The sequence below is a fragment of the Paenibacillus oryzisoli genome, assembly GCF_001653565.1.
Lineage (GTDB): Bacteria > Bacillota > Bacilli > Paenibacillales > NBRC-103111 > Paenibacillus_E > Paenibacillus_E oryzisoli.
The window spans coordinates 1-167,586 of record NZ_LYPB01000087.1 but is presented as its reverse complement, the minus strand read 5'-3'; the positions used below and the strand labels follow the sequence as shown (position 1 = coordinate 167,586).

Sequence of the window (167,586 nt, the reverse complement as noted above, 5' to 3'; positions counted from 1 at the left end):
TTCAGAAGAAATCCAACAAAATACCTTAAAGAGGCTGAAAATAGGTATTGTGCGTTAATTGGTCAGTCGTAGTTTTTTTTAAGGGATTAGCCGTTTTTAACAAAGATAAACTGATTGGGTGGCTGGACGAACAAGACAGTAAGGGATTCAATTACATAGTGGGAAATGTGAAACGTACGATCGGGATTATCCCTTGTCCCCAAGGTGGAAACATGTCATTCGAAGTCTTGCAAACCAAATCTAACATGAAAGGCTTGGTAGAGAATGGGAAACCTCACATCGATATTAAGCTGCTCGTCGAACAAAATATCGCAGAGGTCAAATGCCAAATAGACTTGACAAAAATACAAACCATTGATGAACTTCAGAAAATATCGAGTGAAAAGTTGAAAGAAATTTTGGACCATGCGATTCATGAGGTTCAAACAACGTATAAATCGGATATTTTCGGGTTTGGCGAAGCGATTCACCGCGATGATCCCAAAGCGTGGAGGAAAATCAAAAAAGATTGGAACGTGCTATTTCCAGAACTGACAGTACATGTAGAGGTAGATGCGAGAATACGACTAACTGGAACCATTTCCAATTCCCTTATCGAAGAAATGAAGAATAAGGAGTAAGGGTATAATGAATCAAACACTCGTACAAATCAGTACACGGCAATTTATGATTTTGGTCATATTTCATACCATGGGCTCTGCAATTGTCCTAATGCCAGGCGTTATTTCACATGGAGCTGCTCAGGATACATGGATTGCTGCCGTACTTGGTATGATCGTTGGAATCGTACCCATCTGGATATATCTATCCCTTGGGGGGAGATTTCCTGGGTTGACTATCGCGGAATACTGCGAGCTTCTTATGGGAAAATGGTTAGGGAAAGCTGTATCTGTATTATTCCTTAGCTTTTATCTCCTGTTTTCAGCGTTTCTGCTGCGAGAAATTGGCGACTTTGTCTCCACGCAGACTTTAACGGAAACGCCAATTATGGTTATTCATGCGATGTTTATGTTAATGATCGTTACAGCTTCAAGACTTGGCATCGAAACCTTGGGACGAGCAGGGGAGGTTCTGTTCCCTTTTGTTATCGTATTATTGCTCATTTTTTTTGGTTTTTTAATACCAGAGATTAAACTCCAAAACTTACAACCTATCCTGTCAACAGAAACGAAACCCATTATTGAAAGTGCGATTCTCTTTGTGGTAGATCCTATCTTAGAGTTAAGTGTCTTTCTCATGATTTTTCCATACGTCAAGCAAAATAAATTGATCAAGCCTTTTATATGGGGGGCGTTGATTGGGTCGGTGATTCTCACATGTATCATCTTGTTTTCTATTTTGGTACTTGGTGCCTATATCACGGTCATTCAGTTGTATCCGAGTTACGCATTAGCGAGGTACATTAGATTTGGGGGATTTATCCAGCGGATAGAAGAAGTTGTGTCAGGAATCTGGTATATTTCTATGTTCTTTAAACTTACGTTAACATTCTGCGCATCCTCACTTCTGATTAAACAAACTTTTCAATTACGGGAATCCAAATTTCTGGTCTTTCCCTTAGCGCTTGTAGTAGTCCCACTAGCTCAGATCATTAGCCCAAATCATACCTATACACTAGCCTTCGCTGAAGATACATGGATATTAGTTACCTCAACCTTTGCGATTTGTATACCGATTGTTTTGCTTCTTTTATCGAGTTGGAGGTCATATAGAGTAAGGAAGAAAGCAAGTTCAAACCCTAAGTAATACGGGTTTGAACTTGCTTTTTTTAAAATATCAGAATTTATAAGTTTTACTTAATAATTATGCTGAATTTCTAGATAAACGCTCCTGTCCTTCAAAGGACGGTGTAGCCGTTTATTTTGGTTTGCTATGTGAGTTTAGCTTATCATATCCGATTGTTCTTTCGCTTAAATTACGTTAACATAAGTAAAAAGTACAACGCTTTCAATCACTCACACATGCATCAACCTTCGAATTATGCCCCAACTTTCACTTTTTTCAGGCATTGCTTATTCAAATGGTTATCCAGTAAGATGTCGTATGTATATGATCTGACATGAGGGGGCATTTCCTATTGAGTAAAATTACGATCAGAAATCAGCTTTTTTTTCTCGCAGCTTCCACATTTGTACTTTTGGTTGTCATCTTCTTAGTTTTTTACTCACAGAACAAGAATATTATCAAACAAAAAAACGATGAATACACCTTGAACATGATATCGCAATTACAACATGATATATCTTCTTATAAGAATAGTATGGATAATCTTCTAATGAACATTGCTTATAATCCAGACATGCAGGAATTTATGCTAGAAAAAGATTACGGGAAAAAATATGAAATCAGTAAAAAAATCGGCAGTGTTCTTAATAATGCTCGCCTAATGAAAGATGGCATAGTAGACGTTATTGTCGTTGGAAATTCAGGCAATTTCTATAGTACATTTGGCGGTAATGAGTATGTAACGAAATATCAGGAGCTGTTTAGTGCCAGCCCTTTTATTACTGGACTTAAAGAAGTGAGATATGGTTCCAATATAGCAGGATCGCAATTTTTCATAGCAGGCCTATCTATTTTCGCAGCCTATGACCCTGAATTTATTGGAAAGCAAATTGGCTATTGTTATTTGGTTATCGACGCCAAAGAAATAGCTCCTATTTCTGTTCCAAAAATTGATGGTGAAGAGATGAAGTTTTATTTAATAGATCGTGATCATCAGCTTTTTTCCTCTAACGACATGGCTTCGGGTAAAGATGTTGCTGCTTTCCTGCAGAGGGCTGAAACGTATGACGGACAATCTACAACGCTTCTCCTAAATGGTGAGAGAAACATTGTTCATACCGAACGAATTCCTGAACTAGGCGGTACGATCGTTAGCGCGGTTCCTGAAAAAGCATTATTTGCAGAGATAAAGGAACTAAGGTTGAACGTTTTCTATCTTCTCCTAACGGCTGTTTTCATTCTCTCCCTACCATTTACCTTAATTATGAATAACTTGATGAAGCCGATTCGTCAAATGGCTATTTTCATTAAGGGCATCCGTACGCAGCAGAGCGTTGTGCCAAAGGAGAATATTCAATTAGAAGGTTATCTCGAAATGACGATTCTTTCTTCCAAGTTAAACACGATGTTCAATGAGATTGATTCCTTAACACAAATCTTAATCCAAACGAATGTCCAGTTGTACAAAGTAGAGATTGAGAAGAAACATGCCGAGTTAGCTTTCCTGCAAAGTCAAATTAATCCCCACTTTTTGTATAACACATTCGAAATGATTAAAGGAATGGCTTCGATGAAAGGTGTACCCGAAATCAAAGCATTAGTTCAGGATCTTAGCCGAATTTTTCGCTATAGTATTAAAGGTGCAGAGGAAGTGTGCTTACAAGAGGAATTAGATATGGTTAGCGCCTATTTGCGAATTCAGAAAGCACGATTTAAGGACAGATTTGATATTCAACTGGAGGTATCCTCCGATGCGCTGAAGAATCTGGTTCCTAGAATGATTCTCCAGCCTATTGTCGAGAACGCAATCATTCATGGTCTGGAGCCTTTAACCAAGAAAGGACTTCTGCATCTTACAGCAGAGATTGATTCTCTCAACAGACTCATTATTCGCATTACAGATAACGGTGTCGGGATGAATGAGGCTACTGTCGCGTCCCTGAATGCTGCGAGAGATGGGAACCAGCATATTGGCATACATAATGTTGCCAATCGCATTACATTTATGTATGGGGACGAATATGGCATCACGATTAAAAGCACCGAAACTCAAGGAACAGAAGTCATTATGCAATTACCGTTCAAGGGGGAAGATTATGTACAAAGTCCTGCTAGTTGATGACGAAGATTGGGTTATACAAAGTTTGCGAACGAGTATTGAATGGGAAGATTATGGCTTTCAGATCGTCGGTGAAGCCAACAACGCGGATGAAGCACTTGCGTTTATCGAAGAAAACAAACCAAATTTGGTATTTACAGATATTAAGATGCCAGGAATGAATGGACTTGAATTAATGAAACGCGCTGCTAGTCAAGTAGGAGGTATCCAATTTGTTGTGGCGAGCGGGCATGCCGAGTTTGTATATGCACAGAAAGCCATGCAATATGGCGCTATCGGATATTGTCTGAAACCATTTGAAGAGAATGAGATTCGAGATTGTCTGGTCAAAACAAAGCTAAAACTTGAAGCCAGTAAGAAAAATGATCATACCGCGTTGATCGACGTGCTTTTTGGGCAAAGTGAGTCGGACTACCAGGAAGTGAATCGTGTCCTCATCCAAGAAGGTGTTCATCTTGAACGTAATGGACTAGCTATCATTCAAATCGTGGGTCAGTCGCTTGCCCTATTGGAACCGCCAAGTCCTTATTATTTCCTGAAAATAGGACCAAACAAACGTGTATATTTTATTAATCAAACTGATTTCCAAACGTTTGTTCCTTATATAAAAGCGCTTAACGATGTGAGCTTTGGGTATGCGACGAACCTAACACACTTACGGGATGTTCAAGGTGCATTACAAGCCGCAAATGTATCTGCGTTTCAGTATTTCATAACAGGAAGCAAAGCGGGCTACCCGAAACTTCCGCCGTCCGACGATATGAGAGGTCTACTTCGCGCAGTTGCAGCAGCGATTGGCAAACGAGATATGAAAATGATCGATAACTCTTTTCAAGAAATAACCCATGCGTTGCAAAGTATGCAAGTTACGATCAAAGACGCTTATATGTTATATACGCAAATTCTATTCCTGATGAATGACAGGCTTTCTTTATACGTGGATTATGGGATTGAACACTTCGAACAACTTGCTTATGTGTTCAAACATGTGGCGGATATGTTAGAAGAGCTCAGATCGCAAATTAAGCAGCACCTCATGTCTTTATCACCCCTATCTTACGAGGAGATTGGACATCAAACCATTCGCGGAGTTGCCAAATATGTAGCTGATAATTTCTATCAAGACATCAATGTGAGCGAAATTTCCAAATTGTTTTATGTGACTCCTAATTATATCAGTTACCTTTTCAAAAAAGAGATGGGGATTAATTTAACCGAGTATATTGCAAAGATGCGAATCGATTATGCAGGCAACTTACTCCTCCATTCAGACATGACCATTCAGGCGATTAGTGAGAAGGCAGGGTTTAATGATTATTTTTATTTCACCAAAATTTTCAAGAAAATGATGGGAAGCACACCTTCTGATTTTCGGAAAAAGAAGTAAATACGCAACGCTTGTCATTCATCAGGGATGTTCCTTTGAGATGTGTACGATTTCATGATTTTATATGTAAAATTCTACGATGACCTGTATTCACTGTATCTAGCAAACGGAAAGATTCAATACGTCTGCCTAGATATGTCTATACGTCATTGTTGGGGATTCATATAAAATTAACATTAAGAAATCAACAACATCTCAGGGGAGGGTTCACATGGCGACCACGACGAAACTAGTTCTGAATAAACCAATTCAAGAACGATCCAGCTTGTGGAGAAGAATTGTTTTCCACAAGTATTTTTATATCATGTTAGTTCCTATCCTTGCATGGTATGTCATATTTTGTTATATCCCTATGTATGGTTTGACGTTAGCGTTTAAAACATACAATTTCAGCAAGGGGATTGGAGGCAGTCCATGGGCTGGACTTCAGAACTTTACAGATATTCTGAATGATAGACAGTATATCGTCTCCTTAAAAAACACGGTTATTATCTCATTAGGCAAACTTGTATTCCACTTTCCGGTTCCCATTATTTTAGCTCTCCTGTTAAATCAAATCGTTGGTCAGCGAATGAAGAAGCTATATCAAACCGTACTTACATTTCCCCATTTCATTTCTTGGGTCGTTCTCGGCGGCATTATTACGAACATTCTAGGTTCTCAAGGTGTATATAACCAAATTATAGGCCTAATCGGATGGGATCCATCTTCTCCTCTCACGAACCCGGAAGTATTTCGACCACTCGTCTACCTCACACATATTTGGAAAGAAGTAGGATGGGATTCCATTATCTATCTAGCTGCACTTGCCGGTATCAACCCTGAGTTGTATGAAGCCGCTGACATGGATGGGGCGGGTTCCTTCAAGAAAATGATGCATGTATCTTGGCCAGGTATTAAATCTACTGTAGCTATTCTATTCATTCTAAATGTAGGGCTTATGATGAACGTTAGTTTCGATCAGATCTACAATCTGTACAGCGCACCTGTTTATGAGGTAGCGGATACGGTGGATACGTATATCTTGCGAACAACGATGTCGGTTGGAAGTAATTTCGGGCTATTAGCTGCCGCAGGTTTTATCAAATCCGTGCTCAGTATGATGTTATTACTTATGGCTAACTATGTGGTGAAGCGATTTGGCGAACAAGGTCTGTTCTAGAGAGGGGAAGAGAGAGTGAACGTTTCAGCAGGAGTAAGAAAAGGAATATCCTTATCTAGCATTGCAAGGCATACATTGTTATCGGTATTTGCACTTATTTCCGTGTTTCCATTCTATACGGTCATCCTATCCTCATTTGCTTCTTTCGATGCCATTACGAAGAAGAAAGTATATTTAATTCCTACTTCGTTTGTCCTTACGAACTACACAACGATACTGAGTGAAGATCAGTTCTTTCATTCACTAGCCGTCACACTATTTATTACGGTAGTCGGCGTTGCAATCAATATGTTTCTTTCCGTTACAGGCGCTTATGCGCTTTCTAAAAAGAATTTACCTGGCCGCAATTTATTTTTGACTCTCATTATTTTCACGATGTTCTTCAACGGGGGCCTCATTCCTTGGTATTTACTTGTAAAAGATTTAGGCCTCATCGATAACGTATTCGCTATGATTTTGCCGGTAGCGATTAATACATTCTATCTCATTATTATGAAAAATTATTTTAACACTCTCCCCGAAGGGTTGGAAGAATCAGCCAAAATGGATGGAGCCAATGATCTCTACATATTAGTCAAAATCATTCTTCCGATCTCAGCGCCCTTTATGGCGACATTCGCTTTATTCTACGCGGTAGAAAGGTGGAATGAGTGGTATAACTCCTTGTTATTCATCCATTCTCCTTCTAAAGCACCACTGCAAATTCTACTCCGCGAATTACTAATCAACTTCAATACCGATATCGGTTCCATTGGAGCGGCAATACGAGACAGTAAAAGCATCTATGTGCAAGGTGTTCAGATGGCATCTGTTGTTATAACCAGCTTACCGATCATTATCATGTATCCGTTTCTTCAGAAGCATTTTGCAAGTGGCATTATGGTGGGCTCGTTGAAAGAGTAAGCGGTTATAAGTTGATTGGTGTCAAAGAATAATGGGGATAGTACATTGTTCTTTCATATATAAAAACAGTTCTCAGGGAGGTCAAGTATGAAAATGTTGAAAAAAAGTATTACGTTCTCCATGCTTGCAATGGTTTTCGCGACATCGATAACAGCTTGCAGCACCAAGAGTGCTGACACAGGAGTCGCTAGTACGGCGAGTACGACACCAACGAATGAAGTTGCCACAAATTCACCGAATGCAGAGGCAAACAAGTATAAGGATCCAATTGAGCTTTCCCTTGCCCTATGGGATGTTGAATCAGGCTTGGCGAAATCCAAAGATGATGCGATTTATCAATTACTTTCCAAAAAGTTTAATGTGACGTTTAAGCCTGTTGGCATTACTTGGGATGATTATGCGCAAAAGATTAATCTCTGGGCAGCTTCGGATTCTCTTCCGGATATTTTCTCCATCGACGCGATTGGTACGCCAACGTTCTACAATTGGGTGAATCAAGGCGTTGTCAAACCGCTTCCCAAAGATCTTTCTAAGTATCAAAACTTATCGAAGTACTTAGATGTAAATGATATTCAAGCAACTAAAATCAACGGCCAATTCTATGGCATCCCGAGAAGAACATATCCTTCGCTTGATTATAATGCTAACGACCGCGTCATATTCTATCGTTGGGATTGGGCACAGGCGGCTGGTGTGACGAAAGAGCCCAATACGTACGAAGAATTCAAAGATATGATGGTCAAAATTGTAAATGCGAATCCCGAAGGAAAGAAACCCGTTGGTTTAACAGGGCTGCCGAAAACAGCGCCGGATGTGTTATGGACGTATAGCAATCCATTAGCGACATCGGATGGGAGTGGAGCTGACTCCAAATGGGTGAAGGAAGATGGTAAATATATTCCAGCCATTTTCAGCAAAAATTCCTTGCCTACTTTGAAATTAGCCCGGGATTGGTTCACTTCAGGCATCGTAGATAAAGATTTACCCCTGCTAAAAGGTGAGCAGCATTACGAAAAATTCGCTTCAGGTAAAGCAGCAGCGATTGTAGTTAGTGGCGGTTACATCAATGGTTATAAGAAGATTGAGAAAGATCGCTTTAGTAAGGTGTATCCGGACAAGAAATTCACGGAAGCTGTTAAATCATTGAAACCATTGGTTAGCACAGATGGCAATAGGTACCACCCAGTCTTCAAAACGTATTGGTCTGAAAGTTATTTTAACGCGAAGATTAGCGACAAAAAGATGGAACGTATCTTGGATCTCTATGATTACCTGCTAAGCAACGAAGGCAAGCGTCTTGTGAATTATGGTATTGAAAATGTGGATTACAAGCTGGATGGGGCTAAAATCGTTCCGATTGATCCGAAAGTCGTTATTGGTGAGAAATATCCAAGCACACTAGTGTTTAATACATTAGCTACTTGGGAAACTCTGTATCCAGTCGATGATGCGAATGATCAAAGTTGGATGAATAAAGATCTGCAGAAAGACGCAATTGACTATATGAAATTTATTAAGGGCAATACCAAAGTTCCGAGTTTCTCTCCTGAATTGACGCTAGTTTCAACGCCTGCGAAAGATAAGTTCTCCGTCATTCACTCGGACTTCCTGATTAAAATCATGGTAGGAACAGATGATGTTGAGAAAATGTTCAATAAAGAAGTAGAGGTGTACAAAGGCAAAGGCTTAGATAAAGTCATTCAAGAAGTAAATGAAAAGTCGCAGCAAATGGGCATCAAGTAAGTCTCATCACCCCGGTTGGTTTCAAAGATCGACCGGGGCAATCCGATCAAGGAGTGACACATCTTGACTGACAATAATTGGGTGTTTTTCCCAGGGGTTAAACAAGCTGAACGCAGGAATGGTTCCTTTTGGATAAATCATCGAGGTCTCGTGATCCGTTCGCCAAAACTTGCAACCCCAGTAGCCAATAGGATGGCAGAAAGGTTTCAATCCTTGTATAACGTCCCCATACTACTGATTGAGGATGACTGCCCGTACATCGCTGTAACGCAATTGGAATTAAATCTACAAGAATCCATCATGGATGTTGATGTTCAATCTTTAGAGCTACCACAGCATCTTGAAGGGTATACATGTACCGTAACGAATGATTGTATGCGCATTCAAGCCCATACGTATCGAGGTTTTTTATATGGGTGGTTCACTTTGGAGCAATGGATCCACGAGGCAGTCAAAATCAAGGAATCGCCAAAGATGTTCATTCCGAACATGCGATTGGCGGATTGGCCAGATTTGGACCTACGTGGGCATCATTTGGATTTCAAGGGAAGTGTTCCCTTGATGTCATATGTGAAAGAAACGATTGAAAGGTTGGCACATTTACGAATTAATACCCTGTTGATTGAATATGAAGATCAGTTTCCCTATCAGAGCCTTCCCCATATCCATCATCCCAATGGCTTTACGCAACAAGATATTAGTGAAATGCTTGCAATGGCTGACAAATGTGGCATGGAAGTGATTCCTTTTATCCAAAGCTTGGGGCATGTTGATTTTGTTCTTAAACACCAAACCTACCGACATCTGTGTGAAGATGGATTGACATTTCAATATTGCCCTTGTCATCCGGGTTCTCTGCAAGTATTTAAGGATATGGTGGATGAGATCATCACGTTGCATCCGAATAGTCGATTTATTCATATTGGTGCTGATGAGGCAGTGGCACTTGGACGTTGTGAAACTTGCCAGAGTTGGATGCGAGAAGGGGGTGACACCCGTACGAAGGTTGACCTTTTCCTGCATTATGTGAAAGAGGCTGCAGAATATGTACTCCGACAGGGTAAACAACCGATCATGTGGGACGATATGTTTCATTCGGAGAAGTGTGTTGATCGAATAAGTGAGCTCCCGGAGGGAACAGCGCTTTGTTCATGGAGTTATTACGATATGGGCAAAAGTAATTGGGTATGGTGGTCTGGCAAATATTATTCATCCAAACAATGGTTGGTGAAAGACCCTGGCTTCATTCCTCAATATCAATGGCTGGAAGATTTACCGGAAAGCGAACAAGCAGCGATACGTTCTGTCTGGGACAAAGGGGAGTATCCGTTGTATGGAAGCAACAATATTCCATGGATTCAAGCGTATAAGGAGCAAATTCCTATTATATTTGGAGCTTCATGTGTACGAGGGGCGGACCACACGAATCAATGGTGTGCGAAGCAAGAAGATCGTATTCAGAATGTGATATTCTGGGCAAAGTTCGCTAAAGAATCAAGTCTTTCAGGTGTGATTTCCTCAGCTTGGACGCGATTCTATTCCTTGTCTCCTTCCATAGAACCGTGGGAAACGGAATGGTACCCATTGTCAGCGCATGCTTGCTATTCCTGGCACACAGCGACAATGCGAGAAGAGTTCGATCAGCTGTGGACGCACACATTTGCAGCTGGAGACCCGATTCTTTTGAAAGCGATACAGCTTATGGAGAAAGGAGGAAACTTACATAAAGCTCAATACTATTATGCAGCTCGGCAATTGTTAACGGATTGTCAGTTCCCACATGCTTGGTTGCATAGGTATGCAGAAATGTTAAGATCATCAGCTCACTTTGCTGAGCTAACTCTACGATTTGAAACTGCTCTGCGAGACGTTGAGTGGGTTATGTATGTGAAAGAGAAGCAGCCATTAGATAACGATGTTATCCTTGAACGCGGATTTAAGGTGCTGACGGGGCTGCTAGGTGAAGCAGATCATTGGGAAAAATATACATCGAGAATATGTCTAGAGTGGATGTCTGCACCTGAAGTTGAAGAGTTGGTGATGTCTAAGCTTCATTCATTCAAAGTCCGTGCGGACATAGTCCATCAGCACAGTCATTATCCATTGCAGTAGCGGGGAAAATTGAATTGAAGAAAGGGACGATAATAGACTATGCAACAATTCTCTGGTAAGGCCAAATCAAAGAAAGTAAATTTCATTAGGCATCTTTGTTCGATCGCACTGTTATCTACCCTAATTACTGGTGTACTACCACAAGGTAAAGTACAGGCATACGACTATTATGGACAGGAGAACACAGGCGTTCTTCGTGAAGATTTTAACGGAAATACATTAGATCCTAAGAAATGGCTAATTGCCGCTAAACAATGGGGCGGGCTTAATAACAACGGTGTCGTGCCGGAGAATGTGAAAGTTGAGAACGGTAATCTACTATTGGAAGCGCATGGTGATCTATATAATGGTCCAGTCAAAGGGCTGTATAAACCCAATAAAAACAAGGAGAATATTGCGCCGTATCATCTTGCCTACAATGTTGATACCGTAGAGCGCGGTAATAAAAGAGTAGGTGCTGCCATAGCAAGCAAAGCTTATATGGGCTCAGGTAGATATACGATGTCTGCAAAAATCATTCCCGATCTCGGTGTTGCTTCCACCATGTGGAGTTTTCATTATCAGGAATATAATGGCTCAGTTGGCATGAAGAACGGAGTCAAAGTGGCTAGTGGGGACCCGGAATATATACGTGCATTTAAAGAAGGTCGCCTTTTGCCAGATGCAACGGGAGCTTATCCGGAATATTACGCATACAATCATGAAATCGATATTGAAGTACCGGGTAGACCAGCAGGACCGCACACCGGTCAATCGTACGATAGAGCGCTATTGAACACATTTACAGGTGAAGGTGAGCATGAATATTCGACGATTTATGCGAATTTGGGAGCCAAAGGGATTCATATCGCAGATGGCAATTATCATAAATTTGAGTATCGTTGGCATACTGGCGGCAATGGTGAAACGCCACGAGTAGATTATTATATTGACGACCAGTATATCGCGACGAATACGACAACATTGCCAACCAACGCAGGAAGGCTATGGCTTGGCGTATGGTTCCCTGATGCATGGGCTGGCGGCTCAGCGAACTTCGATGTGAAACAAATGGCTGTCGATTATTTCGAGTTTGAGCCCTACCATGAGCCCAACGATACATGGATGCCTGAATCATTCCCAGACGATGGTTGGGAAGATTCGGATTTCCGCCCTTTAACAGCCAATGCCATTAATACGAGATGGGGCACAACAACGGGCGAATTCCGAGATAATTTCGATGGGACTTGGTTGGATAGCTCCAAATGGAAAGTAGCTAAGAAGAATTGGGGGGGTATACTCGGAAGTTCGGACGTATATGGACAAAGTTGGAACGGCGGTGTACATCCAGATAATGTGGCTCTAGATGGTCAAGGGCATCTGTTGCTCAAAGCTCACGGAGATTATTACAATGGCTTGCCTTTAGGTATCAATACCAATGGAGTTCCTCGCAATGATGGGAAACGCGTTGGTTCAGCGATTGCTACATCTCGTTACTATGGGTCTGGTGAATACGAAGTGCGAATGAAAATACCCAAAGTCATTTCAGGACCGAACAATGAAGGGTTGCCACATGGCGCTGTACCTGCGATCTGGACGTTCCATTATCAAGAAATGGATGCGACGAGCCCCGAAGCTGAGCAATTCAACGCGGATCCTAACGCTGACTATTGGGTAAGCAATAATGAAATTGATATGGAATTTCCAGGACGTCCTGGTCCAACGCATACAGGTATGACATTTAACAAAGCGTTATTCAACACATGGCAAGGTGAGAATGAGACAGAATATCATACGAATTATACAAATTTGGGCACGAATGTATCCGATAATGAATGGCATACGTACAAGATTATTTGGCAAATTGCTGATCCTGCACACAATATAGCTCCTTATGTGCAATTCTTGGTTGATGGTGTAATTAAGTACACAGCAGATGCCACGAAATTTATCCCAACAAAACCAGGTCGACTGTGGTTGGGGTATTGGTTCCCCAAAAATTGGGGAGGGAAAGCGAATTTCTCTGAAGCGCAACTAGAAATTGACTATGTGAATTTTAAACCATACGCTACATCAGGTGCAGTAACGCAGCAAGAATCCTATCCGATGTCAGGTTGGGCAGCCAATGAGGAGTATCCCGGTTATTGCGTATTCCCATGTGCATCGGCTCCAGTAGCGGACACGGTTGCACCAAGCACAGTCGCAAACCTTGTATCACCATCCAAGACGGATACGAGCATCCAATTATCTTGGACAGCATCCGTGGATAATATTGGCGTAACAGGGTATGATATCTACAAAAACAATAGTTTATTCACGACTGTCACAGGAACTACAGCAGTTGTTTCAGGTTTGACTGCGAGTACAACATACAATTTCTATGTTAAAGCCAAAGATGCTGCTGGTAATATTTCGGCAGCGAGCAACTTGTTGGCGGTTACAACGAATCCCGCAGCAGCTAACTTAGTTCAGAATGGCGATTTCAGCTCAGGACTGGTCAATAACTCGACACAAGGTTGGAAATCTACGCAGACTGGTGTTGCAGATGTAACAGGTGGTACGTTGAATTTGCACCCCAGTGTGACAGATATCTCCGAAGTGGAACAAATCGTTACGGTTACGCCAAGTCAGCCATATAACCTTACAGGCAGCATCTGGCGTACAGGTGATCCGACATATGGCTATGTGTATGTGTATGACGGTAATCAGATCATCGCACAGGATTTTACGAATGCTACGAAAACGATCGCGCTTACTTTTACACCGACGAGTAATCAGCTTCGTGTTGTTCTGCAGGCGTACAAACAGCAAACAGGCGTATTTCATTATGACAATCTGATACTCACAACCCAGTAAGTCTATATTGAAGGAGTTAAGCAGTGTTCTATGCTTAGCTTCTTCTTCCTATTTAAAATATTGTTTAGGCGTCTGACCATACGTTCGTTTGAACATTCGGATAAAATAGCTAGTTTCCATTCCCAATTGCTGGGCAACCTTCTCAACGGTGATCGTAGGATTCTCTTCGAATAATTGGATAGAACGACGCATGCGAATTTGTTGGATGTACAGCATAGGTGACAGGCCATAAATAGCTACGAACAGACGGTGAAAATGTTGAACTGAATAACCAACTGCTCTAGCCAAGTTGGATAATTGTAGGCGTTCATTATAGTGATCATGTATGAACTTAATCGCTTCTTGAAGAGCAGGATTGGACTGCCCGACTGGTTTAATGCGCTGATTGGATTCTTCTGTCGTCTGGTCTCCAAGTATGGTCAACAAGAAATCATACATCTTTCTAGATGCTTCCCAATAGCCGCTTTCACCATTGAGATTGATGAGTTGCCATAAGGATTCAAGCTTATGCCAGTACAATTGGAATTGTGTTTTCTTGAGTATTGTAGCTTTTTGGTTTCCTAGATGAGCAAGAATGGAACCCGCTGTGGGCCCGCCAAAAGCAACAAAACCCAGCTCCCAAGCATCCTCACTTTGATCTGCAAAATATTCATGAGGTATACCTGCAGGCAGGATGAGCATAGTGCCTGGCGACATCACCATATCGCGACTGCCCGCAATGCGAAATATGCCTGTTCCGCTGCGACTTAAGAAAATTTGATGTGTTGGATAGCCATCAGGGCGTAGAAGATGTTTCTGTTCATGACTGCCAACACAGTACACATAGAGAGGTAACTTGTTCTCCAGTAAAGCAAATTCAGCTAGAAGAAAAGGCATCATGGGATCCTTCACCACCAATGTTCATTTTGTACGATTTTTAATCTCGTATTTTCTACTAGTTTATCAACTTTTTCTCCTATAATCAAAAGGAATAAGTGAATAAGACGATTCCCAATGAGGAGAGATGATTTGACTATGACAATCAAATTTCAACCAATTAGCCCTAAGCTGCCTGTTATGATGCATGGCGCTGATTATAATCCAGACCAATGGCTTCACGACCCACAGGTATTGGAGGAAGATATTCGCCTGATGAAACTGGCAGGCTGTAATGTAATGGCAATTGGGATTTTTGCATGGGCGGCACTAGAGCCTGCAGAGGGGACTTTTACGTTTGAGTGGCTGGATCGGATCTTGCATTCATTTGCTGAGAATGGCATCTATGCATGGCTTTCAACACCAAGTGGGGCGCGTCCGGCGTGGATGTCGGAAAAGTATCCTGAAGTTAGACGGGTAGAGGCGAACCGCGTACGCAATTTGCACGGTCTCCGACATAATCATTGCTACACTAGCCCGATTTATCGGGAGAAGACAGGGATAATTAACAGCAAACTTGCTGAACGATATGGTCAGCATCCAGCTGTCGTCGGCTGGCACATTTCCAATGAGTTTGGCGGAGATTGCCATTGTGGGTATTGTCAGGATGCTTTCCGAGCGTGGTTACAAGAGAAATACGGCTCATTGGAAGCTTTAAATGCGGCTTGGTGGACTTCCTTCTGGGCGCATACGTACACGGATTGGCAACAGGTTGAATCTCCTGCTCCTCACGGAGAGATGATGGTACATGGGCATAATCTAGATTGGCGTCGATTCGTTTCGGACCAAACGGTAGCTTTCTGCAAGCATGAGATTGATGCCGTTCGGGGAGCGAATCCTGAGCTGCCTGTTACAACGAATATGCATTTGATCGAAAGCTTGGATTATCGCAAGTTTGCGGATCTGTTGGATGTTATTTCGTGGGATGCCTATCCAACATGGCATGAAGGGAAGAATGATAGCCAATTAGGTGCTTATATTGCCTTCTATCATGATCTGTTCCGCTCGCTGAAGAAGAAGCCATTCCTGCTGATGGAAAGCACACCTAGTCTTACGAACTGGCAGTCGGTCAGCAAGTTGAAGCAACCCGGTATGCACCAATTGTCCTCGCTGCAAGCCATAGCACATGGGTCAGACTCTGTACAATATTTCCAATGGCGTAAAAGCAGAGGATCCAGCGAGAAATTCCATGGTGCCGTCGTTGATCATTGCGGACATGAACATACACGCGTGTTTAAAGATGTAGCCGCGTTGGGTCAGACATTAGCGAATATTTCCGACGTTGTAGGCACGTCGACGCCAGCAGAAACTGCTATATTGTTTGATTGGGATAACCGCTGGGCGGTTAAAGACGCTCAAGGGCCTCGCAACATGGGCATCCATTATGAGCAAACCATTTATGCGCATCACCAAGCGTTCTGGGAACAAGGTGTACCCGTCGACATTCTTGGCTCAGAGGATGACCTATCTGCATACAAGCTAATTGTAGCGCCTATGTTGTATCTTTGTCGGGAAGAGACGGGACGCAGACTCGAAAAGTTCGTTGAGCAAGGTGGCACACTGGTAACAACGTACTGGTCTGGTATTGTGAACGAGCATGATCTCTGTCATCTGGGTGGGTTTCCGGGACCCCTGCGAACAACGCTTGGCATTTGGGCGGAGGAAATTGAAGGCTTGTATGACCACGATCGTAATGGCTTAACGATGTCACCAGATAATCAATTAGGATTAACAGGCACTTTCGAATCCCATGAAATCTGTGAAGTGATCCATACCGAAGGTGCAGAGGTGTTAGGTATCTATACAGATAGCTTCTATGCTGGCCAACCGGCACTTACTGTAAATTCATTTGGAAAAGGGAAAGCCTATTATATGGCTACGCGGCTAAAGGCTGATTTTCTTCAATCTTTTTACGCCAAAGTGGTTGAGCAGACAGGTGTTGCTAGATCATTGAATACGCATCTCCCTCAGGGAGTAACCGTTCAGGTTCGAACGGATGGGGAGACAGATTATGTATTTGTTATGAACTTCAGTGGTCAAAGTGAACAGATTACGCTTGATGACAGAAACTACACGTATTTGGAGTCCAATGAGGCGGTAGATGGGGTAATCGATCTGCCAGTTAACGGGATTGTGCTACTCAAACGAAGCACAAGATAAATTGAATAACCATGTAAATCGACTGCTGATCTCAAAAGCAGTCGATTTTGTGTTTTTTAGCCTCAAAGTGGCTTCTTCCCGCTGTAAAATAGTTGAAAACGTTTAGTTTTCGTTGTATACCTCCATATGAAAATTGTCGAAAAATCTATAAAGTAAAGAGTAAGAAAGCGCTTTATATGATGAGAAGGGGGACAAAGTAAAGAGAGCGAGATACGAGTAAATTCAGTTTTATCCGGAAAAACCACCTAAAATTTAGGCCAGACGAAATGTTCTATCAAATTAAACCAAGGAGAGGTGTATTCCCTCATGAAGAAGAAGATTCAGTCTTTTGTTTCGAAAAGAATGGTTGCGTTTCTTGTAGCAGCACTGATTGCAATGACTAGCTTTATATATGCACAGCCAGCGAGTGCTGCCTCGACGCCGATTGTAAACGCTGTAAATAAGAACGCAACGAATGGTGATCCCATCTGGGCTCAAGGCGGCTGGATGATGAAAGAATCAGATACCTACTATTGGTACGGCTTGGACGCGTCAGAGCCCATGAAATTAGCTGATGGAATAACGTTAAATCCAAATTGGAAAAAGAAAGTGAGTGCATACTCCTCGACTGATCTTGTAAACTGGACGGCACATAGGGAAATTGTTGACTTCCCATCCATTGATGCAAAGCTTGGCGCAGGCACGTTCAACCTCAATCAATGGTTTGGCAGACCATTAGTCCAGTACAACAGCGAACTAGGTAAATATGTGATGTACTTGGAATGGGGCTGCTGTAATTTCCGTGTTTCCGTTTCAATCTGGTACAGTGATTCGCCAGTAGGGCCTTTTGAATTCCAAAAGGTCATTGAGAATCCAGGTGGATTATTTGGAAATGGTGATCTTGGGTCGATTTTTACAGATACTGACGGTACTACATACATTACGCAAACCGTTGACCGAAGACTAACAACCAAACTGCGAGCAGATGGTACCTACCAACCTGATTATAATTCTGGCATTTATATCGGTAGAGTGGATACAGCTTTGAATGCAAGTAATGAATATGAAATTACGATTACGCCTGTAAAACTATTTGAATCGGTAGCTCCGAATAAAGAAGCGACTACGTTATTTAAAGTAGGTTCCACGTACTATATGTTAGCATCCGAGACCAACGGTTGGAAATCCAGTCCAACGTATTACTATACCGCTTCAAGTGTAACGGGTGTTTGGAGTTCAGCTACCAAGATAGGTACTACCTCATGGAACGGCTCCACATATTCGGGAAGTAGTCCTACAGGTGGGAATTCGTTTGATACACAATTTGATCAAGTTTTCGCCATTCAAGGAACGGCAGGTACGACTTATCTGTTCATTGGCGACCGGTGGAACAATATGAAGAATAGTGATGGTACGCCTGGCAGTTATGGTCCTGGCCGTAATCAATGGTATCCGCTAACTTTCGATAGTGCTGGCAAGCCTATTCTTAATGGCTATCAACAATGGTATATTGACTTGGCAGCTGGAACATGGACGGCAACTGCTCCTGCATCTGCTGTAGATACGCAGTTAACTTATGCGATCGTGAACGGCAACTCGAGTAAGGCACTTGGCATCACGAACAATGTGATAACGGATGGCGCAACTCTCGAGCAGCGTCCTTATACGGGAGCAGCTAGCCAATCATGGGAATTTGTTGAGGCGGGATCTGGCTACTACAATATTCGTAACAAGAACAGCGGCAAGTACATGGATATTCAAAGCGCATCAACTGCAAATGGTGGACAAAGCATTCAATGGACAACTAGCGGCGCTACTAGTCAACAATGGCAGCTTGTCGACGCAGGTGGCGGTAAGTTTATTATCAAGAACCGCAATAGCGGCAAAGCTTTAGGCATGAGCGGTGGTTCGACGGGAGACGGTGCTCCTGTTATTCAGTGGGCAGAAAGCGGTTCGGCTAACCAAACATGGCGTCTCGACGCTGTTGCACCGATTGATTTGACGAAGACGTATTCGATTATCAACCGCAACAGCATGAAGTCTCTCGGTACAGTAGGGAACGCAATAGCAGCTGGTACGAATGTTGAACAGCGTCCTTATACAGGTGCGATAAGCCAGTCTTGGCAATTCGAATATACAAATGGCTATTATAAAATCAAAAACGTAAACAGCGGCTCGTACATGGATATTGCCGGCTCTTCCACGGCAAATGGCGCAAGCAATGTCATCAACCCAGGGAACAGCTCTACTAGTCAACTATGGCAACTTGTCGATGTAGACGGCGTCTACTACAAACTCAAAAATGTAAATAGTGGTAGAATGCTTGGATTGTCCGCGGGCTCTACTGCAGATGGCGCAATTAATATGCAGTGGACAGAATCGAGCTCTTTGAACCAGAACTGGAGTTTTACGATTCTGAATCCTTAAATTGAGAGTGACCGGGGACATTATATGTCTCCGGTTTTTTCATTTTCTGATAAAATAGTTGATAATATACGCTTTATCGTTGTTTGACTGTATATTCTAGGATCACACGTATACGCTAAACTGGAAGACAACGTTCTGCGTATAATCGTAACTCTACCTGCAATTCGTTTGTAGAAAGGTTGACTCACACATATGGCACGACGATTCTTCAAAAGCAAATATATGCCGTTTACGTATAAAATGATGATTCCTTACCTCTTAATCGTTCTGATAACGGACGCAGCGATCGGCTATGCTTCCTATACCATGCTTGTAAAGTCTCGTACAGAAGTCACGCAGACAGGTATTCGTGCTGCACTTGAACAGACACGCAATAATGCTGAGTACCGAATGGCAGAAATACAGCGAATTTCTGATCTCTTATTTGGTAATTTGCCCTTTCAACGCGCGCTTACGAAGCATAGCGACCGGCGCAGCATGTACTTAACCGTACTGGATGAAGTGGTTCCACTGCTTCAAGCACCCCTAGAACTATTCGGCAGTCCAATCAAACTGACATTGTACCCCGTCAACCCAGATATTGGCGAATCCGTAGGCTCATCTGACACGAGTCCCATCACGAGAAGCGATTATTTTATTCAGTCCTTTACTGTCCTGCAGGAAGCTTCGTGGTTTCAACACCTGCAAGAGGAAGGAGCAGATAATTTATGGTTTCAAACTAATCTGGACCAGGAACAGGGCAATGTATCCCTCTTTCGGAAGCTCGTCTTATTTACGGACTATAAAACTGTCATTGGCTATATAAAAATTACGATTAATCTAAATAGTTTGCTTGACAACTTAGCCAAATATCCCGAGCAGGGATTGGGCTTACGATTCTATGATGTGAAGACAGGCCATACTTTGTTTGAGCAACTTGCAGGGGAACGAGGAGACAAGTTTCTGAACTTACGAGAAGCCATAGCAGGAACTTCGTTCGCTCTTGAAATTCGTGTACCGCTCGACTATTTGAATAAAGATGCGAAACGGCTGCAAGTGACGATTGGACTGATTTGTGCATCAAGTTTTCTCGTGATGGGGATGATTGGGTTTATCGTAGCAACATTATCTGGAAGAAGAATGAAACGTATTGTCTCGTTTATCAGCGTCTTTCAGGAGGGGAAATTCGAACAGCGTATTTCCGTAAACGGTAACGACGAGTTTGAATTGATTGCCCGGTCATTTAACCGCATGGCAACCAGTATTCAGCAACTAATTCAAGATGTGTACAATCAAGGCGTTCAAAAGAAACAAGCAGAACTTGAGGCGCTGCAAGCGCAAATAAATCCGCATTTCCTGTATAATACTTTGTCAACGATTAGTTCATTAAGCAATTTGGGCAAGACACGCGAGGTGACAGAGATGGTAAAGCTACTCTCGCGCTTCTACCGATTGACGTTGAACGAGGGGCAAGTTCTCATACCGCTTCATAAAGAATTAGGTCAAGTTGAGGCCTATCTTGATATTCAGAAAGTCAAATACGCGGATGCGTTTCAGGTGTATATGGAGATGGACCCGGAAGTTAAAGATGTTCCAATTATTAAACTATTGGTACAACCCTTTGTTGAAAATGTGTTCAAACATGCTTGGTTCGGTGAAACGATTGCAATTCGTATTACCGCGAAGCGGGTCGGTGAAGTGCTGGAGCTCAAGATTATTGACAATGGTATCGGCATGCAGCCAGATACCGTCGACAAGTTGCTCCGCGGCGGACTACGATCTAACGCTTACGGATTGAAGAATGTGAATGAAAGAATTAAGCTTCGGTATGGAGCAGAATATGGCGTGCAAATTGCCAGTATTTTCGGCGGTGGGACGACTGTGCAGATTATATTGCCATTTAGCATGAATACGTTACCAGAGGTTGATATTACGAGTTACACACTAGAACACACAGGAAAGGGCGGTGATCCCTCATGAACATTCATATTTTACTTGTCGATGATGAAGCCATTGATTTGGAATGGCTGCGGGTTCGGGTCGAAGCTACACAATGTCAAGGACTGCGAGTTGTTGGAACTGCGAAGAGTGGTTTTGCCGCTCTTGATTTTATGAAAGACGAACGTGTAGATATTATTCTATCAGATATCCGTATGCCGATTATGTCGGGATTCGAATTTGCGCGTAAAGCTCGAGCCATCAACCCTGAGGTTCGAATTGCTTTTATAAGTGGACATGAAGATTTCAACTATGCGAAGGAAGCTATGCAATTAGAAGCCTATGACTATTTATTAAAGCCTGTCGATGACGATGAGCTAGCTACAATGATTGCTGGTTTGTGTTCGAAAGTCGAGGAGGATCGTCGTCAACGCTCCACGTTGTCTGAGGCATTGCCTTACGTACAACGGGAACTACTGCTTCGTTGGTTCCAAGAAGCGTCTCCGAACGCAGTTGAGGAGCGACTGAGTGCATTTGTGGCGCCTTTTATCGAGAAAGGGACTGTGGTAGCTCTAATTGAGGTAGATGACTTTGAAAGACATTCCAAGGAATTGATCTTAGAGGAGCGCCGTGCATTATGGACAAGACTGGAACAGTACCTGATGGAAAAAGTGCAGAAGAACGGACTTGGAATTCTATTGAACGGGTTTGCCAATCGGTTCGTTCTACTGTCGACGGGTAGCATCGAATTAGGGCTTGAAGAGTTGATTCGTACTTTCCGGGAGGTGTTCCCGTTCACCATAACTGTTGGCTTAGGCATTCGTGCGTACAGCCAAGTTGAGCTTCATACCTCCTATCGTCAAGCAGAGATGGCGCTCAGTATCAAGTGGATGTTGGGTAAAAACAGAGTGATTCGCGAGATCACCTCCGAACAACCCGCTAGAACGGAAACTGTACATGTAGAACGGATTTTCGAAGAGTTATTTAAAGCCATTCTCGACTATGATCTGGTAAAGATTGATGACAGCTTAATGGCTATATTCCGTCCTGACTTTGCACCTCATCGCAAGAGTGAGGCCTATGATCTAATCATCCGTATGACATCGAAACTACATGGTGATTTGCAACAATTAAACGAGAATTTATATGAACTTCTCAATTGGGAATCCCATCAACCTGATATTCTGTTCGAGTTTGAAACGATGAATGATATCGTATCTTGGCTGCGTAGACGATTATTCGAGTTGTCTGAGTTGCTTTTTATGAAGAGACGGAAACAGGATCGCAAATTGATTGCGGATATTATGAACTATGTGGAAGGACTGATCGAGAACAAAGTGACGCTGAAGGAAGTTGCCGCGAAATTCGACTTTACGCCTAATTATCTCGGTCATTTGTTTAAGGCGGAGACGGGAATGGGGTTCAGTGACTACATGAATAACGTCCGTATGAAGCGTGCTTGTGAGCTGCTTGATGATCCACGGATGAAAGTATACGAAATCGCTGACAAAATTGGTTACAAGAATGTCATTTATTTTAATCGCTCGTTCAAACAGGCTACGGGTATGACCCCGCGAGATTATCGTAAAAAAAACAAGATATAAGACGGTTATGACGGATGAACAGTAGAGGGATGATGCTCTGCTGTTTTTTTATGAGTACGAGATGAAAATGAAACTATGATCACATTCGTAGATTTAGTATTAATTTTAGTTGTTCTGCTAAATGATATCGGATTCACGATCCCTCTATAATTAGAAACAGAGAGAGGAGAAGGAGCTATGATAAAGAGACAACAAAGAATCTGGCATGAACTAGTAAAGAATAGAACTTTGCTGCTTATGATAATGCCAACTGTGCTTCTATGCTTACTATTTTCATATATCCCGATGGCTGGGATCGTAATTGCTTTCAAGAAGTATAACTACACTGGAGGAATTTTTGGGAGTCCTTGGGCAGGGTTGGATAATTTTAAATTTTTTTTCCAATCCGGCAACGCTTGGCTGGTGACGCGGAATACGGCTTTGTATAACCTAGGCTTTATTATCATCGGCAACATCCTACAAATCACGGCGGCCATACTGCTGTTTGAAGTTGGAGGTAAGTGGTTCCGCAAAATCATCCAATCCGCCATGTTCCTACCATATTTCATCTCTTGGGTGGTCGTTGGTTCAATTGCTTACAGTTTCTTCAGCTACGACATTGGTACAATCAACAACATATTGACATCGTTCGGTATGGAGAAAATTGATATTTACAATTCGCCAGCGTATTGGCCGTATATCTTGTTGTTCTTCCATATCTGGAAGTCGCTCGGCTACGGCACGGTAATGTACCTGGCAGCCATTACGAGCATCGACACGGAAATGTACGAAGCAGCTGAAATAGATGGCGCGAACGTGTTTCAACGCATCTTTCAAGTGACGATACCGAATTTAATACCGACACTCACCATTCTAGTCCTGCTATCTGTGGGTCACATCTTCAGAGGCGATTTCGGAATGTTCTACAACTTGGTCGGCAACAACGGTATGTTGTTCTCTTCGACAGACGTAATTGATACATTTGTTTTCCGGTTACTGATGACAACCAACGAAATTGGCATGTCTGCCGCTGCGGGTGTCTATCAATCCTTGCTAGGCTTCGTAACCATTCTGTTAGTTAACTATGCAGTTCGCAAATACGATAAGGATCGCGCTTTATTTTAAGCAGGGGAGGACATTCATATGCAAGCGACAGCCGTTAAACGCGGCCTACAGAAGGATAGGTTCTTACTCTCCATCATCGGTTACACAACGCTAATTATGATGGCATTCATCTGCATCATACCATTCTGGATCGTTCTGGTTTCATCTTTCAACGATGAGAATGCGATTCGATTAGAAGGCTACAGCATATTCCCGAAAATATTTTCGACAGAAGCTTATCGCTTGATCTTCGAATTTCCAGAAGCAGTACTTCGAGCTTACGGTGTAACCATCACGGTTACTGTAGTAAGTACAGTAGTTGGCTTATTCCTGACTGCAATGACCGCCTATGTGCTTTGCCGTAAAGATTTTAAGTACCGAAATCATTTTGCCTTTTACTTCTTCTTCACCACGCTGTTCAGTGGAGGGCTAGTCCCGTGGTACCTGCTCATTGTCAACTACTTGGACATGAAAGATAAGTTGATCGTACTTATTCTTCCTACCCTTGTGAATGTGTTCAACATTCTTGTGATGAGAGCTTTCATGAGTGGTATTCCTGATGCGATATCGGAGTCAGCCAAAATAGATGGCGCTGGTGATTTTCGAATCTTTCTGAATTTGATTCTTCCGCTTTCCAAGCCCGCGCTGGCGACGATCGGTTTGTTCATCGCGCTCAGTCACTGGAATGATTGGTACATGGCATTGTTGTTTATTTCCGACTCGAAGCTGATGCCGCTGCAATATTACTTGTATAAGATGCTAGGGAATCTGGAGGGGATGCGAGATGCGATGGCAAATTCCGGCGCTGGCATGTCGGTCACGATTCCTGGAGAAAGCTTAAAAATGGCGATGACTGTCGTTGCGACAGGTCCAATCTTCCTTGCTTATCCGTTTATCCAAAAGTATTTCGTAAAAGGTTTAACAATCGGTGCTGTAAAGGGGTAATCTCAGGGAAACCTGGTTATCAATATAACTACGACAACTGGAATCGAAAGGGGTTAGCAACAAAATGAAAACAAAAAAATCAGTGGGGATTGTATTAGCGAGTCTATTAGCAGCATCTATGATGCTTAGCGCTTGTGGAAATACTGACAAAACTAGCAACAGTACAAACAATGCCCAAAGTACAGCTTCTACCAAACCGAATGAGGGGGGTATTGATACCTCCAAACCTGTTACCTTGAAGATGATCTTGCTCGGGCCGAAGCCAGCCGATTACGATCTCGTGTTCGGTGAAATCAACAAAGTGTTGAAACAAAAAGTAAACGCTACACTTGAAACAGAGTTCTTGGATTGGTCCGACTGGAAGCAGAAATATCCGCTTAAATTTGCTGCGAATGAAGACTTTGATCTCGTCTTTACGGCCAACTGGGCAAGTTATGCTGACCAAGCCAATAAAGGCGGTTTCCTTGAACTGACGGACGCTTCTCTTTCCAAATATGCGCCGCTAACTTGGAAAGCGATGGATAAAGTGAAATGGGACCAAGCGCGAGTTAAGAGCAAAGTTTACATGGTTCCTTATAATATCGCGAATGAGTATAAAGAGAAGCTCGTTATTTACCGCGAAGATTTGCGCGAGAAATATAACTTGCCACCGATTACGGATGCTGCCTCGTACGCGAAATTTACGGATGCAATTGTGAAAAATGAAAAAGGAACTACGCCATTTGGACCGACTCTTGGAAGTATGCATGCGCTTGACACGCCATTGTTAGTGCAAAAGAACAATTGGAAGATGATTGACGGTACACCTTTCGCGTTCAGCATCGGAGATGCGACGGGGAAAGTGTTCAACGTCTACGACACGCCAGAATTCAAAGAATTGCTCACGTATTACAAAAATCTTGCTGACAATGGCGCATGGATGAGAGATGTGCTGACATACAAAGGTAGCCAGTCTGAGGATTTCAAATCCGGTAAAATCGCGTCCTATTCCCATACATTATCTTCAGGTGTTTCATCTGTATCCGCTGTCAAAAGCGTTCACCCCGATTGGAAAGTCGGCATAGCGGATATCGCTCCAGACAGCAAGAAAACAACGGCAATCTCGACACAAAACGGGATGGCCATCCATGCAACATCCAAATCTCCGGAACGCTCGCTTATGGTGCTTGATTTATTGCAAAATGACAAACAGCTTCATGATCTGATGATGTACGGAATCGACGGTACGCACTATACGGCTGTCGGCAGCGACCAATTTACGAAATCGGATAAATTCGGAAGCTTCAACACCTTTACGAATTGGAGTTTCCAATCTCCATTAAATCGCATCGAGACGACGTATCCGCAAGTGGCGAAAGACATCGAGAACAAATGGAAATCGCAAGTTACGCATTTCAAACTAGAAACGTTCGTGTTTGATAACTCGAAAGTGGTTAATGAAGTTTCCAATGTTAGCAATGTGATGACTCGCTACGGATTGCCGCTTGAATACGGTCTCGTTAAAGAAACGGACAAAGGATTGGCAGATTTGCAGTCTCAACTAAAAGCAGCAGGCGTGGAAAAAGTTCAAGCTGAAGTTCAAAATCAAATTAACACCTTCCTTGCTGAAAATAAATAATATAGGCCATATAGGTAATAGGTTTAATCCCATGTAATAAACGGTAACCCGAAAGTAGGAACCTTTAATGGAGGTGTCTATCTGTCGGGTTATTGTATTTTCTATATCAAAGATGAAAGAGGTTACCATGGTGAAACAGAAGTTCAAGTATACCCCGCCGTCTAACGGTTATCCGGAATGGAACAATAATCCTGACATCTTTGAAAGAAATCGAATGAGGGCACACGCAACCCTGATGCCGTTCGATTCCGTAGAAGAAGCGCTGCAGAATAATCACTCTGCATCTCACAGTTATCTATCACTGAATGGCACATGGAAGTTTGCTTTCGCGGAGTCGCCATCCAAGCGTAGCAAGAATTTCTATGAGAACAGTTTCGATCATCATGAATGGGCGGACATTCAAGTACCTGGACACTGGCAGTTGCAAGGTTACGATTATCCGCAGTATACGAATCTTCGATACCCATGGGAGACATCAGAACCGGATCTTGCACCACCGTTCGCGCCTACTTTATACAATCCAGTAGGTTCATACCTCCGTACGTTTACAATACCTGACCATTGGGAAGAACAACCTGTATTTATTAGTTTCCAAGGTGTGGAGTCCGCATTCTACGTGTGGGTTAATGGTGAGCTCTTGGGTTACAGTGAGGATACGTTTACTCCGGCTGAATTCAACCTTACGCCCTATTTGAGAGCAGGCGAGAATACGATTGCGGTCGAGGTGTACCGTTGGTGCGATGCGAGTTGGTTGGAGGATCAAGATTTTTGGCGGCTGAGCGGGATTTTCCGCGATGTTTACCTATATACGGTACCAAAGGCGCATGTCTACGACTTCTTCGTAACAACGGAGCTTGATGAGGCATACCAAGATGCAGAGCTCAATCTGAAAGCAACGATCATGAACTATTGGGAAGAAAACTTAGGTTCAATTTCACTGGAAGCCCAATTGTATGATACAGATCATAACGCTGTATTTGCTCATCCGATGAAGGTTACTACAACAATTGGCAGCGATATGGATGAAGCGCATGTAGAAGTATCGTGCCAAGTCGCTAATCCAAGGAAATGGTCTGCAGAGCAGCCACATCTCTACATGTTAGTTATCAGTTTGAGAGATGCGAATGGCAATCTGCTAGAGACAATCAGCACTCAGACAGGCTTCCGTAAATTTGAGATTAAAGATGGACTGATGTTAATTAACGGACAGCGAATCGTCTTCAAAGGCGTCAACCGTCATGAGTTCTGCATCGATGCAGGCCGCGTTATACAGATAGAAGATATGATAACAGATATTAAGATTATGAAGTCATTCAATATCAATGCGGTTCGTACATCCCACTACCCGAACAATCCGCGCTGGTATGAGTTATGTAACGAATATGGCTTATATGTCATTGACGAAACCAACCTGGAGTCACATGGCACTTGGAGCGGTGGTCAGACGGAACTGCTTCCTACGACGGTACCTGGCAGTATTCCGGCATGGACAGCGAATGTAATTGACCGTGCGAATTCTATGATGCAGCGGGATAAGAATCATCCATCCATCGTGATGTGGTCGCTTGGCAATGAAGCTTTCGGTGGTGATAACTTTATTAAAATGCATGATTTCCTGCGCGAAGCAGATCCGACACGCGTTGTTCACTACGAAGGTGTTGTGAATTGGAAGGAATCTGCCGCTGCAACGGATGTTGAAAGCTATATGTATACAAGACCAGATGGTTTAATTCAATATGCCAAAAAGGCTGGACCCAAAAAGCCTTACATCTTGTGTGAGTACAGCCATGCGATGGGTAACTCCCTTGGCGGTTTGCATTTATACACCGAGTTATTTGATCGTTATCCGATCCTACAAGGTGGATTTATTTGGGACTGGGTAGACCAAAGTCTCTGGCAAACAAGTTCGGACGGTAAGAAATTTATGGCATATGGCGGAGATTTCGGCGAATCACCACACTCCGGTAATTTTTGTGGTAACGGACTACTCCTAGCCGACCGTTCCATTACACCAAAGTTAATTGAAGCTAAGAAATGCTATGAAAATATAGCGATTAGCGAGGTTGATGGCTCACTAGGTATTTATCATATAACCAATAAAAACTTGTTTACGAATTTGGATGCCTATTTGTTACTGTGGACGATCGCCATAGAAGGAACAGTTTGCGCAGAAGGCAATATGACCTTATCCCTAGCGCCTCTTGATAGCAGCGAGATCACACTTGATCTACCTAAACGCGAACAACTAGGAGAAGCCGTGCTCACTATTTGTTTTGTGACGAAGAGAACCGAGAAATGGGCGGAAGCCGGTCATGAAGTGGCATTTGAACAATTCGTGCTTCCTGCTGTAAAGCCGGTTCCAGCTCTTGTTGAGCCACTTATGAGTTACAATCCGGTTCAAGTTGCGGTGCAATCGGGCACATTGCGAGTTAGCGGCGAAGGCTTCACTGCGGCATTCGATACGACAAATGGCAGTCTGTATTCTTATAAAGTTGGGGGAAACGAACTACTACAAAGCGGGATCGCACCGAATTTCTGGCGGGCTTATACGGATAATGACCGGGGTAATAAGCAACATGAGCGTTGCGCAACGTGGCGAGGAGCAGGGGAGGCGCGTATTCTACAAACATTGCGCTGGGAGACACTTACTGATCGCATCATCGTCCATACGGCATATGTGCTGCCTACGACTTCAGAATCGGCTTACTCGATGTCGTATACGATTCTTGGCAATGGAGCGATCCAAATTCAGCAGAAACTGATTCCAGGTAAAAATCTGAATGAAATTCCCGAGATTGGCATCATGTTTAATATGGATGGCTCTTACAGCGATCTGGAATGGTACGGCAAGGGCCCTCATGAATCGTACTGGGACCGTCAGTTGAGCGCAAAGCTTGGACATCACCAGGTCAAAGTGGCCGATCAGTTCGTGCCATATCTGAGACCACAAGAGTGTGGTAACAAGATGGATGTACGTCGAGCTGCAATATCGAATCAAGGCGGTGTCACGCTGTACCTAACAGGGGAACCCATCTTCGATCTTAACGTGCTGCCCTATACACCATTCGAGCTTGAGGCTAATGATCATGTTTATAAACTGCCAGTTAGCGATAAAACTGTTGTTCGTATCAACTATCGTCAAATGGGTGTCGGTGGTGACGACAGTTGGGGGTCTAAACCGCATCCGCAGTTTTTACTTTTAGCTGATAAGAGCTATTCATTTAGTTTTACACTGCAGGGTAGGATTAATAAATTGTAAATACAAGGGAAGGACCTTCAGCTGTTGCTGGGGGTGTGCAGGAGTTGAAATCGTCTAATAGGTTGTTAGTACTATGGACAGAGGCATCCGATAATAAGGATGTCTCTTCGCTATGTAGTCAAACTATATTCCTTGAATAGCGAGTTCCTACCTTACGCCGACATACGCACGGAAGAAGGAATTGAGAAAAGTGGCTCAAGACCTTATGCAAAATTTGTCTGAAAAATAACAACAAATGTCCATGGATTTACTTTGGAGGAGGGATTAGAATAAAAACTTGATTGAGAATGATTATCAAACGGAGGTCCTTATGTTAAAACGAATCTTGTCCAAATCTGCATGTTCTTCTTTATTGCTAGTCCTGATGTTGTCCATTCTTGCAGCTTGTGGTAACGCAGGAGCTGGGACAAAGCCATCGAATGAAACGGCTTCGCCGTCACTAGCGTCTACAACATCTGCAGCTCCTGCAGAGCAAGCTTCCAAGAGAGTGTATAAAGATGCGATTTCAAGAGAAGTTGAGATACCAGCTCATCCTACTCGGATTGCTGCTCACTATTTTGCAGCTGAGATGAAAGCTCTGAACGGACCACTCATTGGCACGAACTTCTTAAATGCAAAGCTTTCCTTAACACCTGAGCAACTGACGGGAATCACAGATATCGGTGGGGATGGCGTTAATCCAAATGCGGAAAAGCTCGTAGCATTGGATCCGGATCTCATTATTTTACCGAATTTCCTTGATCAGAAAGTAGTCGAAGCTGTTTCCAAAATTGCACCAACCGTAGTTATGAACTATAGCGAAGATACATTCACGCGTTTGAAGAAACTGGGGGATGTAGCAGGGGTTCAAGGTGCATCGGACAAATGGCTAAGTGCGTACGATGCTAAGGTGAAGAAGAAGAGAGAAGAAGTTAGCTCCATTGTCAAAGAGGGTACGACTGCGACTGCTTTCGTCCTTCACTCTGACAAGAAACTCTATGTGTATGGAACTCAGCGTTTAGGTCCAACGATGTACGATGCTTTAGGATTTAAGCAGTCTGACAAAGTTAAGCAATTATTTGCCAATGAACCGAATGCCTTATGGAAGGAAATATCACTGGAAGTACTTCCGGAATATGCAGCTGATCACATTTTCATCGTGTCTTCAAAGATGGATGGAAAGACTGTCCCAGAAATGGATGATCTTCTGAGCAGTCCGATCTGGAAGAACGTTCCCGCAGTTAAAAACGGAAAAGCCCATGTCGTTGGCACGCGGTGGGGACTAAATGATCCTTTAACTTTGGATTGGTTATTGGATGAGATGCCTAAAGTATTATTACAAAAATGATAAAAAAGAAGCTATCTTTGACGTTATTGACGCCAAGATGGCTTCTTTTTTTCGACTAAATCTTTTATACTAGATTATAAATGATACTCATTCTCAATTGCGGAGGCGTTGAACTTGCACACTGATCAAACCCAGACCTATGCTTCGCCGCCGATGTATGAATTAAAGGAAATCCGTAGATGGACACTTGATGAAGGGCATGACAAGCTGAGCGATCAGCAGGGCGCCATATTATTTCATTTGACATACAGTGGGCTACTAGTAATAACGCAAGGAAAGGCCACCTTCGAAATCAGGGGAAGAATCTATGAAGGTTTTGAGGGAACTTGTTTGAAGTTGCCACCGGGTACTCAAGTAGACATAGACATACAAGGGTCTCCGAGTTATGAACTGTTTCTCCTGCATTATCAGTCAACTAATGATTTGTGGGGATCTCCCCAAGAAACAATAGAGTTCAGCTTCGATGAACGAGATTCTTTGCATAGAAAACTTAGAATGTTACTAGAACGCAACGTAGAGGGTGGTATACTCGCGCTGCAAAACCATATTCTATTCCAGCAATTGATGCTGCAATTATGGAAAGAACATGCTTCTATGGAAACAGATGAGCTATGGAAAATTGAGGATATGCAAAGTCAATGGCACCATGAAGAGCGGTATGAAGATGAGACTGCCGTTGAACAGACCATTTCCTACATGCATGAACATTATAATGAGCATATGCTGATTGGTACATTGGCTCTTGATGCACATATGACGCGATGGCACTACGGTCAAGTATTCAAATCACTTACAGGACAGACGCCAATGGACTATTTGACCGCGCTCCGCATCGTCCTTTCCAAACAACTGCTAGCCGTTAATCCAGGTGCTCGTCTTCGTGATATCGCGGGAAAAGTCGGATTCCATGATGAGTTTTATTATAGTCGACGGTTTAAAAAAATGACGGGGATTTCGCAAATCAATTCAAAGAGCAGGGAGCCAAACCGCCACGAATCGTTTGTATTCAGTATCTTGGTGAATTGTTATCCCTTGGTTTACGTCCTATTGCCGCTAATAGTAGCATTCATCACTTGCTAGAAAAGCATACCGAGGGCATTCTTTCCTTGAAAGAACCTATCGATATCGAGGAATTGATTGCTCTCAAGCCTGATCTCATCATCTATCCAAGCTATACGCCTCCAGCGCTTGTAAGTGAGTTTCGGCGGATTGCCACATCGCTGGACATCAACTGGAAGGATAATGTCAATGTCCGAATGCGTAAATTAGGGGCTTTATTCGGAAAAGAGCAGGCGGCGAATGAGTGGATTTCCAGTTATGCGAACCGTTCTGAATATTGGCAACGAACACTTAAAGATCAGATTGGGCATAAGGAGACAGCAGTAGCGTTCGTCTATCATCATGGACTCTTTGTTTATACGGGGCATCATTTCGGTCATACACTATACAACGGTTTAGGTTTCGAACCACCAGATCGTGTCCGTGAGTTGATGTCAAATGATTCTCAAATGAAATGGAAGCGTATTTCACTCGAATCCATTCATGCGTATTCCAGTGATCGCATCTTCATGGCTCTGCCTGCATTTGGTCCTGATGCTGCGCGGGTTCGCCAATTGCTGGAAGACGAGGCATGGTTAACACTTCCCGCGGTTCAAGCAGGAAAAGTTCGTTATGTGGATTTGTCATTGGCAAATTATAATCCCATTACACTAAATGATCATCTGGAAGCGATCGGGGCATCCATGCTCGAAGGCCTAACAGATTTTACCATCCCTTACAGCCAAATGACCTAGTGGCGTTATTATGTTGGCACTATTTCCAACCATTTATGGTTCTGATTGGCCAGAGAGAGGTTGGTGCTAACATATTAGCATCGAACTGGCACTAAAGAGCATGAAAGTCAGAAGTTATGTATCGACATAATAACCATGTAAAAACATCCCTGTTAATCGGGGATTTTTTTTATATCCAGTGCTACTTTGTTTAACCAACACAGAAATGCTTTGACATATTATATACAGTACATTAATGTAAGTGATAAGTAGTAAGTGATAAGTAGTAAGTAGTAAGCAGTAAGTGAATGTGAGAAAGGATGATGCAGACATGTTGAAAAACTTATCAATTCCCCAAGAGTTTGTCTTACTTGCATTAGATCGTGATACGAATAAATTAAAGTCAATCTTTCGTATGCATGTTGGATTGTATGCAGTAATGGCCTGTATGGTGGAACTTTCTATGAATGGCAATCTTGCCTTTGATCAAGATGATACGGTTAGGATTTCGAACTCAGCATCCACAGGTGAACCCTATCTGGACAGATTGCTTGCTATTATTGCTTCTGAAAAACCAAAGAAACTAAAGGCATGGGTTTCCTATTTTTATTATTTTAAACAGAAAGAAATATATAAGATGGTTGTAGAAAGCCTTGTAGATAAAGGTGTTCTTGAGATACAAGATACAGAGGTTTTATTCATTGTTCCCGTAAAAAAATATGCAGATGTCGCAAATGCTCGCAATCACATTGTGGAGAAGATTCGAGCTGAGCTATTAGAGAAGGGAAATGTAGAAGACCACACTGTAGCTTTGGTGTTATTTTTAAATATTAAAAATATGCTGAACGATTATTTTTCTGATTACGAACAAAAAACATTAAAGCAACGACTAGTAGAACTGCGGAAAGAGGACTTGTATGGAAAAATTAAAACGATTGATGTGGCAATCCAAAATATAGACTCTGGGTTATAGTTCAATTATTACAGCAAGTTAAGGGAGAAAAATATGGGGAGAAAACGAAGTTTAAGTACAATAGCATCATCAGCGTATGTCAGTATCAGTGAGTTGGTTGAACTTTCTGGTGTTCGATACAGCACGATTAAATATTATACGGAAGAAGAAATGATCTTATTTGAACAAGAAGATACACGATTGACAAGAAGATATCCACGGGAAACCGCTCTAAAGCGACTTGAGGAAATTCGTATCATGAAAGAAGAAGAAGGATTGACGATCAAACAAATTAAAGAAAAATTAAGACCTGGCAGCTAGTACGCATTTGCCAGGTCTTTTGCATGCTACAGATGGGAATAGGGATTGCAATCACCGCTTATCCGTTTACAATCGTACCGCCATTCACATGAAGCACTTGCCCTGCCATATAGGACGAATCTTCACTAGCTAGAAATACATAGCTCGCGGCAAGTTCGCTTGGCTGTCCTGGACGTTTCATCGGCGTAGATGCACCGAATTCGGCAACCTCTTCCTCCGTGAACGTGGACGGAATGAGTGGAGTCCAGATGGGACCCGGTGCTACGGCGTTGACACGTATGCCTTTGTCATGAAGCTGCAGCGACAGCGAGCGAGTGAACGCCACGATCGCTCCTTTGGTTGAAGAATAATCAAGCAACCGCTCATGCCCATGATAAGCCGTGACAGAAGTTGTGTTAATAATGGCGCTGCCGGGTTTCAAATGTTGGATGGCTGCTTTCGTTAAGTAGAAGAAAGAAAAGATATTCGTCCGAAATGTCCGCTCTAGCTGCTCACTCGTAATATCCTCAATGCTATCCTGCGGATGCTGTTCGGCGGCATTATTCACAAGAATATCGAGTTTACCGAATTCTTGAATAACTTGATTGATAATTTGCTGGCAAAAGCTTTCGTCGCCGATATCACCTGCGATATGTAGACATTTGCGACCGGCATTCTCGACAGTAAGCTTGGTTTTCACTGCGTCGTCATGCTCATTGAGATAGACCAGCACCACGTCTGCACCTTCTTTCGCATAAGCGAGCGCAATGGCGCGACCAATACCACTGTCGCCTCCGGTGATTAGTGCGACTTTGTCTTTCAGTTTACCAGCTTCCTTGTAAACCGTACTGTCAAACTCGGGCATTGGGTCCATTTTCGATTCAATACCAGGCTGCTTTTTCTGATGTTGGGGAGGGATAACAGATTTCGGTTGTGTCGTCGTTGTCATGTTAAGGGCTCCTTTCATGCTGGGCAGATTTTGTGTTACCCGTACATGAACCTATACCCATGTTCTCCCTACATCGAAACAGCTAAACGTATTCAGTCCATGGTTGACGAGTGGACACCACTGTCTCTCCAGATCGAATAGCCTGCTCGATTAATATACCGATATAGTGGTCCTGAGAAGCTTCCGGAAGACCATAGAATCCCGGTCCGCCTGCGGCATAGACGGCCATTTTGTTCAAACAGCTTGCAATCGCAATTTCATCATCATATAGCCTGGCAGGCATATACGGATTCTCGTATACCCAACGGTCACCGGCCATAATTCCTTTGAGGAAATAGCCTTCTGCGTTCTCGTACTCCCCTTTATTCATACGTTTGAATTCCATTTGAATCTGTTGGCAAGAAGGATCTTGAATACTTATTCGATTATCAAATATTTCCCCGCGTTCCCCCCTAATGCATAGATGGTTGGAACGGGTCCATGAACGATGTTGATCCTTGGTGAAATCATAAATTCCCAGTTTACCTCCAAAGTCCAACCAAGCTATATCTCGCTCAGACCTGATCAATTTATCTTCTGTCGGAGGACCGCTTCGGTTAGGTCCAGCGACCCAATCGGATTCAAATCGCATTCCTTTAATGCTGACGTCTTCAAAGTGAACACCTAGCATTTTCCGTATGAGACTTACAGCATGATAGTACTGAGAAATCGATACCGTTACTTGATTAACATGGCCTAATTGCCCTGACCTAATAATCTGCTGGCGGGCTTCTTGAATCGGATGGAATTGATATTGTTCGGCAACTTGAATTCGCGCACCTTGTCGTGTAAGTTTGTCGTGTATCCCAAGTAAACCTTCTAAATTAGGGGCAGGAGGCGTCTCTGTAAGTACAGGTATGCCGCGTTCTGCCAACTCTAGCATATAATCGACAGCAGCGGATACTTGAATGGATAATATAATAAAGTCCGGTTTTTCATTTTGCAAAAGCTGATCCAGCGTTCGATAAGTAGGTACTCGCCATAAGTCTTCCATTTCCTTCCCTTTGATTTCATCACGAATCACCATTCCGCTTACACAGAATTGCTTTGGAAGTGCTTGTGCAATTCTTAGAAAATACTGTGCGCGAAAACTTCCACCGCCTATTATGCTAAAAGTGATTGGTTTACTCATGGGTTACACCGCCTTTTCAGTTGTAGCTTCGTTTTATCAAAAATAAATTTCATAGTCAAGCAATAGTAGTTACATAAACAGTCATATCAGACTAGAAAAAGTAGGATACCCCATGCTGTAAGAGCCTAAAAACTCTTATAATAGAAGGTACTACAACTTGCAGCGCAATTAAAGGCATAAGGAGACTGAGATTATGTATAAACTGGTCATTGTCGACGATGAAACTGCTGTCAGAGGGGGGTTAAGCAAATTCGTTCAGTGGAGCGACTACGGAATAGTTCTTGCAGGTACAGCGGATGACGGAGATACAGGACTTGAACTCGTTCAGCGAGTGAAGCCTGATATCGTGCTCACGGATGTGATGATGCCTGTAATGGATGGTATCCAAATGTCGAAGGAGATCCGAGAACGTTTCCCTGAGATCAAAATCGTATTTATCAGCGGCCACAATGAAGCCAACCTTCTGCGTTCTGCCATGCAGGTTCACGCTGCTGATTATATATTCAAACCGGTTAAACGGACAGAGATTCAGAAGATGATCGAAAATGTCGTACGGGTTTTACGTTCGGAAGAGAAGGAGCGTAACCGCCTGAAAGACATGGAGGTAAAATTGACACAGAGTATGCCACTTCTTAGGGAGAAGTTTCTAATGGCATTGATCCAAGATGGGGATGCGAAACCGGATGCCCTGCGGGAAAGAGCAGCATTTCTCAATTTGGAACTGCCAATAGAAAAGCCGTATCTTGTACTTGCGATTACGATTGACGATTCAAATGAAGTCCTCGGCAATCGTTCGGAGAGGGACAAGCAGCTGTTCTCGTACTCCCTCTTGAATGTTGTTCAAGAGTTGATTGACCAGTACTTGCACGGTTATGCCTTCGAGAACCGAGCTGCTGAATACGTCGGACTATTGGTGCTTGACGATCAGATGATTGAACCAGAGGCTACGTTATTATCACTAGCTGAGGCAATCCGCGATAATCTTCGTCGTTGGCTTCAGATTAGTGTTACGATCGGCGTAGGCGAACGCGCTGCTAATATAAGCATGCTCCCAGCATCCTTCCGACATGCCCGTGATGCAGCAGACCAGAAGTGGTATATGGGCAAGAACCAAGTGATTACGATGGACAGCCTGGAAATTGGAGAGGCTAACCCGATCCGTTTCGATGCTGGTCAGAGTGAGCGACTAGTGTCGGTACTGAAATCAGGAGACAAGCACCGCTTGGAATTGGAAATGGAAAGTATTCTCGAGCCGCTGGCACAGATCCGTAAGGACGCCTTCAAGTACGGCAGGCAGGTAGGCCTGCAAATGATTGCGCTAGCTGGCAGGTTGCTGCTAGACCTTAATCTACTTACTCGTGAGAAGGAAGAGCAGGAAGCGTGGTTGCTGGATCGACTTCTGAAGATAGAAACGATGGCAGAACTCAAGAGTATTGTAAGCGATTACCTGTATAATGTGTGCTGCTGGATTCAAGAGAAGCGGAGTGGACGGTCAAGTAATGTAATCGAACACATTCAGACCTATATATCCGATAATTTTACTAAAAACCTGACGATTGCTGAGATTGCGGCCAGTGTATACCTCAGCCAAACCTATGTTAGCCTACTGTTCAAACAGGAGACTGGCGAGACGATTTACGAATATTTGATGAAAGTACGTATCGCGAAAGCGAAGGAACTGCTGCGGGATCCCCGCATCAAGTTCTACGAAGTCTGTGAGTTGGTTGGCTATACAGACCCAAGCTATTTCAGCAAGCTATTCAAGAAGATGACCGGACTTACTCCAAGCGCTTACCGAGACCAGCAATAGGAGAAGACACGTAGTGATGCGAAGGAGTTGATCCAGTGAGAGGGGTTTTTCAAAAAAGGAAAAGCTATGCCTCCAATTTGTGGGAAGGTGTTGTGGCGGTCAGGAGATGGATGCTCGTCTACGGATTGCTGATATTCCTGCCGGCCTGCATTATGTTGTTCGTTTATTACGAACAATCCTCCCGGATTTTGCAGGAAGAAGTGACCCAGACGATGCAACAAACGCTGAAACAAGCTGGTATCAATTTAAACTCACGGCTCAACTATGTTCAGAATTCATCCCATACGATATTCAAGAATCATAAGCTGTATGAGAATTTAGATCCTGCTAATCCAATCATTGAACGCATCGCTCAATCCAAAGAGCTGCGCAATTTGCTTGAATCGGTTCAAACGGCGCCAGACATTGTCAGGGCTCGTGTGTTTACCGATAGAGCAAATTTATATGGCTTCGATCTATTAAATCTATTCCCATTAGACAACTTCAATGAACGGCCATGGCATGAAGAGATCTTGAACGCGGGCGGGAGCATCGTGTGGACGGGAATCTATGAGGAAAACTATCTGGATTCGGGACCAGTAAGGATTCTTTCTTGTGCACGTATTCTACGGCACCCTCGGAATTTCGAGCGGACGCTTGGTGTGCTCGTGTTGGATGTCCCTGAGCGTATGGTCACAGAGGTTATTTCAGAGTTGGATTTTCCAGCGCAAAGTCGTGTTTATATCGTGGATCGTAATGGAACTATTATTTACAACACCGAGGAATCATTGATTGGTACTAAGGCTAAGCTTGCGAGCGATGTCAGTGGAGAAATCCGCGAACGGACTGAAAATGGTATCCGCTTGTTCGAGATGCACGCGCCCATACGAACCGCGGATTGGCAGCTCGTGCTAGATGTGCCCAAGGCTGGCCTAACTCAACGCGCGACGACATTAAGCCAGTGGTCAGGTATCGCGACCATTGCGGGTATGACGGTTATGTTCTTGATTCTTGTATTTATATTAATGGCATTTATTATTAATGGCATGAATCGTCGAATTCAATCCGTTTTTAAGACAATCCGAACAGAAGGTGTTGAAGGGCTAGATGAAGCACGTACAACTGCAGGGAGTGATTTTAATTTATTGGAACGAGTCGTCGATCACTTGGTGAATCGGGTCAAAGATTTAATGGAGGAAGCTTATCGTTCGAAAATGCTTGAACGAGAGGCAGAGCTTCGTGCGCTACAGGCACAAATCAATCCGCACTTCCTCTATAATACGCTGGATACGATTAATTGGCTGGCGATCTCCAGAGATGCCGACGATATCAGCCATATGATCGAAAGTTTATCGGACTATTTCCGGCTTAGCCTTAACAAGGGGAAGGATCATGTCAGTGTGGTGGATGAACTAGAGCTCGCAAAAGTATATTTGGAGATTCAACAGAGTCGATTTCCTTCCACATTCGAATTCATGATTGAAGTGGATTCGGAGGCGAGCAAATGCGTTATTCCGAAGCTGACGCTGCAGCCCATTGTTGAGAATGCGCTGTTGCATGGTATCCGTAAGAATAAAAATAAAATTGGAATCATCAGTATTTGTGCAGAGGTAAGTGGCGATGAGCTGCAGATTACCATTAAAGATAATGGGATCGGTATGGATGAACAATTAACCGCTAGTCTGTTGTCCACATCGCAACCTTCACGTCATGCGGAAGGAAGTGGCAGTTCGTACGGTCTTTATAATGTGAACGAGCGAATTAAGCTGATGGCCGGCTACGACTATGGTCTGTCGATCCATTCCCGTCTAGGCGAGGGCACCCGTGTAATCGTTCGTCTGAAGGCAATGAAAGAGTAAGTAAGTAGGATACACCTAGAAAGTGTCGGATTACCCTCTACATGATGTACCAGCCTGCAGATACAATGAAAGCATAAGTGCAGGAGGTGCAACTACAGTATGAGCGAGCTTATCTCACAATGGAATGGAAAGGCAGGGGAAGCCAAGGTATCGCATAACCGAGAAAGCAGATGGAAACAGGCATGGCGGAACATCGATACGTACTTGCTGTTGGTGCCAGGACTTCTTCTACTGCTGCTGTTCAAATACACACCGATGTATGGCGTGTTAATCGCATTTCAAGACTACAACATTTTCGATGGGATCACGGGAAGTGAATGGGTCGGACTCGAGCAGTTTCGTAAACTCACGCAATCCTCCGAATTCATGCAAGTGTTCATGAATACGCTGCTTATCAGTGTATACAAGATCGTGTTGCTGTTCCCGATTCCGATCCTCATTGCTCTATTGCTGAATGAGATTCGGTTCTCAGCGTTCAAACGGACCATTCAGACCATTATCTACATGCCACACTTCTTGTCATGGGTCATCATCTCTGGCTTGTTCATGACAATCTTGTCGCCATCCGATGGGCTTGTGAATGCCGTGATTCACTGGTTTGGCGGAGAATCCATCCGGTTCTTCATGGACAATCACATCTTCCGAAGCGTTATTGTGTTCACGGCAGGTTGGAAAGAAATCGGCTGGAATGCGATTATCTTCATCGCCGCTCTCGCCAGTGTCGAACAGGAACAATATGAAGCTGCTTCAATCGATGGGGCGAACCGGCTGCAACAAATGTGGCATATCTCACTCCCGGGCATTGTGCCGACGATCATCCTCATGCTTATTCTTCGCCTTGGTATGGTGCTAGATGCAGGGACAGAACAGATACTGACCATGTATAACCCGACTGTCTATGCATCAGGTGATGTCATCGGCACATTCGTTTATCGAACGGGTCTCGGCAAGATGGATTACAGTTTCAGCACGGCGGTTGGACTATTCAATTCGGTCGTCGGTTTCATTCTCGTCATATCCGGCAACGGGCTCAGCAAAAAACTGCTGAATCGTAGCATCTGGTAAGGAGGACTGATATGCATATCCGCAAAAGAACACGCAGTGACTGGATATTAGATATCTTCGTCTACAGCTTCATGATCGTGTTAGGACTGATTACCTTACTGCCGATGATTCATGTGTTCTCCAAATCCGTTAGCTCGGATTGGGCACTTGTATCTGGACGAGTAAACCTGCTGCCAGTAGGCTTCCAGCTCGACACGTTAGTAAAAGTCGCTACATCAGAGGCATTCGGCAGAGCTTTCCTAATTTCAGTCATCGTCACTGTAGCAGGGACACTTCTGAGCATCTTGGTGACAGCAATTACCGCCTATCCATTGTCTAAACGCAACTTACCCGGCATCTCGGTCATTATGGTATTGTTCATCTTCACAATGATGTTTAACGGAGGTCTCATCCCGAGTTACTTGTTGATACGGGAGCTGCACCTGCTGAACAACCTATGGTCCCTTATTTTGCCCGCCATGATCTCTGTTTTCAATATGTTGGTGATAAAGAGTTATTACGAAGGGCTTCCCGAAGCACTAGAAGAATCGGCGCGAATGGATGGAGCGAGAACGTTTACTATTCTGTTCCGTATTATTCTACCGCTTAGTATGCCAGTTCTCGCAGCAATTGCATTGTTCTATGCAGTTGGTTTCTGGAACGACTACTTCAGTCCTATGCTCTACATCAGTGATCCATTGCTCAAAACGCTTCAACTGCATCTGCGCGATATCGTAATGGAGAACGATACGGTGAATGCGCTCAATAAATCAGCAGACGATCTGATGAATATGTCACCAGAAAGTATTCGAGCCGCTACTGTTGTGGCCTCTACCGTGCCTATTCTCCTCGTATATCCGTTTCTTCAGAAGTATTTTATTAAGGGCGTACTGATTGGTTCTGTCAAAGGTTAATGCTGCATTAACGTCGGCGGAATGCATGCCGCTGCTTAATGATAAATCGCACTAAATTTATATAGGAGGGTTAAAAAAAGATGAAGAAAACGATGAAATGGGTCGCACTTCCCGTAGTAGCCAGCCTAATGTTCCTTTCTGCATGCGGCTCAAATAGTGAAAGTGAGAAGAGCGGTACGCCTGCTCCGTCTGTGCAACCTGCGACTGCTGGACCTAAACCCGAATTGAAAGCGCTTATGCGACTGGGCCCTAACTTCAGCAAAGATCCAATCGCCGCTATGCTAGAAGAGAAGACGGGGTATAAAGTCAATTACGAAGCACTTCCCGTTGATAAGCCGGAGGACAAACTTAATCTGCTTATCGCTTCCTCCGAACCTTACGACATTGTCTCAACAGCCGGTGACAGCAGTTCCAAAGCGATTTATGCGGATTATGCCAAGAAAGGTGCACTGGTCGACCTGACTCCGCTTATAGAGAAGTACGGTAAAAACATCAAAGCGTCACTGTCCAAGGAGACGCTTGAGATGGCTAAAGTCGACGGCAAAATCTATGCGATTCCGACGCGAACCCTTGAATCCGTCGGTACGAGCCTGCTGATCCGTCAGGATTGGTTGGATAAGCTGGGTTTGAAAGTACCGACCACACTTGATGAGCTTCAGATTGTTCTCAAAGCGTTCAAGGAGAAGGATCCTGGCGGTAACGGCGCCAAGAACATTCCGATGTCGATCAAGGGCGACGTTCCATTAGTCGACAACCTTGTCGGCGCTTTCGGGATGGTCAATGATTGGAACGATGTGAGTGGTAAACTGATTCCACGTGCGATGAATCCTGCGTTTAAGGAATATCTGACCTATATGACGGATCTTTATAAGCAAGGGCTGCTCGATCAGGAATTCGCGATTAACAAGGATGCTACGGTTAAAGAGAAGTTTACGAATGGCAAGGCAGGTGTCATCACGTTGCATTGGGCCGACATTCCTGCGATTGACGATGCGCTCAAGAAAAACGTCCCAGGAGCCACGTATACGTACATGCCAGCACTGATCGGCAAAAATGGCCAGGCAGGCTTGGCGCAATCATCCGGATTCGATAGGTTGACTTTTATTCCGAAAGCTTCGAAACATCCCGAAGATGCGATTAAATGGATGGACGCGAAGCTGGTACCGGATACGTTTAAAAATATGGCGATCGGTGTAGAGGGCACACACCACACGGTTAAAGACGGCAATTATTACCCGATTTTGCCGATATTCAATGACGAACGAGGCACAGCTAGTAACTATTTGACTGGCATCGATGAAACGAAATATCCGGTCTATTGGCAAGCACGTGTTCGCAAAGACGAACGGTTATACAAAGGTTGGGAATTCTTGAACAAGTTGCAGAAGCCAGAAGTATTCAAGCAGAATCCACTTGGGTTAGCCCCATATTTCCCTAATTACTCTAAGGAAAATGCACAACTCAATCAGATGGTCAACGATTATGCCGTCAAAATCATAGTCGGCGGCGAACAGCTGACAGGCTTTGATGCCTTCACAGATAAATTCAAGAAGGCCGGCGGCCAAACGAGCTTCGACGAGATCAACTCGTGGTACGCGACCACTCGTAAATAACACCGTGCGGCAGTCTGCCGATGACGTTTCGTCTGCGCAGGCTGCCGCATTTTCTTTTCTCTTTGATAAGGAGGAGTAAAGAAAGGGGGGATGCTGGCTGTAAGTCTAGCAAGTTAGTATCCAAACTAGGAGGGAAATGGGATGATTGCTTTGGCATTTGCGAAAAGGTGGAAATGGCATGTATGCATGGTGTTCTTATTTCTAAGCGGTATGTTGCTAGGGGCTGCTTCATCCGTTAAAGCTGCTCAGCAAGAGCCTTATAATTGGCAAAATGTGCGAATCGGAGGCGGAGGATTTGTTACTGGCATCGCGATTCATCCGACAGAGCCGGATCTCGTCTATATCCGTACTGATGTCGGAGGCGCCTTGCGCTGGGATCCGGTTAAACAGGAGTGGATTCAACTTATGAATGCGCTTCCAAGAGAAAAGTATAATGAATACGGCATCGACAGCATCGCACTGGATCCGTCGAATCCGGATGTAGTTTATGTGGCAGCTGGCAAGTTCGATTATGTAGGAGCTCCGTCGGATATTCTGAAATCCACGGACAGGGGAGCGACTTGGGCATCAACTGGATTTGCTCCTAGGCATTATGGCAACGGTCCAGGTCGAGATTTGGGTGAGCGGCTTGCCCTAGACCCGAACAATTCTCAGATCATCTATATGGGAACTCGTTATGATGGACTATGGAAAAGCACTACCAGCGCAAGTGTAGGTTCATGGGAGCAGGTAACTAACTTCCCAACCATTGGCGCCAATCCGACTGGACTCAATTTTGTTTTATTTGATAAGTCTACAGGATCTCCTGGAATTGCTACCCAAACGATCTATGTCGGGGTCAAAGGCACTGGCATTTACCAGACTATTGATGGCGGGGCGACGTGGTCGCTGATGAATGGAAGTCCGCTAACTCCTCGTCGGGCTATTCTAGCAGGTGGCGGCACCCTGTACGTCACTTATGAATCAGGTGTCACGAAGTTTGCAAATGGCATATGGACGGACATTTCACCTCCAGCGTCAGGTAGATACAACGGGATTACGGTTGACCCAACCAACCCGAACATCGTGATGACAGCTGTTGAGGACGGTACGAACACACCTGCGCCGATCTACCGATCTTTGGATGGGGGTGCAAACTGGACACAAATCACCTTCGTCAAACATCAGAATGTTCCTTGGTGGACGAGTAACTGGTTTGCCGCCAATACATCGACATTGACGATCGATCCCCATTATCCAAAGAGGGTATGGCTCACCGACTTCTATGGTACATGGCGGACCGATGATATAACAGCTAGTCCTTCCCACTGGTATACGTACGAAGAAGGCCACGAAGAAGTCGTGACATTCGCTTTGCGCAGTACACCGATCGGTGCACCCCTGCTGAGTGGGCATGCGGATGTCGATGGTATGCGACACACGTCGCTAACTACGTATCCTAGCGGCAAATTAGGCAGTCCGTCTCTGGGCGACACGGTTTCCATTGACTTCCAAGAGAGTAATCCGAACTTTATCGCTCGTGTAGGTTCTACACGTTATGCCGGTACAGGCGGCGGTGGTTATAGTACCAACAATGGAGGAACTTGGACGGCGTTTCCTAATCCCCCTGGTATGGCGGGCCGCATCGCTGTGTCTGCTGGAAGCGAAACCTTGGTCTGGGTACCGCAGTTCGGCAGTCCGTTATATTCGACCAATCGGGGGCAAACGTGGAATCCTAGTACAGGGGCACCATCCGGAACTATACATGATTTCTGGGTCTGGTACCAGCCGCTAGCATCCGACCGCGTCAACAACAATACGTTCTATCTGTTGGAACGCAATACGTGGAAAGTATTCCGGAGTACGGACGGTGGGGCCTCTTGGACAGTTGTGTCCACGATGCCGACAATTCCAACGAAGACACCGGCCTATTTCAGTATTAAGGCAGCACCAGGTAAGGCGGGCGAAGTGTGGGTTAGCTTGGATGGCAGTGGCCTATGGCGCTCTAGCAACTCCGGCGATTCCTGGACTCAGGTGCCGAATGTGCAGCAGGCAACCTTGTTTGCTTTTGGCAAGAATAAGCTCGGATCTTCGGATCCTACGGTCTTCGTATATGGCAAGGTCGACAATAGCGTGGGTATTTTCCGCTCCGATGATTTCGGCACGACTTGGGTGAAGATTGATGTAGCTAATCCTGCGATTGGTGCAGAAGCGAATACGATGGAGGGTGACCGTCAAACATGGGGTCGCGTCTATATCGGAACGAATGGGACCGGTGTTTTCTATGGCGATACCTTGATGAGCGAAGGAACCGATACGGAATCTCCGACAACGCCTTCGAACTTAATATCTCCATCGCATACATCAACGAGCGTCAACTTAACCTGGACGGCTTCAACCGATAATACGGGTGTAGCAGGGTACAACATTTACAGTGGAGGCGTATATATCGGTGCAACGACAACGCTCTCTAGTACGTCATATACCGCAATCGGCCTAACACCTAGCAGCGCTTATTCGTTTACGGTGAAAGCCAAAGATGGAGCAGGCAATCTCTCGGCTGCCAGCAATTCGCTGAGTGTGACGACAGCACCTCCACCGGCTCCTCCGACGAATCTAGTAACTTCTATTTCGACGATCACGAGCCTGACCCTGAGTTGGAGTCCCCCAGCCAATCTCGCTGGTGTCGTCGGATATAACCTATACGTGGGATCGAAACAGGTAGCTACGACCTCAGGTACGACGTATACTCTCACAGGTCTTCTTCCTAACCGTACGTACTCAGTTACCGTTCGATCGGTGGACGGTGCAGGCAGCACTTCAACAGCTAGCAATCTACTTGCTGCAACAACGGCGACAGGCCCGGGCACCATCGCTTTCAGCGACGATTTCCAGGATGGAGCAGCGGAAGGTTGGACACCTGCGAATGGTACTTGGTCTGTCGTAACATCAGGCGGATCCAAGGTTTACAAACAATCTTCTTGGCTAGGGACGAATGCGTTCAGTACAGTCGATACCAGCTCATATACCAACTATAGCGTGGAAACGAATATCAAAGTTACTCAGAATGATATCGACCTTGCAGCCGGTATCACGGCCCGGTATACGGATCCGAACAATTTTTACTATTTCCGTATCAAAGCAGGCAAGCTGCAAATCGGCAAATCGGTGAATGGTACCGTCACGATTCTCATTGCCAAAAATTATACGATAACGACGAATGAAGTGTACAACTTCACTGCGCTGTTAAACAACTCAACACTCGATTTCTATGTAAATGGGTTTAAGGAATTAACTGTAACGGATACCAGTCTAACTACGGGTAAAGTTGGTCTCTATGCCTTCAAAACGAGTGTAGAGTTTGACAATGTCAAAGTGGTTCATGATCGCGATTTTGCACCTCCGACAGCGCCAGGGAATTTGAGTTTATTGTCCAAAAGTGAGACCACAGCCGATTTGGCATGGGATACTTCCTCCGACAATATCGGGGTCACGCAATACGAGGTATATCAAGGTTCATCGTTGATTGGAACTGTAATGTCCAACACATATTCCGTGAGTAACCTCACAGCGAATACGAATTATATGTTTACCGTAAAAGCAAGAGATGCGGCAGGCAATGTGTCCGGAACGAGCGCTTCACTCAGCGTCACGACTGAACCGTATTTGTTTCAAGCTAAGAAAACAATTACCGCTATTACCGTAAATGGGTCCCTTGACGAACAAGTTTGGTCATCGTTCAAACCTGTGAAGAAAGCAATGATTGGGACTCCGAACAATACAGCTGAATTCAGCTCGCTCTGGGATAATACGTACTTGTATGTAGGTGTCAAAGTGCTTGACGGTCAATTGTACAATACCTCGGCTCAGCCTTATAATGATGACTCGATTGAGATTTATATTGACAGCAATAACAATAAAGGCGCGACTTATGACAGCTATGACCAGCAGTATGTCAAAGGGTGGAATGACAGCACGCTATGGTTGCAGAGAGTCATGCCAAATGGCGTGCAACATAGTTGGGCTCCCATATCAGGAGGGTATAGTGTGGAACTAGCGATTCCATGGAGCACGCTCGGACTTACACCAACTGCTGGATTGACCATCGGATTTGACGTAGCGAACAATGATAATGACGCGGGTACCAGTCGGGATAGTCAGTTGATGTGGGCCGGAACGAACGATAACTGGACGAATACGTCCGCCTTCGGAAGCTTACAACTTTCTTCCATCACTACAGGGGATTTGCAACCTCCGACAGCACCGACGAATTTGACTTCGCCATCTCACACGGACCGGACTGCAGATTTGGTTTGGACGGCTTCAACAGACAATGTAGGCGTGACTGGTTACGAAATCTATTCCGGCGGTAGTGTTGTGGCAACAGTAACTTCGACGACTTACACGGTCACTGGGCTAACACCGGGGGCTACCTATTCCTTTACGGTAAAAGCGAAAGACGCGGAAAATAACAGATCAGCGGCGAGCAGCGCAGTCAGTGTCACGATGGATGCGTCTTACACACTGATTCCTGTCACCAAAACGAATAGTGCTATTCTAGTCGATGGTTCACTGAACGAAACGGCATGGGCCATCACAGTGCAAGCGAACAAAAATGTGATCGGAACCTCTAACAATGGAACACAATTTGGGTTATTATGGGATAATACGTATTTGTATGTCGGGGTCACCGTCTCCGATGGAGATCTATTCAACAATTCGCCGGAGCCATATTCCGACGATTCCATTGAGATTTATGTGGATGGCAATCATAACCAAGGCGCGACATACGACAGCTATGACCGACAATTCATCAAAGGTTGGAACGACACGTCGCTATACGAAGCGAGAAGCCTCACGAACGGCGTGCAGCACGCATGGGCCCCGACATCGGCTGGATACAGTGTCGAAATGGCAATTCCTTGGAGTTCACTTGGCATTACGCCATCCGCGGGAATGCTGATCGGCTTTGACGTAGCGAATAACGATGAGGATGATGGCAACGGTCGTCATAGCCAGACGGTTTGGGCTGGTACATCCAATAACTGGTCGAACACGTCCGCCTTCGGAGAGTTGAAGCTGGTATTGCCGTAGCTGCTGGTGATGAATCGAGCAACTTTACGTTTAGCTTAATTCAAAGATCGAAGGGAGGCTAAGCACATGAATATTATCCATCAAGTTTCAACTTCACACAAAGCCATTGCTTTTACGTTTGACGATGGTCCTAATCCCGAATATACACCTCAATTGTTGGATATTTTCGACGAGGTTGGCGGTCGTGCTACTTTTTTTATGATGGGTCAACAAATCGAGCTGTATCCTGACACAACGCGTGATGTTCATAATAGGAAACATGAGATTGGAAACCATACCTATTCCCATCCTTTTATGACCCAAATCAGTTTGGAAGCGTGTGAACATGAACTTCGGGAAACAGACAGATTAATTTCAGAGGTAACAGGTACACCGCCCGTTGTCATGCGTCCTCCGTATCTAGATTACAACAATGAGGTTGATACCGTTACTGCCAAATTTGCCTATCCCGTCATTGGATCTGTAAATGGGGGGACAAGAGATTGGGAGATGCCTGGCGTTGACCATATTCTTGAGGTAACTCGAGCACAAATCGGTTGTGGAAGCATTTTTCTCTTCCATGATGGCTTTGGAGATCGCTCGCAAACCATAGAGGCTGTTCGAATCCTGGTCAAAGAATTAACAGACCAAGGTTATGAGCTTGTTACGGTTAGTGAGCTCTTGCAAATGGCGGCATCATAATTAGCATTACCAATCCAATCTGGTCATCATTCTTACAACATGAATATGGCTTGATCTTAGAGAAGCTGTGTAGAATTTTAATTCTACGCAGTTTTTCTCACGTCACATAATCGTTGATATCATCCTAATTAAAGTTGTTTTTCTAAGTTATATTCCATTCTCTTTTCCTCTACAATTGAATTTAAATAGTAGAAGGTGATGATGAAAATGATGAGTAAACATCCGAATGTCATTGTATTTTTTACGGATCAACAGCGATTCGACACGACAGGGGTTCATGGTAATCCACTTGGTCTAACACCAAATTTTGACCGTATGGCAATGGAAGGCACACATGTATTCAATTCGTACACTTGTCAGCCTGTCTGTGGGCCAGCTCGGTCATCCTTGCAAACAGGCAAATATGCGACTGAAACGGGCTGCTATGTTAATGGTATTCCATTAAAAGCAGAAGAGAAGACCCTAGCTCATCATTTCCGTGAAGCAGGCTACCATACAGGCTACATTGGCAAATGGCATTTGGCCGGTCAAGAACCGGTTCCAGAAGCGCAACGCGGTGGTTATCAGGAATGGCTAGGGGCTAATGTGCTCGAGTATGCATCGGATGCGTATGACACGGTGATGTATAACGGCGACAATCTCCCCGTTAAGTTGCCTGGCTATCGGGTAGACGCACAGACGGATGCGGCAATCCGGTATATCGACAAGCATCAAGAAGAGCCTTTCTTCTTATTCTTGTCCTACCTGGAACCACATCACCAGAACCATACTGACAATTATCCAGCGCCAAAAGGATATGAAGGGCGCTATAGTGGCAGTTCCTTCGTTCCTGGCGATCTTGCATCGCTAGGCGGAACGGCACATGCTCATCTTGGGGGCTATTATGGGATGGTCAAAAGACTCGACGAAGCGCTGGGCCGCATATTCGATGCTTTGATCAGCCTGGGGTTGGAGGAAGATACGATAGTCATGTTTACTTCGGATCATGGCTGCCATTTCAAAACAAGGAACAATGAGTATAAACGTTCCTGTCACGACAGTTCCATCCGCGTCCCGACCGCTTTCACAGGAGGACGTTTTCGATCAGGCGGTCGTCTGCAGGAGATGGTTTCCCTAGTAGATTTGCCGCCAACGCTTTTAGACGCTGCTGGTATTCCGGTTCCAGCATCCATGCAGGGGCGTTCCTTGCTCCCACTATTGCACGGTGAGCGAGAGGGGTGGCCGGAGGAAGTTTTCGTGCAAATCAGCGAATCGCAGGTTGGCCGTGCAGTCCGGACACAGCGCTGGAAGTACAGCGTGACGGCGCCAGCGGGGAATGCGAATGTGGATGCAGGATCCGATGTCTACGTCGAGGAATTTCTGTATGACCTCCAAGCCGATCCGCATGAGTTGAATAATCTAGTTGGTGTTGAGTCGTTCACATCGGTGGCAGCTGATTTACGTGAGCGCTTGATTCGCCGAATGCAGGAAGCCGGCGAAGCCCCGCCAACTATACAAAGTGCTCCAATACGGCGAAATTCAGGCGCTCGACGAGTGTCGGTGAGTGAGTTGCGTAAGAAGTTGTAACAGGTTATAAATTGACGACTTGAATAGAAGCACTCGATTGATTTCTACATTATTTGCTAAATTATAAAAATGTCTCTAAAATAAAGGAAGCATCGAAATTATAAATAATGGAGGCTTCCTATATGAGTATTGGATTCAAATCATGGTTGCAAAATTCTAAACAAGGATTATCCGAACAAGTGAAAAAGTTCAAGAATAAGGACTTTATGGATGCAGTAGTTGCCGGATGTGCGGTTGTAGCTGCTGCAGACGGATCTATTGATGCCAATGAGAAGCAAAAAATGGCTGGTTACATAAGCCGGAGTGAAGAACTAAAAGTATTTGATATGAGTGATGTTATTGCTCGATTCAACCACTATGTTGGTAACCTAGAATTTGATGCGATGATTGGCAAACAAGAAGCACTGAAGTCAATTGCCAAATTCAGCGGTAAGCCTGAGATTGGGCGAGTTATCGTTGGTGTATGTAGTGCAATCGGTGCCGCTGATGGTGATTTCGATGATAAAGAGAAAGCAGCGGTTCGCGATATTTGCAATTCACTTGGATTAAATCCTAGTGAATTCAACTTATAAGATTGTTTCTTAAAAGAGAAGCCAGCAGACCTCAGGGTTTGTTGGCTTCTTGATCGTTAATCAACAAGAAGCAGGATCCCTTTGATATCTAAGGGATCCTGTTCCTTAACTATATTAGTTATTTGTATACCCGTAGTGTGCAATGACCGGTTGTGATGATTGCATGCTTCCTTGTTGTGAGAATCCGCCGTGTTGGGAATTCTGTGCCTGGTAGCCGCCATAATGAGAAATGACCGGCTGTGAGGCATTTTGCGAGTATGCATTCATTTGAGAAGTATGGTACGGTTGTGTATGTTGCGAATTCTGTTCTTGATAGCCACCATAATGTGAAATGACTGGCTGGCTAGTGTTTTGAGTAAATGCATTCATTTGAGAAGTATGGTAAGGTTGTGTGTGCTGCGAATTTTGGGACTGATACCCACCATAATGGGAAATAACCGGCTGTGAGCTGTTTTGCGTGTAAGAACTCATTTGGGACGCAGGATTACTGTAACTGTTGTATTGCGAATTCTGTGCTTGGTAGCCGCCATAATGAGAAATTACTGGCTGTGTGGTATTTTGGGAGTAAGCACTCGTGTGGGATACAGCGTTAGGCTGAAAGCTGTGTTGGGAATTTTGTGCTGAATAACCGCCATAATGAGAAATAACGGGCTGAGAGGAGTACTGTGTGTAAGAATTCATTTGGGATGCAGGGATATGATTGCCTTGCTGGGCATTTGACGCGGAATACCCCCCATAATGAGCAATGACTGGCTGAGAAGAATTCTGCCCAAAAGCATTGTCCTGCGAGTAATTAGAATTTGCATATCCGTTCATATAAGATGATTGAGACGCGTTGTTTTGTTGTCCGAATTGATTCATGGTTGATTTCCTCCTAAAATATCTGTATTGGCTTGAAAGCCTACATTATTATTAGGATTCCTTCTGTTTTTATCCTGTGAATAAATGGTTATTAAAACGGTCTTAAATCTTATCTAGAAGATTCACTATATTTTTTAAAATTGTCGAGAAACGCCTGCCAGCCTGCTTTTTGCATCTCGACAGGATTACTCGTTTCTGGTTCGAATGTTTCAACTACTTTGGTTTCGTTGTCTTGACGAATAAATGTGATCTCAACTTTTCTTCCGTCTCCCAAAGTATAGGAGATATATTCATGAAGTCTCACATCATCATAAATTCCACCAAAATCAAATCCGAAACTACCGTCCTTGGCTTCCATTCTTGTAAGGAATTTGCCACCAACTCTCAAGTCATTTTCAGCATTTGGCGCATGCCATTCATCAGAAGCGAACGACCATTTCGTGATATGTTGCGGTTCTGTCCATAATTCCCACACTTGTTCAGCTGGAGCACCTACCGTAGTTTCTACTGTAATTGTTTGATTAACTGTTTCCATTGTAATTACCGCCTCACATATTCATATTTTAATACTTTACTTGGTAATTATACCATTTAGGTCAAGTACGCATCATAGAAAAAGTTGGACACGCGGTCAATCTCGAGCAGCCCAAACTTAGTAATCGAGAGACATGGGGGAAAAAAATGGCTTGGAGTAAACTGAAACAACAGTTGGAGAGTTTTCTCAGTCCAACGCTACATGGAAGGGTCGAATACCTTTCAACTAGCTATCGCTATTTACCAGATAAAGCTGGACTTTGTTATCTTGCGGTGGATAAAAAGAAAGTACTTAATATGAGTGACAATGGTTTCAGATGGTATCAGACTGAATTGGAAATCAAGAACGATCCAGATATCCAGGTTCCAATCAACACCGAAGAAATTGAAGCAGTCAGGAAAGATACCAAAGGTGTCGTTCCAGAGGATCGCTTGGTAGTAATGGCAAGAAATAGAAAAATATCGGATATTGCCAAAGAGATCTTGTCAGCCCAATCATCTTTATGTAAATCAAACTTTAGCGTTACAGCTACCAAGTTTTTATCCATTTCTATAGAGGAAAGCATAGAGAGCAATGATATATTGTTGAATATCCTAGCGTTAATTGATAAGCGAGTTGGAAAAAAACGAATATTAAACATGAGCGAGACGATTAAGGTAAAACATCCCATTGTACAGTATTTTCATGAACTACGACTTCGTACGTTTGTCAAATAACTGATTCCCAAGTTTATCAAAGTGAGAAATCGGTTTTTTTTGTTCGTTTCTTTCTATACATAGCCTCATCTGCGTTCTTCATTAATATAGCTACATCTGTAGCATCCCTTGGGTATAAACTGAATCCAGCACTGAATGATATCGGAATTTCAATCCCCTTATACTCAAAAGGGCGCTGGAGTAAGAGGGACAATCGGAAGTTTAGTGTACGTTCTAGTTCATTATTTTCACCCGTAGAGGAAATGATCCATACGAATTCATCTCCGCCAATCCGTCCTATCCGATCATCAGGTTGGGAGCAATCCTTCAAAATATGCGCGATGTGCTTTAGGTAAAGATCACCAATGGAATGTCCAAATCGATCATTTATCGGTTTGAAATTATCTAAGTCGATTAAGATAAGGGCAAAACATTCTTGACGCGCTATCTTTTCTTGCAATTGCTCTTGAAGGGCTGGACGATTATATAAATCCGTAAGTGAATCATGGTGTGCTAAATATTTATAATTTTGCTCTGATTTCAATAATTTACGTTCGGCAACCTTGAGTGAAGTAACATCAGTGAGGTGAATCACAAATAGTTTCTCATCGGTTTCCTCGATTAATTCAAGACCCATAATCAAATCCAACTCATCATTGTTCGGATTCTTTAATCGAGCTTCCCATTGGTATTTATTCTCATCTTGAATCATAGCTAACCTCTCAACGATTCGCAGATTATCTTCAAACTGGAAATAATTCATTATTTCATGCGTAGGGATTCCGTCAAGCCATTGTTTTGCTTTGGGATTCATTTCTATAATCACGCCATTATGATCCAGCAGCAGGATTGCTGTTGGGGCGGATTTGAAAAGAATGTGAAATAGCTTACGGTAATCGGGCATAATATCATACTTCCCAATCAAATGACGTAATACAATAGCCCATACCAAATAACCTATGAAAAATAGGATCATTGCATTTCGAGCATTCACAAATTTTAGTTGTAAAAGTAATGTGACAAAGATAAACCATGCAAACAGTGAGAATAAACTGAGAAGGAGAGAGAGTAGAACTTGTCGATGTTTTACTTTATTTGCCCGGTACCAAGAAACAGCAAGGATTATAACGGAAAGTAGAATATACCCTGCAACAAAGCTCACCGTAAGGAGCAAAAATAGTGGATCCAGAGGACTTCTTCCATCCGTTACAGCAGCATTAAATAAGACCCGATGATCTTTCGTAACTAGAAATACCATCCATAATACATAAGGTGCCCCATAAATGAGAGGCAACACTCGCTTGAAAGATGAAGTAGTGGGGCTTCCCATAAGTATACTGAGATGGACTAAACAGCATATGACCAATAGAAGCATTGGACTATTTCCATATAGAACAATCTGCATTTGATACTGGGGCAACAAAGACGTTTTAATATATTCCCCTAGAAAATAAAACTGAAATGCAAACATAAGCAGAGCCGCGATTCGGTTTATCATGCTTCTCATATTTCGATAAATTAAGGTTATAGCCATGTAAAAAAAGAAGAAGGATGGAAGTAAGATGGTTAAGAAATCCATAAACAGTTCATTCATATATGTTTTACCCTATCGTAATCGTTGTAGTGGAAATGATTTGTGACCACATGGTAGCATCCACTCTCACAGTAGCATGAATTTTACCATGGATGCAATAGTCCTTATTTCTTTAAAATGGGGCGGAACATACGGATTCCGTGCAATGAAAAAGACCTGGCAGCTCGTTAGCCAGGTCTTTCTGTGTTATGAGCGGCCGTGTAGAATGTCTCGCGGCTGTTCTATATGTGAAGCTTTCATTTAAATCAACGATCGTATTGCCTTAGCAAATCTAGCTATTCCCAATGCAATCTCATCCGGCTTAGCCCTGGAGAATGTAAATCGCACGTATCCAGAATCAGAACCATACACACTCCCTGGTACCATGACAACCCCATTCTTAATGGATTCTTCCAGCAAGATACTGTCCGGAATGTTCGGTATTAATTTGCACCAAAAATGTATTCCCCCTACTGGCACTACGTACTCGATTAAACCTGAAAGTTCCTTCTCTAAGGATTCAATGAGTAAATCCCTTTTGAATTGGAGTTGGATACGCAAACGCTCCAAATGAGGATGAAAATACGATGATTGCAAAAATTGCCCCGCTACCTGCTGTGGAATGATACTTAATCCGAAATCCATCTGTTGTCTAGCATCGGTTAACCGTTCCACAATGGAACGAGGAGCCACCATCCATCCGATTCGTAAGCCGGATGCTGCAATCTTAGAGAAGGACCCAATATATAGAATCGAACCCATGGTATCCATTGATTTGAGTGGCGCAAGAGGGAGGCCGTCATAAGATGTTAAGCTATAGGGGTCATCTTCCACTACAGGAAGTCCTAACTCAGAAATGATTTCAAGAAGACGTTTGCGCCGCTCATCACTGAGTACCGTTCCGGTTGGGTTCTGGTAATTTGGATTCAAGAACACCATCTTAATCCGATGTTTTTTGTATAATGTGCGAATATCTTCTGGCTCTATGCCATGAGTATCGACAGGTAGTCGGAATAATCGAAGCCCAGCCGATTGAAACATTGGCAGCGAATAACAATAGGAAGGATCTTCAATTGCAACGGCATCACCAGGAGATAGTAGGCATTGCGTGATGAGATATAACGATTGCTGAGAGCCGGATGTTATAAGTATGGAAGATTCTGACGCCTGAATTCCACGATAATTATGTAGATAATCTACTAAAGCCTCTCTTAATAGCATAGAACCCTGAGGGTTATCGTAGCCCAAATAGGACGTGTATGCGTTTTTACTCATGAGTTCAGCGATTTCATCAGTAGGGGCTAGATCAGCAGATAGTTCACCGCTTGCAAAATCGATTAATGTCGGATGCTGTGCTAACGCCTCGCGAATTCTCCGCAAAAAAGGTAGGTTCGGTAGAAAGCTGCCTCCTTCAGCAAACCGACTCCAGTTAGGCGTGTGTTTCGGAGTTGCGCCCCATTTGGAAGTGCTTACTCGAGTTCCGCTTCCCGTGCGGCTTTCGATAATCCCCGTGGATCGAAGTTCTGCGAATGCAGAAATGACGGTGCTTCGGTTCACTTCAAATTGCTCAGCAAGTTTCCGCTCTGAGGGCAATAAGCTTCCAGGAGGAAATTCCCCGTATGAAATTCTTTGCTCGAGATAGTCAGAAATTTGTTGGTATAGAGCTATTTTACTAGTACGATCAGGTTTCCACATCTTAAAATCCCCTTGCGTATTCGGATCAACCAAATAATTTTATATATATATTACCACTTAACTACAATAAATAGTCGAGTTTTCGCTTTGGACCCGCAAGTATGCTGTGAAATTGGATGGCAAATAAAAGTGGTTAATTGGTTGGTTACATATGTCCATTTCAAATTTATGATAATTACAAGATTTACACTTGGTGATATGAACACTAGAAAGGAGATGGACCAATGGCGGCTTTACTATCATTTATTATGCTTTGCGCTGCATTAGTAGCAAGTCCATTGCTCATTGCTATAGGGGGCAGGATTGTCATCCGTCAAGATGATCTTGAAATTGAAATGAAAAAGTCGACTACACGTTAAAAGGAGAGGATTTACATGAATAATTCACATAGAAATGACTACGAGCAAAAATTGGATGGACTTCTTCCATTAACTATTATATTCTTCGTGTCCATTTTTTCAGGTGTCTTTTACTTCTTAATAAACGAATTTATTGTGAAATAAAATGGCATATCTAAAATAAAACAACCACTTAGCGGATATAACCGCCAAAGTGGTTGTTTTTTATTATTTCTTATTCGTTAACAAACTTAACAATATACACTATCAAGACTATGAGGGCCAAAGGGAAGATAATGACATAATAAAGAGAAAGATTGGTAAATATGCTTTTGGTTTGACGATCATATCCCGGATTTCCTTCTTTATTTTTATTGGAGAGGCCAATCGCGAAAGTTGCTGCTCCCCCGAAAATTAAAATCACAGTAAATACAATGTAATAAACATACAACGGCATATTTTCACCCCCATTTCGTATTCAGTCCCATAGTAACAGTTCTTAAATGACCTGTAACCATCCAATAGGTAAGAAATTGATCGATCCAATTTACATTGTTTCAAACAAGTCATATTGGCTTTAATAGGAAGTAGTCTATAAGAAAAGGAGTGTTTGAAATGTCTACACTACATACACGATTCGTCTCTGTATCCAACCAAAGCCTTGGTAGGGAGGCCTCTATGAACGAACACCTTGAAGTCCGCGGGACTGAGGTAGAGATTGAAATGTTACGTCAAATGCTTGATCAATTAAAGCGGGACGATGAATTGACCCAATTCAGAGCTCCAATTCCGTATAAATCCGCTGATCACGATAAAGCAACGGATCAATTTAACGATGACCTGCTCAAACTCTATCAATTCATTTACAATTTGGGAACAGAGAAGACGAGGGCTCATATTTCTGATATGAACATACTTCATAAGCTACAAAATACCGATTACGAGGATCCCGGTTATGAGCGTTAATCTGTTACATACAGATCTGGAAGGCTGAACCTTCACCAGGAGTGTTTATTGCAGGAGGTGGTGCGGGTGATCTAACTCCCAATGAAATACTGGTTAACAATACAACGGGGTCTGAAGTGACGATATTCTTACTTATTAGTGCTGTAAATATAGCCGATAACACCGGAACAATAAGTCGATCCGAGTAGCAGGAACACTCTCATTCAACCTTTTAATTGGCTGGAACATAGGATACACTGCTGCTGATGGTCTAGCGCCAGAGACGCAATGGACAAGAACTTATGACACAGGATTTGCACTCTCTGAAGTACAAGAAATGTCAGGAAATAGGTACACAGTGATGGGGACCTCAAGTGAGGGCGACGTATACCTTGCACATATTGATGAAGAAGGAACTCAACAGTGGTCAAACGCCTTTCAACTGCATGCCATAAATTCATCTGGTGTTGAAAAAAAGGCAGCGGTTTCCTCTATTCGCCATTTAGAGGATGGGGGATATATCGTTGGAGGAACTGTCCCAGGATTTTACTTTCGCTATAATGACTATGTGATTGCCAAAACAGATGTAAGCGGCGTAATTCAGTGGTCACAGGTAGTTGATTCTGGAGCTTATGGTCACTTTAATATGATTCGAGAAGCAAAAGATGGCGGTTACATCCAAGCTACTTACTCAGAAAGTCTTAATATCGGGTCGTTTCATACTGAAGTTCAAAAGAGAGATCGTAATGGTGCGAGCGAGTGGACTACGGTGATAGGTGCTGGCGGACCGAATAGCCCACAAGTAGAAGCACGATCGATCGAGGAAATTGCAGATGGCGGCTTTATTGTCAGTGGGATCAAAGATACTAATATGGCTATTTGGAAATTGAATTCTTCAGGCGAAATTGAATGGGAGAAGATTTATCTTTGTAATGCTGGCTATGTAATTCAAACAAACGACGGCGGTTATATAATCGTTGGTTCACGTTCAAAAGACCAAACTGTACTGATAAAAACCGATAGCGTAGGGAAAGAGAGTTGGATGAAGACGCTTGCTGGAGGATATCCAGTTTCCCTAACGACTACCAGTGATGACGGCTACTTAATAGGCCAGTCTCAACTTGTTACTAAAACCGATGCTGAAGGGACTATGCAAAGGGCTAAATCTGTCCGTGGTTCCACCAAAGCAATCACAGTTAGGAGTGGAGGATTCTTGTTTCTTACCTCTCCAGACACACTCATGAAAATAGGAGTTTATTCATCCCCGCAGGGATCAAGTCTGAAACTTGATTCGGAAGATTATAGTCTGAGTGTCGGACAAACATTAGATACTGTCCTCACTTCCGTTTACGGGGATCGAAAGGTCAATGTCAGCCAATACGGCAGCTATTCAACTGCAGATCCATCCATAATGACCGTAGATAGTTTGGGTAATATTACGGGACACAAATATGGGCAAACGGTATTAACAGCGACATATAATGGATTGCAAACTTCAGCAAATGTATACGTCTATGGTAAATCCCGCATTGTGTTGAATTTTCCTCAATAAAATAAATATAATGACATCTACGAGAGTTTATAGATATAAAAAAGAGCTTGGCATTGAAGCCAAGCTCTTTGCTTTCCATTAGATTGTTCGATTAAAGTTCTACCTTAGTGTCCTCTTCCGCGGCAGTTTCTCCGACAGTTGGTTCAAGTGATTCATCTAGTTTCTGAGCTACAAGGATATTAACAAGAATTGCTTCTGGATCTGTTAGAATCTCTACATCTTTGCCCGCATCCAAATCGGAAACATGCAATTTATCACCTATTCCCAGTTTGCTGATATCCACTTCCAAAGAGCTAGGCAGCTTATTTGGCATACAGCGAATCATAACCTCATGCATCTCAACCTGCAGCATTCCGCCTTCTTTCGTGCCGATAGGCTCTCCGATGAAATGAACAGCCACAGCAGTATCAAGCTTTTCTTTCATATTAATTTGTAGAAAATCGATATGCAGCAATTGTCCATGTAAACTGTCCTTTTGAACTTGGTGTATTATCACGGGATGCTTTTTCTTGGAAGGGAGAACAACTTCCAAAATTGCATGTGCATTACTTTTAAGTGCGGCTCGGATTACTTTCTCCTCAACGGCTACATGCTCGTTTTTCATTCTACTACTGTATACAACTGCTGGAATCTGCCCTTGTTTTCTCATCTGTTTTAACCCATAGGTACGCTCTAATAGTTGAACAGAATTACTCGAATTACGCAATACGAACACCTCCTGAATGATTGCAAAAGCAGCTAAAAGCCCTACTATTACATACCCAATTCAGAGAAGACTCAAACACGATATCAAATTTCACAGGATGTTTCTCGCGTGCAAGAGAGGATCAAGTTCATCGCAGATACGTTTATTGTGGCTGAAAGAGCTGACGAAATCCACGGTTAATTAATTAAAATTACAAAAAATGAATGAATGCATGTTCGACATGACATCCTAACAATATATGTAAAGAGGAGAGGGGCAAAGGCGGTGGCGGATTACCTATTTGTATTATTGTTATTGGCCCTGTACATAGCCTTATTCAGATACGATTGGCATCGATTGGAACGAAAGTCGATCATATGGGGATTTGCACTCGGTTCTCCTTCGCTTTATTTAATCACCCTGTTCTTGTACCATCCGGCATGGCCGAACCCTGGTGAATGTTTGGAATGGCTGTATAGGTACCCCTCCGATGCCATCGTTGCATTTTTTTCCTCCATCAGCGGCTCTTAGAGAACGGAGAATATGTATGAACAACCGCCGATCCATACTAACGTCAGGACAGATGTCGAGCCTTTTAATCGCAGTAACAATGGGTTCTGCCATTATTTATATCCCCACACCACTTGTAGGATTTGCAGGGAATGCTGCGTGGATCTCACTCATTGGTGCATTTGGTTTTGGTACACTTGTACTTGCTTGTACATTATATCTACATCACAGTCATGGAGGAATAGGATTAATTGATTATTGTGGGAAACTGATTGGAAGAATTCCTACCATTGTCGTCATGCTGCCCATTGTCTTAATGCTCCTTTTCGCAACATCAGCGATTGTAACAGGCATAAGCGATTTTTTTGCAAGCAGTATGATGCCGAAGACGCCTCCTTATATCTTCTGTTCAATAAGCTTACTTGTCGCTGCCTTAACGGCAAGAGCAGGAATTGTCATTGCGGCACGGGTGTTCGTGCTGCTTGTTCCTGTTATGTTTATATTTACGCTGATTGTTCTGATTATTGCGTTTCCGATTTATGATTGGGGAAGACTCCTGCCCCTACCAGACAAGGGAATTGGCGATCTTCTTCATGGCTTCTATGTGGGTGCTGGTTTCCCTTTTGGTGAGGTATGTCTGTTTCCGTTTTTTCTATCTTTCGCTGCCAAAGATCAGACGCACATACTCTATCGCAGGTTATTTCTCGCCTTCACACTTACAGGTGCGACGATGGTTATTGCCACCGTGTGTACAATCGTGGCTTTTGGCCCAGCTGCAGGACACCTCAGTTATTCACTCTATCAACTCGCGAGTAACATTCAAGTGAATGGCAGCAATGTAAGGATCGAGGCGATTGTAGGCATCGCGATTATTATAGGTTCCTACATGAAGGCGACGCTATATTTATTTGCACTAAATAAACTCATGGTCCGTTTAACTAATGTGAGCAACACTTCTGCTTATGTATACCCTGCGTCTTTGTTATGTACGATGCTATCACTGACGCTATTCTCTGGGCCGGCTGATTTTCAATATCAAGTCTATACCATTTGGCCATTCACGGTAATTTTTATCGGTTGTTCATTAATTTTTGTGCTAACTGTGCTGACTTGGGTTAAAAGCAGCGTCTCTAATCGTCAGAAGGAGAACGAGTCATGACTATCTCAGAGGATCAACCGTTACAGATCCAAGCGAATCTTCTTATTAATAGAGAAACCTTAGAACAGGCGTTCGTTAATTGCCAAGACATTGTGTTCGAGTTACGCAAATACGGCAGTGAGCTTACGTATTCGGTATTGGTGGGGTATTGCAGTTCGCTAGTTACAGATGATAGTGACAGTTATTTAATCAAAGTGCTCAATGACCTTGCCACAGTTCAATCAGCAGATCCTGCTACCATTGATCCCGAAGCCATTGCTTACTTTTTCGGTCATTCCGGAGCGACATCTTTAGGATTATCCATCGTTTCTGAAGTGAAAACGATTGTGGAACTAGTCCTCCAGGGGCATGTCGTCATGCTTTTTGACGGGTGGAATTGTGGGGTTGCTTATAAAGCTGCCACGTTCAATAAACGTCAGGTGAATGAACCGGTAAGTGAGCCTGTTGTTCAAGGACCTCGGGAAGGAACAGTAGAGTCGATTGGGATCAACCTGGGAATGATTCGCCAGCGCGTTCAATCTCCAGAGTTAAAGATTGAATTTATTACAGCAGGGGAAACATTTAAGACAACCATCGCCTTTTGCTACCTAGAGGGTGTTATTCATCCGGATATATTGGAGGAATTTCGCAATCGAATGAATGGCATTGAGCCATATGATGTGCTTGATACGTCTTATATTCAAGACTGGATACAGGACTCTGCTTATACACCTTTTCCGCAATACCGTAATACAGAACGAACGGATGTCGTCGCAGCCGCTTTAATGGATGGAAAAATTGCCATACTTGTAGATAATTCGCCGACGGTGATGATCGCTCCAGCTTTTTTGGTTGATTTTATCAGTACAGGTGAAGATTACTACGTTCGCACGATTTTTGCTTCAATGACTCGATTGGTGCGACTTCTGGCATTCTTCATCGCACTTACGCTGCCGAGTATTTATATCGCGATGTCCACATTCCATCCTGAATTAATACCTTCCGTCTTGTTACTCGCCATTTTAGATACGAGGGAAGGAATACCTTTTCCGGCATTCATTGAAGCCTTGATCATGGAAGTATCGTTTGAATTACTGCGAGAAGCAGGAATTCGGCTTCCAAGACCCGTCGGCTCCGCAGTCAGTATTGTAGGCGCGCTAGTAATTGGACAAGCTGCGATCACGGCCAAAATTACCTCTCCCATCATGGTTATTGTCGTCGCTTTGACGGGTATTGCTTCATTTGCCATTCCACATTACGACATTGCCATTGCTATCCGTGTTCTCCGCTTTCCGTATATGGTTGCCGCATCACTCCTTGGGGGTTTCGGCCTGATGATCATGTTTCTACTCACGTTATTGCATTTAACTTGTTTGCACACGCTAGGACAGCCCTATCTATCATCGATCGCACCTTTCAAATCGAGGGATATGAGGGATATTGTGGTCCGAGCGCCCCTTAGCAAATTTATGATATCCCCTCGGAATCGGCGTTTACTTGGCTCAGCATCACCTCGAAGAAAGAAGTGAGAACAACCATGATGAAGCGATATGTGCGTTTAGGGATACAGCTATTGCTTTATGGATTTGTCGTAACCTTACTAGGAGGCTGCTGGGATAAGAATGAGCTGACACAATGGGGATTTGTACAGGCTGTGGCTATTGATCAAACTGATAAAGGGGGATACCTCGTTACTACGCAAATTTATCGACCAGGCTCGTCAGAATCGAGAAATAATAAGGCAACGAAGGGCATATCGTACCTTACGATCTCTAGCGAAGCTTCGACCATCTCGCTTGCCGCGGCACATATCTCGGGGAAGCTCGGAAGGAAGCTGCAATGGAGCCATATGCGTGCGCTTCTTATTAGTGAGAAGATGGCCGCGAATCGAAATATGGGTGAAATTCTGGACTTTTTCTCGCGTTCACAAGGTCCACGAGGTGCTGTCGCGGTGATGACGACAGAGGGAGAGGCGGGTCGCTTTCTCCTTGTTGATCCCGTCATTGAAAATACAATCGGCCAACAAATGAAAACGGTCGAGGCGATGTCTAATGCTCTTACGGGCATGGCTTCCAAAGTTTCGCTGCTTGATCTTAATATCCTTGCGCAATCACCTCGTTCTTTGACGCTGCTGCCTCATCTTCGACTGCTTCGACAAGAACATTCGCTCTTTATCATCGACGGCATGAACATATTGAGATTTCCGACAGGTACAATCGATCAAGGCTTTATTTCTGCCGAAATCGCTGATAGTATTCTAATGATTCGTGGTGAATTTAAAGAAGGGCTAGTCACAATACCATGCGAGAGTACAACTGCTAAGCTTCATGCGCCAAGTGGTGGTGATTCTTATTGGATTTCCAAGTTACAGTCATCGCTACATGTATCCTCCATGGAAGATAGGCCATTCATTGAGATTCATCTTGAAGTCGATGGGAAGGTTGGGGAAATGAGTTGCTCCAGTATCCTTACGAAAGAGGATCATCAGCTTTTCATCAATCGAATTGAACAGACGATCCATAAAGACACGATAGAAGCCATCCAAAAAGTTCAGAAAATGAAGGCAGACGTCATGTTGGTGGGGCAGAAAATAAAGAGGAGATCTCCTCGACTATGGAAGAAGTGGTCGGAAGGCTGGGATGAACGATTCTCACAGGCAAAAGTTTCTGTTACAGTGAGAGCAAGGTTGACAGATACAGGGATGAATGCAGGTAGTCCGATGGCGGTTCCCCCTGACAACGAATAAACTCAATTGCTGCCTACATGATTCTCTAAAGCGTTCGAAGAACTACATTGTAGTCCTTTGATATCGATGATTTTATTTGAACTAGAAGCTTTATCACAAAATCAAGTGGATTCGCCTGGACCCACGTGGCAATAAACCTGGCATTCGTGCTGAATTCTCATTGGATGAAGAAAAACTTGCTTTTCCTATCCGTGAAAATTATGACGAGACTGATTATTTGACCATATACAAGTCTCCTAATACTAAGACTGTTGAAGCGCTAAAGCGTAACACTAACTGCAAAGATATGTATCTTCATGGACTGCCTGATCAATTGTGAACATGAAGAAACCTCGCATAACATGAAAATAGCACCACTACTATCCGCAGATTCTGCGGGTTTTTTATTGATAGCAACTAACTAATGTTCTGAATTAGAAATATTAAAAGTAATTTTTACAATTAGATTGACAAAAAGGATAGTAAAAGATATAGTTCGAATTATAAATCGTAATAATTACTATTTATTTATCCGTTTCTCAAAATCGTAATATTTACACTTATGTTAACGGGTATATACTTTTACTTGCAAAGGAGGATTGAGGTGGGGAAACAGATCGTGGATTTCGTTAAATGCAGTCCAACCCAAAACATGACGATTCTGGTCAAGTCGAAACACTCGACAGATGCGTACAAACACATTGCTTCCAAGCTTATGTCATACGATAGTGTGTACGCAGAGCAAGTTGGCTATATTGAAACGCCTGTCAACAGTGCAGCAGTCGCTCATCTGCAAATGGCAGGGGGTGAGTTTTGCGGGAATGCGTGCATGTCCTTGGCGGCTTATCTTGCTTCTGAGAAAAGCATGCAGCCCAATCAGTCTACAGACATCCTATTAGAAGTCTCCGGTATCAACACATTACTAACTTGTACGGTGAGGAGAATAGCAAAAGGATATAACTGCAGCGTGACAATGCCGACACCACAACATATTGAAGAACGAATCATCCAATACGAGGGCAACGATTTGGTTGTCACTATCGTGAGGTACGCCAATTTTATACATATGGTTATAGAAGTCGATGAATTTCATTCATCAATCAGAGGTAAAGCGGAATCCTTGGCCAGATTGCTTGGCTTGACAATGGGAGCAAATCTAATCGGGATTCTGCTCTATAAGGTCAATACGGAGGAATTAGCGCCACTCATTTATGTTCCTCATGTAGACAGCATGATATGGGAGCGTGGATGTGGCTCAGGCACAGCCTCTATAGGCGCTTATTTGGCTTGGAAGCATAAAGAAAAGATCTCTGCTGCAATCAAGCAGCCAGGCGGCATCATACAAGTTCATGCAAATTATGAAGAAGTAGACAAGGTGAGTCTTCGTATAGAAGGTATCGTCAATATAGTCGCACAAGGGAAAGCTTTTATTGATATATCCAATTATATTGCTTAGGAGGTACGGGAATGCAGACGGCCGTAACATTACAATCAGCTTTGGTTGAATATTATGAAGAATTTGACGGCTTGGTATCAGGTTATGATCAAACCCTTACTCACAGTTCAGCGTTAGAGGACTTGATTAATCGATATTCTGATTTCATAACAAATTCTACCAACAAAGAGCTTTGGGAAGAGTTAAAACTGGAGAAACTCGAAGAATTAACCCGACTCGTAGAAGCGCTAAGAATGACATCCGCTCAAGCTGTTGCCCATATGGAGAAATATCGTGCATTCAGGCTGCAAGAGGGTATGAATGAGATCTCTGATTATTTTATAAATATTGAAACGTGTATCGATCAAGAGTTTGGAAGTTCACAGGTCACCCCGGATTCAAAAGTCCTATTCATTGGTTCTGGTTCATTCCCGATGACACCGCTCTTGATTGCTAAGCGAACAGGGGCAGTCGTGGTGGGGATCGATATCGATGAAGAGTCGATTGCACTTGGTAAACTAGTCGTTGAAAAACTTGGGCCACAGTTCAACATCCGCTTGGAAAAAACAGTTGTGGCAGATTTACCTTTTACCAAAGAAGCAACTCACATCATTTTCAGTTCAACCGTACCCATTAAATATGAGCTATTAGATCAATTACATGAATTAACGAATGAAAACGTAGTGGTAGCAATGCGTTATGGGAATGGGCTTAAGTCTCTGTTTAACTACCCCATGCATGAAGTAGATATGCGAAAATGGGTGCTGGTTGATACGATTGTACGTCCAGATCACGTGTTCGATGTTGCTTTGTACATAAAAGCTTAACTGGTTTATACGTTGAAAAGGAGGCAACTATGCGTGATTTTAAGCGAATCCTGCTGTTAGGCACAGGACCTGCAACACTTCAACTTGCTGTATCTTTAAAAAATCGGCTTCCTTGCTATCTAGGAATTGCTGGAAGAGTATCTGCCCGCTCTGAACAATTATTCGGTGCACTAGATCAGAACAAACGTCAGGTTCATGTAAATATTCAAAATGAGAAGCATCGTGCATTAGAAGGCATGTGCGTTGTCGATCAGGTTTTCAAAGGATACGATTCTGTAACAGGTAATTGGGATACGCTGTTTATTGCCGTAACGACAGATGCTTATCTCGATGTTCTGAGCCAGTTAAGCGAGGATATTATTACGGGTATAAGGTGCATCATTTTGGTTTCACCTACTCTTGGTTCCAATCGTTTAGTCCGCAATTATATGAATGCATGGCATACAGAAGTTGAAATTATAAGTTTCTCTACTTATCTAGGGGATACACGATGGTTAACGGAGGGTACACTGCAGCCTCATGTGCTGACAACTGCCGTGAAGAAGAAAATTTTTGCGGGTTCAACCCAAATTCACTCTGCGAATATCCTTATGCTACAACAGCTCTTCGAACAATTAGGTATTACACTAGTTATACTGGCAACGCCGATTGAAGCGGAAACAAGAAACATCTCCTTGTATGTTCACCCCGCCCTTTTTATGAATGAATTTTCCCTTGATGCGATTTTTTCAAATTCAGGAACTCAGAAATATGTCTATAAAATGTTTCCAGAAGGCCCGATTACGCAATATGTCATTCGAGATATGCTAAACCAGTGGAAAGAAATCATGACACTGCTAGATACCCTGAAGATCAAGCAGCTAAATTTACTTCAGTTTATGACGGATGATAATTATCCCATCAGACTTGAGAGCCTATCACGTCATGATATTGAACATTTCAGCCAATTCGATACGACTCGCCAAGAATATTTATTGTACATTCGTTATACATCACTGCTCATTGATCCTTATTCCGAACCAGACGAAACGGGTAAATATTTCGATTTCTCAGGAGTTCCTTTTCGAAAATTATTCATAAACAGAGAAGGGGAATTGGACGTCCCGCGCATGCCCAAAGAAGATTATTACCGCACCAAAATCATCCAGGGCATGATGACCAATTTGGGCCTGCAATGTCCCACCATTACTAAGTTTCTGCATACCTATGAGCGCAAACTAATGGAAGCTGCTCAATCTTATCCGCATCACAAACTGTCGCCTGCATTTGAGATTCAAAGTTTTAGTAGCGATATAAAGCGGATAAACAGTGAATTATTTTTATAATATCAGGAGGAATTTCCATGAAAAAAAGGTTAGTTAAGCTACCAATCTTGCTTGTATGTGTATGTGTTCTTGTTCTTGCAGGATGTAGCAGTCAACAAGATACGGTATCGGGTCCAGCAGCAGTTCAATCGGAGAGCCCAAAGAATTCAGAACTGATTTACGCAACAGCGAAAGATATCAATGACATTAATCCACATTTATACACCGGTTCTATGCCCGCTCAAGGGATGATCTTTGAATCCTTAGTTGAAAATACGAAAGATGGCATCAAGCCATTGCTTGCAGAATCTTGGGATATTTCCAAAGATCAAAGGGAATACATCTTTCATTTGAGAAAAAATGTTAAATTTCATGATGGTGAATCGCTAAATGCTTCTGCTGTGAAACAAAACATAGATGCTATCCAGGCAAACGCAGCCAAACACGCTTGGATCAAGCTATCAACCAAAATTGTAAACAGTGAAGTCCTAGACGAGTATACCTTGAAGTTGAAATTGTCAGAGCCTTATTCACCAGCCCTAATTGAATTATCCATGACAAGACCTTATGTTTTCATATCTCCCAAAGATTTTGTTAACGGGGGAACGAAAGAAGGGGTAAGTGGCTACCATGGTACAGGTCCCTATGTGTTGGCTGAACATAAAACGAATGAATATGCGACCTTTGAAGCCAATCAAAATTACTGGAATGGCGAGCCGAGTATCAAGAAAATTACAGCTAAGGTACTACCGTCCGGTGAAACAACGCTCTTGTCCTTACAAAAAGGAGAAATCAATGTTGTATTCACGGATGATCGAGGCACAGATAGCATCGATGTCGAAGCAATGAATAAATTAACTTCTTCAGGTAAGTATCAACTGGTACGAAGTGAACCCATGAATACCAAAATGATTGTCGCCAACAGTAGTAGATCTAGCAGTCCAGTAAGTGAAACTGCCGTGCGTGAAGCTATCTGGTACGCCATTGATCGGGAAACGATTAGTAAAACGATTATGAATGGAACGGAGACTGCCGCCAATGCGCTGTTCTCTTCTAATGTCAATTATGCGGACGTCGATTTGAAGAAGCGTGACTATGATCCCGAAACAGCTAGAAAGATGTTGGAACAAGCAGGGTGGAAATTGGAGAGCGGCGCTGCCAGCAGAACCAAAAACGGTAAGAAACTAAGCATGCAGGTGTACTATGACAGCAATTCTCCTTCGCAAAAAACACAGGCTGAATTTATTCAAAGCTCCTTAAAAAATGTTGGTATCCTGTTGGAACTGAACGGTGAAGATTCCACATCCATCGCAAAAAGAAGATCGACAGGCGACTACGATTTACTGTTTAACCAAACTTGGGGATTAGCCTACGACCCTCAGAGCACGATAGCAGGATTTACCTCGGAATCAGCTTATTTGTATACGACCAAAGGGATTGCCAAAGCGGCAAACCTATACAAAAAAATTGATGAAGTGACCCTATCAACGGATGAGAGAACTAGAAAATCGCTGTACGCTGATATTATGACAATTGTCCATGATGAAGCGGTATTTATCCCGCTTACCAATGGCAAAATGACTGTCGTGGCACCAAAGAATGTAAAAGGCATTTCATTTAAACAAACGCAATTCGAATTGCCGTTTGAGCGATTGACGTTTGAATAACAAAGGAGAGTCTACTTTTGGGAAGGTATATGGTGAAAAGGTTATTCCTCTCCATCCCGTTGCTTCTGATGATATCGTTCGTAACGTTTGTATTGATTAATCTCTCGCCGATGGATCCCGCTGAAACCATCCTTCATGCAAGGGATATACCCCAAATAACGGATGAACTCATTGCTCAAACCAAAGAAGAGTTAGGTCTTGACAAGTCATTCATCGTTCGATATTTTCACTGGCTCTCGGACTTAGTACAATTGGATTTCGGGAACTCGTATACAACAGGAAAACCAGTATGGTCTTTGCTGGCACCGGCATTTCTGAATACATTCAAACTCACATGTGTTGCTTCATTCGTCATTATTTTATTGTCAATCCTGCTTGGAATTGTATGTGCATTGAATGTAGGGAAGTGGGTCGATAAAACAGTCAGAGGTTTTTCATTCTTCCTAACATCCATGCCGCCATACTGGCTGGGTTCACTCCTGATCTGGTATTTCTCCGTGAAATTGGACTTGCTGCCGACGAGCGGAATGCAATCTTATCTGAGTTATATTCTTCCGGTTTCGGTGATCTCGATTGGTTATGCGGGCATTTACTTCCGAAATGTCAGAAGCGCAATGATAAGTAACTTAAATGAAGACTACGTGCTCTACGGAAGAGCTTGCGGCCTATCGGAGAGGAAGATTATCAAACATATTGTACGGAATTCCTTGGGAGTCGCCGTTTCGATATTTTGTATGGCAATACCTACGATACTTGGAGGCACAGTCGTTATTGAAAATGTCTTTGCATGGCCTGGATTGGGTAGTTTAAGCGTTACATCCATTTTGGGCAGAGATTTTCCGATGATTCAAGCCTACGTGCTAATTTTGGGGGTGGCTTTTGTCGGGTTTAACACGATTGCCGACCTGATTCAAGCTGCCTTGAACCCGCGATTAAGGAAGGAAATCGAATGAAGGTTATCACACGTTTAGCCAAAGATAAGCTAGCCATGATCTCCTTGGCGATTATTGCCGTTACGATCCTTCTCGGTCTAGGAGCCCCTATCATGGCCCCCCACGATCCGCAAGAAGTCAATATGAGCCTTCGGTATGCCGGTCTATCTTGGGATTATCTCTTAGGGAACGATCACTTGGGAAGATGCATCCTATCCCGATTGCTGTACGGCATCCGCCCCAGCGTACTGTGGGTTGCCGTTGCCTTGTTCATATCCGTGCTGATTGGGGCCGTATTGGGTTTCCTTGCGGGTTATTATAAAGGTAAAACAGATGCGTTGATCATGAGGATTTGCGATGTTATGCTTTCGTTTCCTGGCTATGTCATGACGCTCGCGATAGTTGGCATCTTGGGAACGGGACTTGCAAATATCCTAATTGCGTTTGTTTGCATGAAATGGGCATGGTTCGCTAGGGTGATCCGTGCCTCTGTTAGTCAGTATTCGGAACTGGATTATGTGAAGTTCGCCAAAGTGGCAGGCATTGGCCCTATGACAATTATTTATCGGCATCTGATGCCGGCCGCACTATCCGATATTGCAGTTATTTCAAGCAGCGCCATGTGTTCGATGATTCTGCAAATGTCAGGTTTCTCGTTTCTGGGTTTAGGCATTCAAGCCCCGCACTCCGAGTGGGGGATGATGCTAAACGAAGCGAGAAGTGTAATGTTCTCCAAGCCCCAGCTCATGCTTGCGCCTGGTTGTGCCATTATGATCATTGTGGCAGCCTTTAATTTCTTATCTGATGCGCTTCAAATTGCGCTAGATCCTAAGTTAAATGCCTCGACAACTAGAATACGGGTAAAAGAGGTGAAGATCTAGATCATGAATATCTTAGAAGTCCAACATTTGAGAATAAGCGATGCGAATACAAGCGAAATCCTTGTTTCTGACAGCTCTTTTTCCTTGAAGCAAGGAAGTTGTCTCGCAATTGTTGGTGAAAGCGGCAGCGGGAAATCGCTGACTTGCCGAGCTCTTATGAGGTTGAATCGGCCCTGGTTGCTTCAATCCGGCGATATCCGTTTCAAGGGCGAAGATATCATGGCACTCTCACCGAAAGAGATGAGAAAGAGAAGAGGCAAGTACCTTTATATGATTGTTCAAAATGGGATGCGTGCCTTTGATCCCTCCTGTGTGGTCGGAGTCCATGCTAGAGAGACGCTTGCCCAGCATTTCAACTGGAGTAAGAAGGATATCGAAGATAAAATGATTCAGGCGATGAAGAGCGTTATGCTTAACAATCCAATGGATACCCTTAATAAATTTCCCCATGAGTTATCTGGCGGTATGCTCCAGCGGTTGATGATCGCTTTGGCTCTTGTTCTAGAGCCAGAGATTATCCTTGCAGATGAGCCGACGACCGCCCTAGATACCATCTCGCAATTCGAGGTGATAGAGCAATTGGTACTCTTGAGGGAGAGAAGTGGTTGTTCCATGATTCTTGTCTCTCACGATCTCGGAATTGTCAACAAGATTGCGGATGAAGTTGTTGTTATGAGAGACGGAGCTATCGTTGAAAGCGGCCATGTTCCTACTATTTTTACAGAAGCCCAGCACTCCTATACCAACTATCTGGTGTCTAGCCGATTGGCACTTGGATCCCGTTATAAAAAGATCATGGAGGAGAGGGTAATGCTTGCTAGTCGTTGAAAACGTGGAGAAGTCGTATCGGAAAATGGGCTTCCTTTCTGCCAAAAGGCACCACATTATTAAAGATATCAGTATTACTTGTGGATATGGCGAATGTCTCGGAATTATCGGCGAAAGTGGAAGTGGCAAATCGACATTAGGGCGGTTTCTTGCCGGTATTGAGAAACCGGATCGTGGAACTATCCTGTTGGAAGGACATAGCGTTGCAGAGCGAGCTGTCCGTGCTGGACGTATCAGCGCAGTGTTTCAAGACTATACCTCGTCAATGAATCCTTTTTTCACCGTTGAACAAGCGATTATGGAGCCACTAAGCATAGGTCGGAAGGCGGTAAGCGAGAATCATAACAAACTGAATCATCTCTTGCACCAAGTTGGCTTGCCCTCCTCCTATCGGACGAAATACCCCCATGAGTTATCGGGTGGGGAAGTTCAACGCGTCTGTATCGCCAGGGCGATTTCAACAGAACCCCTGTACATCGTATTAGATGAGGCGATTAGTTCGCTGGATGTATCTGTCCAAACACAAGTCCTCGATTTGCTCCAAGCATTGAAGGAGATGTATCGCATGAGCTTTATTTTTATAACACACGATTTGCAAGCTGCCGCTTATCTTTGTGACAGGGTCATGATTATGAGAAATGGCGAGAGGGAGGAAATGGTCCCTATAGAACATTTACCGCATGTTCAGTCGGCATATGCGAGTACCTTATTGCAGAAGCAAATCACGTTGTAATTCAGGGGGAAGGAGGAAGAAATTTTGACCGGAGCGTTATCCTGGCCTTTTGTTCGTTTATATATACTTGCACTTCTGTTCTTTAGCGCCAATGCCATTCTGAATGTCCTGATCCCTCTGCGAGGGGAATCTCTTGGAGCCAGTAATACAGCAATTGGTTTGATCATGGGGGCTTACATGTGTACAGCGATGATATTCCGCCCGTGGGCTGGAGTGATCATTAAACAGCAGGGGCCGATTAAAGTTTTGCGTATCCTCCTTGTGGTTAACGGACTTGCCTTGCTACTGTATGCATTCAGCACCTTGGAAGGATTTTTGATTGCTCGGATACTCCAGGGATGTTCGACGGCTTTTTTTTCAATGGCTTTGCAAATTGGGATCATCGATGCGTTGCCAGAAAAAGAACGTTCCCAGGGGATATCACTGTATTCATTATTTACGTATATGCCCGGTATTCTTGGCCCCGTATTGGCGATCGGCATTTGGCAAGCAGGCGGGATGAGTTATTTCACTATACTGTTGGTCGCCATAGCTATCGTTACGGGTGTATTCGGCTACAGCATTCCAATGGAAACGGAGAGAGAGCAACCTGCCGAGAAACAGAGGGAGAGTGAGTTGCAACTAGGTGTACTTCAATCATTCAGCCAACTAGTTAAAAATCCTTATTTGTTCAAAAGCAGCGTCTTAATGTTAACAGCTTCCACTGTATTCGGAGCAATTACGAACTTCCTCCCACTGTATGCTACTCAACTGAAACATGGCAGCGCCGGTATCTATCTTATGATTCAGGCGGGGTTCGTGGTTGCAGCCCGGTTTGCTTTAAGAAAAAAAATTCCGTCAGATGGGATATGGCACACTTACTTTATGATGGGCATCATGCTAATCTTGGCTGTAGCTGTGCAATGTGTAAGCTATTCTCTTGAAGGAGGAATCGTCTTTTTCTACGGGGGCGCCGTGCTTATGGGACTTGCCCAAGCGCTTCTTTATCCGGTGTTAACCACGTATTTAAGTTTTGTTTTACCTCAGATGACCCGCAATGCACTCCTTGGTCTATTCGTTGCTATGGCTGATCTGGGCATGTCTCTCGGTGGTGTTCTAATGGGGCCGATTGCTGATGCGACCTCTTATTCCACTATGTATATGATATGTGCCATGATGAGCGCAGGAATGATTATTTTTGCCTATGAAAAACAATCAAAGATAGCGAGACAAATAGATAACTAGGTATTGTTATTTGGCAACTGGTAATAAGCTTTACTTTTTGGAAGGATAGAGCTCTTTTTGTATTGGAATCACTGTATGGCGAGGGTGTATACTCTTAAACCACTGGGAGAAGAAGATTACTAGGATTAATATCTCAATGGCATCCCCGCCATAATACATCAGCATAGTTCCGTTTGCTACTTGGACTGATGAGAAGATACTATCTAGTGCGTTTGCATACAAAGTTTTTGATAAAATCCCATGAGCTGCCATTGATAAAATAAATGCAATTGAACGGTATGCATAGCTAGTTCGATGCGACGGTTTGTCGATGTAAATCATGGAAGTCGTAAATAGGTAACCTGCCAGAAATACATGAAGATGTACAGCTAGAAATAACATGTAAGAATGATGCATGTTCGCATATAAATTTGTTGTATATAAGATACAGAGCCCGCCAATATTGAGTGTGGAAGATGCAAAAGGATCACTTAGGATACGGAAAGGCAAGCTTCTGAGAATGCGTGCACATCTTCGTGATGATTGCAGGGGAAGGGTCCTTAGAAGTAGTGTTACTGGTGAAGCAAGTGCAATGAATAGCGGAGCCAGCATCCCAAGAAGCAGATGGTCAAACATGTGTGCAGTGAAATTGATGTGTGCAAATCGGGCTAATGGGCCAGCAACAGATAGTAACGCACAGAGTAGGCCAAGAAACCAATAAATTGCGCGTGCGAAGGGCCATTTTCTATACATACGGTTGGACTTCACTACGGCATATAGATAGAGTAAGAGTGCACCTAGACCCAGCAATAGTAGGATGAAATCAGGATTACCATCCATCCCATGCACATGGTGTTCATTCGACATGAGAAGCCTCTCTCTCGATATGTCCATTACGTATATCTTTCCTCGACCGAAGCGTAAATAAGATTCCAATGAGCAGCAGGATACAAGCTCCAATATTCCAAATCATATCGTAAAAAATCACATTATTTGTATATCGAATTTGGTGAAGACGCATGATTTTGTGCTGGATGGTGCCATCATAGAGTTGGAAGGAGCCACTGCCAAGGAAAACACCGCCTATCCACCTTGTGAGATGTAACGATTTTTGACGGCGTAGATCCGCAAACATAAATAGTGATCCAATGGTTGCAAACCAACTGAATGCGTGAAAAAAACCATCTGAAACCAAGCCAATTTGAGTCGTAGATTTGTCGTAGAAGTGATGCCAATGCAATAATTGATGAAATACCGTTTCATCGATAAACCCGACTAAACCAAGGCCGAATAAGAGACCAGAACACAGATTACGTGAGCAGAATCCCACTGGGATCCTGCTCACTTCATTAGCTCTAGGCATTAACAGTCTCAGGTCTCTTGATTTGTAATGGCGGAGGAATGAGCCAACCTTTTTCTTTACTCATCTCAAGGATTTTTAATCCTAATGCTGCTTTAGTTATATGATACTTTGCGAAAAGAGCACCAACATCTTCTCTAATCGATTGTCCCATAGCTTGACTACAAGCAACTAGTCCAAGTGAAGCATCAGCGGCAATTTTAGCTGCAATTTCAGGATCTGTGAATCTTGCACCAGCTGGGATATCTTCATGTTTAACAGATGGTCTTTCAGGAAGCGTAGGAATAGATGGAATTCCGTTATCAATAAGAATTTTATCAAGTTCTTTTATCTCAAGCTTTGCTTGATCAATAAGATCATTCAGAATTTTTTTTAGTTCTTTGTCACCTGAGTGATTCAGATACGCTTGATAACAAGATACAGATCCTTTCGCTACAGTAGATGCCTGCCATACACTAAAAATTTCACCATAGTGCAGCGGCTCATCTTTCGGATTTCCACTTAATATTCCCATTTTATTCTATCTCCTCACATACTAAATTTAACTTTACTATTATGTCTGAATGCCACATTATCATTCATGAATGCTTAAATCGAAACAAAGATATAGGGGAGTTTACTTCAAGTCATCGTCGAAAATAATCGCTTCATACATGGGCCGTTTATGTAAATAACTCCGGTAAAGAATAACTTCATTCGATTTCCACGAAAGTAGGTCTTCAAGGGAAGTATTGGGCATTGTAAAACTCCTCAACATATCACGATCAAATGAAGTCTTGCCTATGTAATTGCGTGCAAGCGTTACGTGTGGGTGAAAACTGCGATCTTCAATAGAAAAGCCAAGTGGAGTAAGAGCATGGGCTACCTGTTTCTGTAAGATGCGAAGCCCCGCTATGTCGCCTCCGACACCGGCCCACAGCACCGAAGGCTGGGGTGATCGCCCGAAGAAGCCGAGGGGTTCCACACGAAGGGAGAGTGGACTTATTACTGACTTTATTTCATGCAAAACTTGATTAATGCGAAGGACACTTCCTGACGGTGTATCTCCGAGAAACTGCAGTGTAATATGCAGATCCTCAGGATGAACCCATTTACGAAAAGATAGCTGTGGTTTGATTTGATCGATCCAGCTGGCGAAAGCATGCTTAATTCCTGGCGGGACCGGTACAGCAACGAATAATCGCACTAGATTGACTTGACTCATGTTAGCCTCGCATTCTTCATTACTTTTACTGACTCTGGTTATCTACATATCGCCCATGGTCTGGGACAGCTATCCGCTTGAAATCGGCTGCCAATTGAGACAAACCACTTGTTAGTTCCTTGCCAGTCATAGGTACCCCATGGCCGGTAATAGCTATATTCGGCTGTAGAGTTTCTAAATGTCTGACCGATTGCTCAGCCTCAGCCCAATCGGTTGTAAAATATACCGGTGGACCGGTTAGCTCCTTTTTCTGAGTTAAAACTTTGTACAGTGAATCCTGCTCAACGGTTACAAAGGCATCACCTGCAAGAAGCGCTCTGTCCTTATCCCGAAAAAGAGAGACATGTCCAGGCGTATGGCCTGGCGTATGGATCCAGCGCCATCCTGGCATGCCAGGGATACTGCCGTTAGAGGGTAAAGCTTGCACATGACGCCCAAGATTAATGGGTTCATTAGGAAATAAGGGTGAGATCTTGGCTATAAGTCCACCTTCAACAGAGCCGTCAGGTTCCGGATAGCTGGCTTGACCGGTTAGATAAGGTATTTCTAACTCGTGGGCATATACCGTTACGTTCCAAGCTTCTACAAGATCAATAACACCACCAACGTGATCAAAGTGCCCATGCGTTAGTATAATGGCATTTGGCTTCGAACCTGCACCAAAACGTTCTTCAACGACTTTCAGAATACGATTGGCGGATTGCGGCATGCCCGTATCCACTAACACCCAATCTTCAGCAGTGCCAACTAAACTTATGTTGACGATCTGATTGGTATAGCAGTATAGATCGACGCTAACCTGTTCACTTTCACCGCTTCTAACGGAAGTCATAGGAATATAATGATTCGCCAATGTATCTTCCATATCCCCAGACTGATGATATTCCATTCTTATTAATTCCTCCTATTGCACAGTGATTTCAAATTCTAACTAGTATGTCCATGCTAAGTTGATAGTAATAACTACATATAGAATTAAATAACTGAAAAGTGAATTTCTGATCATTTTTTTGGGACACACTACTACAGAGGTGATCACATGCGTTGTCTACTTTGCGAAAATGAGCAATTAATAAGAGGAAAAAAGTCGAAGTGTTTCATATGTAATATAATCAATCGGCGAATCTCACCTAGAATTTAACCGTTAGCTATGGAGGTTATTGCATTGAAATCAACCCAGGATAAGCTATCAATCGTAGCTCTTGGTGGTGTGAACGAAATTGGGAAAAATATGTACGTTATTCAATATAACGATGTTATTATTGTTATCGACTGTGGTTCCAAATTTCCAGATGAAAGCCTGTTAGGGATAGATCTGATCATTCCTGATATCACTTATTTGCTTGAAAACAGAGATAAAGTGAGGGGTTTGATTATTACGCATGGACACGAGGACCATATTGGCGGTATTCCCTATATAATTAAACAGTTGAACCTGCCCATTTATGCTACACGTCTTACCCTAGGCCTTATTAAAGCAAAATTAAAAGAACATGGTCTTCTAGGCTCGACTACACTGCATGAGATCGATGCAAATACTAACCTTACATTAGGTGGGATTCCGCTAAGTTTCTTTCGAACGAATCACAGCATTCCTGATTGCCTTGGTATCGTATTTGATACTCCGCAAGGTGTAGTTGTACATACAGGCGACTTCAAGTTTGATTTAACGCCAGTAAACGAGCAATATGCAGATATTCATAAAATGGCAGCGATCGGTCAAAAGGGTGTACTAGCTCTACTCTCTGAGAGCACGAACGCGGAGCGTCCAGGCTTCACGCCTTCTGAGCGCTTCGTTGGCGATCATATTGAGGAAGCATTCTCCAAGGCAACAGGAAAAATATTTTTATCGACCTTTGCCTCTAACGTCAACAGGTTGCAGCAAGTCATTGTTGCAGCGGAAAAAACAAATCGGAAAATCGCCCTTTTAGGGAGAAGTATGGTCAATGTCGTAGAAATAGCAATATCCCTAGGCTACTTGAGAATGCCTCCTGATATGTTAATTGAAGCTCAAGATGTGAACCGTTACTCGCCGCATGAGCTCGTCGTCCTCTGTACAGGAAGTCAAGGGGAACCCATGGCTGCATTAGCCCGCTTAGCGAGTGGCACTCATCGCCAAGTCGGAGTTTCTCAAGGTGATACTGTCATTCTAGCAGCAACACCTATTCCTGGTAACGAACGGAACGTAGCTCGTATCGTAGATAACTTATTCGCCAAAGGAGTTAAAGTGATCTACGGCTCTGGATCCGTAACGGGCATGCATGTATCCGGTCATGCCAGTCAGGAAGAATTGAAACTCATGCTGACCTTAATGAAGCCCACATACTTTATCCCTATACATGGGGAGTACCGTATGTTGTATCAGCACCGTTTGTTAGCTGAAGCTGTTGGTGTGAATTCCGATAACATATTTATCATCAATAACGGCGAGGTCGTTGACTTTATAGGCGCAATTGCTCGTCAAGAGCGTCACATTCCGAATGGAAATACACTGGTAGATGGTCTTGGTATTGGCGATGTTGGTCATATCGTTTTACGTGATCGTAAAGTGTTGTCTGAAGATGGCATTCTAATTTTTGTGCTATCTCTCAGTAAATCGGATGGCACCGTTGTAACAGGACCAGATATTATATCCCGCGGGTTCGTCTATGTTAAAGAATCAGAGGAGTTAATGGAGGAAGTGCATCGAATTGCATTAACAACGATCACACAGTTGCAAGAGGCAAAAACGATCCAATGGGGTCTCTATAAACAAGCGCTTAAAGAAGCCGTTGGCAAATATTTATACACCCAAACCAAAAGAATGCCAATGATATTGCCGATTATTATTCAGGTATAATTGCCGTGAATAAGGGTGGGAAATAGCGCCATAATATAGCTGGAAGTCATTTACCGAAAAGGGAGGATACAACTACGATGACATCGAGTCGAGGACATCAAGGTGCACATGGTGCAGGCCAAATTGTGAAGCAACTGAACAATCAAGCCGAAGCAGCTGAGCAAATTCAAGGGAGTAATGAAGTCGATCAAGCGATTCAGGCAGCCGCAAACGACCATATATCAGAGTTGGATGAGATTTTCAGTAATGATAATGATAGCGACTAATTAGTCAAACAAATTCGGAATGAAATAGGCTTACACCTGATAATTCAGGCGTAAGCCTATTGTCTGCTAACTGAGGAACAGGGCAATCTCTTCCAGAAATACGCCACGGATTAAGTCTCGGTATTGTGTAGCTTTGCCTCGGAAGTTAGAGCTTTGAAAATAATAATTGCATCATCGTTCTCATCTCGTCAAATTGACCGCTAGGGCTTCTTGTAAGACTTTGGCTGCTGCAACGCGAATATGGCTGTATTATAATCATGAATGTGACTCGATTTGAGTTGTATGCATGTGAGTTTTAGCAACTCCGAGTGCCAAGTTTCCCCACAGAGTCTGCTCCACTAACAGGGATTGCTCTTTGGTACATTGAACAATTAATATAACTTCTCCTAGTTTAGTCTTCGCAGTTCTGAGTTTTTTTCGTTTAATTATATTTTTTGTAAGATCATATATGAAACCAATAGCAAAACCGAGAGCTGCACCAATTAGTCCCCAAAAAACAGGTCCCCAATATAGAACAAATCCGCGAGATACCCCAATCGTCCCACCCATCATGGCAAGTACAAGTGCAATATCAACTAACGAGGTTCCGTCTGTACCGTGCATGCTATCTAACAGTTTCATGTCTATTGAACGATTATCAAGTGGAACAGCGTAGATATTGACGATCTCATTCTCTTTAAGTTTACTAATAGCAAGCTCTACATAATGTGAATGCTGAAATGTAGAGAAGAATTGTATACCCATTAGATTTTGTCTCCCTTGTATACAACAAAGTCGTGCGATTGATATTCTCTTTTCAAGAAATCGGCTTGCTCACAATCAAAAAGTTTGGTTAGCTCTACAGCATTGGAGTAAGAATCATACATACCAAAGAAATAAATAGACGGGAAGTAAAGGAACCATTGCGCACCCATAACTTCCTTTGATTTAGGAAAGTTACCTAACATAAAGTAATGAAGGCTCTCAATCATGTTGGAATGAATCACAATAAACATGGTCATTACCAGTGTTAGAGCAGCTCCTAAGATCCGATGTATATACAGTTGTCCTAGACTTGGAATTGTCATCGACCAGACCAAGGCGAGCCACGGCTTTTTCTTATCCAAATAGATCATTTCGAAAGGGCTCACCGAGATGCTTGGGTATCTGGCGTTTTCCCTTTTGGCGAGCAAATGAAGCTTATTTCCATCGATAGCCGTTCGGTAGCTATCCCAAATAGCGAATAAATAAACGGGAATATAAAGGTATATGTACTTCTCATTCAATACAGCCTTTGCTAGGGCGAAATCGCCGTTAAAGGAATGCATGATGGCTGTATTCAGCTGGGTTAATTGATTGATATAAAACTCCCAGAAAAACAAGGCGAAGCCAGTGATAAATTTATGTACTAGAAGATGACCGAATCCAGGGAATGCGATGGACCATAGCGCAACGATCGTGGGATTTCGTTGATGGAGTTGAATTGTACCGAATGAAGTAACATTAGCTAAATAATAACGGTTTTTATAGTCATTACGGAAGTTATTCATGTCTAGACCTCAATCCAAGTATCAATTTGGTTATATATTTTGTTAAATTGTTACAATTTATACTTGGGAAATTATTTTAATTGACGAGTATTAATTATTTATAGTAACATACAAAATGTAAGAAGCTTTAATTTAGGAATCATTGAATTCCAAAAAAAGAGATGAAAGAAGGAAATATTTCATGGCAACTTTATTGTACATCACAGCACATCCAAACGAGACTGAAGCCTCATATAGCTTGGCCGTTGGCAAGCAATTTCTTGAGGCATACAGAGCAGGTAATCCAAATGATGAAATTAAACATCTTGATCTGTTCAAAATGGATATTCCGCGACTAGATGCTGACGTATTTAGTGCCTGGAACAAATTGGGGTCAGGTACATCTTTCGAAGAATTAACGAATGCCGAGCAATCCAAAGTTAGCCGACTCGGAGAGTTGGTAGATCAATTTGTAGCTGCAGATAAATATGTATTCGTTAATCCAACTTGGAACTTCTCTTTTCCTCCTGTTATGAAAGCATATATTGACGCAATTTGCGTTGCAGGTAAAACTTTTAAATACACTGAGAATGGTCCTGTAGGTCTGCTTGGAAGCAAAAAAGCTATTCACATTCAAGCAAGCGGAAGTGTATTATCTCCTGGCTCGGCCTATGCTGATTTTGAAATTGGACATCGTCATTTAGACGTCATTATGAAATTTATTGGGGTTCCAAACTTAGAAACCGTATATGTAGAAGGAATGGCAGCAGCTCAAGATCAAGCTCGTCAAATTAAAGAAAATGCAATCGTACAAGCTTGGAAACTAGCAAAAACATTCTAAGTATTGAAGGAGTCATGGTATATGATCCAATTTTTGAAAAAGGTATTCGGTAGCTCTAAGGGTAATGACAGGAAAGAAAAAGTTTTGTATATCACAGCGCATCCGAATAACCAAGATGCTTCGGCCAGCATGGCAGTAGGAGCTGAATTTATCGAGAGTTATCTTCAATCGCATCCTCAGGATGAAGTTATTCATCTTGATCTCTATAAAACAGATATTCCTGACCTTGACGCCGACGTATTTAATGGATGGGGAAAGCTGGCAGCTGGAGAAGACTTAACCCATGCGGAAAAAGCCAAAGTTGATCGTTTGAATGAAATCGTTGAACAATTCGTAGCAGCGGATAAGTATGTATTTGTAAATCCAACGTGGAATTTTTCGTATCCTCCTGTATTGAAGGCTTATATTGATTCAATCTGTGTTGCAGGTAAAACATTTAAGTATGTTCCAGACAAGGGACCAGTTGGTTTATTAGATCTAAAAAAAGCGGTTCACATCCAAGCAAGCGGAAGCTTTTTGTCGCCCGGTTCGGAGATGGCGAGTTTAGAAATGGGCCATCGTCACTTGGATATCATTATGAAATTCCTAGGCGTGCCAAGTTTTGAAGCGATTTTTGTTGAAGGAATGGCTGCAGCTTCTGATCAAGCACAGGCAATAAAAGATAAAGCCAAACGTAAAGCACGTGAATTAGCGAAATCATTTTAAGTAAATTTGGATTTGGCTATTACCCGGACGTAAGAGAGCCCAGCAACCCAGAGATGGATTGCTGGGCTTACTTATTTGTGCATGTTTAAATCACTGTGAGAACAAGAATAGACGACTCCCTTTGTGGCAAAATAATATAAAAAAAGGAGAGATTACCTAGGAGGACATTAATTTGGATGAACAGTTTCTAGATTTATTAGCCCAGATTTATGATACGGAAGAAAAAGTCGTAACAGAAATCATCAACCTTGAAGCGATCTCCAATCTTCCCAAGGGAACTGAGCATTTTGTCAGTGATTTGCACGGGGAATTTCAGGCTTTTCAGCATGTACTACGAAACGGATCAGGTACTGTAAAGGAGAAAATCAAAACCTTGTTCCGAGAGGTTTGGACGGATCAGGAAATCAATGATTTTACCGCGTTAATCTATTATCCAGAAGAAAAGATACAACTGGTTAAAGAAAACCTGTGCAATAAACAAGCTTTGAACCGATGGTACAGACAAACGATTGAACACATGCTTAAACTCATTTCTTATGCTTCCTCCAAATATACGCGTTCTAAATTGCGTAAAGCCCTGCCGGAGCAATTTATCTATATTGTGGAAGAGCTTCTATATAAAACGGATTCGACAAACAATAAGGACCCGTATTATGAGGAAATATACCGGCAAGTTATTTCCTTAGGCCAGGCTGACAATCTCATTATTGGACTTGCTTATACGACCCAGCGCCTGGTAGTTGATCATCTTCATGTTGTTGGAGATATCTATGATCGTGGACCCGACCCCGATAAAATTATGGACACACTAATCAACTACCATTCTGTTGACATTCAATGGGGAAACCATGATGTCCTGTGGATAGGTGCCTATTCGGGCTCCCTAGTCTGCCTTGCGAATATTATTCGGATCTGCGCCAGATACGACAATCTGGACATTATTGAAAACGTATATGGCATCAATCTTCGCCCATTACTAAATTTGGCGGAGAAATACTACGATGACAATCCGGCGTTTAGACCGAATCTGCAGAGTAATCTTAACCGTTCGGAAGAGGAAATCCTGCAGATTACCAAAATACATCAAGCTATTGCCATGATCCAGTTTAAGCTTGAAATTCCGATTATCAAAAGACGCCCCTATTTTAATATGTCTGAAAGGCTTTTGCTCGAGCATATTGATTTCGACAAAACTGAAATCAAAATCGGAGAAAAAATGTACCCTCTAGTAAACAGCTGTTTCGCAACTGTTCATCCGCAGTTCCCTGAACAACTGCTGGAGGAAGAACAGCAGGTGATGGAGAAGTTGCTGTTCTCTGTTCAGCATTCCGAAAAACTGGCCAGACATATGAATTTTTTTATGAAAAAAGGCAGCTTGTATTTAAAATACAATGGGAATTTATTATTTCACGGTTGTATTCCTTTGGAAAATAATGGGAACATGAAAGAAATGCAGATTGAAGACAAGACGTATTCGGGCCGTAAACTGCTCGATATTCTTGAATATTACTTGCGTTACGCCTTTGCACATCCTGAGGTGACGGATGATCTGGCTACGGATATCGTATGGTACATCTGGACAGGGGAATGTTCATCACTGTTTGGAAAGAGGGAAATGACAACCTTCGAACGGTACTTTATCAAGGATAAAGACACCTATAAAGAGAGGAAAAATCCTTACTACCATTTACGTGAAAATGAGGAGATCTGCCGGAAAATCCTTCAGGAATTTGAAATGAATCCGGATTATGGACATATTATTAACGGCCATACGCCAGTTAAAGAAATTCGAGGTGAGAACCCTGTTAAAGCAAACGGAAAATTAGTTGTCATTGATGGCGGTTTTTCTAAAGCTTATCAATCTACCACAGGGATCGCAGGGTATACCTTGTTATATAATTCTTTTGGTATGCAACTCGTTGCCCATCAGAAATTCAATTCAAAAGAGGATGTGTTGTGCAGCGGAACGGACCTATTATCTATAAAAAGGCTGGTGGACAAAGAGTTAGAGCGGAAGCTGGTAAGGGAAACAAATGTCGGGGAGAGTCTGCTGGAGAAAATCTCAAATTTGAAGAACTTGCTGGAATATCACTATATGAAATGAAGTCCGCGTTCATCGCGGGCTTTTTTGATTGCTGTAGCACATAAGTGACAATTTGCCATTAAAACTGTACGATTATGGGGAATTGTAAAAGGAAAGAAGGGGACTACATGTATTATTTGGGAGATGATGCACGCTATGAAAGTATGCATTATAACGTTTGCAAGAAAACTGGATTGAAGCTTCCCGCAGTCTCACTTGGCATGTGGCAAAATTTCGGAGGGAAGGACAACTATGAGAATGCGCGTGCCATCCTACTGCGTTCCTTCGATCTTGGCATTACTTACTTCGACATATCCAACAATTACGGCATGCCTAAAGGCTCGGCAGAGGAGACATTCGGCCGCGTACTGAAAGCGGATTTTGCCAGATATCGAGACGAGATGATCATTACGACGAAGGTCGGATACGACATGTGGCAAGGACCTTACGGTGCAGGCGGCACGCGCAAGCATATTATCGCCAGTACGGAGCAAAGCCTCAGGCGTATCGGCATCGATTATGTCGATGTGCTGTACTCCCATCGGTTTGACGCAGATACACCGCTTGAAGAAACGATCGCGGCCTTTGACCTGCTCATTCGCCAAGGAAAGGCACTTTACATCGGATTCTCCACGGGATACAGTGCTAAAGTCATGGAACAAATTATTGAAATAGCTAGCAGACTAGGTACTCCTTGTGCATTCCACATGAGCCGTTACTCCATGTTCAACCGTGAACCGGAGGCCGAACTGCAGACGCTTCTGCATGGCAATGGCTATGGTTCAATCGCATTCTCACCGCTGGCGGAAGGCGCTTTGACAGACAAATATCTGAACGGCATCCCTGCAGAATCCAGAGCTTCCAAGAATGCTGGAAACACGACCAAATATATTAGTGAGCAGGCAAAGTTGGAGAAAGTGGTGCAGTTGAACCGGATAGCAAAGGGGAGAGGCCAAAGTCTGGCTCAACTCGCAATAGCATGGGTACTCCGAGAGGGGCGATCACAGTCGGCTCTAGTTGGTGCCAGCCGCGTCAGCCAAATCGAAGACAGCGTAGCCGCGCTCAACAGGCTTGACTTCAGCTCTGAAGAGTTGGAAGCGATTGAGTGTATTTTGCGCGATTAGTGAAGCTATAAGTCTTGTTGTTGAATTGCTTTCCATGACGCTTCAATTGATTGTTGATTGCACAGCCTTCGTTGATCCGGCTAAATCGAAATCACGAAGAGAAGCAGGAATAAGAGGGGAATATGAATATAAGTCAATGAATAAAAACTCTTTCGGATGCTAGAAAATTACCCATATGGATTCGGGCTTCTTTATAAACTTCGTTAACTAATACTTCCTTACTCTCAAAGTAGTTGAATGTTGTTCCCCATCCCACTTTTGCTTTCTTAAGTACTTTCGCGAGTGTGACAGAATGTAATCCCTCTTCATGTATCACATCTAAAGTTGCAGCCATAATATCCTGTCTTTTACCCAATGATTTTAATCCTTCCTTTTAGCGCTTTAAAAGAAAATACCTTAAGTTATCAATGTAATTGTACTACACCGATAACTTAAAGGCCTCCAGCGTTATTCACAACAACATCTATCCGTCCGAAATTCCAAATAATACGTAAGTGTACACAGGAGAATGAGGAAGATCGCACCTTTCAATCCTTAGTGAATGAAAATCACATTTTAAGAGTGGATAATGGGGATTGACAATCTTCATAAATAGCAATATTCTTATAGTGCACTAGTTCAATAGTGTACTGTTTTGCGGTGCAGAGGAGGGTAGAACCGTGCAACTTAATTTTAACAGTCCGAAACCGATATACTTGCAAATGGTCGATGAGGTCAAGAAAGCGCTAGCCAGAGGCGAACTTAAGCCTGGGGACAAAATCCCATCTCACAAGGAACAGGCTCAACTCTTACAAGTAAATCCGAACACAGTAATGCGGGCTTACCAAGAGATGGAACGAGAGGGGTTGACGGAAACATTGCGTGGACAGGGTACTTTTATCAAGAATGATTCTGCCATATTGCAATCGATTCGTTCTGAAATGGCGCAAGCCGCAGTGCAGCAATTCATTGAAGACATGCGCGGTCTGGGCATTGAGCCGGAAGAAATGGCGCATATGCTCCGTGTTACGTTAAACAAGGAGGGATAAATCGTGTCCTATTCAGAGAATCCGTACATGATCGAATTGAGGGCTATACATAAGAAATATTTATTTAAACATGCTGTTAGAGGGATTGATCTTCAGATTAAGAAGGGTACGATTGTTGGTTTGCTAGGGCCTAACGGCAGCGGGAAATCAACCTTGCTTAAGATGCTGGCCGGATTAATTCATCCGACTTCAGGCAGCATTCTCGTTGGCGGCAGCAAGCCTGATGTGCACAACAAGAAGCATGTGGCTTACTTGCCGGAGATTGATCATCTCTACGGATGGATGACGGTGAAGGAAACATTGCGTTTTATCGCTGGATTCTATACCGATTGGCAGGAAGATAAGGCAGCAGCATTGCTTCTTAAGATGGAGTTGGACGAAAACCAGAAGGTTCGGAATCTCTCGAAGGGGATGCGAGCTAGGTTAAAGCTAATCGCCGTATTGGCTCGCAAGGTTCCGCTTGTACTGCTAGACGAGCCGTTCTCCGGGATTGATCCTTCGTCACGGGCCAAAATCATTCGCTCCATAATTAGCGAATTCCAGTCCGAGGACCAGACGATCGTTCTGTCTACCCACTCGGTGAATGAATCGGAGCCGATGTTTGACGATGTCATTTTTCTACAGAATGGCCAGATTACGATATTTGACTCCACAGAAAATTTACGTGCGACGTATGGTTGCTCGTTAGAAAATATATGGGAGAAGGTGTACGGGTAGATGGCCGTTTGGAATTTATTTAGAAAAGAAGTAAGGAGCATATTCCCCCTATATGGCGTTTTTGCGATGGCAGTTCTGCTTATGCATCTGTTTATTCTTATTAAAAGTACTGTCATCGACATGGATGTAACTATGGTGTTAGCACTCATCTTGCCTTATCTATTTCTAGCTGCGATAGCTTTGGGAACAGGCTATTATCAACTCTATACGGAGTGGAAATCGAACTCCATTTACCTTCTCCTTTCCTTGCCAATGCGAGGGTGGAAGGTGTTGACAGTGAAGCTGGCAGCGGTGATCGCGCTGCTTATTGTATCATCTGTATGGATCGCCGCTAGCTATGGTATTCTGCTGCTGCGGAGCCAATGGGAAGAATTAAGCAAAAGCCAGGATTGGTCTTCGATTATGCCTAACCTGTTTAATGTGGCTGGGAACTTCTTTTGGATGGGAGTTCTAACCCTCCTGTTGCTGCTAATCTTGGTGCAGTTTACCTATCTGTGCGGCCAGCTTGTCGCAAAATTCAAATGGATTGTAATGCTAATCGCATTTCTTGGTATCCTATGGCTTGTTCTACGTATTAGCCCTTTGATAGCTGGTCTTCTGGCATGGATGCCAGAAATGGTGATTGGTGGCGGGGAGTCGTCTGATGTGGCTTTTTTACATTCAGGTGCGTTTATTGGAATTGCTCTTCTTTGCATTGGTTTGACAGCGCTGAATGGATTTATTTTTGAGAAAGAAGTGGAGGTGTAAGGATGTTTTTCAACCAAAAAAGGAGTGTTCTGCTCACCTCGGTTGCGTTTCTATTCTTGCTCTCCATCTTAGATATTACGTTCCTCGAGGAAGACATATTTGAACGATTTGGTAATCAATTTGTTAATGGTCAAAAGATGGAAGAGATTAGCGGGGCTAGTCGGGCTAATACCCAAACCGCGCAATTTCAATCGGAGATCGCGAAGAAAGACATTCAAGAAGTAATTCTAGCTAGTCGAAGAGGCAAAGTTACGGTAATGCGTTCTGATTCTTCCAACATTCGGCTGGATTATACAGTTACCGCCAAAGGGGCTGATACAGAGGCGGCTACTCGCCGACGAGAAGCGGTTACCGTAGAAGAGAACATCCAGAATGGACAACTGACTCTCGTGACGAAGGCGAATGGCAAGTCGATCGATCCTGACTACGTATCTGTTGATTATGTGCTCTCTCTGCCTGATGGCATGAAAACGGTGATTCAGAATGAAGATGGGACTGTACGTATCAGCGGTGTGAATGGGAATGTGTCGGCTTCCTCCGTGAGCGGTCTTATGGAAATCGTGGAAGTAAAGGGAGAGCTATCCGTGAATTCCACGAATGGCAGCCTTTATATCGCCGATATCACGGGAAATGTGGTGCTAGTAAGCCGTTCCAGTAAAGTGAATATGGACCAAACACAAGGTAATCTGGTGTTGGATACCCAATCGGGTATTACACATTTAACTGACATCACGGGTAAAGTTACTGGGACAACGCAATATGGTTCGGTATATTTCCGGGAAATGAAGGGTCTCGTGGACGTGATGGGTCGCGGTTCTGATATGCAATTCGATCATATGCAAGGAGATACCCGGATTGAGTCTAAAGCTGGCGGCGATATGACCTTCATTTTACCAAAGGATGAGGGATATACGCTGGATGCCGCGGTAAGTGGGGGACGCATTCAGACACTGCTTCCGCTGCCAATTCAAACCGTGAAAGACAGCGAATATGACACCCGCATGAGCGGCATCGTGGGCAAAGGAACTAGAAAAGTTGACGTCAAGATGAAGTCGGGCGACTTGATCGTGCAAGGCAAGTAATCTTATAAATTCTGATATTTGAACAAAAGGGAGAAGGTGATTCCGTATGAGTAGTGAGTCTATCGTAAGTCTGCGCGGTGTTACGAAGCGAATCGGCCGTACCACGGTCATTGATAATTTGACTTTCGACGTGCCGAAAGGTGAAATATTCGGATTCCTGGGGCCTAACGGCGCTGGTAAGACGACAACGATCCGCATGATGGTTGGCTTGATGTCCATCACGCAAGGCGAGATTGTGATCAAAGGGAAGAATATTCAAAACGAATTCGAGCAGGCCATTCGCCATGTTGGCGCCATTGTAGAGAACCCTGAGATGTACAAGTTCCTGAGCGGTTATCATAACCTGGTACATTATGCACGCATGGTGCCAGGGGTGACCAAGGAGCGAATCGACGAAGTCGTCAAGCTGGTAAGGCTGGAGACGCGGATTCATGACAAAGTAAAGAAGTATTCGCTCGGTATGCGTCAGCGATTGGGTGTGGCACAAGCATTGCTCCACAGGCCGTCGCTGCTCATTCTTGATGAACCTACGAATGGTCTTGACCCTGCGGGAATTCGTGAACTGCGCGATTACTTACGCTATCTGACGCGAAACGAGGGTATTACGGTGATTGTTTCCAGCCATTTGCTCAGCGAAATGGAGCTGATGTGTGATCGGGTTGCGATCCTTCAGCAGGGGAAGCTGGTCGATGTGAAGACGATCCAAGATTTCATGCAAGAATCGAAGGATGGAACGAAAACGTATCTGATCGAAGCGTCGCCGTCAGAACAAGTTCTCGCGGCTATCGCGGGGATGACTGGCGTCAAAGAGGCGAAGGTCGTTCCTGAGGGTGTGGAACTCGTGACGGAGCGTGATTGCATACCTGACATTCTAGCCCATCTCATGCGTCAGAATGTTCGCATCTATGGTGTTCAAGTCGTGAGACAATCACTCGAGGATCGTTTCTTGGAAATGACAGGAGGCGAACAAGTTGGTTAATTTAATTTTGAATGAAAATATGAAGCTCTATCGGCGAATACGAACATGGCTCATGGTGGCCATTATGATTGTAGTTGTCTTCTTAGGCAGTTTTATGGATTGGTATTATGATGACAAATCCGGAGAAGCAGATGCATGGCGTAATCATGTCGTCGAGCAAAAACAGGAACTCACTGAATCTCTGAAGCAGCCGAAACTAAGTGAGGAGGCTCGGAAGTACCTTGGAGAGAGAATAGCCGTATACGATTACCAATTAGCAAATGACATTCACCCGGAAGGGGGGACGATGTGGAGCGGCATTAATAGTTCGGCGGAGTTGATTATCTTAATCACGTTGTTCACTGTCATCGTAGCGGGGGACAGTTTAGCTGGCGAATTTACGACGGGGACGATTAAGCTGCTGCTGATTCGTCCAGCGAACCGAACCAAAATTTTAGTGTCCAAATATATATCCACGATTATATTTGGTTTGCTCCTGCTCGTCGTCCTGTTCATCGTTTCCTTACTATTAAACGGGCTGCTGTATAAGTTTGAGTATTGGAACTTGCCGCTTATCAGCATTAACGATGCTGGCAGCATAGTTGAAAGAAATATGTTTGGGCACCTGTGGAAATTGTACTTACTTAATGGGGTTTCGACCGTCATTTACGTCACGATGGCCTTTATGATCTCTTCAGCTTTCCGCAGCAGTATCATGGCGATTGGCTTCTCGATCTTCGCCCTCTTCGGAGGCCTGATCTTTATGGGACTTCTGCAGCCGTACGCGTGGAGTAAATACTTGCTATTCGCCAATATTGACTTGTCGCAGTATCTTAGCGACCGGCCGTTTCAGGAAGGGATGACGATGAACTTTTCGATTCTCATGTTGATCATGTATTTCATCCTGTTCAATCTAACCGCGTGGCTCGTGTTTACGAAGAGAGACGTAGCAGCGTAACATCAGCAAGCAATCCGAAAAGAGCACCCGCGGGGTGCTCTTCTTTTCATTCGTTCATTTCCTCCCGTCATTATGTATGCCGGTGTTGTGGAGGCTAGAAAGTTAGACTACTTAACGTTCTCGATCGAGATACTCAGCCTATAGTTGCCATACCTCAGAACTTCCTCCAATAGCTTGTTCAGCTCCGAGCTGTCGTTAGTCCGTATGCGCAACCAATAGCAGCCTTCTCCGCCAACGCGATGTGCTTCCATCACAGACTCCGTCAACTGGACAAAGTTCCGAAAGGCTTGATGTGATTGATTGGCGTAAATGAAGACGGTTAGAAAGGCGTGTATGTGAAGTCCGATCTTCTCAGGATTCCAACGCAGCGTATACCCTTCGATAACACCCAAGTCTTGCAGTTTGCGAATTCGCGCACCAACCGCCTGCCCTGAGAGATGAACGTTCTCTCCAATCTCCTTGTGGGTCAGGAGCGCATTGTCGAGAAGCGCATGCAGGATCCTCAGATCAATCTCATCTATAGCTTGATTGGCCATTCGGCTTTTCTCCTTTCACGGTGTAAGTAAACCCGGTTAAATACGTTCATCAAGTTATATACCACGCTCACGGGCTAGCGTTATCATTGATATTGTTACAGATTAATCATTAGGAGGGGGTACTCATTACATTCTTCGTCATTCAGACATAACCATTATTGCCATGTCATGCGAAACATATAATGGACAATACTTGCCATTAACCCATCAAGTTGCATCGTAGATACGCCGCCGCTCGTTTCTGAGGGAACAAGATCATACAAAGCATGCACTTAAATAAACCTTTCAACCCGTTAGAAAGATACGATTCATCAAGAATTCTCACCAAGAAGGAGCCTGCACAAGATGAGTAATCTAAGCAAAGCAAACGTGATGCACAGAAATAATAACAAAGAAAATACATTCCTATTTCTTACTGACGTAAATTCAATATTGGTGAGCGGGGAGGATACGAATGGAGAGTTTTGCGTCGTACATTGTGCCGTCAAGAAAGATGATGGACCCCCACTGCATTTGCATGAAAAAGAAGATGAATCTTTTTACGTTCTGGATGGCGAAATAGAGATGACGCTAGGTACTCAGACGATTGTGGTGAAAAGCGGAGAATATGTGTTTGCACCGCGCGGTATACCACATACGTTCAAAGTAAAATCAGACACAGCTAAGTTTCTGGTGACCGCGTACCCTGCAGGATTTGATTCATTCGTGAAGGAACTAGGCGTTCCTTATGTAGAAGGGATGGAGGCTCATGTTGAGCCACCTACTCCCGAGGCCATGCAAAAATTGTTGTCAGTTTCCAAAAAGTATCACATTACTTATCCTGGTCTTTAATTTTAGAGCTAATATCGCACATATGGAATTACCATGCGGTTATTTTGATTATAAAAAATGAACTGAAAGAGGGAGCACACATGACTTCATCTACTTTTCAAGCTTCTGCTGGTGCACCAGTTAAGCATGAAATTATCATAAATGGTATACGTCAAGTTTATCATATTGCAGGAAAAGGTCCGGTTTGTCTTGTTCATGCAGGAGGCCCTGGTTTTCATTGGGGTTATATGCGAATGCCGTTGCTAGAACAATCCATGACCGTTATCTATTTGGAGCCCGTAGGTACAGGAAATTCCGATAACCTACCAGACGGAGATTATACCATGGCGAAATATGCCTACTTCGCTCATAAAGTTGCCGAACATATTGGAGCTCATCAGCCATATTTCCTAGGTCACTCGCATGGCGGTTTCGTAGGCTTACAATATGCACTTGACTATCCCGAAGAACTCGGCGGCCTCATTCTCTACAGCTCGGCTCCGTGTATGAATCAAGAGTTAGGGATGGAGCAGGTTCAACAACTCGAAATTTTCACCCAGCGTTGGGCGGATCTTCCGGAAGCTCAGGATGCGAAGCAAGCATGGATGGACATGATTACCGGAAAAGTGAAGGATAGAGAAGCGATCCTGAAGGTGTTGGGACGCTTGATGCCTGCATTCTTCGGTAATTATTGGAAACTTCCGGAAGGTTTCAATGCGTGGCAAGCTAGTCTGGATTTCTCTGTTGATCCGAATCGCAAGCCGTACATGTGGGATGTTCGTGATTCCTTGGAAACCATTCAACCCAGAACCCTGATCTTAGTCGGAGAGTACGATTTTAATTGCGGACCGCGTTGGGCCAAAGAGCTGGATGAGAAAATCCCCGCTTCGCAACTCGTAATGTTCGAACAAGGTGGGCATATGAACCATGTGGAGACGCCACAAGAGTTTGTAAGGGCAGTGTTTGATTTTGTATCCCAAGCATCAAACTAATCGCTATTTTGCTAGTAATTATACACGATAGAGTTGGATGAAAAATGTATTGCAACAATTTGAACCAATTCTACGTCTAAGATAATGTACGCCACTAGAGATTGGATAGGGAAACACAGTGAGGAGGAATTTACTTGAAGAAGAAATTATTAATTGCACTTGGACTTACTGGTGTAATCGCAGCGTCTGTTGCAGTAGGGGCATATGCGGCAACGGATATTAAATTATTTATTAACGGGAAAATAATCAATGCAGATATGCAGATTGTAGATGGATCCAGCTATGTTCCTTTAAGGGTTGTTTCTGAGTCACTCGGAGCTGATATTAAGTGGGATGAGGTCAAACGGGAAATAAGTATTACGGGTCAAATTGGTCAAGTGGGTCAAACCGTCTATGAGAATACCCAATCACGCTGCCGAACAGTTGGAAAGGGTATACGATTGTATCGGACAAATGGGAAGGTACTTTAGTAGGAGATACGCAAGGCGATAAGATCAGCGGCGCGAAACTCAGCATCCGCCATCCCGAATGGAGCGCTGAACAACCTAGACAGGATATTCCTATTCTCGTCTTTACTATCGACCAATGGAACGAGCTTCAGCAGGATAAATTCTTCGTTAGCCCTGCTCCAATAGGCCCAAGTGAACTGACGCGAAATGACAAATACGTGTTCGCACTTCCACCGCGCTATAACTTTGCCTACCCTGATGGCTACCAAGAAGTGGAAGACATCTTGGCGAACAAACCGATTCAACCAATCAAGTAATCTGAAGACGTCCGCCAGGACTTCTCCGGTTGCTTTTAATAATAGGACAAGAACCAGGGAGCAACTCGCCACAAGGCAGTTGCTCCCTATTCATGTTTCATCCAATTTCTAAAAGTTATCAGCCCGTGTATGCATTTGAAGGTTCTCTAAATAGCGAGGTAGGTAGATTTAGTGTAAGAATTCCTGCGCTTACTTAATAAGACAGGAACGCCTGACGAAAATGCTTCGATCGTTCAGTAAACAATTATAGTAAATAAATTAATTCTGTGAAGCGAATACTACTATTGATTGTACTAATTGTGACAGGGGACAATAATCATGATGCATTATTATTTTTCTGATAAAGTTCATATTTTTTGGGATGATGAAATTGAATCCGTTGTGATTCGTTGGAGTTATTTAGCTCATTCGGAAGATTTCCGTGACCCACTTAATAAATTAGTTGAACTAACAAAAATGAAAAAGTCTAAAAAAGCTTTGTTTGATGAAAGCCATAGTCTGTTTATTGCAAAAGATACACAATGGTTGGTTGATGAGTGGCTACCTGGACTCTTAGAAGCTGGAATACAATATCTAGCAATAGTCTTTCCTGAGAATACATCTACGAATATCGAGGTCGAAAGTGTTATCGAAAAGAAAGATGCAAACGAATTATTTCATCGTGAATTCGAAAATATTCACAGTGCGGTTAGCTGGCTATCGTCAGTGCCAGTAGGGTGTGCTAGTCAATCTAATTGAACTGGCTTTTTAGGAGTCCACGGCATAAATATAAATTTTACTAATGATATCTTGGAAATTTGGGGATAATTTGATTGTCCCCGGATTGCTTCGTTGTACCGGACGACAGAAAGACAAGAAATTGTAAAATGAACTCCGGAGGTTCTAATGGTATACAATAGTGAAAAACTATGTCAAAGATCGCGTGAACTTGCCTTAACTCACACGGCAAGGCTCATGCAAGTTCATCCTAAATACATATGGAATCAATTCGAAAAGGACATAACAAGTTTAAGGGATTTTGTAACCTCGTTGCAAAACAGTACTGCAAGTTGTGCTCTACCTGCGGAAGAATGGCTGCTCGATAATGCAGAATTTATTGAGGAACAGGCTATAGAAGTGAAAATGAATTACTCTAATCGTTCCTTCGATTACTTGCCTTCCTTGGAAAAGAAAGGCGTTTTACGTATTCAAATGCTTTGCGAAGATTATTTAGAGCAAGTCGACGGTGTATTGGATGAAGAAAGCATTGTTGCTTATTTGAATGCTTATCAAGAAGTATCTGCGTTGACACTTGCTGAAACCTATTCCACCTCACTTATCCTTCGAATGACCCTGATTAGAAAGCTGTCCGAAACGATGTTGCTCGTTCGGGAACGCCGTGAGGTTTGCGTAGAAGTTGAACGGTTGCTTTCAAGAATAGAACCTTCCAAGCTTAATTCAGAAACGATCAGCACACTTTTGGAAGAAGCCGGGCTGACAGTTCCGCTATCAGGACCATGGATCGTCCACTTAATTAGTCATTTGCGGGAATGGGCGGAGGATTCTGCCTCTGTACGTGAATGGTTAGTATGCAAATTAGAAAATGGTTCAATTGATCTTGATCGAATCGTATCATATGAACATCAGCTTCAGTCTGCTTTTCAACTAAGAGCAGGAAATTTAATCAGCAGTTTACGAAAAAATGAGCGTCTTGAATGGGGCCGCCTATTCGAGCGCGTCAGTTTAGTTGATCAAACGCTTCGAAATGATAGTACTGGGGTATATTCTCTTCTTGATACGAATAGCAGGAATGAGATACTTCAACGAGTGGAATCATTAGCACGCCGTATGCGAGTACCTGAGAAACTGATCGCAAGTACTGCAGTAACTCTTTCGAAGGAAGAGAGTGAACGGCATAGTGAGAAGACAGAGAAAGCTGACGACTTACCACGATCGACATTTGTGGCTTATTTTCTATTTGAACCAGTCGGGATTAAGCAACTTGAGCATTCCTTGGAACTGTGCAGCAGGAATAGGCAAATACGGGGAACCCAATTTAAGAAGAGAGCAACTGGAACCTATCTAACTCTGCTTATTGGAATGTTTACATTAGTACTTATTGCCGCTGCCATCTGGATTGGTGGTGAACAAGGCTATACACCATTAGGGTGGGTAATTGCTTTGCTTCTGCTTTTCCTTCCTGTTAGCGAATGGGTAGTTACTTGGCTTCATTTCGGCATAGAGCGAATGATACGACCACGACCACTGCTTCGATATGATTTTTCGAACGGCGTGCCTAACACTGCATCCACAATGGTCGTCATTCCTGCCATCTGGTCCACAACGGAGGAAGTGGATGAGCTTGTTGATCGACTTGAAATACATTACTTAGCAAACCGCGATCCTAACATCCATTTCGCTCTTCTCGGCGATTTTACAGATGCTGCTCAGGAAAGTTTACTGGAAGATGAGAAGCTCTTTGCCTATACCAAAGAAAAAATGGCGACACTCAACCGAATGTATGCCATTTCTGGTGGAGTCACTTTTCATTTTTTTCAGCGTCGAAGACAATGGAATCCTGCTGAGAATGTATTCATGGGTTGGGAACGAAAACGCGGGAAATTGGTCGAATTCGTGGAGTTACTCAGAGGAAGCAAGGATACGAGTTTTGACTCCACGGTAGATGAAACCGGTCTATTACCACATATTCGCTACATTATTACGTTGGACGCGGATACACAGCTTCCTATGGGAAGCGCACAAAGGATGATCGGAACGCTGCATCTTCCATACAATAGACCGCGATTAAATCAAGCACGAACTAGGGTCATAGAAGGATATGGTATACTGCAACCGCGGATTGGTACTAGTCACGAGTCAGCTATGCAATCTAAGCTTGCCTACATTTGTTCGGATCCAGGACTGGATCCATATGCGTTTGCTGCTTCTGATCCTTATCAGGATGCAATGGAGCAGGGGATTTTTACGGGAAAAGGTATTTTTGATGTGGATACATTTGCTGAGTTACTATGTGAACGTATTCCTGAGAATACAGTTCTAAGCCACGATCTGCTTGAAGGTGGATTCTTACGCGCGGCACTTTTATCGGATGTTGAATTGATCGATAACCATCCATCCAAGTTTCATGGCTATCAGAAGCGTATGCACAGATGGGTAAGAGGAGATTGGCAACTGCTCTGCTGGCTTTTTCCTCGAGTCTGCGACCGTCGTGGAGCGTTGAGACCTGTTGATCTTTCTGCAATCACTCGCTGGCAAATCATCGATAACTTGCGGCGCAGCCTGCTTCCGATTGCTTATCTCGTGACATTGGCACTTGGGTTTTTGCTGCCGGGATCACCTGGACGTTGGAGTTCTTTCATTCTTGCAACAATGTTGTTGCCGATAATCCGTCAAATCTTTTTAATTAAATCATTGGTTTTGCAACCACGGAGGACGCTATCAACCGCTTTGCACGTAGTAATCAATATCGTGACTTTACCGTTTCAAAGTGCAGTACTCCTTCATGCGATCTGTACAAGCATTTACAGACTATCTGTTACTAAACGTCGTATGCTTGAATGGACAAGTTCTTCACACATAGAACGGAGCAATAGGAGTAACAAACCGGCGACAATATTAGGTGCACGTGTCGGATATGTACTAATTATCCTTTTTGCCATTGCCGTAGCGATGCAGAAGGATCCGGGATTCAGATGGATAGGTTTTACAATCAGCGTAATTTGGGCTTTAGCTCCTCTTGCTGTCCGCTGGCTGGATCAGCCAGTTGCACAAGAAGAACTGAAAATCTCTTCGGTGGAAGAGGAACAAATGCGAACATTGGCTAAGCAAATTTGGGCATTCTATGAGGATTTTGCAGGTCCTAAAGATCACTTCCTGCCACCGGATAATGTACAGATGGACCCTCCAAACGGTGTTGCGCATCGTACATCTCCAACCAATATTGGTTTCTTACTAACAGCTGCCCTTGCTGCGCGGGATTTCGGGTTTATTGATACGATTGAGCTAGTGGAACGATTAGAAAAAACCGTGAACACTGTCGAGAGGTTAGAAAAATGGTACGGACATCTATATAACTGGTACGATACACTTTCACTCGGTGTACTGCCGCCAGCATATGTTTCAACCGTGGACTCCGGTAATTTCGTAGCCAGTCTAATGACCGTCAAACAAGGGCTAGCGCATTGGTTAAAAACTGATTTTCCATCAAACAAGCAGCCATTTCAATCATTATTTAGTAAGAACTTGGAGTTACATGTTGAATTTGCGGTAGATCTTGATCAAACGAATCCTGAAGACATGGCTATAGAAAGTTTGGATGTTCCCATCAACGATAACAAAGCGAAGGAAGACATATATACCTCGCCGCAAACTACCTCTATAGATTGGGTAGAAATTGGCTATCAACTAATAGAGCGTCTCGAGACACTGATTGTAGAGACTAATTTCAGACCGCTTTATGACGATACATCCAAATTATTTGTACTAGGATACCATGTGTCATCGGGCCAACGCGATAATATTCTGTATGACCTTCTAGCGTCAGAGGCTAGACAAACAAGCTTTGTTGCGATTGCTCTTGGTCAAGTCTCAGTCTCCCACTGGCTTGCACTCGGCCGGACAGCAAAGAAGCAAGGGAACCAGACTACTCTGGTTTCGTGGTCTGGCACGATGTTTGAATACTTGATGCCAAGCCTGATTATGCGAACTTATAAGAACACGATTTGGGAGAGTACTTATCGAGGTGTCGTGAAACGGCAAATAGCATATGCGCGTGAACGGGGAGTTCCTTTCGGTATCTCAGAATCGGGTTATTTCGCATTTGATTATCAAATGAACTATCAGTATCGTGCTTTCGGTGTTCCAGGCTTAGGCTTCAAACGTGGACTTGAACAAGATTTAGTTTTGGCGCCATATGCGACAGTCATGGCACTTCCGTTTGCATTACGCGAAGGCTTACACGATTTACTCCGCATGGAGAAACTTGGTGCTCGTGGCAAATATGGCTTTTATGAGGCCATTGACTTTACTCCCGAGCGAATGCCCGAAGGCGAGACAAGTAAGGTTATCCGAAGTTTCATGGCACATCACCAGGGAATGAGTTTGTTGACTCTTGCGAATGTTCTCTTGCCAAGTAAAATGTATGATTACTTCCATCATGATAAACGTGTGCAAGCAGCGAATCTTTTGTTACAAGAGCGGCTTCCTGCAAGAGATTCCCTTATGAAACGAGAATTATCCAGACAATCTCGCATTGAAAAACCGACACAAGCACATATTGCCCCTCTACGGGAATATGACTCTGTCGATACTACGGTTCCAGAAGTAAATATACATTCGAATGGGGCACTGACAACGATGGTCTCCCATAGCGGTAGCGGGTTCATTCGATTTGAAGGCATGGATGTAACACGTTGGCGAGAAGATCCAGTTTTGGACCACTGGGGAAACTATATGTATATTAGGGATGTAACTTCAGACAAGGTGTGGTCCCCGACTTTTCAACCTTGTCGTTCGCGATCAAGTAAGCAACAGGTTAAGTTCTCGCAAGAGCGCTCCACTTTCCTGTGCGAGGAAGAGGATCTACACACGACCCTTGAAATCTGTGTTTCACCCGAATTAAACACGGACGTTCGTCGGTTAACGATTTTCAATAAGAGTAGTGAAGTTAGAATCATTGAAGTAACGACATTCCTCGAAATCGTTCTAGCTTTTCATGAAGCGGATAAAGCGCATCCAGCTTTCACCAAATTATTCGTTGAATCACAATTTGATGCTGAAGCTGAATGCCTTCTTGCTCGTAAGCGTCCTAGGGACGGCGGAGAAAAACCTGTGTGGGCGTTTCATACCTTAACAATGGACGGCATATCACTTGGACCAGTGGAATATGATACTGATCGTGCTCGTTTTATTGGCAGAGGATTTACATTATCTAGACCTAGAGGGATAGCAACGCGACTTGGCAGTACAGTTGGATCTGTGGCGGATCCAGCCTTTATCATGCGTCGTCGATTAACTATCCAGCCTGGTGAACAAGTCCAATTGACTGCTTTAACTGGTGTAGTAGAGTCGAAAAGACAAGCAATCGACATTATTCAGCAGTTGTCCCAAGAACAACAAGTCGAGAGGTCATTCCAAATGGCTTGGACAAGGAGTCAAATTGAAATACAGCATTTACATATATCACTTGCCGATTTAGCTGTTTTTCAACTGCTTGCTGGTAGAACGCTATACACAGCTCCTCTGCGTCCAGAGCGTGCTACTAGCATTGCTATTAATCAAAAAGGACAGCAGGGACTTTGGGCGTATGGGGTTTCTGGTGATTTGCCGATTGTCATTCTACAGATCACAGATACTACGAATCTAAATTTCGTTAACAAGCTAATCATTGGATTTGAGTATTTACGTCATAGTAGGCTGTTCATTGATCTTGTGATATTAAATGAATCAGAAGAGGGGTATCAGCAGGATTTACAGGATTCACTTCGGCGTATGGTGGAGCAAATCGTTGGCGGACAGGGCTCGGGGAAAGGTGGCGTGCACATTCTGCCCGCATCTCAACTATTGGATGAAGACAAGGCTTTGTTGTTCGCAGTATCCCGTATTGTTCTGAGAGCAGATGGTCCAAGTCTGAAGGCACAATTAAAAGCATTTGTTCCGAGCCATACATCGGATGAGCCGATAACGATAACGGCACCATCGAACCGCTTTGCACTACCTAGTAAGCCAACAGAAACGAATGATCTCCTTTTCTTCAACGGGTGGGGAGGATTTTCAATGGACGGCCGAGAGTACCATATCGTTATGAAGAACGATAACTACCTGCCGGCACCATGGATTAACGTGATGGCAAATCCGAAATTCGGCTGTTTGACGTCGGAATTATATACAGGGTATACATGGTGGCATAACAGCCGTGAATGTAAATTAACACCATGGTCAAACGATCCCGTCATCGATCAGCCTGGGGAACTATGCTACTTACGGGACGAGGATAGTATGGATTACTGGTCCTTGACGCCTTCCCGTACCCACACAGACTCTACCCATAAGGTGATATACGGCCGCGGGTATACGCGTTATCATCATGAAAGTCACGGTCTTCTGCAAGAAATGACCGTTTTCGTTCCGCTAGATGATCCCATTAAAGTGATTAAAGTGCGGTTGCACAACACGACATCCGAGCAGCGGAAATTATCGGTCACTTATTATGCCGAGTGGGTGATTGGTGTACACCGGGAAGGAAGCGGTTCGTTCATTGTATCGGAATGGGATTCGGAGAATGAATTACTTACGGCACGGAATGTGTATCAAGAAAATTTCCGAGACGCGACCGCATTTCTAAGTATTCATCCACAAACAGATGTAAGTGAAGAATTGGATTCTCGGCTCCATAAGGAAGCAACGGCAATTCCCAATATGGATATGTCATGGACAGGAGATCGCTTGGAATTCATCGGCCGCAATGGCAGTCTTGATCATCCAGATGTTATGAATCGACTTCATTTATCTGGCGAAACCGGACCCAATTACGAGGGGTGTGGAGCCATTCAAAGTAAATTCGTCATTGAGGCCAATTCTGAACAAGTAGTCTACATCCTGTTAGGTTGTGAGGATTCGCATGAATCCGCGGTACAACTTGCGCAGAAGTATCGCCAACCGCTTGTTTGCGAGCAGGCAATAGACGATGTGAAAAAGTTTTGGGACGAGACAATGGGTACAATTACACTTGCAACACCTTGCCCAGAGATGGATATTATGATGAACAACTGGCTGCTTTACCAGACTCTTTCATGCCGGATGTGGGCGCGTTCTGCATTCTATCAAGCAGGGGGGGCATACGGTTTCCGAGATCAATTGCAGGATTCATTAGCTTTGCTCCATAGTCGTCCTGACTTAACAAAGGAGCAAATTTTATTGCATGCGAGCCACCAGTATGAAGAAGGCGATGTTCAACATTGGTGGCATCAAGAAACGCAGCGAGGAATTCGCACGCGCTTCTCCGATGATTTATTGTGGCTGCCTTATGCTGTCATAAGGTACATTGAACATACCGAAGATGACAGCCTATTGAACGAAATCGTGCCATTTCTTCGCAGTGAGCCGTTAGGTGAAGAGGAGCATGAACGATATGAACCGACTGTCATATCCGAGCAAAGTGATACGATTTTAGAACACTGCTTGCGGGCGCTTGATCGAGGGTTGCGGTTCGGTGAGAACGGGTTACCTCTAATTGGGATTGGCGACTGGAACGACGGGATGAGCCGAGTTGGAGCTGAGGGACGAGGTGAAAGCGTGTGGCTCGGTTGGTTCTTAGGTAGTGTTTTGCAAGGAATGGCTGATTTGTGTGAACATCGCGGCGACACTGTGCGTGCAGTTAATTATAGGGAAATACAGGGCAAACTTTCGCATTCACTTAATGAGAAGGGCTGGGATGGTCAATGGTACCGAAGAGCATTTACCGATAATGGACAATGGCTAGGTTCGATCCATAATACGGAATGCCGAATTGATGCTATTGCCCAATCATGGTCAGTCATCTCTGGTATGGCAGAACCAGATAAAGCCAAGCAGGCTATGCGTTCATTTGATCGTGAACTTGTAGATCGTAGCTTGTCTGTGGCACATATTCTGTATCCGCCGTTTGATCAGACGGATCCGAGTCCAGGTTACATTCAAGGTTATCCTCCGGGTATCCGTGAGAACGGGGGGCAGTACACACATGGTGTTATATGGAGCATTATAGCTTGGTGTGGGCTTGGGGAAGGAGATAAAGCTTTTGAGCTTTTCCACATGTTAAATCCGATTATGCACACGAAAACGGCTACTGAAGTTCGAAGGTATGTTGGCGAGCCGTATGTAATGTCCGCCGATGTATATACGGAGGAGCCTCATAAAGGTCATGCTGGATGGACATGGTATACGGGCGCATCAGGCTGGATGTATCAAGCAGGTATTGAATGGATAATTGGGTTGCGCCGCCGTGGAAAACGTTTGTTCATCCGTCCATGTATGCCTAAAGAATGGCCGGAGTTTAGCGTAAGCTACCGTTTCGGTAAGTCAGAGTACCGCATCACTGTCATAAATCGCTCACAGAATTCTACTGCACAAACAACCTTATCGATTGATGGTCAGGAAGCTAATATGACAGAGTTCGCTTCTGAGGATGGTCCTTTTGTCAACTTGCATGATGATCGTCAAATCCACCAAATCGTACTGTCACTATAATAAATAAAATGAGAGGTCCCAATCAACTTGTGTTGACTGGGACCTCATTTCTGTGAAAATTTTTTTATGTATGAATTGTCAGCTCTACAAATTGATGCAATCCCCCTTGTAAGACAAAATTATTACTTTTTGGTTACTATATAACACAAAAGTAAGTACTATTCAATTTGGTACTTATGCGCCATAATGAGTTTTGTGAGAAGCATTAGATTAAAAGTAAGATGCTTCCGAAAATAAAGGAGGTGCTTCTTAACCCATATTGAAATGAATATGAGGAACAGATTTTTAATCATTCATTGAAGAAAACAATGTCGAGCCAAAGACCTTGGAGACTTAGTGATGTGATTTTTAGAAAAATAACTTTTTGACACTAAAGGAGATAAATATCATGACAACAACAACTAAAAAACTTCTTTCCACATACAATCTAGGGAATCTTACCTTGAAAAATCGAGCAGTAGTTGCCCCCATGACTCGCGTTTCTGCCGAAAAATATGGAAATGCAACCGATAGAATGGCACGATATTATGAAAGCTATGCTGCGGGTGAATTTGGTCTTGTAATTACCGAGGGAACGTACCCAGATGAAGATTACAGTCAAGGATATAGTCATCAACCAGGAATCGCAAATGTTGAGCATGTCGGAGCATGGAAACAAGTAACTGAAGCTGTTCATGCTAAGGGTGGTAAAATTATATTGCAAATTGCCCACGCAGGTGCTCTCGCTATGAGTAATGTCTATAAAAATGGGACTGTGGCTCCATCGGCTGTGAAACCATTAGGTGAGCAATCACCAGCATTTGGTGGTGAAGGCGAATATGCAATGCCAAAGGAACTTACACTAGCAGAAATCAAAGCTATCATAGCCAGTTTTGCGGAATCAGCTTTAAGAGCCGAACAAGCAGGGTTCGATGGGATAGAGATTCACGCGGCAGCCGGTTATTTATTGGACGAATTTTTGACGGATTTCACAAATCTACGTCAAGATGAATATGGCGGATCAACTGAAAACCGTGTGCGTTTTATTACTGAAATTATTAGAGCCGTCAAAGAAAAAGTCGGTCAACGTATTGTTGTCGGTGTTCGAATCTCCCAGGCTAAAGCCAATTACTTTGTGCACAAGTGGGCGAACGGTGAAGAAGACGCCAGAATTATTTTCGAAACGATTGGCGCCGAGAAGCCTGATTATATCCACATCACTGAATATAATGCCCATGCACCGGCCTTCGGGGATAGCGGTTCAACATTAGCTGAAATAGCAAAAAAATATGGAAATACGACTGTTATCGCTAATGGGCAACTGGATCATCCAGATGATGCCGAGAGAGCGCTGGAGGCAGGTTCAGATTTGATTTCACTAGGGAAAGCCGCACTTGCTAATCATGATTGGGTGATCAAAGCAGAGAAAGGTCTTCCGATGGATTCAGCTTTAGAAAATATATTGGGTCCTACACCTAGTCTAAAGGACCAAGAATTGTATGGGTATGCGAAATAAAGAATAGCCTTCAAGTGATGATGGCTGGTTACCCAAACAACAAAAACACGGTCTTTGGGGCGTGTTTTTGTTGTTTGGAGAACTAAAGGGGAATAAGATATCCAAGCAAACTTGCGCATCATCTTCTGTGGCGAAAATGATCACTTACTTGAACGAAAATGGGAGGTAATCAAGGTATGTATGCTCTACGATTGATATATTCGACCAAAAAAGCGTTTTATTAATATAGAGATCTGTCGACTCTGTTCTTCAAGAATAAAATGTCCACCACATAAGTAATACGTTTCAAGACACTTCAAATCTTTGCTAAAGGCATAGGCCCCTTCCAAAGTGAAATTAAAATCGTATTTCCCCCAAGTTATTAGAGTTGGTGGTTGATAAGCTCGGAGATACTCTTGCCAGAGAGGATATTGTTCTACGTTTTTCCTATAATCGTAACCGAGTTCCAACTGGATTTGACTGTTGCCCGGACGATCCAGAAAAAACTGGTCCATTGAAAATCCATCAGGGCTAATTAAGTAGGGCTGACAAACACCTGTTAAATATTGTTTCTTAGTAAAAGCAAAAGTTGTTAGTTCGGTAAATGCAGCTTCTGTTACTGGGTTACGGTCTGCCCAAAGGGCTTTGAATACGTCAAATGGTTTACCTAAACCTTTCTCATCAGCTACAGCATTCTGAATGACAAATCCAAGAACACGGTCTGGATGACGAATCGCTAGTCGAAATCCAATAGGTCCACCATAATCATGGACATATAATAGATAGTGTGAAATACAGAGTTCAGAAATAAGTTTTTCGATAATTAGTGATAAATTCTCAAAGGTGTAGTTAAACTCACTAGTTGAAGGCATGCTGCTATTTCCAAAACCGGGATAATCAGGTGCAATGACATGATAACGGTCTGCCAGACAAGGAATTAGATCTCTAAACATATGAGATGAACTTGGGAAACCATGAAGTAGGATAATCGTCGGATTATGAGGACTCCCAGCCTCACGAAAAAATATGGATAATCCGTCGATATTCATCCTTTTATAAATAACCATCTTTATACGCCCTTTCTCAACGCTTTTATCCTTTGATGTCGCCAGCACAAAATATGTGCTGATCTGGCTTTTAAGTACTGGTTTTATAAAAAGCTAATAATAGTGAGAATTAGCTAAAGAACGAAGCTATCCAACTTTTAGTGAATAAACTGTTTTATTAGTTAGATACTAACTAAAATGCAATGGAAGCCTTAATTTTGCGAAGGAATTCATCATGTCACTTGATTTAGCCAGTGCGAAATGAAACAATTTGATGCCATTATCATCGGATTTGGAAAGGCGGTAAACACTGGCTGCTGCACTGGCAAAGAAAGGGCAAGTAGTAGCTATCATTGAACAATCAAAGGAGATGTATGGAGATCGAGACATCGCAAGGGCAGTTCAATCCACTCTTGAGAAGAAAGGAATCGAATTCAGGCATGGTACTGAAATCCAGTCCGTTCTGCCCTATTCCGTTTTTATTGATCCTCCTTTATCCCGTGTAGGACTAAGTGAAGAACAAGCGATAGTTCAAGGTTACGACATTAAAGCGATTGTTGATTCCAAAACTGGTTTAATACTAGAGTGTCTCTATTTTGTTCGGATTCACATGAAATGATTAACATTGTTCAGATAGCTATGGAAACAGGTCAATCTTACACGTATCTAAGAGACCATATCTTTACACATCCAACTATGAGTGAATCGCTAAATGATTTATTTCAATTGAACCAATGAAGTTTTTATATGCAGTAGGGAGATGTTATTTGAAATATGAAAACTTATTACTGTGATCTTGAAGTTACATTAGAAGTGCTAGGTGGGAAGTGGAAGGGGCTCATCTTGTACCATTTAATAAAAGGAACAAAACGAACGAGTGAGTTAAAAAGACTGATGCCTAATATTACTCAAAAAATGCTGATTCAAACCCTAAGAGAATTAGAAACAAGTGGCCTCATACACAGAAAAATGTATAATGAGGTACCTCCGCGAGTTGAGTATTCAGCAACAGAACTTGGTCTAACCCTAGAATCTGTTTTAAAAGCGCTTTGTCATTGGGGGGCGGATTATGCACAATTATCATTTGCTCAGGATGAGTTCGAAGTTTTACATGTGGAATAATACGAATCCTCCGGTCTTATTATACCTTCATTAAGTAGACTATGTATCATCTTTCCGATTTTATTAGCAATAGTTACAGTGATTAGAAATAGAAGTATGGAAGCCATAAATGATACATAGCATGAATTCAATTCGAATGGCAGTAATATACTTACGAAAAAGCGTATAACAAGAATAATGGCAGTCGACCATTGTGTCGGCTGCCTCTTTTGTTAGAAATGGATGGAACCTATCCGTGCATTAGCAGTAGACGTATTGTCGACAGTGAGTAAACTCTTGAAGGCATTAACAGCCGCATTTGCAACTTCGATATCTTGCGTGCTCGTGCCGCCACTTACACCAATGCCTCCAATGATTCTATCATTACTGACCAAAGGGATGCCTCCACCTAAAATGACAAGTCTCCCTTGGTTGGTCGTATTGATACCGAACGAGGGGGAGCCAGGGAGTGCCGATTGTGCAAGGTTCGCTGTAGGCATTTGCATGGCTACGCTAGTCCAAGCTTTGTTCTGAGAGATTTCTATACCAGCAATTCGGGCGTTGTCCATACGATGGAAAGCGATCAGGTTCCCGCCTTCATCCACGATTGCGATATCGCTATTCAAACCCATTTGCTGTGCTTTCTGTTCTGCGTATGCAAGCAAATATTTAGCCGTTTCTAAATTAATTTTGAACATCTCGTTCACTCCTCATGATTTGGATGCTCTTTTATTGTATGGCCGTATCCCTAGTAGGTGAATTCAAATTTGCAGAAACAGTAACCCGACCGGTTCCTACAATTTGGATGGGAGATTTGAGACTACTCTTCCCATCTGGAATGAAGGACATGGTTGCAAAAATTTGGGCGCTTATAGCCAGGCAAAAGCACTTCGCAGATATCGGCGTTAATCGTGCCATAAGTTGTTTCAGGTTTATGCTTGAACCCTTCCAAAAAGGCATGCAGAATGTTGTGTTTAAACTGGTTGCGTGGGAATGCTTGTATTATTTGCTGCCGAGTATCTTCAGAAATGAGGTCGAAATTTTTCCCTACGACATCATATCCGACTCCAAAATTCATCAGCGCTGCTTCGCTTTCTTTATATTCGACGATCCCAATCGTTGTATGTAGGGCCACTGCGTCCCACACCAGCCTAATGGAGTCCTCCGGGACACCGCGGCTTCGTAGAAAATCGCGAGCGGCATTTGCACCGTCGACCTCGAAACGCTTGTCCGGACTACGGTAAGCGGGCGTAAGGCCCAAATCATGAAAAAGGGAACTGATATAAAGCAATTCTGAATCATACTTGATTTGCTGCATGTTCCCTTGAATCGACGCGAACAGAAATACCCTGTTGGAATGGTTCCACAATAGTTCGTCGCCATGTTCTCGCAATAGTTCCGCCGCTTCGACGGCCAACTTGCTATCGGGTATCTTGATATCTGCGATTAATGTTGACATTAATTACTACCTCCTCATGTATGCTCTTAAACTTATGATGCTGTGTATCAATCAGTGATAAATAGAGAGGGGGATGATGAGGATCCAAGCTATGAATCATCCCCTGTTACTTTATGGCGACTATACCATCACTTTTTTGGCTAGACGTGCTGCTGCATCAGTGGCTTCATGGTTAGCTTTGTCCAACACCGCTGCTGTATCCAGAACGGAAGTACCTTGAGCACGAATGATTTGGTAATCCTCGATCCCGAGAAAGTTAAACATTGATTTAAGGTATTTGTGCGAGAACTCGTTGTCTGAGTACCAGTCGTTGTTGGTGTAGATGGCGCCGCTTCCTTGTATTACGACTAAACTGCGGCCGTCTGTAAGCAGACCTACAGCCCCATTTTCCGTGTATTTGAATGTTTCGCGCGCAATCATAACATTATCCATGTAATCCTTAAGTCGGGAAGGTATGTTGAAATTGTGAAGTGGCAAAATAATGACATAATTTGTGGCGCTTTTGAATTGCAGCAAAATTGTGTTCATACGGTCAGTAATGCGCCGCTCTTCCTCCGTCAGTTCGCCGTTGGAAGCGAATTTACCCCAAGCGTTCAGAACTGTGCTGTTCACTTCAGGAATTTCAACTGCGTATAAATCGATTCGTTCTATCGTTTCGTTCGGATTCAGTTTGCTGTATTTCTCAATAAAACGTTTGCCTACTTCGAGGCTGATGGATGAGGGAGAGTCGACAGTGGCGTGCGCATTGATAACAAGTAATTTTCCCATTTTAGTGCCTCCTAAATGTAGTTTTGTATTTTTATTGTCGACAATACTAATCGACGATATATATTGGTTATAATATACGACTTTGATCAAACGAAGTCAAAACCTTTTTGTGGTAACCGCTTTGCGGTAATTAATAACTTCCATATTGTATAGTTCTCTAATAGGAGAAGCACACTACAAGGGTGAGTAGCCCTATCTATCGGAATTTTCTGGGTCCATGCATTGACTACATTTGGCTGCCGATTGGCAGTTCTTTGCTCAACTAGACAAATACCCCTTCTTAATGAAGGGGTATTTCGAACCCAAAAGGGTAAACCTTATCTTTCCTCAGAATGATTTCTTGATCTCAATCCAGCAAGGCCAATCAGACCAATTAACCCAAGCCAACCCCAATTTGATGCATCCGATCCTGTATTTGAGGTATCATAAGCGCGGATAGCATTCAAATTATTAGAATATGAGTTTAAACTAGTTCCATAATTAGTTTGGTTTAGCGTATCACTGGGAGAAGCAGCAGGTGAGCTAATCGTTCCTGTACTCGTGCTATAAGCACCGTAATTATTGGTACCTGTTGTAGAATTCATACGAGCCCCTGTATTATCATGGGCACCAACTGTTCCAAGACTTAAGGTAGATGTTAATAGAACAGCTAAAGTAAGTGTTTGAAACTTTTTCATACTTCGTAAGCTCCTCTCAGAATGCCGTATTAGTTATTGCATAGTTAGGATGCTCAATAATTGCGTTACATAATGAGGGAGTTAAAGGAACCGAGGATAAGTCTTACCATACAGGAGTTTACGATATGAAATGGTGGCAATTATCGCTTCTTGGCGTCGCGTGCACAATCGGTACGGGATATTTTATGGGATCAGGCATTGGGATCAAAATGGGGGGAAGTTCAGTCATTCTATTGTTCGTCCTTGCCGGCCTTGTAACCTTTATTGTTTTTGATGTCCTAGCTCGAATGACAGCAGATAATCCGCAGAAGGGTTCCTTTCAAGCCTATGCCAAGAACGCTTATGGGCGATGGGCTGGTTTTAGCAGCGGATGGGTGTATTGGAGTTCTGAATTGCTCATAATGGGCAGCCAATTAACGGCGTTATCCTTATTTGCACGTTTATGGTTTCCAGGAATGCCATTATGGCTGCTCGCTTGTGCCTTTGCCATTCTGGGTTTAGGGGTTATCTTATTAGGAACTAAAGTATTTGAAAGCGCAGAAAATGTGTTCGCTATTATTAAAATTTCAGCCATCCTAATGTTCCTAACGATTGCGCTCATCGCGATTTTTGGCTTCCTCAAAGGCAACCCACATCAACCCAAACTTCCAATTTCATACGATGTTTTAATCCCACATGGCACGATAGGCATTTGGTCATCCTTTATTTTTGCATTCTATGCCTTTGGTGGAATTGAAATTATGGGTCTGATGGCGATTCGGCTCAAGAATCCTAAGGAAGCAGCAAAGTCAGGGAAATTGATGATTGGGCTTCTAACCATTATCTATGTAGCTTCCCTAGTCTTGGCGTTGACATTATTGCCTCTTACGGAGATAGATGGTAAAGAAAGTTTATTTCAGACCGCATTGAACGTTTACAAAATACCATTTTTACCGCATATTTTTACTTCCATACTGATCATTGCAGGTTTTTCAACCATGGTTGCTTCTTTGTTTGCAGTGACAACGATCCTCGTTACCTTAGCAGAGAATGGGGATTCACCACATATTTTCGCTAAAAAAACAAAGGGAAAAAGGGAACTGCCGATCCCGGCCATCCTTTTAACAACAACAGGGATTACGTTTGCGGTAGTTATGTCACTATTGCTGCCAGAGGAATTGTATGAGTATGTAACAACAGCGGCAGGGATCATGCTTCTCTATAACTGGCTGTTTATTTTACTCTCATCTGGCAAACTCCTTGAATTAACCCCTTGGGGAAAAGTGAAAAGAACCACGGGCATGGTACTAATCTTAACAGCCATCTGTGGAACACTATTTCATCCGACGAGTCGCCCTGGATTCTGGATTAGTCTATTATTTGTAACTGCTATCGGGAGTGTTACGTTCCTTATGCATGTCATTTGGTCAAAACATACAAAACAGCGCATGAAAATCTAGTCCGTGCAGCAAAAAAGACCTCCATATATATTGGAGATCTTTGAATTACTTTGCAGTCGAAGCAGTGGACTCTTCTTCCTTAGGTTTAATAGCGAATAGAGCTAGAAGAGCAGCTGCTACACAAGTACCTGCGATACTATAAAACAAAATGTGCTGTGAACATTTCACAAGGATGGATGCCAACGGTGGACCGACAGCAACCCCAATGAACCGCATAGAGCTATAGATTGAAGTGATGGTGCCGCGCTCCGCCTTATCAATACCTTCTGTAATTAAGGCATCTAAGCACGGGAGAGTGACGCCAATTCCAATACCAGCCGTACTAATTAAACCGATTAACCAGTAAAGGGATTGAACAAAGCCACAAACAACAAGCGAGACCGTGACGATTGCAATGCCAGAAAAAGTGATCCACTTCATCAACTTTTTGTTTTCACCGATTTTTTTACCTGTAAGGAACGATGCAAGACACAGCACACCTGAAGGAATAGCGATTACAAAGCCTTTCCATATGCCTTTAATATGATACTTATCCTCAAGTATGTCTGATAAATAAAACAATGTTCCAAAAATAACAAACATACAAATGCAGCCAATTGCAAAAATAGCAGCCAACCAGCGGCCATTATGATGGAAAATCTTCTTCAGGTTTTGAAGAAAATGCTTAAATGTTATCTTTTCTTCTTTCTTCTTCGGTGATTTCACGAGAAAGGCAACTAATAGTGTAGACATTGCACACAATACAGGAATCGTCAGAAAGGGGAGAAACCACACCACGAAAGCCAATATGGACCCTAGGATGGGACTTAAAACTTTGCCAAGCGTGTTGGCTGTCTCTACGACCCCTAAGCTTTTGCTTACTTCACTTTCATCTTTGTAAATGTCCCCCACAAGCGGCAGTACAATGGGAAAGGCACCGGCTGCCCCTACGCCTTGTAAGGCTCGACCTAAGATGATAACCACATAAGAGTTCTCCAGCCACCAAGCACCTAAACCGGCTATTAAGCCGCCAATCCCTGTTATAAGTAAACTGGGGATAATAATAATTTTTCTACCGAAGCGATCCGACATATACCCAGCGATGGGGATAAGAAAGATAGCTACAGCAGAGTAAACGGTAATCAACAGACTCACTTGAAACGAAGTAATTTGCAATTCATTACGAATCGAAGGTAGAACGGGAATCAGCATGGAATTTCCCAACGTCATGATTAAGGGGATGGACGCAATGGCGAATAAACTCCATGTATTAGACTTCAAAGTGTTGCGGTGCCCTGCCATCCAAAGGAATACACGTTATCACCCCCATGCATTAATGTGCGCCGTTGTTATCAGATTAATCCTTCTTGACCTCAAATAGTATGTCCAAGTAAGTGGCTTGGATATTAGCTATTGGGCAATAGAATCCATGAGGATTAACCCCAATCTACATATTATGTACGCCTTGATGCCTAGGTAAGGTCGGAGACTGGTATATTGATAAGAACGTTCAAATATACTCTAAGGTGTTTCACTTTCAGTGAAGGAGGAGACAACTTGGAATACTATATAACAGTAGAACCAGGGGTACGAGTATTTGTTCAGGATTTAAATCCGACGGGGAAAAAGACAATCTTATTCATACACGGCTGGCCTTTAAGCCATAAACAATACGAATATCAATTTAATATTCTACCGTCCATGGGCATTCGGTGTATTGGCATGGATTGGCGCGGGTTCGGTAATTCGGATAAGCCATTCGTCGGATACAACTTGGATAGATTGGCGGACGACATTCGTGTTATTATCGATACGTTGCAATTAACAGATATAACGCTTGCGGGGCATTCCGCGGGTGGCGCGTTAGCAATTCGATACATAGCAAGACATCAAAGTTATGGGGTGTCCAAACTAGTTCTTATAGACGCCCAAAGTCCCGGATCTGTACCGCAAAAAGATGCCAATATGTTCATCTCAGGAACGTTAACTGACCGCCCCCAGATGCTAGCCGGATTACCTGAATCGTTTTTTTTCAAACATATTACCGGTCCATTCTCAGATTGGTTCATTCAAATTGGATTGCAAGCAGCAGGTTGGTCGACTGCAGCCGTTATGGCAACATTAAGAGACGAGAACGTGCGAGGTGATCTTGGAAAAATAAACGTACCTACATTAATTATTCATGGTGTCCACGACAAAGTCGTTCCCTTTGCCAATGCCCAGGAAACTAATAAACTCATCCATAATTCAGTTCTTGTTCCATTCCAATATAGTAGTCATGTCCCATTCCTGGATGAACGCGATTATTTCAACAGGCTATTGACTCAATTTGTCGAATGATTGCTCCGTTGGTTATATCGCGGCATTTTGATACGCAAAACAATCGATTGGTTGTTAAACTTATTAAATCAAACAAAAAAGGCACATTTCGCATCTTCTGCGAGTGTGCCTTTTTTCTGGTAATTCGGCTAATTAGTTCTTAGCAGTTTGCATTGAGGTACAACGGGAATGCATGTTCAGGTTGAATTCGGAACTTTACTAACACAAATGGAAATTTGCTGCTAGTTTTGATAACATGTCTTTGAAAGGAATGAGGCATTTCCTATGGAGAAAAGCAGAATATTGATTATAGAAGACGAGAAGGCGATTGCCGATTTGCTTGCATATGCTTTAAATAAAGAAGGCTTTCATACGATGGCAGTAAATACTGGTTCTGATGGACTTCGTGAAATTGAGACTTTCAATCCTCAGCTGCTTCTACTCGATTGGATGCTTCCGGATATGAGCGGACTGGATATTTGCCGAAAAGTAACCGCAGCACAGAACCTGCCAATTATTATGATTACAGCCAGATCCGATATTACGGATAAAATTGTTGGATTAGAGTTCGGGGTCGATGATTATATTACTAAACCGTTCGACATGCGGGAGGTCGTAGCCAGAATCCGCAATATCTTGCGTCGTATTCAACAGTTAGATCAGACATTGGAGGAAGGGCCAGACGTCAGAATACAGCTTGGAGATATAGAAATCCGCTTGGAAGAAAGATTGATTCGGAAAAATCATGTAACGGTTGAGCTGACTCCGAAGGAGTTCGATTTGTTAATTACTTTGTACAAGTTCAAGGGCAAGGTATTTACTCGTGCGGAGCTGTTGGATGTAGTATGGGGATATGACTATGCAGGAGACACGAGAACAGTAGATATTCATGTTCAACGACTTCGGAAAAAATTAGATTTAAATGCATGGATTACAACGGTTTTTGGCGTGGGTTATAAATTCGAGAAACAGGTGGATGAATCCCATGTTTTTAACGATTAAAGTTAAGCTTTTATTAGGGCTCTTTATCATTTTTCTCATCGCGCTGCTATCGTTAAACCTTTTTATTGTACATATTATTGATGACAGTAATGAGAAGATTATCACAGAGGATTTGATTAGTCTAAAGAAGAACAGCAATATATATATCAAGCAAACGTTCTTGATTAATCACTTTACCAATGATCAAATCTATTTTCAGCAAATTGCAAAGGAAATGGTGGAAGAGTTACGCCAAGTTTCTTCGAATGAAATTAGTGCGTACACCGTAGAGGGTCAAAAAATATATACAACGAATCTATTTCACAGTAATGAGACCACTGAGAATGATTTGAAACAAGCCCTGAATGGCCAAACAGCCTACACGATTTCTTATGTAAACGGTCTGGCTAACGTCTATTTCGCCTATCCAGTCGTTATCGACGGGAAAGCTGTGGGGATATTGCGTTTTTCCAGGGATTTTACTTTGCTTTATGAGCAAAGCAAACAAATTATTCGGGTCATTTATTACATGACGATTGCGATTTTTGCAGCCGCCTTTTTGTTTTCATATCTATTATCGAGACATATAACCATTCCTATAATTCGACTGACGCAAGCGTCTACGGAAGTCACCTCGGGAAATCTTAACATCGATATTGATGTAAAAAGGAAAGATGAAATCGGACAATTGGCATTCAACTTCAGCAAAATGCTTAATCGAATAAAAATTCAAATCCATCGTATCGAAAAGGACCGCGATCGTCTTGAAGCGCTGAATCTCCATCGCAAACAATTTTTCGATAATGTTACACATGAATTAAAGACACCATTAACCTCCATTCTCGGCTACGCCGAAATGATTAGGGCGAACGGTTGGAGCGACGAGGATTTCTTCGATAAGGGAATGAATCACATCATCGACGAAAGTAAACGGCTTCATGAACTGGTGTTGAAGCTATTGGAGCTTTCAATGGAATCCGCATCTGAAGAGCCATTTGAATGGTGCGATATCGGGTCAATTCTTACGAGCGTAAGTGAAGGAATGGCCTTTAAAGCACAACGATATCAGAAGTCTATCCGCTATGAGATTGAGGAGAATCTGGCGGTCCTAGGAAATAAGCACAAGCTTCGACAACTATTTATCAATCTTTTTGATAATGCTATTAAATATGGTTATCCGCATACAGCAATTGAAATTAAAGCAGAAATTCGCTCAGAGATGGTGAACGTGATCATGACGAATCAAGGGGAAACATTAAATAAGCAAGACCTTGACCTCATATTTGAACCATTTTACCGAGGCGAGAAGTTAGAAGGGCAAGAACGAGGGAGCCGTGGCTTGGGCCTTGCGATTTGCAAGTCGATTATTAATGATCATAGAGGCTATATCCAAATTTCTAGCGAGGATCAGCGCATCCAAGTCAATATTCAGCTGCCCTATGAAAGATCGGAGGGAAGCGAATTATGAACCATAGCATGTTCCGATTGTTTATGACCTGCCTGCTTATCGGCATGATCCTAACCGGCTGTGCGACGGAGTTGGAACCCAAAACCGTCATTATTCCAGAAGCCGAACCAAGCAGTGAGCCGATTAACAAAGAATTTGCCGTTAATAAAATCTATAAGCTTTCGACGACCAGAAATGGGCCAGAGGAATACCGCGGAGACAACTATTTTTTAGGATGGAACGATAATAATCAATTGGTTGAAACGATTCGAAACAGGTCCGTCAGAAGCATCGCACGTGTCGATTTTCAATCAGGCGCAGCTCAAGAAATAACGAAGCTGCCTGAAACGGCACAATGTATCTCTCTTTCGCCGGACGGCGTTCAGCTTGCATATTTTGCAGATGAAGGGTTACATAAGCTCATGCTAGTGAACTTGTTAGACCAGACAGAAACTAGCCTGTGGGACAAGAAGGACAGCGGTAATAAAGACTGCACGCTGCACTGGTCTGCGAATAGCCAATATCTTTCCTTTGTCGCTTTGGATAAAGGGGAATTGGATCCACGCATTCATAGGTATGACGTGAAACAGAAGGGGCTGAGGGTATTCAGTATTCCTGGATGGACGGTATCGACTATTACGCTTGGTGACATTTCGGATGAGGGCGAAAGGATTTTGATAACCAAACATGTCAAGAATGGTACCTCTCTCGTGTCTGGCCGTATAACAGACAATGGATTCACGCAGGAATTTGAACATCCAATAGGGGGAGGTCAGGCATTTGAGTACCTGAATTCGAATCAAATTCTGTTCGCTAGTGCGGAGGGCAGTTTAATTTTATACGATCTTCGCAATTCGACATCCATAACGCTGATGGAGCATGTTGGTACCTTTCAATTATCCAAAGATCATAAATATATCGTGTATGCGAAGGAACAAGGGGATATTTATGCAGCCAAATTCCAAGGCAATAGCCTTGTTAACGAGAAGTTGTTGTATAAAGGTTGGACCCCTACTCACATGCAGTGGAGTCCTGATAACAAGAAAATTATCTTTATGAACAGTAGATATCCAGAAGTGAGTAGTAAACCGTTGTCGGCACCTGCCCCTGTTCCGGATCGGGACTACGATGCTCTTCTTATTGCTTTACAATAACAAACCAAGTTGGCCTCGTGCCGATTTGGTTTTTTTGTCGCTACTACTGATTTAGATACATTTTGTTTACAAGTTGGAGAAGTCTCCGCAACATCTATGATTTATAAATAAATAGTACACGAGATAGAGGAGATGAGTAACTTGAAGAAACGATTATCTTTGATTCCCAGCATTGCGCTCGCAATGAGTCTGGTTGCATGCAGCAATGGAAATAGCAGTGAAATGAGTCCTGCAACTACGCCATCTGCGGAAGTTACCGCGAGCAATACCAGCAATGATCAAACACAAGCAACAAATCCTCCAGGCACACCTGCCGGCGTTAAAAGAACAATTACCTTCTCATCCTATTATGATGAGGACTATCTTCATGAAGCCGAGAAGAAATATGAAGCCATGCATCCGAATATCGATATCCAGATGGCCTATGCACATCCGAAAGGCAATGATGCGAATTGGGAGACTGACGAAGAAAAGTATATGAAATCGATAAACACGCAAATGTTGGCTGGCAAAGGCCCAGATATGCTCGTGATTGATGAGCTGCCCATGGCGCAATACGTGAATAAGAACATGCTTGTTAATTTGAGCGATATAATGGCGAAAGATTCAACCTTCAAAAAGGAAGACTATTTTAACAATATTTTGGACAACAGCAAGGTTAATGGCTCACTATTCGGGATGCCTTTAAGTTTCTATTTGTTTGGCATGTTCGGCGACCAGGCGGCGATCGAGAAATCGGCTGTTACCTTTGACGATAAGAGTTGGACGTGGAACCAGTTCCTACAGGCGGCCAAAAGTATGAAGAAACAAGGCGGACACCCTTACGTGCTTGGCTATTATACCGGTGGGTTATTGAATGAAATGTTCCATGAGTCCTACACCAAATTTGTAGATGAAGGTAAAAAGAAAGCAAGCTTTGATTCCGAGCCATTCGTCAGCTTAATGAAGCAAGTTAAACAGATGGCAGATGAAAATATTATCTCTCCGACGGGATCGTACGATGCGTTTTTTACGATTGATAATATTTCTTCTATAAATAGCTTTATTTTATCTAGTGCAGCTTATTCAAAAACAAAACTATACAGCCTTCCAAAAGGAGAGGGTGTGCAGCCTGGCGGATACTTCCTGCCTAGACAAAAAATTGGCATCAACGCGAAGTCGCAGGTTAAGAATGAAGCATGGGATTATTTGAAGTTCCTGTCGTCGGATGCCGTTCTGATGGGAGGATTCCCACTGAATAAAAAAGCGTATCTCCAGGCGACTCAGCGAATTCTCCAGGCCGGAACGGTAAAAGCGCCACAGGAAGGGCAGTTACGCGGCAAGGAATTTAAAGTGACGGAAGCCGATATTAAAAAGGTGGATACCTTCATTTCTGATGCGATACATCCCCTCGTCTCGAGGAAATCCAAATTGGACGAGATCATCGCGAAAGAATCGGAAGCTTACTTCAAAGGACAAAAATCAGGCGAGGATGTGTCTAAATTGATCCAAAATAAGGCGACACTCCTTTTAAACGAATGAGTCGCCTGGTATGGAAGGAGTGGTTGACCGCATTCCTATTTATGTTACCTAGCCTATCCGGATTTTCTATGTATTACTTGATACCACTAGGCATGGGTTTAGTGTACTCTTTCATGGATAGCCCAACAGACGGCTCTTTTGTTGGGCTTCATAATTATGAAGCCTTGTTTCAAAGCAGCTCTTTTCTAAAGGCATCACAAAACACACTTCTGTTCACAGGACTTAGCGTACCGCTTCTCATTCTTTTGTCGCTGTTGCTCGCCCTAGTTTTAAATCAGCCCATTTGGATGAAACAGGCATTGCAAACGGCTTTTGTCCTGCCATTAGTCGTTCCTTCCGCTTCCATTCTTATGATATGGAGTATTTTGTTCGATTGGAATGGCAGCGTGAATGCTTGGCTAAGCCATTTTCATCTCGCGAGAGTGGATTGGATGAAGTCAGAGTGGTCGATGAGTGTCGTTATACTCGTTTTTATATGGAAAAATATTGGATATAATATGATTCTTTTTTTAGCTGGATTACAAAGTATTCCAAAAGATTATTACGAAACCGCAGCAATGGAAGGAGCCGGACGATTCCGGCAATTTACCCATATTACCGTGATCTATCTGACGCCTACCTTATTCCTAGTCCTCTTCATGTCGATTATTAATTCTTTTCGTGTGTTTCGGGAGACCTATCTCATCGCGGGTGACTACCCGCATGATCGCATCTATATGCTTCAGCATTACATGAACAATATGTTTCAATTGTTGGATATGCAGAAGCTTACGGCGGCGGCCACGGTCATGGCTGGAAGTATATTGGTGCTCGTTTCCATTATGCTGGCAGTTGAACGGCGGTTTCGCAATTTCATGGAGTAAGCGAGGTGCAAGATGCATAAGGCAGTTTTCGTAAGACAATTTGGCTTGTCAGCGGTTGTAGCTATTATCGCGCTTATCATGCTGTTTCCGATTCTTATCACGTTCACCAATGCCTTGATGTCGGAACAAGAGATTGGTTTCAACTATAATCTTCTTGGCAAGATGATTGATGTCACAGCGGGACAGAAGAATGCTTTCGTCAATCTAAAGCTGATACCTGATTGGGTTTCATTAGAACAATTTAATCAAGTATTGATAAAGAATCCCGTATTTTTGAAAATGTTCTGGAATTCAGTTGCGATGGTCGTCCCTATTATCGTGGGGCAGTTGATCGTTGCATCTTATGCGGCCTATGCGTTCGTGAAGCTGCGTTTTCCGGGGAGAGACAAGCTGTTTTTTATTTATCTCATTACCATGTTGACGCCGTTTCAAGTGACGTTGGTTCCTAATTATCTCATTGCCGAAAAGCTTGGGTTGCTTAACACCGCCGCCGCGATCATTCTTCCTGGTATGTTTAGTGCGTTTGGTGTCTTTATGTTAAGACAGTTTATGCTGCATATCCCAACGGCTTATATCGAAGCGGCCAAAATGGATGGTGCAGGTCATTGGGTCATTTTTCACCAACTTATACTGCCCATGATCAAGCCGGGATTGGCAGCTCTTCTAGTCTTATTATTTGTAGACTATTGGAATATGGTGGAGCAACCGCTTATTTTCCTTGAGGATTCTTTCAAGCAGCCTCTATCGCTGTACTTATCTAGAATAAATCAAGAAGCACGTGGCGTAAGCTTTGCTGCTTCTGTTCTCTATATGGCCCCAATTGTTCTTTTATTCGCCTATGCGCAATCCTATTTTATAAGAGGGATCCAGTTATCCGGCATCAAAGGGTAGCCGTTTGATGCCGAATTTTGGCAAATTCCCCGGGAGGTAGATTCATCCTTGCAAGAGATAGAGAATGGCAATCCACGACGGCAAACAACAATCAAAATTCTAGCGGCTATTTTTATCGGCGGATTGATTATTTGTACATTGTTCAGCAACACGCTGCTTACCATGACTTTGCCAAAAGTAGCGACGCTGTCGGTACAAAAGGGAAGATTAATCTACACATTTACAGGCAGTGGCACGATCAACCCCAAACAAATCGCCGCTTTGACTCAGAGTGCAGGGGGAAAAGTAGAGAAAGTTTATGTAAAAGAAGGAGATCGCGTCACGCAAGATCAACGGCTGGTCAGTTATGACAGTTCGGAGGCACGGTGGGAGATTGAAGACCAGCAAGCGAGCATGCAGAAGTTGAAGCTTGCGGCGGAAGACCTGCAAACCAGTTTTAAGGAAGCAAATCAAAATGCGAATCAAGCTGATATCAATAGAGCGAGGGTAGCGTTAGAAAATAATGCGCTGGATCAGGAACTTCAAGCCAAGAAAATTCAAAGATTGCAAGTGATGCTGGCGAACAACCAGGAGCTCAAGGCTCCTTTTGACGGGTTAATTGTTACGGTGAATGCGCAAGAGGGATTGTCCAGCAATAGCGGTGGGCCAGATGTCCGAATAGCTAATGAAAGCAGCGGTTTTGAGCTCGAACTCCAAATTCCTGCTTCACTGTCTTCCAAATTACAAATAGGTGAAAGTCTGGAGGTATCGATTCAAGGTGCAGCTATGAAGGTGGAAGGACAGATTACCGATATGCAGAACGTCCAGTCCATCGCAGGCGATAAAGAAAATTCGACAACATCCTTTGCAGCCCAGAAGAACGTGCATATTGCAGTAATGGATAAGCGTTTAAAAGGGGGCGAACAGGCTCAAGTAAATGTGGTCAAAACAACAGTGTCAGACACGTTAATCATTCCACTTAAAGCCATTCGAGAAGATACGGAAGGGACATTCGTGTATACGGTTGAGGAACGAAACGGACCATTAGGGAATGCTTTTTATGTCAAAAAAACGGTAATCTCGGTGACGGATGACGATGGAAAGTCCGCAGCCGTCGGTAATGGCTTATTTGAACAATCCTCCATTATCATGGAGAGCAGTGAGCCTCTGCAGGATGGCAGTCGAATCCGTATAGAGTAAAAAAATACGATTTGGATATATTGAATATAAATCCATTGCTCAATCGTCTGACAGTTTAATTCGTTCAAGAAGGGAGGTCGTGTACGCCATGTGGTTGGAAACCATAAAAGATTTTTTCCTGATTGCAGGAAGGATCGTGACGATTTTCCCCCTTATGTTGATTGTCGGATTATTTATGGGTAAACGGTCTCTTGGAGAACTGCCTGTATTTGATTTTCTGGTCATCCTCTCCTTGGGATCCGTCGTCGGGGCTGATATAGCCGAACCCGACATTAGCCACGTCCATATTGCAATAGCCATTGTCTTAATCGGTCTGCTGCAACGGATTGTCTCTATATTAGCTATTAAATCAAGGAAATTCGGAAAACTAATCTCGTTCGAACCAACAATCGTGATTCATCAAGGGAACTTGTTGGTCAATAACCTCAAAAAAGTACGTTACTCAATCGATAATATTCTTCAGATGCTGCGAGAGAAGGATGTATTTCATCTCCCAGATGTCGATCTTGCCATACTAGAAGCAAACGGTAAATTGACCGTGTACAAGAAAGGCCCGAAATCTGTACCAACTCTCGAAGATTTGGGGGTAGTCAAGCGGCAAATCGATTTGTCCTATCCTTTAATCGTAGAAGGGATCTTATACAACGAAACGCTTGCTTATATTAAAAAAGACGTACTATGGCTAAAGTCGCAATTGCAAGCAAGAGGGGTGTGCCAAGACGATATTTTCTATGCTTCCGTTGACGATAAGGGCATCATTTACATTTCCGATAAAACTACTCTAAATCCTCCGCCTATGCGACACTAATACATTTGTATTCAGAGATGTGAATGGATGTAGAAAGACCTCCAAACCACTTCCGCGGTGTATGGAGGTCTATAATAGGCAGTATTTTTATAACAAACCTTATTTCGTATTTCGATTAATTAACTGACGGGGATTAATGTTGTTCTGAATGTCCAGCTTCGGTGAAGCCCCGCTCGCGATCTGCTCCCAACCAACAATCTTGAAGTTCTGATTGATCTTCTTGCCGTTATCCATGTTAGCATCATCCTGAGAAACGAAGATACCATTAGGATACTTTGCTCCAAGACCAAAGCTCATGACATCGATTCCATCTGTCTCACTGGTTCCATCGATTTTATCACCATCTGCAATGTTGAAAGTTGTCATGAAAGGATTATTGCCTTCACGATTATAGATAGCATAGCTGTTACTACCTTGACTTGAAGCGATGAGATAGCCTGACCCATCTTTGCCATAATACAGTGTAAGACCCTCGATATCATCTTGTAGACGGCGTCCATCTGCAATATCTACAGTCGATAGCGGTTCTTTGGAACCATCAGGCTCTGCGCTATATTTCCAAATCGCATAGTCTTCTTCTGCAATATACATCGTTCCGTATTCATCATCAGCTACAAGTCCTTCTGATTGCGTTGCGAGATGAAGCTCACGAACGAGCTTCCCTGCAATTTTACCATTACCATTATCCGAGAGCTCATATTGTTCGAATTCGCCCTTTTTCCCAAGAACAAGTGCGTAAAATTTCCCTGTTTTCAAGCTGTGGTACAAGCTGAATCCGTAAACTTCGCTCATGCTGGACTTTATCGGTTGGGCAACGATATCCGTCAACTCACCTGTTTCCCCCGAGATCACAAATACGTCAATCGTATTCGTAGTGCGGTTGGACGCAGCGACGATATCAACTTTTTTGTCACCTAACGGGAAGTCATAGCGCAGGTCAATATTATTCATTTTACCAATTTTGTAGGACTGCAATTGCTTGCCATCCAAGTTATATACAAGCAAGCCTCCTGCTTTATTCGTAGCGACCAACTTACTCTTCGCCGGATCCTTCGGATCTACCCAAATGGATGGATCATCGGCGGCATCTTCCCCAGAGTCAACCGCTTCTGTCTCTCCCTGTGCTTTCACGGAGAAAGTCGGAATGACATCTTTTGAATCTTGGTATTTAGCATTTTCTGCAAGAATACTTTGCAGCAATGATGCAGGGATAACCGTTTTTTCATCGACCAACTTCACTGGAGTAGAAAGTTTGGCTTCTTTGCCAGCTAAACGGTACTTCGCATCATCGATAGTTACAATCCCTGCAATGCCGTTCTTCAGCTTGAATGTAACCGTACGATCTTTCATATCCCAACTGATATTCGATCCAATCTTCTCAAGTTGTTCACGCAGTGGTACATAATCCGAACTAGCAGCATTAAGGTGCAGTGTGGGCAAGAGCATCCCCGCGAACATTGTAGTAGCAATCAACAACTGTGTTTTTTTCATTTTGGACAGTCTCCTTATATTTCCTTATTTGTTATATTCTCATTAACTGTTAAATCATAACAAGCTAGTGTTAAATCACAGTACATGCAATGTAAAAGATTTGTAATATATGAATCCACGCATGACGATAGAGATTGGATAAAAAGGGCATTTAAAAAAGCTGTTAGTCATACAGGGCTGAGATGAGTTGAAAACTATTCCAGAAGGTGCAGCTACAATTGTCTGGTGTGCTGTAAACAAGCAGCTGGACGGCAAGGGTGGGGTTTATTGCGAGAATGTTGATATTGCACAGGCAGTGCCTTCCGATAATCCTTCAGGACCAGGAGTAAAACCTTGGGCAGTTAATCCTGAATATGCCGAGCAACTTTGGCAACTTAGTGAAAGTTTGATCGGTATAAAATTTCCTGATTAAAAGATCATTCAGAACTACAAATGAATTTGCCATTATAAATATCCTCAGTCTTAATATGAATAACAACCAAACAAAAAATCGTACACCCTAGGTGTACGATTTTTCTATTCAATATCATTTTATCTACCAACACGTACAAAATAGGGTATTACTCCATTCATGTGGTCTATGGCTATTGTGAAATATATTAATTACTTGTATAGATGGTATTCGTATTATAGTGGAATTACGAAAAGAAAGTATTATTTACGGAATAGGAAGCCTATCCTTCAAACATCACTAGAAGTTGTTACTATCCGTAATCGATTTGAGAGGAGAGACTAACTATGATGCACTTTTATTTTTCTAATAAAGCTCATATTTTTTGGGATGATGTGATCGAAGCTGCTGTGATTCGTTGGAACTCTTTAGCTCAGGAAGATGAGTTTCGCTTGCCTCTTAATAAACTGATTGAGCTTGCAGTTATAAAAAAAGCAAGAAAAGTTTTGATTGATAAGAGTCCTAGTACCGTTTTGGCAGAAGACGCCAATTGGTTGTCCTCAGAGTGGTTGCCAAACCTCCTAAATGCAGGCGTTCAATATACGGCTACAGTAAATCCAGAGGGATCAATTAATCATGTTGATATGAGGCAATCTATCGAGAACAATACAATTGAAATAAATTATCATGATTTTGAAGATATTCACAATGCAGTTGGTTGGTTATCAGAAATGTCTGCATAATGCAATTCCATTAATGAACCAGTTCAATGAATTTATTAACTGCGTTGGATACAGGCATGTTACGCATAATCATGATGCCCACGTGTGATGGTGGTATCGGTACATCTAATTGAATCTCGAACAGTGTACCTTCTTCCAGTTCTTTGGATACAAATTCTCTGGTTACGTAAGAAATACCGAGTCCTTTACGCGCTAATTCAATAAGAAGATCTACACTTCCAACCTCGATTTCAGGTTTGAGTTGATATCCATAACTTTGAAATAATTCCGTAATGGCCATTCTTGCCCGACTATTTCGTGAGAATAGGATGAGTGGGTATTGGAGTAACATATCCAAAGATAGCACGACATGTTGAAGCTCGGAATATAGACTTCCTGCTACGAAGCAATCTTGAAGCTGTAAGCTTTCCTTAACTTCAAGAAGGGGATCTGCAATCGGCATACGAACGACACCCAAATCAATTTCTCCCTCTTTCAAAAGGGCAATGATCTCTGGTGTTGTCCCGTGATTAAGATGAAGTCGAATAGCTGGATATTGTTTATGAAAGCTTTCCAAATAGTGAAGAATGTAGTGCTTAAACAAGGAGTCGCTTCCGCCGATTCGCAGTTCGCCACTATCTAGATTTTTAAGCGCGGCCATCTGCTTTTCAGCTAAAGATATTAAGATTTGGGATTTCTCTATATAGGAATATAGAACCTCACCTTCTTGAGTCAGCATCACGCCTTTGGAATTACGGTAAAACAATGTCATACCAAAACTGTCTTCCAGTTGTTTGATGGCATGGCTAACGCTCGGTTGGGTCAGGTATAAGACTTTAGCAGCTTGTGTTAAGCTGCCAGTCTTCGCTGCCCAATAGAAAACTTTATACAATTCGTAATTATTGTTCATAGAATGGGACTAGCTCCTAAATTGATTTAATGGACATAATAAACATTATAGTAGAGCTACGACAAAGTGACCAGTGAAGGAGAGATTAAATTGGAGTCAGCAACTTTTGTTTTGTTTGGAGCCACCGGTGATTTGGCCAAAAGAAAGATTTACCCAGCCTTATTTCAATTGTTCGTCGAGCAGCAACTACCTTCATCCTTTTCTGTAATTGGTCTTGGAAGAAGAGAGCTCTCACATGAAGCATTTCAGTCGAACGTAGCGCAATCCCTTCTTACTTTTTCCCGAAGTGAAATGAAAGATTCGGTTGTAATGGAACAGTTCCTGAATGCGTTTCGCTATCATGTTCTCGATGTGAACCGTAGGGAAGATTACACGAAACTGCTGAGTCTGGTTGAAGATCGGGAAGTTGAGCTTAACATAACGCCGAATCGCATGTTTTATTTATCTGTCGGTCCTGAATTCTTCGAAACAATCGCAACTAACATCCATGAAAGCGGACTTGGTTCAGCCCGTGGCTGGAAGCGACTAGTGATTGAGAAGCCTTTCGGTCATAACTTGGAATCAGCCAGACAATTGAATCAGACGTTGAACCAAGCCTTCGAGGAATCTGAGATTTATCGAATTGATCATTATTTAGGTAAGCCTATGGTACAGCAAATGGGACAACTTCTTCAATCAGCTTTAACGGAGCATGACTTAAGAACTCGTACGATTGCCAGTGTCCAGATTTCGGCAATAGAAACCTTGGGTGTAGAGGAAAGAGCTGGCTATTACGATCATGCAGGCGCGCTTCGCGACATGTTTCAGAATCATATGCTTCAATTGTTAATGATGTTAACTATCGAGTTTCCGAAGCCAAGTTCGGCAGCTGAGGGTGTAAAGCGCAAGAGTCAAATAATCAAGTCGTTAATGCCATTAAATAAAAGAAAAGTTTCGCAACATGTGGTACGTGGTCAATATGGTGCAGGGATGATTAAAGAGAAGCCGGTTATTCGTTATACCGACGAGGCTGGAATCGCTTCGGATTCACAAAATGATACTTTCATTGCAGCCAGACTTCAAGTTGATGACTCGTTCTGGAAGAACACGCCGATCTACATTCGTACAGGTAAGCGGCTGAAAGAGAAAGCGACGCGAATCGTGATCGAATTTAAATCTGAAGGCCCTCTAAAGGATCTTTTGATTATAGAGATTGGTCCTCAAGAAGGTATTTACTATCTGAAACGTCAATCGAATCACGAGCTTTCAGAGGATGAAACATCGCTCAGAAGCCAACCAAACCTCATGAATAAAGGCGTAGATGGTAAAGATGCCTATGAAACGCTGATCCATGATGCGTTACTTGGGAATAAAGCCTACTTTGCCCATTGGAATGAAGTTGAATTGTCATGGGAATGGGTACAGCCTATTATGGACGCTTACCAAGAAAACCTTATCCCGCTTCATGTCTACCCAGCAGGATCGTACGGACCGCAAGAAGCCAGTGATTTACTTGAGAGAGATGGCTTTCATTGGTGGTTCGATAAAAAACAGACATCCGTTAATGATGTTACTAAAGGAGAGCTCTTCACTTATGAATACACCAATTGATCAACTATCTGTGAACACGATTCGAACACTATCGATTGATGCGATCAATAGAGCAAATTCGGGCCATCCTGGACTACCGATGGGAGCAGCCCCGATGGCTTACGCATTATGGGCAAAACATTTGAAGCATAATCCATTCCATGCCAAATGGTTTAATCGTGATCGATTCGTGTTGTCCGCGGGACACGGCTCCGCACTTCTCTATAGTTTGCTGCATTTGTCGGGGTATCAAGTGACGATAGATGATCTAAAAAAGTTTCGTAAGCTTGAAAGTAAAACACCAGGACATCCGGAATACGGGCATACAGATGGTGTTGATGCCACAACAGGTCCTTTAGGACAAGGGATTGCAATGGCCGTAGGAATGGCAATGGCTGAAGCTCATTTGGCCGCGAAATTTAATAAAGAAACTTTCCCGGTCATTGATCATTATACGTATGCACTTGTTGGTGACGGCTGCCTGATGGAGGGTATTTCCTACGAGGCGATGTCGATGGCTGGGCATATGAAGCTAGACAAATTGATTGTTTTATATGATTCCAATGATATTTCCTTAGATGGAGCGCTTCATGTTTCGTATTCCGATCAAGCAAAGCTTCGTGCGGAGTCTTCGAATTGGCAATACTTGTGTGTTGAAGATGGCAATGACCTTGCAGAGATCACGAAAGCGATCGAATTAGCGAAGCAAGACACATCACGACCTGCCTTAATCGAAATTAGAACGATCATTGGGTATGGCAGCCCTAAAGTTGCAGGAACGAATAAAGCACATGGCAACCCACTAGGGGCTGAAGAAGCCAAAGCGACAAAAGAGTTCTATGGTTGGCAGCATGATGAATTTACTGTACCTGAGGATGTGCAAGCTCACTTCCATAATTTGAAGCTTCTTGGACAGTCAAAAGAAGACGAATGGAATCAGCTTATCATTTCCTATAAGACGTCGTATCCAGAACTTGGCCTAGAGTTTGAAAATGCCATGCAGGGAAAAATACAGATTGAGGCTTCCGATATTCTGACTTTCGATGAATCGAAAACCATTTCCACTCGTGTAGCCAGTGGGAATGCCATTAATCATTTTTTGAAAAGCGTACCTGCCATATTTGGTGGAAGCGCCGATTTATCCCATTCAACGATGACAGATATCATTGGCGAAAAAATCTTTGGCGTCGATACCTATGAAGGGCGAAATGTGTATTTCGGCGTACGTGAGCACGCGATGGGTGCAGCTGGCAACGGTATGGCTTTGCACGGAGGCGTTATCCCTTTTGTAAGTACTTTCTTCGTCTTTAGCGATTACCTGCGTCCATCCATTCGATTGGCTGCCTTGCAGAAGCTCCCGGTTATTTATGTGTTCACGCATGATTCGATTGCAGTCGGCGAGGATGGACCGACGCATGAGCCTGTCGAGCATTTGGCTGCTCTGAGGACGATTCCTGGATTAACCGTCATCCGACCAAGTGACGCTAATGAGACAGTGAGCGCATGGGCGTATGCTTTGGAGAATAAGAATGGTCCGGTAGCTCTCGTCCTAAGTAGACAAAACCTTCCCGTGTACAGCGAAACGAAAGCAAATCTAGAGGAGGTGAAGAAGGGGGCCTATATACTGACTGAAACCAACGATCGTCCAGATCTGATTCTTATCGCTACTGGATCGGAAGTTTCTTTGGCTGTAAGTGCGAAACGAGAGTTAGAGAAGGATGACATTTCTGTCAGAGTTGTAGCGATGCCTAGTATGGACATTTTCGAACGCCAGACAGCTTCATATAAAGAAACCGTACTTCCTGCTTCTGTTAGCAAACGCGTGTCCATCGAGGCTGGTATTGCAATGGGCTGGGAACGTTATGTTGGCCCGCAAGGACAAATGATCTCGATCCAAACATTTGGTGCATCGGGAAGTGGACCTGAGGTCATGGCATATTTCGGATTCTCCGAAGAAAACGTTGTTCGTGTATCGAAAGATCTTCTAAGCCACTCATAATAATCAACCTAAATCTAAACATCAAACGAATATAAATTCATGGAGGTCATCATAATGAAACTTTTCATCGACAGCGCTAATGTAGTGGATATCAAGAAAGCCTATAGAGTAGGTGTTCTATCCGGAGTGACGACGAACCCATCCCTGGTAGCCAAAGAAGGCGTGAAATTCGAAGATCGTATCGAAGAAATTTTGAAATTAGTGCCTAAAGTCGAATCCGTTTCGGCTGAAGTTACACCGGATGCGGAAACCGCTGAAGAAATGATTGCCCAAGCAGAAGAGCTGATCAAAATTAACAATTACGATAAGAACATTACGATTAAATTGCCAATGACCTTAGATGGATTAGAAGCTTGCCGATATCTAGCTGATAAAGGGATCAAAACGAACGTGACTTTGATCTTTACTGTAAATCAAGCCTTATTAGCCGCAAGAGCAGGTGCTACTTATGTTTCACCTTTCTTGGGTCGACTTGATGATATATCGGAAGACGGTGTACAACTAGTCGTCAAGATTGCGGAGCTATTCCGAATTCATAACTTAGATGCACAAATCATCGCCGCGTCTGTTCGTCATCCCGATCATGTCACACGTGTAGCCATGGCAGGAGCGCACATTGCAACGGTTCCGTTCAGCGTCATTGAACAAATTTCCAAGCATCCGTTAACGGATCAAGGGCTTGATAAATTCGCGGCAGATTGGAAAAAAGCAGTTAAAGGCTAATTAGACAACTGAGCATTTAGGAGGTACTAACAATGAATAAACAGCAAATTGGCGTCGTTGGATTAGCCGTAATGGGGAAGAACTTAGCTTTGAATATCGAAAGTAAAGGCTTTTCAGTTGCTTTGTATAATCGTTCCCCCGAGAAAACGAAGGAGTTAGTGGAGGAGGCGAAAGGCAAGAATTTTATTGGTGCCTATAGTATAGAAGAATTCGTTCAATCGCTCGAAACGCCGCGTAAAATATTAATCATGGTAAAAGCGGGTCAACCCACAGACGATACCATTGATCAACTTGTCCCATACCTTAGTCCAGGGGATATACTTATCGACGGCGGCAATGCCTTTTTCCCTGATACACAAAGAAGAAACAAGGATCTGCAAGCCAAAGGTTTTCGCTTTATCGGTGCCGGCGTTTCAGGCGGTGAAGAGGGAGCTCTGAATGGTCCTGCAATTATGTCAGGCGGGCAAAAGGACGCATATGAACTCGTAGAGCCGATCTTAACCGCGATTTCTGCCAAAGTGAATGGCGATCCATGCTCGACGTATATTGGGGAAGGTGGATCGGGTCATTATGTTAAAATGGTACACAATGGTATCGAATATGGAGATATGCAGCTCATAGGTGAAGCGTATCACTTGCTCAAGGATGTTCTGAACTTAAATACTAGTGAACTTCATGAGATTTTCACTGAATGGAACAGTGGTGAGCTGGATAGTTATTTAATAGAAATTACGGCTGACATTTTCTCGAAAATAGATCCCGATACAGGCAAACCGATGGTTGATGTCATTCTCGATTCGGCCGGACAAAAAGGTACCGGTAAATGGACAAGTCAAAGTGCATTGGATTTAGGCGTTCCGTTGTCCATTATTACCGAATCCGTGTTCGCGCGGTTCATCTCCGCGATGAAAGAAGAACGAATAGCGGCGAGCAAACGACTTAATGGGCCAGTGGTATCCAGCTTTGATGGAGAACCTAAGGAGTTCATAGAAGCCGTTCGGAAAGCTTTGTACGCCAGTAAAATCGCTTCGTATGCGCAAGGATTTGCCCAAATGCGAGCTGCTTCTGATGAATATAAGTGGAATCTGAACTATGGCAGCATTGCGATGATTTTCCGTGGGGGCTGTATTATCCGTGCAAGATTTCTACAAAATATTAAAGATGCTTACGATCGTGACCCCGCTCTTAAAAATCTGTTATTAGACGCGTATTTCGGTGAAATCGTGACTAACTATCAGGATGCTTGGAGAAAAGTAATTGCAATAGCTGTAACGAGAGGAATACCGGTTCCTGCGTTCGCCTCCGCTTTGGCTTATTACGACAGCTATCGCACTGAGCGTCTGCCAGCAAATTTGCTACAAGCACAAAGAGACTATTTCGGAGCTCATACTTTCCAGCGTGTTGACAAAGAAGGAAGTTTTCATTTTCAATGGATGGCAAATAGCGGGGAATAATTTCAAATCACAAATCACCTAGTGTTGTTCTTTTATCCGCCGCTGTATCACAACAACACAGAACGAAGTCCGCGAAAGCCGCGGGCTTTTTTCTTTTTTGTGAAAAGAACAATCACCGATTTCCGGCAATCATACATCTTTTAAAACATGGAATATTATTGTATCATCTAATTAGATTAATATCTAATTAGATGATTATAAAATCAACTGATAGGAGCGGTGAAAATGAGTGCAGATTTCTACCTTGTGAGACATGCTTTAAAGGAAAAAGATGTTGGTGATGTCTTTCTAACAGCCGATGGTTTGGAGCAAGCACATGCCACAGCATGCTTTTTCGAACAAATTGACATCGCTAGAATATTCTGTAGTCCACTTAACAGAGCTAAACAGACCGCACAGATTATTGGAAATGCTATAAGAATACCGATCACTGAGGATTCCCGTTTAAGAGAGCGAGCTAATTGGGGAGACATGCCAGGACAATCATTTCAGGAATTTGTTGAAATGTGGAATCGATGCACCAAGGAAAGAGATTTAACGCCTCCCATAGGAGATTCCGCAAGAAAGGCTGGTCAGCGATTATCTACATTCATAATGGAAACGGCAGCTAAATATCCGCTAGAAAGAACTGTTATTGTGACTCACGGTGGATTAATAACAGACTTTTTATTGAATGAGTTTTCATCAGATGAGCTTAATAAAAAACATCCTAATTTTATAATAGAACAAAGCAATTTGGTTCCAGAGTGCTCAATAACTAAAATAAGACATGACTCCAAGGGATTTGAATTTGTTGATTTTGCTAATATTGCTCATCTGATTGATCATTGTTAATATTTATTGTTTTTTCTTTATTGTGATACTCTTTATTAGGAACTAGCATTATACTGAATGTCAGTTACTTGTTTCAAGGAAGATTATACTGCAAGTAAAAATCGATGAGATCTTACAAATTCAAAGACTTATTGAAGTAATCAGTTTATTTGTTATTGCACTTTCGTCACTTATTCTTACGGCAACTTTATCCAGATATTTGTTGAAACATACTCATTAGATCGCTAAAATAACGAGGAACGACCAGTCACCAATATAAAAGTGAAGAACTAAAGGAGGAGAGTAAAATGGACAAGGTAATACCTTTCTTAATGTTTCAAGAAGGCAAGGCAGAGGAAGCAATGAATTATTATACATCGCTTATTGAGGATTCTGAAATTACAAGCATTCATCGATATGGTGCTAATGATGCAGGAAAAGAAGGAACCGTATTTCAGGCTACTTTTACATTAAAAGGACAGGAGTTTATGTGTATTGACAGTCATGTCAAACATGCATTTTCCTTTACACCTTCGTTCTCGATCTATGTTGCTTGTACTACTGAAGAAGAAATTGATGAACTTTATGGAAAACTTAAAGATGATGGGGGCCATCCTCTAATGCCATTAGGTAACTATGGTTTCAGTAAAAAATTCGGTTGGCTGAATGACCGCTTTGGAATCTCATGGCAGATAAATTTTGTCTAGTATAACCGATGAACCCAATGGAAATTATCGTTAGCTTAACTTGAGCGTACTAGCAGATCACCGCATATTAGTAGGAAGGAGTGTGGAAATTCTGTTTCATGTAAAAGATTTATTATCCGATCAGTTATTAGCAAATGCTAATGACCCAAGTTGGTACCAACCATTTTCAGATGCAGTTGAAAATTTGTCTGAGAATCAAGCATTGTGGAAACCTATTGAAGAAAGTAATAGTATCGCTGAAATTGTCCAGCATTTACTTTATTGGAATGAAACTTGGCAAACTAGGTACCTTAAAAATGATGTAAATGCAGTGCCTTCCATAGGAAATAATAATAAAAGTTTTATACTACCCCAAGATCAAAAATTCACTGATTTAAAAGAACGATTATTACTGAGTAGTGTTGAAGTTCTTTGAATGAATTTGATTTTATCTGTCGAGGTGAGCTTCATGGAATTAATTAAAAAAATGACAGACAGCGATGTGTCGTAATTTCTTTTATAAATTTTTTTAGGTTGCCTAATGGAATAAAAAATGAGCAAAGGCTGCAGATCGAATCCGCAGTCTTTGCTCATTTATCTTGTGACGAGGAATTACTCTATTCATGATCTACTGAAATTAAAATAAAGGAGCACTTACAGTGTAGCCTACAATCATAACTAACAGTATTGTAATGTGATTCAGCGAAAAAATAAACATTGAGCGAGCCCACTTGTCCTCCTGCTTCTTACGATATCCCGTGATGCTCAGAATTAACCAGCCTAAGCTTAGGAGTGCGTTGACCACAGTGATATAAGGGTTAAAAGACCAAAATAAAAAACTGCTCAGGAACAACGCAACTAGATAAATGTTCATCTGCACGTACGTTCTTCGAATCCCTTTGACTACTGGCAACATCGGAATGTTGGCCGCGCGATATTCCTCCATGCGCCGAATCCCAATCGCATAAAAATGGGGCATCTGCCAAATCACCATTAACACGAATAGCGCAATGGCACCGGGATGTAAAATGTCAGGCGAGATCGCGGCCCAACCAATCAAAGGAGGCATCGCTCCTGACAAGCTTCCAACCTCCGTGTTGTAGATGGTTCTTCGTTTCGTCCAAATCGTATAAGGCACAACATAGATGAACAGCCCTAGAAAACCAAGTAAAGCGGAAAGCGGAGAAGCCATATACAGTGCAATAATACCACCGACCGCAATCCAGCCCCCAATAACCAAACCACTCCAGACGTCGATGATGCCAGATACGGTTGGTCTTTTTTTAGTTCTTTCCATAATAATGTCGATATCACGGTCGTATAGATTATTGAAGATACCGGCTGCACCGATAACAAACACTGTTCCTATCAAAGCTAAAACCATGTTCCCTATTTTATCGAAGAATGGTATATCGTGAATAAACATCGCCATGCTAAGTCCCGCGACCATCGCAATGAGGTTAGACTTAATAATACCAATCTTAATCGATTCAAAGAGTACCTTGGTCACTGAGGTTGGAATCAGTTCAACACTAACCGCATTGTTTTGAAATTGCATGAAGTTAACACTCCCTCTAAGTAGGTTCACCTATAGGTTACCATATCTCTTCGTAAAAATGCCTTTCCTCAGCCAATCCCTCATTATTCTGTCATATTTCTTTGTCGCTTTCGTGAATAAAAGAGGAATAGATTCTTACTAGTTGAACACCTGCGAATGTTATCCAAGCGAAGATGCAGTAAATTGCGGCGGAACGCTCACCCTTTTTTATCGTTCAATCCAAGGGTAGGTTTTCGGTTTCGGATTTGTCGCATCACCATTCCCGCAAAACAGCCTAGGAATGTGATTCCTGCAACGATGTATGGAAGGGATAAAGACCAGTCATACAATACCCCGGCAGCCATCGAACCTGCGATCGTTCCGATACTCGTGAAAGTGGAATTCAATCCCGCGACGTAACCCTGATCGTCTCCTGCCATCTTAGATAAAAATGTAGAAGCGGCCGGTCGGAGAAGATCGCAAGCAGCGAAGATCAGGATCGTGAAGAATAAGACTGACCAATACGAATGAACCCATACAATGAGAAGCAACGAGGCACCTGCAAAAGCAAGACCGATATACATCACTCGTATTTCGCCGAACTTCTTGACCAGCATGTCCAATAGGCCAATCTGAATGATGACTCCGACAATGGCGCCGATTGTCATGATTAAGGCAATATCCCGCGGACCAAATTGATGCCTAACATCCAAATACAAGCCAAATACCGTCTCGAAGTTCGAAAGCCCGAACCCGAGGATAAGCAACACAAGAAGCGCAAAAAAGTAAGGTGCTTTTCTGGAGAGCATCAATTGACTGACCAGACTGTGGCTGGTTGTGGCGCTGCTTGACGGCTCGATTGAGCCAGACCTGGCAATTTTCAGGGATTCGGGCAAAACCAGCCAGGTTAATATCGCCGATAACGAAATGACGACAGCAGCGGTATAGAACGGAACGCGCATGCCGTATTCCGCCAGGAACCCTCCAAGACCTGGACCGATGATAAACCCTGTTGACATGGCTGCGGACACGAAGCCCATTCCTTTGGCTCGTTCATCTTCCGTGGTGACATCGGCGGTAAAGGCCATAATTCCAGGAAAAATGAGGGCAAGACCGACCCCACCAAGTAGCCTGGAACCGAAGAGCAGGGAAAGGGAGGACGCAATTCCGAATATGGCCTCGGAAACTGCAAGCAACGCCAGACCAGCGACGATGGCCTTTTTCCTGCCAACTGTATCGCAGAGCCTTCCGGCCCACGGAGAGAATAGTAACTGAGTAACAGCAAAAGCAGCTGTCAATGAGCCCACCGCAGCTCCGGTTAATCCCAACTCTTTCATCAAAGTTGGCATGACGGGAACCACAAGTCCATAGGCCGACATAGCGAGGAAAATATTGAGCATCAATAGTGATAGGGCTCCGTTGTTTTTCAATAATAACGACATAACGTTTCCACCTGACATGATGAAGAAAATAATCGACTGAAATGCGCTTAATTATGTGACACTTGATATAGCGAATGAAAGTCGTCTATAATAATATAGAACGAACGGTCAGTATAAATCAAATTTTAAGCAAAGTCGTTCTTCTGCAAAGAAGAAGCTTACATATAACGGAGGAGCAAACCCAATGAATCAGAAGAAGCTGCAGCGAGAGGAAACAAAAAAAAAGATAGCGGAAGCCGCGGGCCAATTATTTGCCCAGAAAGGGTATGCAGCAACTTCTATTGGAGACATCGTTGCAGCGACAGGGAAAAGTAAGGGGAATATTTATTATCACTTCGGCAGCAAGGAGGGACTGTTTCTCCATTTGCTCGACGAATGGGAGCGTGGATGGAAAGATACGTGGTCGGAGAAATTGCCTTCTCTGATAACCATTTCGGACAAGCTAAGCGGACTGGCGCAAATAATGGTGAATGACTTAAATCATCCATTAACTCAGGCGATGAATGAGTTTTTTAGCAGCGAGTGGGATCGGAGTGAAGTACAGGCAAGTGTAACCAACTACTACACCGATCACATTGCGTTTAACCAAGAGATGATTCAATCCGCTATGGCGAATGGGGAACTGGCTGAGGATGACACACGAATGCTCGCCATTATTCTGGAAGCGATGATGCAGGGCCTTTACCACATGTCTCCGCATATTGGAACTGAAAAGTCATTGGACCTTTATCGCAAGGCGGTAACCGTGTTCCTTCAAGGTACGGTAAAACCGGATCTGCTAATGAATGGGGGATGACGGAGAGGGTAAACTTTAGCTTAACAAGACTATTACGGCAGTTGACTTCCAGTGGTTTATGTTTATGTAACCACCTGGTTACCTTGTTAACTAGCCTGAAAAGTCATTCTATGAAAGGAGCCGTTCGATAACCATTGACAATTATCTCGATTTGTATTATCTTTAAATTAAGATGTTAATTTTGATATCAGCAATTGACTTCAAGGAGGTAACGAGAATGATTCCTATTTTGAACCGTATTAATGAACTGAGCAGAATTGAGCGTAGCAAAGGGCTATCAGAAGTCGAAAAAGGGGAACAGGCAGCACTCCGGACTCAGTATTTACAGATTGTACGAGGGCAAGTATTCTCTACACTGTTGAGCGTATCTGTTAAGGATAAATTAGGGAACGATGTAACTCCTAGAAAGCTTCTTGACAAAAAAGTATCTAACGACAATTAACCTTTAGCTTATATCTTAAATTAAAGATTATTAAAAATGAGATAATTTAAGTGATCGACGCTGCTAGATTCATATCTGCGGCGCGCCATCCCACACATCATTCAGGAGGTTGTCTAATGTCTAAACGAATAGGGATAATTGTAGGAAGTTTGAGGGAAAACTCGTTTAATCAAATGATAGCAAATACAATACCGGAACTTCTAGATTCAGCCCAATATGAACTCATCTCGATTGCGAATCTACCCTTGTATAACGCGGATTTGGATCTTGGAGATGGACCAGATACAGTTAAGCATTATCGCGAGGCGATTCAGAAGACAGATGGTATTCTCATCATCAGCCCAGAGTATAATTCAGGAATACCGGGTGTGCTGAAAAATGCGCTAGACTGGGCTTCGACACCTACCAAAACAGCCGTTCTAATTCATAAACCTGCGGGTGTGATCGGCGCAACACCTGGCGCAAAAGGGACGATTCTATCACAACAGCAAATCAGACAAACGTTGGATGCCACCCAGTCCTATGTGATGCCAGCTCAAAAATTGTATATTTCTCAAATCACAGATAAAATTGATCTAACTACTCAAAAGCTTACAGATGCAACGACTCGCAAATATGTACAGCGTTATGTTCAAACATTTTTGCAATGGATTGATCAGGTAAATCTGCTGAAAGAGTAGGAACGCTAACAAATTTTAAATATATGGAGGCTATTATGGGTAAAATCGCGGTTTTTGGATTTGGACGTATCGGAAGACAGCTCCTTCGGGCGGCGTTACAACAAAATTTGTTTATTCCGTTTTCTATCTCAGATATTAAAGACGAAGCTACGCTTGCAGCACTTTTTGAAGTGGATACCAATTACAAACGTTGGCATGAGCACGTATCTGCTCGAGAAGGCGCAATCGTAATCGGTGACCGGGAGATCAAGTATTTAAATTCTGCCGGTGAATTACCAAATTGGGGTGAATTGGGTGTTGAATTGGTTATTGATTGTACGGGACGAGCCGTTACGAGACCTGTAGCTGAACTTCACTTGGAGCGAGGCGCAAAAAGGGTACTTGTCAGCGGTCCAAGCAAAACCTTGGAAGATTGTGACGCCGTGCTACTTAAAGGAATCAACTTAGAAAGCTTCGATCCGGAAAAGCATAAAATCATTAGCATGGCGAGTTGTACAACCAATGCCCTTGCACCTGTTGTCAAATTAGTCAGAGAGAACTTTGGCATACAATATGGATTATTCTCCACGGTACACTCGTATACGAACACACAATCGTTAACGGACCAGCCGATGAAGGATCGCCGAGATTCTTGGGCCGCCGCAGAGAATATCATTCCGTCGTCCTCAGGTGCAGCCAAAGCTCTGAAATTCATTTGGNCTTTGGCATACAATATGGATTATTCTCCACGGTACACTCGTATACGAACACGCAATCGTTAACGGACCAGCCGATGAAGGATCGCCGAGATTCTTGGGCCGCCGCAGAGAATATCATTCCGTCGTCCTCAGGTGCAGCCAAAGCTCTGAAATTCATTTGGAATGATCTTCAGATTACGGGCAAAGCTTACAGGATTCCTACCCGTACTGGGAGCATTGCGGAACTTAACTTGATCACAGAGAAGCGATGCACCGTTCAAGAGATTAACGATATGTTTCGAGAAGCTGCAAGAGAGGGCCAATTAAAAGGTGTTCTTGATGTTCTTGAAGGGGAGTGGGCTTCGTCACGTATTGTAGCAGATCCGCATTCTTCGATTATTGACTTGCGATTAACCCAAGTTCAAGGTGAACTATTGTCCGTCGCCACCTGGTACGATAACGAATGGGGTTATGCTTCTCGTTTAGCTGAGGTAGCCTCTTATCTTGTTGCAAAATCATAAGCTAATAATAAATTGCTTTGTCGTGAATGCTTACCTCTCGACCATAGTTGGGCTTATTAATTGAACGAACTAGCTACAAAACATACTAGTTATAAGATGAGAATCAAACTTGCGTGAGTTGAAGCAATCCGTTATAATCTGTGTAATTAAGTGTCGAAGGGGATTGAGCCTCATGATTAGAATCATGTTGAATCAACTTCATCATCACAAAAGGCGTTAGCACACCTGTTTAAAATTCAGGGTGGGCTAACGCTTTTCGCGTTGGCCTCCCTGCGGCATATCGAACGCGCAGGACCATGAGGTCCCGCGCGTTTTTTATTTTCTCAAAATTGAAGGGAATGATGATTGTGCAAAATGTAAAAGGTACCTATGATTTCTTCGGAAATGAACAATCGCTTAGGAAAAAAGTTCAATCTACACTTCAAGAAGTATTTGAACTGTATGATTTTGATGGGATGGATTCTACTATATTAAGCGAACTCGATCTTCTGGCATCAAAGTATGCAGGCGGCGATGAAATACTGAAGGAAATGTACCAAATAACAGATCAAGGTATGCGAAATCTTGGACTTAGATATGACCTCACTATTCCTTTTGCAAAAGTGATCGCATTAAATCCAGGTATTGAACTTCCTTATAAGAGGTACGAAATTGGTAAGGTTTTTCGGGATGGGCCTGTTAAAAGAGGCCGTTTACGTGAATTTTTACAGTGTGATGTTGATGTAGTTGGAATCGCAGGACCTGAGGCAGAGGCTGAGTTAATGCAGTTAGCAGTTGAGGTTTTCAAAAGGCTGGAGATTCCGATTACACTCAAGTGGAACAATAGACGGTTTTTGAGTGAAGTTCTTGAATCAATTGACGTACCTTCTGATGAAAAGCTATCTGTCATGTTGACGCTCGATAAAATAAAAAAAATCGGAAATGAAGGAGTTATCAAAGAGCTTGTTAGCAAAGGGCTAAATGCTCAAGTAACCAACTCATTACAGGAATTACTTGAATTGGATAGCCAATCGTTTGATATTGTCTCAAGAAAATATGGAATTCAAGATAAGCCCGGCGCGCTAGAAGTCCAAACACTTCAAAATATCATTCACGACTTAGGACTCGAGCAAATATGTAAGTTTGATCCATTCCTTTCACGTGGGTTATCGTTTTATACAGGAACGGTCTATGAGATCTTTGATGCCTCTGGCTCTTTCTCTTCAAGCTTAGGCGGCGGTGGACGTTATGATGCCATAATTGGACAGCTAATCGGTAGAGACGATATTCAATATCCAACAGTAGGAATTTCTTTTGGTATGGAATCAATCATGGCGATGCTTGGGAGTCGACCGTCTCAAATTTCAAGTGCTTTAGTCGTAGTCATTCCTATAGGGGAAACTGTAACAGAAGTACTTAATATAGCAGCTAAACTGCGAGCAAGTGGTATTCGTACAAAGACAGATACGAGTGGGCGAAAGTTAAGGAAATCACTAGCAACTGCGTCGTCTAAGGGAATTCGGTATGTAATTATGATAGGTGAAAATGAAGTGAAACTTGGAAAACTACGTTTGAAAGACATGGATGAGCAGAAGGAACTAATACTGAGCATTCAGGAGGTTATTGACTTCATCTCCACAACTTTTAAATCAGGGGGCTAAGTGAACAGACGTAATTTTGAAAATAGAGAGGAATTAATGGATATGCCGTTCTAGTCAGTATTCCAAACTCTGGCCACTTAATGAATTATGAATATCCGGATTTATTCAACAACATGATTCTCGATTTCGTGTAAAGCAACAATAGGCTGCCTCAAATGCCACGAATACGGCGAGGGGGAGCCTATTTTTGTCATTTCTACAAATCTTCAATTTTTACCAAAAATCATTTATAAAATTACATTTAGGATAAAAATTCTTGAGCGTATAATACTTTACATGAGATCTCTGTTTAAGATTACCGACAGAGGACTCCGAATACAGCTACTAAGAGGGGGGCAATATGTAACAATTGAATTAATAGGGGATTCAGTAATGACGCCATTCAAGTTCCGTTTATTTGTAAGCGCTTTCTAAAAAGAAGAGTACTATGCTGTCAGTTTCAGAAGGAGGTTGTGTTATGAGAAAAATTAATAAATCTAACTATGTATTGTTTTGCATTTCGATTGTACTTTGCTTGATTGTATCTTTGCCTGGATTCGCAAATGCTGCTCCTCTTCACGCTGGTCCACAATTTGTGGACGGCTATTATGCAGATCCTGATGTACAGATATATAATGGCACATATTGGGTGTATCCAACTCGTTCGACTCAAGTTGGCGAATCCGGTACTGGCGCAAAATCTGTTGACATCTTTTCTTCCACAGATATGGTCAATTGGACAAAATATTCAAATGTAATAAGTTCGGCCAATATATCATGGTTGCAACATTCATTGTGGGCGCCGAGCGGAGCTTATCGCAATGGGAAATACTACCTCTATTTTGCTGCTAATGCAATCAATGGCGATGGACAATTAGGTGGAATAGGTGTTGCTGTGGCTGATAGCCCTGAAGGTCCATATACCGATGCGATTGGTGCCCCCCTTATTAATGTTGTAAGGAATGGCGCAGGCCCCATGGATCAAGATGTATTTATAGATGATGACGGTCAAGCGTACATGTATTATGGCAGCTGGGGCGAGTGTAATGTTGTAAAACTTAACGCGGACATGAAGTCTTTGGGAACATGGTCTGACGGAACCGTCTATAAGAAGGTTACACCCACTAAAACGGGTGATAATGATTATTTTGAGGCACCTAAAGTGTTCAAGAGAAATGGGATCTACTATTTGACTTATGCCGCCGGTGTATGGGCCGATTCCTCTTATAAAGTAATGTATGCAACATCCAGCTCTGTAACAGGACCATTCGTACCGCAAGGGATTATGTTACATACCGATACGACAACAGCAGATGGACCTGGTCATAACGGTATTGTTCAATCACCAATAACAAATGATTGGTACATTTTTTACCATAAGCGTTATCTGAGCAGTTCACAACGCGTACTAGTATTTGATAAATTTGAGTTTAATGCTGATAATACGATTAAACCAGTCGAAATGGCAGTAGAAGATAACTTTGATGACGGTACGGATGCAGGATGGACCAAATATGGCGGATCATGGACCGTATCTAACGGTCAGTATAATGTAGCTTCAAATCCGGGTGCCAAGGCACTCTTGGATACCAATTTCTCAGATGTGATTTACGAGTCTGATGTGACACCGGGGTCAACCGGCAATGCGGGTCTGGTATTTAGAGTATCCAATCCTGGAACGGGTGCGGATACTTACCAAGGCTACTATGCTGGACTCGATGTTCCCAATCAAAAGGTTTTGATCGGAAAAGCAAACAACAACTGGACATCGCTTGCCACTGCTTCGATAAGCTTAACGGCTAATACAAAGTACCATGTTAAAATAGTCGCACAAGATGCTTCCATTAAGGTCTATGTTGATGATATGACGATACCTAAGATTAGTGTAACGGATTCAACCTATATCAGGGGAAGTGTAGGTGTTAGAACCTATGATTCATCTGCCAAATTTGATAACATTTCAGTTCACAGCAGCCGCTATGAAACAGAAAATTTAATTGTAAGCGCAACCTCAGGCGATAAACACGCTATGTTTGGCAATGGAACCGGTCGAGACCTCAATTTGAGCGGTGGATTTGGAACTGCACTGGATGCCAATGCAGTCAACGACTTTGTGACATACACAGTGAATGTGCCCGAAGCGCGCAGTTATAGTGTAAGGGTTGGCGTGAAAAAGGGAGCAAACCGAGGGCAGTTTCAGTTGTCGGTTAACGGTGTCAATCATGGTTTGGTTCAGGATCTATATTCCTCTACATTTAACTATGTGGAACTGAATGTCGCCACTATCTCTTTCAGCTCGGCAGGCGATAAATCTTTTAAGTTTAACGTAGCAGGTAAAAATGGCTCAAGTTCAGACTACGATCTATCAATTGATTACATTAAACTAGTACCAAACTGATGCAAATTAGCAAAGGTAAATGCATTCAGCAGAGTGGACTCCGATGATCACGGAATCGGGCAGCTACAAGACTGTTCAATACACAGCAATGGGAGGCTGCCGACACTATCGGCAGCCTTTCGCTCATCTAACAGGCAGCAGTTCAGCGCAACTATCTAAGTATTGGGAGCGTAAAATGTATAGTTTGGTTTTTCTTCAAAAGAGGGGTTTAAAGGAATCTCCCTTCGGGAGATCGTTAAGGGAGGCATCGATGAACGAGACTGTATTTGACGAACCATTATTTGCAAGCTTGAAGCCGGGCTTAACCTCGTTTTGTTACCGAATGTTAGGCTCCATAGACGATGCGGACGATGCCGTTCAGGAGACGAGTATTCGGGTCTGGCAGAGCTGGAGCGCGTTCAGACAGGATTCCTCGTTCCAAACTTGGGTCTATCGGATTGCCTCCAACCTGTGCTTGGACAAGCTGAGACAATCCAAACGCCGCGCGCTTCCCGTTGACCTGTTCGACCCGGCCGTCGCCATCGTCGAGCCGCGCGACACGCTGCCGGATTCTGCCTGGATCTGGCCGTCTCCCGACTTTGGGGGCAATCCGGAGGATCGGCTCATCCGCAGTGAAACCCTTCAACTGTGCTTCATCGCTCTCCTGCAGACCTTGCCTCCGAGGCAGCGCGCGGTACTCATTTTGAAGGATGTATTTGAATGGTCCTCCAAGCAAATTGCGGAAATGTTGGCGATGTCACCGGCAGCGGTGAACAGCGCCTTGCAAAGAGCCAGAGAGAGGATGGACCGTGCGAAGCTCCGCTCAGATGAGCTCAGCAGTATGGACGTTCAACCGGATCCGCAGTTGCTGTCCCGGTATGTGGAGGCCTTCGAGCAATTCGATATTGCTGCGCTCGTCGCGTTGTTCCACGAGGAAGGCTGCATGTCGATGCCGCCTTTCGAGATGTGGATCCGCGGCAAGGAAGATTTGTCCGCCTTCTATTCACTGACTCGTTGGCATTGCGAAGGTTCGCGATTTGTGCCCATTACGGTGAATGGCGGTTATCCGGCGTTGGCCCAATATATGCCAGGCAAAGAGGGCTCTGGCTTGGTACCCTGGGGCATTCACGTCATCGAAACCAAAAGAGATCAAATTTTGCACGTTCAAAACTTCATTCATACGCCATTATTTTCCCGATTTGGGCTGCCTGAACGAATCGAGCAATGAATTTCGTAGTTGGCTTACGTCTATATCATCTAGAATACCAAACGGCTATTGGACCGAGTTGGATCACATTACGAAGTGGAATCAAGGTATCCAAAGAACAAAACTAATCATTGCGAAGAAGACGCTGGGGAAGATGCCCCGCGTCTTTCTTTTTGAACCCTAGTACGAGCTTATTCTTCGATAGTCTAAACCTTATGCCTCATCCATGTTCATGTAGTTAATGGCCCATAGATGACCGTCCAAGTCTACAAAGCCCCAATGATACATGGACCCATGATCTTCTGGTTCAGCGTGCAATTTCCCGCCCAGAGAGACCGCGGTATTCACGATTTCATCGACCTTCTCCCGGCTCTCGAAGGCCAATGCGATCGTCATCTGCGCATACTTGCTCGTATCTACGGATTCCTTCTCCGTGAGCGTAGTAAAGAATGTTTGATTGATTAGCATGACCTGCAGGTTGTCGCCGATCATGATGGCTACCGAATTCTCGTTATCGGGGAATTGCGGGTTAAGCTCGAATCCGAGTCCGGTAAAGAATGTTTTCGATTGTTCTACGTTTTTTACAGGCAGGTTGAAGCTCGTGAATGCGGACGTTAATGCCATTTTCAAAACACCTCTTCGTCAAATTAGTTTGTGTTCATTTATACCTACATATATATAGACGACTGCCGATCCGGAAATTCATCGGTCTCATCTTAATAACCCAACTTTGCACCAAGTCTAGCATGTCCTGTTTGGCGCTGTCCTTCTGCCCGATAACTGTCCCTCTCAGCGGGTACTTTTCAAAGAATTATCATTCATATTTCGACATTGTAAATGAAATTTATTTTGTGCACAAGCTATTCAAAAAAAATGTCGAATTGTCGATAAATACTTATTAGAAAGGGATAGAAAGGGGAGCTAATAGTATATGTGGCTGCGTAACCAGAGATTATCTTTTAAATTAGGAATCGCCATTGGGTTAGTGCTTCTCTTAGCTTTTGGAAGCTTGATTGGCGTGAATCTCAAACAAATTTACAGCAGTAGTTTAAGTCAAGGAGAATCGAAGGCAAATGAAGCTTCGTCTGTCGTATCTAATGGTTTTAAAGATCAGGTGAATGGGACGCTCACTGCTTTGTCGACGCTTAGAACTGTGATACTGGACGCAAGTACTTCCAACTCACTGACTCGCGAGGAAGTTGTCCGAATTTTAAATACCACATTGGTTGATCATGAAAAAGTATTGGCTTTCTATACGCTGTGGGAACCTAATGCATTCGATAAGAAGGATGCGGCGAATAGTAAAAAACTACCGTATGACGACAGCACGGGGCGCTTTATTCCCTATGTGGTAAGAGTAGGTGATAAAATCGATGTCCAGCCCTTAGTGGATTATGAAAAAGAAGGTGCAGGGGATTACTACCTCATTCCCAAAAAGACGAAAAAAAATACGTGGATTGAACCGTATTATTATCCGATCAGCGGCAAAGATGTCCTAATCACTTCATTAGTTATGCCGATTATGGATAAACAGGGCAAGTTCCTGGGCATCGTAGGGGCAGATATGGCGCTTAGCGACTTGCAAAAGCAAATCGAGCAACTAAAGCCACTTGGCGGCTACGCATCGATGATCTCTGCAGCCGGAAGCTATATAGCGCATGGAGCATCGCCGGAGAAAGTAAGCAAGTCGTATAGTGACAACCCGGAATCAGCAGCTGTGTGGGAGGGTGTTCATAAAGGTGAACGCTCCGCTTACATGAAGGGAAGCAGCGGTGAGGATCTTCACTTATTTACGCCCATTCAACTTGAGGGTTCCGAACATGCTTGGTACATGGAATCTGTCATTTCCAAGCAAACAATCTTAAAGGGCTTTTATGAAGGACTGACAACCTCTCTGACCATTGCGATCGTATCCTTAATTGTTCTGGCTATCATCTTGTTCCTTATAATTAGAAGATTCGTTCTGAGCCCTATTCAATCCGTAAGCCGACTTTCCGCGAAACTTGCCCAAGGCGAATTTACCGAGCAGCTGACAGTCAAAAGCCGAGATGAGTTCGGATTAATGTCGGAACAGTTTAATACCATGGTAGACAAGCTGCGAATGATGATTCACACAGTGACGGAGCATGCGATGTCGGTTGGCGCAACGTCCGAGCAACTGAATGCAAGCGCAGAACAAACAAGTCGCGCTGCCGAAACGATTGCGATTTCTATTCAAGAAATGGCCAGCGGCTCCGAGACGCAATTAATCGACGCGCAGGAAACGGCGCGAGCGATGACCGAAATGGCTATCGGTGTACAGAGAATTGCTGAATCTACCGCCATTGTGACAGACTCTACGGAGGAAGTAAGAGCCAAAACAACGGCAGGAAATGATAACATCCAAATGGCTGTTCGCCAAATGGGCCTCTTGAAAGAGAAAGTTGAAGATACTTCTATTGTCATTCGTCGTCTTGGCGAGCGTTCTGAAGCAATCGGGAGTATCATTGGCGTGATCTCGGGGTTAAGCAAGCAGACGAACTTATTAGCGTTAAATGCAGCCATTGAAGCTTCAAGAGCAGGTGAGCATGGCAAAGGCTTTGCAGTCGTAGCAGCGGAAGTTCGCAAGCTTGCCGAGCAGTCTAACGCCGCTTCGCTTCAAATCGTCGAGCTTATCAGTGAAATCAGCGAGGATACGAAGCTGGCTGTGAAAAGTATGGATCAAGGTACAACCGAAGTAACCAAGGGAGTTCAAGTTGTAACCGACAGCGGTATCATTTTCGCATCCATTACTCAGGAGATGTCACAGGTTCATCATCAAATTCAAGAAGTGTCAGCGGCGTCCGAGCAAATGTCGGCAAGCACCGAGCAGGTTTTGGCGACCGTGGAACAGTTGGCAAGCATTGCACGAAGTTCCAGCCACAATGCGCATAATGTTGCTGCAGCGTCCGAAGAACAATTGGCCACAATGGAAGAAATCAGTGCTTCATCGGAGGCATTAGGCCAATTAGTACAAGAACTGTTAGATTTGCTTGCCCGATTCAAAGTATAATAAAAAAGGCTGCCCATTAGTTTTTCTTGTGGGCAGCCTTTTTTATGACATGGCGCCTATAATTTAAGAATTCTAACTATATTTTTTGTAATTTTCGAGTATTGTTCAAATATTTTCAAATCATGAAATGGAAGCGGTATTAATTTATCTCGCTGGGATTCGACAATGAACCTTTCATTATTTTGTGTACTCGCATATACCCCTATGGGGCGATTGCTAATCAAGTTGTCGCACCAGTAACATTTATAAGCAGGTCATTCGTAATAAATGGCATCGTAAGGAAATTCTAACTTCTTCATTCTATATTCTTTAGGTGTCATATTCATATATTGCCGAAAAATTTTACCGAAGTAACTTGGACTTTCAAAACCACAAACCTTACCGATCTCATTAACGGATAATTCTGTAGTTCGAAGAAAGGAAATCGCTGCTTCCATTCGTCGATCGCGTAGATATTTAAGAGGTGTGCTTTGCTCGGAACGTTGAAAAAGCCTGCAAAAGTAATATTTATTAAGCTCACAGTGAGCAGCAATCATGTCTAGGGTGATGGGTTCAGCGCAGTGCTCTCTCATAAATCTCTTAGCTTTTTGAATCAAACTGCTCGAATTTGCGCTAATTTCTTTTGTAATCTCGCCACTTGTCTGGATAAGGGAAAGCAGCCATTCATAAACACTTAGAGATAGCTGATACTTATCAGTTACCTTTTCTTCCGCTACTAAGTTAAGCAATTTCCAGAATTCCTGTATAAGGGGTGATTGTATGTCTCTTCTTAGAACTGAGCCTTCTTGGTCGATGATCATATCCCAAATTCGAATGGCTTCATCCCCACGTAAATTCAACCAAATAACTTCCCACGGTTCTTTGCTAGTTTGATAAAAGTATTTATGATTACTAGGTACTTTGGCAAGAAATCCAGTGCCTCTCGGCATAGGATAGATCTGCTGCTCATACTCAAAATAACCTTGCCCGCTAAGCGTGTATTGAAAAATGACATGTCCGCAATCCGGACGATCTTCTCCTGAAAATGAGTATGAAGAGCTGTTAATTGTCTGCCATCCAATCGAATCTAAGGTGAGAATCGATGTATCATCATTTCGAAATCCATAAGACGATTGTTTTAGCATAGTTGAACCTCATTAAAGTCAATTTTGTTATATTATAAATCAATACTTTAAGATTGTCCCTATATTCTCTTGAATGTACAATCATTTGTAAAGAAGGAGTGATTGTTATATGGCCAATTATGAGATAGTACTTGATCTATTGCCAGGCGAATATTGGTGGGGCGGACGGGTATCAGATGGAACAAGCATGCCGTTCGGCAGATCACAGTTTAGTGCTGACTTAGCAAAAGCAAGTGGTGCAAACCAAGCGGCTCCACTACTAATTTCCAATAAAGGTCGTTACATTTGGAGTGAAGAGCCATTTGCATTTGAGATAAATCAGGAGCGATTAGCTATTCTTCGTGGAGCTTCGCGAATAACCGTAGGGGAAGGACATGGAAACTTACAAGGCGCTTACAAGCATGCCTCTCGTACTTTCTTTCCGCCAGTTCCAATAATACCAGAGGAATTACTATTTACAGCCCCTCAGTATAATTTGTGGATTGAGTTGTTATATGAACCGACGCAAGAAAAAGTACTGCAATATGCGAAAGATGTATTGGCATGCGGTATGCCGCCTGGTGTCATAATGATTGATGATAATTGGCACGAGCCATACGGAACATGGACATTTCATACTGGAAGATTCCCTGATCCAAAAAGTATGGTAGATGAACTCCATGCACTTGGCTTTAAGGTAATGGTATGGGTATGTCCGTTTGTCAGCCCAGACTCGATTACATTTCGTAAACTGGAATCGACAGGCATTCTATTGAGGGATCAACATGGCAAGACGACTATTCGCAAATGGTGGAATGGATATAGCGCAGTTCTAGATTGTACCAATCCGACAGCTGTCGAATGGATTCATGGTCAACTTGATGTACTTCAAGACGAGTTTGGGATTGATGGCTTTAAGTTAGATGCTGGCGACCTGGAGTTCTATGAAGGTGATGATTTAAGTTTTGTGAAGACAACGCCAAATGGTCAAAGTGAGGCTTGGGCCAAAGTAGGACTCAAGTATCCATTAAATGAATACCGAGCCTGCTGGAAGCTGGCAGGACAGCCATTGGTTCAAAGATTGAAGGACAAGCAGCATGAGTGGACTGGCAATGGACTTGATTGTTTAATTCCCGATGGCCTTGCACAAGGTCTTCTTGGATATGCATATTCATGCCCAGACATGATTGGGGGAGGGGAATTTATGAGTTTCCTCTCCTCAGAGAAGTTGGATCCAGAGCTTATTGTACGTTCAGCACAATGCTCGGCGTTATTCCCCATGATGCAGTTCTCAGCAGCGCCGTGGCGAATTCTAGATGAGAAGCATCTTCGTTATTGTGTTGAGGCTGCTCAGTTACATGCTGCCTTTGGGGAAGAAATTCTTAAACTCGCGAAAGAGTCAGCTGTTACTGGAGAACCCATTTTACGTCATATGGCTTACGAATTTCCAGAAGAAGGTTTGGAAACGATAACAGATCAGTTTATGTTGGGGAGTACTTTGCTAGTCGCTCCTGTAGTTGTCAAAGGTGCGAGAGCTAGAGACGTTGTACTTCCTGCAGGTACTTGGGTTGGGGATGATGGTTTAATTGTATCGGGCCCGCAAAAGGTAAACATCGAAGTGCCTCTCGGAAGATTGCCGTATTATAGAAAGAATTAATTTGAGACGGGGGAACCACGGTTAAACGGTTCACGTCTATGCTGTCGGTGTCAAGAATATATATCGATAATCATCCGCAGAAACTGCGGATTTTTATTTTATCGGAACAAATTCTAGTCATGAGCGAAAGTCAAGATTATGTACCGATTGTGCATTAGTTAATAACAAGATAGTTGAAATTTGAATTTATACTGTTTCATTCTATCACTTTGCATAGCTATGTTAGAGAGACTGTAAATTAATTCCTGAAATTTAGTCCTTTTTATCATATAATGGGAGAAACAAGATGATCGCTATTGGAGCAATTGCGAAAGCTATGGAACGGAGTCAGTCGCCCTATGAAATTACATAGTCATGCCTATGCAGCCAAAACCCAAGTAGGCAACCAACATCATCAACCAGCAACATATTCAGGCTATTTAGGCAGGGGAACAGTTGCTTCAAAACCCCTCTTTTCTGCCGGTGGCATTATGCATCTACAGCGTACAGTCGGCAACCGGGCCGTAGGTGGCTTGCTTCAACGCGCTTTGACAACAAAACATCAACAAAATCAGTCGGTTATCTCCTACATGGGGCAGAGTACGACTATTCAGCGGAAACTTGAGATTAACGAATCTGAGAAAACAGAAAAAGAAGTACCGGCAGACTATGATGAACTGAAGAGCAAGAAAATCAAAGGGCTCACCGAGGACAATTTCGAACAGGCCAGAAGCATCGTAATAGGCTGGACGGAACGGGATACGGTCAAATCTTTTAAGGATATGAATACGGCATTTACCGCAGCAGTCAAACAACTCGAGGAGTTTCAGGATTTCAAGGAGGAGAGAGGGAACGAAGAACACGAAGACAATTTGCTCGGGTTCGGTTTTACGCAGGAAGAGGTATGGAGGATTTATGATATCCTTGGAGAATCCGGTATGTACATGGAGCAATCGATGGCGACGGAGCTGCAAAATTTCAAGAAGGTTCACGGGTGGACCGGCGTTGATGTCTGTTGTTCGGAGATGGGGTATGATTCTTTTGAAACTCTGCTGCAAGGGTTGAAAGGGAAAGAATTCGCCGATTACGGAACAAAAATGGGAGGGGTAGCTCATCTGGCGAGAATCGCGAGAGGCAAGCAACCTGACGACGTCGAAACGCTTATCAAGAATTTAGGAGCCCCCCTATTGGCGACAATTCCCGCTGACGTAGCCCGATTAATGATTGGCGAACCGACGCGGCAGCTTGCAGTGGCCGCTCATGTAGGCAAGATGGTTCCTTGTCTGGATTCGGTGGCAAGGGCAAACCTTCTATTCGGTTTGTTGGCCTGGGAATCCCCGGCTAATGTCGCTACGATGCTGGGTTTTCCAGGGATTTCATTGGAAGATGTGGGATATATGCGTACTCGTAGTGTGAACGGGGGCGTTCTTATCGGATATTTAACGGAAGCGTCGGAGTACGGAATGTCCGCTGCCGATCAGAAATCAACTCTTAATTCGCACGCTAACGATACTTTGCCGAATTTAAAGACGTTTTTACAGGTACTAGTGGAGAACAAAGCAGACCTTAATGGGGCCGAGATCAGCAAGCTTTACAAAAATGGCCGCGCTACTATTTCCTACAGGGAAACTGGACATACTGCGCAAGAAAGAATAGAAGGTGGTGGGTTTCATATCTTCACGATCAAGATCGGTGGAGCCAATGTCGACAATGAAATTCATATCCATTACAACAAAGGTCAGAACCGATTCAAAGAATACTCTGCAGCGCATATTAAGCCCGAAGCGTTCGGGGATATCCGTCATAATATCGGACATGATTTGGCTGTTGAATTGATTGGCGGCATTACATAAACAAAAGCGAATCCCATACCCACGGAAGAGATTAAAAAAATTTGAATCCTTCACGTTTACAGATGAACTCGGCATAAGATGGGTATTAACCTATTTTAAGAGGAGTTGCTTCTATGCCGATTTCATCAGGGACCCACTTGCTGTATACCGTTCGCCAAGGTGACACCTTGTATTCGATTGCCGAACAATTGGGCACCAACATACCATCGCTAATCCAAATTAACGCGTTATATCCTCCTGTTGCAGATCCCAACCGAATTTCTCCAGGGCAAGTATTGTTAGCGAGATTGCCAGGTATGGCGGAGCAAAGTTCTGTCGTATATCAAGTTCAGCCGGGAGACACCTTATATAGGATCGCCGAACGTTTCTCAGTAAGCGTTGATATGTTATCTGGACTGAACCAAATACAACAGCCGGACATTCTCCGAGTCGCACAGTTGCTATTTATTGCTTCTTTTGTGTATGAAGTCGAGCCGGGAGACACGCTGTACAGCATTTCCCGCCGCTTAGGAACTCCAATGAGCGACATTATTCGAGCCAATCGTAACCGCCAAAGTTTATCTCTGGATATCATTTATCCTGGTTTCCGACTAGTTATCCCGTTACCGTCATCAACGAATATCGTAGTATTTGAGCCACTACCTGGTACGAAGATTGCTCCCGAGCAGCGATTGATGGGTAGCGCCAGAGCTTTCGAAGCGACGATTAATTATCAAATTCGTGATGCAATGGGGCGTGTTATTGCGAAAGAACGGGCGGGAACAGCGGCACAAGGCGCTCCAGCGTTTGGCGTTTTCGATGTGCAACTCCAGTTTGATCAAACGCCGACTACACTATCAGGTATATTGATGGTGTACACACGCAGCGCAAACGACGGGAGTATTCAAGATATGGTGGAGGTTCCTTTGTCTTTTTAAAATTTTGAGATCTCAGCTGCCAATGTGAATTGGCAGCTGTTTTGAATGACTAATGTATGTGATACTTTACGGAGTATGTTTTATTCCTTATTATGGTTAGTGAGTGAATTATAACTAATGAAGCGAGGGCGAGCATCAACATGATTGTGAACCATGATAATTATTATGACAAGGATTCATCAACCTTTAAAGAAATGGCAAGGAGGAGTCTGAGAGAGAACTGGCCTTCGGCACTGTTTGTAATGGCTGTTACCACGTTACTCGGTACATTGTTGGGGCCGAATACGCACTGGATTGTAGATATTGCCCTATTCCTATTTAGTGGAGCACTCATGCTAAGCTCGGTGCATTATTTCCTAAGGCTGCATCGTAATGAACGTGCAGAGATCTCGGATCTTCTTTATGGATTCAATCAATTGATTCCTTCAACGCTGACATATCTCTTATTCCTACTCTTCATTCTGCTCTGGACTCTCTTACTCATCATTCCTGGTATAATTGCTGGCCTAAGGTATGCCATGACCTTCTACATATTGAATGATGAACCAGACATAAAACCACATCAAGCCATTAAACGCAGCTCGGAAATGATGAAAGGGCATAAATGGAACTTTTTCAAGCTTCAATTAAGCTTTATTGGCTGGTACTTACTCGGGATTATAGCAGGGTTTATCACTATTGCAGCACTTCCATATGTTCAAATGAATGACCCTTATTGGAGTGGTCTCATTATAGCCTTGTTTACGCTGCCTGTTCTTACATATACCGCTGCTGCTACCGCTGCATTTTATGAAAATTTGAAAGCTATGCAGCAGGGAGAGCAAGTGTAAAACTACAAGTGTTTTAAGCCAGCTAAATGGGTATTAAACGAAGAAATATTATCAGGAGATAAATACTATATCCTAACGGATTAACAGAATTACTGAATGAAGAGATATTCCGCAAACTGAGGAACGTTACATTAATAACTACAAAATGAGGCTGTCACCGCAAAAACGAGTGACAGCCTCATAAGTTATTACTGGAAAATAAGGTAATGGATGATCGTATTCTCTTCTTAATCTACCACTTAACTATCCTGAGATTGCATTTCCTTAATGATCTTTAGAAACTGATTGACATCTTCGGAAGGATGTAAGGGATATAGCAAACCATAGGGGATTGTGAAGTCCAAGTCGCTGGGTATTGTCACTAAGGACGGATGAATATCTGCCCATACATCTAATGTTAGTAAGATAACACCGCTTTCCTCACATCGATTGAATACATCAATATCGTAAAGGCGCGGAATATCTTTAATTCGGATTTTAGGGTGGTTTGTTCTCAAATAATTACGAATTTCATCAATAACAGCACTTCCTCCACCGTTTACTACAGCCAATTGCTCTCCATACAAATCTTTGACAGACAGCGTTTTCTTAGAAGCCAACCGATGGTTGCGAGATAAGGCAAAGCAAAAGCGATAACTTCCCAACTCAAGAACTTGGAAATATTCCTTCCAGTTCTCTGTAATGGTTGGCCCTACTATGAAATCATAGTGTTTACCAATAGTACGATAAGTGGTTGGGAGTGTATGTGAATCATCCTCAAAATGCACGATATTGATTTTGAACTGCGGAAATTGCTCGCTGACTTTATTCCACATATCCAGCAAAACCTTGCAGGGATTAAGCATAGAGGTTCCCACGCGAATTACAAGCTGATTTGCCTGTGCGGATTGACGCATGCGTAGCAGGGATTCTTGAAAATACTGCAGCATAAATGCCGCATCCTTGCTAAAGGATTTTCCAGCTTTGGTGAGTTCAATTCCGTGGTTACTACGGATTAAAAGAGGCATACCTATATGTTTTTCCAATAGATTCATTTGCTTCATCACAGCGGTTGGAGAAATAAATAATTCCTCAGCCGCCTTTGAAAAGCTACCGGACTTTACAACCTGAATAAAAGTGTTTAATTGTTCATTCATTCCAAGAACCCCCTGTTGCATAAACCAATAGTTGATACCATGCTAACTTATTTGAACTTCCTTATCAAGTCTTCCAACTGTAACATTAGAGATGAAAAAAAGCAGAACAGAAGCTGGCTTATTTCATTCATTAATCTAATTTTTCAGGACTGCTAGACCGCTTCTTCACATAACCGGTTTGGCTAATCTCCTCCAAGGAAGGAACATTTATTATGGAAATTCGTGACAAGGTCGTTCTCATAACTGGTGCATCCGCTGGTATCGGCTTAGCCACAGTACGTCGCTTTGCCACTGCCGGTGCTAAATTAGCACTGGCAGCTCGATCTGCCGATGCACTCAATCATCTCGCCAAGGAATTGCATAGCCAAGGTATTGAGGCTGTCGCTATACCGGCTGACGTGAGTGATCTTAGACAAGTAGAACGAGTCATTGAGGAAACGGTTCGCCGCTTTGGCCGCCTAGATGTGGTTATCAATAACGTAGGACAAGCTGTAGTTGGCAAGGTTGCTGACTTAAATCCTGATGACTTCCGCAAGATCCTTGATCTTAATGTTCTAGGACCGTTAGCAGCTATTCAAGCTGCTGTCCCCGTCATGCGAGGGCAAGGGGGAGGGCTAATTATCAATATAAGTTCGGTGGTATCCAAGATGCATATTGCTGGATTGGGCGCCTATGCTGCAACCAAAGCTGCTTTGAACATGATTTCAGATACAGCTCGAGATGAATTAGCCTCAGATCAAATCCGTGTAATTACCGTCTATCCGCGCTCAACCGCAACGGATTTTGGTAAAAACGCTCTTGGTGCCCGCGAGCAACAGCGACAAAGATCTTCTTCTCCAACAGATACTCCTGAATTGGTCGCAGAGAAAATCTTGGCTGCAGCTTTACATGAGCCAGACGAGCAATATATGGATTAATGAGCTTTTACTTTTAAATGGGATGAACGGAATATCATATGATCCGAACTAGTACCAATAGCACAACGGAGATTCCGCTAACGAGAGATGATCGTGCAAAAGCAAGGGACAGGTCGCCGTGACAGGCAGCTGTCCCTTGCTTGATTAGGCAGGATAAGCCGATTCAGGCGGACACATCCTTCCACCTAACCGCGTCACGGCCGCCCGTTGGGCTTAAGGTGGAAGGACGTCTTGAATATCAGAACTTTAGCCGAAAGAAGTTCTTAATTTAGGAGGAGTCTATATGATATTAGAAAAAGTTATCAATAGAATTGTAATACAAAGTGAATATAAGGATTTTGTTGATAAGTATATAGATAATATACTTGCTGAATTTAAAGGTAAGATTCATAGCATTTATATGTGTGGCTCGATTCCAAAAGGAACTGCTAAACCTTTTAAGTCAGATGCAGACTTTACTATTGTATGTGTAAATCCCAAAAATATTGATTTCGAAAGATTGTCAAATATTAAAGATAGGCTTTTGGAAGAATATCCAGTAATAACTAAGATTGATACGATAATTTGCTCGATTGACGATGTATTAAGTAAACCCAATGAGTGGGGCTTTTGGGTTAAGATAATTTGTGTTTGCGTATATGGTCATGACGTTGGTGAAAAAGTACCACCCTTAATTATTTCTCCAGAGTTCATTTTAGACTTAAATACAGAGACCAAGGAGGAAGTGGATCGTATACATAGTTTACTTTCTAATACAAGTGATAGCACACTGAAAACTAGATATATGAAAGGTTACTCTAAGAGATTAATTCGTGCATTATACTCTTTGGTTTTAGAAGATACAGGGGTATGGCAAGATGACATCATTAAGATGAAGAATGCCATATTACACTATTCTGTGATTGACTCCGCTTTAGTTGAATATCTGTATGCTTGTTACTTGGATAGTCATGTAATTGTTGAAGAGTTTCTGGGAATTGCAGATGAAGTATCTAGCTATGTTGAGAACGCCTTAAATGCAATGGCCGCTTCCAGAACTTCCTCTGGCTAACCATACTGACACTTCGGGTCACTATGAGAAGCGAGTGATCACATCCAGCCCCTATCTCAGTCGGAACGTCAAAAAAATAATTGTAAGAAAACAAGATGAATCCGGGTAGGCTTTTGCCTAATTTCCAATCCTTTAATTAGGCAAGCGCATAGGATAATAGGTAAACAATTAAATCATTGGAGGAACATGAATATGTACAGTAATTCGTACTATCACTATCAATGGCATAATCCTATATATTGCCACTGGAACAACCTAAGATGGAACTATAATTCGTATCTTCATTATTACAATCGGAACAATACTAACTGGAATCGTTATGAAAACATTAAATTGACAGATTATGGACCAAGTCCATATGTAGTGAATATTGACCAAGTTGCTAAGCAAAACGATAATTACCGAACGGCTTTATGGACAGGGAAACACTATCAAGTGACCCTAATGAGTATTCATGTTGGAGATGACATTGGTTTAGAAGTTCATCCCACAACGGATCAATTCATACGTATTGAAGAAGGTCAGGGCCTTGTTCAAATGGGTGATAGTAAAGATAATTTGGATTTCCAAGAAATGGCCTTTGATGATTATGCAATTATGATACCTGCTGGTAAATGGCACAATGTAACTAATACAGGTAATAAACCACTTAAAATTTACGTTATCTATGCACCACCTCAGCATCCGTATGGTACGGTTCATGAAACCAAAGCAATTGCAATGGGCTCTGAAGAAAACCACTAAATTTATGGTTAAACATAAAAGATGGCTCAATGATATGGGGCATTCCGCAAAATGAGAACTATAGTGAAAGGCTGCCGCGAAGCAGCCTTTATTACGTTAACGGAGATTAACGTAACATTTGCCATCGTACTGCGTTAAATTAGAAGAGGTGGATAAATGAGGAAATATATTGTGTTATTAATAGTGGGAGAGAGAGCAAGAGAATAGAGATATTTTCAATGATAGACTCAGCGTAAAACGAAATAAATTAAGGGTATTAAGCTTCGTTGTATTCCATTCAGTGAAAATTTTGAAATAGAATTCCAGGAGGATAATCTACATGTTTGAATTGGATATTAAAGCTAATATAAAAATTAACATTTGAGGTAAATTACGTAATGATTATGAAAATATATGTGAGTTTTTCTTTGCAGAAGAAAAACGCAATATTGAAAATATATTTAAATTTGATGAAGAAAGAGAAGAACTATTTAAAGAAATAGGTATTACAGATTATATGAAGGAATGGAAGGTCGAAAAAGAAAACGAAATCAAAGAGAATAAAAAGAGGCTGGAAAGAATTAAGACAATATACAATGGATCTGAAGAAAAGAATTTATCATATTCTTTTGAAGAATTTAAGAGAAAGTATATTTACATAATTCTAGAATCAGATTTTATATATAATAAACCCGTTTATCACAATGGTATTGATGTAATGAGTGGATTAAGTAAAACAGATGAATGTAAAAATCTAATTTTAGAAAAATGGAATAGGAACGAAATTTCGATTTGTGAATCTTTTAATCTATCTGGAAAAGAATATTTCAGGTTATTGCAAAACAAAATCAGCACTGATTGAAAAATCAATTCGGAAAGTCTTAACTTAAAAATCTTGATTTAAATATATGTATGCGATATATTGCATATTAGAGAATGAAAAGTGAGGTTGATAATTATACCGGTCCCTAAAAATTTTGTCTCACCTGCACGAATGTCTGCAAAAGAAAGAGCCTTCTCTCAAATACAGCGATGGATTATTGATGGTACACTGCAACCCGGGGAGAAACTGATCGACGCAGAATTGGCGGAGTCGCTTGGCGTAAGCCGCACCCCTATTCGGGAAGCCTTTCAGTTGCTTGAAGTACAAGGGCTCGTCTCCATGCACCCTGGAAAGGAAACAAAAGTAACGGATATAGTGAAGGACGACATCTTCAAGATGTATTCAACGATGGCGGCTCTTCAAGCTTTAGCAGCTGAAGTGTCCGCAATAATTATTGTGCCCAAGCAAATCGAGCAACTGCGGGCGATTAATCTGGAATTTGAAAGCTCCATTAAGAGCGGTCAAGCTTACCAAGCCATGGAGGCGGACGAACAGTTCCATAACCTGATTATCGAACTTTCGGACAATCCTTATATCGCTTCATTCAGCTCGTCGCTTCAGATTCATATCCGCCGTTTCAAATATGTATTCCTAAAGCAGCCGATCACTGCGACGCAAGCTTCAGTTGATGAGCATACAACGATAATTGCAGCTTTTGAGAACAACGATAGTAAACACGCTCAGGCTATGATGAAGCAAAATTTTATCCGTCCGATGCAGGAACTGCACGGACTACTATAAACAGAGAGGGGCGAGTAACATTGGAAAACGGACAAGATCTTCGTATTCGCAGTAAAGTCATCAGCGAGGGGGCCAACCGGGTACCGAACAGAGCGATGCTGCGCGCTGTTGGTTTTAAAGATGAGGATTTCAAAAAGCCGATGATTGGCGTAGCCAGCACGTGGAGTGAGGTTACACCGTGCAATATGCACATCAATGAATTGGCCGTTCAAGCCAAGCGAGGGGTACATAACAATGGCGGTTCACCGCTGATCTTTAATACGATTACAGTCTCAGACGGCATATCGATGGGGCATGAAGGCATGCTGTTCTCACTGCCAAGCCGGGAAACCATCGCGGATTCGATTGAAATTGTTGCAGGAGCCGAGCGCTTTGACGGTGTTGTGGCGATCGGTGGGTGCGACAAAAATACGCCTGCCTGTCTAATGGCGATAGGACGGCTGAATATTCCTTCCGTTTACGTATATGGAGGGACGATTCAACCGGGCAAGCTCGACGGTAAAGACGTCGATATCGTTACAGCTTTCGAAGCTGTCGGGCAATATCATGATGGAAGAATGACGGATGAACAGCTTCATAAGGTGGAGTGCAGCGTCTGCCCGGGTCCGGGGGCTTGCGGCGGCATGTACACGGCAAATACAATGGCTGCAGCTGCAGAGGCAATGGGCATGTGCCTGCCCGGATCCTCCTCTACGCCGGCTATCTCGCCTGATAAAGCGGCAGAATGTGCCACGGCCGGCAAACAGGTTATCTCGCTACTGGAACAGGGGATCTATCCGAAAGACATTATGACGAAAAAAGCGTTTGAGAATGCGATTACCGTCGTTATGGCTTTGGGCGGTTCAACCAATGCGTTCCTGCATTTGCCCGCCATTGCGCATTCGGTAGGCGTCAATTTAACACTGGACGATTTTGAGCGGATCCGCCTGCGTGTGCCTCATCTAGCAGATCTGAAACCAAGCGGCCAATATGTCATGCAGGATTTGAACGATATTGGCGGCGTTCCTGGCGTCATGAAGTTATTGCTCGCGGAGGGACTTCTTCACGGTGATTGCATGACGGTTACAGGTAAGACCCTGGCGGAGAATCTAGCCGAAGCAGCTCCGTTGCAGAAAGATCAGGAGATTATTCGCCCGATTAACATGCCGCTGAAGCCGAATGGACCCTTGGTTGTGCTTAGAGGCAACCTAGCCCCTGAAGGTGCTGTTGCCAAAATGTCAGGAATGAAGAAGCTGCGGTTTGTCGGTCCGGCAAAGGTGTATGACAGCGAGGATGAGGCAACGGAAGCTATTTTGAGAAATGAAATCCATAAAGGGGATGTAGTGGTTATCCGCTATTGCGGCCCAAAAGGCGGGCCAGGTATGCCAGAGATGCTGTCTGTTACCGCGCTAATTGTAGGTAAGGGTCTTGGCGGGGAAGTGGCCCTTATGACCGATGGCAGGTTCTCGGGCGGCTCGCATGGCTTCGTTGTCGGCCATGTATCACCTGAAGCACAGGTAGGTGGACCGATCGCACTGCTCAGGAACGGGGACATCATCACTATCGATAGCGAAACGCAGCAGATGATGTTTAACGTGACAGAAGAGGAACTGGCTGCTCGGGCGCAAGCGTGGGTACAGCCTTCACTTAAGGTAAACACCGGCGTACTCGCCAAGTATGCAAGACTTGTCTCCTCTGCGTCTAAAGGTGCAGTAACAGATATTTTCGAATAAATTTTATTCATTTCTGAGATAACACTGAGTTTGCTGAAGGAATACTAAGCTAAGGCAGTGAGGTAAATTGCTGAAAGCGCCAAATAAAACGTCAACGTAGTCGACGACACAAAACCTGTTGTTATATAAGCAGTTTTGTGTCGTTTTTTTATTTAAGCAAAGTTGTGAGATTACTAAGTTCATTTCATGAATAATTTATCTAAATAAGGAAAATATACCAATTACTTAAAACTTTTTTACTCTGGGGGGACAGCAGTGGAGGGTTCCTTCTCTAGACTGCAAATTGTATTTATGTTGCTCTTATCGCTTGGCATATCGAATCATGTGTTGACGATTCCTCATCTTCTCCAAGCAGCGAAACGAGATGCTTGGTTTAGTATTTTGCTCGCTTACTTAGCTTTGATTGGATGGAGCTTGATCCTGTATCTTATATTGAAATCAATGGGTAAGCTATCGTTGCATCTTTGGCTGAAAGGCCGGGTAGGTAAGTTGGGACTGTCGATCGTAAGTGCCAGTATTGCTTTATATTTAATAGCTGCCGGGATTATGATCGTATTTGATACGACCTTAAACGTCAGCATTTACTTTCTTCCAAGAACGCCTAATTTCGTTGTCATTTTAAGTTTTATTTTTTTGGCTTACATGGCAGCGAAAGCGGGCCTCAAAACAATTATTTATATGTCAACCATGTTACTACCTATTGTATGGATGTTAGGTATCGGAGTATCTCTGATGACCAAGAGCAGTAAAGATTATGGCATGTTACATCCCCTCCTAAAAGAAGGATTAGTCTCTCAACTATCTGGAGGTGTAGTCGTTTTTGGTGGAAGCATTGATTTGATGATTTTGCTATTAATTCAGCATAAAATGACGAAACCACTGAATTATGGCGTCATTTTCATAGTATTAACGTTATTAATCGGGCTTATTATGGGACCTACATTGGGATCATTAGCAGCCTTTGGTCCTTACCAAGCTGCAAACTTGCGTTTTCCTGCGTTTGAACAATGGAGATTGGTAATGCTTGGCAGACAAATCTCTCATGTGGATTTTTTAGCAGTATTTCAATTAATGGCAGGCAGTATTGTAAGAACTGCCCTGGTGATCCATCTCATATCTGAACTGGCAGGTGTCCAATCTCGCAAATATCGAGAAATCGTTATGCTACTCAGTGCTTTCATCTTGTCGCTTCCATCTCTATTTAAGGTAAGCGACATCAGGATGCAAGGGCTCGTCCATAACTATTTTTACACCTACTCGCTCGGGTATGGAGTTGCTATAACAGCGGTTCTCTTTACGATAACTTATGTTTCGCAACGAAAGGAGAAAGGCAATGAATCCATCACCTGAAGAAACGATGTTGTTTGTAGACCAGGATGCCTGTTTAAAGAGCGGAAGTTTGTTGATAGAGCAACTACAAGAAGTATTTACATCGTATTCAGACATCGTATTCCCAGCAATTCCGCAATTAGAAGTATCCAATCAATTGACGGCTTTCTTCTGTGAAGGCATGATTGATAAATCCGAATTAAATGCTTATTTCACTAGGGCATGTCAGTATATAAATCAGGTATCGCTCCATGTAGTGGATGTTCCGAATTATTCGGAAGAAATGCCTCTATTTGATTTGAATTGGTCCTTCAGAGACATGGTTGTAAATCTGTTTAGCGGCTGTTTGATTCTTTATCGGGAAGGTGATACTCACTTTTGGGCGGTAGATATTTCTAAAGTGCCCCAACGAGCCATACAGGAATCTAACACAGAAATCTCAATCAAAGGTGCTAAAGATGCTTTCACGGAAGACCTGTTTACGAATATATCTCTTATTCGGAAACGAATGCAAACGGCATTGTTATTTTGTGAAAAGTTCGTCATTGGAAGTTTAAGTAAAACGCAAGTATCCTTGCTATATCTGAGTCATAAAGCGAATCCTACGATGATAGTAGAAGTGCGTAAACGATTGGAAACATTTCAAACAGAAAGCATCGTTAGCAGCGGACAGTTGGAACAATGGTTATCCGACCGAACCTTTTCATTGTTTCCCTTAATCGATTACATTGGTCGACCAGATTTCGTTGTTGAAACGCTGCTGAGAGGAAGATTCGCCATTGTGGTTGACGGGTCACCTATGGTACTTATCGGACCGGCTAACTTTCTTGAATTGTTAAAGACACCTGAAGATGTTCATTTTCCTTATCATTATGTAATATTTCAACGCATACTCAGAATATTAGGGTTGATGCTTAGTATTTTTTTGCCAGGCTTTTGGATCGCAATTGCGAGCGTAAATTTAGACCAGATCCCATTTGCGCTCCTATCAACGGTAGTACTTTCTCGTGAAGGGGTTCCACTTCCTTCGTTTCTTGAAGCGTTACTTCTGATGTTTCAATTTGAATTGCTTCGAGAGGCAGGCGTTCGACTACCTAAGGCTGTTGGACAAACGATCGGCATTGTAGGAGGACTAATTATTGGAGATTCCCTCATTAGGGCTGGCCTTGCATCTCCGACATTGCTTGTAGTTATAGCACTTTCCACAGTAGCAGCGTTTAGTCTGGTGAATCAATCTTTGGCCGGCACTGTAAGTGTGGTCAGGTTATTTATATTTATAATTTCTTCCTACCTTGGCATTTACGGCTTTATTCTGAGCATGTTATTGCTTTTGATCTATCTCTGCCGACTTGAGTCATTTGGATTGTCGTATCTCGAACCAATATCCTCTTTACGAATGAAGGACTGGTTAGCTGCGTTTGTTGTTGATCCGTTCAGGAGATCACGAGTTTCTTCAAAAATGCTAGATAAACGGAAAAGGTGAAAGTGTTGAATCATAAACGGCTGTTCACGCTAATTGTGATGTTTGGATTATTTGTGGATACGGGCTGCGCCACGGATGTCAAGGATATCGATAAGTTAAATTACGCATCTACCATAGGTGTGGATTACAAGGATGGGAAATATCATGGCTATATCCAATTCAATGATTTTCAGACCGTTGCTAAAACAAACGATACACAGAGGTCGCCGGCAAAAATTTGGGTGGGTGAGGGAATTGGTGATTCTTTCGAAGAATCTCTATTTGATCTGTATCGATCTGCGCAGGAAAGAATTTATTGGGGTCATGTGACAGCTATTGTGATTAGCGAAGCGGCATTTAAACAAGGTATTCGTAATATTTACGATAGCTTTGTTCGATATTATGAATTTAGATTGACCCCTTGGGTGTATGGGACGCGAGGATCAGTAAAGGATATCCTCAGCACAGGTGGTTTTTTTGGACAATCTCCACTTAGTACAATTCTTCATGAACCGACAGGGAATTACTCCCAAACCTCCTATATTAAGCCCATCAAGCTTCATAAATTAATCGGTCAGATGAATGAGAATGGCTTTACTTCATGTATTCCGACCTTAGCTGTAAACAAGAAAAACTGGACCGTACAACAGAATAAAGAACCAAAACTGATGATCGATGGGGCGATATTCCTGAAAAATGAAGTGTACAAAAGCTTTATTCCACTAGAGGGATTGACGGGACTCCGTTGGATACAATCGGGTACTGTGAGAGCTGGTGTTTCAGTTCCGGACAAGACGGAGCCAGCGGTTCAAATCGTTGTCGATAATCCCAAAACAAAAGTAAAAATGGTCAAGATAGATGATCGACCTCAATTTAATATTGATATGAATGCAACAGGATATGTTGTCAGCCGAACCAATAATAACTTACTGGGGATTCAACAATTAACCCAGAAGTCAACAGAGCGCATCGAAAAAGAAATTCGAAAGTCATTCATGGAAGGTCTAAAAAGGAATACGGATATCTATAATCTTGAGCATGAATTATTCCGTTACCATTATCAAGAGTGGAAGTCCATCTCTCAGGTGGAGGGGACGTTATTAAATGAAAATGAGATTCGAAATGTCCATATCGACTTAAATATAAAGCATACGAGTAACGGAAAAAATTCGACTATACATAAAAGTAACTAAACAGCTTTCTGGCTAGGTGGAATAACTTTACCAAATTTCGGGAAATTAATTCTCAATTCAATCCTACAAGAAAGGAATGTGAAGTGATGCGCACTGTCCAAGATCCAGAAAAGATTAAAGAAATTGGCGAGTTCTTCCGAATAAATTCAGAAAACAGTACTAATTATTATTGGTATTGGACTGAAAACACACTATTTCAATGGGATTTTTGGTTGTCTTGGATGTTTGCGATCATCCCTTGGATTGTATGGTCTCATTATCATAAAAAGAAAAGTCGCGGAAGGCTATTATTAGTGGGATTTATTGCCATCACTATCACCTCTTGGATGGATTTTATAGGGGTAAACATTGGTCTTTGGTATTATACAGGTCTTGCAATCCCGACTATTCCTAGTTATGCTCCTTGGGATTTTAGCTTACTGCCAGTGTTTATTATGTTTTTACTTCAAATTAAGCCAAACACCTCGAAGTATTTGAAAGCAGCCATATTTTCTATAGTTAGCTCATTTGTGGGAGAACCGATTTTTCTTTGGTTAGGATTTTATAAAATTTTGCATTGGAATCTCTTTTACTCACTGCCGATTTATTTCGTTATATACTTGATTTGTAATCGAGTAAGTAAGCAAAAGTATTTCGAGGAACTCTAAATAGAAATGAATATGAGATTTCCATCAACTGTAGTGATTCGTCTAAATTTATTAAGGATTAGATGCCTTGTGCAAACATAGAAAAGTTTACTCCATTCATTGAATCAATTTAACTAAACGATCCGCACATTCTCCGGAATGGATTACCTACAGATATCTTGAGAAGATCAAGCGATTGTACGGTTTGAAACATGTTGAGAGTGATTTGAAGATTAACAAAGTCGATAAACGCACATCTTCTACAAACATTGTCTTGCAAAGACAACTATTTAAGAACGCAGTATGTGGGAATCAATTAGTTGTAGATTTGGACAGCTCAGGAGTTGTCCGATATAGCTGGCACCCTTCATGCGGGCTTAGAAGAGAAGCGTCTAGGGAAGCCAATGTACCCTGCTGTTTCTGTTGAAGATGCAAAGCGAATAGTCTCAACATCTAACACTTCTCTTAAAACAAGTATACCGATAAATGAGATTTCTTGTTATCTACCAACTAGAAATGGTATTCCGTTTGTTCATGTCCTCACTTATGAAAAAGACGGAGATCCAGTATCCATTATGATTCACTCAATGACTGGGCGAATAATCGAATAACAATACATTAGAGGAACTCCTTGTTAAGGAAGTTCCTCTTTCCATTCAACTTTCTTCAGAAGTTGGTTCTTCATAAGTTGAAGAATGAAATCACTATAGTATTCTTTGCGGACGATGATCCGATATTTGTGGTTGGTGTAAGTGTAAATTAACACATCCGTGATGACATCATTTGATTCGAAGATTTTCTGAATGTTATTCATATCATCAAAGTGCGATGGGGAGAGAACTTTTATAGAGAACTCGATATCATTCATTACCTCGACTTCGCTAATATCTATAACTTGTTGATTCCACTCATAAATGAGTTTCACATTTCATTCCTCCTCATTAAATTAAGTATCTGACATAAATATAAATGTTTGCTAGCACTACGGAAATTAA

140 protein-coding genes and 3 pseudogenes are annotated in these 167,586 nt (G+C 42.9%); 110 read left to right on the top strand and 33 right to left on the bottom strand.

The genetic code is table 11. The features are described 5' to 3' along the window. Nucleotides 1–47 precede the first annotated feature (47 nt). The 9 genes from A8708_RS27840 (at nucleotide 48) to A8708_RS27800 (ending at nucleotide 13,986) form a co-directional block, all read left to right on the top strand. Nucleotides 48–620 carry a Ger(x)C family spore germination C-terminal domain-containing protein gene (locus A8708_RS27840; protein WP_068669117.1) on the top strand — a complete coding sequence of 191 codons (573 nt, stop codon included), beginning with the start codon at nucleotides 48–50 and terminating at the stop codon, nucleotides 618–620. A 7-nt stretch (nucleotides 621–627) separates the two neighbouring features. Continuing rightward, nucleotides 628–1,746: a GerAB/ArcD/ProY family transporter gene (locus A8708_RS27835; protein ID WP_068669115.1), complete on the top strand. Its 1,119-nt coding sequence runs from the start codon at nucleotides 628–630 to the stop codon at nucleotides 1,744–1,746. 331 nt (nucleotides 1,747–2,077) lie between these two features. Next, nucleotides 2,078–3,844, top strand: coding sequence for a cache domain-containing sensor histidine kinase (locus tag A8708_RS27830; protein WP_068669113.1), 1,767 nt, complete (start codon nucleotides 2,078–2,080; stop codon nucleotides 3,842–3,844). Beyond that, nucleotides 3,822–5,231 (top strand): response regulator transcription factor, encoded by a 1,410-nt coding sequence (locus tag A8708_RS27825; RefSeq protein WP_068669111.1) that lies wholly within the window; start codon nucleotides 3,822–3,824, stop codon nucleotides 5,229–5,231. The genes A8708_RS27830 and A8708_RS27825 overlap by 23 nt, the downstream gene beginning before the upstream one ends. A gap of 211 nt (nucleotides 5,232–5,442) precedes the next feature. Continuing rightward, nucleotides 5,443–6,393, top strand: coding sequence for an ABC transporter permease (locus A8708_RS27820; RefSeq protein WP_068669109.1), 951 nt, complete (start codon nucleotides 5,443–5,445; stop codon nucleotides 6,391–6,393). A 15-nt stretch (nucleotides 6,394–6,408) separates the two neighbouring features. After that, entirely contained in the window at nucleotides 6,409–7,296 is an 888-nt protein-coding gene (locus A8708_RS27815; RefSeq protein WP_082927845.1) for a carbohydrate ABC transporter permease, read from the top strand. A gap of 87 nt (nucleotides 7,297–7,383) precedes the next feature. Beyond that, nucleotides 7,384–9,039: an extracellular solute-binding protein gene (locus A8708_RS27810; protein WP_068669108.1), complete on the top strand. Its 1,656-nt coding sequence runs from the start codon at nucleotides 7,384–7,386 to the stop codon at nucleotides 9,037–9,039. Nucleotides 9,040–9,102: 63 nt separating this feature from the next. Further along, nucleotides 9,103–11,151: a family 20 glycosylhydrolase gene (locus tag A8708_RS27805; protein WP_068669106.1), complete on the top strand. Its 2,049-nt coding sequence runs from the start codon at nucleotides 9,103–9,105 to the stop codon at nucleotides 11,149–11,151. A gap of 39 nt (nucleotides 11,152–11,190) precedes the next feature. Continuing rightward, a complete protein-coding gene (locus A8708_RS27800; RefSeq protein WP_068669104.1) occupies nucleotides 11,191–13,986 on the top strand; it encodes a family 16 glycosylhydrolase in 2,796 nt (931 codons plus the stop codon). A 48-nt stretch (nucleotides 13,987–14,034) separates the two neighbouring features. Here A8708_RS27800 and A8708_RS27795 read toward each other — a convergent pair whose 3' ends face one another. Then, complete coding sequence (locus A8708_RS27795) at nucleotides 14,035–14,865, bottom strand: AraC family transcriptional regulator (protein ID WP_068669102.1); 831 nt, start codon at nucleotides 14,863–14,865, stop codon at nucleotides 14,035–14,037. 135 nt (nucleotides 14,866–15,000) lie between these two features. Here A8708_RS27795 and A8708_RS27790 point away from each other — a divergent pair, with 135 nt between their 5' ends. From A8708_RS27790 to A8708_RS27730, 13 genes are all read left to right on the top strand, one after another. Beyond that, nucleotides 15,001–17,061, top strand: coding sequence for a beta-galactosidase (locus tag A8708_RS27790; RefSeq protein WP_068669100.1), 2,061 nt, complete (start codon nucleotides 15,001–15,003; stop codon nucleotides 17,059–17,061). Nucleotides 17,062–17,367: 306 nt separating this feature from the next. Then, a complete protein-coding gene (locus A8708_RS27785) occupies nucleotides 17,368–19,467 on the top strand; it encodes an RICIN domain-containing protein (RefSeq protein ID WP_068669098.1) in 2,100 nt (699 codons plus the stop codon). Nucleotides 19,468–19,659: 192 nt separating this feature from the next. Beyond that, entirely contained in the window at nucleotides 19,660–21,426 is a 1,767-nt protein-coding gene (locus tag A8708_RS27780; protein WP_068669096.1) for a sensor histidine kinase, read from the top strand. Next, nucleotides 21,423–22,988, top strand: a complete 1,566-nt coding sequence (locus A8708_RS27775) for a response regulator (protein ID WP_068669093.1) — start codon at nucleotides 21,423–21,425, stop codon at nucleotides 22,986–22,988. The genes A8708_RS27780 and A8708_RS27775 overlap by 4 nt, the downstream gene beginning before the upstream one ends. A gap of 177 nt (nucleotides 22,989–23,165) precedes the next feature. Next, nucleotides 23,166–24,092 carry an ABC transporter permease gene (locus tag A8708_RS27770; RefSeq protein ID WP_068669090.1) on the top strand — a complete coding sequence of 309 codons (927 nt, stop codon included), beginning with the start codon at nucleotides 23,166–23,168 and terminating at the stop codon, nucleotides 24,090–24,092. Nucleotides 24,093–24,110: 18 nt separating this feature from the next. After that, complete coding sequence (locus A8708_RS27765; RefSeq protein ID WP_068669088.1) at nucleotides 24,111–25,016, top strand: carbohydrate ABC transporter permease; 906 nt, start codon at nucleotides 24,111–24,113, stop codon at nucleotides 25,014–25,016. Nucleotides 25,017–25,080: 64 nt separating this feature from the next. Further along, nucleotides 25,081–26,634 (top strand): ABC transporter substrate-binding protein, encoded by a 1,554-nt coding sequence (locus A8708_RS27760; protein WP_068669086.1) that lies wholly within the window; start codon nucleotides 25,081–25,083, stop codon nucleotides 26,632–26,634. 127 nt (nucleotides 26,635–26,761) lie between these two features. Next, nucleotides 26,762–29,893, top strand: a complete 3,132-nt coding sequence (gene lacZ / locus A8708_RS27755; RefSeq protein ID WP_338044246.1) for a beta-galactosidase, LacZ type — start codon at nucleotides 26,762–26,764, stop codon at nucleotides 29,891–29,893. 310 nt (nucleotides 29,894–30,203) lie between these two features. Then, nucleotides 30,204–31,220 carry an ABC transporter substrate-binding protein gene (locus A8708_RS27750; protein ID WP_157265075.1) on the top strand — a complete coding sequence of 339 codons (1,017 nt, stop codon included), beginning with the start codon at nucleotides 30,204–30,206 and terminating at the stop codon, nucleotides 31,218–31,220. A gap of 114 nt (nucleotides 31,221–31,334) precedes the next feature. After that, on the top strand, nucleotides 31,335–32,300 hold the full coding sequence (locus A8708_RS27745) for a helix-turn-helix domain-containing protein (RefSeq protein WP_068669082.1): 966 nt from the start codon (nucleotides 31,335–31,337) through the stop codon (nucleotides 32,298–32,300). Between the two features lie 26 nt (nucleotides 32,301–32,326). After that, nucleotides 32,327–33,013, top strand: a complete 687-nt coding sequence (locus A8708_RS27740; protein ID WP_204787651.1) for an ABC transporter substrate-binding protein — start codon at nucleotides 32,327–32,329, stop codon at nucleotides 33,011–33,013. A gap of 310 nt (nucleotides 33,014–33,323) precedes the next feature. After that, nucleotides 33,324–33,965: a GOLPH3/VPS74 family protein gene (locus A8708_RS27735; RefSeq protein WP_068669077.1), complete on the top strand. Its 642-nt coding sequence runs from the start codon at nucleotides 33,324–33,326 to the stop codon at nucleotides 33,963–33,965. Nucleotides 33,966–33,998: 33 nt separating this feature from the next. Next, nucleotides 33,999–34,265 carry a MerR family transcriptional regulator gene (locus tag A8708_RS27730; RefSeq protein WP_068669075.1) on the top strand — a complete coding sequence of 89 codons (267 nt, stop codon included), beginning with the start codon at nucleotides 33,999–34,001 and terminating at the stop codon, nucleotides 34,263–34,265. Between the two features lie 58 nt (nucleotides 34,266–34,323). Here the strand turns inward: A8708_RS27730 and A8708_RS27725 are convergent, their stop codons facing one another. Together A8708_RS27725 and A8708_RS27720 are read right to left on the bottom strand one after the other, a co-directional pair. Next, nucleotides 34,324–35,193 (bottom strand): SDR family oxidoreductase, encoded by an 870-nt coding sequence (locus A8708_RS27725; RefSeq protein WP_068669073.1) that lies wholly within the window; start codon nucleotides 35,191–35,193, stop codon nucleotides 34,324–34,326. An 82-nt stretch (nucleotides 35,194–35,275) separates the two neighbouring features. Beyond that, on the bottom strand, nucleotides 35,276–36,364 hold the full coding sequence (locus A8708_RS27720; RefSeq protein WP_068669071.1) for a Gfo/Idh/MocA family protein: 1,089 nt from the start codon (nucleotides 36,362–36,364) through the stop codon (nucleotides 35,276–35,278). A gap of 193 nt (nucleotides 36,365–36,557) precedes the next feature. On the opposite strand from A8708_RS27720, the gene A8708_RS27715 reads away from it, so the two are divergent. The 9 genes from A8708_RS27715 to A8708_RS27675 all read left to right on the top strand — a co-directional run bounded on the left by A8708_RS27715 (nucleotide 36,558) and on the right by A8708_RS27675 (nucleotide 51,475). Further along, on the top strand, nucleotides 36,558–38,174 hold the full coding sequence (locus A8708_RS27715) for a response regulator (protein WP_068669070.1): 1,617 nt from the start codon (nucleotides 36,558–36,560) through the stop codon (nucleotides 38,172–38,174). Between the two features lie 35 nt (nucleotides 38,175–38,209). Continuing rightward, nucleotides 38,210–40,012 (top strand): cache domain-containing sensor histidine kinase, encoded by a 1,803-nt coding sequence (locus tag A8708_RS27710; protein WP_082927843.1) that lies wholly within the window; start codon nucleotides 38,210–38,212, stop codon nucleotides 40,010–40,012. Between the two features lie 99 nt (nucleotides 40,013–40,111). Then, complete coding sequence (locus A8708_RS27705) at nucleotides 40,112–41,077, top strand: ABC transporter permease (protein WP_068669068.1); 966 nt, start codon at nucleotides 40,112–40,114, stop codon at nucleotides 41,075–41,077. An 11-nt stretch (nucleotides 41,078–41,088) separates the two neighbouring features. Further along, nucleotides 41,089–41,970: a carbohydrate ABC transporter permease gene (locus tag A8708_RS27700; protein ID WP_068669067.1), complete on the top strand. Its 882-nt coding sequence runs from the start codon at nucleotides 41,089–41,091 to the stop codon at nucleotides 41,968–41,970. Nucleotides 41,971–42,050: 80 nt separating this feature from the next. Then, nucleotides 42,051–43,583, top strand: coding sequence for an extracellular solute-binding protein (locus tag A8708_RS27695; RefSeq protein ID WP_068669065.1), 1,533 nt, complete (start codon nucleotides 42,051–42,053; stop codon nucleotides 43,581–43,583). Between the two features lie 141 nt (nucleotides 43,584–43,724). Continuing rightward, nucleotides 43,725–48,656, top strand: a complete 4,932-nt coding sequence (locus A8708_RS27690; RefSeq protein WP_068669063.1) for a sugar-binding protein — start codon at nucleotides 43,725–43,727, stop codon at nucleotides 48,654–48,656. A gap of 66 nt (nucleotides 48,657–48,722) precedes the next feature. Continuing rightward, a complete protein-coding gene (locus A8708_RS27685; protein WP_068669061.1) occupies nucleotides 48,723–49,337 on the top strand; it encodes a polysaccharide deacetylase family protein in 615 nt (204 codons plus the stop codon). Nucleotides 49,338–49,547: 210 nt separating this feature from the next. Next, on the top strand, nucleotides 49,548–50,903 hold the full coding sequence (locus tag A8708_RS27680) for a sulfatase-like hydrolase/transferase (protein WP_204787650.1): 1,356 nt from the start codon (nucleotides 49,548–49,550) through the stop codon (nucleotides 50,901–50,903). Nucleotides 50,904–51,025: 122 nt separating this feature from the next. Further along, a complete protein-coding gene (locus A8708_RS27675) occupies nucleotides 51,026–51,475 on the top strand; it encodes a tellurite resistance TerB family protein (protein WP_068669057.1) in 450 nt (149 codons plus the stop codon). 114 nt (nucleotides 51,476–51,589) lie between these two features. Here A8708_RS27675 and A8708_RS27670 read toward each other — a convergent pair whose 3' ends face one another. Continuing rightward, on the bottom strand, nucleotides 51,590–52,336 hold the full coding sequence (locus A8708_RS27670; RefSeq protein ID WP_068669055.1) for a hypothetical protein: 747 nt from the start codon (nucleotides 52,334–52,336) through the stop codon (nucleotides 51,590–51,592). Nucleotides 52,337–52,445: 109 nt separating this feature from the next. Next, nucleotides 52,446–52,871, bottom strand: a complete 426-nt coding sequence (locus tag A8708_RS27665) for an SRPBCC family protein (RefSeq protein ID WP_068669053.1) — start codon at nucleotides 52,869–52,871, stop codon at nucleotides 52,446–52,448. Between the two features lie 146 nt (nucleotides 52,872–53,017). On the opposite strand from A8708_RS27665, the gene A8708_RS27660 reads away from it, so the two are divergent. Next, nucleotides 53,018–53,587, top strand: coding sequence for an SF0329 family protein (locus A8708_RS27660; RefSeq protein ID WP_068669051.1), 570 nt, complete (start codon nucleotides 53,018–53,020; stop codon nucleotides 53,585–53,587). Between the two features lie 16 nt (nucleotides 53,588–53,603). Here the strand turns inward: A8708_RS27660 and A8708_RS27655 are convergent, their stop codons facing one another. Continuing rightward, nucleotides 53,604–54,728: a diguanylate cyclase domain-containing protein gene (locus A8708_RS27655; protein WP_239696870.1), complete on the bottom strand. Its 1,125-nt coding sequence runs from the start codon at nucleotides 54,726–54,728 to the stop codon at nucleotides 53,604–53,606. A 672-nt stretch (nucleotides 54,729–55,400) separates the two neighbouring features. Next, the gene (gene pdxR / locus A8708_RS27650; RefSeq protein WP_068669047.1) at nucleotides 55,401–56,834 is read right to left on the bottom strand and encodes a MocR-like pyridoxine biosynthesis transcription factor PdxR; all 1,434 of its coding nucleotides are present in this window, start codon (nucleotides 56,832–56,834) and stop codon (nucleotides 55,401–55,403) included. A gap of 224 nt (nucleotides 56,835–57,058) precedes the next feature. Between pdxR and A8708_RS36900 the strand changes: the two genes are divergently transcribed. The 3 genes from A8708_RS36900 to A8708_RS27635 all read left to right on the top strand — a co-directional run bounded on the left by A8708_RS36900 (nucleotide 57,059) and on the right by A8708_RS27635 (nucleotide 59,669). After that, on the top strand, nucleotides 57,059–57,193 hold the full coding sequence (locus tag A8708_RS36900; RefSeq protein WP_275667939.1) for a hypothetical protein: 135 nt from the start codon (nucleotides 57,059–57,061) through the stop codon (nucleotides 57,191–57,193). A 657-nt stretch (nucleotides 57,194–57,850) separates the two neighbouring features. Continuing rightward, nucleotides 57,851–58,138 (top strand): hypothetical protein, encoded by a 288-nt coding sequence (locus A8708_RS27640; RefSeq protein WP_239696869.1) that lies wholly within the window; start codon nucleotides 57,851–57,853, stop codon nucleotides 58,136–58,138. 340 nt (nucleotides 58,139–58,478) lie between these two features. Continuing rightward, nucleotides 58,479–59,669 (top strand): hypothetical protein, encoded by a 1,191-nt coding sequence (locus A8708_RS27635; protein ID WP_068669041.1) that lies wholly within the window; start codon nucleotides 58,479–58,481, stop codon nucleotides 59,667–59,669. A 91-nt stretch (nucleotides 59,670–59,760) separates the two neighbouring features. Here A8708_RS27635 and A8708_RS27630 read toward each other — a convergent pair whose 3' ends face one another. Continuing rightward, nucleotides 59,761–60,375 carry a 50S ribosomal protein L25 gene (locus tag A8708_RS27630; RefSeq protein WP_082927842.1) on the bottom strand — a complete coding sequence of 205 codons (615 nt, stop codon included), beginning with the start codon at nucleotides 60,373–60,375 and terminating at the stop codon, nucleotides 59,761–59,763. A gap of 526 nt (nucleotides 60,376–60,901) precedes the next feature. Here A8708_RS27630 and A8708_RS27625 point away from each other — a divergent pair. From A8708_RS27625 to cntE, 12 genes are all read left to right on the top strand, one after another. Beyond that, on the top strand, nucleotides 60,902–62,023 hold the full coding sequence (locus A8708_RS27625; protein ID WP_068669039.1) for a GerAB/ArcD/ProY family transporter: 1,122 nt from the start codon (nucleotides 60,902–60,904) through the stop codon (nucleotides 62,021–62,023). Then, entirely contained in the window at nucleotides 62,020–63,531 is a 1,512-nt protein-coding gene (locus tag A8708_RS27620) for a spore germination protein (protein ID WP_068669037.1), read from the top strand. Before A8708_RS27625 ends, A8708_RS27620 begins: the two co-directional genes overlap by 4 nt. 8 nt (nucleotides 63,532–63,539) lie before the next feature. After that, the gene (locus A8708_RS27615) at nucleotides 63,540–64,748 is read left to right on the top strand and encodes a Ger(x)C family spore germination protein (protein ID WP_068669035.1); all 1,209 of its coding nucleotides are present in this window, start codon (nucleotides 63,540–63,542) and stop codon (nucleotides 64,746–64,748) included. A gap of 631 nt (nucleotides 64,749–65,379) precedes the next feature. Continuing rightward, nucleotides 65,380–66,183 carry a diaminopimelate epimerase gene (locus tag A8708_RS27610; protein ID WP_420848629.1) on the top strand — a complete coding sequence of 268 codons (804 nt, stop codon included), beginning with the start codon at nucleotides 65,380–65,382 and terminating at the stop codon, nucleotides 66,181–66,183. Between the two features lie 11 nt (nucleotides 66,184–66,194). Further along, entirely contained in the window at nucleotides 66,195–66,989 is a 795-nt protein-coding gene (locus A8708_RS27605) for a nicotianamine synthase family protein (RefSeq protein WP_068669030.1), read from the top strand. A 29-nt stretch (nucleotides 66,990–67,018) separates the two neighbouring features. Beyond that, nucleotides 67,019–68,314, top strand: a complete 1,296-nt coding sequence (locus tag A8708_RS27600) for an opine metallophore biosynthesis dehydrogenase (RefSeq protein ID WP_068669028.1) — start codon at nucleotides 67,019–67,021, stop codon at nucleotides 68,312–68,314. A gap of 17 nt (nucleotides 68,315–68,331) precedes the next feature. Further along, nucleotides 68,332–69,960: a staphylopine-dependent metal ABC transporter substrate-binding lipoprotein gene (gene cntA / locus A8708_RS27595; RefSeq protein WP_068669026.1), complete on the top strand. Its 1,629-nt coding sequence runs from the start codon at nucleotides 68,332–68,334 to the stop codon at nucleotides 69,958–69,960. Nucleotides 69,961–69,977: 17 nt separating this feature from the next. Then, on the top strand, nucleotides 69,978–70,913 hold the full coding sequence (gene opp1B, locus A8708_RS27590) for a nickel/cobalt ABC transporter permease (RefSeq protein ID WP_068669024.1): 936 nt from the start codon (nucleotides 69,978–69,980) through the stop codon (nucleotides 70,911–70,913). Further along, the gene (gene cntC / locus A8708_RS27585; RefSeq protein WP_068669022.1) at nucleotides 70,910–71,773 is read left to right on the top strand and encodes a staphylopine uptake ABC transporter permease subunit CntC; all 864 of its coding nucleotides are present in this window, start codon (nucleotides 70,910–70,912) and stop codon (nucleotides 71,771–71,773) included. Before opp1B ends, cntC begins: the two co-directional genes overlap by 4 nt. Nucleotides 71,774–71,776: 3 nt before the next feature. Next, a complete protein-coding gene (gene cntD / locus A8708_RS27580; RefSeq protein ID WP_068669020.1) occupies nucleotides 71,777–72,601 on the top strand; it encodes a staphylopine uptake ABC transporter ATP-binding protein CntD in 825 nt (274 codons plus the stop codon). Next, on the top strand, nucleotides 72,588–73,334 hold the full coding sequence (locus A8708_RS27575) for an ABC transporter ATP-binding protein (RefSeq protein WP_068669018.1): 747 nt from the start codon (nucleotides 72,588–72,590) through the stop codon (nucleotides 73,332–73,334). The genes cntD and A8708_RS27575 overlap by 14 nt, the downstream gene beginning before the upstream one ends. 24 nt (nucleotides 73,335–73,358) lie before the next feature. Continuing rightward, the gene (cntE, locus tag A8708_RS27570; protein WP_068669016.1) at nucleotides 73,359–74,558 is read left to right on the top strand and encodes a staphylopine family metallophore export MFS transporter CntE; all 1,200 of its coding nucleotides are present in this window, start codon (nucleotides 73,359–73,361) and stop codon (nucleotides 74,556–74,558) included. Between the two features lie 30 nt (nucleotides 74,559–74,588). Here the strand turns inward: cntE and A8708_RS27565 are convergent, their stop codons facing one another. From A8708_RS27565 to A8708_RS27545, 5 genes are all read right to left on the bottom strand, one after another. Beyond that, a complete protein-coding gene (locus tag A8708_RS27565; RefSeq protein ID WP_068669013.1) occupies nucleotides 74,589–75,404 on the bottom strand; it encodes a cytochrome c oxidase assembly protein in 816 nt (271 codons plus the stop codon). Next, nucleotides 75,394–75,900 carry a DUF2243 domain-containing protein gene (locus A8708_RS27560; RefSeq protein WP_068669011.1) on the bottom strand — a complete coding sequence of 169 codons (507 nt, stop codon included), beginning with the start codon at nucleotides 75,898–75,900 and terminating at the stop codon, nucleotides 75,394–75,396. Before A8708_RS27560 ends, A8708_RS27565 begins: the two co-directional genes overlap by 11 nt. Further along, nucleotides 75,893–76,411, bottom strand: a complete 519-nt coding sequence (locus tag A8708_RS27555; protein WP_068669009.1) for a DUF3231 family protein — start codon at nucleotides 76,409–76,411, stop codon at nucleotides 75,893–75,895. The genes A8708_RS27560 and A8708_RS27555 overlap by 8 nt, the downstream gene beginning before the upstream one ends. A 102-nt stretch (nucleotides 76,412–76,513) precedes the next feature. Further along, a complete protein-coding gene (gene thpR / locus A8708_RS27550) occupies nucleotides 76,514–77,101 on the bottom strand; it encodes an RNA 2',3'-cyclic phosphodiesterase (protein WP_068669007.1) in 588 nt (195 codons plus the stop codon). Nucleotides 77,102–77,126: 25 nt separating this feature from the next. Beyond that, nucleotides 77,127–77,990 carry an MBL fold metallo-hydrolase gene (locus A8708_RS27545; protein ID WP_068669004.1) on the bottom strand — a complete coding sequence of 288 codons (864 nt, stop codon included), beginning with the start codon at nucleotides 77,988–77,990 and terminating at the stop codon, nucleotides 77,127–77,129. Between the two features lie 276 nt (nucleotides 77,991–78,266). Between A8708_RS27545 and A8708_RS27540 the strand changes: the two genes are divergently transcribed. Next, the gene (locus A8708_RS27540) at nucleotides 78,267–79,940 is read left to right on the top strand and encodes a ribonuclease J (protein ID WP_068669002.1); all 1,674 of its coding nucleotides are present in this window, start codon (nucleotides 78,267–78,269) and stop codon (nucleotides 79,938–79,940) included. A gap of 77 nt (nucleotides 79,941–80,017) precedes the next feature. After that, nucleotides 80,018–80,206, top strand: a complete 189-nt coding sequence (locus A8708_RS27535; protein ID WP_068669000.1) for a hypothetical protein — start codon at nucleotides 80,018–80,020, stop codon at nucleotides 80,204–80,206. An 81-nt stretch (nucleotides 80,207–80,287) separates the two neighbouring features. Here the strand turns inward: A8708_RS27535 and A8708_RS37145 are convergent. The 3 genes and pseudogenes from A8708_RS37145 to A8708_RS27525 all read right to left on the bottom strand — a co-directional run. Beyond that, nucleotides 80,288–80,446 (bottom strand): annotated as a pseudogene (locus A8708_RS37145) (manganese catalase family protein); the annotation flags it as partial. A gap of 15 nt (nucleotides 80,447–80,461) precedes the next feature. Further along, nucleotides 80,462–80,950 (bottom strand): hypothetical protein, encoded by a 489-nt coding sequence (locus A8708_RS27530; RefSeq protein WP_239696868.1) that lies wholly within the window; start codon nucleotides 80,948–80,950, stop codon nucleotides 80,462–80,464. After that, a complete protein-coding gene (locus A8708_RS27525; RefSeq protein ID WP_068668998.1) occupies nucleotides 80,950–81,735 on the bottom strand; it encodes a hypothetical protein in 786 nt (261 codons plus the stop codon). Before A8708_RS27525 ends, A8708_RS27530 begins: the two co-directional genes overlap by 1 nt. Nucleotides 81,736–81,916: 181 nt before the next feature. Here A8708_RS27525 and A8708_RS27520 point away from each other — a divergent pair, with 181 nt between their 5' ends. The 4 genes from A8708_RS27520 to A8708_RS27505 all read left to right on the top strand — a co-directional run bounded on the left by A8708_RS27520 (nucleotide 81,917) and on the right by A8708_RS27505 (nucleotide 86,467). Next, nucleotides 81,917–82,555, top strand: a complete 639-nt coding sequence (locus A8708_RS27520; RefSeq protein ID WP_068668996.1) for an FMN-dependent NADH-azoreductase — start codon at nucleotides 81,917–81,919, stop codon at nucleotides 82,553–82,555. Nucleotides 82,556–82,576: 21 nt separating this feature from the next. Continuing rightward, complete coding sequence (locus tag A8708_RS27515; RefSeq protein WP_068668994.1) at nucleotides 82,577–83,260, top strand: NAD(P)H-dependent oxidoreductase; 684 nt, start codon at nucleotides 82,577–82,579, stop codon at nucleotides 83,258–83,260. Nucleotides 83,261–83,432: 172 nt separating this feature from the next. Continuing rightward, on the top strand, nucleotides 83,433–85,364 hold the full coding sequence (locus A8708_RS27510) for a fructose-bisphosphatase class III (RefSeq protein WP_068668992.1): 1,932 nt from the start codon (nucleotides 83,433–83,435) through the stop codon (nucleotides 85,362–85,364). A 107-nt stretch (nucleotides 85,365–85,471) separates the two neighbouring features. After that, nucleotides 85,472–86,467, top strand: a complete 996-nt coding sequence (locus A8708_RS27505; RefSeq protein WP_068668990.1) for an aldo/keto reductase — start codon at nucleotides 85,472–85,474, stop codon at nucleotides 86,465–86,467. 133 nt (nucleotides 86,468–86,600) lie between these two features. Here the strand turns inward: A8708_RS27505 and A8708_RS27500 are convergent, their stop codons facing one another. Then, complete coding sequence (locus A8708_RS27500; protein ID WP_204787649.1) at nucleotides 86,601–86,801, bottom strand: TetR family transcriptional regulator; 201 nt, start codon at nucleotides 86,799–86,801, stop codon at nucleotides 86,601–86,603. Between the two features lie 325 nt (nucleotides 86,802–87,126). Here A8708_RS27500 and A8708_RS27495 point away from each other — a divergent pair, with 325 nt between their 5' ends. The 6 genes from A8708_RS27495 to A8708_RS27470 are packed head-to-tail and all read left to right on the top strand — an operon-like array spanning nucleotide 87,127 to nucleotide 91,957. After that, nucleotides 87,127–87,495, top strand: a complete 369-nt coding sequence (locus A8708_RS27495; protein WP_068668986.1) for a GntR family transcriptional regulator — start codon at nucleotides 87,127–87,129, stop codon at nucleotides 87,493–87,495. Nucleotides 87,496–87,498: 3 nt separating this feature from the next. Beyond that, on the top strand, nucleotides 87,499–88,212 hold the full coding sequence (locus A8708_RS27490) for an ABC transporter ATP-binding protein (RefSeq protein ID WP_082927840.1): 714 nt from the start codon (nucleotides 87,499–87,501) through the stop codon (nucleotides 88,210–88,212). Continuing rightward, nucleotides 88,213–88,959, top strand: a complete 747-nt coding sequence (locus A8708_RS27485) for a hypothetical protein (protein WP_068668984.1) — start codon at nucleotides 88,213–88,215, stop codon at nucleotides 88,957–88,959. A gap of 2 nt (nucleotides 88,960–88,961) precedes the next feature. Beyond that, nucleotides 88,962–90,041 (top strand): DUF4097 family beta strand repeat-containing protein, encoded by a 1,080-nt coding sequence (locus A8708_RS27480; protein ID WP_068668982.1) that lies wholly within the window; start codon nucleotides 88,962–88,964, stop codon nucleotides 90,039–90,041. Between the two features lie 46 nt (nucleotides 90,042–90,087). Further along, complete coding sequence (locus A8708_RS27475; RefSeq protein WP_068668980.1) at nucleotides 90,088–91,020, top strand: ABC transporter ATP-binding protein; 933 nt, start codon at nucleotides 90,088–90,090, stop codon at nucleotides 91,018–91,020. After that, nucleotides 91,013–91,957 (top strand): ABC transporter permease, encoded by a 945-nt coding sequence (locus tag A8708_RS27470; RefSeq protein WP_068668978.1) that lies wholly within the window; start codon nucleotides 91,013–91,015, stop codon nucleotides 91,955–91,957. Before A8708_RS27475 ends, A8708_RS27470 begins: the two co-directional genes overlap by 8 nt. A gap of 107 nt (nucleotides 91,958–92,064) precedes the next feature. Here the strand turns inward: A8708_RS27470 and A8708_RS27465 are convergent, their stop codons facing one another. After that, a complete protein-coding gene (locus tag A8708_RS27465) occupies nucleotides 92,065–92,493 on the bottom strand; it encodes an Lrp/AsnC family transcriptional regulator (RefSeq protein WP_068668976.1) in 429 nt (142 codons plus the stop codon). A 345-nt stretch (nucleotides 92,494–92,838) separates the two neighbouring features. Between A8708_RS27465 and A8708_RS27460 the strand changes: the two genes are divergently transcribed. The 3 genes from A8708_RS27460 to A8708_RS27450 all read left to right on the top strand — a co-directional run bounded on the left by A8708_RS27460 (nucleotide 92,839) and on the right by A8708_RS27450 (nucleotide 94,765). Beyond that, complete coding sequence (locus A8708_RS27460) at nucleotides 92,839–93,324, top strand: quercetin 2,3-dioxygenase (RefSeq protein ID WP_068668974.1); 486 nt, start codon at nucleotides 92,839–92,841, stop codon at nucleotides 93,322–93,324. Between the two features lie 80 nt (nucleotides 93,325–93,404). Further along, nucleotides 93,405–94,295, top strand: coding sequence for an alpha/beta fold hydrolase (locus tag A8708_RS27455; protein ID WP_068668973.1), 891 nt, complete (start codon nucleotides 93,405–93,407; stop codon nucleotides 94,293–94,295). Nucleotides 94,296–94,429: 134 nt separating this feature from the next. Continuing rightward, complete coding sequence (locus A8708_RS27450; RefSeq protein WP_068668970.1) at nucleotides 94,430–94,765, top strand: stalk domain-containing protein; 336 nt, start codon at nucleotides 94,430–94,432, stop codon at nucleotides 94,763–94,765. Here the strand turns inward: A8708_RS27450 and A8708_RS27445 are convergent. Then, nucleotides 94,762–95,133: a hypothetical protein gene (locus A8708_RS27445; protein ID WP_068668968.1), complete on the bottom strand. Its 372-nt coding sequence runs from the start codon at nucleotides 95,131–95,133 to the stop codon at nucleotides 94,762–94,764. The two genes, A8708_RS27450 and A8708_RS27445, sit on opposite strands and share 4 nt — an antisense overlap. A 246-nt stretch (nucleotides 95,134–95,379) precedes the next feature. Between A8708_RS27445 and A8708_RS27440 the strand changes: the two genes are divergently transcribed. The 3 genes from A8708_RS27440 (at nucleotide 95,380) to A8708_RS27430 (ending at nucleotide 105,781) form a co-directional block, all read left to right on the top strand. Then, the gene (locus A8708_RS27440; protein WP_068668966.1) at nucleotides 95,380–95,799 is read left to right on the top strand and encodes a hypothetical protein; all 420 of its coding nucleotides are present in this window, start codon (nucleotides 95,380–95,382) and stop codon (nucleotides 95,797–95,799) included. Nucleotides 95,800–95,946: 147 nt separating this feature from the next. Continuing rightward, on the top strand, nucleotides 95,947–104,286 hold the full coding sequence (locus A8708_RS27435) for a GH36-type glycosyl hydrolase domain-containing protein (protein ID WP_068668964.1): 8,340 nt from the start codon (nucleotides 95,947–95,949) through the stop codon (nucleotides 104,284–104,286). Nucleotides 104,287–104,674: 388 nt separating this feature from the next. Beyond that, entirely contained in the window at nucleotides 104,675–105,781 is a 1,107-nt protein-coding gene (locus A8708_RS27430; protein WP_068668962.1) for an oxidoreductase, read from the top strand. A 185-nt stretch (nucleotides 105,782–105,966) separates the two neighbouring features. Here A8708_RS27430 and A8708_RS27425 read toward each other — a convergent pair whose 3' ends face one another. Continuing rightward, nucleotides 105,967–106,827, bottom strand: a complete 861-nt coding sequence (locus A8708_RS27425) for an alpha/beta fold hydrolase (protein WP_068668959.1) — start codon at nucleotides 106,825–106,827, stop codon at nucleotides 105,967–105,969. Nucleotides 106,828–107,176: 349 nt separating this feature from the next. On the opposite strand from A8708_RS27425, the gene A8708_RS27420 reads away from it, so the two are divergent. The 3 genes from A8708_RS27420 to A8708_RS27415 are packed head-to-tail and all read left to right on the top strand — an operon-like array spanning nucleotide 107,177 to nucleotide 107,928. Further along, complete coding sequence (locus A8708_RS27420; protein ID WP_068668958.1) at nucleotides 107,177–107,425, top strand: hypothetical protein; 249 nt, start codon at nucleotides 107,177–107,179, stop codon at nucleotides 107,423–107,425. Then, nucleotides 107,422–107,544, top strand: coding sequence for a hypothetical protein (locus A8708_RS37015; protein WP_157265071.1), 123 nt, complete (start codon nucleotides 107,422–107,424; stop codon nucleotides 107,542–107,544). The genes A8708_RS27420 and A8708_RS37015 overlap by 4 nt, the downstream gene beginning before the upstream one ends. 36 nt (nucleotides 107,545–107,580) lie before the next feature. Continuing rightward, on the top strand, nucleotides 107,581–107,928 hold the full coding sequence (locus A8708_RS27415; RefSeq protein ID WP_068668956.1) for a winged helix-turn-helix transcriptional regulator: 348 nt from the start codon (nucleotides 107,581–107,583) through the stop codon (nucleotides 107,926–107,928). A gap of 212 nt (nucleotides 107,929–108,140) precedes the next feature. Here A8708_RS27415 and A8708_RS27410 read toward each other — a convergent pair whose 3' ends face one another. The 4 genes from A8708_RS27410 to A8708_RS27395 all read right to left on the bottom strand — a co-directional run bounded on the left by A8708_RS27410 (nucleotide 108,141) and on the right by A8708_RS27395 (nucleotide 110,811). After that, on the bottom strand, nucleotides 108,141–108,605 hold the full coding sequence (locus A8708_RS27410) for a GlcG/HbpS family heme-binding protein (protein WP_068668954.1): 465 nt from the start codon (nucleotides 108,603–108,605) through the stop codon (nucleotides 108,141–108,143). Between the two features lie 122 nt (nucleotides 108,606–108,727). Then, complete coding sequence (locus tag A8708_RS27405; protein WP_068668952.1) at nucleotides 108,728–109,366, bottom strand: HD domain-containing protein; 639 nt, start codon at nucleotides 109,364–109,366, stop codon at nucleotides 108,728–108,730. A 120-nt stretch (nucleotides 109,367–109,486) separates the two neighbouring features. After that, a complete protein-coding gene (locus A8708_RS27400; protein WP_068668950.1) occupies nucleotides 109,487–110,134 on the bottom strand; it encodes an FMN-dependent NADH-azoreductase in 648 nt (215 codons plus the stop codon). Nucleotides 110,135–110,451: 317 nt separating this feature from the next. Continuing rightward, nucleotides 110,452–110,811, bottom strand: coding sequence for a WGxxGxxG family protein (locus A8708_RS27395; RefSeq protein ID WP_068668948.1), 360 nt, complete (start codon nucleotides 110,809–110,811; stop codon nucleotides 110,452–110,454). A 125-nt stretch (nucleotides 110,812–110,936) separates the two neighbouring features. On the opposite strand from A8708_RS27395, the gene A8708_RS27390 reads away from it, so the two are divergent. Beyond that, complete coding sequence (locus A8708_RS27390; RefSeq protein WP_068668946.1) at nucleotides 110,937–112,250, top strand: amino acid permease; 1,314 nt, start codon at nucleotides 110,937–110,939, stop codon at nucleotides 112,248–112,250. A 45-nt stretch (nucleotides 112,251–112,295) separates the two neighbouring features. Here A8708_RS27390 and A8708_RS27385 read toward each other — a convergent pair whose 3' ends face one another. After that, nucleotides 112,296–113,510, bottom strand: coding sequence for an MFS transporter (locus tag A8708_RS27385; protein WP_082927849.1), 1,215 nt, complete (start codon nucleotides 113,508–113,510; stop codon nucleotides 112,296–112,298). Between the two features lie 276 nt (nucleotides 113,511–113,786). Here A8708_RS27385 and A8708_RS27380 point away from each other — a divergent pair, with 276 nt between their 5' ends. From A8708_RS27380 to A8708_RS27340, 9 genes are all read left to right on the top strand, one after another. After that, nucleotides 113,787–114,569: an alpha/beta fold hydrolase gene (locus A8708_RS27380; RefSeq protein WP_068668942.1), complete on the top strand. Its 783-nt coding sequence runs from the start codon at nucleotides 113,787–113,789 to the stop codon at nucleotides 114,567–114,569. A 264-nt stretch (nucleotides 114,570–114,833) separates the two neighbouring features. Then, a complete protein-coding gene (locus A8708_RS27375; protein ID WP_068668940.1) occupies nucleotides 114,834–115,550 on the top strand; it encodes a response regulator transcription factor in 717 nt (238 codons plus the stop codon). Then, nucleotides 115,534–116,997: a sensor histidine kinase gene (locus A8708_RS27370; RefSeq protein ID WP_068668938.1), complete on the top strand. Its 1,464-nt coding sequence runs from the start codon at nucleotides 115,534–115,536 to the stop codon at nucleotides 116,995–116,997. The genes A8708_RS27375 and A8708_RS27370 overlap by 17 nt, the downstream gene beginning before the upstream one ends. Then, complete coding sequence (locus A8708_RS27365; RefSeq protein WP_068668936.1) at nucleotides 116,994–118,130, top strand: TolB-like translocation protein; 1,137 nt, start codon at nucleotides 116,994–116,996, stop codon at nucleotides 118,128–118,130. Before A8708_RS27370 ends, A8708_RS27365 begins: the two co-directional genes overlap by 4 nt. 141 nt (nucleotides 118,131–118,271) lie before the next feature. Then, a complete protein-coding gene (locus A8708_RS27360; RefSeq protein ID WP_068668934.1) occupies nucleotides 118,272–119,651 on the top strand; it encodes an ABC transporter substrate-binding protein in 1,380 nt (459 codons plus the stop codon). Then, nucleotides 119,648–120,514, top strand: coding sequence for a carbohydrate ABC transporter permease (locus tag A8708_RS27355; protein ID WP_068668932.1), 867 nt, complete (start codon nucleotides 119,648–119,650; stop codon nucleotides 120,512–120,514). Before A8708_RS27360 ends, A8708_RS27355 begins: the two co-directional genes overlap by 4 nt. Nucleotides 120,515–120,526: 12 nt before the next feature. Continuing rightward, on the top strand, nucleotides 120,527–121,405 hold the full coding sequence (locus tag A8708_RS27350) for a carbohydrate ABC transporter permease (RefSeq protein ID WP_068668930.1): 879 nt from the start codon (nucleotides 120,527–120,529) through the stop codon (nucleotides 121,403–121,405). Between the two features lie 48 nt (nucleotides 121,406–121,453). Then, nucleotides 121,454–122,584, top strand: coding sequence for an efflux RND transporter periplasmic adaptor subunit (locus A8708_RS27345; RefSeq protein ID WP_068668928.1), 1,131 nt, complete (start codon nucleotides 121,454–121,456; stop codon nucleotides 122,582–122,584). Between the two features lie 94 nt (nucleotides 122,585–122,678). Further along, on the top strand, nucleotides 122,679–123,392 hold the full coding sequence (locus tag A8708_RS27340; RefSeq protein WP_157265079.1) for a DUF421 domain-containing protein: 714 nt from the start codon (nucleotides 122,679–122,681) through the stop codon (nucleotides 123,390–123,392). A gap of 99 nt (nucleotides 123,393–123,491) precedes the next feature. Here A8708_RS27340 and A8708_RS27335 read toward each other — a convergent pair whose 3' ends face one another. After that, on the bottom strand, nucleotides 123,492–124,883 hold the full coding sequence (locus tag A8708_RS27335; protein ID WP_068668924.1) for a phytase: 1,392 nt from the start codon (nucleotides 124,881–124,883) through the stop codon (nucleotides 123,492–123,494). A gap of 187 nt (nucleotides 124,884–125,070) precedes the next feature. Here A8708_RS27335 and A8708_RS27330 point away from each other — a divergent pair, with 187 nt between their 5' ends. Both A8708_RS27330 and A8708_RS27325 read left to right on the top strand, forming a co-directional pair. Further along, nucleotides 125,071–125,295, top strand: a complete 225-nt coding sequence (locus tag A8708_RS27330; protein WP_068668922.1) for an SDR family NAD(P)-dependent oxidoreductase — start codon at nucleotides 125,071–125,073, stop codon at nucleotides 125,293–125,295. A gap of 326 nt (nucleotides 125,296–125,621) precedes the next feature. Then, nucleotides 125,622–126,017 (top strand): hypothetical protein, encoded by a 396-nt coding sequence (locus A8708_RS27325; protein ID WP_068668920.1) that lies wholly within the window; start codon nucleotides 125,622–125,624, stop codon nucleotides 126,015–126,017. Nucleotides 126,018–126,027: 10 nt separating this feature from the next. Here A8708_RS27325 and A8708_RS27320 read toward each other — a convergent pair whose 3' ends face one another. After that, entirely contained in the window at nucleotides 126,028–126,906 is an 879-nt protein-coding gene (locus A8708_RS27320) for a LysR family transcriptional regulator (protein ID WP_068668918.1), read from the bottom strand. Between the two features lie 90 nt (nucleotides 126,907–126,996). Here A8708_RS27320 and zwf point away from each other — a divergent pair, with 90 nt between their 5' ends. From zwf to A8708_RS27285, 7 genes and pseudogenes are all read left to right on the top strand, one after another. After that, entirely contained in the window at nucleotides 126,997–128,496 is a 1,500-nt protein-coding gene (gene zwf / locus A8708_RS27315) for a glucose-6-phosphate dehydrogenase (RefSeq protein WP_068668916.1), read from the top strand. Then, entirely contained in the window at nucleotides 128,480–130,474 is a 1,995-nt protein-coding gene (gene tkt, locus A8708_RS27310; RefSeq protein ID WP_068668914.1) for a transketolase, read from the top strand. The genes zwf and tkt overlap by 17 nt, the downstream gene beginning before the upstream one ends. Nucleotides 130,475–130,528: 54 nt before the next feature. Continuing rightward, nucleotides 130,529–131,197, top strand: coding sequence for a fructose-6-phosphate aldolase (gene fsa, locus A8708_RS27305; RefSeq protein ID WP_068668912.1), 669 nt, complete (start codon nucleotides 130,529–130,531; stop codon nucleotides 131,195–131,197). Between the two features lie 32 nt (nucleotides 131,198–131,229). Beyond that, entirely contained in the window at nucleotides 131,230–132,651 is a 1,422-nt protein-coding gene (gene gndA, locus A8708_RS27300) for an NADP-dependent phosphogluconate dehydrogenase (protein WP_068668910.1), read from the top strand. A gap of 225 nt (nucleotides 132,652–132,876) precedes the next feature. Further along, nucleotides 132,877–133,485 (top strand): histidine phosphatase family protein, encoded by a 609-nt coding sequence (locus A8708_RS27295; RefSeq protein WP_068668909.1) that lies wholly within the window; start codon nucleotides 132,877–132,879, stop codon nucleotides 133,483–133,485. 287 nt (nucleotides 133,486–133,772) lie between these two features. Then, the gene (locus tag A8708_RS27290; protein WP_068668907.1) at nucleotides 133,773–134,171 is read left to right on the top strand and encodes a VOC family protein; all 399 of its coding nucleotides are present in this window, start codon (nucleotides 133,773–133,775) and stop codon (nucleotides 134,169–134,171) included. Between the two features lie 91 nt (nucleotides 134,172–134,262). Next, nucleotides 134,263–134,562: pseudogene (locus A8708_RS27285) on the top strand (DinB family protein); the annotation flags it as partial. Nucleotides 134,563–134,787: 225 nt separating this feature from the next. On the opposite strand, the gene cyoE reads toward A8708_RS27285, so the two are convergent. Beyond that, on the bottom strand, nucleotides 134,788–135,708 hold the full coding sequence (gene cyoE / locus A8708_RS27280) for a heme o synthase (protein WP_068668905.1): 921 nt from the start codon (nucleotides 135,706–135,708) through the stop codon (nucleotides 134,788–134,790). Nucleotides 135,709–135,905: 197 nt separating this feature from the next. Beyond that, a complete protein-coding gene (locus A8708_RS27275; RefSeq protein WP_068668903.1) occupies nucleotides 135,906–137,129 on the bottom strand; it encodes an MFS transporter in 1,224 nt (407 codons plus the stop codon). Between the two features lie 184 nt (nucleotides 137,130–137,313). Here A8708_RS27275 and A8708_RS27270 point away from each other — a divergent pair, with 184 nt between their 5' ends. From A8708_RS27270 to A8708_RS27235, 8 genes and pseudogenes are all read left to right on the top strand, one after another. Then, nucleotides 137,314–137,925: a TetR/AcrR family transcriptional regulator gene (locus A8708_RS27270; RefSeq protein WP_068668901.1), complete on the top strand. Its 612-nt coding sequence runs from the start codon at nucleotides 137,314–137,316 to the stop codon at nucleotides 137,923–137,925. Between the two features lie 217 nt (nucleotides 137,926–138,142). Beyond that, nucleotides 138,143–138,367, top strand: coding sequence for a DUF896 domain-containing protein (locus A8708_RS27265; RefSeq protein WP_068668899.1), 225 nt, complete (start codon nucleotides 138,143–138,145; stop codon nucleotides 138,365–138,367). A gap of 116 nt (nucleotides 138,368–138,483) precedes the next feature. Beyond that, nucleotides 138,484–139,047, top strand: coding sequence for an NADPH-dependent FMN reductase (locus A8708_RS27260; RefSeq protein ID WP_068668897.1), 564 nt, complete (start codon nucleotides 138,484–138,486; stop codon nucleotides 139,045–139,047). Between the two features lie 23 nt (nucleotides 139,048–139,070). Further along, nucleotides 139,071–139,745, top strand: a pseudogene (locus tag A8708_RS27255) (glyceraldehyde 3-phosphate dehydrogenase NAD-binding domain-containing protein); the annotation flags it as partial. Nucleotides 139,746–139,819: 74 nt separating this feature from the next. Further along, nucleotides 139,820–140,245, top strand: a complete 426-nt coding sequence (locus A8708_RS27250; RefSeq protein ID WP_420848628.1) for a hypothetical protein — start codon at nucleotides 139,820–139,822, stop codon at nucleotides 140,243–140,245. Between the two features lie 347 nt (nucleotides 140,246–140,592). Then, entirely contained in the window at nucleotides 140,593–141,885 is a 1,293-nt protein-coding gene (locus tag A8708_RS27245) for a histidine--tRNA ligase (protein WP_068669125.1), read from the top strand. 457 nt (nucleotides 141,886–142,342) lie between these two features. Next, nucleotides 142,343–144,262 carry a family 43 glycosylhydrolase gene (locus tag A8708_RS27240; RefSeq protein WP_068668895.1) on the top strand — a complete coding sequence of 640 codons (1,920 nt, stop codon included), beginning with the start codon at nucleotides 142,343–142,345 and terminating at the stop codon, nucleotides 144,260–144,262. Between the two features lie 19 nt (nucleotides 144,263–144,281). After that, nucleotides 144,282–145,469, top strand: coding sequence for a sigma-70 family RNA polymerase sigma factor (locus A8708_RS27235; protein WP_239696867.1), 1,188 nt, complete (start codon nucleotides 144,282–144,284; stop codon nucleotides 145,467–145,469). A 192-nt stretch (nucleotides 145,470–145,661) separates the two neighbouring features. Here the strand turns inward: A8708_RS27235 and A8708_RS27230 are convergent, their stop codons facing one another. Beyond that, complete coding sequence (locus tag A8708_RS27230) at nucleotides 145,662–146,072, bottom strand: VOC family protein (protein WP_068668891.1); 411 nt, start codon at nucleotides 146,070–146,072, stop codon at nucleotides 145,662–145,664. Between the two features lie 307 nt (nucleotides 146,073–146,379). Between A8708_RS27230 and A8708_RS27225 the strand changes: the two genes are divergently transcribed. Next, nucleotides 146,380–148,479, top strand: coding sequence for a methyl-accepting chemotaxis protein (locus A8708_RS27225; RefSeq protein WP_068668889.1), 2,100 nt, complete (start codon nucleotides 146,380–146,382; stop codon nucleotides 148,477–148,479). Between the two features lie 254 nt (nucleotides 148,480–148,733). On the opposite strand, the gene A8708_RS27220 is transcribed toward A8708_RS27225, so the two are convergent. Further along, nucleotides 148,734–149,603: an AraC family transcriptional regulator gene (locus A8708_RS27220; protein WP_068668887.1), complete on the bottom strand. Its 870-nt coding sequence runs from the start codon at nucleotides 149,601–149,603 to the stop codon at nucleotides 148,734–148,736. Nucleotides 149,604–149,712: 109 nt separating this feature from the next. Here A8708_RS27220 and A8708_RS27215 point away from each other — a divergent pair, with 109 nt between their 5' ends. The 4 genes from A8708_RS27215 to A8708_RS27200 all read left to right on the top strand — a co-directional run bounded on the left by A8708_RS27215 (nucleotide 149,713) and on the right by A8708_RS27200 (nucleotide 154,818). Further along, the gene (locus tag A8708_RS27215) at nucleotides 149,713–151,239 is read left to right on the top strand and encodes a glycoside hydrolase family 31 protein (RefSeq protein ID WP_068668885.1); all 1,527 of its coding nucleotides are present in this window, start codon (nucleotides 149,713–149,715) and stop codon (nucleotides 151,237–151,239) included. A 338-nt stretch (nucleotides 151,240–151,577) separates the two neighbouring features. Beyond that, a complete protein-coding gene (locus A8708_RS27210; protein WP_068668883.1) occupies nucleotides 151,578–153,071 on the top strand; it encodes a hypothetical protein in 1,494 nt (497 codons plus the stop codon). Between the two features lie 113 nt (nucleotides 153,072–153,184). Continuing rightward, a complete protein-coding gene (locus A8708_RS27205) occupies nucleotides 153,185–153,988 on the top strand; it encodes a LysM peptidoglycan-binding domain-containing protein (protein ID WP_068668881.1) in 804 nt (267 codons plus the stop codon). A 140-nt stretch (nucleotides 153,989–154,128) separates the two neighbouring features. After that, nucleotides 154,129–154,818, top strand: coding sequence for a DUF975 family protein (locus A8708_RS27200; protein WP_068668879.1), 690 nt, complete (start codon nucleotides 154,129–154,131; stop codon nucleotides 154,816–154,818). Nucleotides 154,819–155,057: 239 nt separating this feature from the next. Here the strand turns inward: A8708_RS27200 and A8708_RS27195 are convergent, their stop codons facing one another. After that, a complete protein-coding gene (locus A8708_RS27195; protein WP_068668877.1) occupies nucleotides 155,058–155,954 on the bottom strand; it encodes a LysR family transcriptional regulator in 897 nt (298 codons plus the stop codon). A 212-nt stretch (nucleotides 155,955–156,166) separates the two neighbouring features. Here A8708_RS27195 and A8708_RS27190 point away from each other — a divergent pair, with 212 nt between their 5' ends. From A8708_RS27190 to A8708_RS27145, 10 genes are all read left to right on the top strand, one after another. Next, on the top strand, nucleotides 156,167–156,871 hold the full coding sequence (locus tag A8708_RS27190) for an SDR family NAD(P)-dependent oxidoreductase (protein WP_068668875.1): 705 nt from the start codon (nucleotides 156,167–156,169) through the stop codon (nucleotides 156,869–156,871). 283 nt (nucleotides 156,872–157,154) lie between these two features. After that, on the top strand, nucleotides 157,155–157,922 hold the full coding sequence (locus tag A8708_RS27185) for a nucleotidyltransferase domain-containing protein (protein ID WP_068668873.1): 768 nt from the start codon (nucleotides 157,155–157,157) through the stop codon (nucleotides 157,920–157,922). A 192-nt stretch (nucleotides 157,923–158,114) separates the two neighbouring features. Then, nucleotides 158,115–158,666, top strand: coding sequence for a cupin domain-containing protein (locus A8708_RS27180; RefSeq protein WP_068668871.1), 552 nt, complete (start codon nucleotides 158,115–158,117; stop codon nucleotides 158,664–158,666). A gap of 496 nt (nucleotides 158,667–159,162) precedes the next feature. Continuing rightward, entirely contained in the window at nucleotides 159,163–159,507 is a 345-nt protein-coding gene (locus tag A8708_RS27175; RefSeq protein ID WP_068668869.1) for a hypothetical protein, read from the top strand. A gap of 96 nt (nucleotides 159,508–159,603) precedes the next feature. Then, nucleotides 159,604–160,269 carry a GntR family transcriptional regulator gene (locus tag A8708_RS27170; RefSeq protein ID WP_068669123.1) on the top strand — a complete coding sequence of 222 codons (666 nt, stop codon included), beginning with the start codon at nucleotides 159,604–159,606 and terminating at the stop codon, nucleotides 160,267–160,269. Nucleotides 160,270–160,289: 20 nt separating this feature from the next. Further along, nucleotides 160,290–161,981 (top strand): dihydroxy-acid dehydratase, encoded by a 1,692-nt coding sequence (gene ilvD, locus A8708_RS27165; RefSeq protein ID WP_068668867.1) that lies wholly within the window; start codon nucleotides 160,290–160,292, stop codon nucleotides 161,979–161,981. Nucleotides 161,982–162,272: 291 nt separating this feature from the next. Further along, a complete protein-coding gene (locus A8708_RS27160) occupies nucleotides 162,273–163,331 on the top strand; it encodes a GerAB/ArcD/ProY family transporter (protein WP_068669121.1) in 1,059 nt (352 codons plus the stop codon). Then, complete coding sequence (locus tag A8708_RS27155; RefSeq protein ID WP_157265067.1) at nucleotides 163,315–164,793, top strand: spore germination protein; 1,479 nt, start codon at nucleotides 163,315–163,317, stop codon at nucleotides 164,791–164,793. Before A8708_RS27160 ends, A8708_RS27155 begins: the two co-directional genes overlap by 17 nt. A gap of 38 nt (nucleotides 164,794–164,831) precedes the next feature. After that, nucleotides 164,832–165,965, top strand: coding sequence for a Ger(x)C family spore germination protein (locus tag A8708_RS27150; protein ID WP_239696871.1), 1,134 nt, complete (start codon nucleotides 164,832–164,834; stop codon nucleotides 165,963–165,965). 86 nt (nucleotides 165,966–166,051) lie between these two features. Then, nucleotides 166,052–166,612, top strand: a complete 561-nt coding sequence (locus tag A8708_RS27145) for a CBO0543 family protein (RefSeq protein WP_068668863.1) — start codon at nucleotides 166,052–166,054, stop codon at nucleotides 166,610–166,612. 613 nt (nucleotides 166,613–167,225) lie between these two features. On the opposite strand, the gene A8708_RS27140 is transcribed toward A8708_RS27145, so the two are convergent. Next, entirely contained in the window at nucleotides 167,226–167,516 is a 291-nt protein-coding gene (locus tag A8708_RS27140; RefSeq protein ID WP_068668861.1) for a hypothetical protein, read from the bottom strand. Nucleotides 167,517–167,586: the final 70 nt, after the last annotated feature.

What these genes read in the sequence shown, in the direction of transcription:
- A8708_RS27730 (WP_068669075.1), top strand. Translation starts at nt 33,999, where the DNA reads ATGGGGAGAAAACGAAGTTTAAGTACAATAGCATCATCAGCGTATGTC.
- A8708_RS27435 (WP_068668964.1), top strand. Translation starts at nt 95,947, where the DNA reads ATGGTATACAATAGTGAAAAACTATGTCAAAGATCGCGTGAACTTGCC.
- A8708_RS27370 (WP_068668938.1), top strand. Translation starts at nt 115,534, where the DNA reads ATGTTTTTAACGATTAAAGTTAAGCTTTTATTAGGGCTCTTTATCATT.
- A8708_RS27325 (WP_068668920.1), top strand. Translation starts at nt 125,622, where the DNA reads ATGATGCACTTTTATTTTTCTAATAAAGCTCATATTTTTTGGGATGAT.
- A8708_RS27680 (WP_204787650.1), top strand. Translation starts at nt 49,548, where the DNA reads ATGAGTAAACATCCGAATGTCATTGTATTTTTTACGGATCAACAGCGA.
- A8708_RS27220 (WP_068668887.1), bottom strand. Translation starts at nt 149,603, where the DNA reads ATGCTAAAACAATCGTCTTATGGATTTCGAAATGATGATACATCGATT.
- A8708_RS27235 (WP_239696867.1), top strand. Translation starts at nt 144,282, where the DNA reads ATGCATTCAGCAGAGTGGACTCCGATGATCACGGAATCGGGCAGCTAC.
- A8708_RS27160 (WP_068669121.1), top strand. Translation starts at nt 162,273, where the DNA reads ATGTTGCTCTTATCGCTTGGCATATCGAATCATGTGTTGACGATTCCT.
- A8708_RS27600 (WP_068669028.1), top strand. Translation starts at nt 67,019, where the DNA reads ATGCGTGATTTTAAGCGAATCCTGCTGTTAGGCACAGGACCTGCAACA.
- A8708_RS27760 (WP_068669086.1), top strand. Translation starts at nt 25,081, where the DNA reads ATGAAAACAAAAAAATCAGTGGGGATTGTATTAGCGAGTCTATTAGCA.
- A8708_RS27405 (WP_068668952.1), bottom strand. Translation starts at nt 109,366, where the DNA reads ATGTCAACATTAATCGCAGATATCAAGATACCCGATAGCAAGTTGGCC.
- A8708_RS27250 (WP_420848628.1), top strand. Translation starts at nt 139,820, where the DNA reads ATGAAGGATCGCCGAGATTCTTGGGCCGCCGCAGAGAATATCATTCCG.
- A8708_RS27265 (WP_068668899.1), top strand. Translation starts at nt 138,143, where the DNA reads ATGATTCCTATTTTGAACCGTATTAATGAACTGAGCAGAATTGAGCGT.
- A8708_RS27790 (WP_068669100.1), top strand. Translation starts at nt 15,001, where the DNA reads ATGACAATCAAATTTCAACCAATTAGCCCTAAGCTGCCTGTTATGATG.
- A8708_RS27225 (WP_068668889.1), top strand. Translation starts at nt 146,380, where the DNA reads ATGTGGCTGCGTAACCAGAGATTATCTTTTAAATTAGGAATCGCCATT.
- A8708_RS27375 (WP_068668940.1), top strand. Translation starts at nt 114,834, where the DNA reads ATGGAGAAAAGCAGAATATTGATTATAGAAGACGAGAAGGCGATTGCC.
- A8708_RS27430 (WP_068668962.1), top strand. Translation starts at nt 104,675, where the DNA reads ATGACAACAACAACTAAAAAACTTCTTTCCACATACAATCTAGGGAAT.
- A8708_RS27210 (WP_068668883.1), top strand. Translation starts at nt 151,578, where the DNA reads ATGAAATTACATAGTCATGCCTATGCAGCCAAAACCCAAGTAGGCAAC.
- A8708_RS36900 (WP_275667939.1), top strand. Translation starts at nt 57,059, where the DNA reads ATGGCGGCTTTACTATCATTTATTATGCTTTGCGCTGCATTAGTAGCA.
- A8708_RS27475 (WP_068668980.1), top strand. Translation starts at nt 90,088, where the DNA reads ATGAGTAGTGAGTCTATCGTAAGTCTGCGCGGTGTTACGAAGCGAATC.
- A8708_RS27800 (WP_068669104.1), top strand. Translation starts at nt 11,191, where the DNA reads ATGCAACAATTCTCTGGTAAGGCCAAATCAAAGAAAGTAAATTTCATT.
- A8708_RS27615 (WP_068669035.1), top strand. Translation starts at nt 63,540, where the DNA reads ATGATGAAGCGATATGTGCGTTTAGGGATACAGCTATTGCTTTATGGA.
- A8708_RS27485 (WP_068668984.1), top strand. Translation starts at nt 88,213, where the DNA reads ATGGCCGTTTGGAATTTATTTAGAAAAGAAGTAAGGAGCATATTCCCC.
- cntC (WP_068669022.1), top strand. Translation starts at nt 70,910, where the DNA reads ATGAAGGTTATCACACGTTTAGCCAAAGATAAGCTAGCCATGATCTCC.
- A8708_RS27700 (WP_068669067.1), top strand. Translation starts at nt 41,089, where the DNA reads ATGCATATCCGCAAAAGAACACGCAGTGACTGGATATTAGATATCTTC.
- A8708_RS27610 (WP_420848629.1), top strand. Translation starts at nt 65,380, where the DNA reads ATGACGATTCTGGTCAAGTCGAAACACTCGACAGATGCGTACAAACAC.
- A8708_RS27810 (WP_068669108.1), top strand. Translation starts at nt 7,384, where the DNA reads ATGAAAATGTTGAAAAAAAGTATTACGTTCTCCATGCTTGCAATGGTT.
- A8708_RS27720 (WP_068669071.1), bottom strand. Translation starts at nt 36,364, where the DNA reads ATGAGTAAACCAATCACTTTTAGCATAATAGGCGGTGGAAGTTTTCGC.
- thpR (WP_068669007.1), bottom strand. Translation starts at nt 77,101, where the DNA reads ATGAGTCAAGTCAATCTAGTGCGATTATTCGTTGCTGTACCGGTCCCG.
- A8708_RS27835 (WP_068669115.1), top strand. Translation starts at nt 628, where the DNA reads ATGAATCAAACACTCGTACAAATCAGTACACGGCAATTTATGATTTTG.
- A8708_RS27825 (WP_068669111.1), top strand. Translation starts at nt 3,822, where the DNA reads ATGTACAAAGTCCTGCTAGTTGATGACGAAGATTGGGTTATACAAAGT.
- A8708_RS27675 (WP_068669057.1), top strand. Translation starts at nt 51,026, where the DNA reads ATGAGTATTGGATTCAAATCATGGTTGCAAAATTCTAAACAAGGATTA.
- A8708_RS27525 (WP_068668998.1), bottom strand. Translation starts at nt 81,735, where the DNA reads ATGAATAACTTCCGTAATGACTATAAAAACCGTTATTATTTAGCTAAT.
- A8708_RS27555 (WP_068669009.1), bottom strand. Translation starts at nt 76,411, where the DNA reads ATGGGAATATTAAGTGGAAATCCGAAAGATGAGCCGCTGCACTATGGT.
- A8708_RS27795 (WP_068669102.1), bottom strand. Translation starts at nt 14,865, where the DNA reads ATGATGCCTTTTCTTCTAGCTGAATTTGCTTTACTGGAGAACAAGTTA.
- A8708_RS27545 (WP_068669004.1), bottom strand. Translation starts at nt 77,990, where the DNA reads ATGGAATATCATCAGTCTGGGGATATGGAAGATACATTGGCGAATCAT.
- A8708_RS27205 (WP_068668881.1), top strand. Translation starts at nt 153,185, where the DNA reads ATGCCGATTTCATCAGGGACCCACTTGCTGTATACCGTTCGCCAAGGT.
- A8708_RS27605 (WP_068669030.1), top strand. Translation starts at nt 66,195, where the DNA reads ATGCAGACGGCCGTAACATTACAATCAGCTTTGGTTGAATATTATGAA.
- pdxR (WP_068669047.1), bottom strand. Translation starts at nt 56,834, where the DNA reads ATGTGGAAACCTGATCGTACTAGTAAAATAGCTCTATACCAACAAATT.
- A8708_RS27565 (WP_068669013.1), bottom strand. Translation starts at nt 75,404, where the DNA reads ATGTCGAATGAACACCATGTGCATGGGATGGATGGTAATCCTGATTTC.
- A8708_RS27350 (WP_068668930.1), top strand. Translation starts at nt 120,527, where the DNA reads ATGCATAAGGCAGTTTTCGTAAGACAATTTGGCTTGTCAGCGGTTGTA.
- tkt (WP_068668914.1), top strand. Translation starts at nt 128,480, where the DNA reads ATGAATACACCAATTGATCAACTATCTGTGAACACGATTCGAACACTA.
- A8708_RS27155 (WP_157265067.1), top strand. Translation starts at nt 163,315, where the DNA reads ATGAATCCATCACCTGAAGAAACGATGTTGTTTGTAGACCAGGATGCC.
- A8708_RS27640 (WP_239696869.1), top strand. Translation starts at nt 57,851, where the DNA reads ATGAACGAACACCTTGAAGTCCGCGGGACTGAGGTAGAGATTGAAATG.
- A8708_RS27785 (WP_068669098.1), top strand. Translation starts at nt 17,368, where the DNA reads ATGAAGAAGAAGATTCAGTCTTTTGTTTCGAAAAGAATGGTTGCGTTT.
- A8708_RS27195 (WP_068668877.1), bottom strand. Translation starts at nt 155,954, where the DNA reads ATGAATGAACAATTAAACACTTTTATTCAGGTTGTAAAGTCCGGTAGC.
- lacZ (WP_338044246.1), top strand. Translation starts at nt 26,762, where the DNA reads ATGGTGAAACAGAAGTTCAAGTATACCCCGCCGTCTAACGGTTATCCG.
- A8708_RS27400 (WP_068668950.1), bottom strand. Translation starts at nt 110,134, where the DNA reads ATGGGAAAATTACTTGTTATCAATGCGCACGCCACTGTCGACTCTCCC.
- A8708_RS27725 (WP_068669073.1), bottom strand. Translation starts at nt 35,193, where the DNA reads ATGACAACGACGACACAACCGAAATCTGTTATCCCTCCCCAACATCAG.
- A8708_RS27625 (WP_068669039.1), top strand. Translation starts at nt 60,902, where the DNA reads ATGAACAACCGCCGATCCATACTAACGTCAGGACAGATGTCGAGCCTT.
- A8708_RS27620 (WP_068669037.1), top strand. Translation starts at nt 62,020, where the DNA reads ATGACTATCTCAGAGGATCAACCGTTACAGATCCAAGCGAATCTTCTT.
- A8708_RS27240 (WP_068668895.1), top strand. Translation starts at nt 142,343, where the DNA reads ATGAGAAAAATTAATAAATCTAACTATGTATTGTTTTGCATTTCGATT.
- A8708_RS27480 (WP_068668982.1), top strand. Translation starts at nt 88,962, where the DNA reads ATGTTTTTCAACCAAAAAAGGAGTGTTCTGCTCACCTCGGTTGCGTTT.
- A8708_RS27290 (WP_068668907.1), top strand. Translation starts at nt 133,773, where the DNA reads ATGGACAAGGTAATACCTTTCTTAATGTTTCAAGAAGGCAAGGCAGAG.
- A8708_RS27695 (WP_068669065.1), top strand. Translation starts at nt 42,051, where the DNA reads ATGAAGAAAACGATGAAATGGGTCGCACTTCCCGTAGTAGCCAGCCTA.
- A8708_RS27670 (WP_068669055.1), bottom strand. Translation starts at nt 52,336, where the DNA reads ATGAATCAATTCGGACAACAAAACAACGCGTCTCAATCATCTTATATG.
- A8708_RS27230 (WP_068668891.1), bottom strand. Translation starts at nt 146,072, where the DNA reads ATGGCATTAACGTCCGCATTCACGAGCTTCAACCTGCCTGTAAAAAAC.
- A8708_RS27465 (WP_068668976.1), bottom strand. Translation starts at nt 92,493, where the DNA reads ATGGCCAATCAAGCTATAGATGAGATTGATCTGAGGATCCTGCATGCG.
- A8708_RS27500 (WP_204787649.1), bottom strand. Translation starts at nt 86,801, where the DNA reads ATGGCTGCAACTTTAGATGTGATACATGAAGAGGGATTACATTCTGTC.
- A8708_RS27260 (WP_068668897.1), top strand. Translation starts at nt 138,484, where the DNA reads ATGTCTAAACGAATAGGGATAATTGTAGGAAGTTTGAGGGAAAACTCG.
- A8708_RS27420 (WP_068668958.1), top strand. Translation starts at nt 107,177, where the DNA reads ATGTATGGAGATCGAGACATCGCAAGGGCAGTTCAATCCACTCTTGAG.
- A8708_RS27535 (WP_068669000.1), top strand. Translation starts at nt 80,018, where the DNA reads ATGACATCGAGTCGAGGACATCAAGGTGCACATGGTGCAGGCCAAATT.
- A8708_RS27145 (WP_068668863.1), top strand. Translation starts at nt 166,052, where the DNA reads ATGCGCACTGTCCAAGATCCAGAAAAGATTAAAGAAATTGGCGAGTTC.
- A8708_RS27175 (WP_068668869.1), top strand. Translation starts at nt 159,163, where the DNA reads ATGAAGGAATGGAAGGTCGAAAAAGAAAACGAAATCAAAGAGAATAAA.
- A8708_RS27780 (WP_068669096.1), top strand. Translation starts at nt 19,660, where the DNA reads ATGGCACGACGATTCTTCAAAAGCAAATATATGCCGTTTACGTATAAA.
- A8708_RS27460 (WP_068668974.1), top strand. Translation starts at nt 92,839, where the DNA reads ATGAGTAATCTAAGCAAAGCAAACGTGATGCACAGAAATAATAACAAA.
- cntA (WP_068669026.1), top strand. Translation starts at nt 68,332, where the DNA reads ATGAAAAAAAGGTTAGTTAAGCTACCAATCTTGCTTGTATGTGTATGT.
- A8708_RS27355 (WP_068668932.1), top strand. Translation starts at nt 119,648, where the DNA reads ATGAGTCGCCTGGTATGGAAGGAGTGGTTGACCGCATTCCTATTTATG.
- A8708_RS27180 (WP_068668871.1), top strand. Translation starts at nt 158,115, where the DNA reads ATGTACAGTAATTCGTACTATCACTATCAATGGCATAATCCTATATAT.
- A8708_RS27530 (WP_239696868.1), bottom strand. Translation starts at nt 80,950, where the DNA reads ATGGGTATACAATTCTTCTCTACATTTCAGCATTCACATTATGTAGAG.
- A8708_RS27440 (WP_068668966.1), top strand. Translation starts at nt 95,380, where the DNA reads ATGATGCATTATTATTTTTCTGATAAAGTTCATATTTTTTGGGATGAT.
- A8708_RS27200 (WP_068668879.1), top strand. Translation starts at nt 154,129, where the DNA reads ATGATTGTGAACCATGATAATTATTATGACAAGGATTCATCAACCTTT.
- gndA (WP_068668910.1), top strand. Translation starts at nt 131,230, where the DNA reads ATGAATAAACAGCAAATTGGCGTCGTTGGATTAGCCGTAATGGGGAAG.
- A8708_RS27765 (WP_068669088.1), top strand. Translation starts at nt 24,111, where the DNA reads ATGCAAGCGACAGCCGTTAAACGCGGCCTACAGAAGGATAGGTTCTTA.
- A8708_RS27150 (WP_239696871.1), top strand. Translation starts at nt 164,832, where the DNA reads ATGTTTGGATTATTTGTGGATACGGGCTGCGCCACGGATGTCAAGGAT.
- A8708_RS27705 (WP_068669068.1), top strand. Translation starts at nt 40,112, where the DNA reads ATGAGCGAGCTTATCTCACAATGGAATGGAAAGGCAGGGGAAGCCAAG.
- A8708_RS27190 (WP_068668875.1), top strand. Translation starts at nt 156,167, where the DNA reads ATGGAAATTCGTGACAAGGTCGTTCTCATAACTGGTGCATCCGCTGGT.
- A8708_RS27455 (WP_068668973.1), top strand. Translation starts at nt 93,405, where the DNA reads ATGACTTCATCTACTTTTCAAGCTTCTGCTGGTGCACCAGTTAAGCAT.
- A8708_RS27295 (WP_068668909.1), top strand. Translation starts at nt 132,877, where the DNA reads ATGAGTGCAGATTTCTACCTTGTGAGACATGCTTTAAAGGAAAAAGAT.
- fsa (WP_068668912.1), top strand. Translation starts at nt 130,529, where the DNA reads ATGAAACTTTTCATCGACAGCGCTAATGTAGTGGATATCAAGAAAGCC.
- A8708_RS27520 (WP_068668996.1), top strand. Translation starts at nt 81,917, where the DNA reads ATGGCAACTTTATTGTACATCACAGCACATCCAAACGAGACTGAAGCC.
- A8708_RS27415 (WP_068668956.1), top strand. Translation starts at nt 107,581, where the DNA reads ATGAAAACTTATTACTGTGATCTTGAAGTTACATTAGAAGTGCTAGGT.
- A8708_RS27715 (WP_068669070.1), top strand. Translation starts at nt 36,558, where the DNA reads ATGTATAAACTGGTCATTGTCGACGATGAAACTGCTGTCAGAGGGGGG.
- cyoE (WP_068668905.1), bottom strand. Translation starts at nt 135,708, where the DNA reads ATGCAATTTCAAAACAATGCGGTTAGTGTTGAACTGATTCCAACCTCA.
- A8708_RS27635 (WP_068669041.1), top strand. Translation starts at nt 58,479, where the DNA reads ATGGGGACCTCAAGTGAGGGCGACGTATACCTTGCACATATTGATGAA.
- A8708_RS27660 (WP_068669051.1), top strand. Translation starts at nt 53,018, where the DNA reads ATGGCTTGGAGTAAACTGAAACAACAGTTGGAGAGTTTTCTCAGTCCA.
- A8708_RS27395 (WP_068668948.1), bottom strand. Translation starts at nt 110,811, where the DNA reads ATGAAAAAGTTTCAAACACTTACTTTAGCTGTTCTATTAACATCTACC.
- A8708_RS27750 (WP_157265075.1), top strand. Translation starts at nt 30,204, where the DNA reads ATGTTAAAACGAATCTTGTCCAAATCTGCATGTTCTTCTTTATTGCTA.
- A8708_RS27690 (WP_068669063.1), top strand. Translation starts at nt 43,725, where the DNA reads ATGATTGCTTTGGCATTTGCGAAAAGGTGGAAATGGCATGTATGCATG.
- A8708_RS27335 (WP_068668924.1), bottom strand. Translation starts at nt 124,883, where the DNA reads ATGAAAAAAACACAGTTGTTGATTGCTACTACAATGTTCGCGGGGATG.
- A8708_RS27820 (WP_068669109.1), top strand. Translation starts at nt 5,443, where the DNA reads ATGGCGACCACGACGAAACTAGTTCTGAATAAACCAATTCAAGAACGA.
- A8708_RS27505 (WP_068668990.1), top strand. Translation starts at nt 85,472, where the DNA reads ATGTATTATTTGGGAGATGATGCACGCTATGAAAGTATGCATTATAAC.
- A8708_RS27390 (WP_068668946.1), top strand. Translation starts at nt 110,937, where the DNA reads ATGAAATGGTGGCAATTATCGCTTCTTGGCGTCGCGTGCACAATCGGT.
- A8708_RS27270 (WP_068668901.1), top strand. Translation starts at nt 137,314, where the DNA reads ATGAATCAGAAGAAGCTGCAGCGAGAGGAAACAAAAAAAAAGATAGCG.
- cntD (WP_068669020.1), top strand. Translation starts at nt 71,777, where the DNA reads ATGAATATCTTAGAAGTCCAACATTTGAGAATAAGCGATGCGAATACA.
- A8708_RS27735 (WP_068669077.1), top strand. Translation starts at nt 33,324, where the DNA reads ATGTTGAAAAACTTATCAATTCCCCAAGAGTTTGTCTTACTTGCATTA.
- A8708_RS27320 (WP_068668918.1), bottom strand. Translation starts at nt 126,906, where the DNA reads ATGAACAATAATTACGAATTGTATAAAGTTTTCTATTGGGCAGCGAAG.
- A8708_RS27410 (WP_068668954.1), bottom strand. Translation starts at nt 108,605, where the DNA reads ATGTTCAAAATTAATTTAGAAACGGCTAAATATTTGCTTGCATACGCA.
- A8708_RS27425 (WP_068668959.1), bottom strand. Translation starts at nt 106,827, where the DNA reads ATGGTTATTTATAAAAGGATGAATATCGACGGATTATCCATATTTTTT.
- A8708_RS27515 (WP_068668994.1), top strand. Translation starts at nt 82,577, where the DNA reads ATGATCCAATTTTTGAAAAAGGTATTCGGTAGCTCTAAGGGTAATGAC.
- A8708_RS37015 (WP_157265071.1), top strand. Translation starts at nt 107,422, where the DNA reads ATGATTAACATTGTTCAGATAGCTATGGAAACAGGTCAATCTTACACG.
- A8708_RS27275 (WP_068668903.1), bottom strand. Translation starts at nt 137,129, where the DNA reads ATGTCGTTATTATTGAAAAACAACGGAGCCCTATCACTATTGATGCTC.
- A8708_RS27665 (WP_068669053.1), bottom strand. Translation starts at nt 52,871, where the DNA reads ATGGAAACAGTTAATCAAACAATTACAGTAGAAACTACGGTAGGTGCT.
- A8708_RS27215 (WP_068668885.1), top strand. Translation starts at nt 149,713, where the DNA reads ATGGCCAATTATGAGATAGTACTTGATCTATTGCCAGGCGAATATTGG.
- A8708_RS27185 (WP_068668873.1), top strand. Translation starts at nt 157,155, where the DNA reads ATGATATTAGAAAAAGTTATCAATAGAATTGTAATACAAAGTGAATAT.
- A8708_RS27770 (WP_068669090.1), top strand. Translation starts at nt 23,166, where the DNA reads ATGATAAAGAGACAACAAAGAATCTGGCATGAACTAGTAAAGAATAGA.
- A8708_RS27560 (WP_068669011.1), bottom strand. Translation starts at nt 75,900, where the DNA reads ATGCCTAGAGCTAATGAAGTGAGCAGGATCCCAGTGGGATTCTGCTCA.
- A8708_RS27685 (WP_068669061.1), top strand. Translation starts at nt 48,723, where the DNA reads ATGAATATTATCCATCAAGTTTCAACTTCACACAAAGCCATTGCTTTT.
- A8708_RS27365 (WP_068668936.1), top strand. Translation starts at nt 116,994, where the DNA reads ATGAACCATAGCATGTTCCGATTGTTTATGACCTGCCTGCTTATCGGC.
- A8708_RS27775 (WP_068669093.1), top strand. Translation starts at nt 21,423, where the DNA reads ATGAACATTCATATTTTACTTGTCGATGATGAAGCCATTGATTTGGAA.